Origin of the sequence: Cupriavidus sp. UBA2010 (assembly GCF_002335265.1) — a bacterium.
GTDB lineage: Bacteria > Pseudomonadota > Gammaproteobacteria > Burkholderiales > Burkholderiaceae > Cupriavidus > Cupriavidus metallidurans.
In genome coordinates, this window is record NZ_DDCI01000013.1 from 111243 (window position 1) to 302397 (window position 191155).

At 64.6% G+C, this 191155-nt stretch carries 181 protein-coding genes, 2 tRNA genes, 1 pseudogene and 2 riboswitches (1 of these 186 running past the window's edge); of the genes and pseudogenes, 117 read left to right on the forward strand and 67 right to left on the reverse strand.

Annotated elements, in window-relative coordinates:
- The 6 genes from argB to B2246_RS09165 form a co-directional block, all read left to right on the forward strand.
- Positions 1-159, forward strand: the end of a protein-coding gene (gene argB / locus B2246_RS09140) for an acetylglutamate kinase (protein ID WP_024569271.1). Its footprint begins 771 nt before the window's first position; only the last 159 of its 930 coding nucleotides appear in the window; the start codon falls outside the window, past its left edge; its stop codon occupies positions 157-159.
- 64 nt (positions 160-223) lie between these two features.
- On the forward strand, positions 224-1228 hold the full coding sequence (locus B2246_RS09145; RefSeq protein ID WP_008647219.1) for a pyrimidine 5'-nucleotidase: 1005 nt from the start codon (positions 224-226) through the stop codon (positions 1226-1228).
- Positions 1225-1875, forward strand: coding sequence for a nucleoid occlusion factor SlmA (slmA, locus tag B2246_RS09150; RefSeq protein ID WP_035881259.1), 651 nt, complete (start codon positions 1225-1227; stop codon positions 1873-1875). The genes B2246_RS09145 and slmA overlap by 4 nt, the downstream gene beginning before the upstream one ends.
- A gap of 270 nt (positions 1876-2145) precedes the next feature.
- Positions 2146-3318, forward strand: a complete 1173-nt coding sequence (metX, locus tag B2246_RS09155) for a homoserine O-succinyltransferase MetX (RefSeq protein WP_008647216.1) — start codon at positions 2146-2148, stop codon at positions 3316-3318.
- Complete coding sequence (gene metW / locus B2246_RS09160; protein ID WP_008647215.1) at positions 3315-3926, forward strand: methionine biosynthesis protein MetW; 612 nt, start codon at positions 3315-3317, stop codon at positions 3924-3926. The genes metX and metW overlap by 4 nt, the downstream gene beginning before the upstream one ends.
- A gap of 92 nt (positions 3927-4018) precedes the next feature.
- Positions 4019-4837 carry an acyl-CoA thioesterase gene (locus B2246_RS09165; RefSeq protein ID WP_286880041.1) on the forward strand — a complete coding sequence of 273 codons (819 nt, stop codon included), beginning with the start codon at positions 4019-4021 and terminating at the stop codon, positions 4835-4837.
- Position 4838: 1 nt separating this feature from the next.
- Here B2246_RS09165 and B2246_RS09170 read toward each other — a convergent pair whose 3' ends face one another.
- Complete coding sequence (locus B2246_RS09170; RefSeq protein ID WP_286880039.1) at positions 4839-6119, reverse strand: muropeptide transporter; 1281 nt, start codon at positions 6117-6119, stop codon at positions 4839-4841.
- Between the two features lie 128 nt (positions 6120-6247).
- Between B2246_RS09170 and B2246_RS09175 the strand changes: the two genes are divergently transcribed.
- Positions 6248-7192, forward strand: coding sequence for a M48 family metallopeptidase (locus B2246_RS09175; RefSeq protein ID WP_035881261.1), 945 nt, complete (start codon positions 6248-6250; stop codon positions 7190-7192).
- A 73-nt stretch (positions 7193-7265) separates the two neighbouring features.
- Here the strand turns inward: B2246_RS09175 and argC are convergent, their stop codons facing one another.
- On the reverse strand, positions 7266-8213 hold the full coding sequence (gene argC / locus B2246_RS09180; RefSeq protein WP_186425533.1) for an N-acetyl-gamma-glutamyl-phosphate reductase: 948 nt from the start codon (positions 8211-8213) through the stop codon (positions 7266-7268).
- A 225-nt stretch (positions 8214-8438) separates the two neighbouring features.
- On the reverse strand, positions 8439-9215 hold the full coding sequence (locus B2246_RS09185; protein ID WP_286880035.1) for an exodeoxyribonuclease III: 777 nt from the start codon (positions 9213-9215) through the stop codon (positions 8439-8441).
- 30 nt (positions 9216-9245) lie between these two features.
- Between B2246_RS09185 and pyrE the strand changes: the two genes are divergently transcribed.
- Entirely contained in the window at positions 9246-9923 is a 678-nt protein-coding gene (pyrE, locus tag B2246_RS09190) for an orotate phosphoribosyltransferase (RefSeq protein WP_008647201.1), read from the forward strand.
- Between the two features lie 47 nt (positions 9924-9970).
- On the forward strand, positions 9971-11299 hold the full coding sequence (locus B2246_RS09195) for a DUF3734 domain-containing protein (protein WP_008647199.1): 1329 nt from the start codon (positions 9971-9973) through the stop codon (positions 11297-11299).
- A 9-nt stretch (positions 11300-11308) separates the two neighbouring features.
- Here B2246_RS09195 and B2246_RS09200 read toward each other — a convergent pair whose 3' ends face one another.
- The 4 genes from B2246_RS09200 to B2246_RS09215 are packed head-to-tail and all read right to left on the reverse strand — an operon-like array spanning position 11309 to position 14862.
- The gene (locus tag B2246_RS09200) at positions 11309-12118 is read right to left on the reverse strand and encodes a polyphosphate kinase 2 family protein (RefSeq protein ID WP_008647196.1); all 810 of its coding nucleotides are present in this window, start codon (positions 12116-12118) and stop codon (positions 11309-11311) included.
- A gap of 55 nt (positions 12119-12173) precedes the next feature.
- Entirely contained in the window at positions 12174-13040 is an 867-nt protein-coding gene (dapF, locus tag B2246_RS09205) for a diaminopimelate epimerase (protein ID WP_035881265.1), read from the reverse strand.
- 14 nt (positions 13041-13054) lie between these two features.
- Entirely contained in the window at positions 13055-13948 is an 894-nt protein-coding gene (locus B2246_RS09210) for a lipid A biosynthesis lauroyl acyltransferase (RefSeq protein WP_008648559.1), read from the reverse strand.
- Positions 13945-14862: a lysophospholipid acyltransferase family protein gene (locus B2246_RS09215; RefSeq protein WP_035881266.1), complete on the reverse strand. Its 918-nt coding sequence runs from the start codon at positions 14860-14862 to the stop codon at positions 13945-13947. The genes B2246_RS09210 and B2246_RS09215 overlap by 4 nt, the downstream gene beginning before the upstream one ends.
- Positions 14863-15121: 259 nt before the next feature.
- Here B2246_RS09215 and metK point away from each other — a divergent pair, with 259 nt between their 5' ends.
- Together metK and B2246_RS09225 are read left to right on the forward strand one after the other, a co-directional pair.
- The gene (gene metK, locus B2246_RS09220) at positions 15122-16285 is read left to right on the forward strand and encodes a methionine adenosyltransferase (protein ID WP_008648556.1); all 1164 of its coding nucleotides are present in this window, start codon (positions 15122-15124) and stop codon (positions 16283-16285) included.
- A 142-nt stretch (positions 16286-16427) separates the two neighbouring features.
- Positions 16428-17321, forward strand: coding sequence for a Kdo hydroxylase family protein (locus tag B2246_RS09225; protein WP_035881267.1), 894 nt, complete (start codon positions 16428-16430; stop codon positions 17319-17321).
- 45 nt (positions 17322-17366) lie between these two features.
- Here the strand turns inward: B2246_RS09225 and B2246_RS09230 are convergent, their stop codons facing one another.
- Positions 17367-18770 carry a coniferyl aldehyde dehydrogenase gene (locus B2246_RS09230; RefSeq protein ID WP_035881268.1) on the reverse strand — a complete coding sequence of 468 codons (1404 nt, stop codon included), beginning with the start codon at positions 18768-18770 and terminating at the stop codon, positions 17367-17369.
- A 261-nt stretch (positions 18771-19031) separates the two neighbouring features.
- Between B2246_RS09230 and B2246_RS09235 the strand changes: the two genes are divergently transcribed.
- The gene (locus tag B2246_RS09235; RefSeq protein ID WP_286880028.1) at positions 19032-20714 is read left to right on the forward strand and encodes a GMC family oxidoreductase; all 1683 of its coding nucleotides are present in this window, start codon (positions 19032-19034) and stop codon (positions 20712-20714) included.
- Positions 20715-20765: 51 nt separating this feature from the next.
- Here B2246_RS09235 and B2246_RS09240 read toward each other — a convergent pair whose 3' ends face one another.
- Together B2246_RS09240 and B2246_RS09245 are read right to left on the reverse strand one after the other, a co-directional pair.
- Positions 20766-22307 carry a methyl-accepting chemotaxis protein gene (locus B2246_RS09240; RefSeq protein WP_008642626.1) on the reverse strand — a complete coding sequence of 514 codons (1542 nt, stop codon included), beginning with the start codon at positions 22305-22307 and terminating at the stop codon, positions 20766-20768.
- Between the two features lie 185 nt (positions 22308-22492).
- On the reverse strand, positions 22493-24178 hold the full coding sequence (locus tag B2246_RS09245) for an acyl-CoA dehydrogenase family protein (RefSeq protein ID WP_286880024.1): 1686 nt from the start codon (positions 24176-24178) through the stop codon (positions 22493-22495).
- Positions 24179-24407: 229 nt separating this feature from the next.
- Positions 24408-24509: riboswitch (TPP riboswitch) on the forward strand.
- Positions 24510-24630: 121 nt separating this feature from the next.
- Between B2246_RS09245 and thiC the strand changes: the two genes are divergently transcribed.
- The 6 genes from thiC (at position 24631) to B2246_RS09275 (ending at position 30673) form a co-directional block, all read left to right on the forward strand.
- Positions 24631-26514: a phosphomethylpyrimidine synthase ThiC gene (thiC, locus tag B2246_RS09250; protein WP_175582377.1), complete on the forward strand. Its 1884-nt coding sequence runs from the start codon at positions 24631-24633 to the stop codon at positions 26512-26514.
- A 176-nt stretch (positions 26515-26690) separates the two neighbouring features.
- On the forward strand, positions 26691-27908 hold the full coding sequence (locus tag B2246_RS09255; RefSeq protein WP_234706922.1) for an FAD-dependent oxidoreductase: 1218 nt from the start codon (positions 26691-26693) through the stop codon (positions 27906-27908).
- 13 nt (positions 27909-27921) lie between these two features.
- Positions 27922-28119, forward strand: a complete 198-nt coding sequence (gene thiS, locus B2246_RS09260; RefSeq protein WP_008648499.1) for a sulfur carrier protein ThiS — start codon at positions 27922-27924, stop codon at positions 28117-28119.
- A gap of 7 nt (positions 28120-28126) precedes the next feature.
- Positions 28127-28975 (forward strand): thiazole synthase, encoded by an 849-nt coding sequence (locus B2246_RS09265; RefSeq protein WP_008648498.1) that lies wholly within the window; start codon positions 28127-28129, stop codon positions 28973-28975.
- Positions 28972-30102 (forward strand): thiamine phosphate synthase, encoded by a 1131-nt coding sequence (locus B2246_RS09270; RefSeq protein WP_286880021.1) that lies wholly within the window; start codon positions 28972-28974, stop codon positions 30100-30102. Before B2246_RS09265 ends, B2246_RS09270 begins: the two co-directional genes overlap by 4 nt.
- A 136-nt stretch (positions 30103-30238) precedes the next feature.
- The gene (locus B2246_RS09275; RefSeq protein WP_008648494.1) at positions 30239-30673 is read left to right on the forward strand and encodes a PaaI family thioesterase; all 435 of its coding nucleotides are present in this window, start codon (positions 30239-30241) and stop codon (positions 30671-30673) included.
- Here B2246_RS09275 and B2246_RS09280 read toward each other — a convergent pair.
- Both B2246_RS09280 and thiD read right to left on the reverse strand, forming a co-directional pair.
- Positions 30670-31113, reverse strand: a complete 444-nt coding sequence (locus B2246_RS09280) for a PGDYG domain-containing protein (RefSeq protein WP_186425540.1) — start codon at positions 31111-31113, stop codon at positions 30670-30672. The two genes, B2246_RS09275 and B2246_RS09280, sit on opposite strands and share 4 nt — an antisense overlap.
- 20 nt (positions 31114-31133) lie before the next feature.
- Positions 31134-31964, reverse strand: coding sequence for a bifunctional hydroxymethylpyrimidine kinase/phosphomethylpyrimidine kinase (gene thiD / locus B2246_RS09285; RefSeq protein WP_286880012.1), 831 nt, complete (start codon positions 31962-31964; stop codon positions 31134-31136).
- Positions 31965-32049: 85 nt separating this feature from the next.
- Positions 32050-32123, forward strand: a riboswitch (S-adenosyl-L-homocysteine riboswitch).
- Between the two features lie 138 nt (positions 32124-32261).
- On the opposite strand from thiD, the gene ahcY reads away from it, so the two are divergent.
- The 5 genes from ahcY (at position 32262) to B2246_RS09310 (ending at position 36242) form a co-directional block, all read left to right on the forward strand.
- Positions 32262-33680, forward strand: coding sequence for an adenosylhomocysteinase (gene ahcY / locus B2246_RS09290; RefSeq protein ID WP_035881275.1), 1419 nt, complete (start codon positions 32262-32264; stop codon positions 33678-33680).
- Positions 33681-33812: 132 nt separating this feature from the next.
- Positions 33813-34160, forward strand: a complete 348-nt coding sequence (locus B2246_RS09295; protein ID WP_008641859.1) for a phage holin family protein — start codon at positions 33813-33815, stop codon at positions 34158-34160.
- Between the two features lie 47 nt (positions 34161-34207).
- A complete protein-coding gene (gene metF / locus B2246_RS09300) occupies positions 34208-35038 on the forward strand; it encodes a methylenetetrahydrofolate reductase [NAD(P)H] (RefSeq protein ID WP_008641858.1) in 831 nt (276 codons plus the stop codon).
- Positions 35039-35044: 6 nt separating this feature from the next.
- On the forward strand, positions 35045-35407 hold the full coding sequence (locus B2246_RS09305; RefSeq protein ID WP_035881276.1) for a TfoX/Sxy family protein: 363 nt from the start codon (positions 35045-35047) through the stop codon (positions 35405-35407).
- A gap of 43 nt (positions 35408-35450) precedes the next feature.
- Positions 35451-36242, forward strand: a complete 792-nt coding sequence (locus B2246_RS09310) for a Mut7-C RNAse domain-containing protein (protein WP_008641855.1) — start codon at positions 35451-35453, stop codon at positions 36240-36242.
- Here B2246_RS09310 and B2246_RS09315 read toward each other — a convergent pair.
- Complete coding sequence (locus B2246_RS09315; RefSeq protein ID WP_286880010.1) at positions 36239-36799, reverse strand: 5-formyltetrahydrofolate cyclo-ligase; 561 nt, start codon at positions 36797-36799, stop codon at positions 36239-36241. The two genes, B2246_RS09310 and B2246_RS09315, sit on opposite strands and share 4 nt — an antisense overlap.
- Before the next feature lie 186 nt (positions 36800-36985).
- Between B2246_RS09315 and B2246_RS09320 the strand changes: the two genes are divergently transcribed.
- From B2246_RS09320 to B2246_RS09335, 4 genes are all read left to right on the forward strand, one after another.
- Positions 36986-38953 carry a lytic transglycosylase domain-containing protein gene (locus B2246_RS09320; protein ID WP_286880008.1) on the forward strand — a complete coding sequence of 656 codons (1968 nt, stop codon included), beginning with the start codon at positions 36986-36988 and terminating at the stop codon, positions 38951-38953.
- A gap of 100 nt (positions 38954-39053) precedes the next feature.
- Positions 39054-40076, forward strand: coding sequence for a complex I NDUFA9 subunit family protein (locus B2246_RS09325; protein WP_008641848.1), 1023 nt, complete (start codon positions 39054-39056; stop codon positions 40074-40076).
- 167 nt (positions 40077-40243) lie between these two features.
- Complete coding sequence (locus tag B2246_RS09330; RefSeq protein WP_008641846.1) at positions 40244-40933, forward strand: glutathione S-transferase family protein; 690 nt, start codon at positions 40244-40246, stop codon at positions 40931-40933.
- A 3-nt stretch (positions 40934-40936) separates the two neighbouring features.
- On the forward strand, positions 40937-42181 hold the full coding sequence (locus B2246_RS09335; protein ID WP_286962317.1) for a multifunctional CCA addition/repair protein: 1245 nt from the start codon (positions 40937-40939) through the stop codon (positions 42179-42181).
- Positions 42182-42192: 11 nt separating this feature from the next.
- Here the strand turns inward: B2246_RS09335 and B2246_RS09340 are convergent, their stop codons facing one another.
- Positions 42193-42387, reverse strand: a complete 195-nt coding sequence (locus B2246_RS09340) for a DUF2905 domain-containing protein (RefSeq protein WP_008641842.1) — start codon at positions 42385-42387, stop codon at positions 42193-42195.
- Between the two features lie 25 nt (positions 42388-42412).
- On the reverse strand, positions 42413-43609 hold the full coding sequence (locus B2246_RS09345) for a class I SAM-dependent methyltransferase (RefSeq protein WP_035881278.1): 1197 nt from the start codon (positions 43607-43609) through the stop codon (positions 42413-42415).
- Positions 43610-43625: 16 nt separating this feature from the next.
- Here B2246_RS09345 and B2246_RS09350 point away from each other — a divergent pair, with 16 nt between their 5' ends.
- The 3 genes from B2246_RS09350 (at position 43626) to ttcA (ending at position 45924) form a co-directional block, all read left to right on the forward strand.
- Positions 43626-44444 (forward strand): SDR family oxidoreductase, encoded by an 819-nt coding sequence (locus tag B2246_RS09350; RefSeq protein WP_080709639.1) that lies wholly within the window; start codon positions 43626-43628, stop codon positions 44442-44444.
- Positions 44445-44465: 21 nt separating this feature from the next.
- Positions 44466-44864: a dihydroneopterin aldolase gene (locus B2246_RS09355; RefSeq protein WP_008641837.1), complete on the forward strand. Its 399-nt coding sequence runs from the start codon at positions 44466-44468 to the stop codon at positions 44862-44864.
- Between the two features lie 115 nt (positions 44865-44979).
- Entirely contained in the window at positions 44980-45924 is a 945-nt protein-coding gene (ttcA, locus tag B2246_RS09360) for a tRNA 2-thiocytidine(32) synthetase TtcA (RefSeq protein WP_008641835.1), read from the forward strand.
- Positions 45925-45963: 39 nt separating this feature from the next.
- On the opposite strand, the gene B2246_RS09365 is transcribed toward ttcA, so the two are convergent.
- Complete coding sequence (locus B2246_RS09365; RefSeq protein WP_286881839.1) at positions 45964-46821, reverse strand: DUF6279 family lipoprotein; 858 nt, start codon at positions 46819-46821, stop codon at positions 45964-45966.
- A 236-nt stretch (positions 46822-47057) separates the two neighbouring features.
- On the opposite strand from B2246_RS09365, the gene glmU reads away from it, so the two are divergent.
- The 14 genes from glmU to B2246_RS09435 all read left to right on the forward strand — a co-directional run bounded on the left by glmU (position 47058) and on the right by B2246_RS09435 (position 60833).
- Positions 47058-48422, forward strand: coding sequence for a bifunctional UDP-N-acetylglucosamine diphosphorylase/glucosamine-1-phosphate N-acetyltransferase GlmU (gene glmU, locus B2246_RS09370; RefSeq protein ID WP_286881838.1), 1365 nt, complete (start codon positions 47058-47060; stop codon positions 48420-48422).
- Positions 48423-48436: 14 nt separating this feature from the next.
- Complete coding sequence (gene glmS / locus B2246_RS09375; RefSeq protein WP_035881281.1) at positions 48437-50275, forward strand: glutamine--fructose-6-phosphate transaminase (isomerizing); 1839 nt, start codon at positions 48437-48439, stop codon at positions 50273-50275.
- Between the two features lie 523 nt (positions 50276-50798).
- Positions 50799-51419: a GspH/FimT family pseudopilin gene (locus B2246_RS09380; protein ID WP_231108858.1), complete on the forward strand. Its 621-nt coding sequence runs from the start codon at positions 50799-50801 to the stop codon at positions 51417-51419.
- 2 nt (positions 51420-51421) lie between these two features.
- A complete protein-coding gene (locus B2246_RS09385) occupies positions 51422-51952 on the forward strand; it encodes a type IV pilus modification PilV family protein (protein ID WP_234819007.1) in 531 nt (176 codons plus the stop codon).
- Between the two features lie 11 nt (positions 51953-51963).
- Positions 51964-52692, forward strand: coding sequence for a PilW family protein (locus B2246_RS09390; protein WP_186425547.1), 729 nt, complete (start codon positions 51964-51966; stop codon positions 52690-52692).
- The gene (locus B2246_RS09395) at positions 52689-53282 is read left to right on the forward strand and encodes a pilus assembly PilX family protein (protein WP_186425548.1); all 594 of its coding nucleotides are present in this window, start codon (positions 52689-52691) and stop codon (positions 53280-53282) included. Before B2246_RS09390 ends, B2246_RS09395 begins: the two co-directional genes overlap by 4 nt.
- Positions 53282-56662, forward strand: coding sequence for a PilC/PilY family type IV pilus protein (locus B2246_RS09400; RefSeq protein WP_411860089.1), 3381 nt, complete (start codon positions 53282-53284; stop codon positions 56660-56662). Before B2246_RS09395 ends, B2246_RS09400 begins: the two co-directional genes overlap by 1 nt.
- A 2-nt stretch (positions 56663-56664) precedes the next feature.
- Complete coding sequence (locus B2246_RS09405) at positions 56665-57108, forward strand: type IV pilin protein (protein WP_186425550.1); 444 nt, start codon at positions 56665-56667, stop codon at positions 57106-57108.
- 409 nt (positions 57109-57517) lie between these two features.
- Positions 57518-58114 carry a GTP cyclohydrolase II gene (gene ribA, locus B2246_RS09410; protein ID WP_008641823.1) on the forward strand — a complete coding sequence of 199 codons (597 nt, stop codon included), beginning with the start codon at positions 57518-57520 and terminating at the stop codon, positions 58112-58114.
- Positions 58115-58139: 25 nt separating this feature from the next.
- Positions 58140-58268 carry a hypothetical protein gene (locus B2246_RS09415; protein WP_267880398.1) on the forward strand — a complete coding sequence of 43 codons (129 nt, stop codon included), beginning with the start codon at positions 58140-58142 and terminating at the stop codon, positions 58266-58268.
- Positions 58269-58328: 60 nt separating this feature from the next.
- Positions 58329-58805, forward strand: a complete 477-nt coding sequence (bfr, locus tag B2246_RS09420) for a bacterioferritin (protein WP_008641822.1) — start codon at positions 58329-58331, stop codon at positions 58803-58805.
- Between the two features lie 84 nt (positions 58806-58889).
- A tRNA-Cys gene (locus B2246_RS09425) sits at positions 58890-58964 on the forward strand.
- 361 nt (positions 58965-59325) lie between these two features.
- On the forward strand, positions 59326-59769 hold the full coding sequence (locus B2246_RS09430) for a GNAT family N-acetyltransferase (protein ID WP_008641821.1): 444 nt from the start codon (positions 59326-59328) through the stop codon (positions 59767-59769).
- A gap of 80 nt (positions 59770-59849) precedes the next feature.
- A complete protein-coding gene (locus B2246_RS09435; RefSeq protein ID WP_008641820.1) occupies positions 59850-60833 on the forward strand; it encodes a quinone oxidoreductase family protein in 984 nt (327 codons plus the stop codon).
- 22 nt (positions 60834-60855) lie between these two features.
- Here B2246_RS09435 and dmeF read toward each other — a convergent pair whose 3' ends face one another.
- Complete coding sequence (gene dmeF, locus B2246_RS09440; RefSeq protein WP_186425552.1) at positions 60856-61896, reverse strand: CDF family Co(II)/Ni(II) efflux transporter DmeF; 1041 nt, start codon at positions 61894-61896, stop codon at positions 60856-60858.
- Positions 61897-62027: 131 nt separating this feature from the next.
- Positions 62028-62954 (reverse strand): LysR family transcriptional regulator, encoded by a 927-nt coding sequence (locus B2246_RS09445; RefSeq protein ID WP_286881836.1) that lies wholly within the window; start codon positions 62952-62954, stop codon positions 62028-62030.
- A 130-nt stretch (positions 62955-63084) separates the two neighbouring features.
- On the opposite strand from B2246_RS09445, the gene leuC reads away from it, so the two are divergent.
- The 4 genes from leuC (at position 63085) to B2246_RS09465 (ending at position 67183) form a co-directional block, all read left to right on the forward strand.
- Positions 63085-64503, forward strand: coding sequence for a 3-isopropylmalate dehydratase large subunit (gene leuC, locus B2246_RS09450; RefSeq protein ID WP_286881835.1), 1419 nt, complete (start codon positions 63085-63087; stop codon positions 64501-64503).
- Positions 64496-65149, forward strand: coding sequence for a 3-isopropylmalate dehydratase small subunit (gene leuD / locus B2246_RS09455; RefSeq protein WP_017511925.1), 654 nt, complete (start codon positions 64496-64498; stop codon positions 65147-65149). The genes leuC and leuD overlap by 8 nt, the downstream gene beginning before the upstream one ends.
- Before the next feature lie 13 nt (positions 65150-65162).
- The gene (locus tag B2246_RS09460; protein ID WP_008641810.1) at positions 65163-66041 is read left to right on the forward strand and encodes an alpha/beta fold hydrolase; all 879 of its coding nucleotides are present in this window, start codon (positions 65163-65165) and stop codon (positions 66039-66041) included.
- Between the two features lie 554 nt (positions 66042-66595).
- Complete coding sequence (locus B2246_RS09465; protein WP_040010832.1) at positions 66596-67183, forward strand: acyloxyacyl hydrolase; 588 nt, start codon at positions 66596-66598, stop codon at positions 67181-67183.
- A gap of 17 nt (positions 67184-67200) precedes the next feature.
- On the opposite strand, the gene B2246_RS09470 is transcribed toward B2246_RS09465, so the two are convergent.
- Positions 67201-68646 (reverse strand): PLP-dependent aminotransferase family protein, encoded by a 1446-nt coding sequence (locus B2246_RS09470; protein ID WP_008641807.1) that lies wholly within the window; start codon positions 68644-68646, stop codon positions 67201-67203.
- Between the two features lie 300 nt (positions 68647-68946).
- On the opposite strand from B2246_RS09470, the gene B2246_RS09475 reads away from it, so the two are divergent.
- The 3 genes from B2246_RS09475 to B2246_RS09485 all read left to right on the forward strand — a co-directional run bounded on the left by B2246_RS09475 (position 68947) and on the right by B2246_RS09485 (position 73443).
- A complete protein-coding gene (locus B2246_RS09475; protein ID WP_286881834.1) occupies positions 68947-70278 on the forward strand; it encodes an aspartate aminotransferase family protein in 1332 nt (443 codons plus the stop codon).
- Positions 70279-70318: 40 nt separating this feature from the next.
- Positions 70319-71836, forward strand: a complete 1518-nt coding sequence (locus B2246_RS09480; protein WP_008641802.1) for a CoA-acylating methylmalonate-semialdehyde dehydrogenase — start codon at positions 70319-70321, stop codon at positions 71834-71836.
- Positions 71837-72033: 197 nt separating this feature from the next.
- Positions 72034-73443, forward strand: coding sequence for an amino acid permease (locus B2246_RS09485; RefSeq protein ID WP_008641800.1), 1410 nt, complete (start codon positions 72034-72036; stop codon positions 73441-73443).
- On the opposite strand, the gene B2246_RS09490 is transcribed toward B2246_RS09485, so the two are convergent.
- Positions 73444-74844 carry a PLP-dependent aminotransferase family protein gene (locus B2246_RS09490; protein WP_008641798.1) on the reverse strand — a complete coding sequence of 467 codons (1401 nt, stop codon included), beginning with the start codon at positions 74842-74844 and terminating at the stop codon, positions 73444-73446.
- A gap of 160 nt (positions 74845-75004) precedes the next feature.
- Here B2246_RS09490 and B2246_RS09495 point away from each other — a divergent pair, with 160 nt between their 5' ends.
- The 5 genes from B2246_RS09495 to B2246_RS09515 all read left to right on the forward strand — a co-directional run bounded on the left by B2246_RS09495 (position 75005) and on the right by B2246_RS09515 (position 81959).
- Positions 75005-75343 carry a DUF2917 domain-containing protein gene (locus B2246_RS09495; RefSeq protein ID WP_035881290.1) on the forward strand — a complete coding sequence of 113 codons (339 nt, stop codon included), beginning with the start codon at positions 75005-75007 and terminating at the stop codon, positions 75341-75343.
- A gap of 248 nt (positions 75344-75591) precedes the next feature.
- Positions 75592-78873: a fused isobutyryl-CoA mutase/GTPase IcmF gene (icmF, locus tag B2246_RS09500; protein WP_286881833.1), complete on the forward strand. Its 3282-nt coding sequence runs from the start codon at positions 75592-75594 to the stop codon at positions 78871-78873.
- Between the two features lie 89 nt (positions 78874-78962).
- Positions 78963-79400: an HIT family protein gene (locus tag B2246_RS09505; protein WP_008641792.1), complete on the forward strand. Its 438-nt coding sequence runs from the start codon at positions 78963-78965 to the stop codon at positions 79398-79400.
- Between the two features lie 57 nt (positions 79401-79457).
- Positions 79458-80312, forward strand: coding sequence for a 3-hydroxybutyryl-CoA dehydrogenase (locus B2246_RS09510; protein ID WP_008641790.1), 855 nt, complete (start codon positions 79458-79460; stop codon positions 80310-80312).
- A 183-nt stretch (positions 80313-80495) separates the two neighbouring features.
- The gene (locus tag B2246_RS09515) at positions 80496-81959 is read left to right on the forward strand and encodes an insecticidal delta-endotoxin Cry8Ea1 family protein (RefSeq protein WP_286881831.1); all 1464 of its coding nucleotides are present in this window, start codon (positions 80496-80498) and stop codon (positions 81957-81959) included.
- A 3-nt stretch (positions 81960-81962) separates the two neighbouring features.
- On the opposite strand, the gene B2246_RS09520 is transcribed toward B2246_RS09515, so the two are convergent.
- A complete protein-coding gene (locus tag B2246_RS09520; protein ID WP_008641787.1) occupies positions 81963-82640 on the reverse strand; it encodes a Crp/Fnr family transcriptional regulator in 678 nt (225 codons plus the stop codon).
- Between the two features lie 256 nt (positions 82641-82896).
- On the opposite strand from B2246_RS09520, the gene B2246_RS09525 reads away from it, so the two are divergent.
- The 7 genes from B2246_RS09525 to B2246_RS09555 all read left to right on the forward strand — a co-directional run bounded on the left by B2246_RS09525 (position 82897) and on the right by B2246_RS09555 (position 91421).
- On the forward strand, positions 82897-84861 hold the full coding sequence (locus B2246_RS09525) for an AMP-binding protein (protein WP_186425558.1): 1965 nt from the start codon (positions 82897-82899) through the stop codon (positions 84859-84861).
- 16 nt (positions 84862-84877) lie between these two features.
- Positions 84878-85819, forward strand: a complete 942-nt coding sequence (locus B2246_RS09530; RefSeq protein ID WP_008641783.1) for an ABC transporter ATP-binding protein — start codon at positions 84878-84880, stop codon at positions 85817-85819.
- A gap of 40 nt (positions 85820-85859) precedes the next feature.
- Complete coding sequence (locus B2246_RS09535; protein WP_008641781.1) at positions 85860-86774, forward strand: branched-chain amino acid ABC transporter permease; 915 nt, start codon at positions 85860-85862, stop codon at positions 86772-86774.
- Between the two features lie 12 nt (positions 86775-86786).
- Positions 86787-87863, forward strand: coding sequence for a branched-chain amino acid ABC transporter permease (locus B2246_RS09540; RefSeq protein WP_011515122.1), 1077 nt, complete (start codon positions 86787-86789; stop codon positions 87861-87863).
- A gap of 64 nt (positions 87864-87927) precedes the next feature.
- Entirely contained in the window at positions 87928-89265 is a 1338-nt protein-coding gene (locus B2246_RS09545) for an ABC transporter substrate-binding protein (RefSeq protein ID WP_286881829.1), read from the forward strand.
- 63 nt (positions 89266-89328) lie between these two features.
- Positions 89329-90144, forward strand: a complete 816-nt coding sequence (locus B2246_RS09550) for an ABC transporter ATP-binding protein (RefSeq protein WP_008641776.1) — start codon at positions 89329-89331, stop codon at positions 90142-90144.
- Positions 90145-90158: 14 nt separating this feature from the next.
- Entirely contained in the window at positions 90159-91421 is a 1263-nt protein-coding gene (locus tag B2246_RS09555; RefSeq protein ID WP_035881296.1) for a phenylacetate--CoA ligase family protein, read from the forward strand.
- A gap of 50 nt (positions 91422-91471) precedes the next feature.
- Here B2246_RS09555 and B2246_RS09560 read toward each other — a convergent pair whose 3' ends face one another.
- The 7 genes from B2246_RS09560 to B2246_RS09590 all read right to left on the reverse strand — a co-directional run bounded on the left by B2246_RS09560 (position 91472) and on the right by B2246_RS09590 (position 97194).
- Positions 91472-91924 (reverse strand): YbaN family protein, encoded by a 453-nt coding sequence (locus B2246_RS09560; RefSeq protein ID WP_008641772.1) that lies wholly within the window; start codon positions 91922-91924, stop codon positions 91472-91474.
- Positions 91925-91964: 40 nt separating this feature from the next.
- Positions 91965-92942 carry an NAD(P)H-dependent flavin oxidoreductase gene (locus B2246_RS09565; protein ID WP_008641770.1) on the reverse strand — a complete coding sequence of 326 codons (978 nt, stop codon included), beginning with the start codon at positions 92940-92942 and terminating at the stop codon, positions 91965-91967.
- A 402-nt stretch (positions 92943-93344) separates the two neighbouring features.
- Entirely contained in the window at positions 93345-94538 is a 1194-nt protein-coding gene (locus B2246_RS09570; protein ID WP_008641768.1) for a class I SAM-dependent rRNA methyltransferase, read from the reverse strand.
- 4 nt (positions 94539-94542) lie between these two features.
- A complete protein-coding gene (locus tag B2246_RS09575) occupies positions 94543-94851 on the reverse strand; it encodes a YbeD family protein (RefSeq protein ID WP_008641766.1) in 309 nt (102 codons plus the stop codon).
- A gap of 17 nt (positions 94852-94868) precedes the next feature.
- On the reverse strand, positions 94869-96062 hold the full coding sequence (locus B2246_RS09580; protein WP_008641765.1) for a D-alanyl-D-alanine carboxypeptidase family protein: 1194 nt from the start codon (positions 96060-96062) through the stop codon (positions 94869-94871).
- 43 nt (positions 96063-96105) lie between these two features.
- Positions 96106-96750 carry an alpha/beta hydrolase gene (locus B2246_RS09585; protein ID WP_008641761.1) on the reverse strand — a complete coding sequence of 215 codons (645 nt, stop codon included), beginning with the start codon at positions 96748-96750 and terminating at the stop codon, positions 96106-96108.
- 123 nt (positions 96751-96873) lie between these two features.
- Entirely contained in the window at positions 96874-97194 is a 321-nt protein-coding gene (locus B2246_RS09590) for a (2Fe-2S) ferredoxin domain-containing protein (protein WP_008641760.1), read from the reverse strand.
- Positions 97195-97643: 449 nt separating this feature from the next.
- On the opposite strand from B2246_RS09590, the gene B2246_RS09595 reads away from it, so the two are divergent.
- The 4 genes from B2246_RS09595 (at position 97644) to cmdF (ending at position 104177) form a co-directional block, all read left to right on the forward strand.
- On the forward strand, positions 97644-98933 hold the full coding sequence (locus B2246_RS09595) for a dicarboxylate/amino acid:cation symporter (protein ID WP_080709645.1): 1290 nt from the start codon (positions 97644-97646) through the stop codon (positions 98931-98933).
- A gap of 118 nt (positions 98934-99051) precedes the next feature.
- Positions 99052-101058 carry a sensor histidine kinase gene (locus B2246_RS09600; protein WP_286881828.1) on the forward strand — a complete coding sequence of 669 codons (2007 nt, stop codon included), beginning with the start codon at positions 99052-99054 and terminating at the stop codon, positions 101056-101058.
- A 45-nt stretch (positions 101059-101103) separates the two neighbouring features.
- Positions 101104-102429, forward strand: coding sequence for a sigma-54-dependent transcriptional regulator (locus tag B2246_RS09605; protein ID WP_008652608.1), 1326 nt, complete (start codon positions 101104-101106; stop codon positions 102427-102429).
- A gap of 146 nt (positions 102430-102575) precedes the next feature.
- Entirely contained in the window at positions 102576-104177 is a 1602-nt protein-coding gene (cmdF, locus tag B2246_RS09610; RefSeq protein WP_008652610.1) for a tyrosine 2,3-aminomutase, read from the forward strand.
- A 37-nt stretch (positions 104178-104214) separates the two neighbouring features.
- Here the strand turns inward: cmdF and B2246_RS09615 are convergent, their stop codons facing one another.
- The 3 genes from B2246_RS09615 to B2246_RS09625 all read right to left on the reverse strand — a co-directional run bounded on the left by B2246_RS09615 (position 104215) and on the right by B2246_RS09625 (position 107639).
- Positions 104215-106320, reverse strand: a complete 2106-nt coding sequence (locus B2246_RS09615; protein ID WP_186425561.1) for an ATP-dependent helicase — start codon at positions 106318-106320, stop codon at positions 104215-104217.
- 153 nt (positions 106321-106473) lie between these two features.
- Positions 106474-107013 carry a TlpA disulfide reductase family protein gene (locus tag B2246_RS09620; RefSeq protein ID WP_008652614.1) on the reverse strand — a complete coding sequence of 180 codons (540 nt, stop codon included), beginning with the start codon at positions 107011-107013 and terminating at the stop codon, positions 106474-106476.
- A 128-nt stretch (positions 107014-107141) separates the two neighbouring features.
- Complete coding sequence (locus B2246_RS09625; protein WP_008652615.1) at positions 107142-107639, reverse strand: SoxW family protein; 498 nt, start codon at positions 107637-107639, stop codon at positions 107142-107144.
- 133 nt (positions 107640-107772) lie between these two features.
- Between B2246_RS09625 and B2246_RS09630 the strand changes: the two genes are divergently transcribed.
- From B2246_RS09630 to B2246_RS09640, 3 genes are all read left to right on the forward strand, one after another.
- A complete protein-coding gene (locus B2246_RS09630; RefSeq protein ID WP_035881315.1) occupies positions 107773-108360 on the forward strand; it encodes a hypothetical protein in 588 nt (195 codons plus the stop codon).
- Positions 108361-108402: 42 nt separating this feature from the next.
- Entirely contained in the window at positions 108403-109047 is a 645-nt protein-coding gene (locus B2246_RS09635) for a LysE family transporter (RefSeq protein ID WP_008652617.1), read from the forward strand.
- 80 nt (positions 109048-109127) lie between these two features.
- On the forward strand, positions 109128-109268 hold the full coding sequence (locus tag B2246_RS09640; protein ID WP_187192294.1) for a hypothetical protein: 141 nt from the start codon (positions 109128-109130) through the stop codon (positions 109266-109268).
- A 226-nt stretch (positions 109269-109494) separates the two neighbouring features.
- Here B2246_RS09640 and B2246_RS09645 read toward each other — a convergent pair whose 3' ends face one another.
- The gene (locus B2246_RS09645; protein WP_186425564.1) at positions 109495-111033 is read right to left on the reverse strand and encodes a YifB family Mg chelatase-like AAA ATPase; all 1539 of its coding nucleotides are present in this window, start codon (positions 111031-111033) and stop codon (positions 109495-109497) included.
- An 82-nt stretch (positions 111034-111115) separates the two neighbouring features.
- Positions 111116-111373 carry an accessory factor UbiK family protein gene (locus tag B2246_RS09650; protein ID WP_008652257.1) on the reverse strand — a complete coding sequence of 86 codons (258 nt, stop codon included), beginning with the start codon at positions 111371-111373 and terminating at the stop codon, positions 111116-111118.
- Positions 111374-111925: 552 nt separating this feature from the next.
- Here B2246_RS09650 and B2246_RS09655 point away from each other — a divergent pair.
- From B2246_RS09655 to bfr (B2246_RS09700), 10 genes are all read left to right on the forward strand, one after another.
- The gene (locus B2246_RS09655; RefSeq protein WP_008652255.1) at positions 111926-112726 is read left to right on the forward strand and encodes a TorF family putative porin; all 801 of its coding nucleotides are present in this window, start codon (positions 111926-111928) and stop codon (positions 112724-112726) included.
- Between the two features lie 52 nt (positions 112727-112778).
- Positions 112779-113117 carry a P-II family nitrogen regulator gene (locus tag B2246_RS09660; RefSeq protein ID WP_008652254.1) on the forward strand — a complete coding sequence of 113 codons (339 nt, stop codon included), beginning with the start codon at positions 112779-112781 and terminating at the stop codon, positions 113115-113117.
- A gap of 31 nt (positions 113118-113148) precedes the next feature.
- Complete coding sequence (locus B2246_RS09665; protein ID WP_286964033.1) at positions 113149-114717, forward strand: ammonium transporter; 1569 nt, start codon at positions 113149-113151, stop codon at positions 114715-114717.
- A gap of 463 nt (positions 114718-115180) precedes the next feature.
- Positions 115181-116476 carry a glutamate--cysteine ligase gene (gene gshA, locus B2246_RS09670; RefSeq protein WP_008645878.1) on the forward strand — a complete coding sequence of 432 codons (1296 nt, stop codon included), beginning with the start codon at positions 115181-115183 and terminating at the stop codon, positions 116474-116476.
- Between the two features lie 24 nt (positions 116477-116500).
- Entirely contained in the window at positions 116501-117454 is a 954-nt protein-coding gene (gene gshB / locus B2246_RS09675) for a glutathione synthase (RefSeq protein WP_035881320.1), read from the forward strand.
- A gap of 124 nt (positions 117455-117578) precedes the next feature.
- Positions 117579-118034, forward strand: coding sequence for a PTS sugar transporter subunit IIA (locus B2246_RS09680; protein ID WP_008645870.1), 456 nt, complete (start codon positions 117579-117581; stop codon positions 118032-118034).
- Entirely contained in the window at positions 118003-118272 is a 270-nt protein-coding gene (locus tag B2246_RS09685) for an HPr family phosphocarrier protein (RefSeq protein WP_008645869.1), read from the forward strand. Before B2246_RS09680 ends, B2246_RS09685 begins: the two co-directional genes overlap by 32 nt.
- Positions 118273-118322: 50 nt before the next feature.
- Positions 118323-120080, forward strand: a complete 1758-nt coding sequence (ptsP, locus tag B2246_RS09690; protein ID WP_186425567.1) for a phosphoenolpyruvate--protein phosphotransferase — start codon at positions 118323-118325, stop codon at positions 120078-120080.
- Positions 120081-120379: 299 nt separating this feature from the next.
- On the forward strand, positions 120380-120622 hold the full coding sequence (locus tag B2246_RS09695; protein WP_234706934.1) for a bacterioferritin: 243 nt from the start codon (positions 120380-120382) through the stop codon (positions 120620-120622).
- Positions 120623-120767: 145 nt separating this feature from the next.
- Positions 120768-121247, forward strand: coding sequence for a bacterioferritin (bfr, locus tag B2246_RS09700; protein WP_008645854.1), 480 nt, complete (start codon positions 120768-120770; stop codon positions 121245-121247).
- A gap of 177 nt (positions 121248-121424) precedes the next feature.
- Here the strand turns inward: bfr (B2246_RS09700) and B2246_RS09705 are convergent, their stop codons facing one another.
- The 3 genes from B2246_RS09705 to gpmA form a co-directional block, all read right to left on the reverse strand.
- Positions 121425-122177 carry a HesA/MoeB/ThiF family protein gene (locus B2246_RS09705; protein ID WP_008645853.1) on the reverse strand — a complete coding sequence of 251 codons (753 nt, stop codon included), beginning with the start codon at positions 122175-122177 and terminating at the stop codon, positions 121425-121427.
- Between the two features lie 123 nt (positions 122178-122300).
- Positions 122301-123908 (reverse strand): S41 family peptidase, encoded by a 1608-nt coding sequence (locus B2246_RS09710; RefSeq protein WP_008645852.1) that lies wholly within the window; start codon positions 123906-123908, stop codon positions 122301-122303.
- A 197-nt stretch (positions 123909-124105) separates the two neighbouring features.
- Positions 124106-124852 carry a 2,3-diphosphoglycerate-dependent phosphoglycerate mutase gene (gene gpmA / locus B2246_RS09715; protein WP_008642647.1) on the reverse strand — a complete coding sequence of 249 codons (747 nt, stop codon included), beginning with the start codon at positions 124850-124852 and terminating at the stop codon, positions 124106-124108.
- A gap of 144 nt (positions 124853-124996) precedes the next feature.
- Here gpmA and B2246_RS09720 point away from each other — a divergent pair, with 144 nt between their 5' ends.
- The 5 genes from B2246_RS09720 to B2246_RS09740 all read left to right on the forward strand — a co-directional run bounded on the left by B2246_RS09720 (position 124997) and on the right by B2246_RS09740 (position 128579).
- Positions 124997-125410, forward strand: a complete 414-nt coding sequence (locus B2246_RS09720; protein WP_008642649.1) for a rhodanese-like domain-containing protein — start codon at positions 124997-124999, stop codon at positions 125408-125410.
- 78 nt (positions 125411-125488) lie between these two features.
- Positions 125489-125746, forward strand: a complete 258-nt coding sequence (gene grxC / locus B2246_RS09725) for a glutaredoxin 3 (protein ID WP_008642652.1) — start codon at positions 125489-125491, stop codon at positions 125744-125746.
- Between the two features lie 177 nt (positions 125747-125923).
- Complete coding sequence (gene secB, locus B2246_RS09730) at positions 125924-126442, forward strand: protein-export chaperone SecB (RefSeq protein WP_008642655.1); 519 nt, start codon at positions 125924-125926, stop codon at positions 126440-126442.
- Positions 126443-126560: 118 nt separating this feature from the next.
- Positions 126561-127589 (forward strand): NAD(P)H-dependent glycerol-3-phosphate dehydrogenase, encoded by a 1029-nt coding sequence (locus B2246_RS09735; protein WP_008642656.1) that lies wholly within the window; start codon positions 126561-126563, stop codon positions 127587-127589.
- A 6-nt stretch (positions 127590-127595) separates the two neighbouring features.
- Positions 127596-128579, forward strand: coding sequence for a Bug family tripartite tricarboxylate transporter substrate binding protein (locus tag B2246_RS09740; RefSeq protein ID WP_286881827.1), 984 nt, complete (start codon positions 127596-127598; stop codon positions 128577-128579).
- 13 nt (positions 128580-128592) lie between these two features.
- On the opposite strand, the gene trmL is transcribed toward B2246_RS09740, so the two are convergent.
- The gene (gene trmL / locus B2246_RS09745) at positions 128593-129063 is read right to left on the reverse strand and encodes a tRNA (uridine(34)/cytosine(34)/5-carboxymethylaminomethyluridine(34)-2'-O)-methyltransferase TrmL (RefSeq protein WP_008642659.1); all 471 of its coding nucleotides are present in this window, start codon (positions 129061-129063) and stop codon (positions 128593-128595) included.
- A gap of 52 nt (positions 129064-129115) precedes the next feature.
- The gene (locus B2246_RS09750; protein ID WP_317915375.1) at positions 129116-129673 is read right to left on the reverse strand and encodes a ComF family protein; all 558 of its coding nucleotides are present in this window, start codon (positions 129671-129673) and stop codon (positions 129116-129118) included.
- A gap of 207 nt (positions 129674-129880) precedes the next feature.
- Between B2246_RS09750 and B2246_RS09755 the strand changes: the two genes are divergently transcribed.
- From B2246_RS09755 to B2246_RS09790, 8 genes are all read left to right on the forward strand, one after another.
- Positions 129881-130882 carry a methyltransferase domain-containing protein gene (locus B2246_RS09755; RefSeq protein WP_008642663.1) on the forward strand — a complete coding sequence of 334 codons (1002 nt, stop codon included), beginning with the start codon at positions 129881-129883 and terminating at the stop codon, positions 130880-130882.
- A 263-nt stretch (positions 130883-131145) separates the two neighbouring features.
- On the forward strand, positions 131146-131661 hold the full coding sequence (locus tag B2246_RS09760) for a DUF2244 domain-containing protein (protein ID WP_008642665.1): 516 nt from the start codon (positions 131146-131148) through the stop codon (positions 131659-131661).
- 61 nt (positions 131662-131722) lie between these two features.
- Positions 131723-132991 (forward strand): cytochrome c oxidase subunit II, encoded by a 1269-nt coding sequence (coxB, locus tag B2246_RS09765; protein WP_008642668.1) that lies wholly within the window; start codon positions 131723-131725, stop codon positions 132989-132991.
- Positions 132992-133033: 42 nt separating this feature from the next.
- The gene (ctaD, locus tag B2246_RS09770) at positions 133034-134644 is read left to right on the forward strand and encodes a cytochrome c oxidase subunit I (protein WP_008642672.1); all 1611 of its coding nucleotides are present in this window, start codon (positions 133034-133036) and stop codon (positions 134642-134644) included.
- Between the two features lie 72 nt (positions 134645-134716).
- The gene (locus B2246_RS09775) at positions 134717-134863 is read left to right on the forward strand and encodes a cytochrome oxidase small assembly protein (RefSeq protein ID WP_017511745.1); all 147 of its coding nucleotides are present in this window, start codon (positions 134717-134719) and stop codon (positions 134861-134863) included.
- 36 nt (positions 134864-134899) lie between these two features.
- The gene (locus B2246_RS09780; RefSeq protein WP_286881826.1) at positions 134900-135496 is read left to right on the forward strand and encodes a cytochrome c oxidase assembly protein; all 597 of its coding nucleotides are present in this window, start codon (positions 134900-134902) and stop codon (positions 135494-135496) included.
- 2 nt (positions 135497-135498) lie between these two features.
- On the forward strand, positions 135499-135726 hold the full coding sequence (locus B2246_RS09785; protein ID WP_008642678.1) for a DUF2970 domain-containing protein: 228 nt from the start codon (positions 135499-135501) through the stop codon (positions 135724-135726).
- A 97-nt stretch (positions 135727-135823) separates the two neighbouring features.
- Positions 135824-136684: a cytochrome c oxidase subunit 3 gene (locus tag B2246_RS09790; RefSeq protein ID WP_008642679.1), complete on the forward strand. Its 861-nt coding sequence runs from the start codon at positions 135824-135826 to the stop codon at positions 136682-136684.
- A 100-nt stretch (positions 136685-136784) separates the two neighbouring features.
- Here the strand turns inward: B2246_RS09790 and B2246_RS09795 are convergent, their stop codons facing one another.
- Positions 136785-136994, reverse strand: a complete 210-nt coding sequence (locus B2246_RS09795; protein ID WP_008642681.1) for a twin transmembrane helix small protein — start codon at positions 136992-136994, stop codon at positions 136785-136787.
- Between the two features lie 57 nt (positions 136995-137051).
- Here B2246_RS09795 and B2246_RS09800 point away from each other — a divergent pair, with 57 nt between their 5' ends.
- The 5 genes from B2246_RS09800 to B2246_RS09820 all read left to right on the forward strand — a co-directional run bounded on the left by B2246_RS09800 (position 137052) and on the right by B2246_RS09820 (position 141221).
- Positions 137052-137813, forward strand: coding sequence for an SURF1 family protein (locus tag B2246_RS09800; protein WP_286881825.1), 762 nt, complete (start codon positions 137052-137054; stop codon positions 137811-137813).
- Positions 137814-137820: 7 nt separating this feature from the next.
- On the forward strand, positions 137821-138477 hold the full coding sequence (locus tag B2246_RS09805) for an SCO family protein (protein WP_035881326.1): 657 nt from the start codon (positions 137821-137823) through the stop codon (positions 138475-138477).
- 6 nt (positions 138478-138483) lie between these two features.
- On the forward strand, positions 138484-139587 hold the full coding sequence (locus B2246_RS09810; RefSeq protein ID WP_008642688.1) for a COX15/CtaA family protein: 1104 nt from the start codon (positions 138484-138486) through the stop codon (positions 139585-139587).
- A gap of 8 nt (positions 139588-139595) precedes the next feature.
- Positions 139596-140522 (forward strand): heme o synthase, encoded by a 927-nt coding sequence (gene cyoE / locus B2246_RS09815; RefSeq protein WP_080709663.1) that lies wholly within the window; start codon positions 139596-139598, stop codon positions 140520-140522.
- 84 nt (positions 140523-140606) lie between these two features.
- Positions 140607-141221 (forward strand): SCO family protein, encoded by a 615-nt coding sequence (locus B2246_RS09820; RefSeq protein ID WP_017511741.1) that lies wholly within the window; start codon positions 140607-140609, stop codon positions 141219-141221.
- A gap of 53 nt (positions 141222-141274) precedes the next feature.
- Here the strand turns inward: B2246_RS09820 and rpoH are convergent, their stop codons facing one another.
- Positions 141275-142210: an RNA polymerase sigma factor RpoH gene (gene rpoH / locus B2246_RS09825; protein ID WP_008642691.1), complete on the reverse strand. Its 936-nt coding sequence runs from the start codon at positions 142208-142210 to the stop codon at positions 141275-141277.
- A gap of 330 nt (positions 142211-142540) precedes the next feature.
- Here rpoH and B2246_RS09830 point away from each other — a divergent pair, with 330 nt between their 5' ends.
- Positions 142541-143416: a pirin family protein gene (locus B2246_RS09830; RefSeq protein ID WP_008642692.1), complete on the forward strand. Its 876-nt coding sequence runs from the start codon at positions 142541-142543 to the stop codon at positions 143414-143416.
- Between the two features lie 40 nt (positions 143417-143456).
- Here B2246_RS09830 and ybiB read toward each other — a convergent pair whose 3' ends face one another.
- The 5 genes from ybiB to B2246_RS09855 form a co-directional block, all read right to left on the reverse strand.
- Positions 143457-144446 carry a DNA-binding protein YbiB gene (gene ybiB, locus B2246_RS09835; protein ID WP_008642693.1) on the reverse strand — a complete coding sequence of 330 codons (990 nt, stop codon included), beginning with the start codon at positions 144444-144446 and terminating at the stop codon, positions 143457-143459.
- A 98-nt stretch (positions 144447-144544) separates the two neighbouring features.
- A complete protein-coding gene (locus B2246_RS09840; protein WP_008642694.1) occupies positions 144545-145348 on the reverse strand; it encodes an ABC transporter ATP-binding protein in 804 nt (267 codons plus the stop codon).
- A gap of 16 nt (positions 145349-145364) precedes the next feature.
- On the reverse strand, positions 145365-146234 hold the full coding sequence (gene ntrB / locus B2246_RS09845; RefSeq protein WP_411860090.1) for a nitrate ABC transporter permease: 870 nt from the start codon (positions 146232-146234) through the stop codon (positions 145365-145367).
- A gap of 111 nt (positions 146235-146345) precedes the next feature.
- The gene (locus tag B2246_RS09850) at positions 146346-147650 is read right to left on the reverse strand and encodes a CmpA/NrtA family ABC transporter substrate-binding protein (RefSeq protein WP_286881823.1); all 1305 of its coding nucleotides are present in this window, start codon (positions 147648-147650) and stop codon (positions 146346-146348) included.
- Positions 147651-148014: 364 nt separating this feature from the next.
- The gene (locus B2246_RS09855) at positions 148015-148650 is read right to left on the reverse strand and encodes an ANTAR domain-containing response regulator (RefSeq protein ID WP_008648901.1); all 636 of its coding nucleotides are present in this window, start codon (positions 148648-148650) and stop codon (positions 148015-148017) included.
- 174 nt (positions 148651-148824) lie between these two features.
- On the opposite strand from B2246_RS09855, the gene B2246_RS09860 reads away from it, so the two are divergent.
- Both B2246_RS09860 and maiA read left to right on the forward strand, forming a co-directional pair.
- On the forward strand, positions 148825-149526 hold the full coding sequence (locus B2246_RS09860) for a fumarylacetoacetate hydrolase family protein (RefSeq protein ID WP_286881822.1): 702 nt from the start codon (positions 148825-148827) through the stop codon (positions 149524-149526).
- Between the two features lie 4 nt (positions 149527-149530).
- Positions 149531-150178 carry a maleylacetoacetate isomerase gene (maiA, locus tag B2246_RS09865; protein ID WP_008648898.1) on the forward strand — a complete coding sequence of 216 codons (648 nt, stop codon included), beginning with the start codon at positions 149531-149533 and terminating at the stop codon, positions 150176-150178.
- A 71-nt stretch (positions 150179-150249) separates the two neighbouring features.
- On the opposite strand, the gene ftsY is transcribed toward maiA, so the two are convergent.
- A complete protein-coding gene (ftsY, locus tag B2246_RS09870; protein WP_035881333.1) occupies positions 150250-151512 on the reverse strand; it encodes a signal recognition particle-docking protein FtsY in 1263 nt (420 codons plus the stop codon).
- 60 nt (positions 151513-151572) lie between these two features.
- Between ftsY and B2246_RS09875 the strand changes: the two genes are divergently transcribed.
- The 5 genes from B2246_RS09875 to B2246_RS09895 all read left to right on the forward strand — a co-directional run bounded on the left by B2246_RS09875 (position 151573) and on the right by B2246_RS09895 (position 156225).
- On the forward strand, positions 151573-153087 hold the full coding sequence (locus B2246_RS09875) for a M16 family metallopeptidase (RefSeq protein WP_286881821.1): 1515 nt from the start codon (positions 151573-151575) through the stop codon (positions 153085-153087).
- An 8-nt stretch (positions 153088-153095) separates the two neighbouring features.
- Complete coding sequence (locus B2246_RS09880) at positions 153096-154460, forward strand: M16 family metallopeptidase (protein WP_186425574.1); 1365 nt, start codon at positions 153096-153098, stop codon at positions 154458-154460.
- Positions 154461-154568: 108 nt separating this feature from the next.
- Entirely contained in the window at positions 154569-155201 is a 633-nt protein-coding gene (rsmD, locus tag B2246_RS09885) for a 16S rRNA (guanine(966)-N(2))-methyltransferase RsmD (RefSeq protein WP_187192295.1), read from the forward strand.
- A 211-nt stretch (positions 155202-155412) separates the two neighbouring features.
- On the forward strand, positions 155413-155898 hold the full coding sequence (coaD, locus tag B2246_RS09890; protein ID WP_008650930.1) for a pantetheine-phosphate adenylyltransferase: 486 nt from the start codon (positions 155413-155415) through the stop codon (positions 155896-155898).
- A gap of 66 nt (positions 155899-155964) precedes the next feature.
- Complete coding sequence (locus B2246_RS09895) at positions 155965-156225, forward strand: YfhL family 4Fe-4S dicluster ferredoxin (RefSeq protein ID WP_008650933.1); 261 nt, start codon at positions 155965-155967, stop codon at positions 156223-156225.
- 121 nt (positions 156226-156346) lie between these two features.
- On the opposite strand, the gene pth is transcribed toward B2246_RS09895, so the two are convergent.
- The 7 genes from pth to B2246_RS09930 all read right to left on the reverse strand — a co-directional run bounded on the left by pth (position 156347) and on the right by B2246_RS09930 (position 162575).
- Entirely contained in the window at positions 156347-156943 is a 597-nt protein-coding gene (pth, locus tag B2246_RS09900) for an aminoacyl-tRNA hydrolase (protein WP_008650934.1), read from the reverse strand.
- 174 nt (positions 156944-157117) lie between these two features.
- On the reverse strand, positions 157118-157729 hold the full coding sequence (locus B2246_RS09905; RefSeq protein WP_008650935.1) for a 50S ribosomal protein L25/general stress protein Ctc: 612 nt from the start codon (positions 157727-157729) through the stop codon (positions 157118-157120).
- 170 nt (positions 157730-157899) lie between these two features.
- A complete protein-coding gene (locus B2246_RS09910; RefSeq protein ID WP_008650936.1) occupies positions 157900-158853 on the reverse strand; it encodes a ribose-phosphate pyrophosphokinase in 954 nt (317 codons plus the stop codon).
- A gap of 95 nt (positions 158854-158948) precedes the next feature.
- Positions 158949-159025, reverse strand: a tRNA-Gln gene (locus B2246_RS09915).
- A gap of 67 nt (positions 159026-159092) precedes the next feature.
- Positions 159093-159971, reverse strand: coding sequence for a 4-(cytidine 5'-diphospho)-2-C-methyl-D-erythritol kinase (ispE, locus tag B2246_RS09920; protein ID WP_286881820.1), 879 nt, complete (start codon positions 159969-159971; stop codon positions 159093-159095).
- Positions 159968-160582 (reverse strand): outer membrane lipoprotein LolB, encoded by a 615-nt coding sequence (locus tag B2246_RS09925; protein WP_035881335.1) that lies wholly within the window; start codon positions 160580-160582, stop codon positions 159968-159970. Before B2246_RS09925 ends, ispE begins: the two co-directional genes overlap by 4 nt.
- Positions 160583-160667: 85 nt before the next feature.
- The gene (locus B2246_RS09930; protein ID WP_008650941.1) at positions 160668-162575 is read right to left on the reverse strand and encodes a tetratricopeptide repeat protein; all 1908 of its coding nucleotides are present in this window, start codon (positions 162573-162575) and stop codon (positions 160668-160670) included.
- A 269-nt stretch (positions 162576-162844) separates the two neighbouring features.
- Here B2246_RS09930 and mutM point away from each other — a divergent pair, with 269 nt between their 5' ends.
- The 3 genes from mutM to mutY all read left to right on the forward strand — a co-directional run bounded on the left by mutM (position 162845) and on the right by mutY (position 167294).
- Positions 162845-163738, forward strand: a complete 894-nt coding sequence (gene mutM / locus B2246_RS09935) for a bifunctional DNA-formamidopyrimidine glycosylase/DNA-(apurinic or apyrimidinic site) lyase (protein ID WP_008650943.1) — start codon at positions 162845-162847, stop codon at positions 163736-163738.
- A 332-nt stretch (positions 163739-164070) separates the two neighbouring features.
- Positions 164071-166014 (forward strand): dynamin family protein, encoded by a 1944-nt coding sequence (locus B2246_RS09940; protein WP_008650944.1) that lies wholly within the window; start codon positions 164071-164073, stop codon positions 166012-166014.
- A 128-nt stretch (positions 166015-166142) separates the two neighbouring features.
- Complete coding sequence (mutY, locus tag B2246_RS09945) at positions 166143-167294, forward strand: A/G-specific adenine glycosylase (RefSeq protein WP_286881819.1); 1152 nt, start codon at positions 166143-166145, stop codon at positions 167292-167294.
- A gap of 33 nt (positions 167295-167327) precedes the next feature.
- Here the strand turns inward: mutY and B2246_RS09950 are convergent, their stop codons facing one another.
- The 11 genes from B2246_RS09950 to B2246_RS10000 all read right to left on the reverse strand — a co-directional run bounded on the left by B2246_RS09950 (position 167328) and on the right by B2246_RS10000 (position 176695).
- Complete coding sequence (locus B2246_RS09950; RefSeq protein WP_008650949.1) at positions 167328-167981, reverse strand: LON peptidase substrate-binding domain-containing protein; 654 nt, start codon at positions 167979-167981, stop codon at positions 167328-167330.
- Positions 167982-168027: 46 nt separating this feature from the next.
- Positions 168028-168918, reverse strand: coding sequence for an RNase adapter RapZ (gene rapZ, locus B2246_RS09955; protein ID WP_008650951.1), 891 nt, complete (start codon positions 168916-168918; stop codon positions 168028-168030).
- A gap of 115 nt (positions 168919-169033) precedes the next feature.
- Positions 169034-169375, reverse strand: coding sequence for a PsiF family protein (locus B2246_RS09960; RefSeq protein ID WP_008650953.1), 342 nt, complete (start codon positions 169373-169375; stop codon positions 169034-169036).
- A 205-nt stretch (positions 169376-169580) separates the two neighbouring features.
- Positions 169581-170552, reverse strand: coding sequence for an HPr(Ser) kinase/phosphatase (hprK, locus tag B2246_RS09965; protein WP_008650955.1), 972 nt, complete (start codon positions 170550-170552; stop codon positions 169581-169583).
- A gap of 68 nt (positions 170553-170620) precedes the next feature.
- A complete protein-coding gene (locus tag B2246_RS09970) occupies positions 170621-171076 on the reverse strand; it encodes a PTS sugar transporter subunit IIA (protein WP_008650957.1) in 456 nt (151 codons plus the stop codon).
- 475 nt (positions 171077-171551) lie between these two features.
- The gene (gene hpf, locus B2246_RS09975; protein WP_008650960.1) at positions 171552-171905 is read right to left on the reverse strand and encodes a ribosome hibernation-promoting factor, HPF/YfiA family; all 354 of its coding nucleotides are present in this window, start codon (positions 171903-171905) and stop codon (positions 171552-171554) included.
- A 50-nt stretch (positions 171906-171955) separates the two neighbouring features.
- Complete coding sequence (locus B2246_RS09980) at positions 171956-173434, reverse strand: RNA polymerase factor sigma-54 (RefSeq protein WP_008650961.1); 1479 nt, start codon at positions 173432-173434, stop codon at positions 171956-171958.
- A gap of 123 nt (positions 173435-173557) precedes the next feature.
- The gene (gene lptB, locus B2246_RS09985) at positions 173558-174349 is read right to left on the reverse strand and encodes an LPS export ABC transporter ATP-binding protein (RefSeq protein WP_008650963.1); all 792 of its coding nucleotides are present in this window, start codon (positions 174347-174349) and stop codon (positions 173558-173560) included.
- A 25-nt stretch (positions 174350-174374) separates the two neighbouring features.
- On the reverse strand, positions 174375-175019 hold the full coding sequence (lptA, locus tag B2246_RS09990; protein WP_286881818.1) for a lipopolysaccharide transport periplasmic protein LptA: 645 nt from the start codon (positions 175017-175019) through the stop codon (positions 174375-174377).
- Positions 175020-175081: 62 nt separating this feature from the next.
- On the reverse strand, positions 175082-175708 hold the full coding sequence (gene lptC, locus B2246_RS09995; RefSeq protein ID WP_008640716.1) for an LPS export ABC transporter periplasmic protein LptC: 627 nt from the start codon (positions 175706-175708) through the stop codon (positions 175082-175084).
- A gap of 3 nt (positions 175709-175711) precedes the next feature.
- Positions 175712-176695: a KpsF/GutQ family sugar-phosphate isomerase gene (locus B2246_RS10000; protein WP_024569509.1), complete on the reverse strand. Its 984-nt coding sequence runs from the start codon at positions 176693-176695 to the stop codon at positions 175712-175714.
- Positions 176696-176845: 150 nt separating this feature from the next.
- Between B2246_RS10000 and B2246_RS10005 the strand changes: the two genes are divergently transcribed.
- Positions 176846-178825 carry a monovalent cation:proton antiporter family protein gene (locus B2246_RS10005; RefSeq protein WP_035881337.1) on the forward strand — a complete coding sequence of 660 codons (1980 nt, stop codon included), beginning with the start codon at positions 176846-176848 and terminating at the stop codon, positions 178823-178825.
- On the opposite strand, the gene B2246_RS10010 is transcribed toward B2246_RS10005, so the two are convergent.
- The gene (locus B2246_RS10010) at positions 178815-179243 is read right to left on the reverse strand and encodes a ribbon-helix-helix domain-containing protein (RefSeq protein ID WP_008648126.1); all 429 of its coding nucleotides are present in this window, start codon (positions 179241-179243) and stop codon (positions 178815-178817) included. The genes B2246_RS10005 and B2246_RS10010 overlap by 11 nt on opposite strands.
- A 58-nt stretch (positions 179244-179301) precedes the next feature.
- On the reverse strand, positions 179302-179880 hold the full coding sequence (locus B2246_RS10015) for a DJ-1/PfpI family protein (protein WP_008648124.1): 579 nt from the start codon (positions 179878-179880) through the stop codon (positions 179302-179304).
- Between the two features lie 126 nt (positions 179881-180006).
- On the opposite strand from B2246_RS10015, the gene B2246_RS10020 reads away from it, so the two are divergent.
- Positions 180007-180579, forward strand: a complete 573-nt coding sequence (locus B2246_RS10020) for an adenine phosphoribosyltransferase (RefSeq protein ID WP_008648122.1) — start codon at positions 180007-180009, stop codon at positions 180577-180579.
- 211 nt (positions 180580-180790) lie between these two features.
- Positions 180791-182467, forward strand: a complete 1677-nt coding sequence (locus tag B2246_RS10025) for a Na/Pi cotransporter family protein (protein WP_008648120.1) — start codon at positions 180791-180793, stop codon at positions 182465-182467.
- 53 nt (positions 182468-182520) lie between these two features.
- Here B2246_RS10025 and uvrA read toward each other — a convergent pair whose 3' ends face one another.
- Entirely contained in the window at positions 182521-185388 is a 2868-nt protein-coding gene (gene uvrA / locus B2246_RS10030; protein WP_008648118.1) for an excinuclease ABC subunit UvrA, read from the reverse strand.
- Positions 185389-185662: 274 nt separating this feature from the next.
- On the opposite strand from uvrA, the gene B2246_RS10035 reads away from it, so the two are divergent.
- The 5 genes and pseudogenes from B2246_RS10035 to B2246_RS10055 form a co-directional block, all read left to right on the forward strand.
- Positions 185663-186919 (forward strand): MFS transporter, encoded by a 1257-nt coding sequence (locus tag B2246_RS10035; protein ID WP_040011123.1) that lies wholly within the window; start codon positions 185663-185665, stop codon positions 186917-186919.
- A gap of 297 nt (positions 186920-187216) precedes the next feature.
- Complete coding sequence (locus B2246_RS10040) at positions 187217-187765, forward strand: single-stranded DNA-binding protein (RefSeq protein WP_008648114.1); 549 nt, start codon at positions 187217-187219, stop codon at positions 187763-187765.
- Between the two features lie 126 nt (positions 187766-187891).
- The gene (locus B2246_RS10045; RefSeq protein ID WP_286881816.1) at positions 187892-189193 is read left to right on the forward strand and encodes a site-specific integrase; all 1302 of its coding nucleotides are present in this window, start codon (positions 187892-187894) and stop codon (positions 189191-189193) included.
- Entirely contained in the window at positions 189183-190760 is a 1578-nt protein-coding gene (locus B2246_RS10050; RefSeq protein WP_286881815.1) for a site-specific integrase, read from the forward strand. The genes B2246_RS10045 and B2246_RS10050 overlap by 11 nt, the downstream gene beginning before the upstream one ends.
- A pseudogene (locus B2246_RS10055) lies at positions 190757-191155 on the forward strand (hypothetical protein); the annotation flags it as partial. The gene B2246_RS10050 and the pseudogene B2246_RS10055, both read left to right, overlap by 4 nt.

Sequence of the window (191155 nt, forward strand, 5' to 3'; positions counted from 1 at the left end):
ACGATCTCGGGCGGCATGCTGCCGAAGATCTCGTCGGCGCTCGACGCAGCCAAGAGTGGTGTGCACTCGGTGCACATCATCGACGGCCGCATCGAACACTCGCTGCTGCTCGAAATCCTGACCGAACAGGCCTTCGGCACGATGATCCGCTCGCACTGAGCGCGTCGTACGGGAATCCGCCGCGTGCGGGTTCCCGCCTCTTCCTCCATCTCCAGTTACCCGCGTGTTCATTCGTCAGCCCACTCAGCGTCGCGGCTTAGAACGCGCTCGCCTGCTTTCTACCCACCGGCCGCGGCGTCATCTGGTCCGCGGCGCGGCCGGCAACACGTCTGGCGACACCGTCTGGCTGTTCGATCTCGACAACACGCTGCACGATGCCTCGCACGCCATCTTTCCGGCGATCAACCGACTGATGACGGCCTACGTGGCGCGTGTGCTCGGCTGCGATGACGCTACGGCCAGCCGGGTGCGCGTCGACTACTGGCAGCGCTACGGCGCCACGCTGCTCGGCATGGTCCGCCACCATCAGGTCGATCCGGCGGACTTCCTGCGCGCCGCGCATGATTTCCCCGAGCTGGCGGACATGGTGCGCGTGCGACGAGGTCTGGTGGCCGCGCTGCGCCAGCTGCCGGGTCGGAAGATCCTGGTCACGAACGCACCGAGCAACTACGCGCGCTGCGTGATGGCGATCGCCGGCATCGATCGATGCTTCGAGCGGGTCGTGGCCATCGAGGACATGTGGGTACACGGACATCTGCGTCCGAAGCCGGACCGCCGCATGCTGCTGCGCTTGCTGGCGCAGATCGGCGTGGCGCCGCACCGGGCGGTGCTGGTGGAAGATACGCTGTCGCACCTCAAGCACTATGCGGGTTTGGGTATCCGCAGGGCCTGGGTGACCGGCTATCTGCGCACGATCGCGCCGTCACGGCCGCACGTGGTGGTGCCGGCTCAGGATGCCAGCGTGCCCGGCGCGGCGCGTGACGCGGTCACGCGCTCGACGCTGGCCGCCGAAGACCGCCAGCGCGTGGCGCATCTGGCGCAGGAACGGTCGGTGACGCTGGTGGCGGCCGAGAGCCAGGACCCCACCCGTGCGGCAACCACGCCACAGTCGCAGCCCGATCATTTGCCGCGTGTGCGGGCACGCGTGACGAATCGGCCCGGCTATGTGGACATAAAAGTACAATCGATGCATCAACTCCTACGACGAATGTGGAGAACCGGGTCATGACTCAAACCATTTCAAGCCAGGCAGAGGCGGACACGCCCGCTGGCCACTCGCCGGAAGCGGCGCCCGCGCGCAAGCGTCCGCGCCCGGGTGAACGCCGTATCCAGATCCTCCAGACACTGGCAGGGATGCTCGAACATCCGCGCGGGGAAAAGATCACCACCGCGGCGCTGGCTGCGAAGCTCTCGGTATCCGAGGCCGCGCTGTACCGGCACTTCGCCAGCAAGGCGCAGATGTTCGAAGGCCTGATTGGCTTCATCGAGCAGACCGTCTTCGGCCTGATCAATCAGATCACCACGCAGGAAGAGCATGGGCTGCGCCAGGCGCAGGCGATCGTGCGCATGCTGCTGTCGTTCGCCGAGAAGAACCCCGGCATGACGCGCGTGCTGACTGGCGAGGCACTCGTCGGCGAACACGAGCGCTTGCAGGAGCGCATCAACCAGATGATCGACCGCATCGAGGCGTCGCTGCGTCAGTGTCTGAAGGTGGCCGTCAGCCAGGCGGCGTTTCCGCCCGATGCCGATGTTCCGTTGCGCGTGGCGCTGATCACGGCGGCCGTGCAGGGGCACTGGCACCGCTTCGTGAAGAGCGGTTTCCGCAAGGCGCCGACCGAGAATATCGACGCGCAACTGCGCATCCTGCTGGGCTGATCCGAACAGGAGCAGGCACAAAAAACGGTTTGCACTATAATGTGCGGGTCGCGCCGATTTGATGACTGGCTTGCGGGCGCGCGGCGATGGGAAGGGAAATCTTCCGGTTGCCAATATAAATGCGGCTAAAGAGGTTGGGTCGGTGCCTCGCGGAAGATTCATGCATGGCACCGGCACGCGGGACACCGCGAACGCCCGACTTGGCTGCGAAGCATCACACGCACTGCCAGTCGGGTTTTTTTATGCCTGCCTCAATCGCGGGCCCCGCTCATGACCGATGTCGCTCCTCCCGCTGGTGTGCTCGACGTGCCGACCGATTCCGTCGGTGTCGTTACGCCCCAGCGCATGCATTTTTCGGAGCCGCTGCAGCTCCGCAACGGCAGCCAGATCGCCGACTACGACCTGATGGTCGAAACCTACGGCACGCTGAACGCCGCGCGGACCAATGCCGTGCTGGTCTGTCACGCGCTCAACGCCTCGCACCACGTCGCCGGCATTGCCGCGGACAATCCGCGCGATATCGGCTGGTGGGACAACATGGTGGGCCCCGGCAAGCCGCTCGACACCAACCGCTTCTTCGTGATCGGCGTGAACAACCTCGGTTCGTGCTTCGGATCGACCGGACCGATGAGCACCAATCCGTCGACCGGGGCGCCGTATGGTGCGTTGTTCCCGGTGGTGACGGTGGAAGACTGGGTCAACGCGCAGGCGCGCGTGGCTGACATATTCGGCATTCAGCAGTTCGCCGCCGTGATGGGCGGCAGCCTTGGCGGCATGCAGGCGCTGGCCTGGAGCCTGATGTATCCGGAGCGGCTGCGCCACTGTATCGTGGTGGCTTCCACGCCGAAGCTGTCCGCGCAGAACATCGCGTTCAACGAGGTCGCGCGCAGTTCCATCCTGTCGGACCCGGATTTCCACGGCGGCAACTACTACGCGCACAACGTCAAGCCGAAGCGCGGCCTGCGCGTGGCGCGGATGATCGGCCATATCACCTATCTGTCCGACGAGGACATGGCCGAGAAGTTTGGCCGCTCGCTGAAGGCCGAGGACATCCGCTTCTCGTTTGACGTCGAGTTCCAGGTGGAAAGCTACCTGCGTTACCAGGGCGACAAGTTCGCCGAGTACTTCGACGCGAATACCTACCTGCTGATCACGCGCGCGCTCGACTACTTCGATCCGGCGCTGGCCCACGGCGGCGACCTGACGCGCGCCATGGCGCAGACGCAGGCCGGTTTCCTGGTGGTCAGCTTCACCACGGACTGGCGCTTCGCGCCGAACCGCAGCCGCGAGATCGTCAAGGCGCTGCTCGACAACAAGCGACCGGTGTCGTACGCGGAGATCGACGCGCCGCACGGCCACGACGCCTTCCTGCTCGACGACGCCCGCTATCACAACCTGATGCGCGCCTACTACGACCGCATCGCAGAGGAGATCGGCGCATGAACGCGGCTTCCAATCCGAATATCCTCGCGCTGCGTCCGGACTTCCGCGCTATCGCGCGCTGGATCGAACCGAACTCCACTGTGCTCGACGCCGGCTGCGGCGACGGCAGCCTGCTGCGCGTGCTGCAGGACGAACTGGACGTTCAGGCCTACGGCATCGAGATCCGCGATGAAGAGGTGCTGGCCTGCGCTCAGAAGGGTGTGCATGTCATCCAGCAGAACCTGGAAGGGGGGCTGGCGCTGTTCGAGGACCAGAGCTTTGACACGGTGATCCTGTCGCAGACGCTGCAGACCATCCACAACACGGCCCAGGTGCTGCGCGACACCCTGCGCGTGGGCCGCGAGTGCATCGTCTCGTTCCCGAACTTCGGCTACTGGCCGCACCGGCTGTCGGTGTTTCGTGGCCGGATGCCGGTGTCCGAGTCGCTGCCGTACCAGTGGTACAACACGCCGAACGTGCGTGTGCTGACGATCAGCGATTTCGAGGCGCTGGCGCCCAAGGTGGGCTTGCGCGTGCTCGATCGCGTGGTGATGCACGAGGGTGTGACGGTGAACTGGGGCGTCAACTGGCGCGGCAGCCTGGCGGTGTACCGGGTCTGCGCGGTCTGATGGGGTATCGGTCCGGCGAGTCGATAGCTTGACGCAAGCCTCTGGCAGGCATACCGTACGCGAGTTACCGAACGATCGTACTATTTCCTGCCATGACGCAAGCGCCCCTGCATCCACTCGATCAAGCACTGAAGCTCGAACCCGCTGGCGAACATCGCTATGTGGGCCATACCAGCCAGGCCTACTGGAATATGATCGGCCCGTTCGGCGGCGCCACTGCGGCAGTGATGCTGCAGGCCGCCCTGGTGCATCCGGAGCGCCTGGGCGACCCGATCGCGCTCACCGTCAACTTTGCGGGGCCGATCGGGGAGGGTGAGTTCGAGGTCGAGGCGCGTCCGTCGCGCACCAATCGCTCGACCCAGCACTGGCATCTGGAACTGCGCCAGAACGGCGAGGTGACGACCACCGGCAGCGCCGTGTTTGCCGTGCGTCGCCAAACCTGGAATTCGGGTGAAGCCGTGATGCCGCTGGTGCCCGCCGCCGAATCGCTGCCGGTCATGAGTGGTTTCGCGCCGGTGAAGTGGCTGGGCAGCTACGACATTCGGGCAGTCCGCGGCGCCAAGCCGACCACGGCCCCCGGGACCGAGAACCCTGACAGCCTGTCCCAGTTCTGGATTCGGGACGAACCGGCACGCACGCCCGACTATGCGTCGATGGCGGCATGGTGCGACGCGTTCTATCCGCGCATCTTCCTCAAGCGCGCGGGCTTCGTGCCGGCGGGCACGGTATCCCTGACCACATATTTCCATGCCGATGCCGCCACGCTGGCGGCAGTTGGGGGCAGCCATGTGCTGGGCTGCGCGCAGGCGCGCGTGTTCCGCCAGGGCTTCTTCGACCAGAGCGCGGAGATCTGGAGCGCGAGCGGCGAATTGCTCGCCACCTCGCACCAGATCGTCTACTACAAGGAATAAGTTACGCCGGGCGCGGCACCGCAGGTTCGGTCGGTTCCCGCGCCTGCGCTTCATAGCGGTGGACGGTGTTGCGCATGGCCCAGAGCAGCGCAACGCCGGGCACGGCCGCGATGACGGTGCCGAGGTAGAACGGCGCCCATCCCCAGGCTTCGACCATGTAGCCGGAGGTCGGCCCCACGTAGACGCGCCCGATCGACGCCAGCGCAGATAGCAGCGCGTACTGGGTGGCCGAGAATGACCGGTTGCACAGCGTCATCAGCAGCGCCACGAAGGCCGCGGTGCCCATGCCGCCGCAGAGGTTTTCGACGGCGATCGTCGCACCCATTGTCCACAGGTGCGGCGGCGTGACGGACAGGATCCAGTAGCCCAGATTCGACACGCCCTGCAGGATGCCGAACAGCATCAGCGAACGGTACAGGCCCAGGCGCACCATCAGCGAACCGCCGAACAGCGCGCCGATGATCGTCGCGGCCAGCCCCAGCGTCTTGTTGACGATGCCGACCTCGCCCGGATCGAAGCCCAGGCCGCGAATCAGGAACGTGGTCGACAGGCTGCCCGCGAAGGCGTCACCGAGCTTGTACAGCACGATCAGCAGCAGGAGCCACCACGCGCCCTGGCGGCCAAAGAAATCGCGCAGCGGCCCGACCACCGCTTCTTCCAGCGAGCGCGGCGCGCGCGCCGGGACGTCCGGCTCCGGCGCCCAGATCAGCGTGACCAGCCCAACGCTCATCAGCGCCGCCATCAGCAGGTACATGTGTGGCCACCCCAGCACGCGGTCGGCCAGATAGAGCGCCAGCCCTCCCGACACCAGCATCGCCAGCCGGTAGCCGAGCACCTTGACCGCCGCGCCGGCGCCGCGCTCGGTCGGGCGCAGCACGTCGGTGCTGTAGGCATCGAACACGATGTCCTGTGAAGCCGACAGGAAGGCGACCAGTGTGGCCAGCGCGGCCAGCGCCCACAGTGCCTCGTGGGGCGGACAAAACGCCATCGCCGCGATGCTGCCCACCAGCCCGAGCTGCGTGACCAGCAGCCAACCGCGCCGACGGCCCAGTAGCGGCGGCGTGAAGCGGTCCATCAGAGGGGCCCAGAGGAACTTGAAGATATAGGCCTGGCCGACCAGCGAGAAAAAGCCGATCGTCTTGATGTCCAGCCCTTCGACCGTCATCCACGCCTGCAGCGTGCCCGAGGTCAGCGCCAGGGGGAGTCCGGAGGCAAAACCGAGCGTCAGCATGGCCCCGATGCGGCGATTGCGGAAGATGTCGAGATAGTCTTGAAAAGTCATGATGGCGAGGACGGCGCGCGGCTGGCTGTGTATTATTGCATCACCAATTCCGCGCCCCCGAACAAGTCGAAACTTTCTACCCAGCGAGCCCTGCCTTGAACCCGAACGTGTCCGACACATCGTGCCGGTTGCGCCAGCAGGCCGTGGCCGCAGCCTTCGTACTGGCTGCCGCGCTGGGCGTCGCGCATCCGCTTCCCGCGCGGGCGCAGGGAGTTGCCGTGGTTTCCGCGCCCGAAGATGGCGTGCGGGTCGATCGCCGCTATTCGAAAGTGCGGGAAATCGTGCCGATGGAGGTGATCGACCAGCAGGCGGCGCGCGAGTACGAACAGGTCAAGCAGGAAGCGATCGCCAAGCACACGCTGGTCGACGAAGACGATCCGCAGGTGAAGCGCCTGCGCGAGATCGGCATCCGGCTGCTGCCGCAGACCGTGCTCTGGAATCCGCGCGCCGGGCGCTGGGCCTGGGAAATCAACCTGATCCGGTCCAAGCAGGTCAACGCCTTCTGCATGCCTGGCGGCAAGATGGCCGTCTATTCCGGCCTGCTTGATGAGCTCAATCTGACCGACGACGAAGTGGCCATGGTCATGGGCCACGAGATCTCGCACGCATTGGAAGAACACGCCCGCCAGCGCGCGGCGCAGGCCGAGATCTCGAACCTGGGCGCGAACGTGGTGTCGCAGCTGACCGGCTTCGGTAACCTCGGCAATATGGATATCGGCTCCAATGCCAAGATGCTGTCGCTGCGCTTTTCGCGCCAGGAAGAGACCGAAGCCGACCTGATCGGCATGGATATCGCCGCGCGCGCCGGGTATGACCCCCGCGCGGCCATCACGCTCTGGCAGAAGATGGGCGCAGTGCTCAAGGCCGGCGACGAGTTCACCTCGACCCATCCGTCCGGCCGCAGCCGGATCGCCGTGCTTCAGGCGCATATGAATGAAGTGCTGCCGCTCTATGCCAAGGCCATGAACATGCCGATGGAGAAGCTGCCGCCTTACAAGGCCAATATGGCTGACCTGCACGACGCACCGGTCGACGCGGGCGACGAGGATCTCCAGCATCCGCTGAAAAAGTAGGGACGGTGGCCCGGACGGGCGAAAAAAAACCGGCTCAGGTCGAGCCGGTTTTTCTTTTGAAGCGGGCGAGACGTCAGGCAACGAGCCCCGTGGCTTCGTCGGCGCCGATATGGACGTTCATGCATTGCACGGCCGCACCGGCCGCGCCCTTGCCGAGGTTGTCCAGGCGCGCCACCAGGTTCAGGCGGTCTTCGTTGCCGAAGACAAACAGGTCCACGCGGTTGGTGTCGTTGTTCGCCTGGACGTCGAAGAAGCCGTTGTCCAGATTGGCGTCGCTGTTGAACGGATGGACGCGCACGAACTGCTCGCCTTCGTAGTGCTTGCGGTAGATGTCGAGGATGGCTTGCGCATCGGCCTTGCGCGACAGCAGCCCCGGATACACCGGCACCGTCACGGCCAGACCCTTCAGGAAGTTGCCGACGATCGGGTTGAAGATCGGCGCCTGCGACAGGCCGGTCTGCACACGCATTTCCGGCAGGTGCTTGTGCGCCAGACCCAGCGCGTACGGGCGCGGGCTCATCAGCTTCGGATTTCCGCCGGCTTCGAACTCCGCGATCATCGACTTGCCGCCGCCGCTGTAACCGGTCAGCGAGAACGCCGAAGCCGGATAGTCGGCAGGCATCAGGCCGGCTTCCACCAGCGGACGCACGGCCAGCACGAACGCGCTGGCGTGGCAGCCTGGCACGGCGATGCGCTTGCTGCCGCGCACCTTCTCGCGCTGGCCACGGGTCAGTTCCGGCAGGCCGTAGGCCCAGTTGTCAGCCGTGCGGAACGCCGTGCTGGCGTCTATCACGCAGGTGTTGGGGTTGGTCACCAGCGACACGGCCTCGCGCGAGGCCACGTCCGGCAGGCACAGGAAAGAGACGTCCGAGGCGTTCAGGAATCGTGCTCGCTCCTGCGGGTCCTTGCGCTTGTCATCGGCAATGCGCAGCAGTTCCACATCGGTGCGACCCGAGAGATAGTCAAGCAGCCGGAGACCGGTAGTGCCTTCCTGACCATCGACGAACACTTTGAAAACCATGGCGGACTCACTCTGAAAAATGCGAAAAGTCTCGCGTCCTTGGGGGCGGAGAACCAGCATTGTAACGAGGTTGGGTGTCCGGTGCAGGGTTTACGCGAGAGTGGCGGCCGCTGCCATCCGATCAGGCGGCTGAAGCTGCGGGACCGTCACCCGAACCTGCTCGACGAGATGCGCGCCATCTGAAGGCGGACGGCACCCCCGGCGTTGCGCCGGGGGATGCGCACATCACAACGGAAAATCGTAATCGATCGACAGCGGGGCGTGGTCGCTGAACTTCTCGTCCTTGTAGATCGACGTAGCCCTGGCGGTAGCCGCGATCTTCGCCGTGGTCAGGTGGTAATCGATGCGCCACCCAACGTTCTTCGCGTATGCCTGACCACGGTTGCTCCACCATGTGTACTGTTCGGGGCGCGGGTCGAGCTGGCGGAATACGTCGACATAGCCGTGGTTGTCGAACAGTTCGCCGATCCAGGCGCGCTCTTCGGGCAGGAAACCGGAGTTCTTCAGGTTGCCCTTCCAGTTCTTGATGTCAATTTCCTTGTGGGCGATGTTCACGTCACCGCACAGCACGATCTCGCGGCCGCTGGCTTTCAGTTCCAGCAGGTGCGGCAGGAAGGCTTCCATAAAGCGGAACTTGGCCAGCTGGCGCTCCTCGGAGCTTGAGCCGGAAGGCACGTAGACCGAGATCACGGCGAGGTGCGGATACTGCACTTCCACGTAGCGGCCCTCGGCGTCGAACTCATCATTGCCGAAGCCGATAATCACGCGCTCCGGCTTGTGGCGGGTATAGAGGCCCACGCCGCTGTAGCCCTTTTTCTCGGCATAGTGGAAGTAGCCGTGATAGCCGTGTGGCGCCAGGAACGCCTCGGTCATGTCGGCTTCCTGGGCCTTGAGTTCCTGAACGCAGACCATGTCCGCTTCCTGCTTGCCCATCCACTCGAAGAAGCCCTTCTTGGAGGCGGAGCGGATGCCGTTGAGGTTGGCGCTGATAATCCGTAACATCTCGGGAAATTTTGAATTCAGAGAGAAAAGATGACGCAGCAGACGACGCCGGACGACCTCAGCCAGTCCTTCATCCGCTTTGCACTGGACGCAGGCGTGCTGTCCTTCGGCGAGTTCGTGACCAAGGCTGGCCGCAAGTCGCCGTACTTCTTCAACGCCGGTCTGTTCAACCAGGGCGCGATGCTGGGCCAGGTGGCGCAATTCTACGCGAAGACCCTGCTGGAATCGGGCGTGCAGTTCGACGTGCTGTTCGGGCCGGCCTACAAGGGCATCACTCTGGCCTCCGCCACGGCGGTGGCGCTGGCCGGCATGGGACGTGACGTCGGCTTCTCCTACAACCGCAAGGAAGCGAAGGACCATGGCGAAGGTGGCACGCTGGTCGGCGCCAAGCTCCAGGGCAAGGTCGTGATCATCGACGACGTGATCTCCGCCGGTACCTCGGTGCGCGAGTCGATGCAGCTGATTCGCGCCGCGGGCGCCGAGCCTGCCGCCGTGCTGATCGCGCTGGACCGCATGGAAAAGAGCGGCACGGCCGACAACATCGGCACGCATTCGGCGGTGCAGGATGTGCAGCGCGAATACGGCATTCCGGTGATCGCGATTGCCACGCTCAAGGACCTGCTGGCGTATCTGGATGCGTCGAAAGACCCGTCACTCGGGAACTCCCGGGAGGCTGTGGCAGCCTATCGTCAGAAGTACGGCGTCTGACAACGAACACGGCCCCGGATGGGGCCGTTTCTTTTTGGGAGCATGGCGTGGCGGTCAAGCGGCGAAACAAGGAAGCGATCCAAAGGGAAATCGGCGAACAGGGTGGTCCGCCGCAGGATTCATCGTCACAGGCCACACCGGAGCGGGCGAAACGCGGCGCCAGTGGGCGCGGCTCGGCGCTCAGCGAGCATTGCGGCCAGCCGGTCGAGCCCGGGGACGGGCCGCCGCATGAGGCCTATGCGATCCGCGCGCTGGTGCTGCAGGGCGGTGGCGCGCTTGGTTCCTATCAGGCCGGTGTCTACCAGGGGCTGGCCGAAGGGGGCATCCATCCCAACTGGGTCGCGGGTATCTCGATCGGCGCGCTCAACGCCGCCGTCATCGCCGGCAATCCTCCCGAGACGCGCGTGGCGCAACTGCGCGCGTTCTGGGAATACATCTGTGCCCAGCCGTGGCTGCCCGGGCTGCCGCTGGAGATGCTCAGCGACTCCGCGCCGACGTGGCCCGAGCCGATGCGAATCTGGTTCGACAGCTTCAACGCCGCGCGTGCGATCGTGGAGGGGCAACGCGGCTTCTTCTCGCCGCGCGCGGTGACCGACCTCTGGGCGCATTTCGAAGACCCTACGCGGGTCAGCTACTACGACACCGCGCCTTTGAAATCCACGCTCGAGCGGTTCGCCGATTTCGACCGGATCAATCATCCGAAGGGGATGCGCGTGTCGGTGGGCGCCGTCAATGTCCACACGGGCAACTTCGCCTACTTCGACAACACGCGCACCACGCTGCGTCCCGAGCATTTCATGGCGTCGGGCGCGCTGCCGCCGGGATTCCCGGCGATCGAGATCGATGGCGAGTACTACTGGGACGGCGGGCTCGTATCGAACACGCCCCTGCAAGAGGTGCTGACCGCCCAGCCGCGACGCGATGCGCTGATTTTCCAGGTGGACCTGTGGAGCGCCCGTGGCGGGCTGCCGCACAATCTGCAGGACGTGGTCGAGCGCCAGAAAGACATCCAGTATTCCAGCCGCACGCGGGCCATCACCGACTACATGCGCGAGCAGCAGAACTATCGCCGGATGCTTGGCGAAGTGCTGGCGCTGGTGCCACAGTCAAAGCGCAACGACCCCTGGTATCAGCGGGCGGCGGACCATGCCTGCGACGCACGGCGCAACGTGATTCAACTGATCTATCGTGACAAGTCGTTCGAGGGCAGCGCGAAGGATTACCAGTTCGGCGTGCTGACGATGCACGAGCATTGGGCCAGCGGCCTCGAGGACATTCGCGAAACGCTCAAGCACCCGAAGTGGCTGGCCATGCCGGGGCCGGACCGCCCGTTCGTTACCCACGACGTGCATCGCGGCAACGGCGGCAACGACTGATCCGGTCGCCTATTCCACGGTCACTTTCGCCAGCTCGGGCTTGGGCGGTGGATAGCTTGGCTTGAGTTTGCGGAACACGTCCGCAAGGATCTCCGCGACCATCAGGTTGCGGTGGCTTTTCGAGTCCGCGGGCACGATGTACCAGGGACACGCCGGCGTGGCCGTGGCGGCGATCGCGGCCTCGTAGCGCTGCTGGTACTCCTTCCAGTATTTGCGCTCGGCCAGGTCCTGCATGTCGAACTTCCAGTGCTTCTGCGGATCGGCGATGCGGTCTTCGAGTCGCCGCTTCTGCTCGGCTTTCGAAATGTGCAGGAAGCATTTGACGATCGTCGTCCCGGTCTCCGTCAACATCTCCTCGAACGCGCGGATCTGGCGGAAGCGACGCTCGCACTCTTCGTCGTCGATCCAGTCATGCACGCGCGTGATCAGCACGTCTTCATAGTGGCTACGGTTGAAGATGGCGATCTCGCCCTGGCGCGGTACCTGCAGGTGCACACGCCACAGATAGTCGCGCGCCAGTTCCTCCGCCGTAGGGGCCTTGAAGCTGGCGACACGCACGCCTAATGGGTCGAAATTCCGGAAGACGGAGCGCACGGTGCCGTCCTTGCCGCTGGTGTCCATGCCCTGCAGGATGAACAGCAGCTTGCGGCGGTGCTCGGCGTAGAAAACGTCCTGCTCCGCATCGAGTCGTGCCGACAGGTCGGCAACATGCGCAACGTCAGCGTCTTTTTCCCCCAGGGAGAACGGCTTGCTCTCCGGGTCGAAGGCGGCAAGCTTGAACCCCTTGCCTGAGGTGATGCAGAAATCGTCCAGCTTCATTGGTGCTCCCGAAGACGGGACCGGGCCGGCCCCGCGTGTCTGCGAGCCTCAATGGTCAGGCAGGCAGCGTCGAGAGGTCAATAGTGCCTTCGAACACGGTCGTCGCGGGGCCCGTCATCTGCACGGGCTGGCCTGCGCCCTGCCACGCGATGGTCAGGTCGCCGCCGTGGGTGTGCACCCTGACCGGAGAGTCCAGCAAGCCGCGGCGGATGCCGGCCACCACGGCCGCGCAGGCGCCCGTGCCGCATGCCAGCGTTTCGCCCGCGCCGCGTTCGAACACGCGCAGCCGCACCGTGTTGCGGTCGACGATCTGCATGAATCCGGCATTGACCCGGTTCGGGAACGACTTGTGGTGCTCGATCACCGGGCCGTCCTGAAGCACCGGGAATGTCTCCACGTCGTCCACGATCTGCACCGCGTGCGGATTGCCCATCGACACGGCTGAGATCCACTCGATGCGGCCGTTGACTTCGAGGCCGTAGAGCGTGTCCTGGGCTTCGGCGCGTGTCGGCAGGCCGTCGGCGATGAATGGCACGCGGGCGGGCGTGAGTTCGGGCTCGCCCATGTCCACTGTCACCTGACCGTCGTCCTGCAGCTTCAGCGTGATGACGCCGTTCATGACTTCCACGCGAACCGACTGCTTGTCGGTCATGCCACGGTCCGTGACGAAGCGGACGAAGCAACGGGCGCCGTTGCCGCAGTGTTCGACTTCGCCGCCGTCCGCGTTGACGATCCGGTAGCGGAAATCCACATCGTCGCGCGAGGATTTTTCAACGATCAGGATCTGGTCGGCGCCGATGCCGAAATGGCGATTTGCCAGCGCGCGCCATTGCGCGTCGGTCAGATCGAGCTTCTGGTGAATGCCGTCCAGCACGATGAAATCGTTGCCGGCGCCGTGCATCTTGGTGAACTGGAGTTTCATGTCCGGAATTGTAATCAGTAGATGTCAGGTTCGCCGGGCGGGCGGTGCTTGAAGCGTTTATGCACCCAGTAGTAGTCGGGCACGCGCGGACGGATGGCGTCCTCGAAGAACGCGTTCATGCGCCGTGTGTCGTCGGTGACGCTTTCGCCGGGATAGTCGTCCCAAGGCGGCAGGATGTGCAGGACATACCCCTTGTAGTCCGGCAACTGCTCGGTGTAGATGGGTACGACCTTGGCGCCCGCAAGCCGGGCCAGCCGGGAGACCGATGTCAGGGTCAGCGCCTCCACGCCGAAGAACGGCACGAACTCGGAGTCGCGCTCGCCGAAGTCCATGTCGGAGATCAGCTGCAGGGCCTCGCCTTTCTTCAGCACGCGGAGGATGTTGCGCACGCTGTCGTTGCGCGAAATCATGTTGGCGCCGAAGCGGCCGCGCGCGACCTTCAGGAAGTCATCGAACAGCGCGTTCTTCTGCACCGTGTAGAGCGAGGCGCCCGATCGGCCCACGGTGTCGCGCAGGTGCATCGTCAGGCGAATCGCGCCGGCTTCCAGGCCGGACAGGTGCAGTGTCACCAGGATATGGGGCGAGCCGTCGAGCGAGGGCAGGTCGCCCTGGTCGTTGATCTGCACCAGCTGGCGCATCTTTTTCTCGTTGCAGGTCCAGAAGATGCCGCCCTCGGCAAAGCTGCGGAAGACCTTGCGGTAGGTCTCGCGCGACATCGCCTCGATTTCCGCATCGGTCTTGTCCGGGAAGCACAGCCGAAGGTTGGCCCGCACCACTTCGCGGCGCGGGTTTGGGATCATGAACAGAATGCTGCCTAGCGCCTCGCCGAAGCGGGCCACGAACGGGTAGGGGAGTTTGCCCAGCACCGTCAGCAGACCGATGCCGAGCCACGTGAAGATCCGGCTCATTGAATGTTGTTGGTAGTGGCCTGTGCAGCGGCACGTGTAGTGGCCTGTGTGGTGGCGAGCGTGTCCGGCGGCAATTCCGCGCCGGTTGGACACTTGTAGCGGTTATACCCCCACAGGTACTGGGTCGGGTCGATAGTGATCAAGTCTTCGATAGCCGCATTGATCACGGCCGACGCCGCAGCGGGATCTTCGGGCAACATCCCGCCATCGCTCAGGATACGCAGGTGGCCGCGATAGCCCGCGCCCTTCGGCAGTCGTTCGGCATAGACCATCACCACCGGGGCCTTCGTCAGTTGCTGCAGCCGGTGCACCAGCGTCATCGAATAGGCCGGCTTGCCGAAGAACGGCGCCCAGGTGCCCTCGCCGCCGCTTGGCACCTGATCCGGCAGGATGCCGACCGCTTCGCCGCGCTTCAGGGCCTTGACCAGCATCCGCACGCCGCGTGGATTGGCCGGGGCCATCGCCATGTTGGGCCGGCTGCGCATCTGTTCGACGAACTCGCGCAACCATGCCTGGTGCGGCGGCTTGAACATCGCGGTGACGCGGCGCAGGCGCGCGTACGACTGGGGCAGCACCTCGAAGCAGCCCAGATGCGGCGTCAGGACGATCACACCGTTGCCGGCCGCCTCCAGGCGCGCCAGTTCCGGCCAGAGATGATCGTCGAAGTTGTCCGTGCGGACCGTGATGGACTTGCGGCTCCAGAAGTACGGCATTTCCATGATCAGCCGGCCCGAGTGGCGCGCGGCTTCCGCCAGCATGGCGTCGGATGCATCCGGATAGGCGTGGCGGAAGTTCTCCTCCAGTCTGCGTCCATAGCGGCCTGGCAGCCGTGCCGCCAGCAGTCCCAGGGCGCCGCCGATCGCGTGGAGCGCGCGCAGTGGTAAGCGGGAAATCAGCCAGAAAATAAATGTCATGACGCCGTCAGGGCTAAATTCGGCAGCGTGCCGGCCGAGAATAACAGTATCGGGTTCGCGTCGGCCGCCGCCTGTGGCATACCCAACATGGCACGCTGCAGCGAGGCCGGCAGGCGCGTATAATAGCCTGCATCGCCGAGTTAACTGACAACTTGCGGGGCGATGCCGCTCTACCCGAGGGGCTTGAAAATACCGCTAAAGCGTCGCCGCATCGTTTCCCGAGGCTGGCACGCAATAGCCAACTTGGAGAAACCAGATCGTGTCGAACGATTTCCTCTTTACTTCGGAATCTGTCTCCGAAGGCCATCCCGATAAAGTAGCCGACCAGATTTCGGATGCTGTCCTGGACGCGATCCTTGCCCAGGACAAGTACGCCCGCGTGGCGGCCGAGACGCTTTGCAATACGGGACTTGTCGTGCTGGCGGGTGAAATCACCACGACTGCCAACGTCGACTACATCCAGGTCGCGCGCGAAACCATCAAGCGCATCGGTTACGACAACACCGAGTACGGCATCGACTACAAGGGCTGCGCCGTGCTGGTGGCCTACGACAAGCAATCGCCCGATATCGCCCAGGGCGTCGACCGCGCGTCGGACGACTACCTGAACCAGGGCGCTGGCGACCAGGGCCTGATGTTCGGCTATGCCTGCGACGAAACGCCGGAACTGATGCCGTTCCCGATTTACTACTCGCACCGCCTGGTGGAGCGCCAGTCGCTGCTGCGCCGTGACGGCCGCCTGCCCTGGCTGCGTCCCGACGCCAAGTCGCAGGTGACCGTGCGCTACGTGGATGGCCGTCCGCACAGCGTGGATACCGTGGTGCTGTCGACCCAGCATGCGCCGGACATCTCGCAGGCCCAGATCCGTGAAGCCGTGATCGAAGAGATCATCAAGCCGGTGCTGCCGGCCGAGATGCTCAAGGAAACCAAGTACCTGGTGAACCCGACCGGCCGTTTCGTGATCGGTGGCCCGCAAGGCGATTGCGGCCTCACCGGCCGCAAGATCATCGTCGATACCTACGGTGGCGCTTCGCCGCACGGTGGCGGTGCGTTCTCGGGCAAGGATCCGTCGAAGGTGGACCGTTCGGCCGCCTACGCCGCCCGCTACGTGGCCAAGAACGTCGTGGCCGCCGGCCTGGCGCGCCAGTGCCAGGTGCAGGTCAGCTACGCGATCGGCGTGGCCCGCCCGATCAACGTGACCGTGTACACCGAAGGCACCGGCAAGATCTCCGACGAGAAGATCGCCGCGCTGGTTCAGGAGCATTTCGACCTGCGTCCGAAGGGCATCGTCCAGATGCTGGACCTGCTGCGTCCGATCTACGAGAAGACTGCCGCCTACGGCCACTTCGGCCGCGAGGAGCCGGAGTTCTCGTGGGAAGCCACGGACAAGGCCGCGATTCTGCGCGCTGCCGCCGGCCTGTAAGCGCCTGCTGCTGCGTCCGGGCGTTCTGCCGGATCAAGACCCCGCCGGTCCTTCGGGAGCGCGCGGGGTTTTTTGTTGATCTTGTTGCACAAGACCTCGGGCACAGTAGGGGTAAAATCCGGTCCAAACCGAACTTAATGGAATGGCTATGTCTCTGGATCTGATCCGTACTCAGCCCTACACCGACTGGTCGCCCGAAGTCTCGCCGGAGACGCAGGCGACGCTGCGCCGTGAACTGGAACAAGGCGCCGTGCTGTATTTCCCGAACCTGCATTTCCGCTTTGCGCCGGGAGAAGAGCGTTTTCTCGATAGCCGCTACTCGGATGGCAAGTCGAAGAACATCAACCTGCGTGCCAACGAAGGCGCCGTGCGCGGCGCGGCGGGTACCCAGCAGGACCTGACCGATCTCTACAACCTGATCCGCCGGTACGCCGAATCGACCGAGTCGCTGATCCACGCGCTGTTCCCCGAGTACGGGCCGCACATGACGCGCGCGGGTACCTCGCTGCGGCCGAGCGAGATCGCCGGACGCCCGGTGAGCTGGCGCAAGGACGATACGCGCCTGCACGTCGATGCGTTCCCTTCGAATCCGCTGCTTGGCAAGCGCCTGCTGCGCGTGTTCCACAACATCGATCCGGAGGCACCGCGCGTCTGGCGCGTGGGCGAGCCATTCGCAGATTTCGCGGGCCACTTCGTGCCGAAGACCCACGGGATGTGGCCCGGCCAATCCTGGCTGATGAAGACCCTGCACATCACCAAGCGCGCGCGCAGCGAGTACGACCATCGCATGCTGCAGCTGCATGATCTGGCCAAGGCCGATCTCGACTACCAGAAGTCGGTGCCGCAACAGGAATTCCAGTTCCCGCCGGGTTCGACCTGGATCGTGTTCAGCGACCAGCTTCTCCATGCGGCCATGCGCGGCAAGGCCATGATGGAACAGACCATCTACCTGGACCCCGCCGCCATTGGTGACCGCACGCACTCGCCCGAGGCTGTGTTGTCGAAGATGCTGGGCAAGCCGATGCTGGCGGCTTGAAGGTGGGAAATACGCCCGTTCCCGTAGCGCGGGAGCCGGGCGTTGTCAGCGCAGCAGCAGCTTCAACATCGACTCGAACCGCTTGCCGTAGGGCGGCTTGAGCAGTCCGGCGCCATTGAGGCCGGCCTGATGGAAGATCGGCTTGAGCTTCGAGAACGTCTCGAAGCCGGCCTTGCCGTGATAGACGCCCATGCCGCTCGGGCCGACGCCGCCAAATGGCAGGTCGTCCTGGGCGATATGGAATAGCGTGTCGTTGACGGTCACGCCGCCGGCTACGGTCTGGCGCATCACACGGTCCACCACATCCCCCGACTTATCGAACACATAAAGCGCCAGTGGGCGCGGGCGCGCGTTCACGAAGCCGATCGCGTCCTCGATGCTGCGATACGTCACCACGGGCAGTACCGGCCCGAAGATTTCCTCCTGCATCGCCATCACGTTGTCCGGCACATCCGTCAGCAGCACCGGCGGCAGGCGGCGCGCGGCGGCGTCCGGCGTAGCATCGGTCAGCGGCACTGCCTGCGCCCCCGCCGCGGTGGCGGCGGCGATCATCGACTCCAGCCGGTCGAAGTGACGTGGGCTGATGATGCTGGTGTAGTCGGGGTTGCGCGCGATATCGGGATAAAGCCGGCTGACGCAGCGGCGAGCCGTCTCGGCGAAGCGGTCGCGTTGGTCGGCTTGCACCAGCACGTAGTCGGGCGCGATGCAGGTCTGGCCCGCGTTCAGCAGCTTGCCCACCAGGATCCGCTCCACGGCCCGCTCGAAATCGGCATGCGGCCCGATGATCGCGGGTGACTTGCCGCCCAGTTCCAGCGTGACCGGCGTGAGGTTCGCCGCAGCGGCCCGCATCACATGGTGGCCGACATTGGTTGAGCCCGTGAACAGCAGGTGGTCGAACGGCAGGGTGCTGAAGGCGGCGGCCACTTCGGCGTCGCCGTTGATCACGGCCACCTCGTCGGGCGCGAAGGCCGCCTGCACCAGTTGCGCGAACAATGCGGAGAAACGTGGCGTGTACTCCGACAGCTTGACCATCGCGCGATTGCCGGCCGCCAGCGCGCCGGTCAGCGGTCCGATGGTCAGATACAGTGGGTAGTTCCATGGCACCACGATGCCGACCACGCCAAGCGGCTGCGGCATCAGGCGCGAGCGGCCAGGCTTGAACCAGAGGCCGGTGCTGGCGCGGCGCACACGCATCCAGCGCTTGCCGTGCCGCAATGCGTCATCGATCCCGGCCACGCTCGGGAAGATTTCCAGCAGCGCGGTCTCCTGCCGCGGACGATTGGTGAAGTCCGCGCTGATGGCTGCGGAGATGGCTTCGTGATTGGCCTGCACGAGCCTGCGCAAGCGGCGCAGCCGGTCGGCCCGCACATCCCATGGCGGTGTCTGGTCGTGCCGCGAGGCTGCGCGCATTGCATCAAACAAGGACGACATGGCGGGCACTTCTCTCATTGGCGGTCTCCTTCTGGGACACGGTTTGGTTCCGGGGCGGGGCGGCAGCCCGCAGGCCATTGACGATTGACCATCGGCCACCATAAGCCAGCCGCGCGGTTATCGCAATGGAGGGTGACTACCAAACGCCGCGCGGCGGCCGGGTTGGGCGAAGTGGCATCGCCGCGCTTCACGGCTCCCCGCGCCAGCGCCTACACTGGATTTTCGCGACACGCGTCCGCTGGGGACTGGCAGTACGGACACCGACACGCGAGGAGACAGATGGAAGCGACCTTTGACTATCTCGTCGTGGGCGCCGGCTCGGCCGGCTGCGCGCTGGCCGGGCGGCTGGCCGACAGTGGCAACGACAGTATCGCGCTGCTCGAGGCAGGCGGCCACGATCACCATGTGCTGGTACGCACACCCGCCGCGGGCGCTGCGTTCCTGCCACGGGCCGGCTCGCGCAATGTCGGATACCGAACCGTCCCGCAGGAAGGGCTGGACGGCAGGCGAGTCAGCCTGCCGGGTGGACGCGGCCTCGGCGGCTCATCCTTGATCTCCGCCATGATCTACACGCGCGGCCGCCCGGCCGACTACGACGCCTGGGCCGATGCCGGCTGCGACGGCTGGTCGTGGGTCGACGTGCTGCCGTATTTCCGCCGCGCCGAGTGCAACGCGCGTCTGGCCGGCGAGGACGACGATCCGCTTCACGGTGGCACCGGGCCGCTGCACGTCAGTGACCTGCGTTCGCCGAACCCGTTCGCGCACCATTTCATCGACGCAGCACAGCGTGCCGGCATCGTGCGCAACGGCGACTTCAACGGCGATGAGCAGGAAGGCGTGGGCTGGTATCAGGTGACCCAGCACAACGGCGAGCGATGGAATGCCGCGCGCGCCTATCTGCACGGCGGCAATGCCCGCAACCGGACCAGCAACGGCGGACGCAGCCACCTGCACGTGCTGACGGGGGCGCACGTGCTGCGCGTGCTGTTCGAACGCAGGCGCGCGGTGGGTGTCGTTGCGTGGCGCGACGGCAAGGAACTGGAAATCCGCGCGCGTCGGGAGGTGATCCTTGCTGCAGGCGCGTTCGGGTCTCCGCAATTACTGATGGCCTCCGGCGTGGGGCCGATGATGCATCTGCGCGAGCTTGGCGTTCCCGTGGTCCACGACCTGCCAGGCGTTGGCGCCAATCTGCAGGATCACGTGGATGTCTCGGTGCAACGACGCGTGCGTGCGTCCGAACTGTTCGGCATCTCGCTGGGCAGCGCCTTCCGACTGATTGGCGAAAGCCTGCGCTATCGGCGCGAGCGATCGGGCATGCTGACATCGAACTTGGCCGAAGCAGGCGCCTTCGTGCGCAGCCGCGCCGGGCTGGCCGAGCCCGACCTGCAATTGAGTTTCGTGGTGGGGCTCGTCGACGACGAGACGCGCCGCCTGCGCCTGGGGCACGGCTACGCGTGCCATGCCAGCGTGCTGCGCCCGCGCAGCCGTGGCGCGGTGCGGCTGGCGTCGCCGGACCCGCGCAAGGCGCCGCTGATCGATCCGCATTATCTGTCGGATCCGCAGGACATGGATGCCCTGCTCGACGGGTTGCGTATCGCGCGGCGTATCCTGGCGCAGGCGCCGCTTGCGGCATTCGGCGGGCAGGATCTGCGGCTGAGCCAACTGCGTGACGACGGCGGCAATGACGAAGCCGCACGGGCCTGGATTCGCGCGCACGCGCAATCGGCCTGTCAGCCGGTAGGCACCTGTCGCATGGGCATGGACCCGCTGGCGGTAGTGGACCCTCAACTGCGCGTGCGCGGCATCGAGGGCCTGCGGGTGGTGGATGCTTCGATCATGCCGACGCTGATCGGCGGTGACACAAACGCGCCGGCAATCATGATCGGCGAGCGCGCCCACGACCTGATTCGCTACGCGCCGCATGTGACGTTGCGGATTCTCGAAACCGTGGTGGCCGATTGACGCACGCCGCCGCGTTGGCGGCGTGCCGGGTGACCACTGCAGACGGCGTACTCAGACGCTCATCCTGAACTGGCCTACCATCTCGCGCAGCTTGCTGGCTTGCTCGTCCAGCGACTGCGCGGCGGCGGCGGCTTCTTCGACCAGCGCCGCGTTCTGCTGCGTAACCTGGTCCATCTGGCCCACTGCGTGTCCCACCTGCTCGATGCCAGTGCTTTGCTCCTGCGAGGCCGCCGAGATCTCCGTGATGATGTCCGATACACGTTTCACGGCTTGCTGGATTTCGGTCATCGTACTGCCCACGTCATGCGCCTGCTCGGAGCCGGCACGCACGGTTTCCGCCGAGGCTTCGATCAGATCCTTGATTTCCTTGGCAGCGCTGGAAGACCGTTGCGCCAGGCTGCGCACTTCGCCCGCCACCACGGCGAAACCGCGGCCCTGTTCTCCGGCGCGCGCTGCCTCCACGGCGGCATTGAGCGCGAGGATGTTGGTCTGGAACGCAATGCCTTCGATCATGTTCGTGATCTCGGCGATGCGCCCGGAACTGGTGCTGATCGCGCCCATCGTCTCCACCATCTGGTTGACCGCCTGGTTGCCTTCATCGGCCACCTGCGCGGCGTTGCTGGCCAGCGACGATGCCTGCTGGGCGTTGTCGGCGTTCTGGCGGACAGTCGTGCTCAATTGCTCCATGCTCGAGGCGGTCTCCTCGAGCGAGGCCGCCTGTTGTTCCGTGCGTGAGGACAGGTCGGTGTTCCCGGCGGCAATCTGCGCGGCCGCGACACCGACCGAATCGGTCGATCGACGTACGTCGCGCAACATATTCGCCACGCGCTCGATCAGCGTGTTGAAGGATTGCGCGGTCAGGCCGATTTCGTCGAGCCTGTCCACGACGGCACGATGATCGAGGTCGAGTGTTCGGCTGACGTACTCGAGCGAGCCCTGGATCTGCGCCAGGCTGCCTCGGATCCGCCGGAACAGCATCAGCGCCATGATCGCCGTGAGGGCGAGGGTAATGACGATCACGCTCAGGGAAATGCTGACAGACCGTGCATGTTGGGCCTTGTTGTTGTCCACGGCGATCCCGCCCTGCTTGGTGTTGTATTCAAGGTGCTCGGCCACCGCCTTACGCAGCGCCAGGGAGGCCTTGAACAGTTCGCCGGCCGTCAGCATCTGCTTCGCGCCGGCATAGTCGCCAGTACGGGAGCGCTCGAAGAAAGCCGGGATCTGGTCGCGATAGTGTTTGACCGCGGCGCGATCGGCCGCAAGCATTGTGCGGTCCGTCTCGTCCGAGACGTTATCGTGCGCGTACTTGTCGATCATCCTGTCAAAGCGCTTGCTGGCTTCGTCGAATTGTTGCTCGATCTCGGCCAGACCCTTGGCATCCTCGCTGAGGCCGTGGCGATACAACTCGATACGCATTGCGGCGACCGATTCGGCGACGGTATTCAGGTCATGCACGCTGCCTAGCGTGTTGTCGTTGAAGTACTCGAGGCGTTTCTCCGATTCGTTCATTTGCCAGATGCCGCCGATGCCGACAAAGAGCAGCGCGAGCAGTGCAATGGAGAGCGTAAGTAACAGACGTTTGCTGATAGTCATGGGGCTATTCGACGCACGCCGCAAGGCATGCGTCGTCCGTTGGGTGACTTGGATTTCGCAGCGGGCCGACTGCCCGTCACCTCAACGTTTACGGAGTGCACGCTTCCCCATGAAGATGAGTGAATTGCGGCACATCAACTTTCGTGCGATCTCTCCGCACGGACTGTCGTTGCTTTTCGGTGGCCTCAGGCGGGCCAGGCGCGTGCCGCGATGCGTGCCAGCGTGCTGGAGTCGGCGTCGAGCGTGCCGAACACGCGGCCGTGCTGGCGGCCAAGCCGGCTTGCAACGAATAGCGCCGCCGATTCGGCATTGCCGTGCGCGATCATCAGCGCCGCCTGTGCCGTCAGCACCAGTCCTTGCGCAAAACGTCGCGCGCTGGTTTCGAGCTGTTCAGCGGGCTCTCGCAGCATCGCCTGCAGCGACGCCAGCTCCGCGCGCACGGCGGCGTCACCATTCGACAGCCGCGCCAGATCCTGCAGGATGCGCGCGCCATCGCCAGGATCGCGCTGGAGCGCGCGCAGGACATCCAGGCACATGATGTTGCCCGAGCCTTCCCAGATCGAGTTGACCGGCGCTTCGCGATACAGCCGCGCCATCGGGCCGTCCTCCACGTAGCCGTTGCCGCCCCAGACCTCCATCGTCTCCCCGGTGGCCTCCAGCGCGCGCTTGCAGATCCAGAATTTGGCCGCCGGGGTCATCACGCGCTTCCAGGCGGCGGCCAGCGGATCGTCGTCGGCATGTTCGAAGGCATGAGCCAGCGCCATCATCATCAGTGTGGCGGCCTCGGATTCGAGCGTCAGGTCGGCCAGCACGTTGCGCATCAGCGGCTGGTCCGCCAGCAGCCTGCCGAACGCCATGCGGTGCCGCGCATGGTGGAGCGCCTGCACCAGACCGGCCCGCAGCAGCGCCGCGCTGCCGATCACGCAGTCGAGCCGCGTGTTGGTGGCCATCTCGATGATCGTGGGGATGCCCCGGCCTTCCTCGCCGATCAGGATGCCGGTGGTGCCGCGGAACTCGACTTCGCTGCTCGAGTTGGAGCGGTTGCCGAGCTTGTCCTTGAGCCGCTGGATCTGGACTGGATTCTTGCTGCCGTCGTCGCGGAAGCGTGGCACGAAGAAGCACGATAGTGGCCCGTCGGCCGCGCCCATGCGGGCGACCACCAGATGCGCGTCGCACATCGGCGCCGAGAAAAACCACTTGTGGCCCGTCAGCGCGTATTCGGCGCCCCGGCCGTCGCCGCGCACGGGCAGCGCCACCGTGGTGTTGGCGCGCACGTCAGAGCCACCCTGTTTCTCGGTCATGCCCATGCCGATCATCACGGCGGTCTTGTCGCGCCACAGCAGGTCGCGCGCATCGTGTTCGGTAGCGTAGAGGCGCGGTTCGAGATCGCGGAACAACGCGGGTTCCTTGCGCAGGACCGGAATACTTGCGAGCGTCATCGTGGTGGGACACAGCGAGCCGGATTCAACCTGGGCCTGCAGGAAGTAGCCCACCGTGCGCGCGGCCCAGACGCCGGGGCGTGGCTGGGCGAAGGGCAGGGCCTGGAGTTGCTGGCTGCGCAGCAGCGTCAGCAGGTTGTGCCACGATGGGTGGAATTCCACCTGGTCGATCCGCTCGCCAGTGCGGCTGTGCGTGTGCAGCTCGGGGATGAATCGGTTGGCGTCCGCGGCCCATGCCTGCACCTCCGGATCGCCCAGCCGCGCGCCGAATGCGGCGAGCGTATCGGCGTGCCACGCGCCGCCCAGGCGATCCAGCGCGGCACGCAGGCCGGGGTCCGACTCGAACAGGTTGTAGTGCGCCAGATCGGGCACCTGGTTGAACACCGTATGGGTTTGCGCACTGCCGGCATCGGGAAAGGATGTGGCGTCCATGGCATCTCCTGCGTGCGGAATTCGATCGAGGGGGCGGCCTGATGCGGTTCATGGTACGGCAACAACGGCGCGCGCAACACTGCCGAATCCCGCCACAAGACCCGTCAGCCTGCTTGCATCCGCCGTTATCGTGCACCGCAACATGTCGATTCCGATACTGTGACGCATGACAGATGCAACCGATCTTTGGCTGGCGTCAGGCAGGGGCTTGTGCTTAAATTCACCCCGTTGGATGAAACAGGGGTGCCGTTCGGATGGGCCGGGCGGCTGAGAGAGTCCCTTCGAACCCGATCCGGCTAGTACCGGCGTGGGAAGTTTCAAATAGAACCGAATTGCTCTAGTCCCGCGGATTTCCACTTTGATCCGCACAAACGGGACACCGCCGCTGGCCATGCCGCGCGACGGACCTCACAGGGCTCCTGGTTTCGTCCATCCCCGCATGAGAGAGGACGATACCCATGGCCCGTACTGCCCCCGCTGCTTCGTTTGAATCGCTCGAAAGCGATCTCGACCAGAAATTCGCCTATCCGGCTTCCAGCAAGACCTATATCACCGGCAGCCGGCCGGACATCCGCGTGCCGCTGCGCACGATCCTGCAGACCGCCACGCGCACCGAGAAGGGCGAGATGGCGAACCCGCCGATTCCCGTCTACGACACCTCGGGCCCGTACAGCGATCCGGACGTGCATATCGACCTGAAGGCCGGCCTGCCGCCCGTCCGCGCCAAGTGGATCGAAGAGCGCAACGACACCGAGGTGCTGACTGGCCTGTCGTCGGAGTATGGCCTGGCACGCGCCAATGACCCTGCCACGGCACACCTGCGCTTCGCGCAACTGACGAACCCGCGCCGCGCCAAGGCCGGCGCGAACGTGTCGCAGATGCACTACGCACGCAAGGGCATCATCACGCCCGAAATGGAATACGTGGCGCTGCGCGAATCGCTGAACCTGCAGGCGCTCTACGACAAGCCCGAGTACAAGGCGCTGCTGCGACAGCATCCGGGCAACGCCCTGGGCGCCGCTCTGCCGCTGCGTCCGGAAGATATGACGCCGGAGTTCGTACGCCGCGAAGTGGCTGCCGGCCGCGCCATCATCCCGGCCAACATCAACCACACGGAACTGGAGCCGATGGCGATCGGCCGCAACTTCCGCGTCAAGATCAACGGCAACCTGGGCAATTCGGCGGTGACGTCGTCGCTGGCCGAGGAAGTGGAAAAGATGGTGTGGTCGATCCGCTGGGGCGCCGACACCATCATGGATCTGTCCACCGGCAAGCACATCCACGAAACGCGCGAGTGGATCCTGCGCAACTCGCCGGTGCCTATCGGCACGGTGCCCATCTACCAGGCGCTGGACAAGACCGGCGGTATCGCCGAGGACCTGACCTGGGAAATGTTCCGCGACACGCTGATCGAGCAGGCGGAGCAGGGCGTGGACTACTTCACGATCCACGCCGGCGTGCTGCTGCGCTACGTGCCGATGACGGCCGACCGCGTGACCGGCATCGTCTCGCGCGGTGGTTCGATCATGGCCAAGTGGTGTCTGGCGCACCACAAGGAAAACTTCCTGTACACGCACTTCGACGAGATCTGCGAAATCATGAAGGCGTACGACGTGTCGTTCAGCCTGGGTGATGGTCTGCGTCCGGGCTGTATCGCCGATTCGAACGATGACGCCCAGTTCGGCGAACTGCGCACGCTTGGCGAACTGACCGCCAAGGCGTGGGAGCACGACGTGCAGGTGATGATCGAAGGCCCGGGCCACGTGCCGCTGCAGCGCATCCAGGCCAACATGGACGAAGAGCTCAAGCACTGCTACGAAGCGCCGTTCTACACGCTGGGACCGCTGGTCACCGACATCGCGCCGGGCTATGACCACATCACCAGCGGCATTGGCGCCGCCAACATCGGCTGGATGGGCACCGCGATGCTGTGCTACGTCACGCCGAAGGAGCATCTGGGCCTGCCGGACAAGGAAGACGTGCGCGAGGGCATCATCACGTACAAGATTGCCGCGCACGCCGCCGATCTGGCCAAGGGCTGGCCCGGCGCGCAGCTCCGCGACAACGCGCTGTCCAAGGCGCGCTTCGAGTTCCGCTGGGAAGACCAGTTCAACCTCGGTCTCGATCCCGAGCGCGCGCGTTCGTTCCACGACGCCACGCTGCCGGCCGAAGGCGCCAAGATTGCCCACTTCTGCTCGATGTGCGGCCCGAAGTTCTGCTCGATGAAGATCACGCAGGAAGTGCGCGACTACGCGGCATCGTTGCCGGAAGCCGAACGCGGAATGCAGGAGAAGTCGATCGAGTTCGTGAAGACGGGCTCGAAGATCTACTCGTAAGCCGCTATCTGCGCCGACGTGCAGACGGGTGCGGCCCTTGTGGCCGCGCCCGGCAGTATCCGCAGTACCCGTAGCATCTGAGTCCCGCGCGCGGCGCCCCCACGCGGCGCGGCGGTATTCACCCAACCGGAGGCCGGACGGCACATACCTTTCTCATGCCGCCGGCAAACAATCTCATGACAGCAGTACAGTCCTTCGATGTCGCCATCCTCGGTGCCGGCCTGGCCGGGCGGTTATCCGCCTGGCAGCTCGTGCGCGCCGGCGCCCGCGTGGCGCTGATCGAGCGTGGCGGACCCGATGGCAGCGGCTCGGCCGCGCATGTGGCGGCGGCCATGCTGGCGCCGCTGGCCGAATCGGCGATTGCCGAGCGCCGCATCGTCGATCTCGGCATGGTCAGCGTCGATCTCTGGCGTACCTGGATTGGCGAGTTGCCAGAGCCCGTGTTCTTCCAGGAGGACGGCACGCTGGTGGTCTGGCATGCGCGTGACCGCAGCGAGGTGTCGCTGTTCACGGGGCGTATGCGTGCCGTGGCGCCGCCCGATCTGGTGCAGCAACGCCTGCGCGCGCTCGACGGCGAAGGCGTGGGCCAGATCGAGCCGGCCCTGGCAGGGCGCTTTCCGCAAGGCCTGCTGCTGCAGGGCGAAGGGCAGCTCGACAACCGAGGCGCGCTGCACGCGCTGCTGAGCTGCGCCGTGACGGAGGGCTTGCACTGCGTCTGGGAGGCCGGTGACATCGATGCCGACGCCTTGCCCGCGCTGGGTATTCGCGCCGGCGTGGTGCTCGACTGTCGTGGCCTGGGCGCGCGCGCTGCGTGGACCAATGCGTCCGTGGGCGGCGAGACCGCGCTGCCGGGCCTGCGCGGCCTGCGTGGCGAAGTGGTGCGCGTCCACGCGCCGGATGTAAAGCTGCATCGCCCGGTGCGACTGCTGCATCCGCGCTACCCGATCTATATCGCGCCGAAGCCGAACGATCTCTACGTGATCGGCGCGACGGAACTCGAAAGCGAGGACGAATCGCCAATGAGCGTGCGTTCCGCGCTCGAACTGCTCTCGGCCGCGCATTCGCTGCATCCGGCGTTCGGCGAGGCGCGCGTGCTCGAACTCAATGTCCAGCGCCGGCCAACCCGCCCCGACCATCTGCCGGCGATTCGCGTCGACCAGCAGGCACGCGTCGTGCGCGTCAACGGTCTCTATCGGCATGGCTGGCTGATCGCGCCGGCCGTGACGGAGGCCGCGTGTGCCGTCGTGCGCGCGATGCTCGGTGGTGACCCCGCCGCGCACGCGGTGCCCGCCGCGTTGCGCTGGCCCGGCATGATCGAAGCCGTGCAGGAGCGTGGCAGCGCGATGCTATCGGCCGGGGCCGGGGCCGGGGCCGGCAGCGGCCTGCTGCACTAATCAGACAGACACCATGGAAATCCTGCTCAATGGCCGACCGATCGAGTTGCCCGAAGCCGCCACGCTGGCGGACGCGGTGACGGCGGCGGCCATCGCGCCGCCGTTCGCCGCCGCGGTGAACGGCCAGTTCGTCCCGCGCACCCGCCATGCGGCCACGCCGCTGGCCGCGGGCGACCAGATCGATCTCGTGCAACCCGTGACGGGAGGCTAAGTCCCTTATGACATTCGAACCAACTGAAACCCTGCGCGACCCGTTCGTGCTGTACGGGGAATCGTTTGCGTCGCGCCTGCTGCTCGGCACGGCACGTTACCCGTCCCCCGCCACGCTGCAGGCGGCCGTGGAAGCCTCGCGTCCGGCCATGATCACGGTGGCGCTGCGCCGTCAGACCGCCGTGGGCAGCGGTGATGGCCAGACGCTCGGCGGCGAGACCTTCTGGCAGATGCTGCGCACGCTGGGCGTGCCGGTGCTGCCCAATACCGCCGGCTGTTTCACGGCGCAGGAAGTGATCACCACGGCGATGATGGCCCGCGAGGTATTCGAGACCGACTGGATCAAGCTGGAACTGATCGGCGACGACTACACGCTGCAGCCCGACACGCTCAACATGCCTGCCGTGGCCGAAACGCTGGTCAAGGAAGGCTTCAAGGTGCTGCCGTACTGCACCGAGGACCTCGTGCTGTGTCGCCGCCTGCTCGACGTCGGTTGCCAGGCGCTGATGCCGTGGGCTGCTCCGATCGGCACAGGCCGTGGCGCGGTGAACCCGCACGCGATGCGCACGCTGCGTGACCGTCTGCCCGACACCCCGCTGATCGTCGATGCCGGCCTCGGCCTGCCGTCGCACGCGGCGCAGGTGCTGGAGTGGGGCTACGACGGCGTGCTGCTCAATACGGCCGTGGCCCAGTCCGCGTATCCGGTGAACATGGCGCGCGCGTTCGCGCTGGCCGTGGAAGCCGGGCGCACCGCCTACCTGGCCGGCCCGATGCCAGAGCGCGAGGTGGCCCAGGCCAGCACGCCCGTGGTGGGGATGCCGTTCTGGCACGCCGAAGGCGCGGAGGACCGCGCATGACACGTCAGGGTGTTGCCGCGGCCATCGACGCCGCGCTGTTCGATGACTTGATGGCGCGTTACGCCGCGATGTTCGGCCGTGACGAAACGCCATGGCGCATCTGGTCGGCGGCGAATGCTCCCGCCGCGCTCGATCGCCATGACGTGGTGCTGTCCGATGGCGAGGCCACCGGGGATCTGATCGATCGGGTGGTGGTCGCCGATGCGGTGCTGATCGAATCGGAGCGCGAAGGCGGCCGCTGGATCGACACCGTGCGCTCACCGATGGGTACCTGGGTGCTCGACGTGCGGGCCGACGACGACACGCCGCATTCGCCCGCGTTCGTGGCCGTGCTGCGCGCCGCGTTGTCGCTGCACTTTCCGGCGCACGACGCCCTGTGCATCGCCCGCGCCTGGCAGCCGGGCGCCACGGCCTGGCCGAACGAATTCGCGCGCTTTCCGCAGGTGCGACATGCGGCGCTGGTGCCGCCGGGCCAGACCGCGCAGCCCTTCGCGCCTTGTCCGCCCGATCTCGGTCTCTATGCCGTGATGCCCAGCGCGGCATGGATCGAGACGCTCGTGCCGCTGGCCGTGCCGACCGTGCAGCTGCGCTTCAAGTCTGACGATGGCGATGCGGTGAAGCATGAAGTGGCGCGCGCGGCGAAGGCCGCCAAGGGTTCGCAGTCGCGCCTGTTCATCAACGATCACTGGCGTGTGGCGATCGATCACCACGCAGCTTGCGGTGGCGACAGCGGCATCTACGGGATTCATCTCGGGCAGGAGGATCTGGACGACGCCGACCTCGACGCGATCCGCACGTCGGGCCTGCGCCTCGGGGTGTCCACGCACGGCTACGCGGAAATGCTGCGCGTGGCCGCGATCTCGCCGAGCTACCTCGCGCTTGGCGCGATCTTCCCGACCACCACCAAGGTCATGCCGACCCAGCCGCAGGGCATGGGCCGCTTCCAGTCCTACGTGGCGTTGATGCAGCCTGTGATCCCGTCGCTGGTCGGCATCGGCGGGGTGAACGCAGGCAACATGGGGGAAGTGCTGGCGGTGGGCGTCGGCAGCGCCGCCGTGGTGCGGGCGATCACGGAAGCCAGCGATGTGCCGGCGGCGGTGGCGGGGCTCAACGCCTTGTTTGCCTGATCCGGACGTAGACTTTGGGCGCTGACCGGCCAGCCCGGCTGGTGGCGCCCGGCAATTGCGCATATCCTCTTTGGCTCACCATTAAAGGACTGAGGTTCCGCACTACGGAACGGAACCCTGCAGAGAGGAAACAGCAGTGAACGAGATCATCCCCGCCGCACCGGGCACCCCCGACAAGCCTTACTTCGGCATTGACATTCCGTTGATGCGCCTGCTGGGTCTGCAGCCCGTGCATATGGAAGAGGGTCTGTGCCGCACGCGTCTGCCGGCCAATCCCAACGTGGTGAACAGCCGGGGCGATGTGCATGGCGGCACCCTGATGGCGGTGCTCGACTTCACGCTGAGCGGTGCGGCACGGTCTCATGCCCCGCTGGAGACCGGCGTCATCACGATCGACATGTCCACGCATTTCCTGTCCGCCGCACGCGGCGAACTGACGTTCGAGGCGCGCATCATGCGCCGTGGCGCCAAGATCGCCTTCTGCGAGGGCGAGGCCCGCGACGCGACGGGCACGCTCTGCTGCGTGGCCCGCGCGTCGTTCAAGCTCGTGAAGCTGGTCGGCGGCGATTAATCTTTCGGACCGTCCGCGGGACGGTACACCGCTTCAAATCGCGCGCGCTCGGTGATGCCATAGTCGCCGGGCGCGTATTGCATCAGCCAGTCGCCCGGCTTGCCGGTCAGCACGTCGCCGCCGGTCGAGCGCGCAATCGCGAATGCGTGCGGCATCTCCCGGGCCAGCACCGGCACCGGCTTGTTGCGATACGGGCCGGACTCACCATGGGCGTTCGGTCCCACCGCCACATACCGTGGGTCGAAGCGTCCGCGCGAAACCACCCAGCGGTCGCCGGTGGCGCCGGTCACGATCGCGTCGCCTGGCTGATAGCGGTTCGGGCCCTCGCGGCTGATCAGTTCTCCCGGCTCGGTGGCAAAGGCCACCTGCACCGTTTCATCCTTGACGTACCAGTGGGCGGCGCGGTCTTCGCGCAGGTCGATGTTGGTCAGTGTCTGCATGGTTTTCGCGATGCTCGCGATTAGCCCAGCGCGCGCGGCGCGAAGCTGTGATTGAGGGGGCCGTTGCCGCCGCCAAGGCGCAGCCGGGCGCCCGAGCGAATGGCTTGCGCGACGAAGTCGAGCGCCGCGGCGACCGCATCGGGCAGCGCGTCGCCCCGGGCGAGCTGCGCCGCGATGGCGGCGGCCAGCGTGCAGCCGGTGCCGTGCAGGTTCGGCGTATCGACGCGCGGATGGGTGTAGACGCGCGCGGTGCCGTCGGCCAGCATCAGCAGGTCATCCAGGCCCAGGCTGCCGGGGCCGTCGTCTTCCAGATGGCCGCCTTTGAGCAGCACTGCCTTGCAGCCGAGCGCAAGCAGGTCCGCTGCGGCCGCCTCCATCTCGGCGCGGCGCGTGATGCGGCGGCCTAGCAGGTATGACGCCTCAGGCAGGTTCGGCGTGACCAGCATCGCGCGCGGAAACAGCAGTTTCACCATCGCCTGGCTGGTCGCGTCGTCGGACAGCGTGGCGCCCGAGGTCGAAATCATCACCGGGTCCACCACGAGCTTGCGGATGCCATGCCGATCCACCGCCCCGGCTACGGCCTCAACGATGGCCGCCGTTCCCAGCATGCCGGTCTTGGCCGCGTCCACGCCGATGTCGCTGGCCACGGCGTCGATCTGCGCGGCCACCATGTCGGCCGGTATGGCGTGGACGCCGGTCACGCCGAGCGTGTTCTGAGCCGTGATCGCGGTGATCGCGCTCATGCCGAAACATCCCAGTGCCGCGAACGTCTTCAGATCGGCCTGGATACCGGCCCCGCCTCCGGAGTCGGATCCGGCGATGGTCAGGGTGCGGGGTGGCGTGGGGAGCATGTGCAAGGTGAGGAGAGACGGAGAAAGACCGGAAAAATGTGCCTGCTTGCGCCGCAAGGCGCGGACAGGCACGCTACAATACCGCCACTCCGAGGAGCGTTGCAACGGATGGCCCCGCCTTCCGCCAGGCTCGGAATGTTTCAACGGCGCTCGCAGTTCCGTGGTTCGCACGGACGCGAGTCGACCTGTCCGCCCGCCATGCCAAGTGCTGGCGCGGCCATCGGCACCCCTTCGGGGCTGCCGTCATCTTGTCGCCCTCCCGTTTCTTGCGTGACCACTTCAACTACGGAGTGACGTATGAACGCAGTGACCGACCTGAAGCAAGACTACATCGTGGCCGATATCGGCCTGGCCGGCTGGGGCCGCAAGGAAATCGCCATCGCCGAGACCGAAATGCCCGGCCTGATGGCCATTCGCGACGAATTCGCCGCCGCGCAGCCGCTCAAGGGCGCGCGCATCGCCGGTTCGCTGCACATGACGATCCAGACCGCCGTGCTGATCGAAACCCTCAAGGCACTGGGCGCCGACGTGCGCTGGGCCTCGTGCAACATCTTCTCGACGCAGGATCACGCCGCCGCCGCCATCGCCGCATCGGGCACGCCCGTGTTCGCCTTCAAGGGCGAATCGCTGAAGGAATACTGGGAATTCACGCACCGCATCTTCGACTGGGCCGACGGTGGCACGCCGAACATGATCCTGGACGATGGCGGCGACGCCACGCTGCTGCTGCACCTGGGTGCCCGCGCCGAAAAGGATGCGTCGCTGATCGCCAAGCCGACCAGCGAGGAAGAAACCTTCCTGTTCGCCGCCATCAAGGAAAAGCTGGCCAAGGATTCGACCTGGTACAGCCGCAACCTGGCCGCCATCCGTGGCGTGACCGAGGAAACGACCACCGGCGTGCACCGCCTGTACCAGATGGCGCAAAAGGGTGAACTGAAGTTCCCGGCCATCAACGTCAACGACTCGGTGACCAAGAGCAAGTTCGACAACCTCTACGGCTGCCGCGAATCGCTGGTGGACGGCATCAAGCGCGCCACCGACGTGATGATCGCCGGCAAGATCGCCGTGGTTGCCGGCTACGGCGACGTGGGCAAGGGCAGCGCCCAGGCCCTGCGCGCGCTGTCCGCGCAAGTGTGGGTGACCGAGATCGATCCGATCTGCGCGCTGCAGGCCGCCATGGAAGGCTACCGTGTGGTGACGATGGACTACGCCGCCGAGCACGGCGACATCTTCGTGACCTGCACCGGCAACTACCACGTGATCACGCACGACCATATGGCCAAGATGAAGGACCAGGCCATCGTCTGCAACATCGGCCACTTCGACAACGAGATCGACATCGCATCGGTCGAGAAGTACGAATGGGACGAGATCAAGCCGCAGGTTGACCACGTCAAGTTCCCGGACGGCAAGAAGATCATCATCCTGGCCAAGGGCCGTCTGGTGAACCTGGGCTGCGCCACGGGCCACCCGTCGTACGTGATGAGCAGCTCGTTCGCCAACCAGACGATCGCCCAGATCGAACTGTGGGCCGAACGTGACAGCGGCAAGTACCCGGTTGGCGTGTACGTGCTGCCGAAGCACCTGGACGAAAAGGTTGCGCGCCTGCAGCTCCGGAAGCTGAACGCGCAACTGACCGAACTGACCGAGCAGCAGGCGGCCTACATCGGCGTGAAGAAGGAAGGCCCGTACAAGGCCGACCACTACCGCTACTGATCGGCCACGGCTCTCGCCCCCGGCGCGGCTCCCCGCTCCCGCGCGGGAGCGGGCGCCGCGCCGGCCGCGCGACACGGCGTCATCAAGACCGTGCACAATTAGTGTCATCCAACCAAAAACAAAGGAGTTGCAATGAGACTGTTGGCCGTATGGATCATCAATGCCGCAGCGTTGTTCCTGGTGGGTTACCTGATCAGCGGGGTCCATCTTGGCAGCTTCGGCTCCGCCATGATTGCCGCGCTGGTGCTGGGCCTCGTCAATGCGCTGATTCGGCCGATCCTCGTCATCCTGACGCTGCCGGTCACGCTGCTGACGCTGGGCCTGTTCATCTTCGTCATCAACGCGCTGCTGTTCCTGTTCGTGGGCAACCTGCTGCAAGGATTCGTCGTGGACGGCTTCGGTTCGGCGCTGCTCGGCTCGATCTTGTACAGCGTGATTGCGTGGATCCTGGCCAGCGTGCTGCTGGGCGAGCGCAACTGACGCGTTGAGACTCTTTTTCTGGGCGCCGCCACGGCGGCGTGCCAACCATGACTGATCGTTACTTCAGCTTCGAATTCTTCCCGCCCAAGACGGCGGAGGGCGCGGAGAAACTGCGCAATACGCGCGCGCAGCTTGCGCCGCTGCAGCCCAAGTACATCTCGGTGACGTTCGGCGCCGGCGGTACCACGCAGCAGGGCACGCTCGATGCCGTGCTGGAGATCCAGCGCGAAGGTATCGAGGCTGCGCCGCACTTGTCGTGCGTGGGCTCCACGCGCGACAGCATCCGGACGATTCTCCAGACCTATCGCGATGGCGGCATCCGCCACATCGTGGCGCTGCGCGGCGACATGCCGTCGGGCATGGGCGAGATCGGCGAGTTCCGATATGCCAATGAACTCGTCGAGTTCATCCGCGCGGAAACCGGTGACTGGTTCAACATCGAAGTGGCCGCCTATCCCGAGTACCACCCGCAGGCCCGTTCGCCGCGTCACGACCTGGAAAACTTCGTGCGCAAGGTCAAGGCCGGCGCGGACTCGGCAATCACGCAGTACTTCTTCAACGCCGATGCGTACTTCCGCTTCGTCGACGACGTGCGCGCGATGGGCGTGGAAGTGCCGATCGTGCCCGGCATCATGCCGATCACGAACTACTCTCAGCTGATGCGCTTTTCCGAGATGTGCGGCGCCGAAGTGCCGCGCTGGGTAGCCAAGCGGCTCGAGTCGTTCGGCGATGACAAGGAAGCGATCCGCGCCTTCGGCCTGGACGTGGTGACCGACCTGTGCGCGCGCCTGCTCGATGCGGGCGTGCCGGGCCTGCACTTCTACACGCTCAACGCCGCCGGCGCGACCAAGGCGGTCTGGCAGCGCCTGAAGCTGTAATTCCCGATGCCCGCCGCGCGCCGCCCGGACCCATTCGTCGAGCACCTGCTCGAACTGATGGCGCCGCTGGCGGCCAACATCGGGGCCATCACGGCCAAGCGGATGTTCGGCGGGCATGGCCTGTTCTACGATGGCCTGATGTTCGCGCTCATCAGTGGCGGCCAGTGCTTCCTGAAGGCCGACGACGTCACGCTGGCGCGCTTCGAGGCCGAGGGCAGCGAGCCGTTCCGGTATCAGTCCGCGCGCCGCGAGGTGACGATGCGTCACTACCTGAGCCTGCCACCCGCGTGCCTGGAATCGCCCGCAGCGATGACACCGTGGGCGCGCATGGCCGTGGAAGCGGCGTTACGTCTGGGTAACGCGCGCTGACCGCCTGGTCACTGGCGTGGCCGTTGGTGTCATACTCGGCGGCATGGTCACCGCCACATTCCGTTTCTACGAGGAACTGAACGACTTCCTGGCGCCGGCACAACGTCGCCGGGACTTGTCGTGCCCCTGCGCGCGCGCCGCCACGGTCAAGCACATGATCGAAGCGCTGGGCGTACCGCATACCGAGGTGGAACTGATTCTCGTCAACGGCGAGTCGTCGCCGTTCGAGCGCATCGTGTGCGACGGCGACCGCATCGCGGTCTACCCGAAATTCGAATCGTTCGATGTCGCGCCGCTGCTACGTGTCCGCGAACATCCGCTGCGCGAAATCCGGTTCGTGGCGGACGCCCATCTAGGCGGCCTGGCGCATCTGCTGCGCATGACCGGTTTCGATACGCTCTACGACAACCACTTCGAAGACAGCGAGATCGCCCGCATCGCCTCGGACGAGAAGCGCATCGTACTGACCCGCGACCGCGAACTGCTCAAGCGCCGCGGCATCACCCACGGCTGTTACGTGCGGGCGATCCGGTCGTCATTGCAGGTCAGGGAGATCTTTTCCAGACTGGACCTGGCTCGCAGCGCCAGGCCATTCTCGCTCTGCCTCGATTGCAACGTGCCCCTGCGTCGTATTGGCAAGACCGATGTGGATGGGCGCGTGCCGGAAGGGGTGTTCGAGCGTCACGAGCATTTCGTCACCTGCCCGCATTGCCAGCGCGTGTTCTGGGAAGGATCGCACTGGCGCAAGATGCGGACGCTGGTGGAGGAACTGATGAGCGCCCAGGCCGACCAGGTTGCCTCTGGTGGTCCGGGTGGCCCGGGTGGAAATAGCTAGATCACCCCTCGTTCCGTGACCAGCCAGTCCATCGGCAGGTCATGCGACGCTGCCTGCAGCGGCACCTCGCACGCGGCAAAGGCGATTCCGATCGCTATCGGCGTGGCCTTTGCGGCAGCCATGGCCGCCAGCGTGCGGTCGTAGAAGCCGCCGCCGTATCCCAGGCGGAACTTATCGGCGCTGAATCCGACACATGGAATGAGCAGTGCGTCTGGTGTTACGGCTCCGGTGCCATCGGGCACCGGAATGCCGTACTGGCCGGCGCGCATTGTCGTGTCTGGCGCCCACGCATGGAAATCGAGCGGCGCAGCGGGCCGGCTCACGATGGGCAGGGCGGCCACGCGGCCGGGCATCGCGGCCAGCCATCGGGTCACGGTGTCGCGTACGTCGAACTCCTGCTGGATCGGCCAGTAGAACCCCAGTCGTTGCACGCCGAGACGTTCGAGCAGTGGCGCGAGCGCTGCCGCGATCTGTGCATCCGCCGTCTCTCGATCGGGTAGCGCGGCGCGTAGCGCGAGCAGCCGGCGGCGCAGGGCGCGACGGTCCTCAGGGGCCATGAAATAAAGGCTGTCCGGCCCGTTGTCCGGTGCTTGGTTTGGTGGCATGGCGTGCAATAATGGCCATCGAACAAACATTTGAAAACAATGCTGGACGCGCAAATGAAGATGCGCGCCGGTGGTACGAATCACGAATCCTGCGTGCCTGTCGCGTGACAGGCACGCACCCAACAAGGAATACCAAGAATGCCGAAGGGAGTATATCTGCGCCGTGCAGGACGCTTCGCCTGGCTTGCGTTCGCAGGTGCGCTGCTGGCTACCCCAGTCTACGCGCAGAAACGTACGGCGACGCCCCAGAAAGCGGTGCAGCAGCAACCGGCCGCCCTGACGATTCCGTCGGACCCGGACGATGCCTTTGTCGCGCTGCGCGAGGCCGCCCGCAAGAACGACGCGGACCGCGCCGCGGCCATCTCGGCCACGCTGGTCGACTATCCGATTCCGTCGTACGTCGAATACTTCCGCATCAAGTCGCAGATGTTCGACTCGAGCGGCCAGCCGCTGATCGACACGCCGGATGCCGAGATCAGCGCGTTCCTGCAACGCTACCAGGGCGAGGCGATTGCCGACCGGATGCGCAATGACTGGCTGCTGGTGCTTGGCAAGAAGCGCGACTGGGCAAACTTCGACATCCAGTATCCGCAGTTCGTGCTGAAGGACGATACGCAGGTGGAGTGCTACGCGCTGCTGTCGCGCGCGCTCAAGGGCCAGAACGTGGCCGCCGATGCGCGTGCGGTGCTGGTCGACCCGCGCTACTACGGCGACGGCTGTGTTGACCTGATCAGCTACATGGCGCAGAGCCAGCAGATCCAGCGCAGCGACGTGGCTTTCCAGGCGCGTCAGGCGCTGGAGCAGAACTACACCACGCTGGCTGGCAAGATCGCAGCCGCGTTGCCGGATGCGCGCGTGGATGGCGATTCGCTGGCCACCGTGGTCAAGATGGCACGTAACGATCCCTCGCAGGCCGCCGCCTACCTGGGCACGATCTCGGGCAACCTGTCGCGTGACGAGCAGGGCGCGGCCTGGGGCGTGATCGGCCAGTTCGCGGCCAAGAAGCTGATGCCGGAGGCTGCTGGCTACTACCGTCGCCAGATGGACCTGGGCGGTAACCAGTGGCTGTCCGATGAGTCGCAGGAATGGCGCGTGCGGGCCGCGTTGCGTCAGGGCGACTGGAAGCAGGTGCGCCAGTCCATCGAATCGATGCGTCCCGAGCTGCGTGCCAAGGATCCGGCATGGACGTACTGGTACGCGCGCGCGCTCAAGGCCGATGGCCGTGGCAGCGACGCCCAGCAGCAGTTCCAGTCGATCGCCGGCCAGTTCAATTTCTATGGCCAGCTAGCCAGCGAGGAACTGGGCAATCGCATCACGATTCCGACGCGGACCACAGTCACCGATGCCGAGGCGATGGCGATGCGCTCGCGCGCCGGCTTCACGCGCGCCAAGAAGTTCTATGACCTGAACCTGCGCTTCGAAGGCAACCGCGAGTGGAACTGGGAACTGCGCGGCATGAACGATCGTGACCTGCTGGCCGCGGCCGAGTACGCGCGCAAGATCGAGCTGCTCGATCGTACCGTCAACACGTCCGACCGCACCAAGGCCGAGCACGATTTCACGCAGCGCTTCCCGATGCCGTACCGGGACATCATGCAGCGTGCCACGGACGAGGTCGGCCTCGACATGGCGTGGGCCTACGGCCTGATTCGTCAGGAATCGCGCTTCATCATGAATGCGCGTTCGTCCGCGGGCGCGCATGGCCTGATGCAGGTGATGCCGGCCACGGCCAAGTACGTCGCGCGCAAGATCGGCATGACCGACTTCTCGCCGTCGATGATGGGAGACCCCAACATCAACATCATGCTCGGCACCAACTACATGAGCATGGTGCTGACCGATCTGGACAGCTCCTGGACGCTGGCGTCCGCCGGCTACAACGCTGGTCCGGGACGGCCCAAGGCGTGGCGTACCAGCCTGTCGCGACCGGTGGAAGGCGCGATCTTTGCAGAGACGATCCCGTTCACCGAGACGCGGAACTACGTGAAGAATGTGCTTTCGAACGCCACGTACTATGCTGCATTAATGAGTGGCCGGCCCCAGTCCCTGAAAGACCGTCTGGGAATGGTCGCGCCGTCTTCGGTCACGACGACCAGCCTCCCCTGAGCCTGACGAGGCACTCTCGCACTCAGACGGAGACGGTGGGCCCCGTGGCCACGGACGCGCGCATCGATGCCCGCGTAACGTGTTCGTCACGGAGCCCACCATGCAGACCAGCAATGTTCTTGTCATCGGGGGCGCCGGTTTCATCGGCAGCCACCTGATTTCCCGCCTTGCCGGCGCAGCCACCGCCTCCGGTGCGCCGCTCGATCCGGCCTCCAGTCCCGATAGTCCCATCGCGCCCGATCGCATCATCGTCGGCACGCGCAATGTCGAGCATGCCCAGCACCTGCTGCTGCTGCCGCGTGTCGAAGTGATCGAACTTGGCCTGGCCGACGACGCGGTGCTCGACGACGCCATCGGCTCGCTTGGCGTCGACGGTATCGTCGTCAATCTGGTTGGCGTCCTGCATGGCGAGCGTGGCGACCCGTATGGGCCGCAGTTCGCCGCCGCGCATGTCGATCTGCCGCGCCAGGTCGTCGAATCCTGCAAGCGCACTGGCGTTCGCAGGCTGCTTCACATGAGCGCGCTCGGCGCCGATCCACAAGGACCGTCGATGTATCTGCGCAGCAAGGGCGATGGTGGGAGGATCGTGCGCGAAAGCGGGCTCGACTGGACGATCTTCCGTCCATCGGTCGTATTCGGTCCCGACGATCATTTCCTGAACCTGTTCGCCCAGTTGCAGCAGATGGCGCCGGTGGTGCCGCTGGCGTGCGCCCACGCGCGATTCCAGCCGGTGTTTGTGCTGGACGTGGTGCAGGCCTTCGTCAATGCGATGGTCCATCCCGAAACGATCGGGCAGGTCTACGAGCTTGGCGGTCCGCAGGTCTACACGCTCGAGGAACTCGTCCGCTTTGCCGGCCGCGCGTCGGGGCATCCCCGTCCGGTCATCGCGCTACCCGACGCGCTCGCGCGGATGCAGGCGGCGGTGCTCGAACACGTGCCCGGTGGCACGGTGCTGTCGCGCGACAATCTCGACTCGATGCGGCTGGACAACGTGCTGGCGCACCCGATGGCGGCCGAGCTTGGCGTGCGCCCGGTCAGCCTGGAAGTCGTGATGACCGACGTGCTGTCCGGCCGCAATCGCGACAGCGCGCTGCGGTTCATGCGGGGCAGCGTGCATCGATGACCGGGGCTAGCGCCCGATCGATGTGATTGCGGCTCACACGCTTGCGAGCGTAATTCGCTTGGAATGCGCCCGGCGAGGTCGATAGAATGACCGGTTCGGGGCGCGCGCGTTGCTTTCCGTACGTTCACCGCCCGAAAACCTTTTGACCCTCGCCCCAAGGATCTGCGATGAAGCTCGTCATCGGCAACAAGAACTACTCTTCCTGGTCGCTGCGCCCGTGGCTGTTGCTGCGCCACGCCGGCATTGCCTTCGAGGAAATCGCGGTACGTCTGTTCACGAAGGAGTTCGCGACCGAGATCGCGCGCTATTCGCCGGCTGGCAAGGTGCCGGCGCTGATCGATGGCGACGTGACCGTATGGGATTCGCTGTCGATCAGCGAATATGTCGCCGAACGCTTTCCGGAGAAGGCCCTGTGGCCGAAGGACGCCGCCGCGCGCGCGCTGGCGCGTTCGATCTGCGCCGAGATGCATTCCGGGTTTGGCAACCTGCGCAGCCAGATGCCGATGAACGTGACGGCAATGCTGCCGGGGCTGGGCTGGAACGTCGCCGTGCAGCGTGACATCGACCGCATCGCGTCGATCTGGACCGATCTGCGCACGCGCTACGCGTCCGAGGGTCCGTTCCTGTTCGGCGGCTTTACGATTGCCGACGCGTTCTACGCGCCGATAGTCAGCCGCTTTGCCACCTACGGCGTGCATCTGCCCGAAGCCGCCAAGGCGTACGCGGACTTCGTGCTGGCGCTGCCCGCGATGCAGGAATGGGCGGCGGCGGCGCGCGAGGAACGGGACTTCGTCCCGGCCGATGAACCGTATCGCACCGAGCCGGATCGTCCGGACGCGATCATCGTTTCGGGTTGATTCATGCAGGTGTACGCAGTGGGCGGCGCCGTCCGCGACCAGTTGCTCGGAAAGCCGAGCCAGGACCGTGACTACGTGGTGGTGGGCGCCACGCCCGCGGACATGGAGGCCGCCGGCTTCAAGCCGGTGGGCAAGGATTTCCCGGTCTTCCTCCATCCGCAGACCAAGGCCGAGTACGCGCTGGCGCGGACCGAGCGCAAGACTGCGGTCGGCTACAAGGGCTTTGCCTTCTATACCGGCGCCGACGTGACGCTGGAGGAGGATCTCGTCCGGCGTGACCTGACCATCAACGCGATGGCCCAGGCGGTGGACGAGCATGACAACCTCGTCGGCCCGGTGATCGACCCCTATGGCGGCCAGAAGGACCTGGCCGCGCGCAAATTCCGCCACGTGTCCGACGCCTTCGCCGAGGATCCGGTGCGTATCCTGCGCGTGGCGCGTTTCGCGGCGCGCTTCCACGATTTCACGGTGGCGCCGGAGACCGTCGCGCTGATGCGCAAGATCGTCGACGCGGGCGAGGTGGATGCACTGGTGCCCGAACGTGTCTGGCAGGAACTGTCTCGCGGGTTGATGGAGGCGAAGCCGTCACGCATGTTCGACGTGCTGCGCGAGTGCGGCGCGCTGGTCCACCTGTTGCCGGAACTCGATCGCCTATGGGGCGTGCCCCAGCGCCCGGAATATCATCCCGAAGTCGATACCGGCGTGCACGTGATGATGGTGATCGACTACGCGGCGAGCGTCGGCGCATCGCTGCCGGTGCGCTTCGCCGCGATGGCGCACGACCTCGGCAAGGGCACCACGCCCGAGGACATGCTGCCCCGGCATATCGGTCACGAGCAACGTGGTGTCAAGTTGCTCGAAGCCATCTGTCAGCGCCTGCGCGTGCCGAACGATTGCCGCGAGCTGGCCCTGGTGGTGGCGCGCGAGCACGGCAATATCCATCGCAGCATGGAGTTCGGCGCGGCGGCGCTGACGCGGCTGATCGAGCGTTGCGACGCGCTGCGCAAGCCGGAGCGGTTCGCCGAGGCGCTGCTGGCCTGCGAGGCCGATGCGCGTGGGCGCCTGGGTTTTGCGGACAAGGACTACCCGCAGGTGGCTCGCCTGCTGGCTGCGCGCGATGCGGCGGCTTCCGTGGACGCCGGCGCGATTGCCAAGGCTTGCGGGGACAGGGTCGATCAGATCAAGGACCGGGTGCACAAGGCCAGGGTGGTGGCGGTGGCGCAGCGGCTGGGGATGGCGGAGGAGTAGGGGGCGGCCCCCTACAGCAGCTTCCCGATCACCAGCGCCGCCAGCGACAACAGGATCGTCGACGCGAACGGCAGCACGTACTCGCGGCCGAACAAGCGGAACCGGACATCGCCCGGCAGGCGTCCCAGCCCGATCTTCTGCAGCCACGGCAGCGAGGCTGACAGCACGATCACGCAGAGAAAGATGGTGAACGTCCAGCGCAACATGGCGACCCGGGCTCCCTTAGTAGACTTAGAGTGCGAAGCTGCGGTCGCCGCGCGCGAAGCCGTCTAGCGGCATGGCGTCGTCGATGCCGCGGGTGAGGGCGATGACCTTGAACAGCTCGCCCATCTCCGCTTCAGACAACAGCTTCTGCACAGCATTGGCCTGCGGCAGGAATGCGCGGGCGTCGCTCGGATCGAGCGACATCATCAGATCCGTGATGCCGGCATTCATCAGGAAGCGCGCCTGCGAGGCGTAGCCGGACACTTGCAGGCCAGCCTCCACGGCCGCCTGGGCGATGCCGCTGAAGTTCACGTGCGCGGTGATGTCCTGCAGTCCGGGGTAAAGGAACGGGTCGGGGTGTGCGTGATGACGGTAGTGGCACATCAGCGTGCCGCCGGTACGGTGCGGATGGTAGTACTCGGACGCCGGGAAACCATAGTCGATAAAGAACGCCGCGCCGCGCGCCAGCAGCGCGCCCACGGCGCGGGTGAATCCTTCCGCTTCGGCATGGGTCTCGGTGACGATGTCGTGGTCGCCCGGAATCCCGAGCAGTACCTCAGGGATCGCGCCGTCCTCCAATGGCCGGTCTTCGAAGGCGAAGGCCTCGGCGCCCGCCTTTCCATCCTTCGCGCAGACCACGCCACGTTCGTGCCAGCGGCCGCCAATACGCGCGTACAGCCGCACCGGCATTGCATCGAGCACTTCGTTGCCCACCACCACACCCTCGAAGCGGTCCGGCAGGGCGTCCAGCCAGGTGACGCGCCCGGCCAGATGCGGGGCCCGCTGGTCCAGCGTGGCCTGCTGGCGCGCACGCAGTTCACCGGACAGTTCGACGATCTGGTAGGTGTCTGGCAGCGCATCCTCGGTTTCGAGCGCGAGCAGCAGGTCGGCGGCCAGCCGGCCGGTGCCCGCGCCGAATTCCATGACGCGCGGCAGGTTCATTCTGATCAGCGGCGCAAACTGGCGCGCCAGCGTGCGGGCGAAGAATGGCGTCAGTTCCGGGGCGGTGATGAAGTCGCTGCCGTCGCTGACGTCGCGGCCGAACTTGGCCGCACCGCCACTGTAGTAGCCCAGCCGGGGGGCGTAGAGCGCCAGCGACATGAATCGATCGAAGCCGATCCAGCCGCCCGCTGCGTCGATCGCGCCGGCAATACAGATGGAAAGGGCCGCGGAGGCGTCCAGCGCATCTGCGGAGGGAAGGGGTAGACTAGCGACTTTCTGCATACCGCGAATTGTAGCAATGCCAGATTCTCAGACTACGGGCACTTCACAGGCTTCGGGCGCCAATTCTCGCGGCGTGGCGCTGGTCACCGGCGGCGCGCGCCGCCTGGGCCGTGCCATCGCCCTCGAACTTGCCGCACAAGGCTGGGACGTTGCCGTTCACTGCAACCGCTCGCGCGACGAAGCGGACGCGCTGGCCACCCAGATCCGCGGCCTCGGACGCCGCGCCGCCGTGCTGCAGGCCGACCTGTCGAATGAAGCCGCCACGGCCCGGTTGATTCCCGCCTGCATCGACGCACTCGGCGTGCCGGCCTGCCTGGTCAACAACGCGTCGCTGTTCCAGTACGACGTGGCGACGAGCTTCTCCTATGGGTCGCTCGACACACACATGCGCACCAACGTGGCGGCCCCGCTGCTGCTGGCGCGTGAGATGCACAAGGCGCTTGGCGCCGGCGGCAACGAGACCGGGCAGCTCGGCGTTGTGATCAACCTGCTCGACCAGAAGCTGAACAACCTGAATCCCGATTTCCTGTCGTACACGCTGTCGAAGGCCGCGCTGCAGACTGCCACGGTGCAGCTTGCGCAGGCACTGGCGCCGCGTCTGCGGGTGGTGGGCGTCGCGCCCGGCATCACGCTGGTGTCCGGCGACCAGTCCGACCCGGGCTTTGTCCGCGCCCATGGGATGACGCCGCTGGGCCAGTCGTCTACGCCGGAAGACATCGCGCAGGCCGTGGCCTACCTGGCCGTGGCGCGCGCCGTTACCGGCACCACGTTGTACGTCGACGGAGGCCAGCACCTGATGCCGCTGGCCCGCGACGTGATGTTCCTTACTGAATAAGCTGTTTCTGATTTGCCAGCCATGACCTTTGCCGCCCTCTCCCATCCCAGCCTGCAAAACTGCCGTCGCATGTTCCTGCGCAACTATGAAGTGCAGATCAACATTGGCGTGCACGAATTCGAGAAGAAGGGCGAACAGCGCGTGCTCGTCAATATCGACCTGTTCGTGTCGCTGGCCGAGACCACGCCGCAGGCCGACAAGCTCGAGGAAGTGGTCGACTACGACTTCATGCGCAACACCGTGGCCGAGCGCATGGCGCGTGGCCATATCCACCTGCAGGAAACGCTGTGCGACGACGTGGCGCGCGCGATGCTGCAGCACCCGAAGGTGCGCGCCGTGCGCGTGTCGACCGAAAAACCGGACGTCTACCCGGATTGCGATGCCGTCGGCGTGGAAGTGTTCCACGTCAAGCCCGCCTGATCTGGCCGCTCTGCCCGAGCGGGGCCGCGCAGCGCCGGGCGGTGGGCTCCAGTAGAATGTTGGCCCGTTGAAACCGGGCCATTGTTCCGCGCCCGTACTGATCCAGGTATGTCATATGAGTCACTCCGCTAACTTCTATCGTCTCGAAACCCGTCTGCAGTCGCTGACCGGCAAGGCCATCGGCGACTTCGGCATGATCGAGGACGGCGACACAGTGCTGGTCTGCATGAGTGGCGGCAAGGACTCTTACACGATGCTGTCGGTGCTGACGGCGCTTCAGAAACGGGCGCCGATCCAGTTCAAGCTGATCGCGATGAACCTGGACCAGAAGCAGCCGGGCTTTCCCGAGCATGTGCTGCCGGCATACCTGAAGTCTCTCGGCGTGGAGTATGTGATCGTCGAGGCGGACACGTACTCGATCGTCAAGGAGAAGGTGCCCGAGGGCAAGACCACCTGCTCGTTGTGCTCGCGCCTGCGCCGCGGCGTGATCTATCGCACGGCCAAGGAGCTGGGCGCCAACAAGATCGCGCTGGGCCATCACCGCGACGACATCGTCAATACGTTCTTCCTGAACATGTTCTTCGGCGGCAAGATGAAGGCGATGCCGCCGAAGCTGGCCACCGACGACGGCCAGCACATCGTGATCCGGCCGCTGGCGTACTGCGCGGAGAAGGACATCGCGTCGTATGCGCGTGCCATGGCATTCCCGATCATCCCGTGCAACCTGTGCGGCTCGCAGGAAAACCTGCAGCGCAAGAAGGTGAGCGAAATGCTGCAGGCATGGGAGCGCGAGAACCCGGGCAGGATCGACAACATCTTCTCGGCGCTACGCAACGTGGTGCCGTCGCACCTGGCCGATACGGACCTGTTCCCGTTCACGGGGCTGGCTACAGGGTTGGGCAAGATCGACGAGGCATCGCTGTTCGGCGAGACCACGTTCACGCAGCAGGCGCTGACCTTCACGGGCAATGTCGAGGCGAACCGGATGGAGTTCGTGCGCTTCGACAAGATCCAGAAGGCCCAGGAGGCGTCGGAACAGGCTTCGGAACCGTCGGCCTGACGCCTCCCCCCGCCTCCCCCCGCCTTCCCCCAAGGTTGGCTACTGTGACGCCTGCGCGGAGCGCCCGGGCTCGCGCATCAACGCCTGCACATCCTCGATCCATCCCTGGAAGCGCTTGACCGCGTGGGCCTTCTGTTCCGGCGTGGTCAGGTTGGCGATCGTCACCGTCAGGTTGATCCCCGCATCGGTACTCCGCTGCTGGCCCGTGGCCGGGCGCTGCCAGTCGTCGGCATAGTGACGCAGCATCTCTTCGGCCTGCGCCTTGGGCGGGCGCGTGGTCGAGATCTCGCGCGCCAGCGCCACCCATTCCTGCTGGCGGCGCACGCGCTCGCTGTAACGGGCGTCGGCGTTCAGCATATAGGGCCCCATCGCGTCGCGGATGGCCTTTTCCTGGTCGCGCGAGAAGCTGCCATAGACCAGCTTGGCATAGTCCATGATCTTGTCGTAGCGGGCATCGGTGCGCGCGTTGGCATCGGAGCCGAGGAACTGCTTGCGATATTTCGTATTGCTCTCGGCGAACTTCGCCTCCATCCGCTTGATCTGGTCGGGCGATAGCGTGAGCATCAATTCTGCAAGGTCAGGAATCGTGTTCTCGTACGCCTGACGTCCCAGCCGCTGGCTGTCCTGCTGGGCCTGGCGGATCATCGCGATATCGACGGGTCCGGCCACCTCGCCCTTGACCCGGGCAAGGACCTTGGCGACTTCCGGAAGCTGCGAGCGCCGGTGCCACGCAAAGAATCGGGCGATGGCGTCGCGTGTCGGCACCTCCTGGGCATCCGAGACATCCACGTAGCGGTCCACCCACCAATAGGCGAGCCGGTCTCCCTGCTCGTAGCCCAGTTTCATGGCGTTGCAGCCGCCAAGTACCGCGACGAACGTGAGTGTTGTGATCGCCACATACACGCGACGTGACCAATTGTGAACAACGGTAACTCGGCGTGATCTGGCCAGATCGGTCAGGGGGGGCGTGCTAGAATCTGCGCGCATGTTTCCAGGGGCGGCGGATCGCCCGCCAGCCCAAGCGTGGCAACGGTTTGGGCGCGGCCAGCCAGTTCGGCGCACGGCCGGACGCGACGCTCCCAGGCACGGATTTTCCAGCTTATTCTCAGACACACTCACTTAGGGACCTCCTTGTGAATATCGTCATTCTTGCCGCGGGCATGGGCAAGCGGATGAACTCCGCGCTGCCCAAGGTGCTGCACCCGGTGGCCGGCCAGCCAATGCTATCCCACGTCCTCGATACCGCGCGCACGCTGTCGCCGTCGCGGCTCGTGGTGGTGGTGGGTCATGGTGCCGAGCTGGTGCGCAAAGCCGTTGGCGCGGACGATGTTGCCTTTGCCGAGCAGGCTCAGCAACTGGGCACCGGCCACGCCGTGATGCAGGCCCTGCCGCTGCTCGACGACAGCCAGCCCACGCTGGTGCTGTACGGCGACGTGCCGCTGACCTCGGTCGACACCCTGAAGGGCCTCGTGCAGGCCGCCGGCGCCGAGCGCCTGGGCGTGCTGACTGTCGAGATGCCCGATCCTACCGGATATGGACGGATCGTTCGTGACGCCGCCGGCAATATCGTGCGCATCGTCGAGCAGAAGGATGCCAGCGAGGACGTTCGCGCGATTCGCGAGATCAACACCGGCATTATCGTCTGCCCGACGGCGCATCTGCGCCAGTGGCTGCCCACGCTGCGCAACGACAACTCGCAGGGCGAGTACTACCTGACCGATACGATCGAGCGCGCCGTCAATGATGGCGTGGAGGTCGTGTCGGCCCAGCCGGCCGCGTTGTGGGAGACGCTCGGCGTCAACAGCAAGGTCCAGCTTGCCGAGATCGAACGTATTCACCAGCGCAACATTGCCCAGCGGCTGCTGGAGGCGGGCGTCACGCTGCTCGATCCGGCACGCATCGACGTGCGCGGCGAGCTAACCTGCGGGCGCGACGTCACCATCGACGTGGGCTGCGTGTTCGAGGGTCGTGTGCACCTGGAAGACGGCGTGTCCGTCGGCGCGCACTGCGTCGTTCGCAACACGACGATCGGCGCCGGCGCGCGTATCCAGCCGTTCTGCCACTTCGAGGACGCCAAGGTCGGGCCGGACGGACGCATCGGACCGTACGCGCGGCTGCGCCCGGGCACGGAGCTCGGCCAGGACGTGCATATCGGCAATTTCGTCGAGATCAAGAACAGCCAGATCGCCGACCACAGCAAGGCCAATCACCTGGCCTACGTGGGCGACGCGACGGTGGGGCAGCGCGTCAATATTGGCGCGGGTACCATTACCTGCAATTACAATGGCGTGAACAAGCACCGCACGGTGATCGAGGACGATGTGTTCATCGGCTCCGACACCCAACTGGTGGCGCCGGTGACAGTGCGCCGCGGCGCCACGATTGGCGCGGGGACCACGCTGACCAAGGAAGCGCCGGCTGACAAGCTGACTTTGTCGCGCGCCAAGCAGATGACCCTGGATGCGTGGCAGCGTCCGGTCAAGCAACCGAAGAAATAAGAGGGGTTCAAAACATGTGTGGCATCGTTGGGGCGGTCTCTCACCGCAATATCGTTCCTGTCCTGATCGAGGGCCTGCGCCGTCTCGAGTACCGTGGCTACGATTCCTGCGGCGTGGCCGTGGTGCGTGACGGTATTCTCGAGCGCGCCCGTACCGTATCGCGCGTGGCCGAACTGGACGCGCAGACGCAGTCGTCTGGCCTGGCCGGCCACATCGGCATCGCGCACACGCGCTGGGCCACGCACGGCAAGCCGGACACCGTCAACGCCCACCCGCACTTCTCGGACGAGACCATCGCGCTCGTTCACAACGGCATCATCGAGAACTACGAGCCGCTGCGCGACGAACTGCGCGCGGTCGGGTACGGTTTCGAGTCGCAGACTGATACCGAAGTGGTGGCGCACCTGATCCACCAGGCTTACACGTACCCGAGCAGCGCCACGCGAGGCGACCTGTTCGGCGCGGTGCGCGCGGTCACCAAGCGCCTGCACGGCGCCTACGCGATTGCCGTGGTGGCCAAGGACCAGCCGGACGTGGTGGTCGGCGCGCGCGCCGGCTCGCCGCTGGTGGTGGCACTGGGCGAGGGCGAATCGTTCCTGGCTTCTGACGCGCTGGCCGTGGCCGGCACCGCCAACCGCATCGTCTATCTGGAAGAGGGCGATGTGGTCGAGATCTCGCGCGGTGGCGCGCGGATTCGCGACGTGCACGACCACGAGGTCGAGCGCGAAGCGCGCGTGGTGGAGGCCCACGCCGCCGCGGTGGAACTGGGCCCGTACCGGCACTTCATGCAGAAGGAAATCTTCGAGCAGCCGCGCGCACTGGGCGACACGCTGGAAGGCATCTCCGCGATCACGCCCGAGCTGTTCGGTGAGAACGCCGCGCAGGTGTTCTCGGAAATCGACAGTGTGCTGATCCTGGCCTGCGGCACGAGCTACTACTCGGGCTGCACGGCCAAGTACTGGCTCGAATCGATCGCGAAGATCCCGACCCAGGTGGAAGTGGCCAGCGAATACCGCTACCGCGACACCGTGCCGAACCCGCGCGCGCTGGTGGTGGTGATTTCGCAGTCGGGCGAGACGGCCGACACGATGGCCGCGCTGCGTCATGCCCGCTCGCTGGGTCACACGCACACGCTGGCCGTCTGCAACGTGGCGACGAGCGCCATGGTGCGTGAGACCGAGCTGCGCTTCCTGACACGCGCTGGTACCGAGATCGGCGTGGCGTCGACCAAGGCCTTCACGACACAACTGGCTGCGCTGTACATGCTGACGCTGGCGCTGGCCAAGGTGCGCGGCTACCTGACCGATGCGCAGGAAGCCGAAGCCCTGACCAACCTCCGCCACCTGCCGGCAGCGCTGCATGGTGTGCTGGCGCTGGAGCCGCAGATCATCGCGTGGTCGGAAGACTTCGCGCGCCGCGAGAACGCGCTGTTCCTGGGGCGTGGCCTGCATTACCCGATCGCCCTGGAAGGCGCGCTCAAGCTCAAGGAAATCTCGTACATCCATGCTGAAGCCTATCCGGCTGGCGAACTCAAGCACGGCCCGCTGGCGCTCGTGACCGAGGCGATGCCGGTGGTGACCGTGGCGCCGAACGACGCGCTGCTGGAGAAGCTGAAGTCAAACATCCAGGAAGTGCGCGCCCGCGGTGGCCGTCTCTATGTGTTCGCCGACTCGGACACGCATATCCAGTCGTCGGATGGCATCCAGGTGATCCGGATGCCCGAGCACTATGGTGCGCTGTCTCCGATCCTGCATGTGGTGCCGCTGCAACTGCTGGCGTATCACACCGCCTGCGCACGCGGTACCGACGTCGACAAGCCGCGCAACCTGGCCAAGTCGGTGACGGTGGAGTAAGCGCGGCTTTCCTGCTGTTTCCTTTCCTCTTTATCCTCGCCTCGGTCGTGACGTTGGCTCAAGCACGTCCGCCTTGGCGACGGAACTGTGGCGGTCTGCTGCACAATTTCCGATTTTGTGCAGCAAGCGCATCATTTCTGTCATATTCGATGGCCGGAATTGTTGTCTAAGCCACATAGTGGTTGCTAAACACCGACATAGATTTGGTGTTCTCGCTACGCGATGATTGACATAGGGTGGCGGGTATTCCACTATTTCGTCGCCTCGCCAGTAAAAGTGCTAATGCTGCCGAAACACGTTGCGACGGAATTCGGCAAGCCATAAACAATCAAGAAGAATCCTTTTCGGGTGTGCCGCGAAATCGCTCCACAGAGGGCGGCTCGCGTGCCAACAGTGCCTATCGGGGGTCAGATGCACAGGGTCAAATCAGGAATCTCGCAGGAAGCTTTGCTCGTCAGCCGGTGGTTGCGCTGACATGGCTCGCCTTCCTCACGCTCGGCTGACCGGGCGTGGAGGGCGCGCGTTGGCAGTCCGCATCGAGGATGCGGGTGTCGATGGCGTGCGCGCTTCACGTGCCAACCGGAAGCCTTCTCTCCGTACCGTATCGGGATCGGCCGGTCTGACGCTGATCGAGATGGCGGTGACGGTTGCCATCGTGGCCATCGTGGCGGCCATCAGCACGCCGTCGTTCCTCTCATTCATCCAGTCCAATCGCGTCCAGAGCGAGGTGAACTCGATGGTGAACTCACTGCAGTTGGCGCGCAGTGAAGCCATCAAGCGCGGCCAGTCCGTCAGCATTTGTCCGTCCAGCAACGGTTCCAGTTGCCTGGGCGCCAATACCTGGAATGTCGGCTGGCTCGTGTTCGTGGATCGCAATGCCGATGGTGTTGTCGACACGCCCGCGAACGCGGCGGATCTTCTGCAGTATCGGGCGCCCTGGGCCGGTACCGATACGTTCGTGGCCACACCGAACGCGACATTCGTGACCTACAACCGCGATGGTTTCGGGGTCAATCTGCCGGGCGGCGCCGTGACACTCGCGGCACAGACCCATCCCGTTTCGGCCCCGGCCACGCGCTGCATCGCGCTCAACATGGTTGGCCGGCAGACCGTGCAGCAATCGGGGGTGGGCGCATGCAACTGAAGATGACAGGAAACAGGCACGCCGCGGGCTTTTCCCTGCTTGAAGTGCTGATCGCCCTGGTGATCACGGTGATTGGATTGTTCGGCATTGCCAAGATGCAGGCTGCCGCGATTGCCAATACGCAAATCGCACGAGGACAGTCGCTGATTGCGCTGCAACTGGAGAGTCTCGCTGGTGCCATGCACGGCAACAAGGGATTCTGGGCGGCTGGTCTGGTGCCAGCGACGTTCAGCATGACAGGCGCGACCGTTACGGACACTACTGGCAAGCTCAGCGCCACCGCACCGGATTGCAAGGCAACGACGTGCACGCCGACGCAACTGGCCGCCTATGACGTCCAGGGCTGGGCCGCGGAGATGAACGCCCATTTTCCGACCTATTCGGCTGCCGTCAACTGCGTCGTGCTGATCAACAAGCCCGTCACCTGCACGGTGTCCGCAAGCTGGAATGAATCCAATCTGGCATACAACCAGACCACGGCAACTCTTGCCGGTCAGACGACGCAAAGCCTGACGCTCTACGTGCAACCGTGATGGGTCAATCAATGCGACACCTTAGAAGAACCAGATCACGCCAGGCAGGGGTATCGCTGGTGGAAATCATGGTGGCGATGATCATCGGGCTATTCATGCTGTTGGCCCTGAGCACGCTGTTCCTCAATTTTCGTGGCACCTTCAGGGATCAGGATCAACTGGCCCAGCTACAGGACAATGAGCGCCTGGCGCTGACCATGTTCTCCACCACCATTCAGTCCGCGGGCTATTTTCCAGACCCCGTGAACAATGTGGTGACCGGCGCGTTGCCGCTATCGACTGGCAATACCTATGGCGACTTTGCCGCGGGGCAGGCCGTGGTCGGTACGTCGGGCGCGAACGGCGCAAGCGATACGCTGACTGCCCGTTTCATGACGGCCAATGGCGACGGCATTCTCAACTGCCAGGGGCAGTCCAATACGTCCGGCGCCAATGTGGTGTACGTCAACAGCTTTGCAGTCAATGTGAACAACGAACTGACGTGTGCCATCAATGGCGGCGCGGCGGTGCCGCTGGTCAGCGGCGTGACGGGATTCAGCGTCCTTTATGGAACAGACACCGCAAACGGTGGCAACGTCGATCAGTATCTGTCCGCCGCCGCGGTGACCGCTGCCGGGTACTGGCCCCAGGTCCGTACCGCGAGGGTGACGGTGACCTTCGCCAATCCGTATGCCACGCAACCGAGCCAGCCGGCAACACTGAGCTGGACCCAGACGATCAGCTTGATGAACCGGTCATGAAACATCCCACGCGCCATCGCCCGCCCGGACGGGGTACCAGTCAGGGTTATGTCCTGATCGTCGGGTTGCTGTTCCTGCTGGTGCTCTCGTTACTGGCGGTCTCGATGATGAAGAGCTTCGGCATGCAGGAAAAGATCGCCGGCAATACGCGCGAGAAGCAACGTGCGTTCGAGGCAGCGCAAAGCGCGTTGCGATATGGCGAATGGTGGCTTGGCCAGGGCAACGGTTCGAGCGGAGCCCCTTGCAACAGCGTTGTCAGTGTCACGGCTAATGATTGGTCAAGCATGCAGGTATGCAGCAACGCGCTGACTAACCCAACGGCCTTGCCCTGGACGCCGGCGCGTGTCAACTACACGCCGCCGTCGATGGCCGTGGCTGCCAATGGCAATCTTGGCGGGATGTCTAACGGCGACATCAACTATACGGCCCCGCCGAGCCTCTATATCAACTACCTCGGCCTTTCACAGGACGGGTTGTCAATGCTGTACAGCGTGACCGGCGCCGGGTATGGCGGCAGCGCGGCCACGGCTGCCGTGGTGCAAAGCACCTATCAGGTTGGCGCGAGTACCAAAGATCTCGGGAAAGAATGATGAGAAATCCTCCACGTCTCGCATTGGTGGCCTCGGCCGTGGCAGCGCTGCTTGCTGCGCAGGCTCGCGCGGTTGTGATTCAGGACAATCTGAATGGGGCATCGTCCAGCTATCCATGGACCGCAATCAACGGTGCCTGCCTGACCGCTGGCGATGGCTCTGGGACGATCCCTGGATGCACGGCATCGAATTTTACGTACTACTCGAGCAAGAGTTCGAAGCTTGTGGGCGGCGTGACCGGAACGCTTCCCGATACGGCTGGCTCCGGCGCGCTTCGGTTGACCAATGGTGATACGGGTAAGGGTTCGAACGGGAACAGTCAGAACGGCGCTGTCGTATCGAACTTCACCTTCCCGATGCAGGAAGGCTTGCAGGTTACGTTCTCCACCGTGACCTATGGCGGCAATGCATTCGGCAATACCGGCGCCGACGGCATCAGCTTCTTCCTTGCCGACGGCAATCAGGCCGCGAGCGTCGGGGCGCTGGGTGGCAGCCTGGGCTATAGCTGCTCCAACGTGAACGCGGTCTATGACGGGGTGGTTGCCGGTTACATCGGGATCGGCATCGACGAGTATGGCAACTTCTCCAATGGGAGTTCCGGTAGCTCCAAGAATGACAACACCAGCACTGGACCGGGTTTCAAGGCGAACCGGATCAGTATTCGTGGCTCGGGGAATACGAACTGGGCAAACCTGCTGGCGACCTACAACTCGTACTACAAGAAGGTCCCTACATCGAAGATTCCTACCGCGGTGCAGAACACGTGCGCCGCAGGATATGTACAAGACTGGTCGAGTGGCAAGGACAATGGGTCGGTAACAAGCAAGCCACTGGCCTACAACTACAACTTCATTGCATCGAGCGATCTGCCGAACGCGATCGCGAACCAGCAGGCCACAGCCAAGCCAACCCGCGGCCAGGCCATCCCGATCGTCTACTCGCTCAAGCTCACGCAAAACGGACTGCTGAGCATGTCGTACAGCTATAACGGCGGTGCGGCCACGCCAATCATCACGAACCAGGACATCACGAAGTCGAACGGACCGGTGCCGACCCAGTTCCGTTTCGGGTTTGCCGCGGGCACCGGTAGCGGCAGCAACGTTCACGAGATTACCTGTTTCAAGGCGGAGCCTGTTGGCCAGTCGAGCAGCTCGGCAGGCACCAACGTGCAGCAGTCCGCGCGCGTGGAAGCTGGATCGCAGGTGTACCTGGCCTACTACCATCCGACCAACTGGTGGGGAGAGCTGAGCGCGCAGAACCTGCTCTACGACGCTTCGAGCGACACGGTCTCGATGAGCACCACCGCCAACTGGAATGCGAGTTGCGTGCTGACCGGTGGAAGCTGCCCGTCCACTGGCGGCACCAACACCGCGCAGGCGCCGGCCGCGCGAAAGATCCTCACCTGGAGCGGCTCGGCTGGCATCCCCTTCCGCTGGGATGGCACCTATACGCCGCCAGCTGCCGTGCAGACACTCATGACCGCGGGCGACGCCAGTGCGACCAACAAGCGCCTGAATTATCTGCGCGGCGACCGTACCAACGAGATCACGACATCAGGAACGGGTTTATATCGCGCACGCACGGGCGTGCTGGGCGACATCATGGACTCAAGTCCGACCTGGGTGGGGGCACCTTCCTCGCCCTATAGCGGGCCCTGGACGGACGCCCTGTACAAGACTGCCACCGCTGCGGAGCCGAACGGTAGCTATGACACGTTCAAGCAGAACAACGCGCTGCGCCAGAATATCGTCTACGTCGGGGCCAACGATGGCCTGCTGCACGGCTTCCGTTCCGGCTACTACGACGCGGGCGGAAACTTCGTCGGCAGCGATGCCAGCAAGCCGAATGACGGGAGCGAGGCGATCGCTTACATGCCGGGCGCCGTACTGAAGACGATCCATTCCTCGACCAGTGCGCTGGACCTCGCCTCGGCGCAGTATGTGCACAATTACTTCGTGGATGCGACGCCAGGCACGGGCGATCTCTACTATCAGAATGCCTGGCATACGTGGCTGGTTGGAGGCCTCGGTCCCGGCGCGAACGCAACCGGGCCGATCGGCGACAAGACGACGACGGGTACAGGTGGTGCGATCTACGCGCTCGATGTCACGAACCCTGCCGGGTTTGCCGATGACGCTGCAACGGCAAGCAGCCTGGTGATCGGTGAGTGGGACAACACGCTGAAATGCACCGGCAATACCAGCTGTGGCACAAACCTTGGAAACACCTACGGCACACCGGTGATTCGCCGCCTGCACAACGGCAATTGGGCGGTGCTGTTCGGCAACGGCCTGAACAGCGCATCCGGCTCGGCGGGATTGTATGTGATGCTGGTCAACCCGGCGGACGGCTCAAAGTCGTTTCTGTACCTGGATACGGGATACGGTCCGGCCAAGGATCCGGCCGGCAAGAATTCCAAGAATGGCATTGCCTATGTGACACCTGCGGATCTCGATGGCGACCACATTACCGACTACGTCTATGCCGGCGATATGTTCGGCAATGTCTGGCGTTTTGACCTGACTTCGAACGCGCCTGCCAACTGGAGTGCGTCGGCCAAGCCGCTACTGGCCACCGGGCTGCCCATTACCAGCAAGGTTGCGGTGGCTGCCGTGCCCGGCAGTGGTACCGGGGCCAATGCGATACCGCGTGTCATGGTCAGCTTCGGCACTGGTCGTCGCCTGGAACAGACGCAGAGCAGCGAAGCGGTGTTCGAGAGTGCCACCCAGTCACTTTTCGGTGTGTGGGACTGGAACATGACGGCATGGAACGGCGTGGCCCCGGCCAGCGCGAAGTATGCGGCGCTGGCAACCGCGCCGCAGCCGCTGGCAATCGCCAACCTTACGGCGCAGTCGATCACCAACGAGGGCCGCGCCAGTTCGAATACCGCGATGTTGCGCACGGTCAGCGCCACCGCCGTCTGCTGGCAGGGCAGTACCGTTTGCTCCAGTGGCAACACCAAGTATGGCTGGCAATTGCCGCTGTCCACGAATCCTGGCGAACAGGTGATCTACAACCCCGTGATCGCATACGGAATGTTCATCGTCAATACGACGATCCCACCGAGTTCGGCGGCTGCGCAGGCGCTCTCCTGCAATACGGAGGTGCCTACTGGATTCACGATGGGGGTTTCCATGTCCACTGGCGGCGCGGCCTCCCAATCCTTCTTCAGCACTGCCAACAGCAACACCTTCCCGCTGCTTAATGGCGGAATTGTCAGCGGCATTGGCCTGAGCGGTACGGGCTCCCCGTCGATCGTGACAGCGCAGAAGAGACCGTACATCGTGCAGCAGACGGTTGGGGGCACGGGCGTCGTTACCCAGATCAACCCCGGTGCCAATGCCACGGGATCACGCATCAACTGGATCAAGTTGCGCTAATCATGAACCGTCGACTAAAACATTCCGCGGGCTTTTCGCTCGTCGAACTCATGATCGTCGCGATAATCGTCGCGATCCTGGCGGCTATCGCATTCCCTTCGTACATGCAGCATGTGCGCAAGTCACGTCGAACCGATGCCAAGACGGCGTTGCTCGATGCTGCGGCAAGGCAGGAGAAGGTCTTTAGTACGCAGAACCTGTACGGTGGCGCCCCGGGCGATCTGGGCTACGCGGGCGCCGCGTATCCGGTGCAGATTCAATCGAGCGGACAAACGTTCTATCAGCTCACCGTTGCCACAGCCAACTCGGGTACGACGTACACGGCCACGGCCGCGCCGGTCGGCGCGCAGGCTGGGGATGACTGCGGCTCGTATGTCATCAACAATCTGGGTGTGCAGTCCAACACCGGGACGTCGAACGGGGCCACGTCCGCCACCTGCTGGTAGGCAGCAAGAGGTGCGTCGATGCGCGCGCGGGAAGTGCCGCATGTGATGGCCGGCAGGTGACTCCAAGGCCGCAGGTCCAAGAGGCGCCATCAAAATGATCTGGCGTCGTTGCGCGGCCTTGCCGTACTACTTGTACTGTCGGCGGCCTTGCGCCTAGCCAGAACCGCTTCGCTTCATCTTGATAGCGCCTCTTAATGCCTGAGGACGATCCCATACCGCGGCGCCGGCCGTGAAGGATGCGTTCCATCTACCGCCCGGTAACCCCGCGCAGGGTAGGAAATTGCGTTTCGCGGTATCCTTGCCGGCGTGCCACGTCCGCGCCGCCTGCCCGGCGCCGCCCGGCGCGCCTGCCCCGGCCCGGTATCATGCCGCTCGGGCCCCACGGCGCATCAAGCATTTTGCATACCCTATGAAAGATCTAGAAAGTGAGCTGATCGGCTCTGCCCGGCTGCCGACCCGCTACGGAGAATTTACCGCACACGCCTTCCAGGGCGTTGATACCGGTACTGAACATCTCGCGCTGTCGATGGGCGAAATTTCGGGCGAAAACCTGCTCGTGCGCTTGCATTCGGAATGCCTGACCGGTGACGTCTTCGGTTCCTGCCGCTGCGACTGCGGCGAGCAACTCGACCTCGCGATGAAGCGGATCGCCGAAGAGGGCCGCGGCATCCTGCTGTACCTGCGTGGTCACGAGGGACGCGGCATTGGCCTGTCGAACAAGATCCGCGCGTATGCGTTGCAGGATGGCGGACTGGATACGGTTGATGCCAATCTGGCGCTGGGCCAGGCGATCGATTCGCGCACCTATGCGTTCGCGGCCGATTTTCTGCGTCAGTGGGGGGTGAGTTCGGTCCGTCTGATGAGCAACAACCCGATCAAGATCAAGGCGCTCGAGGATGCAGGCATCAAGGTGACCGAGCAGGTCCGCCATGTGGTGCCGGCGAACGCCGAGAACGAGAAGTATCTGGCCACCAAGCGGTCGCGCATGGGGCACCTGCTGGACTGATCGACTGGGTTGAGGCAAGCGGCCGATGGCTGACATCGAAGGCGCTTCGTATGACGAAGCGCCTTTTCTTTTGTGCATCGGAATCGAAATCAAAATCAGTCGCATAATCGTCGATACTGCCTTGATTTTCGCGGAAAATCGCACTGGAGCTTGATCTTCCGCTGTCGGGAATTACCATGAAAATCACGCCGAAAAACCTTTCGGAGGATTTGTCATGAAGGCAGACAAAAAGGTCATCCAGTTACTGAATGGCCAGCTCAAGCACGAACTGACCGCCATCAATCAGTATTTCCTGCACGCGCGCATGTATCGTCACTGGGGGCTCAAGGAACTCGGCAAGCACGAGTACGAGGAGTCGATCGAGGAGATGAAACATGCGGACAAGCTGATCGAACGCATCCTGATGCTCGACGGTCTGCCCAATCTGCAGGACCTGGACAAGCTGCTGCTGGGCGAGAACACCGAAGAGATGCTTGCCTGTGACCTCAAGCTCGAACTCGGGTCTCAGGTCACCAGCAAGGATGCGATCAAGTACTGCGAGTCGGTGGGCGACTATGTCTCGCGCGAGATCCTGAGCGAGATCCTCTCCGATACCGAGGATCACATCGACTGGCTGCAGACGCAGCTCGAGCTGATCGGCAAGATCGGTCTGCAGAACTACCAGCAAAGTGCGATGGGCGGCGTCGAATAAGCCCGTCGCCAGCAGGTTTTTCCAACATCGGATACACTGCGCCCCGCACCTCGGAGCGGTCCCACACGCGGACCGGCATCCCACGGCGGGGTGGCAGAGTGGTTATGCGACGGCCTGCAAAGCCGTTTACGACGGTTCGATTCCGTATCCCCGCCTCCAATTCCCCAATCTCCCCGAAATCCCTTTTCATTCTCCGGACGCATTTTCGTCATTGCGGTGTCTTCCGGTTCGTGAGTAAAAGCTGGCGCGTTTCATGCAGCATGGCGGGTGGTTTGCACCGTCATGCGTGGTCAGGCGTGGCGTGCGTCGCATCGGGCCATCTCCCTCTGGTAAGTCCGCCCCGATTGCGATACTGTCGAACCGGGCGTGCACCAAACGTCAGCATCTCGCCGCTCGCCAAGGGCGCACGTTCGTCGTACGACAAGTCCGGCTCTCGTACCAGCCGCCGGCAGCATTATCTGACCATGCAGGGCTTCCATGGCGTATCCGTCCAACGTGATGAGACATACAGAGGCTCCAGATGATTAGGGACTTGCGAATCCGCGCGGCGCAGCCGGCGGATGCCGCCGCAATCGGAGCGGTGCTCGAGCGATGCGGTCTTCCCGTGGACGACCTGGCGCGACTCGTCGGCGAGTTCCATGTGGCGGTACTCGAATCGCAGATCGTCGGTTGCGCGTGTGCCGAACTGTTCGGCGACTCCGCCATCGTGCGATCGGTGGCGGTACTGCGAGAATGGCGCGACCAGGGGATTGCGAGCCATCTCGTCAACGCCGTGATGATGCGCGCCCGTGCCAACGGCAGCCGCCGCGCCGTGCTGCTGACGTCGACTTGTCCGAGCTACTTCGCGCGTTATGGCTTCACGCTGATTCACGCATCGAAGCTGCCGCCGGAAATTCTCGAAAGCAAGGAGTTCCAGCGGATGCGCAATACCAGCGCGCTTTGCATGTGCTGCGAGCTGGCCTGAGAGACTTGAGCGTCGGCAGGATTCCGCAAAAGCGTCAATAATCGGGTCTCCGCAATTCGCACGAGCATCGAGGAGCCCCCATGCGAACCACCGTCCGCGCCGTCCGTCTTCACGAATTTGGTTTGCCGCAAGTGATGCGGCTCGAGTCCGTCGAATTGCCGCCACCAGCGGCAGGCGAGGCGCGGGTGCGACATACCGCGATCGGTTTCAATTTCATCGACGTCTACCAGCGGCGCGGCACCTATCCGCTGCCGGTCGGCACGGGTCTGGGCCATGAGGCCGCCGGCGTGGTCGAGGCGATTGGTGCTGGTGTGACCGATGTCGCGGTCGGTGATCGCGTGGCCTACATGAACGCCGGACTCGGCGCCTACGCCGAAGGGCGCAATATCCCCGTGGACAAGCTTGTGAAGCTGCCCGATGCGATCAGCGACGAGCAGGCCGCGGCCGTGATCTTCAAGGGCATGACCGCGCAGTACCTGGTCCGCCACACCTATGCGGTGAAACCGGGCGACACCGTACTTGTGCACGCGGCGGCAGGGGGCGTCGGGCAGATCCTGAGCGGCTGGGCGAAGGCGCTGGGCGCGCGCGTGATCGGCACGGCCGGGTCAGCGGCGAAATGCGAGATTGCCCGCGCCGTGGGATGCGACGTCGCTATCGACTACAGCCATGGCGATTGGGTCAAGCAGGTGCGTGATGCCACCGATGGGCGCGGCGTGAACGTAGTCTATGACGCCGTGGGCAAGGACACCTTCCTCGGCTCGCTCGATTGCGCGCAGACCTTCGGCATGGTGGTGCTCTACGGCGGCGCGTCCGGCCCGGCACCTGCCATCGAGCCCGAGTTGCTCAACAAGAAGGGCTGCCTGTACCTGACGCGGCCCTCGGTGTTCCCGCACAACGCCGATGCGACACGTTTCCGCGCCAATGCGAAGGACCTGTTCGATGCCATCGCCGCCGGTCACGTGAAGGTCCAGATTGGCGCGCGCTTTCCGCTGGAGGATGTGGCGCGCGCGCACGAGGCCGCCGAAGGCCGGGCGACTACCGGCGCGATCCTGCTGCTGCCCTGAGTGACATGAGCGGGTTTGCCGCCTAGTGACGATGGCCGCGATGCGCCGCGTGGCCGTCGTGGCCATCTCGGCCACCGTCGCATTGATTGATTTCGACGCTCACGTGCACGAGTTCATCGTGTACCGATAGCGCGTGCCGCACGCGCTGCGGCGTCAGGCTGGCGTCGTGGGTGACCAGGCTGGCGATGCACGCGAATTTCTCACGGCCCACGCGCCAGACGTGCAGGTCGGCCACGCGCGTGCCGTCCTCACCGTGCGAGAACTGCGCCAGCACTTCGCGCACTTCCTCGACCACCGGGTGATCCATCTCGCGATCGAGCAGCACCGTCCCGCTCTGGCGCATCAGGCCGACGGCCCAGCGGCCTACCAATACCGCGCCGACCAGACCCATCACCGGGTCGAGCCAGCTCCATCCCAGCCACCAGCCACCCGCCAATGCAACGATCGCCAATACCGAGGTGGCGGCATCGGCCACCACGTGTAGATAGGCCGAACGCAGGTTGATGTCGTGATGGCGGTGGCCGTGATTGTCATGTCCATGGCCATGATCGTGGTGGTCATGCCCGTGCGCCTGATGGTCGTGCCCGTGCCCGTGATCATGGCCGTGGTGCGCGCCGCCGAGGATCAACGCACAGGCCAGGTTGACGATCAGGCCGATCACGGTGATTGCCATCGCCTCCTGATAGTGAATCGGCTGGGGGGTGAACAGCCGCTCGACCGAGCCAAACACCATCAGGCCAGCGACGCCAAGCAGGAAGATGGCGCTGGCGAATGCGGCAAGAACTTCGATCTTCCAGGTCCCGAAAGAGAATCGGCCGTCCTGCGACAGCCGGCGGGCCGCCGCATAGGCGAACGCGGACAGGCCGATGGCCAGCGCGTGTGAACTCATATGCCAGCCATCGGCCAGCAGTGCCATCGAGTTGAAGACGAGACCCGCGGCGATTTCGACGATCATCATCGCCAGCGTGATCCACATGACCAGCCGGGTGCCGCGTTCGGCCGCCTGGTTGCCTGCGTCGAACACGTGGGAGTGGGTCCACGCGGAGAGATTCTGTGTGTGCATGGCGGTGCAGTCCGGATGGGTTGGATCAGGATTTGAAGTATGCGCGAAGGGTAGCAGCATGGGTGATCGACAGGGTCTTCACCCCTGCCGTCGACATGGCTGCCCGGCTGCAGTCGGCTACCAGCGATGAGTTACCAGCCGTGATATGGCGCAGCCGGGTCGTAGTGGCCGAAGCGCTCCGCGAGGAAGTCGACGAATGCGCGTACGCGTGCCGAGAGCTTGTCACGAGACAGATACACGGCATGGATGTCGGCGGCCGGTGCGGACCATTCCGGCAACACTTGCCGCAGCCGTCCCGAGCGCAGCAGCGGCGCGACCTCCCATTCGGACCTCAGCACGATGCCGTGGCCCTGCAGCGCCCAGTTGACGGCCACCTCGCCATCGTTGGTCGCCGCCATGCCGCGCACCTTGACCGTCTCCTGCCGCGCGGCGGATTGCTGGTGCTGGAGGTGCCAGGTGCCGTATGCGGCCTCGCTCTCGCGGATCACGATGCAGCGATGCTGCGTCAGCGCGCGTGGCGACGCGGGCTCGCCGTGGCGGGCGAGGTAGGCGGGGGATGCGCACAGGAGCCGGCTATTGAGCGCGAGCCGTCGGGCGTTGAGGCGGGCGTCGGGCAGGTCGCCCACCAGGATGCCGACGTCGTAGCCTTCCTCGGCCAGATTCAGTGCGCGGTCGGTCAACTGAAGCTGCACTTCGATATCGGGACAGGCCACGAGAAAATCACTGATGGCGGGCGCCAGATGGCGGCGTCCGAACCCGAGCGTGCCATTGACCCGCAGCAGGCCGCGCGGCGCCACGCGGCTGCCCCGCAAGCCCTGCTCCAGCTCGTCGAGCTCGGCCAGGATTCTTCCACCGTGGGCCAGATATGCCTCGCCCTCCGGCGTGACCGACAGTCGCCGCGTGGTGCGATTCAGCAGCCGCACCCCAAGGCGTGCCTCAAGCGCCGCCAGCCGCTTGCTGGCCGCCGACGGCGTGACGCCAAGCTGCTGCGCCGCGCCGGCAAGACTGCCGCGCTTGACCAGCAACACGAAGAACGCGAGATCGGAGAAGGCATCCATGGCGGCCGGTTATTGGTGATGCATTCGTGAACTAAAGGAACGAATGTAAGTAATTTGGCGAAATTATAGCGATGGATTCCGCGATTAGACTGCGTGCATTCATTCGAATTGCATTCACCCAGCCAATGCCATGACCGGTCGCACGCTATATCAGAAGCTCGTGGACTCGCACACGGTCGTCACGCTCGATGCGGACAACGTGCTGCTGTACGCGGATCTCCACATCATGAACGAGTACACGAGTCCGCAGGCGTTCGCCGGGCTCGCCGAGCAGGGCCGCAAGCTGGCGGCGCCGGGCCAGAACCTGGCCGTGGTCGATCACATCATCCCGACTCACGCGGAATCCCCGCGCGTGATCCAGGATCCCGCCTCGGCGCTGCAGGCCCGCAACCTGAAACGTAATTGCGACCTGCACGGTATTCCGCTGTTCGATACCAACGATCCCCTGCAGGGCATCGAGCATGTGATCGCGCCCGAGCACGGCATGATCCGGCCCGGCATGGTCGTGCTTTGCGGCGACAGCCATACCACCACCTACGGTGCATTCGGCGCGCTGGGCTTCGGCATCGGCACCTCCGAGGTGGAGCACGTGCTGGCCACGCAGACGCTGGTCTACCGGCTGGCGCGCGATATGCGTATCCACGTCGATGGTCTGCTGCCATCGGGCACGACATCGAAAGACCTGATCCTCCACATCATCGCGCGCATCAGCGCGCAGGGCGCGCGTGGCTACGTGGTGGAGTTCACCGGCAGCACGATCTGCGCGTTGTCGATGGAAGCGCGCATGACCCTGTGCAACATGACCGTGGAGGCGGGCGCGCGCGGGGCACTGATCGCGCCCGATGCCACGTCGATCGACTATGTCCTGCGCCGGGCGCCAGACATCGACGCCGACATGGCCGAAACCGCGCGCCGGGCATGGGCCGGGCTGCGGTCGGATGCCGATGCCGGCTTCGATCTCGAACTGGCATTCGATGCCGCTGCGGTCGAGCCGTTTGTCACCTGGGGCACGAGCCCGGATCAGGCGATTCCCGTGAGCGCCCCGGTGCCGCAGCCGGCCGACGCCGGAGACAGCATCGCCCGCGTCTCCGCCGAGCGCGCGCTTGAATACATCGGCGTGACGCCCGGAGTGTCGCTGCAGGGGCTGCCCGTGCAGCGGGTGTTTATCGGCTCCTGCACGAACGGCCGCATCGAGGACTTGCGCCAGGTGGCCGCCGTGGTACGCGGCCGCAGGGTGGCGCCGGGCGTGCGTGCAATGGTGGTGCCGGGCTCCGGCGCCGTGCGCGATCAGGCTGAAGCCGAGGGCATCGCGGCCTTGCTGATCGATGCTGGATTCGAATGGCGCAAGCCCGGCTGTTCGATGTGCCTTGCGATGAACGACGACGTGCTGGCGCCGGGCGAGCGCTGCGCGTCGACCACCAACCGAAACTTCGAGGGCCGCCAGGGCCGTGCCGGACGCACGCACCTGATGAGCCCGGCCATGGCAGCTGCCGCAGCCGTTACTGGCTGCATCACCGACGTGCGGGAACTGGAGATCCAACATGAATGACATCACGACGATCGAAGGTGTCGGCGCGCCGCTGCCGCTGCCGAACCTGGATACCGACCAGATCATGCCGAAGCAATTCCTGCGTGGCATCGACAAGGCGGGGCTCGACCGCGGACTGCTTCACGACATGCGTTTCGACGCGAACGGCGCCCCGCGCGCGGACTTTGTACTGAACCAGCCGGCGTGGCGCGACACGCGCGTGCTGGTCGCCGGGCCGAACTTCGGCTGCGGTTCGAGCCGCGAGCATGCGGTCTGGGGGCTGCAGCAATATGGCATCCGCGCGGTCATCGCGCCGAGCTTCGGCGAGATCTTCTACTCGAACGCGATGAACAACCGGTTGTTGCTGGTGGCGCTGCCGCAGGCGGATGTCGACCAGATCATGGCGGCCGTGAGTGACCCCGTGGCGCCGGCGTCGATCCGTATCGACCTGTCGACCATGACGGTCCGTGCCGGCGAATTCACCAAGGCGTTCTCGCTCTCTCCGCGCCACCTCGACATGTTCCGGCTCGGCCTCGATGTCATCGGCATGTCGTTGACGCACGCCGATGCGATTGCGGCATTCGCAAGCCGGCACCACGCGGACAACCCCTGGCTACGCGACGTGGCCGCGACTACCATGGCACGGCTCGGCCGTATGGCTGGCTGATGGAGGAGACACGATGTTCGAAGGATTCACGACCCACCGCATCGATCACAACGGCGTGGCGATCCACGCGGTGGTCGGCGGAGACGGTCCGCCGCTGCTGCTGTTGCACGGCCATCCGCAGACGCATGTGATCTGGCACAAGGTGGCCGGTGAACTGGCCCGGCATTTCACGGTGGTGGCCACCGACCTGCGTGGCTACGGCGATAGCGACAAGCCGGCGGGTCTGCCCGACCACAGCAACTACAGCAAGCGGACGATGGCGGCCGATCAGATGGCGGTGATGCGGGCACTCGGCTTCGAGCGTTTCCGCGTGCTTGCTCACGACCGCGGCGCGCGCGTGGCGCACCGGCTGGCCGTCGATCATCAGCAGGCTGTGGAGAAGCTCGTGACGCTCGATATCGCCCCGACGCTGGCGATGTACGCGCAGACCAACGAGGCGTTTGCCCGGGCCTACTATCACTGGTTTTTCCTGATCCGTCCCGCGCCGTTCCCGGAGACCCTGATCGAGGCCGACCCCGAGCTTTACCTGCGCCAGACCATGGGTAGCCGCAGCGCCGGCCTGGCGCCGTTCACCGACGAGGCGCTGGCCGAATACCTGCGCGGGCTGCGCCAGCCGGGCGCGGCGCATGGACTGTGCGAGGACTATCGCGCCAGCGCGGGCATCGATCTCGATCACGACCGCGCCGATATCGCGGCTGGCCGCATGATCGAATGCGAGATGCTGGCGTTGTGGGGAGCCGACGGGGCTGTCGGAAAGTGTTTTCAGCCACTTGAAGAATGGCGCAAGGTCGCGCGCCGTGTGACCGGTCATGCACTGCTATGCGGGCACTACATCGCCGAGGAAGTCCCGGAGCAACTGCTGGCGGAAGTGCTCCCGTTCCTGCGCGCCTGAGCAAGGCAACCTGTTGATTCCACGATGTTTATCCCTCTCCCGCAGTCAGCCGGGAGAGGGATTGTTGGCATCGGCGTGTGATTCGCGCCGATCGCGCTCGCGTAGGCCCACCATATCCCGCCTCGCACTATCTCCAATTTTTTTGATCTTCATGTTTAACCGCCGTTGTGCAGCATATGTCCTACGCTGGCATGATGGCGGCCAGATGGTTCTTTGATGAGTCGGATGTTGTCGTGTCAACATGCGCGACAACCTGCGCAAACATACATTCATGGATGGATGTATAATGCGCAGCAAAAATTCATTCCAAGACCCCTTTACTGCTGTTAGTTTTCACAATGACGTACCGATTTATTGCAAGCTGTCTTGCCGTCTGGCTCGGAATCTGTGTCGCCGCGAGCTGGTTGGTGGAGCGACTCTGGGCTTGACCGCCATCTGAGCGGTAGAGTGCTTCAGCCGGCATGGCTGCCTATGCAGTTTCCTTCGATGTCCGTTGCCGAGCCAATCTCTCTTCCATGTCCATGAACAAGAAGACAGAACAACAAGAACATCACATGCCCCCAGTTTCCCTGTTCCGCAAGCTACCCTCCGTACGCCTTCTGGCTGTCGCCGCACTGGTGGCGGGCGCCAGTTCGGCGGCCAGCGCCGAGGAACTGGTCGGTTGGGCGCACCCGGCCGTGCAGGCCGCGTTCGCGCGCGATACCGACCATGGCATCAACAAGTACGAAATCGCGGTCAACTTCAACACGCCAATCCAGTACGGCAATCCCGATGGATGGCTGTTCAGGCTGCAGGCGGAAGCCAACATGGGCTACTGGGACGCGCGCAGCGGCACCAATCGCCAGAACCTGATGGAGTTCGGCCTGACGCCGATCCTGCGTGTGGAAAAGCGCGGCGGCTACTTCGTGCCGTTCCTGGAAGCCGGCGTGGGCTTGCGCCTGCTGACGCACACGTCGACGTCAGACCAGCACAATTTCAGCACAGCCTTCCAGTTTGGCGACATGGTCGGCCTGGGTGTGGGGTTCGGCAAGAATGCCGCGACCGAAGTGGGCATGCGCTTCCAGCACATCTCGAACGCCGGCATCAAGGAACCGAACCCGGGCACCAATCTGTACACCGGGTACGTGCGCTATCGCTTCTGATTCGGACGGCCGGCTGATCAGGCGGCGCGCGCCAACGCGCCCTGATCGGTGCGTACCGCATCGAAGAAGTCCCACAACTGCGGTGCGTCGCTGGTCGCCACATTGAAGCGAATCCAGGGCGAATCGGCTTCGCCGGGCTCGAAGTAGGCGCCGGGCGCCAGCCAGATACCGTGCTCCAGCGCAAGCGTGGCCAGCCTGTTGCCCGACGGCGCGGGCCCGTCGGCATCTCGCATGCGTGCCCACGCGAACATCCCGCCTTCGGGGCGCAGCAGGACCTCCAGGCCGTGCGCGTCCATCTTCTCGGTCACCAGATCCTGCTGGGCGCGTAGCCGCTCGGCGAGCGCCGCCACGTGCCGGCCATAGTGCCCGCTGGTCAGGACCGAATACACGAGCCGCTCGGTCACTTCCGAGGACGTCAGTCCCACGGCCATCTTCGTGCGTGCGAAGGCCTTGGCCAGATCCGGGCTTGCGGCCAGATAGCCGACGCGCAGCGACGGCGCGATCGTCTTCGAGAAACCGTTCACATAGACCACCTGCGAGAGCCCGTCCATTGCCGCGAGCATCGGCGACCCGGCCGGCGCCAGTTCGCGATAGATGTCGTCTTCCACCACCAGTAGCCGGTGCTGCTCCGCGATCTGCAACACGCGGAACGCGTTCATGCTGGTCAGGCTCGCGCCGGTGGGGTTCTGCAGCACCGTGTTGATGAACAGCGCACGCGGCGAGTGCTGGCGAATGGCGTCTTCGAGCGCGTCCGTGTCGAGGCCCGCAGCCGTGCGCGGCACGCCGATCGCGCGCAGGCCCGCCAGCCGAAGGATCTGCAGCAGATTGCAGTAGCACGGCGACTCCACCAGTACCGTGTCGCCGGGGCGCAGCAGTGTGCGCACGACCAGATCCAGCGCCTGCGTGGCGCCCTGGGTCAGCACCACCTGTTGCGATCGCGCCGGAATGCCGTACTGGCTCAGGTGCGCGGCGATATGCTCGCGCAGCGCGCCGAAGCCATAGGGATGGCCGTATCCAGACACCTGCGCGGCCGGCACGCGCGCCGCGCTGCGCATGGCCTGATGCAAGCCTTCCTCGTTGAGCCAGTCGCCGGGCAGCCAGCCAGCCCCCGCCTTGATCGGCACGGAGTGGTCGGCGAATACATCGGAAAGCAGCCAGGCCGCGTTGAGTCCCGGGGCCTCCCAGTGTGGCGCGCGCGCATGGCCGGCTGGGGCGTGCCGGTGTGCCACCGTGTAGCCGGAGCCGGGGCGGGCCGCGAGATACCCGAGCGCTGTCAGCCGGCCATAGGCCTCGGCGACGGTGAAGGTGCTGACATCGTGCTGCTGGGCGAAGCGACGCACCGACGGTAGCAACGCGCCGGCCCGCAGGGCCCGGCTGTCCACGAGCGCGGCGATGCCGGCGACGATCTGTTCGGTCAGCGTCTCGCCGCCCCGGCGGCTGCGAACAAGGTTCAGGTTGAGCATTCGACGCCCGCAAGAGAACGAAACCTGTACAGTGTAGCGGGTACGGCGGATTGATGCGTTGCAGCGTGAACCCTTATTCCAGTGCCAACACGGGGCCTTCCGCTCGCGTCGTGTGATGTGGTGTACCTGTACGGTTTGAGCTTCCTAAACTGTACGGTAAGGCGTCGATCTCGCGACCGTATATTCTTGATGCCAGACCCCGCCGGTAGAGTTGCCCGAAACCGTGGCCGAACTCCCGAAATGAGCCCGGCTTCGCCCCACACCGCCCCACAACGCCTCACACCGCCATCAGGAGAATGTATGGACGCCGCCAAGACCGTGATCCCCGATCTCGAATCCCTGTGGATGCCCTTTACGGCCAATCGCCAGTACAAGTCCGCGCCGCGCCTGCTGGTATCGGCCAGCGGCATGTACTACACGACCCATGACGGTCGCCAGATCCTGGACGGTTGCGCCGGCCTCTGGTGCGTGGCCGCGGGCCACGCCCGCAAGGAAATCGTCGAGGCGATCGCGCAACAGGCCGCCACGCTGGACTACGCGCCGCCGTTCCAGATGGGCCACCCGCTTGAATTCGAAGCGGCGACCAAGGTGGCGTCGCTGATGCCGCAGGGGCTGGACCGCATCTTCTTCACGAACTCCGGTTCCGAATCGGTCGATACCGCGCTGAAGATCGCGCTGGCCTATCACCGTGCCCGTGGCGAAGGCCAGCGCACGCGCGTTATCGGCCGCGAGCGCGGCTACCACGGCGTGGGCTTCGGCGGCATGGGCGTTGGCGGTATCGGGCCGAACCGCAAGATGTGGTCGGCCAATGTGATGCCCGGCACCGATCACCTGCCTGCCACGCTGAACATCGCCGAGGCCGCGTACTCGAAGGGCCAGCCGCAATGGGGTGCCCATCTGGCCGAAGAACTCGAGCGGCTGGTCGCGCTGCACGATGCCTCGAACATCGCCGCTGTGATCGTGGAGCCGATGGCCGGTTCGGCCGGCGTGCTGATTCCGCCGGTCGGCTATCTGGAAAAACTGCGCGAGATCACCAGCAAGCACGGCATCCTGCTGATCTTCGACGAAGTGATCACCGCATTCGGCCGCCTTGGCGCCGCGACCGGCGCCGAGCGTCTGAAGGTGACGCCGGACCTGATCACCATGGCCAAGGCCATCAACAACGCCGCCGTGCCGATGGGCGCCGTGGCCGTGCGCCGCGAAGTGCATGACGCGGTGATCAACGCCACGCCGCAAGGCGGCATCGAGCTGCCGCATGGTTACACGTACTCGGGCCATCCGCTGGCGATGGCGGCCTGTATCGCCACGCTCGACCTCTACAAGCGCGACAAGCTGTTCGAACGCGCGGCCGAGATGTCGCCGAAGTTCGAGTCGGCCGTCCACGGCTTGCGTGGTGCGCCGTATGTGAAGGACATCCGCAACCTTGGCCTGGTGGCGGGCGTGGAACTGGAATCGCGACCCGGCGCGCCGGGCGCACGCGCCTACGAGGCATTCCTGAAATGCCTGGAGCTGGGTCTGCTGGTACGCTACACGGGCGATATCCTGGCGTTCTCGCCGCCGCTGATTATTTCGGAGGCCGAGATCGACCAGATGTTCGACACCGTGCGCCAGGCCTTGCATAGCATCAAGTAAGACCCGCCCCAGAGCGCCAGAGACAACGAGGAAGACCGCAGTGAACATTGCAGAAAACCGGCAGATCGCCGAAATCCATCACTACGTTGGCGGGACCGTGCGCCGTGCGGGCACGGACCGCTTTGCCGATGTGTTCAACCCTGCCACGGGCGAAGTGGCCGCGCGCGTGGCCATGGGCTCAGCCGATGACGTGGCGGCAGCAGTCGCCGCCGCCAAGGCCGCGGCCCCGGCATGGGCGGAGATGCCGCCGCTGCGCCGCGCCCGCATCCTGTTCAAGTTCAAGGAACTACTCGACCGCCATCACGACGACCTGGCCGCGCTGATCACGCGTGAGCACGGCAAGGTGTTTTCCGATGCCAAGGGTGAGGTGACGCGCGGTATCGAGGTGGTGGAATTCGCCTGCGGCATCCCCAACCTGCTCAAGACCGACTTCACCGACAACATCGGCGGTGGCATCGACAACTGGAACCTGCGCCAGCCGCTGGGCGTGGTGGCCGGCATCACGCCGTTCAACTTCCCGGTCATGGTGCCGATGTGGATGTTCCCGGTGGCCCTGGCATGCGGCAACACGTTTGTGCTGAAGCCGTCCGAGCGCGATCCGTCGCCGAGCCTGCTGATCGCCGACCTGCTCAAGCAGGCCGGTCTGCCCGATGGCGTGTTCAACGTGGTGCAGGGTGACAAGGTCGCCGTCGACGCGCTGCTGGCGCACCCGGACGTGCAGGCGCTGTCGTTCGTCGGCTCCACGCCGATCGCCGAGTACATCTACACGGAAGGCACGAAGCACGGCAAGCGCGTGCAGGCGCTGGGCGGCGCGAAGAACCACCTGGTGGTGATGCCCGACGCCGATCTCGATCAGGCCGTGGACGCGCTGGTTGGCGCGGCGTACGGCTCAGCCGGTGAGCGCTGCATGGCGATCTCGGTGGCCGTGGCCGTTGGCGACGTGGCCGACCGTCTGGTGCCGCGTCTGGCCGAGCGCGCGGCCACGCTGAAGATCCGCAACGGCATGGAGGATGACGCCGAAATGGGTCCGCTGGTGACCGCCGCGCACAAGGCGAAGGTCGAGGGCTATATCGCCAAGGGCGTGGCCGAAGGCGCGAAGCTGGTGACCGATGGCCGCGGCCACAAGGTGGACGGTCACGAGAACGGCTTCTTCGTCGGTGGCACGCTGTTCGACAACGTCAAGCCGGACATGACGATCTACAAGGAAGAGATCTTCGGTCCGGTGCTGTCAGTGGTGCGCGTGCACGACTTTGCCGAGGCGGTGGATCTGATCAATCGCCACGAGTTTGGCAATGGCGTGTCGTGCTACACCAGCGACGGCGGCATCGCACGCGCTTTCGCGCGTCAGATCCAGGTGGGCATGGTCGGCATCAACGTGCCCATTCCGGTGCCGATGGCGTGGCATTCGTTCGGTGGCTGGAAGCGCTCGCTGTTCGGCGATCACCACGCCTACGGCGAGGAAGGTGTGCGCTTCTACACACGCTACAAGAGCGTGATGCAACGCTGGCCGGACAGCATCGCCAAGGGTGCGGAGTTCACGATGCCGGTGGCGAAGTAACGGCGTCAGCGCACGGCGATTGTCGGCTGGATCGGGCGTCCCTTCGGGGGCGCCCTTTTCTTTTGCGAGTTTCTTTTGCGAGTATCATGCCGCCCTTCCGCCGGTGCCGCTGCCGTTCAAAAGATGCGCAGCCCAGACCGCTGGCGGATTCCGCACAACCTATAGTCCTTACACGGACTTTTTGCCGGAGCCACGCCATGAGTCTCTTTCGCACCAAAAACATCGACGCCATGCTGGAAGTCAGCGAGCACGACGGATTGCGAAAGGTGCTGGGGGCGGTGGATCTGGTGCTGATGGGTATCGGGGCCATCATCGGCACGGGGATTTTCGTGCTGACTGGCACCGGGGCGCTGACCGCGGGCCCCGCGCTGACGGTGTCGTTCGTGATCGCGGCCATGGCCTGCGGATTCGCGGCGCTGTGCTATGCGGAGTTCGCGTCCGCGATCCCCGTATCCGGTTCGATCTACACCTATAGCTACGCCACGCTCGGCGAGATCGTGGCGTGGATGATCGGCTGGGACCTGCTGCTCGAGTACGGGCTGGCCACGTCGGCAGTGTCAGTGGGGTGGTCCGGCTACTTCCAGTCACTGATCGCCGGGTTCGGCATCCATCTGCCGACCGCGCTGACTGCCGCGCCGGGTGCGGTGCCCGGTGAACACACGCTGTTCAACCTGCCCGCCTGCCTGATCATGCTGGCGATCACGTGGATCGTTTCGTACGGCGTCAAGGAATCGGCACGACTCAACAACGTGATGGTGGCAATCAAGATCAGCGTCGTGCTGCTGTTCATCGCCGTCGGCGTCTGGCACGTGAGGCCCGCCAACTGGCAGCCGTTCGCGCCGTTCGGCATGACCGGCGTCTTCAACGCCGCCGCGCTCGTCTTCTTCGCGTTTATCGGGTTCGATGCGGTGACGTCGGCCGCCGAGGAAGTGCGTAACCCGCGCCGTGACCTGCCGATCGGCATCATCGGTTCGCTGGCGGTATGCACCATCCTTTACGTGACCGTGGCGGCCATCATGACCGGCATCGTGCCGTACATGAAGTTCGAGGGCGTCGACCATCCGGTGTCGCTGGCGCTGCAATACGCGGGGCAGAACTGGGTGGCCGGGTTTGTTGATCTGGGCGCCATCCTCGGCATGACCACCGTGATTCTGGTGATGACCTACGGGCAGACGCGGATCATCTTCGCCATGTCGCGCGACGGGCTGCTGCCGGAAGCGTTATCGACGGTGCACCCGGTTCATGCCACGCCGTACACGGCCACATGGACCGTCGGCATTGTGTTCGCGGCGATCGCCGCTTTCGTGCCGCTGAACGTACTGGCCGAACTGATCAACATCGGCACGCTGGCCGCGTTCACGCTGATCTCGATCGCGATCCTTGTGTTGCGCCGCACGCGCCCAGATTTGCGGCGCGGCTTCCGCTGCCCGGGCGTGCCCGTGGTGCCGCTGCTGGCCGTTGGCTTCTGCCTGTTCCTGATGGCCCATCTGCAGGCGCTGACCTGGATCGCATTCCTGTGCTGGATCGGGTTGGGCTTGATCATCTACTTCGCTTACTCGCGCCGCAACGCGGTGCTGCACAACCACGGCGGCGACGCCGAGGGCTGATCAGCGGCTGCCGGCGTCTTCGAGGAACGCGCGTGCGCGGGGATCGCCCGCGTAGGCCGAGTTGATGCGCACCCACGCCGTGGTCTCGCCGCCGGGGCGAAAGAAGTGTCCCGGCGCCAGCGCCACGCCGTGGTTTTCGGCCAGCGTGACGAGTTCGCGCGAGTCCTCGATGCCGCGCGGACGCGCCCACAGGAAATTGCCGCCTGCCGGCTCGCAGAACACGTCCCAGTTGTACTGGCCCAGAAGCTTGACCACATCGGCCGTGACTTCGCGCGTGCGTACGCGCAGCCGCTCCACGTACTTGCGGTAGTTGCCGCGCTCCAGCATCGTCGCGGTGACGGCTTCGGCGAAATGGGAGCCCGCCACGCTCGTCAGCACCTTCACGTCGATCAGGTCCTTGACCAGCGCCTTGTCTGCAACGATGTAGCCCACGCGCAGCGCCGCCGACACTGTCTTCGAGAACCCGCCAACGTAGATCACGTGCTCGAGCTGGTCGAGCGTGGCCAGCCGGTCGGTGAAGTTGAGCTGGAAGTCCGAGAAGATGTCGTCTTCCACGAAACGGAAGTTGTGCTTGCGTGCCAGTTCGAGCAGCCGGAATGCCACCGGTGGCGCCAGCGTGGAGCCGGTTGGGTTCTGCAGCACACTGTTCGTGAAGAACAGCTTCGGCTTGTGATCACGCAGCAGGCGCTCGCAGGCCTCGGGGTCAGGCCCGTTCGGCGTGTGCGGCACGCCCACGAGCTGCACGCCCTGCATGCGCAGCAAGCCAAACAGGTTGTAGTAGCCGGGGTCTTCCACGAACACGGTATCGCCGGGCTTGAGCAGGTGGCGCGCCACGAGGTCGAGCGCCTGGCTTGCGCCCGTCGTGATCAGGATCTGAGACAACTCGGCCTGGATGCCGACCTGCCGCACGCGCGTCAGCACCTGCTTGCGCAGTTCCGGATGACCCAGCGGCGTGGCGTAGTGGATCACGCTGTCGATGTCGTGGCGCGTGATGTGACGAATGGCCTGCGTCAGGCCCTCCACATCGCGCCATTCCTCGGGCACGAAGCCGCCAGCCAGCTTCAGCGTGCCACTGGGGTGGTGGAACTGGTCGATGATATGGAGCGACAGGTCCTCCGCCAGACTCGGGTCGGACCAGCCGCGTCCGCTGCGCCCGGCCAGCGTGCTATCCGCGACGTAGAAGCCCGAGCCTTGCCGCGAATCGACCAACCCCTGCGAGACCAGTCGGTCGTATGCCTCGATAACCGGGAAACGGCTGATGCCGTGCTCGGCGGCCATTTGCCGGATCGACGGCAGACGTGCCCCGGGCAGCGCTTCCCGCGAGCTGATCCAGGCCTTCACGCCCAGCACGATCTGTTCGGTCAGCGGTACGCCGGTGGAGGGGTCTAGTATGAGTCTCATAGGAGGCGGCAGCGGCAACTGTCAGCAAAAACTACTGAACAGTTCAATGAAAACTGTTCGGAACTGTGCATGGGATTGTAGTCCGCGCCGTGAATAATGGAAGCGTGGCGCGGCGTCACCGGAATCCTCACCGTCGCGCCGGCAAGATCAGGAGACACCCATGCGCGAACTCAGGACATTTGAGCTTGAAGAACCCGACCAACCCGTGACGTGGCGTGCCCGGCACGGTCACAGCGTCACCGCGCTGGAAGGCCGGCTGTGGCTGACTGTGGAAGGGCATCTGGCCGATATCTGGCTGCGGCCCGGCGATGTCATGACGTTGCCGGAAGGCGCGCGCGTCTGGCTGTCGGGCGACGTACCCGGGTCGCGGTTCCTGCTGACTGAATCCCCGGCCCCGTGGTCGTTGCGGCGCGCAGTCTTCATCACCCGCCAGCTTGCCCGCCGCTGGGGCGAGCACAAGACTGCCGCCTTCGGCGACTGCCCGCGGATCAGCGCCTGATTCGCCCCTGATTCGCCGCCACGGCTTCACTGTCGAGACCCGGACGCCCGCCTGACGGGCGTTCGTGGCCATCAGGCCGCTTCACCCAGTCCCTCCTCTGTGCGACGATGCCGCCATGGCGACCGAGCTTACGCGCGCGCCTTGCCTTACGTTAACGTAAACGTCATATAATCGTCCGGCCCTCGTCAACGTGGTCGTCAGAACCACCGGCGTGCGGCAGCCAGCCACAAAACAGAGCGGTGGAGACAATGACTGATCTTTCTGATGTGAGCAGGACCGCGGCCGCCAAGCCGCAGGCAGCGCCTGGCCGGGGACCGGCCAACAAGGTGCGCTTTGTCACCGCGGCGTCGCTGTTCGACGGCCACGACGCCTCGATCAACATCATGCGGCGCATCCTTCAGTCGCAGGGGTGTGAAGTCATCCACCTCGGCCACAACCGCTCCGTGCAAGAGGTCGTCACGGCCGCGCTGCAGGAAGACGTGCAGGGCATCGCCATCTCCAGCTATCAGGGCGGGCACGTCGAATACTTCAAATACATGATCGATCTGCTGCGCGAGCACGGCGGCGAGCACATCCAGGTGTTCGGCGGCGGCGGCGGCGTGATCGTGCCGGACGAGATCCGCGAACTCCAGGCCTACGGCGTGGCCCGCATCTACAGTCCCGAGGACGGCCAGCGCATGGGTCTGGCCGGCATGATCACCGATATGGCGCAGCGTTGCGATATCGACCTGACGCGCTACGCACCCACTACGCTCGACACCGTGGTCGCCGGCGACCGCCGCGCGCTGGCGCAACTGATTACCGCGCTCGAGAACGGAAAGGCGGACCCGGAACTGGTCAGCGCACTGCATGCCCAGGCGAAGGCCGCGGCCGTGCCGGTGCTGGGCATCACTGGCACGGGCGGCGCGGGCAAGTCATCGCTGACCGATGAACTGATTCGACGGTTCCGGCTCGACCAGGACGACGCGCTTTCGATCGCCGTGATCTCGATCGACCCGTCGCGCCGCAAGTCGGGTGGCGCATTGCTGGGCGACCGCATTCGCATGAATGCGATCAACCACCCGAACATCTTCATGCGTTCGCTGGCCACCCGCGAGGCTGGCTCGGAGATCTCCCAGGCGCTGCCCGACGTCATCGCCGCGTGCAAGGCGGCGCGTTTCGATCTCGTGATCGTGGAGACGTCCGGCATCGGCCAGGGCGACGCAGCCATCGTGCCGCACGTCGACCTGTCGCTCTACGTGATGACGCCGGAATTCGGCGCGGCCAGCCAGCTCGAGAAGATCGACATGCTCGACTTCGCCGACTTCGTGGCCATCAACAAGTTCGACCGCAAGGGCGCGCAGGATGCCTGGCGCGACGTGGCCAAGCAGGTGCAGCGCAACCGCGAGCAATGGCACAGCCGGGCCGAGGACATGCCGGTCTATGGCACGCAGGCATCGCGCTTCAATGACGATGGCGTGACCATGCTCTACCAAGGACTGGTGGGGGCGCTGGGCGCGCGTGGCATGAGTCTGAAGCCGGGCACACTGCCGAATCTGGAAGGCCGGATTTCGACCGGCCAGAATGTGATCGTGCCGCCCGCGCGCAGCCGGTATCTGGCGGAACTGGCCGATACGGTGCGGGCCTACCATCGCCGCGTGGTCGCCCAGAGCAAACTGGCGCGTGAGCGCCAGCAACTGCGCGCGGCGCATGACATGCTGCAGGGCGCCGGGCACGAAAGTGCCGCGCTCGAGACGCTGGCCAGCGAACGCGACGCCTCGCTTGGCGCCGTGGAGCGCAAGCTGCTGGCGATGTGGCCGCAGATGCAGCAGGCCTACAGCGGCGACGAATACGTCGTGAAGATTCGCGACAAGGAAATCCGCACCGGCCTGATCAGCACCACGCTGTCGGGCACCAAGATCCGCAAGGTGGTGCTGCCGCGCTTCGAGGACGAAGGCGAGATCCTGAAGTGGCTGATGCGCGAGAACGTGCCCGGCAGCTTCCCATACACGGCCGGCGTGTTCGCGTTCAAGCGCGAGGGTGAGGACCCCACGCGCATGTTCGCGGGCGAGGGCGATGCATTCCGCACCAATCGCCGCTTCAAGCTCGTTTCCGAAGGCATGGACGCCAAGCGGCTGTCCACGGCGTTCGACTCGGTCACGCTCTACGGTGAAGACCCGCACGAGCGGCCGGACATCTACGGCAAGGTGGGCAACTCCGGCGTGTCGATCGCCACGCTCGAGGACATGAAGGTTCTCTACGATGGCTTCGACCTGACCAACCCGTCCACGTCGGTCTCGATGACGATCAACGGCCCGGCGCCCACGATCCTGGCGATGTTCATGAACACGGCCATCGACCAGCAGATCGACCGTTTTCGTGCCGATAACGGCCGCGATCCGACGGCCGACGAGGAAGCGAAGATCCGCGCGTGGGTGCTGCAGAACGTCCGTGGCACGGTACAGGCTGACATCCTGAAGGAAGACCAGGGCCAGAACACGTGCATCTTCTCGACCGAGTTCTCGCTCAAGGTGATGGGGGACATCCAGGAGTACTTCGTCCACCATCAGGTGCGCAACTTCTACTCCGTGTCGATCTCGGGGTATCACATCGCCGAAGCCGGCGCGAATCCGATTTCGCAACTGGCCTTCACGCTGGCCAACGGCTTCACGTATGTCGAGGCCTATCTGGCGCGCGGCATGCATATCGACGACTTCGCGCCCAACCTGTCGTTCTTCTTCTCGAACGGCATGGACCCGGAGTACAGCGTGCTGGGCCGCGTGGCACGCCGCATCTGGGCGGTGACGATGCGCGACAAGTACGGCGCCAACGACCGCAGCCAGAAGCTCAAGTACCACATCCAGACATCGGGCCGGTCACTGCACGCGCAGGAGATCGATTTCAACGACATCCGCACCACGCTGCAGGCCCTGATCGCGATCTACGACAACTGCAATTCGCTGCACACCAACGCCTATGACGAAGCCATCACCACCCCGACGGCCGAATCGGTGCGCCGGGCGCTGGCGATCCAGCTGATCATCAATCGCGAATGGGGCGTGGCCAAGTGCGAGAACCCGAATCAGGGCAGTTTCCTGATCGAGGAACTGACCGATCTCGTCGAGGAGGCCGTGCTGCAGGAGTTCGAGCGCATCGCCGAGCGCGGCGGGGTGCTGGGCGCGATGGAAACCGGCTACCAGCGCGGCAAGATTCAGGAGGAATCGCTGTACTACGAACAGCTCAAGCACGACGGCACCTTGCCGATCATCGGCGTGAACACGTTCCGCAATCCGAACGGGGACCCGACGCCACAAACGCTGGAACTGGCCCGCTCCAGCGAGGACGAGAAGCAGAGCCAGTTGCACCGCCTGACGGAATTCCATGGGGCGCACCAGGCCGATGCGGAGGCGATGCTGGCAAGGCTGCGTCAGGCCGTGATCGACAACCGGAACGTCTTTGCCGTGCTGATGGACGCGGTGCGCGTGTGCTCGCTAGGGCAGATCACGCACGCGCTGTTCGAGGTCGGCGGGCAGTACCGGCGCAATATGTAATTGCGTCGATGGAAATAATGGGTGGGGCGGTTCACGGCGGCGGACGCTGGGGCTACACTCAGCGTTCCGCTTGAAAAAACGAGACACCCATGCAGGCCGAGTACGACAGCAACAACATCTTCGCGCGCATCCTGCGCGGCGAACTCCCGTGCTTCAAGGTTTATGAAGACGCGGACACGATTGCGTTCATGGACATCATGCCGCAATCAGACGGTCACACACTCGTTGTGCCGAAGGAGCAGGCCGTCGACGTGTTCGGCCTGTCCGAGGCCGGCGCGGCCGCGGCGATCCGCGCGACGCAGATCGTCGCGCGTGGCGTGCGCGAGGCCTTTCAGCCCGATGGCGTGGTGATCAGCCAGTTCAATGGCGCAGCGGCCGGCCAGACCGTGCCGCACATCCACTTCCATATCGTGCCGCGCTACGTGGACCAGCCGCTGCGCGGCCATGCACGCCAGCAACAGGACATGGCCGTGCTCAAGCAGCATGCCGAGCGCGTCATTGCCGCGCTGGCGAAGCTCAAGGGCTGAGCGCGCCTGGAAATACGAATCTCCAAACAACTGGAAACTGAAGGAAGGAAGACAGACATGGCAATCAAGACAGTGGGCATCGTTGGTGCCGGCACGATGGGTAACGGCATTGCGCAGGCCTGCGCGGTGGTCGGCATCGACGTGGTGATGATCGACATCAGCGACGCCGCCGTCCAGAAGGGCATCGCCACCGTGGCGGGCAGCCTCGACCGCCTGATCAAGAAGGAAAAGGCCACCGAGGCGGACAAGGCCGCGGCGCTGGCACGTATCCACGGCAGCACGTCGTACGAGGATCTGAAGCGCGCCGACATCGTGATCGAGGCGGCCACCGAAAACTTCGACCTGAAGGTCAAGATCCTGAAGCAGATCGACGGCATCGTCGGCCCCGACGTGATCGTCGCGTCGAACACCTCGTCGATCTCGATCACCAAGCTGGCCGCCGTGACGTCGCGCGCGGACCGCTTCATCGGCATGCACTTTTTCAACCCGGTGCCGATGATGGCGCTGGTCGAACTGATTCGTGGCCTGCAGACCAGCGATGCCGCGCACGCCGACGTCGAGGACCTCGCCAAGCGTCTGGGCAAGTACCCGATCACGGTCAAGAACAGCCCGGGCTTCGTGGTCAACCGCATTCTCTGCCCGATGATCAACGAAGCGTTCTGCGTGCTTGGTGAAGGCCTGGCCTCGCCCGAGGAAATCGACGAAGGCATGAAGCTCGGCTGCAATCATCCGATCGGCCCGCTGGCGCTGGCCGACATGATCGGCCTGGACACGATGCTTGCCGTTATGGAAGTGCTCTACACCGAGTTCGCCGATCCGAAGTACCGTCCGGCCATGCTGATGCGCGAAATGGTGGCCGCAGGCTATCTGGGCCGCAAGACCGGCCGTGGCGTGTACGTGTACAGCAAGTAAGTCTCAGGCGCGCGTTGCGCGCTGATCCGGCCCCTTCCGCCACGGCGAGAAGGGGCCGCGAATAACGATGAGCCAATAGTTTGCCACACGTCAATTGTTCGCGAATGTTGGGTCGCACTGGGAAGTAGCATCGCTGCACATGTACTCGATGTGGTGGTGATGATGGTAACGAGGCGCGAGATTTTGATAGCCATTCCCGCAATGGGTGTGGCGGCAGCCACCGGCTGCCATGCAACGGAACCGGGGGACTCGCTGCGTTCCGACTTCAAGGACCCCGATATCACGGATCCGCTGGAGGATCTCAAGGCGGTGCTTCAGGTGCTGCTTGGCGAGATTCCGATTGTCGGCTCGTCCGCCTCGGCATTGCTGGGTTTGCTCTGGCCCTGGAATCGAGATGTCTGGGACGATATCCGCGGGCGCGTGGAAGCGTTGATCAACCAGAAGATCGAGGAGGCCGTCTTCAGTCTTCTCAAGCAGAAGCTCAACGGTATCGCCGATACGCTCAAGCTCTACGTATCGGCCGCCTCGACGGGCGACACGCAGAACATGATGATGCAATTCGTCGCGACCAATACGTCGATGGTCGCCGCTTCGCGGGAATTCCGTAATCCCGATTTCCAGTGGAAAATCGCGCCGCTTTTCGCGGTATTCGCGCAATTACATATGGTGCTGTTGCGTGACGTCGCCCTGAACGGCAAGGACTGGAGCTGGAACGCGAAGGTCTATGAGAGCTATGTCAAGCTGGCCACCGACACAGCGCAGGACTATGGTCAGTATCTCGACGATGTGGCGCAGGCCGAGCGCAAACGACTAGCCGAGCAAGCGCCGACGAGTCCCGGCCAGCATCGCACGAACATCCACAATTACTGGCAACCGTTCGCGTGGCAACGCATCACGCTGTTGTCGGACTTCCGCGTACTCGTGGCGGCGATGGACCCGGTGACGCATCCAGGCCCCGTGCATGACCTGCCGTACGAAGATGTGTACAGCAAAGCGTATGGTACGGCCGACAATTGGGACAATACCGCTCGGGGTTGGGCCGATGGCGTGACCACGCCGTTCGCGCGGCCACTCGCCAATCCTTCGAGCATCTACATTGAATACTTCAACGGCACGCCGCGTGTCGTGGATGTGCGTTACCCGTCGGCGATGGGGCCGACGGTGTTCGGCGGCAGGCGCACCGACGTCGTTGGCATCATTGCCAATCGCGCTCCCGGCGTGGAGACGCGTACCGTGACCATTCCCGCCCCGGTGGGCGGAGCGCGCTTCAACATCGTTGGCGCATCGATACGCAGCGGCAGTATCCCGCTGACGCTGGTGCTCAAGCTAGACGACGGCACGTCGTTGACATTGTGGAATCGCACGGACCTGCGTGCGCCGATGGAGGATGTGCCGGTACCGTCCGGGCGCAAGCTCACGACGCTGACGATGTGGACGCGCAGCCGGTTCTACCAAAACGATCTCGGTTGTCTGGTGATTGGCTTCAGCCGCGATCCCGACGATGTGCCGCAACGCACACGCGATCTGCTCTATATCACGTCGACCGGCGAGGACCTCAACACACGGCTGCTGCGCAGTAGCGGCATCTCGCGGAGGCTGCAGGAGCAGCGCGACGCGTACTGGAATTGGCTGCGCAGCGCACGCTGATCGTCATTCCCCATACTGCCGCAGTCCCTCCAGATCGAGTGCTTCGATCACACCATAATCCACGCGTACCAGCCCCTGCTGTTCCAGCACCTTGAGGGCCTGGTTCGCGCGCTGACGCGAGATGCCGGCGAGCAGTCCGATCTCTTCCTGCGAGATTTCGAGCGTGGTGCCAATGCCGGGATAGAGGCTCTCATTGAACAGCGACGACACGGCGCGCGCCACGCGCGAATCGATGTCGAGCAGCCGTTCGTATTCGACCGCCGCGATGAACTGGCCAAGCCGGTCATTGAGTTGCATCAGCAGAAATCGCGTGAACGGCAGGCTGGTATCCAGCAACCACTGAAAAGTCTCGATGGGAATGAAGGCGATGCGTGACCGGCGCAGCGCCATGACGTCGTATTTGCGGATCTCGTGCTTGAGCACCGCGCCTTCGCCAAACCATCCGCCCGTGGGCACGCCCGTGAACGTGACCGACTTGCCCGACGGCGAGACAGTTGTGATCTTGACCACGCCCTCCACGACGCCGAGCCAGTGCTCGGCCATCTCGCCCTTGTGGCAGACATACTCGCCCTGGCTGTACTCGCGCACCGCAGTCACACGTTTGACACGCGCGCGCTGTTCGGGGCTCAGGTTGATGGCCCAGGCGCATCGGTCGATGAAGTCGTTGTTGGTGGCGGTCATCTCAATCGTAGGGATTAACCCGGAATTGTCATCGGCGTGACAACCCCGGGGGATGGCATCGGCTATCTTACGATCACGCGGAACCGGCCTTTGCCAGCACATTCAGATGCGATCGAACTAACAGGCAAGGCAGGCATGATGCAGTGCGGCAGCGCCGCATGTGACGTGCCCAGTATAACGACCGGTCTAGGGGCTTGATACCCGGCGTGGCCCGTAGGGAACCAACCCTGCGTCCGATGGTGGAGAGGAGACAGCGATGCAGGAATCGTCGGCAACGACCTTCCCGCGATGCCTGCTGGCGCACGCCACGCAGCGGCCCGATCATCCGGCCTATCGCGAGAAGGATCTCGGTATCTGGCAGACATATGGCTGGGCGCAGACCGCGAACGAGGTAAGGGCACTCGCCTGTGGGCTCGCGGCGCTGGGCTTCCGGCGCGGCATGAACCTGGCCGTGGTCGGTGATAACCGTCCGCGTCTGTACTGGGCCATGACCGCCGCCCAGGCGCTGGGAGGCATTCCGGTGCCGCTGTACCAGGACGCGATCGCCAACGAGATGATCTATGTGCTCGACGATGCGGAGATCGAGTTCGCGATCGTCGAGGACCAGGAACAGGTCGACAAGCTGCTCGAAGTGGAATCGCAGCTCGCCGCGCGAGGCCGCGCGGTACGCCACCTGATCTACGAAGACCCACGCGGACTGCGCGATTACGATCACCCGTCGCTGCTTTCGTACGAACGCGTGCAGGAGATCGGCCGCGAGTTCGACCGCGCGAACCCCGGATTCTTTGACGCGGCAGTGCAGGCCGGCGCGCCGGAAGACACGGCCATCATCCTCTATACATCCGGCACCACTGGCAAACCGAAGGGCGTATGCCACTCGCATGCGGGCCTGATTGGCTCGGCCCGTAACGGCTGCCAGTTCGATGGCCTTGGTGCCGATGACGACGTGCTGTCGTACCTGCCGATGGCCTGGGTAGGCGACAACCTGTTCTCGTACGCGCAGGCGCTGGTGGCAGGCTTCACAGTGAACTGCCCGGAGTCTCGCGAGACCGTGATGACAGATCTGCGCGAGATCGGCCCGACTTACTACTTCGCACCGCCGCGCATCTATGAAGGGCTGCTGACGCAGGTCATGATTCGCATGGAGGACGCGGGCTGGGTCAAGCGCCGCCTCTTTCAATGGGCGATGAACGTGGCGCGCCGTTGCGGCGCGGACATCCTCGACAAGCGGCCGGTAGCGACGCTGGATCGTCTGCGCTACGCGCTGGGTGAAGCGCTGATCTACGGCCCGCTTCGCAACGTGCTTGGCATGAGCCGCATCCGCGTGGGCTACACGGCAGGCGAGGCGATTGGTCCGGACCTGTTCCGCTTCTATCGCTCGATCGGCATCAATCTGAAGCAGTTCTACGGCCAGACCGAAACCTGCGCGTACGTCTGCCTGCAGCCGGACGGACAGGTCAAGTTCGATACGGTGGGACCGGCCGCCCCAGGCATGGAGATCCGCATCGCCGAGAACGGCGAAGTGCTGGTGCGCGGCGTGGGGCTGCTCAAGAACTACTACAAGCGCGACGACGCCACACGCGAGGCGATCAATGACGAGGGCTACTTCCTGACTGGCGACGCCGGCGTGATCGATGCCGACGGGCACCTCAAGATCATCGACCGGGCCAAGGACGTGGGCAAGCTGGCCGATGGCTCGATGTTCGCGCCCAAGTACATCGAAAACAAGCTCAAGTTCTTCCCGTACATCAAGGAAGCGGTGGCCTTCGGTACCGACCGCGACCGGGTCTGCGCGTTTATCAATATCGACTTCGACGCCGTGGGCAACTGGGCCGAGCGCCGCCATCTGCCCTATGCGGGCTACGTCGACCTGGCTGCCCAGCCCGACGTGATCGCGATGATCGCCGAATGCGTCGAGCAGGTGAACGCCGATCTGGCCGCCGATGCGATGCTGGCTGGGTCGCAGATCGCACGCTTCCTGATCCTGCATAAGGAACTCGATCCGGACGACGACGAACTCACGCGCACGCGCAAGGTGCGGCGCGGCTTCATCGCGGAGAAGTACGGCGTGCTGGTCGAGGCGCTCTATGCGGGCAAGCCCGAGCAGTTCATCGAGACGCGCGTGAAGTTCGAGGATGGGCGCGAGGGCAGCGTGTCGGCCACGCTGAAGCTGGTGGATGTGAAGCGCTTCCCGCCCGTAGGCGGCGCGCGCGCGGCGTGAGCACGGAGGGTATGGCATGACGGTCACCCAGACAGCGTGGCAAGGCGGCATGGCCCGCGTGGACGCCACAGGCACGTTGGTGCCGCCGGGCGCGATTGCTCCGGCCGGGCACGTGGAGGGCACGCACGGCGACAGCCCGCGGCCCGACAGTGCGCGCGAGCCAGAATCGACGTCCCACGTCCGCACGCGCGGCGACGTGATTCTCGATCTGCAGAACATTTCGCTGTCGTTCGGCGGCGTGAAGGCGCTGACCGATATCTCGTTCGACGTCTGCGAGCACGAGATCCGCGCAATCATCGGCCCGAACGGCGCGGGCAAGAGCTCGATGCTGAACGTGATCAACGGCGTCTATCACCCGCAGCAGGGCCGCATCGTGTTTCGTGGGCAGGAGCGTCGCCAGATGCATCCCACGGCAGCGGCGCGGCAGGGCATCGCCCGGACGTTCCAGAACATCGCGCTGTTCAAGGGCATGACCGTGCTGGACAACATCATGACCGGCCGCAACACGCAGTTCCGCACGGGCGTGTTCGCGCACGCGCTGTGGTGGGGGCCGGCACGCGCCGAGGAGATGCGTCATCGCCGCAAGGTCGAGGAGGTGATCGACTTTCTCGAAATCCAGGCGATCCGCAAGACACCGGTCGGCAGGCTGCCTTACGGCCTGCAGAAGCGCGTGGAGCTGGCGCGCGCGCTGGCCGCGGAACCGTCGATGCTGCTGCTCGATGAACCGATGGCGGGCATGAACGTGGAAGAGAAGCAGGACATGTGCCGTTTCATCCTGGACGTGAACCATCAGTTCGGCACCACCATTGTGCTGATCGAGCACGACATGGGCGTGGTGATGGATATCTCCGACCGCGTGGTGGTGCTCGACTACGGCAAGAAAATCGGTGACGGCACGCCCGATGAGGTCAAGTCGAACCCGGACGTGATTCGCGCATATCTCGGCACGGCGCACTGAGCGCCCCGGGGTCATAGAGAGCATTGAGAGGATAGCGGCGATGAGTTTCTTCTTCGAAATCCTGATCGGCGGCTTGCTGTCAGGACTGATGTACTCGCTCGTGGCACTGGGCTTCGTGCTGATCTACAAGGCGTCCGGCGTGTTCAACTTCGCGCAGGGCGCGATGGTCTACTTCGCCGCGCTTGCCGTGGTCGGGTTGATGGACAAGGGGCTGCCGATGTGGGCCGCCGTGATCGGCGCGTTCATCGTCATGATCATCGTCGGCATGAGCACCGAGCGCTTCGTGCTGCGCAAGCTGGTCAACCAGCCGCCAATCACGCTGTTCATGGCCACGATCGGGCTGTCGTTCTTCCTGGAGGGGCTGGGGCCGCTGCTTTTCGGCAACGAGGTGCGGCCGATCCAGCTCGGCATCGTCGACGAGCCGATCGAATCGATCCTGACGCGCTTCAACATCGTCGTGTCGAAGTTCGATCTGGCCGCCGCGCTGATCGCGGCAGTGCTGGTGGGGGGGCTGGCGCTGTTCTTCCAGTACACCAAGGTCGGCCGCGCGCTGCGCGCGGTGGCGGATGACCATCAGGCCGCGCTTTCGCTCGGGATTCCGCTGCAGAACATCTGGGCCATCGTCTGGGGCGTGGCCGGATTCGTGGCGCTGGTGGCCGGCATGTTGTGGGGCTCGCGCAATGGTGTGCAGTTCGCGCTGACGCTGACCGCGCTCAAGGCGCTGCCGGTGCTGATTCTCGGGGGTTTCACGTCGGTGCCCGGCGCGATCGTGGGCGGGCTGATCATTGGCGCATCGGAGAAGCTGGCCGAGATCTACATCCCGCCGGTGTTCCAGTCGGTGTTCGGCGGCAATTTCGGGGGGATCGAAGGCTGGTTCCCGTATGTGTTCGCGTTGCTGTTTCTGCTCGTACGGCCAGAGGGGCTGTTCGGCGAGAAGCACATCGACCGCGTCTGACGGAGAACCGACATGCTTTATCGCGAATCCGGACAGTTCAAGACCAGCTACGTTGCCGACAGCCAGATTTTCCCGATCCGGCAGGACCGCATTTTCTTTGCCCTGCTGATGGCGGTGGCGTTCGTGGCGATTCCGTTCGTCGGCACCGAATACTGGCTCAGCGCCATCCTGACGCCGTTCCTGATCTTCTCGCTGGCGGCGCTTGGACTCAACATTCTCACCGGCTACGCTGGCCAGCTCTCGCTCGGCACGGCTGCATTCATGGCGGTGGGCGCGTACGCGGCCTACAACTTCCAGCTTCGGATCGAAGGCATTCCGGTGCTGCTGACGTTCATCCTGGCCGGCGCGTCGGCGGCGGTGGTGGGGGTGGCGTTCGGGCTGCCGTCGCTGCGCATCAAGGGCTTCTACCTGGCGGTGGCCACGCTGGCCGCGCAGTTCTTCGTGGTGTGGGCGCTGACCAAGTTTCCCTGGTTGTCGAACAACAGTTCCTCGGGCGTGATCACGGCGCAGCGGCTCGACCTGTTTGGCGTGGCGATCGACACCCCGGTGAAGAAGTATCTGTTTGTGCTGGGCATCGTCACCGTGCTGGCGCTGATCGCCAAGAACCTGGTGCGCTCGGCCACGGGCCGCGCGTGGATGGCGGTGCGCGACATGGACGTGGCGGCCGAGGTGATTGGCATCCCGCTGATGCGCACCAAGCTGTTGGCGTTCGCAGTCAGTTCCTTCTATTGCGGCGTGGCCGGCGCGCTGTATGCGTTCTGCTATCTCGGCTCGGTGGAGCCAGACGGCTTCTCGCTCGATCTGTCGTTCCGCATCCTGTTCATGATCATCATCGGCGGCGTAGGCAGCATCCTGGGCTCGTTCCTGGGCGCCGCATTCATCCTGCTGCTGCCGATCTTTCTCGACAACGTGCTGCCCGCGCTGGCGTCGTCGCTGCACCTGCCGTTCACGAACGCCACGGTGTCGCATATCCAGCTCATGGTGTTCGGCGGGTTGATTATCTTCTTCCTGATCGTCGAGCCGCATGGCCTGGCTCGCCTCTGGCAGATCGCCAAGGAGAAGCTGCGCCTGTGGCCGTTCCCGCACTAGTCCCGTGCCCCCGTATTTCATGTCGTTCCCATAACAACGCCCGATCGAGGTGAAGGAGACTGTGATGACAACCGTGTTTCGCAACGCGCAGCGCGCCGCCCTTGTGGTCAGCGTCGCGGCTGCCATGCTGGTACCGGCCTTGCCGGCGCTGGCGCAAACCAATGATCAGTTCGTCGCGCTGCCGAGCTACCGTGTTGGCCCGTACGGCGCCAACGGCCAGTCGTTCTATGGCGGCTTCGTGGACTACCTGAACTACGTCAATCTCAAGGAGGGTGGCGTCAACGGCGTCAAGCTGAGCTGGGAAGAGTGCGAGACCGAGTACAACAACGCCAAGGGCGTGGAGTGCTACGAGCGCCTGAAGGCCAAGAGCAGTGCGAGCAAGGGCACCGCCTATCACACGATGTCCACGGGTATCTCGTACGCGCTGGTCGACAAGACCGCCGCCGACAAGGTGCCGCTGGTGATGATGGGCTACGGACGTACCGATGCCGTGGATGGCTCGGTCTTCCCATATGCGTTTCCGCTGGTGACGACGTACCAGATGCAGGTATCGGCCATCGTCAAGTTCCTGACGTCGAAGAACGGCGGATCGCTGGCCGGCAAGAAGATCGTCTACCTGTATCACGATTCGGCCTACGGCAAGGAGCCGATCGTCGCGCTTGAGGCCGAAGCCAAGCTCGGCAAGTTCAACCTGGTCGAGATTCCCGTGGCGCACCCGGGCAACGAGCAGGGCGCGCAGTGGCTCAAGATCCGCCAGGAGAATCCTGACTACGTGATCTTCTGGGGCTGGGGCGTGATGAACCAGACCGCGCTGAAGGCCGCGCAGAAGGTCGGCTACTCGCGCGACAAGATGATCGGGTCGTGGTGGGCCGGGTCCGAGGAGGACACGGTACCGGCTGGCGAGGCTGCCAAAGGCTATATGAGCGCCACTTGGAACGTGGCTGGCAAGAACGTGCCGCTGATCGCCGATATCGAGAAGGTGGTCTACGGCGCTGGCAAGGGCAACATGCAGGATCGCAACAAGGTTGGCTCGGTGCTCTATAACCGCGGCGTGTCGGCGGCCGTGGTGACCGTCGAAGCCATCCGCGGGGCGCAGGCGAAGTTCGGCAAGGGCAAGGTGATGAACGGCGACGAAATGCGCTGGGCCTTTGAGAACCTGAACCTGACCAGCGCGCGGTTGCAGCAGGTTGGCGCCACCGGGCTGCTGCCGGAGATCAAGACGAGTTGCGACAACCACGAGGGCTCCGGCAAGGTGAAGATCCAGCAGTGGGACGGCGCCAAGTGGGTGGTGGTGTCCGACTGGATCGAAGGCAACAAGAGCCTGATTCACCCGTTGTTCAAGGCCACGGCGGCGCAGTACGCGAAGGAGAAGGGCATCACGCCGGCTTGCATGAAGTCATAGGCGTTGTCTTTCCCCCGCTCCTACTCGTTGGGGGCGGGGAGCAAAACGATCTGGGATGCGGACATGACCCTTCTATCCGTCAATAACATCGAAGTCATCTACGACCATGTGATCCTCGTGCTCAAGGGCGTGTCGCTCGAAGTGCCTGAGGGTCGCATCGTGGCGTTGCTGGGCGCCAATGGCGCGGGCAAGACCACCACGCTCAAGGCGATCTCGAATCTGCTGCATGCGGAGCGTGGCGATGTCACCAAGGGCTCGATCGAATATCGCGGGCAGCGCGTGGACCAGCTCACGCCAAACGATCTGGTCAAACGCGGCGTGATCCAGGTCATGGAGGGGCGCCACTGCTTCGCGCACCTGACGATCGAGGAGAACCTGCTGACGGGCGCCTATACCCGTGGGCTGTCGCGCGGCCAGACGCGCGATGAACTCGAGAAGATCTACGCGTACTTTCCGCGCCTGAAGACGCGCCGCAAATCGCAGGCGGGCTATACGTCCGGCGGCGAGCAGCAGATGTGCGCGATCGGGCGGGCCATGATGGCCAAGCCGGCGATGATCCTGCTCGACGAGCCGTCGATGGGCCTGGCGCCGCAGATCGTCGAGGAGATCTTCGAAATCGTGCGCGACCTGAATACCCGCGAGCGCGTCAGCTTTCTGCTGGCCGAGCAGAACACGATGGTGGCGCTGCGCCATGCCGACTACGGCTACATCCTCGAGAACGGCCGCGTGGTGATGGATGGCGATGCGGAATCGCTGCGCACCAACGAGGACGTCAAGGAGTTCTACCTGGGCGTGGCCGCCAACGATGCGGATGGTGCCGCGCGCAAATCGTTCCGCGATGTGAAGAGCTACCGCCGCCGCAAGCGCTGGCTGGCGTGAACACAAGACAGACCATGGCTGCTGATCCTGTTGAATATTTCGATGCACTCGAGACACGCAACCCGGCCGAACGCGAGGCGGCGCTGTTTGCCGCCCTGGTGCGGCAGATTGCCCATGCGCAGTCGCGCGCGGCTTACTTCGCGGAGATACTCTGCGACATCGACGCGCGCGACATCACGTCGCGTGCCGCGCTGGCGACGCTGCCGGTCACACGCAAGTCTGAAATGACCATGCAGCAGGGTATCGCGCCCCCGTTGGGCGGCCTGAACGCGACCCCGCTGCGCGATCTGCGGCATGTGTTCCAGTCGCCGGGCCCGATCCACGAGCCCGACGGTCATGGACCAGACTGGTGGCGCACGGCGCGCGCCATGTTCGCCGCCGGCTTCCGTGAGGGCGATCTGGTCTACAACACGTTCTCATACCACTTCACGCCGGCCGGCATGATGATGGAGTCGGGTGCGCATCGGCTTGGATGCTGCGTGTTTCCGGCCGGCGTCGGGCAGACCGAGTCCCAGGTGCAGGCGATGGCCAGTCTGCAGCCTTCCGCCTACGCGGGCACACCGTCGTTCCTGAAGCTGCTGATCGAGCGGGGCGAGGAGATGGGCATGGCGTGCTCCAGCATTTCCAAGGCGCTGGTCAGTGGCGAGGCCTGTCCGCCCGCGCTGCGTGCCTGGCTGCAGGACCACGGCATCACCGCGCGGCAGATGTACGGCACCGCCGATCTCGGCCTGATCGCCTATGAGACCGAAGGCGGTGATGGCTGGGTGGTCGACGAGGGCGTGTTGGTCGAGATCGTCGAGCCGGGCGGCACGGAGCCGATGCCGGAAGGCGAAGTCGGCGAGGTCGTGGTGACGGTGCTCGGCAATGGCGACTACCCGTTGATCCGCTTTGGCACGGGTGACCTGTCGGCGATCGTGGCCGATTCATCGCATCGGGCAAGCCCGTGCGGCCGGACCAATATCCGGCTCAAGGGATGGCTCGGGCGCGCGGACCAGGCCACCAAGGTCAAGGGGATGTTCGTACACCCGGGGCAGGTGGGCGATGTCGTTCGGCGTCATGCGGAGATTCGCGCGGCGCGGCTGATCGTGACAGGCACGGTTGGCGCCGATGTGATGACGCTGCATTGCGACGTCACGCGCGAAGACGAGGCGCTGGCGGGGGCCATCCGTGAATCCATGCGCGAAGTCCTGCGGCTGCGTGGCGAAGTCCGCTTCGTGCCGGCAGGATCGCTGCCGCAGGATGGCAAGGTGATCGAGGATGCGCGTAGTTACGACTGACTACGACTGACGTGTGCCGACCCGCGCGGCCGCCTGATCCGCACGCCGGATCATTCCGGCTGCGCGTTGCTGCTCCGCGCATGGCCACCGCGAGGCCGCGTGGGCAGGCGCACCATCCACACGGTGGTTCCCAGCGCGATCGCGATCAGCGTGATCGACGCCACCGGCCGTTCGCGCATCATCCATGCCGTGATGGTCATCGAAGGCCACATCATCGATAACGCCAGGCATTTGGCCCGAAACGGGATGCTGCGGTGGGTCTGCCAGTCGTGCACGAGCGGGCCGAAGCGGTGATGTGCGAGCAGCCAGCGATGAAAGCGCTCCGAGCCACGCGCAAAGCACGCGGCTGCCAGCAGGACGAACGGCGTGGTGGGAAGGACTGGCAGGAAGATGCCGATGACCCCGAGCGCGAGGCTCAGGGTGCCGCAAGTGACCCAGAACGCGCGAATGGCGCGTTCGCGGTGCGTTAGCGTGGTCTGGCGTTCGGGGTCGTCTGGTTGCAACTGGAGAAATGCGGCTAGCGCGCCAAGGGCGGAAACGCCCTTATGCTACCAGCCCCAGGCGGGCGCGCGCGGCGTCGTACTCGCTCTTCATGCGTGCCACGATCTCACCGGCGGTGGGGATGTCTTCGATCTGGCCCACGCCCTGACCGGCGCCCCAGATGTCCTTCCATGCCTTGGCCTTCGAGCTGCCGCTGGAGAAGTCCATCTTGCTCTTGTCGGCCACGGGCAGGTTCTCCGGATCGAGCCCCGAATTGACAATGCTCTCGCGGATGTAGTTGCCGTGCACGCCCGTGAACAGGTTCGTGTAGATGATGTCCGACGCGGCCGAACTGGTGATCGACTGCTTGTACTCGAGCGCTGCATGCGCCTCTTGCGATGCGATGAAGCGTGTGCCCACGTAGGCGAAATCCGCGCCCATGGCCTGCGCGGCCAGCACGGCTTCACCGGTGGCGATGGAGCCGGACAGCGCGATCGGGCCGTCGAAGAACTTGCGCACTTCGCCCACCAGCGCGAACGGCGATAGCGTGCCGGCATGGCCGCCCGCGCCGGCCGCCACCAGGATCAGGCCGTCAACGCCGGCCTCGATCGCTTTTTCGGCGTGGCGAATGTTGATGACGTCGTGCAGCACGATGCCGCCGTAGCTGTGCACGGCGTCGATCATTTCCTTGGGCGGGGCGCGCAGCGACGTGATGAAGATCGGCACCTTGTGTTCGACGCAGACCTTCACGTCATGCTCGAGGCGCGCGTTCGAGGCGTGCACGATCTGGTTGACCGCGATCGGGCCCACCGGCTTGCCGGGATTCGCCGCCTTGAAGTTGGCCAGTTCCGCCTGGATCTGGGTCAGCCATTCATCGAGCAGTTCGGCGGGGCGCGCGTTTAGCGCGGGGAACGAGCCGACGATGCCGGCCTTGCACTGCGCCAGCACCAGTTCCGGATAGCTGACGATGAACATTGGCGACGCGATAACGGGCAGGGCCAGGTTTTGCAGCACTGGCGGAATAAGCTTGGCGGCAGGCATGAAGTCTCCTCACATCCGTGTTATGGAACGATCGTTCGATTATAGGGAGTTTCGGGTAGCGTGGCGCCGGGCTAGAGGGCGCAGTCTATGCGCTCGCCTTGGGTCTGGAATCCAAATACTGACGATTGTCCCCTGCGCGGTTGGGGCGCGAAACCTTGCCTGCTTGCTGAAAGCCACGACGAGTCGTGAGTTAGCGCAGAGCCAAAAAAAAGGCCCCGCTGGGTTAGCGGGGCGATTACCACGAAGACTGATAAGAAGAGACGGTCAGACACCTGCCAATGCCTTACCGTGAGACGAATCTTAGTAGCTGTTTGTGACCGCAAGAAGTCAGGCCGAGGACAATTCCGGAAAACCCTGAGTTTGGCCTTTCCGGGCGATTTTCGGCCCGTCCCCTGACTCCGGTCAGATCTTCTCGAGCAGCAGACCCTTCAGATATTCGCCTTCCGGGAAGGCCGCCGACATCGGATGGTCCGTGCCGGCCGACAGGCGGCGCAGGATCCGCGCATCCGAGCGCGCATCGGTGGCCGCGCCCGCCACGATCTTCTGGAACAGCTCCATGCTGATCGCACCCGAGCACGAGTACGTGAACAGCAGGCCGCCCGGACGCAGCAACTGCATCCCGACCAGGTTGATTTCCTTGTAAGCGCGGGCCGCACGGTCGATATGCTGTGCCGACGGCGCGAACTTGGGCGGGTCCAGCACGATCAGGTCGAACTGACGGCCCTCGGCGCGGAACTCGCGCAGCGTCTTGAAGACATCCGCGTCGAGCCACGTGGCGCGCGCCGGATCGAAACCGTTCAGCGTCACGTTGCTGGCTGCGATCTTGAGCGCCTCGCCCGACGAATCGATCGACGTCACCGACGTGGCGCCGCCACGCAGCGCCGCCAGCGAGAAGCCGCCGGTGTAGCAGAAGCAGTTCAGCACCTCGCGGCCCTCGGCGAGGTCGCCGACGAGCTTGCGGTTGTCGCGCTGGTCCACGTAGAAGCCGGTCTTGTGGCCGTTGCGCACGTCGACGTGGTAGCGCACGCCGTGCTCGGTCACCGACAGTTCCGGGTCGGGCTCGGCACCGGCCAGCACGCCGGTCACCAGCGGCAGTCCTTCGCGCTGGCGCACCGCCGCGTCAGAACGTTCGTAGACGTTCGGGCAGCCGGTTTCCTTGATCAGCGCCTGCACCAGCGCGTCCTTCCATTGCTCCACGCCCGCGGCGTTGAACTGGCAGACGAGCTGGCCGCGTTCGCCCTGGCCGTAGTAGTCGACGATCAGACCTGGCAGGCGGTCGGATTCGCCGAAGATCAGGCGCACGGCGTTGGTGTCGCGCACCCATTGCTTGCGGTGTGCCAGGGCCGCCGACACGCGGCGCTTGAACATCGCGTGATCGACCGGCTCGTTCTCGTCGAACGTCCAGACACGCGCGCGGATCTGTGATTCGGGGCTGTACGCGCCGCGCGCCAGGAAGCGGCCGTCCGCGCTGCGGATGACCACGGTCGATCCCGGTTCGCAACGGCCTTCGGTAGCGGCGATGCCCGTGGCGTAGACCCACGGATGGCGCCGGAGCAGGGACTTTTCCTTGCCCGGCTTGAGGGTGATGACGTTCATGCGGTTACAGCACCACCTTGACCATCGGATGCCCGGTCAGCGCGCGATACAGCTCGTCGAGCTGCTCGCGGCTCGTGACCCACACGGTCACCGTCAGCCCCAGATAGTTGCCGTTGCGGGACGGACGCATCTCCATCTTGCCGGCGTGGAAGTTCGGGTCGAAGTCCTGGATCAGGGTCACGATCGCTTCGGCGAAGCCATCCTGCATCGCGCCCATGACCTTGATCGGGAAATCGCTCGGGTACTCGATCAGCGACTGTTCCGGCGGAATCTCCCCCGGAATCAGCGGACCGTTGTTCGAATCTGTAGACATCTCGAATCCTTGAACTCTTACTTGCGCTTGAACCAGAGGCGGATCGTATCCCACAGGCGGCCGAAGAAGCCGGCCTCCGGCACTTCCTCGAGCGCCACCACCGGGAATTCCGCCACCTTGTTGGCGCCGTCCATCAGCTTGACGGTGCCCACCTGCTGGCCGGCCGTGATCGGCGCGATCAGCAGTTCCTGGCGCTCCAGCACCGGCTTGAGGCGCGAGCCCGTGCCCTTGGGCACCGTGACGAACGTCTCGTTGGCCACGCCGATCTTGATCGTGCCGGTCTTGCCCTTGTAGATGTCGGGCGTGGCCAGCACCTGGCCCTTGTCGTACAGGCGCAGGGTGTCGAAGAACTGGAAGCCGTAGTTCAGGATCTTCAGGCTTTCCTGTGTGCGGATCTGCTCGGTGGCCGTGCCGATCACGATCGACACCAGTCGGCGCGAGCCGTTGGGCACATTGGCCAGCGGACGCTTTGCCGACGAAATCAGGCAGTAGCCCGCGGACTTCGTGTGGCCGGTCTTCACGCCGTCCACGGTCGGGTCGATGTACAGCAGACGGTTGCGGTTCGGCTGCCTGATCTTGTTATAGGTGAACTCCTTCTGCGAGTACATCGAGTAGTACTCGGGAAAGTCCTTGATCAGGCGCGTGGTCAGGATCGCCAGGTCCACCGCCGTGGTGTAGTGGTTCGGATCGGGCACACCGTCGGTGTTCGTGAAGTGCGTGTTCTTCATGCCCATGCGCTGGGCTTCACGGTTCATCATCACGACGAAGCCTTCTTCCGAGCCGCCCACGGCTTCGGCCAGCGCCAGCGAGGCGTCGTTGCCCGACTGGACGATCAGGCCCAGCAGCAGGTCCTGCACGCTGACCGGCTTGCCGGCTTCGATGAACATGCGCGATTCATCGCTTTTCACCTTGCGCACGATGTCGGTCGGCGTGACGGTCTGATCCAGCGTCAGGCGCTTTTCCTTGAGCGCCTCGAACGCCAGGTAGGCCGTCATCAGCTTGGTCAGCGACGCCGGCTCGATGCGCATATCTGCATTCTGTGACGCCAGCGCCTGGCCGCTCGTCACGTCGTACAGCATCCAGGACTTGGCGGCGACCTGTGGCACCGGCACGCCTTGCGCCATCACGGCTGCGGGCGCGGCGGCGAGTGTTGCCGCAACGATTACGGGAGCAATGGCGGATGCGACGTACGGCGTGACTCTGTTCAGCATGTGTAGGTTTCCAACAAGAAAGGATTGGCGCGGGCGGGGCGATTCACCGGTCCCACGCGTTGACGACGAGCTGCTTGATCAGGTGCAGCTTGCGATGAAAGAAATGGTCGGCGCCAGGAATGACGATGACCGGCAGGTCCTGCGGGCGTGCCCAGTCGAACACGCTGGCGAGCGGCACGGTGTCGTCCTGCTCGCCGTGGATCACGATTGTGTCAGCCGGCACGTTGGCCACGTCCCAGCGGCTCGTGGCGGTACCCACCACCACCAGGCGTTGCGCGGGCGTGCCAGCTTCGGCCAGACGGCGTGCCACGTGCGTCTGCACGAAGCTGCCGAACGAGAAACCGCCCAGCGCCAGCGGCAGCGTGGCCACGTCGGGCGACCACGCGGTCTGCGTGCGCATCCAGTCGATCACGGCGAGCAGATCGTCCTGCTCGCCGATGCCCTTGTCGTGCTCGCCGGCCGTGCCGCCAACGCCACGGAAGTTCGGGCGCACCGTGGCGTACCCCAGCGCAACGAAGGTACGCGCCAGCGTCTGCGCCACCTTGTTGTCCTTGGTGCCCGCGAACAGCGGGTGCGGATGCGCGACGAGAGCCAGACCGCGCACGGGCGCGTTCTGCGGCAGATCGATGGAGATGTCGATGGCGCCGACGGGGCCGGCGACGGTGGTGACCTGGGTATGCGCGTTCATGGTGGCAGGCGGCTCTCGCACAACGGGGCAACTACTGGGTAACTACAGCGCAGCTACGGAACTACAACAGCGGCACAACAAAAAACCGGGCTGGACCCGGCATGGCTCGGCGGGTAACGCGTTTCAGCGATCGACCATCAGGCGCTGCACGGGCTTTCCGTTGATCAGATGGCTTTCGATGATTTCGTCGATGTCCTGCTCGTCGACGAAGGTGTACCAGACGGCCTCGGGGTAGACCACGAGCACCGGTCCAAGTTCACAGCGGTTCAGGCAGCCGGCCTTGTTGATGCGCACGCGGCCTTCGCCACCGGCGATGCCAAGCTCCTTGCAGCGTTTCTTGGCGTATTCCTGCATGGCCTTCGCATTGTGGTCGGCGCAGCAGGCGGAGCCATCGTCGCGCTGGTTCAGGCAGAAGAAGACGTGGTGTTGGTAGTAGCTGCTCATGACGGCTGACTTGGGGCGCGGTGTGGCGAGGCGTCGTGGCCTGCCATCGCCCGTGATTGGAAGCTCGGAATTATACGTGTTCACGGCCACCAACCCGCGTAACACGTGGTGCACGGAATTCCGGAATCCGGGCCCCGGCCGGGGCCGTCGGGACGCTCTCGCGCCGTGATCGGCGCCCGAATGCGACCGAGGCTCCACAAATATCGAGGTTTAGGGCCATCTGGCCTTCCGAATCTCCGGAGCTGCGCATTCCGGATTTCCGGAATTCCGGAACCCGGTGCCGCCGGATTTCTCATCTTTTCTTTTAAATCAATGACTTGCGGCTGGGCGCCCAGATGGCACGCCTGTTGCGAATAGTTACTTCCAGACGCGCCGCCGTTCAGGTCGAGGCGCGCAACGCGCCACGCCATCGAGCGCCGGGGCACCGCTCAAACACCGAGGACGACATCATGAGGAAACCCTTCTACAAGATCCTGTACGTGCAGGTCCTGTTCGCGATATTCGTGGGCATCCTGCTGGGCCACTACTGGCCCGACACCGGCGTGGCCATGAAGCCGCTCGGTGATGCCTTCATCAAGCTGATCAAGATGATCATTGGTCCGATCATCTTCTGTACCGTGGTGTCCGGCATTGCCGGCATGCGCGACATGAAGAAGGTGGGCCGCGTGGGCGGCAAGGCGCTGCTCTACTTCGAGATCGTGTCAACGTTCGCGCTGCTGCTCGGCCTGATCGCCACGCACGTGCTCAAACCGGGCGTGGGCTTCAACATCGATCCGGCCACGCTGGACACGAAGTCGATCGCGCAGTACGTGTCGAAGGCACACGGTCAGAGCACCGTCGAGTTCTTCATGCACATCATCCCGGACACGATCTTCAGCGCGTTCGCCAACGGCGACATCCTGCAGATCCTGATGGTCTCGATGTTCTTCGGATCGGCACTGGCCGTGGTGGGTGAGCGCGCGCGCATCATCCACGACATGGTGGACCAGGTGTCGAAGGTGTTCTTCCACATCGTGCACGTGATCACGAAGGTGGCCCCGATCGGCGCATTCGGCGCGATGGCGTTCACCATCGGCAAGTACGGCCTGGGCTCGCTGATTCCGCTGCTCAAGCTGATCGGCACGTTCTACCTTACGGCGATCGTGTTCGTGCTGGTGGTGCTGGGTACCGTGGCGCGCCTGACCGGTTTCTCGATCATCCGCTTCGTCGCGTATATCAAGGAAGAACTGCTGATCGTGCTCGGCACCAGCTCCTCCGAGGCCGCGCTGCCGCACCTGATGGAGAAGATGGAGAAGCTCGGCTGCTCGAAGTCGGTGGTGGGCCTGGTTGTGCCGACCGGTTATTCGTTCAACCTGGACGGCACCAACATCTACATGACGATGGCGGTGATCTTCATCGCGCAGGCCACCAACATCGAGCTGACGCTGATGCAGCAGCTCACGATCCTGGCCGTGGCGATGGTGACCTCGAAGGGCGCCAGCGGCGTGACCGGCTCGGGCTTCATCACGCTGGCAGCCACGCTGGCCGTGGTGCCGACGATCCCGGTGGCCGGCATGGTGCTGATCCTCGGTATCGACCGCTTCATGAGCGAATGCCGCGCGCTGACGAACATCGTCGGCAACGGCGTGGCCACGGTGGTGGTCTCGGCGTGGGAGCACGAGCTCGACCGCGCCCGCCTGACCCGCGTGCTGCGGGGCGAAGATGAGGCGAGCAGCCTCGCCGACGCCGGCGCCCGCTGACGTGACCCGGGCAGCGACCGGCGCCCCGCAGGAAGGGGACGCCGGCGCAGCCCCGGATGAACCTGCCGGCCATCCCCGCCAGCGGGTATCATCGGCGCGAGAGCTTCCGCGCGCGCCGATGCCCCATTCCGACGACTTCCTTGCCGTGCATGACCCTGCCGCGCCCGGCCCGGTGCACGCGCCGGAGTCGAGCACGCGCTGGTGGGGGTTTGCCGCCGCGCTGATGGTGGGGCTTCTGGCGCTGTGCTCGCTGACCTGGCTGTTTTCGGTCCAGCGCGGCATCGCCGCATTGCAGCAGTCCACGGCCATGCGTGCCGACCGTTATGCGGCCACGCTTGAATCGACGCTGGACCGCTACGAATTCCTTCCCGCGCTAGTATCGCTGCACCCTTCGGTGCGCGCGCTGCTGGCCAATCCTGAAGACCCGGCCCGTATTGCCGTGGCCAACAACTACCTGGCCGAGGTCAATACCCGGGCCCGCGCGTCGGCCACCTACGTCATCGCGGCCAGCGGGCTGGCACTGGCCGCCAGCAACCATGGCGAGCCGGGCAGCTTCGTCGGTACCGACTACCGCTTCCGCCCGTACTTCCAGATGGCGTCGCGCGGCCAGATCGGCCGCTTCTACGCGATCGGCATCACCAGCGACGAGCCCGGCTATTACATCGCCCAGCCGATCGAGTCGGGCGGCAAGGTTATTGGTGTGACGGTGGTGAAGCTGAACCTCGAATGGTTCCAGCGCGCGGGCTCCGGTAGCACCGAGCCGCTGATGGTGTCCGACGACCACGGCGTGATCTTCCTGTCGTCGGTGCCGGGCTGGCAGTACCGCACGCTTCGGCCCCTGCCGCCCACGCTTCAGGCCGAACTGCACAACACGCGCCAGTATCACGACGTCGACGTCACGCCGCTGCCGATCCAGCCGCTGGATTCCCCGGTCTCGCGCTGGCTGGCCAGCACCACGCTCAACGATGGCGAACGGCTGGTGAGGGTTGGCGCCGCGGGCAGCACGGGGGCCACGGCACGAGATGGCGATGACGGTCAGGGCGCGCACTTCGGGCTGTCCAGCGATGGCGCGGACCGCTACCTGGAAATCAATCGCGCCGTCGGGCCCGCCGGCTGGAACATGCAGGTGATGGCCCAACTGGACCCTGTGCTGGCCAGCGCGCGCACTGCGACGATTGGTGCGGCGCTGGCCTATGCGTGCATCTGCCTGCTGCTGGTGAACCTGCGACAGCGCCGCCAGCGCGCGCGTGACATGCAATACAGCCGCCGGCTGCTGGAAGCGGCCTACGATCAACTGGAACGGCGCGTGGAGGCCCGCACGGCCGACCTGATGGCGATCAACGAGCAACTCGAAGCCGAAGTGGCCGAGCGCGCGCGGACTGAAGGCGAACTGCGCGCGACGCAGGATGAACTGGTGCAGGCCAGCAAGCTGGCGGCACTGGGGCAGATGGCCGCCGGTATCACCCATGAACTGAACCAGCCGCTGGCGGCCCTGCGCACGTTCTCGGACAACACGCGCGTGTTGCTGGAGCGCGGTCAGCTCGATGCAGCCACCGGCAATCTCTCCGCCATCGCCGATCTGACCGAGCGGATGGGCAAGATCACGGGCCAGCTCAAGCTGTTCGCGGGCAAGGCGCGTCAGCGCCGCAATGCCGTGCGCGTGCGTGCCGCCATCGACCATGTGCTGCAACTGATCGCGCCACGGCTGGGTCGGGTGATGCTACGGGTGCGGGGGCTCGACGGCGACACGGCGGACCTGGCCGTATGGGCCGACGAACTCAAGCTCGAGCAGGTGCTGCTGAATCTCGTCGGCAATGCGCTCGATGCCATTGCGGCGGCCGGCGCCGAGGATGGCCGCGTCGATATCGCCGTCAGCGCGAAGGACGAGACCGTGACGCTGGTCGTGCGCGACAATGGGCCCGGTATCGCGCCGGATGCGCTGCCACGGCTGTTCGAGCCGTTCTTCACGACCAAGGAGATCGGGCAGGGGCTCGGCCTGGGATTGGCGATTTCGTCGTCGATCGTGCGCGAGTTCGGCGGGCAACTGACGGCCGGCAACGTCGAGGGCGGCGGCGCGGAATTCGTCGTGACACTGCGGCGCTCGCGCCAGACGGCCACGGCGTGAGGCGCCTGAACGGCGTCAAGGATGACAGGTAAAGACATGATTGCGATGCAGGACGGATTGCGTGTGCTGTTCGTCGAGGACGAACCACTGGTGCGTCAGGCGACGGCGCAGAGCCTGGAACTGGCTGGCTTTTCGGTGCTGGCGCTGCCTTCGGCCGAAGCGGCGATGCCGCATCTTGGCGCGGACTTCCCGGGGGTGCTGGTTACCGATGTGCGCCTGTCCGGCGCGAGCGGGCTGGATCTGCTGCAGCACTGCCGCAATGCCGCGCCGGGCGTGCCGGTGATCCTGGTCACGGGGCACGGCGATATCACGATGGCGGTGCAGGCGATGCGCGAGGGCGCCTATGACTTCATCGAGAAGCCGTTCGGCGCGGATCGCCTGACCGAAACGGTGCGCCGCGCGCTGGAGCGCCGCGCGCTCGAACTGGAGAACCACGCGCTGCGCCGCGAGCTGGCTGGCCCGGCTGCCGGCACACGGATCATCGGCCGGTCGCCGGCGATCGCGCAGGTGCGCGACCTGATCGCCAATGTGGCGGCCACCGATGTGCCGGTGATGATCAACGGCGAGACCGGAACGGGCAAGGAGCTCGTGGCGCGGAGCCTGCACGCGCTCTCCACGCGGCGTGACCAGCCCTTCATCGCGCTGAACTGCGGCGCCGTACCAGAGTCGATTTTCGAGAGCGAGATGTTCGGCCACGAGGCTGGCGCATTTACCGGCGCGGGCAAGCGGCGTGTGGGCAAGCTCGAACATGCGTCGGGTGGCACGCTGTTCCTCGACGAGATCGAGAGCATGCCGCTGGCCTTGCAGGTGAAGCTGCTGCGCGTGCTGCAGGAGGGCACGCTGGAGCGGCTCGGCTCGAATACGTCGATACCGATCGACGTGCGCATCATCGCGGCTTCGAAGGGCGACATGGAGGCACTGGTGGCGCAGGGCACGTTCCGGCAGGATCTGCTGTACCGGCTCAACGTGGTGACGATTCCGCTACCGCCGCTGCGCGAGCGACGCGAGGACATCGTGCCGCTGTTCGAGCACTTCATGCTCGTTGCCGCCGTGCGCTATCAGCGGCCGGCGCCGATCCTGTCCGAGATGCAGCGCCAGCAACTGATGCAACGGCCCTGGCCCGGCAATGTGCGGGAACTGCGCAACGCGGCAGATCGACTGGTGCTGGGCGTGCCGGAAGGCGGACACGCCGGCGGCAAGGCTGATCCCGTTGACGAATCGACGCCGCTACGCGAGCGGATGGAGCGCTACGAGCGCGCCGTGATCGCCGATACGCTGGCCCGCACGGGCGGTGCCGTCAGCCAGGCGGCGGACCTGCTGCAAGTGGGCAAGGCGACGCTTTACGACAAGATCAAACGCTACGGACTGTAACGGCCGTACTCGGGGAAGGCGGGGGTCGGTACACTCTGGCCCGGCTCTCTTCCCTGGTTTCTTATCCCGCGATATCCCGCGATACCCCGCGAGCGGAATAACGGTAGGGCAGAGGGCAAGCGCCTCCATTGCTAACGCCCCGACCCATGCCCCACGCCCATCCCGCCGACATCGACGGCCACCACCTGACCCCCGACACCGTCGCCGCCATCGCACGCGGCCAGCGCGCCGCCATCGTCCCGGAGCCCGTCCTTGGCAAGGTTGCCGATGCCCGCGCCCGCTTCGAGCAGGTGGCTGCGGCCAATGTGCCGATCTACGGCGTTTCCACGGGCTTTGGCGAACTGGTGCACAACTGGGTCGACATCGAACATGGCCGTGCGCTGCAGGAGAACCTGCTGCGCAGCCATTGCGCGGGTGTGGGTCCGCTGTTTTCGCGCGACGAGGTCCGCGCGATGATGGTCGCGCGTGCCAATGCATTGGCACGCGGATATTCGGCGGTGCGGCCGGCCGTTATCGAGCAACTGCTGAAGTATTTGGAAGCCGGCATCACGCCGGCCGTGCCGCAGGTGGGTTCGCTCGGCGCCAGCGGTGATCTGGCGCCGCTGTCGCACGTCGCCATCACGCTGATCGGCGAAGGCAAGGTGCTGACCGACGATGGTGGTACGGCACCCACGGCCGACGTCCTGCGCGAGCGTGGCATCGCGCCGCTCGCGCTGGCGTACAAGGAAGGGCTGGCGCTGATCAACGGGACATCGGCCATGACCGGGGTGTCGTGCCTGTTGCTGGAGACGCTGCGCGCGCAGGTCCAGCAGGCCGAGATCATCGCGGCGCTGGCGCTCGAAGGACTGTCCGCCTCGGCCGATGCCTTCATGGCCCATGGGCACGACATCGCCAAACCGCATCCGGGACAGATCCGCTCGGCGGCGAACATGCGCGCGCTGCTGGCCGATTCGGCGCGGCTTTCCGGGCATGGCGAACTGTCCGCCGAGATGAAGACGCGCGCGGGCGAGGCCAAGAACACCGGCACCGGCGTGTTCATCCAGAAGGCCTACACGCTGCGCTGTATTCCGCAGGTGCTTGGCGCGGTGCGCGATACGCTCGATCATTGCGCCACAGTGGTCGAGCGCGAACTCAATTCATCGAACGACAATCCGCTGTTCTTCGAAGACGGCGAGCTGTTCCATGGCGGCAACTTCCACGGCCAGCAGGTGGCATTCGCAATGGACTTCCTGGCCATTGCCGCCACGCAGCTGGGCGTGGTGTCGGAGCGCCGCCTGAACCGCCTGCTGAGCCCGCATCTGAACAACAATCTGCCGGCGTTCCTGGCGGCGGCGAACGAGGGGTTGTCGTGCGGGTTTGCCGGGGCACAGTATCCGGCCACGGCGCTGATCGCCGAGAACCGCACAATCTGCAGCCCGGCGAGCATCCAGAGTGTGCCGTCGAACGGCGACAACCAGGATGTGGTCAGCATGGGGCTGATCGCCGCTCGCAACGCCCGCCGCATTCTCGACAATAACCAGTACATCCTCGCGCTGGAGTTGCTGGCGTCATGCCAGGCTGCCGAACTTGCGGGCGCGGTCGAGCAACTGGCGCCGGCAGGCCGCGCCGTGTTCGCGTTCGTGCGGGAGCGCGTGCCGTTCCTGTCGATCGATCGCTATATGACCGACGATATCGAGGCCATGGCGGCGCTGCTCCGTCAGGGTGCGCTGGTTGAGGTCGTGCGCGGCGCAGGCATCGAACTGGCCTGACGAACTCTGGCGGTAGCTTTCGGGAATGAGCGGTTTCCTACTTCCACATGCCGCGCATTCGGCTGGCGAGGTCTACCTGCGGTAGCGTGGCCTTCGCCTGGCCTTCCCCCGGCATTGGCGCGGGCGGCCACGAGCGGCTGTAGAAATTCGGCATCACGCGGTTCGGCAGGAAGCGCGTGCGCGATGCGTAGACGTGGCGATCGCCAAAGCCGACCTGGTTGTGCACGTAGAAGCGCTGTGGCACGACGATGTCGAGGTGGTCGCGCGCGCGAGTCATGGCCACGTACAGCAGGCGGCGCTCTTCCTCGATTTCCTCGGTGGTGCCGGTGGCAAGATCGGATGGCATGCAGCCATCGACTGCATTGAGCACGTACACGGCCTTCCACTCCTGCCCCTTGGCCGAATGGATCGTCGACAGGATCAGGTAGTCCTCGTCGCGCGAGGGCACGCCCGATTCGTCGCTCGATGCGCTGGGCGGGTCGAGCGTGAGTTCGGTGAGAAAGCGTTCCCGCGACGCATAGGTAGCCGCGATGCGCTCGATCTGCTGCAGATCCGCCTGCCGCGCGGCGGCATCGTCGTGCATCCGTTCGAGGTGCGGCATGTACCAGGCGATCACCTGTTCGAATTCCGATGGCCAGGGCGAGGTCGGCGCCATCAGCGCACGCGCCAGCGTCACCAGTTCATCCCAGGCGGGCGCGGCGGCGGGGGGCGGCTCGAAGGCTTCGAGCGCGATCAACGGTTCGGTGGCGGCTTCCAGTCCTTCGAGCACGCGCGCGGCCGTTTTCGGGCCGATGCCGGGCAGCAACTGCAGCGTGCGGAATCCGGCCATGCGGTCGCGTGGATTTTCCAGCCAGCGCACCACAGCCATCACGTCCTTGACGTGCGTCGACTCCAGAAACTTCAGTCCGCCGAACTTCACGAACGGGATATTGCGCCGGGCCAACTCGATCTCGACCTGGGCGCTGTGGTCGGCCGCGCGGAACAGCACCGCCTGCTGCATCAGCGACAAGCCAGCCTCGCGCCGCGCCAGTACCTGCTCGACGACGAAGCGCGCCTGCTCGGCCTCGTCGTTGACCACCACCACGCCGGGCTTCTCCGCCGATTCGCGCAGGGACCAGAGATCCTTGGTGAAGCGTTCGGCCGCAAGGCCAATCACGGCATTGGCGGCGCCGAGGATCGGCTGCGTCGAGCGATAGTTCTGCGACAGCGTGACCTGCTCGGCCGGCGGCGAGAACCGTGTCGGGAAATCGAGGATATTGCGCACGGTGGCGCCGCGGAATGCGTAGATCGACTGCGCGTCGTCGCCCACCACGGTCAGGCCGCGCCCTTGCGGCTTGAGCGCCAGCAGGATCGACGCCTGCAACGCGTTGGTGTCCTGGTACTCGTCGACCAGCACATGGTCGAAGCGCGCGCCCATGTCCTGCGCCAGTGCGGGCTCGGTCATCGCCTGCGCCCAGTAGAGCAACAGGTCGTCGTAGTCGAGCACCTGCTGCTTCTGCTTGGCTTCCACGTAGGCGGCGAACAGGCCCTTGAGCGCGTCTGCCCACATCGCGTAGCGCGGGAACTGCGTCTTCAGCACAACCTCGAGCGGCAACTGCGTGTTGACCACGCGCGAATAGATTGCGAGGCAGGTTTCCTTGCGCGGGAAGCGCGAGGTCTGCTCGGATAGCCCGAGGTCATGGCGGACCACGTGCATCAGGTCGGCCGCATCGCCGCGGTCGCTGATGGTGAAGGTCGGAGCAAGCCCGAGCGTTTCGGCGTACTCGCGCAGCAGGCGGGCGCCGATGGCGTGGAACGTGCCCGACCACTGCAGCGCGGCGCGCCCCGCGCCGGTCTGGATGCCGAGTGCCTGGTCGACGATGCGCTCGACACGGCGCCCCATTTCGGAGGCAGCGCGGCGCGAGAACGTCAGCAGCAGGATGCGGCGCGGATCGGCGCCGTTCACGACCAGATGCGCCACCCGATGCGCGAGCGTGTTGGTCTTGCCAGAGCCCGCGCCGGCAATGATCAGCAGCGGCGCGTCACCGTCGTACTCCACCGCCGCGCGCTGTTCCGGATTCAGCCGGGAAAGATAGGCGGGGGCGTCGGCGACCTCGGTGTCGGGCGACTCGGCAGCGGCTTCAGGGGCAAGTTCCGGTAACACGTCAGGGCAGGCAGTCGGATGGATGCGATAAGAAAAATCTGGCGCTCACTGTATATCCATACAGCCCCGACAGGCAAGCCGGATGCCCGACGATGTGAGCCGGGCAACAAAAAAGGTGCCGCATGGGCACCTTTTCGTTGGACTTGGCGTTGTTCAGGCCGCGTTGGCCAGTGCGCCGTCGAGCAGCTTGTGCAGCGCGTCCCACTCGGGCTCGCCCACGTAGCGCTTGAGAATCTTGCCGTTCTTGTCCACCACGAAGGTCGTCGGCGTGAGCTGGACGTTGCCGAAGGCCTTGGCCGCCGCGCCGTCGGCGTCCATCGCCACCTTGAATGGCAGTTCACGGGTCTTGGCGTAGTTCATCACGTACATCGGCGGGTCGTAGTTCATCGCCACCGCCACGAAGTCCAGCCCCTTGTCCTTGAACTGCTTGTAGGTGCTGACCATCTGAGGCATTTCCTTGACGCACGTGGCGCAGCTCGTGGCCCAGAAGTTGATCAGGTAGACCTTGCCCTTCAGGTCGCCAGTGCTGAGCTTTTCGCCCGAAAGCAGCGTGAATGTGGCGTCGGGGACCGTATTCGCGGGCGTCATGGCGCGGTAGCCGAAGAAGCCCAGCAGCGCGACGATGACAACGGCTACAGCGATCGGCCAGCGCTTCTTGCTCGAAGGTGTGGCAGGGGTGGCGGAATTCGACATGGGGTTACGGTCCCGAGGGGAGGCCATCTACAGACAGCGGCTATTCTACTGCCGCTGTTAGCCGGCAGTGGCAAGCCGGATCAAATGCGCACTATCTGCGGCATTCCGCCGCATTTCCTGGTGATTGACTACTTGGACGCCGCCAGCCCTTCGGCGAGCCTGGCACGTGCCGTATCCACGGCTTGTTCGAGGTAAGCGCCGTAGAAGTCCGGCTGCAGGCCGCGCAGCGGGCTGGCCAGGTTGCGGCCGTTGCGATCCAGGAACAGGACGGTCGGGGCCACCGTGATGTTGTGGGCGCGTGCCCATTGCTTCGCGGTGGTCATGGTGCCGTCGGCGTCGCGCAGCGGCGTGTCGGCCGTCATGTCGAGCTCGCGCGCGGTGATCTCGCCAGCGGCCGCCTGTGGCGCCAGATAGTTGCGGCGGGCGGTCTCGCAATACGTGCAGCCGGGCAAGCTGACCAGCACGACCAGCGGCCCGCCCTGTTTCGCGGCGTCAGCGGACTGGGCGGCAATATCGGTGACGGGCGGCAGATGGCTTGCCGCCATCGACACAGCCGGGCCCACCAGCAGCAACAGCGCGGCGAGACCATGCAGAACGGAGCGAAGCAGGGGCGAGCGGGGCGTCATGCTGGGGCGTCGGTGGGTATTCCGTGAGAACCTGGTGAAGACGTCGCCGCATTTGATTTCGTGCGCATCTGGTGCGAACGTGCGCGGCTTCCCGGATAATACCGGCTTGCGCCAGATTGCGCCGACATCCCCCATGCGCCGCCCCAGCCCCCGACCTGCCCCTCGCGTTCCCCTGCTGATTGCCATCGTGCTGCTGGCTCTGGCCGGCTGCTCGCCGCGCTATGACTGGCGCACCATCGTCTCGAGCGAAGGGCAGTATGCGGCGCTATATCCGGACAAGCCGACCAGCGCCGCGCGCGATGTGGCGATCGCCGGGCGCCAGTTGCCGATGCGCATGGAGGCCGCCCGGATCGACAACACGTTGTTCGCCGTCGGCGTGGTTTCCCTTCCCGCCGATGATGCGGGGCTACGCCGCGAGGCGCTGGCGTCGATGCAGGCCGGCCTGATAGGCAACCTCGGTGCGCATCCCGACAGCCCCGCGCGCTCGCGTCCGGTCACGGTCATGTCGGCGGGGCAGCCACCCGTTGCGCTGGACGGCGTGGAGGTGACTGTCGCTGGCATATCGCCCCAGGACAAATCACCGCGCCGACTGACCGCGCGGCTGGTGGCGTCCGGCTCGCGTGTCTATCAGGCAGTGGTGCTCGAGGCCGGCGATGCGGCGAAGGATGCGCGCCAGGCCGAGCAGGTCGAGCAGTTCCTCACCGGTTTTCACCCGTTCTAAATCCGTTCCAAGTCTTTCAGGTAGTCAATCAAGGAGTTCGTCATGCGTTGGGAAGTCTGGCTGGCCTATTTTGCCGCGTGCTGGGTGATCGCTGTCTCGCCCGGTTCGGGCGCCGTGCTGTCGATGAGCCACGGTCTGTCATACGGCCTGAAGAAGACGTCGACGACGATTCTGGGCCTGCAGACCGGCCTGGTGATCATCCTGCTAATTGCGGGCGGCGGACTTGGCGCGCTGCTGCTGGCGTCCGAGGAAGCATTCCTGGTGGTCAAGACGATTGGCGCGATGTACCTGATCTACCTGGGTATCCAGCAGTGGCGTGCCAAGGTTGAGACGAACCCGCAGAACAGCGAGGACAAGACGGTGCGTGTGGCCACCATGAGCCGGCGCCGGCGCTTCGCCACGGGGCTGCTGACGAACGTCACCAACCCCAAGGGCATCATCTTTATGGTGGCCGTGCTGCCGCAATTCATCGACCCGACGCATGCGCTCGGGCTGCAACTGGCTATCCTGGCGGCGACGATGTGCTTTGTGGACCTGATCGTGATGCACGGCTATGCGCTACTGGCGTCGCGCATGCAGGGCCTGTTCCGCAACGCGCGTGCCGTGCGCTGGCAAAACCGCTTCTTCGGCAGCGTGCTGGTGGCCGTGGGCACCGCGCTGTTCTTTGTCCGGCGTCATCACGCCTGAGCGTTGATGGTGAGGGCGGGTGGCGCACGGTCGACAGGTTTGCTTCAATAGGAAGTGATCAGGAATCTATGGAGACCCCGATGCCTGCCGTCGCCCACCTGCAAGCCACGTATCGCGCCCATCGGGAGCCTCCACCGGGTGAGCCGACGCCGCCCGGCTTCCCAGCCGACCAGCCGCCGATCGAGGAACCGCCACCGCCACCGGTGGAGCCACCGGTTTGAGTGGAAGCTGAAAATGACAAGGTCCGCGTTTTCCTAAGAGGCGCTATCAAAATGAAGCGAAGCGGTTCTGGCTAGGGTGAAGCAGGGGTTTCGGCTCGTATGCGAGCCGCCTGCGGAACGGCATGTGCCTGCGAGCACATGCGCGCCCTGCAAGGGCGCGGCCGCAGACAGTACAAGCGGTACGGCAAGGCCGCGCAACGACGCCAGAATCATTTTGATAGTGCCTCTAGGCGGTTCGCAGCACGCGCCGGTACTGGATCGCCTCGGCCACGTGGCCGGCTGTCAGAACCTCCGCGCCATCCAGGTCCGCGATCGTTCTGGCTACCTTGAGCACCCGGAAGTACGCGCGCGCCGACCATCCCAGCTTCTGCATCGCGTCGCGCAGCAGCGTTCGGGCCTCGTTGTCGAGCGGGCAGTGTGTCTCGATCGCGCGACCGGCTAGTTCGCTGTTCGGCGTGCCCTGTCGTGTCAATTGACGTTCGCGTGCGGCGACGGCGCGGGCGCGCACGGTCTGGCTCGGTTCGCCCGGCTGTCCATCGAACATTTCCTGCTGGCTCTGGGCGGGCACTTCGATCTGCAGGTCCACGCGGTCGAGCAACGGGCCTGACAGGCGTGACTGGTAGCGCTGCACCTGATCCGGCGTGCAGCGGCACATGCGGGTGGGATGCCCGAGGTAGCCGCAAGGGCAGGGATTCATCGCCGCCACGAACTGGAAGCGCGCCGGGAAATCGGCCTGCCCGGCGGCACGCGAGATCGTGATGCGGCCGGTTTCGAGCGGCTCGCGCAGGACTTCGAGCACGCGCCGTTCAAACTCGGGCAGTTCATCGAGAAAGAGCACGCCGTGATGCGCCAGCGATATTTCCCCAGGGCGTGGCGAAGCGCCCCCGCCGACCAGGGCAGGCGCGCTGGCCGTATGGTGCGGACTGCGGAACGGGCGATGGCCCCAGCGGGACGGGTGGAAGCCGCCCGAGGTCAGACTCTGCACGGCCGCTGCCTCGAGCGCTTCGGCCTCGGTCATCGGCGGCAGCAGGGCAGGGAAGCGCTGGGCCAGCATCGATTTGCCAGTGCCGGGCGGGCCGACCAGCAGTACGGAGTGCTGGCCCGCGGCGGCGATCTCCATGGCGCGTCGGGCTTGTGCCTGGCCGCGAACGTCGCGCATATCGGGGCCATCGGCGGATGCCTCAACCCGGGCTGGCGGCCGGGCGCGCGACAGCCGCCGCTCGGGAAGCAGGCCGATGTGATGGCAGACGTCGCGCAGTGTCGCGCCGGCATGGACGATCACGGCTTCGACCAGGGCCGCTTCTGCGCCATTCTCGCTGGCGACGACGAAGGCGCGCGGCGGGCGATCCTCCGCCACGCGTCGGGCGTTATCGCGGGCCAGTCCCATTGCCATCGCGAGCGCGCCGCGTACCGGGCGCAGGTCTCCTGCCAGCGAAAGCTCGCCGGCGAATTCGAAGGCGTCAAGCGTGTCGGCCTGCAACTGCCCGCTGGCCGCCAGGATGCCCAATGCGATCGCCAGGTCGAAACGGCCGGACTCCTTGGGCAGATCGGCGGGCGCCAGGTTGACCGTGATGCGCCGGTTGGGAAATTCGAACTCGCTGTTGAGCAGAGCCGCGCGCACGCGCTCGCGGCTCTCGCGGACTTCAGTATCGGCCAGCCCGACGATATTGAAGGCGGGCAACCCGTTGGCGAGGTGGATTTCGACGGAGACGGGCGGCGCCTCGATTCCAGTCAGTGCGCGGCTGCGCAGGACGGCCAGGCTCATATCTTTGCGGAAGTGTTAACGAAAAAGGCCACCGGGATCCGGTGGCCTTTCTGGCATTGAACGGGGTGCCGTGGGCGCGGCGTCATGCTCCTCCGGTTGGCGTGCCGCCAACGCGGCGCTCGAGTTCTGCTACGCGGGCCTCAAGTTCCTCCAGTCGGGCGCGGGTGCGGGCCAGCACCTGCGACTGGACGTCGAATTCCTCGCGCGTGACCAGGTCAAGGCGCGCGAAGCCCTGCGTCATCATGCTGCGCACGTTTTTTTCGATGTCCTTGGCCGGCGAGTTGCGCAGCGCTTCGCTGACCTTGCTTTGCAGGTCGTTGAAGAGATCGGTCGGTTTCATGGTGGAACTCCTGTGGTGACCAATTTCGAATGATTCGGGTCAGGCCAGCGTGCGCATGGCGGGCGGCTGCGCCCCATTCACCATGTCTGCACCGTGGTGGGGCGTCGCATCGCGGCGCTCGGCGGGCATCCCTGCCGCGCAGATGCACTGCTCTGGGGCGTGGCGCCTCGGCGGGTGTCTGACGCGCCGTGCCATGCCAGCCGTCGGGTGCTCGTACGCCAAGCACGCGGCACTTGACCTTGCATGACGCGGATTATGGCGCTTCGGCGGCCGCCATGAAAGCTCCGGCAACGCCAGCGCACATTTTTTGGCGGTTTTTCGATGCTTCGGGCGGCAGATACCTGTCGCCCGGCATTGTCGTCAAAGTGGTTCGGACACCGCTTGTCGACGATTTCTGACTGGGCGGCCAACGGTGTCGCAGGGCGATGGCCATGAGCTGGCACGGGTGTTGCAGTACAGCAACCGGGAGCGTCAACACCATAACGCTGTGCACAAACAGCAGCCTCTCACCCTCGAGCCAGCGAAGAACCTAAAGGAAAAGGAGAAAAACCGATGAAGAAGTCGAGCCTCGCAGTCAGCGCCGCTGCGGCCCTGTTCAGCCTTGCCACCTCCGTTGCGTTCGCACAGAGCGCGCCGGACGCGGCAGCGCCGGCAGCCGCACCCGCCGCCGAGCCGGCATCGCCCCACACGATCACGGCCAACGTGTCGCTGGTCTCTGACTACCGCTATCGCGGTCTCAGCCAGACCAACCGCCGTCCGGCCATCCAGGGCGGGTTCGACTATGCCCATGAGAGCGGCTTCTACATCGGCAACTGGAACTCCAGCATCAGCTGGATCTCGGACGCCGACAAGAGCGTGTCGGCGCCGGTCGAGATGGACTTCTATGGTGGTTTCAAGAACACGTTCAAGATGAGCGACCTGGAGTTCAACTATGACGTCGGCGTGCTGCAGTACTTCTACCCGGGCGGCTACTCCAACCCGCGCCCGTACACCACTGAGCTGTACGCGGGCATCGGCTATGGCCCGGTGTTCCTGAAGTACTCGCAGGCCGTGACCAACCTGTTCGGGATCGCCAACAGCCAGTACAGCAGCTACATCGACCTCGCCTTCAACTATCCGCTGAACGTGTGGGACCTGACGCTGAACGCGCACCTTGGCTACCAGAACGTCCAGCACAACAGCGCCGCTTCCTATCTGGACTGGAAGGTCGGCCTGACGAAGGACCTGGGCAAGGGCTTCGCGCTGGCGGTGGCCTACATCGGCACCAATGCGAAGGAGTCGTTCTACACGAACAGCTATAACCACAACGTGGGCAACAACACCGCGTGGGTCTCGCTTTCCAAGACTTTCTAATTGCGCGTCAGCCAGGGGGGGCCGAAGCTGGCCCGCCCAGAGGAGATAACCGATGAAACTCATCATTGCAGTCATCAAGCCGTTCAAGCTCGACGAGGTGCGCGAGGCGCTCTCCGATGTGGGCGTGTCCGGGATCACCGTGACCGAGGTCAAGGGCTTCGGCCGGCAGAAGGGCCACACGGAGCTGTATCGCGGCGCCGAGTACATCGTCGACTTCCTGCCCAAGGTGAAGATCGAGGTGGCGGTGCCCGACGAAGTGGTGGAGCGAGCCATCGAGGCCGTGGAGAAGTCGGCCCGCACCGGCAAGATCGGCGACGGCAAGATCTTCGTCGCACCCATAGAACAAGTCATTCGCATCCGCACCGGCGAGACCGGCGGCGATGCCCTGTGACACGAGACACCCCCGGAAAGAGGTTAAGCAAATGAAAACCTGGTTCAAGCGAATCCTGACGGCCGGCGCGATGACGCTGGCGCTCGGCACGGCCGGTCTCGGCCTCTCCACCCACGCCGTGGCGCAGGACAAGCCCGCCGCGGAAGCATCGGCCGCGACGGCGTCCGAAGCATCGGCCGCGACGGCGTCCGCAACCCCTGCAGCCGCCGTGGCAGCACCGGCTGCGGCAGCTTCGGCGGCCACGCCTGCCGCGGCGCCCGCCGAAGCTGCCGCCGCGCCGGCTGCCCCGGTGCCCAACAAGGGCGACACGGCCTGGCTGCTGGTCTCCACCGCATTCGTGATCCTGATGACGCTGCCGGGCCTGGCGCTGTTCTACGGTGGCCTGGTCCGCTCGAAGAACATGCTGTCGGTGCTGATGCAGTGCCTGATGATCTTCTCGGTGATCTCGATCCTGTGGGCCATCTACGGCTATAGCTTCGCGTTCACGGAGGGCAACGCCTTCTTCGGTGGCACGGACCGTCTGTTCATGAAGGGCCTGACGGTCGATGCCGTGGCCGCCACGTTCAGCAAGGGCGTTGTGGTGCCGGAACTGGGCTACTTCGCGTTCCAGTGCGCGTTCGCGGCGATCACTTGCAGCCTGATCATCGGCGCCTTCGCCGAGCGCGCCAAGTTCTCGGCGGTGCTGGTATTCGTGGTCCTCTGGTTCACGTTTGCCTACATCCCGATGGCCCACATGGTCTGGTTCTGGCCCGGCCCGGATGCGTACACCGATGCCGCCGCAGGCACCGCCGCCACCGCCAAGGCCGGCTGGCTGTTCCAGAAGGGCGCGCTCGATTTCGCGGGCGGCACTGTGGTGCACATCAACGCCGCCGTGGCCGGTCTGGTGGGCGCGTTCATGTTCGGCAAGCGCATCGGCTTCGGTCGTGAAGCGATCCGTCCGCACAGCCTGACCTTCACGATGGTGGGCGCCTCGCTGCTGTGGTTCGGCTGGTTCGGCTTTAACGCCGGTTCGGCCCTGGAAGCCAACGGCAGCGCCGCGCTGGCCTTCGTCAACACGCTGCTGGCCACGGCCGCCGCGGTGGTTTCCTGGACCTTCGGTGAATGGATCGGCAAGGGCAAGCCGTCGATGCTCGGTGGCGCCTCGGGAGCTGTCGCCGGCCTGGTGGCGATCACCCCGGCCGCCGGCTTCGTCGGCCCGATGGGCTCGATCGCGATGGGCCTGATCGCCGGCCTGCTGTGCCTGTGGGGCGTGACCGGTCTGAAGCGCCTGCTGGGCATGGACGATTCGCTGGACGTGTTCGGTGTGCACGGCGTGGGCGGTATTCTCGGCGCGCTGCTGACCGGTGTGTTCGCCGCGCCGAGCCTGGGCGGTACGGGCATCTATGACTACGTTGCCAACAAGGTGGCCGACGACTACTCGATCGCCGGTCAGGTCTGGATCCAGTTCGAAGGTGTGCTGACCACAATCGTTTGGTCCGGCGTGGTAGCGCTGGTGGCCTACAAGCTGGTCGATATGCTGATTGGCCTGCGCGTGCCGGAAGAGGAAGAGCGCGAAGGTCTGGATATCACCTCGCACGGTGAAACCGCGTATGAGGTCTGATATCTGCCAAGGTGTTGTGCTGGAGAGCTGATTGGGAATCTTCTCTCAGGAGTTTCGCCCCGGCCATGTGCCGGGGCTTTTTTATTTTCGGGCCCGCCCCTCAAACGGGTGTCAGTATTCGCAGGGTGCTTAAATCGGATCTTAAAAAGTCTCAATTGTCTTTAATGCCTGCGGGGCATAGAGTGCCAGTGAGGCAGTTTCCTCCACCTGCAGAACGCTCCCCGTATCTGTCAGGCCATTTGAAAGCGCGACGCCATGTCGCGCTTTTTTTTTGCCCATGGCGCGCGCATATAGCACCCATGGGGCGGCGCATGGTCTCAGGACCTTTGAAATGCGTCAAACATCCCCATATTCAGATCCCTTATGCTGGGCTCCGCATATGCTTATTCAGGGCGGGCCTGCAGCCTCGTGGCCGTTCCACTACAATCGGGGCGGACAATAAAGCTGATTCATTAGGATGGATATGGTCCCGCATCTCATCACCGCGCTGAACGGTCCGCTACTCGAACTCGAGAAGAAGATCCTGGACGCCACACCGTCCATCGAGCGCTGGTTCAGGCTGGAATGGCAGGAGCATACTCCGCCGTTCTATTGTTCCGTGGACCTGCGCAACGCTGGCTTCAAGCTGGCGCCGGTCGACACCAACCTGTTCCCGGGCGGTTTCAACAACCTCGCGCCCGAAATGCTGCCGCTGGCGGTCCAGGCCGCCATGGCTGCGATCGAGAAGATCTGCCCGGACGCCAAGAACCTGCTGCTGATTCCCGAGCGCCACACCCGCAACATGTTCTATCTGCAGAACGTGGCGCGGCTGTCGCTGATCATGCGCCAGGCGGGCCTCAATGTGCGCCTGGGCTCGCTGTCCGAGGAAATCACCGAACCCACCCCGATCGAGCTGCCCGACGGCCAGACGCTGGTGGTGGAGCCGCTCGCGCGCCTTGGCGCCAAGGGCCGCCGGCTGGGCCTGAAGGATTTCGATCCCTGCTCGATCCTGCTGAACAACGACCTGTCGGCCGGGATCCCGCCGATCCTGGAGAACATCAACGAGCAGTACCTGCTGCCGCCGTTGCACGCCGGCTGGTCCACCCGCCGCAAGAGCAGCCACTTCGCCGCCTATGACGAGGTGGCCAAGAAGTTCGCCAAGCTGATCGACATCGACCCGTGGATGGTGAATCCGTATTTCGCGCGGCAGACTGGCGTGAACTTCCATGAGCGCATCGGCGAGGAAGAACTGGCTGACGCGGTGGAAGGCGTGCTCAAGAAGATCGCGAAAAAGTACCGCGAGTACGGCATCAAGGAAACGCCCTACGTGGTGGTCAAGGCCGACGCCGGCACCTACGGCATGGGCATCATGACCGTGCGCGACCCGTCCGAGGTGAAGGGCCTGAATCGCAAGGAGCGCAACAAGATGAGTGTCGTGAAGGAGGGCCTCGAGGTCTCCGACGTCATCATCCAGGAAGGCGTGCACACCTTCGAAAAGGTCAACGACGCGGTGGCGGAGCCGGTGGTCTACATGATCGACCGCTACGTGGTGGGCGGCTTCTACCGCGTGCACACGGGCCGTGGCATCGACGAGAACCTGAACGCGCCGGGCATGCACTTCGTGCCGCTGGCCTTCGCGCCGAACGGTATGCCGGACAGCCACGCCAAGCCGGGCGCGGCCGTGCCGAACCGCTTCTACATGTATGGCGTGGTGGCGCGCCTGGCCCTGCTGGCCGCGTCGCTGGAACTCGAGAAGACCGACCCGAATCCGATCATCTGATTCGTAACGCCCCTGCAATCCACCATGCGCATTCTGTTCATTACCGACCCGCTGGAGACCTTCAAGACCTACAAGGACTCCACCTTCGCCATGATGACCGAGGCGGCGGCGCGCGGGCACGAGCTGTTCTTCTGCCTGCAATCGCAGCTTTCGCTGTCGGCCAACGTCGTGGAGGCCATGGTACGGCCGCTGGAGCTGACCGACGACGCCCAGGCCTGGTATCGGCTGGGCGATGCCGCGCTGAGGCCGCTGTCCGCGTTCGATGCGGTGCTGATGCGCAAGGATCCGCCGTTCGACATGGAGTACGTGACCAGCACCTGGTTGCTGGAACTGGCCGAAGCGCAGGGCGCGCGCGTCTTCAACAAGCCGCGCGCGATTCGGGACCACTCGGAGAAACTGGCGATCGGCCAGCATCCGCAGTTCATCACGCCGACGCTGGTGACGCGCGATGCCGGCCGCATTCGTGAATTCCATGCCGAGCATAAGGACATCATCGTCAAGCCGCTGGACGGCATGGGCGGCATGGGTGTGTTCCGGGTAGGCGCCGACGCCATGAACCTGGGTGCGATCGTCGAGACGCTTGGCGACAACGGCGCGCGCACGCTGATGGTCCAGCGCTACATCCCGGCCATCAAGGATGGCGACAAGCGCATCCTGCTGATCGGCGGCAAGCCGGTGCCGTATTCGCTGGCGCGGATTCCGCAGGGCACTGAGATTCGCGGCAATCTGGCCGCTGGCGGGGTGGGGCGGGCGCAGGAGTTGAGCGCGCGCGATCGCGAGATCGCCGAAACCCTGGCGCCCGGACTATGGAAACAGGGCTTGCTGCTGGTAGGGCTGGACGTGATCGGCGACTACCTGACCGAAGTAAATGTGACGAGTCCGACCTGTTTTCAGGAGATCGCCCAGCAGACCGGCTTCAATGTCGCGGGCATGTTCATCGACGCGCTGGAGCAGGCCGTAGCCGCCGACCGTCGCTGACGGTCTCCAACCGCCGCTGGTCTCCGCCGATGTTCAGGCGCCACAGTTGGCGCGGCGGGCGGGGCCGCGGATTGGGCGGTCAGGCTGCCTGCTACAATTCGGGCAGTCCAACGGATTCACCATCATGGCAGGAATTCTGATCATCGCTCATGCGCCACTGGCTTCGGCGCTGCGCGATTGCGCTGGCCACGTCTACTGCGGCCAGCCGCAGCGGGTGGAGGCGATCGACGTTATCGCCGATGCCGACCCTGCGGCGGTGCTGGCCGAGGCGCGGAAGCGCCTCGCAGACGTTTGCGAAGAGAACGGCGCCCTGGTGCTGACCGATATCTTCGGCGCCACGCCTGCCAATATCGCCGCGCGGCTTGCCGAGCCGGGTCGGGTCAAGGTGCTGGCCGGTGTCAACCTGCCGATGCTCGTGCGCGCTATCTGCTATCGGACGGAGAAGCTCGACCAGCTTGCCACCAAGGCCTTGGCCGGAGGCGCCCAGGGCGTGCTGCAAATAGGCACGACCGCCGTCCAGAACCAAACCGCAAATCATCCCGACAAATATGCTGCAGAGGGACACCACCATCATCAATAAGCTCGGGCTTCATGCCCGCGCATCCGCCAAGCTCACGCAGTTGGCGGGTAGCTTCAACAGCCAGGTCAAGATGTCCCGTAACGGCCGCCAGGTCGACGCCAAGAGCATCATGGGCGTGATGATGCTGGCCGCCGGGATTGGATCGACAGTCTCGATCGAGACTGACGGCCCTGACGAGCAGGAGGCGATGGATGCGCTGCTGGCGCTGATCGCCAACCGCTTCGGCGAAGGCGAGTGAAGTTCGACGGTAATCCAGGCTTTTTCTAAACGTTCCTGACGGAGCGGTTCATGCCCTTTGCCTTGCACGGCATTCCGGTTTCTCGTGGGGTCGCCATCGGGCGAGCCCATATTCTTGCGCCGGCTGCGCTGGATGTGTCGCACTACCTGGTCGATGAAGACCGGCTCGAAGCCGAGGTGGAGCGATTGCGCTCGGCACGCGCCGCGGTGCGGGCCGAGCTGATCACGCTCAAACGTGACCTGCCGCGCGACGCGCCGGAGGAAATGGGGGCATTTCTCGATGTCCACGCGATGATCCTCGACGATGAGGCCCTGTCGCGCGAACCCGAGACGCTGATTCTCCAACGCCGCTATAACGCCGAGTGGGCCCTGACCACGCGACTCGAAGAACTGATGCGTCAGTTCGACGAGATCGAGGACGAGTATCTGCGCGAGCGCAAGGCCGACATCGAGCAGGTGGTGGAGCGGATCCTGAAGGTGCTGGCCGGGGCGCCCGTGCTGGCGCCGGCGCCCGTGCCGACGCTCGCGCCGGATGGCGAGGCCACGCCGGGCGTGATCGTGGTGGCCCACGACATCGGCCCGGCCGATATGCTCCAGTTCAAGCACACCGTGTTCCACGGTTTCGTGACGGACCTGGGCGGCCGTACATCGCACACGGCTATCGTCGCGCGCAGTCTCGACATCCCCGCCGCGGTGGGCGTCAAGAACGCGAGTGAACTGATCCGACAGGACGACTGGATCATCATCGATGGCGATGCCGGCCTGGTGATCGTCGATCCGTCGGCCATCATTCTTGAAGAGTATCGGCACCGCCAGAGCGAGCGCGCGCTTGAGAAGAAGCGCCTGCAGCGGCTGCGCCACATGCCGGCGGTGACGCTGGACGGGCTCGAGATCGAGCTGCTGGCCAATATCGAGATGGCGGAGGATGCCGGTGCGGCGCTGTCCGCCGGCGCCGTCGGGGTGGGGCTGTTCCGGTCCGAATTCCTGTTCATGAACCGGCGTGGCGAGTTGCCGGATGAAGACGAGCAATTCCACGCGTATCGCAACGCCGTGGAAGCGATGCACGGGCTGCCGGTCACGATTCGGACCATCGACATCGGTGCCGACAAGCCGCTCGACGGCCGTGGCGACGACTTCGAGACCGCGCTGAACCCCGCACTGGGTTTGCGCGCGATCCGTTGGTCGTTGTCAGAGCCGGGGATGTTCCTGACCCAGTTGCGGGCGTTACTGCGCGCTTCCGCGTTCGGCCCGGTCCGGATTCTGATCCCGATGCTGGCTCACGCCGGTGAGATCGACCAGACGCTGGACCTGATCGAGCAAGCCAAGCGCCAGCTCGACGAACGCGGCCTGCCGTACGACCCGGGTATCAAGGTCGGGGCGATGATTGAGATCCCGGCTGCTGTGCTGCTGCTGCCGCTGTTCCTCAAGCGCATGGACTTCCTGTCCATCGGCACCAATGACCTGATCCAGTACACGCTGGCGATCGACCGCGCCGACAATGCCGTGGCGCACCTCTACGACCCGCTTCACCCGGCCGTGCTACAGCTGATTGCCCGGACGATCCGCGAAGCCAACCACGCGGGCGTGCCCGTCGCCGTGTGTGGCGAGATGGCGGGGGATCCGGCAATGACCCGGTTGCTGCTGGGCATGGGACTACGCGAGTTCTCGATGCACCCGGCGCAATTGCTGCGGGTGAAGCAGGAGGTCATCCATGCGGACTGCGAGCGCCTGAACAAGGCGGTCGACCAGATCCTGAACTGCTACGAACCGGACGAGCTTACGGCCGCGTTGAAGCAGCTGACGGCGTGACACCACCCTGAAACCCTGAGGATTTCAGGGTTTTAGGGCGCGATTACAGTGTCGTTTGCGGCACTTATGCCGCCGAAAAGTGGCCAGTCAATCGCCTCAATTCCTCGGTTTGTGATGCATACGGACAGTCCGTTGCAAGTGCATTAATGGGAATTGTTATCATTTCTAATCTCTGATATTCTGCCTCTCATCGCGTGCGGCATGCCGGTGCCGACGCCGCCCCCAAGGAGGCTTTTGTGTACGTCTGCATTTGCAACCAGGTCACTGATCATGAAATCCATGGCGCCGCCCACCTCGGCGTGTCGACAATGGATGAGCTGGCGGAAACGCTTGGCGTTGGGACCTGCTGCGGCCGTTGCCGCGAATGCGCGCAGCAAGTGCTGTGTGAAGGCGTTGCCGCGGTGAAGACCGTGAGGGCCTCAACTATGGCTACGATCAAAGTTGTCGAAATTTCGTCCTGTTCGACGACTACGTCACATGCCATAATGGACGCTCGGGACCCGGCAGTCGCGAACGACCGGCGCACAGCGCTGGTTGCCTGATTCGAATACCGCAGAATTACCCAAAGAACGCGTGCATTGAGAGCGCGCCCACGGACGAAAGTCCGAGGCGCGCTTTCTTGTATTTGCGCTCCTTGTCATTCGTGCCGCTGCCTGGGTCCGTTGTCGTTTGCAACAGGAGCCCTGTATGAAAGGTGACAAGAAGGTCATCCAGCATTTGAACGCGCAGCTGAAGAACGAACTCACCGCGATCAACCAATATTTCCTGCACGCCCGTATGTATCGCCACTGGGGGCTGAAGAAGCTCGGCGACGTGGAGTACAAGGAATCCATCGGCGAAATGAAGCACGCCGATCGCCTGATCGAGCGCATTCTGATGCTCGACGGCCTGCCCAACCTGCAGGACCTGCACAAGCTGCTCCTCGGCGAAGACACGCCCGAAATGCTCAAGTGCGACCTGAAGCTGGAGCAGGGTGCTCACGCCACCGTCAAGGAAGGCATTGCGTACTGCGAATCGGTTGGTGACTATGTCAGCCGCGAAATCCTGGTCGATATCCTCACGGACACCGAGGAGCACATCGAGTACCTGGAGACGCAGCTTGACCTGATCGACAAGGTCGGCCTGCCGAACTACCTGCAGTCTCAGATGGAGCCGGGCGAGCAGTAAGCGCGCAGGCAAAGGATTGGCCGCCGCGCGGCGTTTCGAGACGCCGCGCCCGAATGCGCAATCGGTTAGTAACCGTTCTCATTCGGATTCTTGTACTCATCCAGCTGTATCAGCATGGACGGTCCGCGCCGGAGGGCTCCAGCGCCGGATCGTCCATCGCCCCGCAGCTCGGCGGACTCAGTGGTCCCCGCCGCAGACCTCGCAGCCCGGCGTGCGCAAGAGGCGCATCGTGGTCCACTCCATCGACATGGCGTTGACCATCAGCAAGCGTCCCGCCAGCGTCTCTCCTACACCAGTCAGCAATTTCAGGGCCTCAGCGGCCTGCACCGTGCCGATCATGCCGACCAGCGGCGCGAACACGCCCATCGTGGCGCAGGCGGCCTCAGGCGCCGGTTCGGATGGCGGGAACAGGCAGGCGTAGCAAGGCGCATCGGGATTGCGCAGGTCGAACACGGTGACCTGGCCATCGAAGCGTAGCGCGGCGCCGGATACCAGCGGCTTGCGGTGCCGCAGGCAGGTGCGATTCACGGCGTGGCGCGTGGCGAAGTTGTCGCAGCAATCGAGCACGACATCAGCCTGCGCGACGAGACCATCCAGTTCGGCGTCGCCCACCCGCATCGGCACCATGCGGATGTCGATGCCGGGGTTGATGCGCAGCATTCCCTCCCTGGCCGATTCGACCTTGGGGCGGCCCACGTTGGCGGTGGTGTGCAGGATCTGGCGCTGCAGGTTGGTCAGGTCAACGTCATCGTCGTCGACGATCGTGATCGTGCCCACGCCGGCCGAGGCCAGGTAGGGCAACGCCGCCGCGCCGAGCCCGCCTGCGCCGATCACCAGCGCATGGCCGGCCAGCAGGCGCTCCTGGCCTTCGATGCCGAGCTCGTCAAGCAGGATATGGCGCGAATAGCGCAGAAGCTGATCGTCGGTCATGGTCCACGTGGAATCAGGAGATCAAACAAAAACGGCCCGCCGGTGCAATACCGCGGGCCGCAGGGCTGAAGGCGGAAAGCGCCACGCGCCAGAGTCGCGCGGCGGGCTTCTCGCGTCCTGCCGTTACTTCTTGCCGGTCGGCGTACCCAGCGGATCGCCGATCGGGGCACTTGCGGGCGGCGGGCTGGAAGGCTTGGCCGGGGCCGCCGGCTTGGCAGCCGGTTTGGCGGGCGCCTTGCTGGCCGGCTTCGGGCTGTCGGAGCTGTCCGGCTTGCCAGCCGTGCCGGTGGCTTCCAGGCGCGACTTCGAACGTTGCACCGGCTTGCCGTCGAGCTGTGCGATGGCCTGCTGCAGCATGAAGTCCTCGGGCGAACCGAATTCCACCGGCTTCTTCTTGCGTTCCTTCTCGCGCTCTTCCGGCGTCTTCTTGGCGTTCTCTTCTTCCAGGCGGCGCAGTTCTTCCACACGGCGCTGCTCGCGTTCGGCCATTTCCGGCTCTTCCGACTCCTGCTTGTTGTGCAGGTGGCGTTCGGTGTCGATTTCACGCGTGATCAGCGCGTCGTCCGGATCGCCTTCGGGGTTCTGGTCGACCGGGATATCCGGGCGGATGCCCTTGGCCTGGATCGACTTGCCCGACGGCGTGTAGTAGTACGCGATCGTCAGCTTGATGCCGGTGTCGTTGGTCAGCGGGCGAACGGTCTGGACCGAGCCCTTGCCGAACGTCGTCTTGCCCATGAGCGTCGCGCGCTTGTGGTCCTGCAGCGCGCCGGCCACGATTTCCGATGCTGACGCCGAGTAGGCGTTGGTCAGCACGACCATCGGCAGTTTCTTGAACTCTGCCGGCAGATCCTTGAGCGGATCGTCCTCGAGCGACGACAGGCGGTAGTTGCTGAACGACGCCTTGTAGACGCGCTTGGCATCCGGTACCTGGCCGTTGGTCGATACCACGACCGAATCCTCGGGCAGGAAGGCCGCGGCAACGCCTACCGCGCCTTGCAGCACGCCGCCACCGTTATTGCGGAGGTCCAGCACGATACCGCGCAGGTTCGGATTCTTATCGGCCATCTCCTTGAGGCGACGGCCCAGATCGGTCACGGTGCGCTCCTGGAAGCTCGTCAGGCGCACCCAGCCGATGGTGTTGTTGTCGAGCATCTTGGTCTTGACCGACTGCACGCGGATTTCCGCGCGCGTGATCGACACCGGGAACGTGCGTTCCTCGCTCTTGCGGTAGATCGTCAGCGTGACCTTGGTGCCCGGCTCGCCGCGCATGCGCTTGACCGCCTGTTCCAGCGGCAGGCCGCGCACGGGCTTGTCGTCGATTCGCGTGATCAGGTCACCCGGCTGGATGCCGGCGCGGAACGCGGGCGTGTCCTCGATCGGGTTGATGACCTTGACCAGGCCCTCTTCCTGGGAAATCTCGATGCCCAGGCCGGCGAAGCGTCCGCGCGTGCCTTCCTGCAGTTCCTTGAAATCCTTCTCGTCCAGGTAGGCCGAGTGGGGGTCGAGGCTGGCGACCATGCCCTTGATGGCTTCGGTCAGCAGCTTCTTGTCATCGACCGGCTCCACGTATTCGCGCTTGATCTGCCCGAAGATATCGGCCATCAGCCGTAACTGGTCCAGCGGCAGCGGCCCGGTCGTATTCTGGGCGGTCGCCGAAATCTGCAGCGTGGCGAGCACGCCGGCAACGACGCCTATTGAGACGAGGCTAATGTTCTTGAGCGTCTTACGCATGAGGGCAGCCTGAACGTGTGAGGATTTGTGCAAGGGTCAGGTCCGTGCCGGGATGACCCGGGGGGCGGATTTGACCGACAGTATAAGAGGGTGCGGAGAAAAAGACCTGAGGGCCGCCATTCCATGGTGGGGGCGGCCACACAACGCGGCGCGCCTACCCGGGTGCGACCCGGGCCGGCGCATCCGCGCGCCGGCTGTCAGCGGGCCTTGCCCTGGCTGGCCACGGCGGCCAGGGATGCCGCGATGGCTTCCTGGTCGCCCAGGTAGTAGTGGCGCAGGGGGCGCAGGTCGGCATCCAGCTCGTAGACGAGCGGGGTGCCGTTGGGAATGTTGAGGCCGACGATATCGTCATCCGAAATCTGGTCCAGATACTTCACGAGGGCGCGAATGCTGTTGCCGTGGGCGGCGATCACCACGCGCTTGCCGGATTTGATGTCGGGAGCGATGGATTCGTTCCACAGCGGCATCACGCGGGCCACCGTATCCTTCAGGCACTCGGTCAGCGGGATCTCCGCGCGCGGCACGTTGGCGTAGCGCGGGTCGCCGAAAGAGGCACGTTCGTCGGTCGGCTCCAGCGCGGGCGGCGGCGTGTCGTAGCTGCGGCGCCACACCAGCACCTGCTCGTCGCCGTACTTCTTGGCCGTTTCCGCCTTGTTCAGGCCGGCCAGCGCGCCGTAGTGACGTTCGTTCAGGCGCCATTCGTTGCGCACCGGAATCCACATCTGGTCCATTTCGTCCTGCACGTGCCAGAGCGTGCGGATGGCGCGCTTGAGCACGGAGGTGTAGGCCACATCAAAGGCGAAGCCGGCTTCCTTGAGCAGCGTGCCGGCCTGCCTGGCCTGCGCGGCGCCCGTATCGGTCAGGTCGACGTCGACCCAGCCGGTGAAGCGGTTTTCGAGGTTCCACGTGGATTCGCCGTGGCGGATGAGAACGAGCTTGTACATGCTGCTTCCAGGGAGTAAATGACCTGCAGTGCGCACGATCCGTCGCAAGGCCGGCGGCGGCCGGGAGGCGACGGACAAATATCGGCGTGGGCACGAAACCGCGTATTTTATAATGCCGCCGACCCAACCCAACGGAATGCCAACGTGAATTTCTTCGCCGATTACAATAACCTGGCCCTGATCGCCATCGCCGTGGTGTCTGGCGGCCTGCTGGCCTGGCCGACGATCAAGAGCGGCACGGGCGGAAAACGCGTCAACGCGGCCGCCGCCACGCAGCTGATCAACAAGCGCAATGCGGTGGTGGTGGATATCCGCGACGCCGCCGAGTTCGCCAAGGGCCACATGCCGCAAGCGAAGAGCGCGCCACTCGACGATCTGCCCAACCGGGCGGGTGGTCTTGCAAAGGATAAGGCCATCCCCATCATCGTGGTATGCCAGAACGGCCAGCGCTCGAGCAAGGCTCAGGCAGCCCTGAAGGAAGCCGGGTACAGTGAGGTCTATGCGCTCGAAGGCGGCATGACCGCCTGGCAGCAGGCCGGACTTCCGGTCATCAAGTAAGCCCATTCATCGAAGTATTCGCGGCGCGTACCGCCCCGGGCGGTCCGCGCCGTTGTTTTGAATTCAAGGAGATTTCGCATGGCCCGCGTCGTCATGTACAGCACGGTGGTGTGCCCCTACTGCCAGATGGCAGAGCGTCTGCTCAAGCAGAGGGGCGTCGAGTCGATCGAGAAAATCCTGATCGACCGCGAACCCGGCAAGCGCGAGGAAATGATGACGCGCACCGGCCGTCGGACCGTGCCGCAGATCTATATCGACGAGACACACGTGGGTGGATTCGACGACTTGTCCGCGCTGGACCGTCAGGGCGGCCTGGTGCCGCTGCTGGCGGCCTGAGCCCCAGGGCCCGCGGTTTCCCAGCGAGATCAACGACCTATCCGATTGACGCCGGCCCCGGGTGAATTCGCCCACGGCGTCATGTACCATATGCGCTTTCCAACTGGCCGCCGGTGATCGACACCACCGGCGCCGCATGGCGCAGCGCGCCCAAACCGATCCATCCGGAAGCCTTTCATGAGCGACCAGCAACAAGCCAACCAGCAGGACGACCAGCCCTTCTTCAACATTCAGCGCGTGTACCTGAAGGACATGTCGCTGGAGCAGCCGAATTCGCCGGGCATCTTCCTCGAATCGGAAGCCCCCTCGGTGGAAGTCCAGGTCAACGTGGGCGCCTCGCAACTGCAGGAAGGCATCTTCGAAGTGGTCGTGACTGGTACCGTGACGACCAAGGTGCAAGACAAGGTGGCCTTCCTGGTGGAAGCGCACCAGGCCGGCATCTTCGACATCCGCAATGTGCCGGTGGAGCAACTGGACCCGCTGCTGGGTATCGCCTGCCCGACCATCCTGTACCCGTACCTGCGCGGCAACATCGCCGACGTGATCACGCGTGCCGGCTTCCAGGCGATCCACCTGTCGGAAATCAACTTCCAGGCGCTGTACGAGCAACGCCTGCAGGCCGCGATGGAAGAAGCGCAAGGCCAGGGCGGCGACTCGGGCATCGTGATGCCTGACGGCAGCCAGGCCCGCCACTGATCGGCGACTGCCTGTCGGACACCAGAACGGGGCTGCGGCCCCGTTTGGTGTTTCTGCGAGGCGTCAACGTTCATACTGTCGCGACGACAGCGCTTTTCGCTGACTTCACAGGCCTGCCATGAAACTGACCATTCTCGGCGCCGGCGCATGGGGTACCGCGCTTGCAAGCCACGCGGCCACGGCCGCCGCCGATCATGACGTGGTGCTCTGGGGGCGCGATCCGGCTCAGCTTGCCGGCATCGCCGCAACTGGTGTCAACGCCACCTATCTGCCGGGCGTGAGCCTGTCGCCCCGGCTTGTCTGCGAGCCCGATTTCGATCGCGCCGTCGATCACGCCCTGACCGATCCGGAGGGGCTGCTGATCATCGGCACGCCGGTATCCGGCCTGCGCGAAATGACGCGCCGGCTGGCCGCGCGTCGCAAGGGGCCGCTGGCAATGCTCTGGCTCTGCAAGGGCTTCGAAGCCGAGACCCATGCGATGCCGCACCAGATGGTGCACGATGAATTGAACGCGCTCGGCGTGGCGCCGGGCGAGATCGAATATGGCGTGCTGACGGGGCCGAGCTTTGCCAAGGAAGTGGCGCAGGGTTTGCCGTGCGCGCTGACCGTGGCCGGCACCGCGCACGTGCTGATCGATCGCGCGCAGGCTGCATTCCATCACCATGCCATGCGTATCTACGGCAGCGACGACCTGATCGGCGTCGAAGTCGGCGGCGCGGTGAAGAACGTGCTGGCGATCGCCACCGGTGCCAGCGATGGCCTGGGGCTTGGGCTCAATGCGCGCGCGGCGCTGATCACGCGCGGGCTGGCCGAGATGACGCGCCTGGGCCTTGCGCTCGGCGGTCGTGTCGAGACCTTCATGGGTCTGGCCGGCATGGGTGACCTGATCCTGACCGCCACCGGCGATTTGTCTCGTAACCGCAAGGTCGGCCAGCAACTGGCGGGCGGGAAGACGCTCGACCAGATCCTGGCAGACCTTGGCCATGTGGCCGAAGGCGTGCGTTGCGCGCAGGCCGTTGCCGCGCTGGCAGCGCGCGTCGGTGTGGAAATGCCGATCACGCGCGCGGTCTGCGCGGTGCTGTTCGAGGGGTTGCCTGTTGCCGATGCGGTCTCGCAGTTGCTGCAGCGTGACGCGCGCGACGAGTAACACTTGATGCCGAGTCGACGCGACACTCTCAAGGCCCTGATCGCCACCTTCGCAGTCGGCGCGGTTCCTGCCGTTGCCCATGCCGATACCTGGCCCGCCAAGCCGATCCGCATGATCGTGCCGTTCCCGCCGGGCTCTTCGCCGGACTTGATCGCGCGTATCGTGACCGAGAAGCTCGCCACAGTGCTCGGTCAGCCCGTGGTTGTCGAAAACCGGCCGGGCGCCGGCGGCAATATTGGCACCGGCATGGTTGCCAAGGCCGCACCCGATGGCTACACGCTGCTGTTCACGATCAACGGTCCGCTTGTCACCGCGCCGTCGCTGTATCGCCACCTGAGCTACGACCCGATGAAGCAGCTCGCGCCGGTCACGCTGGTGGCGACGTCGCCGAACGTGCTGGTCATCGACGCCCGCCTGCCGGTGCATACGTTGCGCGAGTTCGTCGCGCTGGCCAAGTCGAAGCCGGGCGCGCTGAACTATGGCTCGGTCGGTAACGGCAGCGCGGCGCATCTGGCGATGGAGCAGTTGAAAGCGATGGCTGGCATCGATCTGCAGCACGTGCCTTATCCGGGCTTTCCGCAGATCACCACGGCGATCGTCGGCGGGCAGGTGCAGGCCGGCTTCATGGTGCCGGCGATTGCCATGCCGATGGTCAATGCCGGCAAGCTGCGCATTCTGGCCGTGACCACCACGGGCCGGACGTCCCTGCTGCCATCCGTGCCGACCGTGGCCGAATCGGGCTACCCCGGATTCGAGGCGATTTCATGGCAGGCGATTCTGGCGCCGGCCGGCACGCCAGCGCCGGTCGTCGACCGGCTCTACCGCGAATTCGTCCGGATCATCGGCAGCGATGACATCCGCGAAAAGATGCGCACGCAGTATTTCGTCCCGGCCGGTACCGCGCCGGCATCGTTGCGCGAAACGATGGTCAGCGAGAAGGCGCGCTGGGACAAGGTGATTCGTGCGGCCGGCGTGCAGCCCGAGGGCTGACCACGTCGTCGATTCAACTGCCGCCCGCGAATCCGTTCTGACGCCACGCCTCGAAGACGACCACGGCCACCGTGTTCGACAGATTGAGGCTGCGGTTGTTGGGGCGCATCGGCAGGCGGATGCGCTGCGAGGACGGGAACCACTCGCGGCGCTCCGGTGCGAGCCCGCGGGTCTCCGAACCAAATACGAACCAGTCGCCCGGCGCGAAGCTGACCTGGCCGAACGGCGTGGAGCCGTGCGTGGTCAGCGCGAACATGCGCGTGGGGTCCGGCTGCTCGGCAGCCATCAACGCATCCCAGCTTTCATGCACACGCATCGTCGCGTACTCGTGATAGTCGAGCCCCGCGCGGCGCATCCGGGCGTCTTCGAGCGGAAATCCCAACGGCTTGACCAAATGGAGTTGCGCGCCGGTATTGGCGCACAGGCGGATCACATTGCCGGTGTTCGGCGGGATTTCGGGTTCGACAAGAACGACGTTGAACATGATGGGATAGGCGAAAAACCGGAGCGCAGCTTACCGCTAGTCGCAGCCGGTGTCACGGCGTGCGCAGCGCAGGCAGCGCCGTCACCCGCGCGGCGCCATGCGCCTTGAGCACCCGTGCCGCCTCACGTAGCGTGGCGCCCGTGGTCATCACATCGTCGACCAGTCCGATATGCAGTCCGTCTAGCCGGCGGGGCGGGTCCAGCACGAACGCATCCCGCAGATTCGCCTGCCGTGCCGACTGGTCGAGCGCACGCTGGCTGACCGTGTCGCGCCGGCGGGCCAGCAATGTTGCCGAGACCGCGATGCCAAGCTGCCTGCCCAGCGGCCGCGCGATTTCCCACGCCTGGTTGAAGCCGCGGCCCGCCAGCCGTTGTGGTGCAAGAGGAATCGGTGCCAGAACATCGGGCGCGACACCCGCAGCTTGCATCCGGGCCGCCATTTGCCGGGCGATCCATGCGGCAGCGGGGAGGCGCGCGGCAAACTTCAGGCGCAAGACCAGCCGATCGGCTGGCGTGATGTAGTCGCCCAGCGTCAATGTGGTGTCGATGGGGTCGTCGTCGGCACAGGCGTCACATCGGCCCGTTTTCACACTGGGTAGGGTGCCGGGCATCGCACAACGCGGGCAGCGCGGAACGATTCTCAACAGCGCGTCGGCGCAACCCGCGCAGACCACGTCGCGCTGGACCTTCGCGCAGATCAGGCAAACCGACGGCAGCAGCGCCGACCAGAGCCCGGTGATCCCGCCGGCACGCCCGGCGAGCCGCGAAGAGGGCGCGTATACTCCAGTCCCTGTTGGCCGGCCATCTGGGTCCGGCCCATGCCGAGGCGCGACACGCTGTTGCGCCGCCCGCCGATTCCACTGATTCCGTTCCGTCTCTCCGTGTCCCTGCATGCTGCTGATTCCCCCGATGCCTGGTTGCCGCCCGCGCGCCTGACCCGGCTTGCCTTTGACCGCCGCAGTCACAGCTTCGGCCAGCTCGATTTTCTGCTGGGCGAAATCGGCCAGCGGATGCAGGAGCGCATGGACGTGGTCAAGCTGACGCCGCGCCGGGCCATCGATATCGGCTGCGGCCACGGGCAGGGCCTGGCGGGATTGCGCGCGCGCTTTCCCGATGCGCAGATTGCCGGTCTCGATATTTCCGGCGCCATGCTGCAGCAGGCCGGACAACGCGATCCGCAGCGGCGCCCAGGCTGGATTGGACGCCTGCTCGGCAAGCGGCCGATGTTCGATCTGGTGCAGGGCGATCTTGCCACACTGCCATTCGACGCGGCCAGCTTCGATCTGTTGTGGTCGAACCTCGCCCTGCACTGGCATCCGGAGCCGCATCGCGTCTTTCCGGAATGGCATCGCGTGACCCGCGACGAAGGGCTCGTGATGTTCTCGCTGTTCGGCCCCGACACGCTGAAGGAACTGCGCGCGGCGTTCGCCGATGTCGATCTCGACGCGCACACGCTGCGCTTCGTCGACATGCACGATATCGGCGACATGCTCGTGCACAGCGGCTGGTCCACCCCCGTGATGGATATGGAAACGCTGACGGTCACCTACGAGTCGCCGGAGAATCTGTTGCGTGAAGTGCGATCGTTCGGCGGCTTCCGTCGTCCGGGGTCGGTCGGGCTGCGTGGCAGGCGGTGGTATCGGGCCGTGCTGGCCGCGCTCGATCGTCAACGTAACGCCGATGGCGTGATCCCATTGACGTTCGAAATTGTCTACGGCCATGCATGGAAGCTGGCGCCGCGTGGCAGGCAGGCAACCGACGATCAGGGTCGCGCAGTTGTGCCGGTCGACAGCATCGGACGCGCCCGGCCGCGGCCATGAAAGCGGTGTCGTGCATGGTTGCGCGACAATGCGCGCGCGCCGATTGTGTTGACTATCGGGGGCGATGCGGCCATGCACAAAAACTAGATGAGCGCAAGCACTTCGGTCAAATCCTACCTTGTTCAGGTATGCGAAGCGCCATATAATGCGCCAGTTTGTCGCAGTGGTCCCCTGGCACAAGAACGTCCCTGGAATGCACTTCGCATGTGCAAACCTCCGACGTGTTTCGTCCCGGGTGTGCATCCGATGCGGAGTGGTTGGCGATGCAAGACTTGGGTATCGCATTCCAGACGGCAGTTGGTGACTCCGGCGGAAATCTCGACGGACGCACCCCCTTGCCGAGCAACGACTGGCTGATGAAGCGGAATTGCTCGCTCACTCCGCGCCAGGCCGGCTGGTTCTACTTCTCCATCGTATGTTTCTCGACAGCCATCGCGGTGTTCTTCGCCGTGTGGCTGGGGGCCTGGCTCGTATTGCCGTTTGCTGGCCTGGAATTGCTCGGGCTGGGGATTGCCCTGCTGGCGTATGCGCGCCATGCGGCGGATTATGAACGCGTGAGTGTGACCGACGGAATGCTGGTCGTGGAGACAGCCAGCGCCAGCCGGATCACGCGGGAAGTATTCAACCCACGCTGGGTGCGGGTTGAACTGGGTGAATCGTTCCGGGCGCCGGTGGTACTGCGGTCGGACAAGCGCTCCGTGCAGGTGGGGTTGTATCTGGACCCGTATCGGCGGCGCAAGTTCGCGCAGGAACTCGCGGTGGCCTTGCGGCGTGTCTGAAAGGGCAGGTTGCGGGGCAGGGCGGGGACAGATTTGAATCTGTAAATTGGGTAGATAAACAATGAAAATGTGGAAGAAGGCATCCGCAGCATGTCTGGCAGGCGCGTCCCTGCTTGTCAGCCAGGCGGCCTCCGCGGTCAGTGACATGCCAGGCGGCCCCGCCGTCCGACAGCTCAACTTGGCCGAACCCGTTACAAAAATCGCCGAACAGATTCACTGGCTGAACTGGATGATGCTGATCATCTGCACGGTGATCTTCGTCGCCGTGTTCGGCGTGATGTTCTATTCCATCTTCAAGCACCGGAAGAGCAAGGGCGCCCGCCCGGCCTCGTTCCACGAAAGCATCACGGTGGAAGTGGTCTGGACGATCGTGCCGTTCCTGATCGTGATCGCCATGGCGCTGCCGGCGACGAAGACCGTGGTGGCGATGAAGGACACCACGAACTCGGATATCACGATCAAGGCCACCGGCTATCAGTGGAAGTGGGGCTATGACTACCTCAAGGGCCAGGGCGAGGGCATCTCGTTCGTGTCCACGCTGACCACGCCGCGCGAGCAGATCAACAACCAGCAGGAAAAGTCGAACACCTACCTGATGGAGGTGGACAACGAGCTGGTGGTGCCCGTCAACAAGAAGATCCGTATCGTCACCACTGCCAATGACGTGATCCACGCCTGGATGATTCCGGCGTTCGGCGTCAAGCAGGATGCGATCCCGGGCTTCGTGCGCGACACCTGGTTCCGTGCCGAGAAGACCGGCGTCTATCGTGGCCAGTGCGCCGAACTCTGTGGCAAGGAACACGCGTTCATGCCGATCGTGGTGCGCGTCGTGTCCGATGCCGAGTACACGAAGTGGGTCGACGACAAGAAGAAGGCGATGGCCGCTGCGGCGGATGATCCCAACAAGGTCTGGACCCTCGACGAAATCAAGGCGCGCGGCGAAAAGGTCTACGCGACCAACTGCGCGGTCTGCCACCAGCCGACCGGCAAGGGCGGTGGTCCGTTCCCGGCGCTGGATGGCTCCAAGGTCGTCAACGGTCCGAAGGCTGGCCAGATGCACGTGCTGCTGGAAGGCCGTAACGCCATGCCGTCGTGGAAGCAGCTTTCCGACACCGAGCTGGCCGCTGTCATGACGTACACGCGGAATAGCTGGGGCAACAAGACCGGCGAAGTGATTCAGCCGGCGGACTTCACGGGCGCCCGCACGGGCAAGTTCCCGGAAGGCGGCGGCGCACAGGCCGGCGCAGGCGATGCAGCCCCGAAGGCTGCCGCGCCGTCCAGCACCCCCGACAAGCAGGCCAGCCTCGCGGGCAACCGCGTCGCAGGCTGACCCGCGGTAGCCCCGCATTCAGGAATTGATGGAGTCATTGCGATGAGTACCGCTACCCCGGAGACACTGGGCCATCCGCACGACCACGCGCACGATCACGATCATGCGCACGATCACCCGCATGGCTGGCGCCGCTGGCTGTTCGCCACCAACCACAAGGATATCGGCACGCTGTACCTGCTGTTCTCGTTCACCATGCTGCTGTCCGGCGGCGTGCTGGCGCTGCTGATCCGCCTGGAGCTGTTCGAGCCGGGCCTGCAGTTCTTCCGCCCCGAACTGTTCAACCAGTTCACCACGATGCACGGACTGATCATGGTGTTCGGCGCGATCATGCCGGCGTTTGTCGGCTTCGCGAACTGGATGATCCCGCTGCAGATCGGCGCCTCTGACATGGCGTTCGCGCGCATGAACAACTTCAGCTTCTGGCTGATGCCGCCGGCCGCGCTGCTGCTGGTCGGCTCGTTCTTCGCGCCGGGCGGCGCCACCGCCGCGGGCTGGACGCTCTACGCGCCGCTGTCGGTGCAGATGGGCCCGGGCATGGACATGGCGATTTTCGCCATGCACATCATGGGCGCGTCGTCGATCATGGGCTCGATCAACATCATCGTCACCATCCTCAACATGCGCGCGCCTGGCATGACGCTGATGAAGATGCCGATGTTCTGCTGGACGTGGCTGATCACCGCCTACCTGCTGATCGCCGTGATGCCGGTGCTGGCTGGCGCGATCACGATGGTGCTGACCGACCGCCACTTCGGCACGAGCTTCTTCTCGGCCGCCGGCGGCGGTGACCCGGTGATGTACCAGCATATCTTCTGGTTCTTCGGTCACCCCGAGGTCTACATCATGATCTTGCCGGCGTTCGGCATCATCTCGCACGTCGTGCCGGCCTTCGCGCGCAAGCGCCTGTTCGGCTACAGCTCGATGGTGTACGCCACGGCCTCGATCGCGATCCTGTCGTTCATCGTGTGGGCGCACCACATGTTCACCACCGGCATGCCGGTGACGGGCCAGCTGTTCTTCATGTACGCGACGATGCTGATCGCGGTGCCGACGGCCGTGAAGATCTTCAACTGGATCGCCACGATGTGGCGCGGCTCGATGACGTTCGAGACCCCGATGCTGTTCGCGATCGGCTTCATCTTCGTGTTCACGATCGGCGGCTTCACGGGCCTGATGCCGGCTGTCGCTCCGATCGACATCCAGCTGCAGGACACCTACTTCATCGTGGCGCACTTCCACTACGTGCTGGTGGCGGGCTCGCTGTTCGCGCTGTTCGCGGGCTTCTACTACTGGGGTCCGAAGTGGAGCGGGTTCATGTATGACGAGATGCGCGGCAAGATCCATTTCTGGGGCTCGCTGATCTTCTTCAACGTGACCTTCTTCCCGATGCACTTCCTGGGCCTGGCCGGCATGCCGCGCCGCTATGCGGACTACCCGACCCAGTTCACGGACTTCAACGCGATCGCCTCGATCGGCGCGCTGGGCTTCGGCCTGATGCAGGTGTACTTCTTCTTCTTCGTGGTCCTGCCGTCTTACCGCGGTGGCCAGGCCGCCGGCGACAAGCCGTGGGATGGCGCGGAAGGCCTCGAGTGGACCGTGCCGTCGCCGGCACCGTTCCACACGTTCGAAGAACCGCCGGTCGTCAAGTAATCCAGTAATCCAGTAACACCGGCCGGATGCCAGCCCCCCGGGGCAGGTGTCCGGCCCGCTAACCAGATGCTCATGCAGCCCTCGGAAACAAGCCCATCGCCGCAGGATCGCAAGGCCGCCCAGCGGGCCGCCAACCGCCGTCTTGGCTGGATATTGCTCTCGATCGTGGTGGTCTTCTTTCTGGGATTCTTTGCCAAGATGGTGTTCCTTGGCGGCTGATGTCCCGATGAGAACGATGAAGTAGGAGGCAGACGCGTGGACGGGCAGGACAAGGCAATCGAGAAGCGTTTCAACCGCGGCATGATGTTGCGCCTGCTGGTAGTGGTGACGCTGATGTTCGGCTTTGGCTACGCGCTGGTGCCGCTGTACAAGGCGATCTGCGAGGTTACCGGTATCAATGTGCTGACCACGCGCGATCTGTATGGCGGGTCGGCGTTGAAGAACTCGCAGGTGGACACGAGCCGCACGATCACGGTCGAGTTCGATTCCAACGCGCGCGGGCCGTTTGCATTCCGGCCGGTGAAGCATTCGATGGAAGTGCATCCGGGCGAGCTGACGACGATCGTGTACGAGGTGGCCAACGGGCAATCGCGGGACATCTCGGCGCAGGCGATTCCGAGCTACGCGCCGAAGCAGGCCACCGAGTACTTCAAGAAGATCGAGTGCTTCTGCTTCAAGCAGCAGACGCTCAAGTCGAAGGAGGCGCGCGAGATGCCGGTGGTGTTCGTGATCGACCCGAAGCTGCCTAAGGACGTGAAGACCATCACGCTGTCGTACACGTTCTTCGAGGTGGGCACGCCGGTGGCGCAGGCGCCGCAGGATGAGCAGGCCCCGGTGCAGAGGGGGAGCTGACGATGACCAACCGCGACGATTCGGTGGATCCGGTGCATCGCAAGGCGTCCTTCGCGCAGACGGTGCGCGCGGTGCTGTGGTCGTTCATCGGGCTGCGCAAGGGGTCGGAGCATGAGTCCGACATGGCGCGGCTGAACCCGGTGCACGTGATCATCGCCGGGCTGATCGCGGCGGCAGTGTTCGTGACGGTGCTGATCCTGGTGGTGCGCGCCGTGGTGAGTCAGTCGTAGCAGGAAACTAGCAGGGAAAAAGGACAGAGCCGCTGGCAACCGAAGCGAAGCGGATCTGGCGAATAACCATTAGAGACTCTGAGCTGGAGATAGAAGAATGAGTGCGAATCGCGCAAACGCCCCGTACTACTTCGTGCCGGGCCCGTCGCGCCATCCGATCACGGCGGCATTCGGCCTGCTGATGACCGGCGCGGGAGCCGCGGGTTGGGTCAACGGGCAACCGTGGGCGCCGTACCTGTGCGGCTTCGGCCTGTTGTGGTTCCTCTTCGTGCTCAAGAGCTGGTTCGGCGACGCCATCCGCGAATCCGAAGGCGGCATGTACGGCAAGAACATCGACACTTCGTTCCGCTGGTCGATGGGCTGGTTCATCTTCTCCGAAGTGATGTTCTTCGCGGCGTTCTTCGGCGCCCTGTTCTACGCGCGCACCATCGCCATGCCGTGGCTGGGCGACCTGAACAACAAGATCATCTGGCCGGACTTCGCGGCCGTGTGGCCGAACATGGGCCCTGCCGGCACCGTGGAAGACTTCCAGACGATGGGCCCGTGGCCGATCCCGACCATCAACACGGCGCTGCTGCTGACCTCGGGCGTCACGCTGACCTGGGCGCACCACGCGCTGCTGGCCGGCAAGCGCAGCCAGCTGATTCAGGGCCTGGTCCTGACGATCCTGCTGGGCGCGATCTTCATGTGCCTGCAGGCCTATGAGTACATGCACGCCTACAGCGAACTGAACCTGAAGCTGACTTCGGGTGTCTATGGTTCGACGTTCTTCCTGCTCACTGGCTTCCACGGCTTCCACGTGACGATGGGCGCGATCATGCTGACGGTGGTGCTGATCCGCGTGCTGAAGGGCCATTTCACGCCGGAGCATCACTTCGCGTTCGAAGGCGCAGCCTGGTACTGGCACTTCGTGGACGTGGTCTGGCTGGGCCTGTACGTGGTGGTCTACTGGCTGTAAGGATTTCGCCGCGCCGCCTGCGGGCGGCGTGCGGTATCGAAGAAAGCGAAGCGCCGCGGGAGAGAAATCTCGGCGGCGCTTTTTTTCGCGAGGATGCCTGTCAGGGCGACGTATGGATGCCCGTGCTCTGGATCCAGCCCATCCAGTGCGAGAACAGGATGAACAGGAACAGCGCCACCGAGAAGCCGACGCGGAACATCAGCGAACGCATCATGTTGGGCGTGCGGCCACGGTCGCGCATCATGAAGAACAGCGCGGAGGCCAGGCTGCCAATGATCAGGATGAAGGCGACAAGGATGACGAAGCGCATGTGGGGGCCCGTTCTGCGAAGCGCCCATTATCGCACCGCGATGCCCGGAGGGAACCCGTGACGACCCGCACGCTCTGGCGTTCGCCGGGCCCGGTGCCGATGGTGGCCGCGCTCGTGGTGATCGTCGTCACCTGCGCGCTCGGCAACTGGCAACTGCGCCGCGCGCATGAAAAGATCGACCGTGCGGAGCGGCTGGCTACGCTGGCGAAGCAGGCGCCTGTCGAACTGCGCGCGGGCCAGACCGATGCCGCACAACTGGTCGAGCGCCGCGTGCGCGCGCGCGGTACGTTCGACGCGGACAAGACCGTGCTGCTCGACAATCGTCCGCACGGCAACGGTACTGACAGCCGTGCGGGGTTCCTCGTGCTCACGCCGTTGCGCCTGGCGGACGGTGGCAGCGTGCTGGTGCTGCGAGGCTGGCTGCCACGCGATGCGCAGGACCGCACGCGCATCGCGCCGTTCCCGACGCCCACGGGGGAAGTCACAGTCGAAGGCACGGCGCTGGCCGCTGTGCCGCGCGTCTACAGCCTCGGGCAGGATGCTTCCGCGGAGGCCGGACGCAAGATCCGTCAGAATATCGACCTTGCCGCTTTTTCTCATGAGATCGAGGCGTCACTCCTGCCGGTGGTGGTAGAACAATCGGGCGATGCCGGAGACGGACTGGCCCGCGATTGGGCCCCGGCCGATTTCGGCGCGGACCGACACTACGGGTACGCCGCCCAGTGGTTCGGGCTGGCTGTGTTGACGCTGGTACTGGTGGCCGTGCTCGGCTGGCGGCGCGCCCGGCTGGACCGGGCAGACGGCAATGGAAACCTATAAACGAACGATGAACGCACAGACGAACGCCATGCCGCAGCCAGATCCCACGGCTTCGCCGGACCCCCGCATCGACGCGCGCACGCGCCGCGGCCGCCTGCAGATGCTGATGCTGCTGCTGGTCTGCGCATCGCCCGTACTCTTTTCGTACTTCACGTACTACGTGATCAAACCGACCGGCGGCAGCACCAACTACGGCGTGCTGATCGACCCGCAACGGCCCATGCCGCCCGTGCAGGTGACTAATGAGCGCAACGAGTCGGTGCCGCTCGCGTCCATGCGCGGCAAGTGGCTGATGGTGATGACCGACCCGTCCGCCTGCGACGAGATATGCGCGAAGAAACTGTTCACGGTGCGCCAGATCCGCGTCGGACAGGGCGAGGACCGCGAGCGGATCGTGCCTGTCTGGCTGATCCAGGACCGGGGCGATGTGGACGACCGGCTCGCGGCCGCCTACAACGAACCTTATGCGGGCGTGCGATTCCTGCGCATGGACCGGGCCACGATTGCCCAATGGCTGCCGGCCGAGGACGGCGCGCGCGCCGAGGATGCGATTTACCTGGTCGATCCGCTCGGCAACCTGATGATGCGCTGGCCGAAGGACCCCGACCCCAAGAAGATCAGCAGCGACCTGAAGAAGCTGCTGAAGTATTCCCGTATTGGCTGAATTCCCATGCTGCTTCAGTTGGCCATCATTGGCATCCTGATTGCGCTGCTGCCCCTGTCCTACGTGATGGTGCGCGGCAATCGCGACAAATATCGCAGGCTCGTCTGGATCACGGCGTTCCTGACGCTGGACCTGATCATGTTCGGCAGCTTTACCCGGCTGACCGACTCCGGCCTCGGCTGCCCCGACTGGCCCGGCTGCTACGGCCACTCGAACCCGCACGCGGCGATGGACCCGATTCGCGCGGCGGAAACGGCGCTCCCGAGCGGCCCGGTCACGCTGATGAAAGCGTGGATCGAGATGATCCATCGCTATTTCGCCATGGCGGTGGGTGTGCTGATCATCTCGCTGATGGTGCTGGCATGGGTCAAGCGCCGCGAACTGAAGCAGTCGCCGTGGTTCGCCACCGGCGTGTTCCTGCTGGTCTGCCTGCAGGGCGCGTTCGGTATGTGGACCGTGACGATGAAGCTGCAACCGATCATCGTCGTCACCCATCTGCTGCTGGCGATGGCGCTGCTGGCGTCGCTGATCCTGCTCGGGTCGCGTAACGAACCGCCGCATGTCGTGGCGCCACAGGCGGCTTCGCTGCGCTGGGCCGGCCTGCTGGCCCTGGTGCTGCTGGTCGTTCAGATCTTCCTGGGCGGCTGGGTCAGCACCAACTACGCGGTGCTGGCCTGTACCGATTTTCCGCTCTGCAACGGCCAGCTCGTGCCAGAGATGGACTTCCGCCATGGCTTTACGCTGTGGCGCCAGCTCGGCATGACGGCCGACGGCGACTACATTCCGCACGCGGCGCTGGTGGCTATCCACTGGGTCCACCGTGGCTTCGCCTTCGTCGTGCTCGGTTTCCTGCTCTGGTTCGCGCTGCGCGCGCGCCGGATGGAAGGGCTGGCGCGGCATGCGCGGTGGTTGCTGGTCGTGCTGGCGCTGCAGTTGTGCACCGGCATGTCGAACATCGTTTTCGACTGGCCGCTGGTCGCGGCGGTGGCCCATAACGGCGGAGCAGCCCTGCTGCTGATGTTGTTGCTCCGTCTCAACTACAATATCGGCCTCGCCACTCGCTCCGCCGGCGCCGCCACGCAACCCTCGATTGCCGCGCGCGCCACATGAAGGACAAGATGCCCCCCGTGGTAACTGCTACCCACTCCCAATCCTCCGTGGGCCGATTACGCCATCTGGCCCGCCAATACGCCGCGCTGACGAAGCCGCGGGTGACCCAACTCGCCGTGTTCTGCGCCATCATCGGCATGTTCCTGGCCACCCCGGGCATGGTGCCGTGGTCGGTGCTGATCGGTGGCGCGGCTGGTATCTGGCTGCTGGCCGGCGCGGCTTTCGCCATCAACTGCCTGGTGGAACAGAAGATCGACGCGCTGATGCGCCGCACCGCGTGGCGCCCGTCGGCCACAGGCGAGATCACCACCACCCAGACGCTGATCTTCTCGGCCGTGCTGGGCGGTGCTGGCATGTGGCTGCTGCACGTCTTCGCCAACGACCTGACGATGTGGCTCACCTTCGCCACGTTCCTTGGCTATGCCGTGGTCTATACGATCCTGCTGAAGCCGGCGACGCCGCAGAACATCGTGATCGGTGGCCTGTCGGGCGCCATGCCCCCGGCGCTAGGATGGTCCGCGGTATCGGGTACGGTGCCTGCCGAGGCCTGGTTCCTGGTGCTGATCATCTTCACCTGGACGCCGCCGCACTTCTGGGCGCTGGCTCTGTACCGCCGCGCCGACTACGCCAAGTCCGGCCTGCCGATGCTGCCGATCACGCACGGCGAGCGCTACACGCTGCTGCATATCCTGCTGTACACGCTGATCATGATCGCGGCCACGCTGCTGCCGTTCGTGTACGGCATGAGCGGCTACATCTACCTTGCGGCGGCGCTGGCGCTGGGCCTGGTGTTCCTGGGCTATGCCTGGAAGCTGTACCGCAACTACTCGGATGGCCTCGCGCAGCGCACCTTCCGTTATTCGATCCTGTACCTGTCGCTGCTGTTCGCGGCGCTGCTAGTGGATCACTACTTCAAGTTCGTGCCGCAGGTCTGACAACCTGCGGCATCTTGCCGCGCCCGGAAGTCATCGCCGGCCCAATCGGCGATACTTTCGGGCAACTCCTCCCGATTCTTGCGCATGTCGACCTCTTCCCAAGGCCTTTGGGCCGCATTCCGCCGCTTTTGTCTGCTCGCGCTCTGCACGGCCCTGCTGGCCGCCTGTGGGCAACCAAAGCCGTCCTTCCGCAACGTCGATATCTCGGGCGCCACCGAGTTCGGCAAGGACTTCGCGCTGCTGGACCCCACCGGCAAGACCCGCACGCTGGCCGATTTCAAGGGCAAGGTGGTGCTGATGTTCTTCGGCTACACCCATTGCCCGGACGTGTGCCCGACCACGATGGTGGAGCTCAAGCAGGTGATGGAGCAGATGGGGCCCGATGCGGACAAGGTGCAGGTGTTGTTCGTCACCGTCGATCCGGAACGCGATACGGCGGCGCTGATGGCCCAGTATGTGCCGGCCTTCGACTCGCGCTTCCTGGGCCTGCGCCCGGCCGACGAGGCCGCGCTCAAGAAGGTGACCAAGGACTTCAAGGTCTACTACGCCAAGGTGCCGGGTTCGTCGCCGGACAACTACACGATGGATCACTCGGCCGGCAGCTACGTGTTTGACCAGAACGGCCAGTTGCGGCTGTTCATTCGCCACGGCCAGGGGCCGGAGCCGATCGCGCATGACCTCAAGCAGCTGATGTCGTAAATAAGAAAAGGCCGGTCGAATGACCGGCCTTTTTCAATGCGGGGAGCGTGGTCTCAGGCGAATGCCGCCAGCGCACCCTTCATCTTCTTCATTGCCGCCGATTCGATCTGGCGAATCCGCTCGGCGGATACACCGAACTCGTCGGCCAGTTCGTGCAGCGTGGCGCCGCCCGACCCATCGTCGTTGACGTCGAGCCAGCGGGCCTCGATGATGCGGCGGCTGCGCGGGTCCAGCTTCGTCAGCGCCTCTTCCAGGCCTTCGACCTGCAGACGGTCGTGGCGCTTGGCTTCCAGCACCTGCGTCGGCTCGTTGTGGTTATCCGCAAGGTAGGCGATCGGCGCGAACTCTTCCTCGCCGTCCTCGATTTGGCCTTCCAGCGCCATATCGCCGCCCGACATGCGGGTTTCCATCTCCATCACTTCCTCGGGCTTGACGTTGAGCTCGCGCGCAACGGCTTCGATCTGCTCGGGCGTGAAGGTATGCGAGCCCTGCTTGTGGCTGCGCAGGTTGAAGAACAGCTTGCGCTGGGCCTTGGTGGTGGCCACCTTGACCATGCGCCAGTTCTTCAACACGTATTCGTGGATCTCGGCCTTGATCCAGTGCATCGCGTACGACACCAGGCGCACGCCCTGTTCGGGGTCGAAGCGCTTGACGGCCTTCATCAGCCCGATGTTGCCTTCCTGGATCAGGTCGGCGTGAGGCAAGCCGTATCCCAGGTACTGCCGGGCAATGGAGACCACCAGACGCAGGTGCGACATCACCATGCGGCGGGCGGCATCGACTGAGTCGTTGTCGCGCAGGTCGCGAGCCAGGCTGAGCTCTTCCTCGGGGGTGAGCATCGGGATGCGGTGGACAGCCTGGATGTAGCTGTCCAGATTGCCCAGTGTGCCGGGGAAGGTCAGTGCGAAGGCATTCGCGGCGGCATTCTGGGGCGCCGTGGGCAGACGGCGGGTAACTTGGGTTTGATCGGCAGACAGGACTGCGTTCACTATGACTCCTTTCGCATCCGGCGGTGGGTTGCCGGTGTGTCCCGAAGGGACACCGCATTGCAACGCATATTAGCACTCGAACCGGACGAGTGCTAAGTTAGAAGGTCTATAGGGTTGATAGTTCCAGGCAATCGGAAAAATCTTCTGGATAGCCTGATGTCGCCTTATAGTGGCCCAGCCCAAGCCTGACAAGGCCTGGCGGGCAGCGCTCTCGGAGCACTGTTATTAGAGGGGGCAGCCCCGATTCGGTTTCGCAGCGATTTCGGGATGGTGTATTGCAGGATTCGCTACACTGAAGTCGTTTTTCAGACGCATCCCCAGGAGCCCCACATGTCTGCTATCGAACACTTGCTGAAGCCTCATGTGCGAGACATCGGCGAGTTCACCGTCCGCCGATTGCTGCCCGCCGCTACGACGCAAGCAGTCGGGCCATTCATCTTCTTTGATCACATGGGGCCGGTGGAGATGGAGCCCGGCGCGGGCATGGATGTGCGCCCACATCCTCATATCGGACTGGCGACAGTCACGTATCTGTTCGAAGGCGAGATCATGCATCGCGACAGCCTCGGCAGCGAGCAGGTGATTCGGCCCGGTGATGTGAACTGGATGACTGCCGGGCGTGGCATCACGCACTCGGAGCGCTCGCCGGACGGCGCGCGCTCGGCCGGACCGCACCTGCACGGCATCCAGACCTGGGTAGCCCTGCCTAAGGCGCATGAGAATGATCCGCCTTCGTTCCACCACCATCCGGGCGCTACGCTGCCCAAGCTCGAACTGCCCGGCGTGCGGATGACCGTTATCGCGGGCGATGCCTTCGGCGCCGAGTCGCCGGTCAAGGTCTACAGCCGCACGCTCTATGTGGCGATCGAGATGGATGCCGGCGCAAGCCTTGTGATCCCCGCCGAACACGTCCAGCGTGGCATTTATCCGGTCGATGGCAATCTGGAGGTCGATGGCGAGACGCTGCCGGCCGAGCATCTGGTGGTGCTGGTACCAGGCGAGCCCGTGACGATCAAGGCGACGATGCCCTCGCGCGTGATGCTGCTTGGCGGCGATCCCACGGACGGACGGCGTTTCATCTACTGGAATTTCGTGGCAAGCAGCAAGGAAGCGATCGAAGAGGCCGCCCAGCGCTGGCAGGACGACCAGTTCCCGCACGTCCCGGGCGAGACGGAGCGCATTCCGCTGCCGCCGCGCCGGCCCTGATCGCGCTGGCGGGCCATCCTGCATCCTGTAGCGGGAGGTGTTACAGCGGGCTGGCCCAGGTCACCCGCGTGGCCTGCGTCAGGCACGCCTTGATCGCCGCCACCTGGGTGGCAACCGGCGCGGGCACCGGTTCCGCGCCATCCAGCACCTTGCGAATCCACGCGGCCGTCTCGGCGATGTCCGTGCCCTGCGGCAGTTCGGGCACATCCGCGACCGAACCGCCGACTGGATCGACCATCGTGCGCTGATGGCCGTCGTGCAGCCAGTCGATACGGCTGCTGCGGCGCGCGTCGGCCACGACTTCCCCCTCGGTACCCCGGGCCAGCATCACGTTGGCGGGTTCGTGCGAGAAATACTCGGTCAGCGTTTCCCGATACTCGGGGTGGGTGTAGCTGTAGAGCCGCAAAGCCTCGGCAGGGGAGTGTCCGCCCACCGGTTGCAGCATCTTGACGACCGTGTGCGCCGAATTGCGCAGGCCGATGATCGCGCGCTTGTCGAGCAGTTGCGACAGCGCGGGCGACAGCACGTCGATCGGCAGCGCGGCCAGCGGATTCGATGCCGCGCCAAGCTGCGTCTCCGCGGACTGCGCGGTGGCGCATAGCGGCACGCCCAGTGCCTCGAACAGCGCCATGCTGGTGACGCGGCCCGGAAACTCGCGAATGCCGTGGACCAGCGTCGGCACGCCATCGCGCGCCAGCAGCATCGCCAGCAGCGGCACCAGGTTCGGTTGCTTGCGTGCGCCGTTGTAGCTTGGAATCACCACCACGGGTTTGTCGGCCGGCGCGGCCAGCGGCGCGCAGTGATCGTGCGCGGCGTCCAGCATGCCGGCCAGTTCGTGCGGTGCTTCGCCCTTGATGCGATAGGCCAGCAACACGGCGCCCAACTCTAGATCGGACACACGACCGGCGAGCATGGCATCGAACAGTGCCTGGGCGTCTTCACGCGGCAGCGCGCGGGCGCCATTGACGCCTCGTCCGATTTCCTTGATGTACTTGGCCGCCGGAAATGGCGCGCGGGATGCAGAGGTCATGATGCTGCGGGGATCGTGGGGTTGGGGTTCATGATAGCGGAGGCTCGCCGCTTCTCCCAATGCCGTGAGTCAATCATGATCCCCGCGCCGGGTACGCATCAGGCGGCTTCCTCCAACGCCGGATTGCGCTGCTTGCGATACAGGAAGTCGAGCACGGCGGTGCGGCACGCGTGGAAGGTCTTGTCGTCGGCCAGCGTCACACGGTCGCGCGGGCGCGGGATGTCGACGCGCAGGATCTCGCCGATGGTCGCCGCCGGCCCGTTGGTCATCATGACGATACGATCCGCCAGCAGCACGGCCTCGTCCACGTCGTGCGTGACCATGACCACGGTGCTCCTGGTGCGCGCAACGATCTTCAGCAACGCGTCCTGCAGATGGGCACGCGTGAGCGCGTCGAGCGCGCCGAATGGCTCGTCCATCAGCAGCACCTTCGGCTGCATCGCCAGCGCCCGGGCGATGCCCACTCGCTGCTTCATGCCCCCCGAGATCTCGTGCGGATATTTGCTTTCTGCGTGGGTCAGGCCCACCAGGGCCAGCGTGTCGTGCGTGCGCGCCTTGAGTTGCGCCGGTGTCTCGCTTCGGCCGAACACGCGCTCCACACCCAGATGGACGTTCTCGAAGCACGTCATCCAGGGCAGCAGCGAGTGGTTCTGGAACACCACGGCCCGCTCCGGGCCGGGGCCGGCGATCTCGCGTCCCGCGCAGATCAGCGCGCCGGTCGTCGGCGCGGTCAGCCCGGCGATCAGGTTCAGCAGCGTGGACTTGCCGCAGCCCGAATGCCCGATCAGTGTCACGAACTCGCCTTCCGCGATCGACAGGTCGATATCGCGCAGCGCCACGAACGGCCCCTTGCGCGTCTTGAAGGTCTGCCCGACATTTTCGATGCTGACGAACTTTTCCATGGTGGTCGTCTCCGGATCAGGTGTTGCCGTAGCTGAAGCGGCGGGCGAGGGCCAGCAGCAGGTGCTCGAGCACCAGGCCCACCACGCCGATGATGAAGATCGCGATCACGATGTGCTCGACCTTGAGGTTGTTCCACTCGTCCCAGAGCCAGAAGCCGATGCCGGTGCCGCCCGTGAGCATTTCCGCGGCGACGATCACGAGCCACGCCGTGCCGATCGACAGCCGCACGCCGGTCAGCATGTACGGCAGTACGGCAGGAAACAGCACGTGCCGGAAGATATTCCACTCGGACAGGTCGAGCACGCGTGCCACGTTCAGGTAGTCCTGCGGCACGCGAGTCACACCCACGGCGGTATTGATGATCATCGGCCAGATCGAGCAGATGAAGATTGCCCAGATCGCGGCGGGATTGGCGGCCTTGAACAGTAGCAGGCCGATCGGCAGCCAGGCCAGCGGGGATACCGGACGCAGCAGACTGATGACGGGCGACGCCATCGCGTTCAGGAACGCGAAGCGCCCCAGCAGGAAGCCGGCCGGAATGCCCACGACCGCGGCCAGGCCAAAGCCCGCCGCCACGCGCGCCAGCGACGCCAGCACGTTCCAGCCGATGCCCTGGTCGTTCGGCCCATTGCGATAGAACGGATCGGCGAACAGCGGCACCGCGGCGTTCCAGGTGGCGCCAGGTGTCGGGATCGACGGGATCAGCGTGGCGATGCCGTGCCACACCAGCACGAACAACGCGAAGCCGATCAGTGGCGGCACGCACTTGAGTACGAACGCGGCAAACGCGTCGCGGCGCGCGGCGCGTTGCTCCAGTGCGGTGATCTCCTGCGCGCGGCGGCGCGACTGTTCCTTGGCGTCCGGATCGACGGCCTCCGGATTCATGGGCGTGGCGCCTTCCGGCGATGACTGGGCGAGAGCATTCACGGCAAGCTCCTGTTCGTGTGGATGGGGGCTGGATGGGGCAGGACCGACCGGGCCGGTCCGTGCGGCGCGTCAGGCCTTGATCTTGAATCCGTCGGCGTAGGCCTTCGGGTCCTTCGTCGCATCCCACGTCACGCCGTCGATCAGCCTGGCGGTGCGGAAGTCGCTCTTCGGTAACGGCACCTGCGCGGCCGCAGCGGCCTGCTTGTAGACGTCGATGCGATTTACCTGCTTGGCCACGGCCAGATAGTCCGGATGCTCTTTCAGCAGCCCCCAGCGCTTGTGCTGGGTCAGGAACCACATGCCGTCAGAAAGGAACGGATAGTTCGCCAGGCCGTCCTGATAGAACTTCATCGAATCGGGGTCGTCCCAGGTCTTGCCCAGACCGTTGCTGTAGCGGCCCAGCATCCGGTCCAGGATGATGTCCATATCCGTGTTCACGTAGGACTTGGCGGCGATCGTCTCGGCGGTCTTGCGGCGGTTGGATGCGGAAGCGTCGATGAACTTCGATGCCTCCAGCACGGCGGCCACCATCGCACGCGCCGTGTTCGGGTACTTCTGCACGAACTCGGCCGTGGTGCCCAGCGTCTTCTCCGGGTGATCCTTCCAGATCGCCTGGGTGGTCTCGGCGGTGAAGCCGATCTTGTCGGCGATCGCGCGCGCGCCCCAAGGCTCACCGACGCAAAAGCCATCCATGTTGCCCACGCGCATGTTGGCCACCATCTGCGGTGGCGGCACAGTGATGGCCTTGGCATCCCGCATCGGATCGATACCGTTGGCGGCCAGCCAGTAGTAGAGCCACATCGCATGGGTGCCGGTCGGGAAGGTCTGCGCGAACACGTAATCGCGCTTTTCCCTGGACATCAGCGCCTTCAGGCTTGCGCCATCCTTGACGCCCTTTTCCGCCAGTTTCGAGGACAGCGTGATCGCCTGGCCGTTGTGGTTCAGGTTCATCAGCACGGCCATGTCTTTCTTCGGCCCGCCGATGCCGAGCTGCACGCCGTAGATCAGGCCGTACAGCACGTGCGCGGCGTCCAGCTCACCATTGACCAGCTTGTCGCGCACACCAGCCCACGAAGCCTCCTTGCTCGGCGTGATCTTGATGCCGTACTTCTTGTCCAGGCCCAGCGTCGACGCCATCACCACCGACGCGCAATCGGTCAGCGGAATGAAGCCGATCCTGACCTCGGGCTTTTCCGGCGCATCGGAGCCGGCGGCCCACGCGCCGCTGCGCACCAGCGGATCGACCAGCGTCATCACGCTGGCGCCGGCGATGGTGGCCAGCGCGCGGCGGCGACCGTGGCAGGCGGGGGCGGCATCCGCGGCAGCGGTGTCGTTGGCGCGCTGGGGCTTCAGGACTTTGAGGCGAGAGGGCATGCGATACGCTCCAGAAAGAGAAAAGGCGTCCCGATCCCCGGCCCGGACACCTGGCCAGGAAGGCCAGCGTTCGGGGCGGGGTTCAGGACGCCGTTGTCCGATGCCTCGCGGTCGACGTTGATCGCGGGCACACATGTTGTGAGGTGCTTCCGGGTGATGCGCGGCCGTCGTTGGCCGTGTCTTGGGTAACGCAAGCGCTATGCCAGCGCTTTTTGGGGTGCCGGAAGGGAAATGGCGGGGCCGGTGGTGCCCGTTTCACTGTCGGGATGCGCCGCCGGGGAATGGCGCCGCGCCAGTCTTGTGCAACGCACCAACGGCGTGCCATGCACAGCGTCCATGTGCCGCGCCCGCAAGCGCCGAGGGATCAGGCCATCACATCGATCACGCGCTGTGCGGCATCCACGAGCCGGATACCGCGCTCCATCGCCATCGAGCGCAGTCGCTTGAAGGCTTCGTCCTCGCTGATGCCGCGCGCCTGCATCAGCAGGCCCTTGGCGCGCTCCACGGTCTTGCGCTCGGCCAGCTTGAGCTTGGTGGCGTCGAGTTCGGCGCGTAGCTGCTGGTCCAGCTGGAAGCGGGCGTAGGCCACATCGAGCACCGTCTTCACCCGTTCGGCACGCAGGCCGTCGACGATGTAGGCGGTGATGCCGGCCGACAGCGCGGCCTTGATGCGCTGAGCGTCGTCGTTATCCGTGAACAGCACGATCGGGCGCGGCGCATGCTGGGTGGAGACGCAGACATGCTCGATGGTGTCGCGCGCGGCCGATTCGGAGGCAATGATGACCAGGTCCGGCTGGCTGGCCGCAATGGTGTCCGGCAGGCGCAGGTCCGCGTCGACCGTCTGCACCTCGGTGAAGCCTGCCTGCGCCAGACCGGCGCGGATCGTCTCCACGTTGAGCGGATCGGCCTCGTGCGGATCACGAACCAGCAGGATGCGCAGGCTCCGGCTCGTGGTGGCTGGCGGTGCTACGGCGGAAGGGGGCGGATGGCGACGGGTCATGGAGGGCGCTTGGTTGCGGTGCAATATGCAAGATTCGCGCCGGGTCTGCTTCCACTGTATGCCACCGTATTCAAGGTGTATCCTTTGCCCCTGCCGCGGCCCACCCGACTGGGCACGACCGGACACGACACCGGGTGCGGCGTTCCATCAAAAAAGAGAAAGCTGGAGAGTTGGATGACCGAATTCGTCTTCGCGCCGCAAGCCCCCGTCGGTGTTCCCGTGCGTGGTGGCAGCGCAAGTTTCCCCGTGCGCCGGGTCTACTGCGTGGGCCGGAACTATGCCGCCCATGCCCGTGAAATGGGTTCGGACCCCGACCGTGAGCCGCCGTTCTTCTTCTGCAAGCCGTCCGACGCGGTCAGCTACGTGGCCGACAACGTCGAGGGCGCCTTCCCGTACCCGCCGGGCACGGGCAATTGCCACTACGAGGTGGAGCTGGTTGTCGCCATCGGCAAGGGCGGCCGCGACATCCCGGTCGAGCAGGCCGCCAGCCATGTCTTCGGCTATGCCATCGGCCTCGACATGACGCGCCGCGACCTGCAGAACGAATCGAAGAAAACCGGCCGCCCTTGGGAAACCGGCAAGGCATTCGACAAGTCCGCGCCGATCGGCCCGATCGTGCCGGTCTCGGCTATCGGCCACCCGGAAAAGGGCGCCGTGACGCTGGCCGTCAATGGCGTGGAGAAGCAGCGTGGCGACCTGTCGGATCTGATCTGGTCGGTGCCTGAAATGGTGTCGTACCTGTCGAAGCTGTTCGAACTGCAGCCGGGCGACCTGATCTACAGCGGCACGCCTGAAGGCGTGGGCCCGGTAGTGAAGGGCGACGTCATGCAATGCCACATCGAATGTGTGGGCGATCTGACCGTCAAGGTGGTGTGAGGCAATGCTCGAGCTCCATAGTTACTTCCGTAGCTCGGCGTCGTTCAGGGTGCGTATCGCGCTGAACCTGAAGGGCTTGCCCTATGACTACAAGGGTGTGCATCTGCTGAGGGAAGGCGGCATGCAGCTGAAGCCCGAGTATCGCGCGCTGAATGCCGATGGCGTGGTGCCGACGCTCGTGGTCGATGGCAGGCCCCTGATCCAGTCGATGGCGATCATCGAGTATCTCGACGAAACCCATCCGGAGCCGGCGCTGCTGCCGAAGGACCCGTTCGAGCGTGCGGTCGTGCGCGGCCTGGCTCAGGAAATCGCCTGCGAGATCCATCCGCTCAACAACCTGCGCGTGCTCAAGTACCTCAAGCACGAGCTCAAGGTGTCGGAGGAGGCCAAGGATGCGTGGTACCGCCACTGGATCGAACAGGGGTTTGCCTCGCTCGAAGTCAATCTGTCGCAACTGGGGCGTGTGGGTCGCTTTGCGTTCGGCGATACGCCGACATTGATCGACTGCTGCCTGGTGCCGCAGGTATTCAACGCGCAGCGCTTCAATGTCGATGTGAGCCGCTTCCCGACGATCGCGAAGATCCATGCCACTTGCATGGAGGTAGACGCGTTCCAGAAGGCCGCGCCAGGGGCGCAGCCGGACAGCGAGTAATCGGTAGCGTTGCCAGAAACAAAAACCCCGGTGTTATCACCGGGGTTTTTGTTTTTGCGTGCCTGCGGGATTCAGCCCAGCAGCGCCTCGGCGAACTCGTCCGCCTTGAACGGCTGCAGGTCCTCGACCTTCTCGCCCACGCCGATGAAGTACACCGGTACCGGGCGCTGGCGCGCGATCGCGGCCAGGATGCCGCCCTTGGCCGTGCCGTCGAGCTTGGTCACGATCAGGCCGGTCAGGCCGAGCGCGTCATCGAACGCGCGCGTCTGGGCCAGTGCGTTCTGACCGGTATTGGCGTCGATCACGAGCAGCACTTCATGCGGTGCGGTCGGCATTGACTTGCCGATCACGCGCTTGACCTTCTTGAGTTCCTCCATCAGGTGAAGCTGCGTGGGCAGGCGGCCAGCGGTATCCGCCATCACGATATCGATCTTGCGCGCGCGCGCCGCGTTGACGGCATCGAAGATCACGGCGGCTGGGTCGCCACTTTCCTGGGCCACCACGGTCACGTTGTTGCGCTCGCCCCAGATCGTGAGCTGTTCGCGCGCGGCGGCGCGGAACGTGTCGCCGGCGGCCAGCAGCACGGACTGGTGATAGGACTGGAAATGCTTGCAGAGCTTACCGATGCTGGTGGTCTTGCCCGCGCCGTTGACGCCGGCAATCATCATCACCAGCGGCTGCTCGCGGCCCAGTTCCATCGTCTTCTCGAGCGGCTTGAGGAGCTGCGTCAGCAGGTCCTTGAGCGCGGCTTTCACACCTTCGGCCGTTTCAATACGATCATTCTTGATGCGGCGGCGCAGTTCGCCCAGCAGATACTCGGTGGCCTCCACGCCGGCATCGGCCATCAGCAGCGCCGTTTCCAGTTCCTCGAACAGCGCCTCGTCGACCTTGACGCCGACGAACAGCACGCCGATGTTGCGGCTGGTCTTCGACAGGCCGGCACGCAGTCGCGACATCCAGCCGCGCTTGGCTTCCGCGGTTTGCGCGGGCGGCGGGGTTAGCTCCAGTTCCTCGATGACCGGCGGCGTATAGCTGGCCGGAGGCGGAGCCGACGCCACGGGCGGCACGACCGGTGGTGCCACGGGTGGCGCCACATGGACGGGCGCCGGGGCGGGCGTTGGAGCCGGCGCCGGTGTTGAAACCGGGGCTGAAACCGGAGTTGCAACGGGTACCGCTACAGGGGGGGCGACAGGGGTTACCGCAGGTGCCGCAGCCGGGGTGGGGGCGGGAAGCGGGGCCGGCGCGGGAGCAGGCGCCGGTGTGGGGGCGGCCGCGGGCGGCTCGACCGGTTCGGGAGCCGGCTCGGCCTTGCGCTTCTTCCAGAAACTAAACATTGGGAAAGGGGTCAATACCCCGGTAGAATCAATCGGCAAAATTCTAGCAGACGGGGTCGCATGAACCATTGCGCTGACGTGTCCGGAGCGGGTGTCGCGAAATTTCCGCGGCGTATTCTTTCTTCTCTCATCCTTGCTTCCCTGATCGGCCCCCTGGCCGGCACTGCGTGGTCCCAGACCCCAGGCGAAGCGCCCAGTGCCGCCACATCAGCCTCGCCACGACAGGGGCCACCACCAGCCCAGCCCACGACGACAGTCGGCCAGGCCCAGGCCGGCACGACCGAATTCCGCCTGTCCAATGGCTTGCGCGTGATCGTCAAGGAAGACCATCGGGCGCCCACGGTGGCCCATATGATCTTCTACCGCGTGGGCGGATTCGACGAGGTCAGCGGCACCACCGGCGTAGCCCACATGCTCGAACACATGATGTTCAAGGGCACGCCGAAGGTACCGGTGGGTGAGTTCTCGCGCCAGATCGCCCTGCTGGGCGGCCGCGAGAACGCCCTGACCAACCGCGACTTCACGCTCTACTACCAGCAGATCTCCAAGCAATACCTGCCGAAGATGATGGAGCTCGAGGCCGACCGCATGGCCAACCTCATCTTCAAGAAGGAAGAGTTCGAGCGAGAGATGAAGGTGGTGATGGAAGAGCGTCGCCTGCGCACCGATGATTCCCCCCGCGGCACCGTCTACGAGCAGTTGCTGGCCACGGTCTACACGGCGATGCCGTACCGGCACCCGGTCATCGGCTGGATGGACGACCTCGTCAACATGCGGGTCGAGGACGTGCACGACTGGTACAAGACCTGGTACGTGCCCAACAACGCCATGGTGATCGTGACGGGCGACGTCAAGCCGGATGAGGTTCGCGCGCTGGCCGAACGCTACTACGGCAAGCTGAAATCGCATCCGCTGCCGCTGCGCAAGACGCAGATCGAGGCGCCGCAGAAGGGCATCAAGCGCATCTGGGTCAAGGCGCCCGCCGAGAATCCCTACATGGTGATGGCCTACAAGGTGCCGCGCCTGCGCGACGTGGAAAAGGATGTCGATCCGTACGCGCTGGAAGTCCTGTCCGCCGTGCTGAACGGCTACGACAATGCGCGTCTGACACGTGAACTCGTGCGCGAGCGGCGACTGGCCGACGACGTGAACGTCGGCTACGACAGCATCAACCGCGCGGACTCGCTGTTCGTGCTCGACGGCACGCCCGCCAACGGCCACACCACGGAAGAGATCGAGGCCGCGCTGCGCGAGGAGATCCAGCGCATCGCCAAGAGCGGCGTGTCCGAGGAAGAGCTCAAGCGCGTCAAGGCCCAGGTCGTGGCAGGCCAGATCTACAAGCGTGACTCGGTGTTCGGGCAGGGCATGGAAATCGGCGTGGCGGAAATCTCTGACATCTCCTGGCGCCAGATCGACCGCATGCTCGACAAGATCAAGGAAGTCACGCCGGCCCAGGTGCAGGCCGTCGCCGCCAAGTATTTCAGCGACGACAACCTGACCGTGGCCACGCTTCTGCCGCAGCCGATCGACCCCAACAAGCCCAAGACCCCGGTCCCCGAAGGCCTGCGTCACTAGGAGCAACAATGTCCTTGTCTGTCATGACGATTGCGTCTCCGCGCCTGTTGCGCCGGCTTGCCGGCGCGGCCTTCGGGGCAGCGGCGCTGCTGGCCAGCGCTGTTGCTCACGCAGCCATCCCAATCGAAAGCTGGACGGCCTCCACGGGCGCGAAGGTGTTCTTTGTGCCGAGCCCGTCGATCCCGATGCTCGACGTCAATATCGACTTCGACGCCGGCAGCCGGTATGACCCGCCCGGCAAGGCCGGCCTTGCCACGCTGACCGCGGCGCTGCTCGACAAGGGCGCCGGCGCGCAGGATGGCCAGCCTGCCCGCAACGAGGCGCAGATCGCCGATGCCTTTGCCGATACCGGCGCCGATTTTGGTGGCGCGGCGGGCGGCGACCGTGGCGGCATCGGTCTGCGCACGCTGACGGCATCGCCGGAACGTGAGCAGTCACTGCGTCTGGCAGCCCAGTTAATCAAGGCGCCGACCTATCCGGACGCCGTGGTGGCACGCGAAAAGCAGCGCCTGATCACGGCAATCCGCGAGGGCGACACACGGCCGGGCGTGATCGCGGACAAGAAGCTGTCGAAGGCGATCTACCCGAATCATCCATATGGCGTATCGGCCACGGCCGAAACTGTCGGGTCGATCACGCATGACGACCTGGTCAAATTCTGGCAGGACAACTACACGGCGAAGCGCGCCGTGGTGACGTTGATCGGCGCGATCGACCGCAAACAGGCCGAACAGATCGCCGAGGAGCTGACGCGTGGCTTGCCTGCCGGCGCGGCGCCGCCGACGATGCCAGACGTGCAGATGACGATCCCGGCCAGCGAGCAGCGGATTCCCCATCCGGCCCAGCAGGCCAGCGTGGCGCTCGGGCAGCCCGCCATCGCGCGCGGCGATCCGGATTACTTCCCGTTGCTGGTCGGCAACTACGTGCTCGGTGGCGGCGGCTTTAGCTCGCGCCTGACCGATCAGGTTCGCGAGAAGCGCGGACTCACCTACGGCGTGGACAGCTATTTCGCGCCGTCCAAGCAGCCGGGGCCGTTCAGTGTCTCGCTGCAGACCAAGAAGGAAAACACCAACGAGGCGCTGGCGCTGGTGCGCGAGATCGTCGCGAAGTATGTGGCGGAGGGCCCCACGGATGTCGAACTGCGCGCGGCCAAGGACAACCTGGTCAATGGTTTCCCGCTGCGCATCGACAGCAACCGCAAGCTACTGACCAACGTGGCCAATATCGGCTGGTATGGCCTCCCGCTGAATTATCTGGACACGTGGACGAGCCAGATCAACAAGGTCACGCGTGAACAGGTGCGCGCCGCATTCCAGCGACATGTGCATCCGGACGCCATGGCGACGGTGATCGTCGGCGGCCCGGAAAAGTGATGCGTCGCACGTGATTTCGGGTGGTCTGGCGCCCATGTGTGGGCCGGGCCACCCGCTGCGGCGGCCGACCTTGCTGTGCAGGCGCGTGGCAGGCTCTACAATCACGGGATGAATTCGCAATCCCGACCTTCGCCCGCACCGCGCGGGCGAACTTCTGTTCCCCGCAAGTCCCCCACCCAGGTGCGCATCATCGGCGGGCGCTGGAAGCGATCGCTGCTGCCGGTGCTCGAAACCGAAGGGCTTCGTCCGACGCCTGACCGTGTGCGCGAAACGTTGTTCAACTGGCTTGGCCAGGACCTGTCCGGCCTGACCTGCCTCGACCTGTTCGCCGGTTCGGGCGCGCTCGGCTTCGAGGCAGCGTCGCGGGGGGCCAGTGCCGTGACGCTGGTCGAAGCCAACCCGCACGTGGTGCGCCAACTCCGTGACAACCAGTACCGGCTCGATGCCTCGCAGGTGAAGATCATCCACAGCGACGCCTTCGCCGCAGCCGCGCAGATGCCGGCGGCCAGCTTCGACGTGGTATTCCTGGACCCGCCCTTCGCCGAAGACTGGCTCGGGCCGGCGCTCGAACACGCGGCGCGTCTGTCACGTCCGGGGGGAGCCATCTACGTCGAAACGGATCGCGCGCTGATCGGCCCCGATGCGCCGATACCGGCGTCCCTGGAGATCATTCGCCAGGCGCGCGCGGGGGCGGTGCATTTCCACCTGCTGCAGCATCGCCTCGCCAACGGCGCTGGCTGACCTGGGTCGTACGACCTCTTTGGTATGCCAGACAAGGGTTTGCGGGCCTGCTGCGGCGCGGCAGAAATGCGGTCTGATGGACTTCCAATTGCCCCGTTTGGGGTTACACTACGCCGCTGTTGTTTGTTTAACGCCCGTCACGCAGCAAGAATCACATTGACTCGGCCTCGCTGATTTGTGGGCCGGCAACGGGCAGCCCAAAGGAGGAAACATGGTCGTCGCCGTCTATCCCGGTACATTCGATCCCATGACCCGGGGACACGAGGATCTCGTCCGCCGTGCGTCGAATATCTTTGACGAACTCGTGGTTGGCGTGGCGCAAAGCCCCAACAAGCGGCCGTTCTTCTCGCTCGAGGAGCGTATCGGTATCGCGCGCGAGGTGCTTGGCCACTACCCGAATGTGCGTGTAGAGGGATTCTCGGGACTTCTCAAGGACTTTGTCCGCAAGAACAACGCGCGCGTGATCGTGCGCGGCCTGCGCGCAGTCTCCGACTTCGAGTACGAGTTCCAGATGGCGGGCATGAACCGTTACCTGCTGCCCGACGTCGAGACAATGTTCCTGACCCCTTCGGACCAGTATCAGTTCATTTCGGGCACGTTCGTGCGTGAAATCGCGGTGCTGGGTGGCGACGTCAGCAAGTTCGTCTTCCCCTCCGTGGAGCGCTGGCTTCAGGAGAAGATCGGCAAAGCCGAATAGAATAGAGGCCTTCGATGCCGTCTCCGTGGCCAGTCGGGCGCGGGCGGATCGCAGGAAGGAAATATCATGGCGCTGATGATCACCGACGACTGCATTAATTGCGACGTTTGTGAGCCTGAGTGCCCGAACGAAGCCATCTCGATGGGGCCCGAGATCTATGAGATCGACCCCGGCAAGTGCACCGAGTGTGTCGGCCATTTCGACGAACCGCAGTGCCAGCAGGTATGCCCTGTGGCGTGTATTCCGAAAGACCCGAACCACGTCGAAACGCACGAGGTGCTGATGCAACGCTATCGGCTGCTCACGGCAGCCAAGCACGTGGCCTGACCGGATCTTTTGTCCGGCTGCTATCGTTCCGGCCCCCACAGGCAAGAGCAGAAAAGAGAAACCCCGCGAAACCGTCAGGTTTGCGGGGTTTTTTCTTTGGAGCCGGCTGTCGGGGCGCGTGCTAGCGGCCCGTGTGCAGTTCCATCATCGCGCGCTCGCTCTCGCCGCGCGCAAGCGTGCCCAGCGGGCCGATGCAGCGGTCGATCGCTTCGTCGATCGCTTGCTGTTCTTCCTTGCGTGGTGGCTTGAGCACAAAATTGACCACATCCTCGCGGCCGCCGGCCGTGCCGCCCGGCGCATTGCGCGGATGGCCGACGCCGATGCGCAGACGCCAGTAGTCCTGGGTAGTCAGGTGCGCTGAAATGTCCTTGAGGCCATTATGGCCACCCGAGCCACCGCCGCGCTTGAGCTTGGCCGAGCCGGCGGGCAGATCCATTTCGTCATGGGCGACCACGATCTCGTCGGGCAGGATCTTGTAAAAGCGCGCCAGCGACACCACGGAAAGGCCAGAGCGGTTCATGAACGTGGAAGGCTTGAGCAGCCAGACATCCTGATCCCACAAACGGGCGCGGCCAGCCAGGCCGTGAAAGCGGCTTTCCACGCGCAGGGTTGTGCCACCCATGCGGGCGAGTTGGTCGACAAGCCAGAAGCCGGCGTTGTGCCGGGTGGCTTCGTACTCCGCCCCGGGATTGCCGAGGCCGACGATGAGCTTGATCATGCGTTGAGAACGGAATGCGGTAAATCGGACGCCTGAGGGCACCGTGGAACGCGACACAGGATACGCGAAAAAGCGCACGAAAAAGCCGCGCGAAAAAAAACCGCCGGCGAACCGGCGGTCTTTCTTGATGCGCCAGCGGTTGCGAGACCGCTATGGCATCTGGCGCGAAGACGCTTAGGCAGCGGGCGTTTCTTCGCCGCCTTCGGCAGCTTCCGACGACTGAGCGCCAGCCGGCAGCGTGATGCTGGCGATGGCCGGGTTTTCGTCGCCGTGGGTGATGGCGGTCACGCCCTTCGGCAGCTTCAGGTCCGACAGGTGGATGGTCTGGTTCAGCTCGGCTGCGGCCAGATCCACTTCGATGAACTCGGGCAGGTCGGCCGGCAGGCACGACACTTCCAGATCGTTCAGGATGTGGCTGACGATACCGTGGCCCAGCTTCACGCCAGGAGCGGTTTCCTGGTTCATGAAGTGCAGCGGCACCTTCACGTGGATCTTCTCGGAGGCCGACACGCGCTGGAAGTCAACGTGCAGCACCAGCGGCTTGAACGGGTGCATCTGGAACGCACGCAGCAGAGCCTTCTCGGACTTGCCAGCCACTTCCAGATCCAGGATCGACGAGTGGAAGGCTTCCTTCTTCAGGGCGTGCCACAGCGCGTTGTGATCCAGTTCGATCATCTTCGGTTCGGCGGCGCCGCCGTAGATGATGCCGGGGGTCTTGCCCGAATTGCGCAGGCGGCGGCTCGCACCCGTTCCCTGTACGCTACGCTCGAAAGCGATAACTTTCATTTTCAACTCCAAATGTGAAGAAGGCTGTCCGCGACCAGACAGCCTCGACTAGCGGCGCGCATCAAGTGATTGCGCCGCCTGAATCACGTTGGCCGCCCTTTCAGGCGGCCAACGCAGTAAAGCCAAATATTCTAGCAGGTATCTGCCAGTACCGTCCCAACCAGTGTCGATCAGGCGTCGGCGAACAGCGACATGATCGAGTCGCCCCGGACGATCCGGGTGAAGGTCTCGGCCAGCAGCGGGGCGGTCGTGACCTGACGGATCTTGCCGGTCTGACGGGCTTCGTCGGACAGCGGGATCGTGTCGCACACCACCACTTCGTCCAGCGCGGACGCGGCGATGCGGGCAACCGCGCCACCCGACAGCACCGGGTGCGTGCAGTACGCGAATACCTTCTGGGCGCCACGTTCCTTCAGCACCTGCGCGGCCTTGCACAGCGTGCCGCCGGTGTCGATCATGTCGTCCATGATCACGCAGTTGCGGCCGGCGACTTCACCGATGATGTTCATCACCTCGGACACGTTGGCCTTCGGGCGACGCTTGTCGATGATGGCCAGGTCGCAGTCGAGCTGCTTGGCCAGCGCACGGGCGCGCACCACGCCGCCAACGTCCGGAGACACTACCAGCAGATTGCCATAGTTCTTCTCGCGCAGATCGCCAAGCAGGACCGGGGATGCGTAGATGTTGTCGACGGGGATATCGAAGAAGCCCTGGATCTGGTCAGCGTGCAGGTCCATCGTCAGCACGCGTTCCACGCCGGCCACTTCCAGCATGTTGGCCACGATCTTGGCCGAGATGGCCACGCGCGCCGAACGCGGGCGGCGATCCTGGCGGGCATAGCCGAAGTAGGGCATGGCGGCGGTGATGCTGCGTGCCGAAGCGCGCTTGAGCGCGTCGACCATCACCATCAGTTCCATCAGGTTGTCGTTGGTCGGCGCGCAGGTCGACTGCAGCACGATGACGTGCTTGCCGCGAACGTTTTCCTGGATTTCTACCTGGACTTCACCGTCGGAGAAACGGCCGACCAGAGCCTTGCCGAGCGGAATGCCGAGGTGCTGTACGACAGCCTCCGCGAGTTTAGGGTTGGCATTGCCGGTAAATACCATCAAGCCTTCGACGCTCATTCGGGGCACCTGTCTTGCTACTGGGGGGGCTTTGCGCCACCGGCAATGCCGGCAGCGAATTTCTGCATGTCCGCTCTGGACACTATAGGAAGTAATGGCAGGGGAAGAAGGATTCGAACCTTCGAATGCCGGAATCAAAATCCGGTGCCTTGACCAACTTGGCGACTCCCCTACACAACCTTTAACGTCTGTCGTTGCGCTGACTTTAAACCGTCAGTACATCGCCAGGCGAAAACCTGCTACGCGAACGTTGCGAGCGGGTGATGTGACAAATTTTTCACACACCTGCCATCCCATTCAGATGGCAACCTTTCCATCACTCTCTGCGCAGTCTGCTCGTCTTCAAAGCGGGCAAATACGCAGGCTCCGGAACCGGTCATCCTTGCTTGTGGACTGTAATTTTTCAGCCACTCAAGGGCTCGGGCAACTTCGCCGAACTTCGCTGTTGCTATCGTTTCCAGATCGTTGCGACCGAAAGCGAATTTGTTTGTGCAAGCAGCGAAGTCCGCAACTATAGAGATTGGAGAATTCCTTGTCAAGCGTTCGTCCGAAAATATTGCTGCGGTCGGCACATGTTGCCGCGGATGGATGACCACGAACCAGCTGTCGGGCAGCGTCACTGGCGTCAACTCCTCGCCCACGCCTTCGGCGAACGCGTTCTGGCCGAAAACGAACACGGGCACGTCCGCGCCGAGCGAAAGGCCGATGCGCATCAGTTCTGTGCGCGGCAGGTTCACGCCCCACAGGTGGTTCAGCGCCAGCAGCGTGGTCGCGGCGTCGGACGACCCGCCGCCGATGCCGCCACCCATGGGCAGGATCTTGTCGATGGCGATGTCCACGCCGAAACGCGTGCCGCCGGCCGCCTGCAATGCGCGGGCCGCGCGCACGACGAGGTCGGTATCGGCCGGCACCCCGGGGATGTCGGTAACACGCGTGATCACGCCATCGTCACGGCGATGAAAGTGCAGCGTGTCAGACCAGTCGATGAGCTGGAACACGGTCTGCAACGTGTGGTAGCCGTCGGGGCGGCGGCCGGTCACGTGCAGGAACAGGTTGAGCTTGGCTGGGGCCGGGCAGTTGCGCAGCTCCGGTGGCGGCAGGGCCGTGCCGACGGTCATTCTTTGTTCTCCGGGTCGATTACGAGCCGCACCGACAGCGGCGATTCATTGCCATCGCGTGCCATGTCGATACGGCGGGGCAGCGTGGTCGTGGGCGTGGCGTTCTCGGGCGTGTCCTGCCAGGCCAGGTAGCGCACGGTCCAGCCACTCTGCCGCAGGGTGTCGGGGCGGCCGTTCGCGTCGCGCGTGATGTTCGATGGTATGCCCGGCGCGGCGCGGCCATGCAGCCAGTCGCGCATGCCAGATACCGGCAGCGAGAATCCGAGCGCCTGCTCCATCAGGCTGTCGACCTCGGGCGCATTGCGCGGCGCCTCGTTAGGCAGGTCGAGCGTGGCCCCGGATGGGGTCGCCGTGACGATGGCCAGCGTCTGGCCCAGCGGCGAAACGAGATCGAGCCGCACGTTGCGGCCTTGTTCCTGCCAGCGGAAGCTGCCCTGCACGCCTTCGTTGCGGCCGTAGCGGACGTAGTTGGCGGAGAACCGGCCGGTGTAAAGCTGGCTGGCGGCGGTTTCGCCGGCATCGAAGCCGCGCGTTGGTGCGACGCTGGCGCACGCGGCGAGCCAGAGCGGTGTGGCCAGGCAGAGCAGGGCCAATCGACGGGATCGGAGCATGTTCAAGTGTTGGGATAATTGGCGCACGCCAGAACGAACCGCCCGGGCGCTGGCCCGGGCGTGCGACGTGCTTGCCTGATGTGAACTACTTCGACAGCAGGACGTTCTGGTTGTAACGGCGCAGGGTGTCGATCAGCGTCTGATTGTCTGGCTCGACCTTCGCCGCCTCGTTCCACGTCTTGCGTGCCTCGTCGTGCTGGCCGAGTTGCCAGAGCACCTCGCCCAGATGCGCGCCGATTTCGGCCTCAGGGGCCTTGGCGAACGCGTTCTTGAGCAGATCCGCCGCGGGCTGCAGTTCGCCCTGACGGTACTTGACCCACGCCAGGCTGTCCATGATGTAGGGATCATCCGGTCCGAGCTCGGATGCGCGTTCGAGCAGCTTGCGCGCTTCCGGCAGACGCTCGTTACGGTCGGCCAGTGAGTAGCCGAGCGCGTTGTAGCCCTGCTTCTGGTCGGGCTGCAGCGCGATCACCTTGAGCAGGCCACGCTCCATGCTGTCGTAGCGCTTCTCGCGTTCGTCGAGCATCGCCAGTTCGTAGATCCAGTCCGCATTGTCGGGCTCGGCCTTGACGCGTTCGTCCAGCACCTTGCGCGCGCGGTCGTACGCCTTGCTGTCCATCAGCGCGGCCACCTCGGCCTGACGGATAGCGGCCATGCGCAGGGCGCGCTGCGCGGGATCGGGGATGTCTTCGGCGTCGGCCAGCATGTCGCCAAATACGGCCTGCGCATCGTCGAGCTTGCCCATGCGTGCCAGCAACTGGCCACGCTTGGCCTGCGCGGCCAGGGTCAGGCGCGGGTCCTCGATTCGGTCGAGCCAGTCGATTGCCGCGGGATAGTCTTTCTTTTCCTCGGCGATCTGCGCGAGGTACTGGTACGCGATGTCGGGGTTGGCCGCTGGCGACTTCTCCGCCATCTGCAGGTACTCCTTCAGATAGCGTTCGGCATCGTCATAACTGCGCGCCTGCAGGCTGGTCAGCCCCAGAGCCAGCGGCACACGCGGATCGGTCGGCGCAACCTTGCGCAGGACCTCGAACTCGGCACGGGCCGAATCCATGTCGTTCTGCTGCAGATACAGCCTTGCCAGCGTGATGTGGCCGTTGACTGACGAGGGCGACTTGGCCAGGAAGCGCTTCATCACCGCGATCGACTTGTCGGGGGCCGATTCGGCTTGCATTTCGGCAGACATGAGCGCGGCAGCTTCGAGGTTCGGCTTGAGCCGAAGCGCCTCATCAAGCTCGGTCAGCGCGCCCTGGCTGTCTCCGGCCATCTCTTGCGCACGCGCCAGGGCCAGGTGAGTTTCCGGCAGCTTCGAATCGTTGGCGGTCAGGCGCTGGAGCACGGCGACTGCGCCTGCGGGGTCACTCGTGCGCGACATCTGCTGCTGCAATTGCAGGATGGCGTCCCCGCGATGCGCGGCTGGCGCCGTCGCCAGCTGGCGGCTCAGCAGGGGCTCGGCTTCCTCCCAGCGTCCGTTGAGCACGAGCAGTGTTGCCAGGACCTGGCTTGCTGCCGGCGATTTCGGCGCCAGGTCGGACCAGAGCCGGGCGCCATCCAGCGCCTGCTGCGAACTGCGCGCGTTGAATGCGATTTCGGTGGCGCGCTGGGCCAGTCTCGGGTCACGCGTTTCGCGAGCAAGATCAAGATAGGTCCGGTATGCCGCGCCGGCCATCCCGCGTTGCAGCGAGATTTCCGCCGCCAGCACTCGGTAGAGGATGTCTGGCGACAGCGAAACATTGGGTAGTGGCGTCCGCTGCGCGCGTGCTGCCGACGACGGCGCTGGAACGTCGATGACCTCGTCATCGTTCTGGGCAACCTTGGCCGGTGCGGCATGGGAAGCGAGCGAAACCAGCGCCAGGCACGCAGCCACGCCCAGGGCGCGCGCATGGCGACGGAAACGTCCGGCGGGGGAAATCGTCGGACCGGTGGCAGTGAAAGCTTTCATTTGCGAAGATTCCGGGCGCATGGCCTGAAAGGACGAAAGATGGTCCGGCATGAAATCGATGCTCCGGCGCGCGGGGGCGTTGCAGTCAATGGAGGCATTGTAGCCTGCCGCTACAATGCGCTGCTTGCCTTGCCCGGCGCCCTTGGGTTGGCTACGTACGGCAGCCCGCACAATGTGCGCCGCTTCCGGTCACATGGCAGGGCAAATCCTGCCTCGTTGGATCGGGAAAACAGGCAAGAGGTTCTTGGGAATTGATTGGATAAGGGCTGATAAGGGTCCGGAAGCCCGCTGCCGGCCGGCGGATGGAATAAGGGGGGGCGATGCCAGAACTGCCGGAAGTCGAGGTCACGCGGCGTGGATTGCTGCCGCACGTAGTGGGCCGCCGCATTACCGATGTGACCGTGCGCCACCGGGGCTTGCGCTGGCCGGTCGAGCCGGAACTGGAGGCGCGACTGACGGGCCGCACCATCGGCCGTATCGAGCGACGCGGCAAGTATCTGCTGCTGGAATGCCTGCCGCCGGTCGACGCCACCCGGGCGGGGACAGGCGAGGACGCCGCGCCCGGCTGGCTGCTGGTGCACCTGGGCATGACGGGCACGCTGCGCGTCTATCCGGATCCGCCCGCGCCGGGCGCGCATGATCATCTCGACCTGTTGCTGGCTGCCGGCCCGGATACCGCGAAGGCCGAGCCGGTTGTCCTGCGTTTCCGCGACCCGCGCCGCTTCGGCGCCATTCTCTGGACGCCGCTTGCCGAATCGGACCTGCCCGGGCATCCGCTGCTGAGCAGGCTCGGCATCGAGCCCTTCGACCCGCGCTTCGATGGCGCATGGCTTCATCGAGGCATGCGCGGGCGTTCCATGGCGATCAAGCAGGCTCTGCTGGCGGGCGACGTCGTCGTCGGCGTTGGCAACATCTACTGCTCCGAGAGCTTGTTTCGCGCCGGCATTCGGCCGACCACGCAGGCCGGGCGGCTGAGCCTGGCGCGCTGCGAGAAGCTGGCCGTTGCCGTGCGCGAGACGCTGGCGGAGGCCATTGCACGCGGCGGCAGCACATTGCGCGACTTCGTCGGCAGCGACGGCAGCAGTGGCTATTTCCAGCTCGACTGTTTTGTCTACGATCGTGCCGGCGAGCCATGTCGCATTTGCGGCACTCCGATCCGTCAGATCCTGCAGGGCCAGCGATCGACGTTCTATTGCCCGCACTGCCAGCACTGACCCGTCGCCGGGGCGCAAAGCCTGTCCGGGACGGTCTGGCACACGCCGAACCGGTCTGGATTTCTTGTTGAAATCGCCTGCCGATGGGTCGGCGCAACACTCGCGCAGGTGGAATGCCGTAAGGGGCGTGAATTCCACAAAATCGTGCAAGAAACCTGTATCGTGTGCGCAGACATAAAAAGTTACAAAATGCGCCAAGCCACCCTGCCGATGGGGCATGGACCTGGCCGTCGACTTGCCAAGGGACCGCAGGGTCAGTGGAACCATCCCGGGGCCAGTTGTGCAATACGAGCCCGAAACCAATAAATCCGAGCCGAAAAGCGAACCACTCCATGACGAGCCTCGCACAGCAATTCGAACAATATGGCGCCTGGAGAACCGGGGTTCTTCATTCTCTCGCCGACTTCCAGTCCTGGCTGCAGCAATACGATCTCTATGACGCCACCGCGGAAGACCGCGTGCAGCGCATCCAGAACGTGCTCAGGAGCGACCGGCTCAAGGTCGCTTTCATCGCCGAGTTCTCGCGCGGCAAGAGCGAACTGATCAACGCCATCTTCTTTGCCGACTACGGTCGACGCATCCTGCCGTCATCGGCCGGCCGCACCACGATGTGCCCGACGGAGTTGCGCTACGACGAGAACGAGGTGCCGTGCATCCGGCTGCTGCCGATCGAGACGCGCCTGCAGGACGCGTCCACGGCGGACTTCATGGAGCCCGGTTCCGCGAATTCTCACTGGACCACGGTACCGCTCGACCCGTCGTCGCCCGATGGCATGCTGGCTGCGTTCCAGCACGTCGTGGAGACCACGCGCGTGAGCCCGGCCGAGGCCGAGGCGCTGGGCCTGTACAACGAGAACGATCCGGATGCCGCCTGGGCGGTGGATGCCGATGGCATGGTGGAGATCTCGCGCTGGCGCCATGCGGTGATCAACTTCCCGCATCCGTTGCTGCGCCAGGGTCTGGTGATCCTGGACACGCCGGGCCTGAACGCGATCGGTACCGAGCCCGAACTGACGCTGCGCCTGATTCCCGATGCGCACGTGGTGGTATTCGTGCTGGCCGCCGATGCCGGCGTGACCAAGAGCGACCTCGATCTCTGGCGCAGCCATGTGGGCGCCGGCCATCGCCGCGGTTGCCTGGCCGTGTTGAACAAGATCGATGGTCTCTGGGACCCGCTCAAGTCATCATCCGAGATCGCGTCGGAGATTTCGCGCCAGGTCCGTACGACCGCGCAGACGCTCGGCATCGAGGAACGCCGGGTCTACCCGGTATCGGCACAGAAGGGGCTGGTGGCCAAGGTCACCAACGACGAGCCGATGCTCGTGCGCAGCAACTTGATGCAGTTCGAGCACGTGCTGTCGGACCAGCTCATTCCGCAGCGGCGCGAGATCGTGGCCGACCAGGTACAGCGCCTGGTACAGGAGATGTCGCGCGGCGCCCAGCAACTGCTGCAGAGCCGCCGGCGCGATATCGTCGAGCAGTTGTTCGAGTTACGCGGCCTGCGTGGCAAGAACCATGCGATGGTCAAGCACATGCTGATGCGCGTGCAGAGCGAGAAGGAGGAGTTCGAGCAGAGCATCGCGAAATTCCAGGCGCTGCGGCTGGTATTCGGGCGGCATAGCGCGGACATCATCAAGAGCCTGCAACTGCGCGACGTTCGCCGCACGATGCGCGATGCGCGCGAGCAGATGAAGGAGCGCTTCTTCTCGCGCGGCCTGCGCGAGGACATGGAAGCGCTGTTCGGCCAGCTTACCGGGTTGATTACCGACGCCGATCAGAAGATCGTTGGCCTGCACCAGCTCGTTGAAAGCATGTATCGGCGCTTCAATGCCGAACATGGTTTCACGCTGCCTTCGCCGATGCAGTTCGTGACGTCGCGCTATACCAACGAACTGCAGGAAACGCTGCAATTGGTGAACACGCATTTCGGCGCCGTGCACATGCTGACGCGCTCGCGTCCGCAACTGGTGCAGAACGCATTCGCGACGATGGCCAGCCGCGTGCTCGAGAACTTCCGCGATCTGAATCGCGATATCGAGATCTGGCTGAAGTCGGTGATGACGCCGCTCGAGGCGCAGGTACGCGAGCACCAGAAGCAATTGCGCCGACGCGTCGATTCGATCGAGCGCATCCACGAGGCCACGGACACGCTGGAATCGCGCATTGCCGAACTTGAGGAAGTGCTGAACGGCCTCGATGAGCGGAGCACGAAGATCGAGAGCTTCGCGCGCAGGCTGGTGGACGTGCCCCCGGAAGCAACGGCGCGCGCGGCGTAGTCGGAGCGTCCCCCTCGTCCACTTGTGGGAGAGGGGGCAGACCCGGCGATCTGGGAAGGGTATTGCAACCGCCGATGTATCATGTGGCGCCGCCTGTGAGCGGCGCTTTTTCTTTTCAAGATCCCGCAATGCCCCGCAAGCCTGCCGCCGCCCCCACCATGCCCGAGACCATCGCCGTGCCATCCGATTTCGGTATGCGCGTGGTGACGTGGCAGCGCCAGCACGGCCGACACGACCTGCCCTGGCAGAACACTCGCGATCCGTACCGCATCTGGCTGTCCGAGATCATGCTGCAGCAGACGCAGGTGGCAGCGGTGATCGAGTATTTCCAGCGCTTCGTGACGGCGCTGCCCACGGTTGCCGCTCTGGCGGCAGCGTCTGCCGACGAGGTCATGGCCTTGTGGGCCGGGCTGGGCTACTACTCGCGCGCGCGCAATCTTCATCGCTGCGCCAAGACCGTGGTGGATGAGCACGCTGGCGTGTTTCCGACCGCCCCAGAGGTGCTCGTAACGCTGCCCGGCATCGGTCGCTCCACGGCTGCGGCGATCGCGGCGTTCAGTGCCGGCGTTCGTTCTCCGATCCTGGACGGCAACGTCAAGCGCGTCTTCGCGCGTGTGTTCGGCATTCACGGTTATCCCGGCGAGCGCGCGATCGAGAATCGGATGTGGGCGCTGGCCGAACAGGCGCTGCCGCCTGCCGGACGTCATCAGGCAGATCACATGGTGGCCTACACGCAGGGATTGATGGACCTCGGCGCCACGATCTGCTCGCGCGGCAAGCCAGCCTGTCTGGCCGACGCAGAGGCGTGCCCGCTCGTGGCCGATTGCGTGGCCCGCAAGGACAACCTCACCGCCGTGCTGCCCACGCCGAAGCCACGCGCGGCGATTCCGGAGCGCAGCGCTGTGATGCTGATCGTCCGGCATGGACGCGATGTGCTCGTGCAGTTGCGTCCCAGCAGCGGCATCTGGGGCGGCTTGTGGAGTCTGCCTGAAATGCCGGTCGACGCGGTACCGTTCGATTCGGAGGTCGCCGAGGAGTCGGCGCTGCAGTTAGCCCGCGCGTATGGCTCGCCTGCACGCGCGTATCTGGCTGGCGAACTGACGCATGTGTTTACCCATTTTCGCCTGATGATTCGCGCGATTCGCGTCGATCTGGACGCCGTCGCGCTTGAGGGTAATGCCGCGAGCCGGTGGCTGTCTCTTGACGATCTCGACATGCTGGGCACTCCGGCCCCGGTGCGCAAGCTGCTGGAAGATCAGGCGAGACTCGGACTTTTCTGAGTTGCCCGCTCGGAAGGCGGCTCAGAAGGCGGCTCAGACGATGTGGTGCTGTCGCATGTAGCGATGCACGATCTCGATGCGCACGCCGGCATCAGGTAGCTCCATCAGCATCTGCTTGGCCTTGAGTGGCACCGGCAACAACTCGCACAGCCGGTTGACCACCCAGCTCGGATCGTCCCAGAGATAGGGCTCTCCGAAGGGCAGTTTCGGCTTGTCGGGCTGGTCCGTGTGGAGCGAGGTCACGATTCGACGCAACGCGGCCAGGCACTCGCCCAGCAATTCCAGCTTGCAGTCGATGACATCCGGAGGCAGCAGTTCCACGCTCGCCACGAGCAAGCCGTCATCACGCGTGGCGTGGGACAGCACCCGGAAGCGTTGGCGTCCGCGCGTTTCAATCAGCAGGACGCCGAGTTGCTCCACGTTGCAATCGACGATCTCCGCAAGACAGCCGATGGATTCGGGTTCGGTGGTCTGGCCCGGCTGCGCGACTTCCTCTCCGGTGGCAATCAGACAGACGCCGAACGGCAGATGGTCGCGCATACAGTTGCGCACCATGTCGACGTAGCGTTTCTCGAATACACGGAGAGGCAGACGGCCGTCTGGAAACAGGACCGTGTGCAGAGGGAACAGCGGCAGCGCATCCAGGGTGGCGGAATCGGATGCGGTGCCGGAAAGAAAGGTCGACATGCGGTTGGCCGGCTCCAGTCATGGGAAAACGGCGGGGCGCCGCGCGTCAGCCAGCGGGGGCCAACTCGCGGTGTCTGACCAGCACATTACCATGTGCCCGGAAGTAGTTGGCAAGTCTTTCCGCGATGAACACGGAACGGTGCTGGCCTCCGGTGCAGCCGATGGCGACGGTCAGGTAGCTGCGGTTGTCCGCAATGAAACTCGGCAGCCACTTCTCCACATAGGCGCGGATATCCTCGGCCATGGCCAGCACCATCGGCTGGCTCTGCAGGAAGTCGATGACTGGCGCATCGCGCCCGGTGAGCGGGCGCAGCGCGAGATCGTAATAGGGGTTCGGCAGGGAGCGCACGTCGAAGACGAGATCGGCGTCGCTGGGCACGCCGTGCTTGAACCCGAACGATTCAAACAGCAGCGTGAGCTGCTGGCTGTTCTTGTTCTCGTTCTCGTCTTGAATCAGTTCCTTGATCCAGCTGCGCAGCGTATTGGTGCGCACGTTGCTGGTGTCGATGCGGTGGGCCGATTCCGCCAGCGGGCTTAGCAGCTCCCGCTCCTTCTCGATGGCCTCGATCAGCGAGGTATCGTTGGGCGTGCCAGCGGCCGTGCCAACTTCGACTTGTGCCGAAAGCGGGTGGCGCCGGCGCGTTTCCGAGTAGCGCTGAACCAGCGCATCGGTGCTGGCGGTCAGGTACAGCACCTGTACCTGATGGTTCGCGGCCAGCTCTCGCACCGTATCGGGCAGTCGCGCGAGCGATTCGCGGCTGCGGATGTCGGTGGCAACACCAAGCTGTGAGTAGCCCTGTTCCGCCAGGTAGCAGGCGAGATCGGGGATGAACTGGGCCGGCAGGTTGTCGACGCAGTAGTACCCCGCGTCTTCCAGTACGTTCAGCGCGACTGACTTGCCCGAGCCGGAAATTCCGGTGATAAGGATGATCCGCATAGCGATGCAAGCATAGCATCGCGTGATGGCGGCGTCATGACACCTGCCCTAAAGCAAAATGGCGAATCGTCGCCGATTCGCCATCATTGCCACGGGATCTATCAGATCTGGCGGATCAGGCCGCCGGCTTCGACAGGCAATCGCTCATGGACTTCTTGTAGTCGTCGCCCTTCTTGCCCTTGTTTTCCTTCGAGCAGGCCGACATCTTTTCCTGCTGGGTCTTCGGTGCGGCCGGTGCGGCGGCTGGTGCGCTGCCCGACAGGCAATCGCTCATGGACTTCTTGTAGTCGTCGCCCTTCTTGCCCTTGTTCTGCTTCGAGCAGGCCGACATCTTTTCCTGCTGCGCGGTCGGGGCCTTGCCAGATTTTTCAGCGGCCGGGGCCGAGGCGCCCTGGGCGAACGCGCCCGTGGCGAACAGAGGGGTAACCAGCACGCACATCGCGATCAGTTTCTTCATGCTTCTCTCCTGGCTGTGGAAACACATCATGGCCGGACGCCGACCTTCAGGATGCAGCACGGCGGCTGGCGGTACCGGACTGGGCTCGATGCCCATTGAAGCACAAAACGGCGCGCGCCCAAAGCGCGTTGACGAGGGGAGGCCGGCCGCTTGTAAGCAATTGAAAGCGACGCCGGCGTTTCACAAAACGGCCGGAATTGTCTGATCAGAGCAGCCGACCCTGGCCGCGGGAAACCACGTCGGCCTGCATCGCTGCCCGCTGACGGTCCATGAAGTCGCGCAGGGTATCGATGCCACGCAGGCGCAGTATCGTATTGCGGACGGCGGCTTCCACCAGCACGGCAAGGTTTCGGCCAGCTGCCACCTGGATCTTCACCATGTGGATCGGGAGGCCAAGAACGTCGAGGTACTGGGAATCAAGCGGCAGGCGCTCGAATTCGCCGTCGTTGCGGCGCACCAATTGCACCACGAGCTTGAGCTTCATCTTCCGCCGCACGGCGGTCTCACCGAAGATCGTCTTGATGTCGAGCAGGCCCAGGCCGCGGACTTCAAGCAGGTTCTGCAGCAGCGGCGGGCAGCGGCCCTCAATGAAATCCGGGCCAAGCCGCACGAAATCGACGGCGTCGTCGGCCACCAGGCCATGTCCGCGCGAGATCAGTTCCAGGCCCAGTTCGCTCTTGCCAAGGCCCGACTCACCCATGATCAGCACGCCCATGCCGAGAATGTCGAGGAACACGCCGTGCATGGTGACGCGCGGCGCGGAGATGCGCGACAGGTACAGGCGGAGGTGGTCGATGACGGCCGCCGAGGATACCGGCGTCGTGAACAGCGGAGTCGACGAGCGCGTGCAGCGCAGTTCCAGATCGGGCGGCGGCTCCATGCCATCCGCCACCACCAGGAATGGCGGCTCGAGCAGGATCAGCTCGCCCATCTGACGTTTGCGGGGTTCGTCGTCGAGGCGCTGGTAGTAAAGGATCTCGGGTTTGCCGAGCACCTGAATCCGGTTCGGGTGGATGAGGTTCAGGTGGCCGACCAGATCGGCTGCCGATGTCGCCTCACGCGCGAATTCCACGTCGAAGGCTCGATCGGCCCCTTCCAGACCGGCGACCCAGGAGAGTTTGATGTCGGCTGCGTTGTCGTCGAAGATCGACTGGGAGGTGACGCCGGTGAGTTCCATGCGGGATGACTTTTCGGGAGGGGCTGTATCGCGGGTATCGCGTCAGGCTGCGCTGGCCTGCCGTCGTGTCAGGGGTGCCACTGGGTCAGTAATTCGTGGACCGCTTCGGGCGTGGGTAACGTGGCCAGTCCTTCGCGCATTTCCCGGTCCGACAACAACTGGGCGATTTCCGAAAGAATTTCCAGATGCTGCTGGGTGGCCTGCTCGGGCACAAGCAGGAAGATCAGCAGCGCCACCGGTTTGCCGTCGGGCGATTCGAACGGGATCGGCTCGGCCAGGCGCATGAAGGCAGCCAGGGGCTGTTTGAGTCCCTTGATGCGACCATGCGGAATGGCGACGCCGGCGCCAAGACCGGTGGACCCGAGCGATTCGCGCGCGAACAGGTTGTCGGTCACGGTGGCCCGGGCCACGCCATGGTTGTTCTCGAACAGGAGCCCGGCTTGCTCGAAGACCCGCTTCTTGCTGGTGACGGTGACGTCGAGATTAATGTTGCCGGGTGGCAGCAATTTGGCCAAACGATTCATGGGCGATGCACGAGGAGTCAGAAAGGCGAGCCGACGCACATGAGTCGTCCCGCTGCGTTGGGCAATTCAGGCTATTGAGCGCAAAAGGACGCCCGCATTGGAGCGTCCGGCCATTATAGAGCAGGGCCACTGCGCACTTGTGCGCTGCGGCGCCGGCGCCGCGAGTGGTGCCGCGAGCTTGCCGGTCGGATTGCCCACCCAGAAAACTGCACCCGCCGTCGCGCGATCTTTCGCCACGCGGAATGCCGGGCCGGTTGTCCGGGGCCGTCCTGTCTGTAGTTGTTGTATGGCGCAGCATACACCGAGCGGCGTCAGTTGCGAACACCCCCGGCTGACCAAATGTTGCAGGGCTGGTACTCAGGTAACGGGTGCGCCAGCGGCGCATCCGCATCGCGCCCATCAAAAAAGCCGCGCAGATGCGCGGCTTTGCTCTTCCTATCTATCCTCTCAGGGGCGACCTGGTGTCGCCGCCGACTTATTGTTGTTGTAGTTGTTCGGCAGCCATCTGGTACTTGACCGCTTCCCGGTCATGCCCTTGCACGCGGTCCTTGTAGCGGATCACTTGGCGGTCGAGCTTGTCGACCAGACAGTCGATTGCAGCATAAAGGTCTTCATGATGCGCTTCGACGAAGATGTCCTTGCCCTTGAGGTGCAGGTTGATTTCCGCGTACTGACGCTTGTCCTTTTCCTTGTGGTTGTCTACGGATAGCAGCACGCTTACGCCAATGACCTGATCGAAATGTCTGACAATTCGCTCCAGTTTCGTTTCCACATACTCACGCAGCGGCGGCGTGATGTCGAGGTGGTGTCCACTGATCTTGAAGTTCATAGCGCTTCTCCTTCTGAAAGAGCCGCACCAGGCAGGCGGTTGCGGCTCGGCTACAAAGTCTTGCGGAGATTGACTGCGGGGATCTTCAGCGCTTCGCGGTACTTGGCCACCGTGCGGCGTGCGACCACAAAGCCCTGTTCGCCCAGCAACTCGGCGATGCGGCTGTCGGAAAGGGGATTCCTGGGTTCTTCGGCTCCTATCAGTTGCTTGATCAGCGCGCGGATCGCCGTGGATGAGGCCGCGCCGCCAGTCTCCGTGGAGACGTGGCTACCAAAGAAGTACTTCAACTCGAAAGTACCCATCGGCGTGGCCATGTATTTATTCGTAGTCACCCGGGAAATGGTCGACTCGTGTAGACCCAGTGTATCGGCAATCTCCCGCAAAACCAAGGGGCGCATCGCGATTTCCCCGTGCGAGAAAAAGTTCTTTTGACGTTCCACAATTGCCTGCGCAACACGCAGGATCGTGTCGAAACGCTGCTGAATGTTCTTGATGAGCCACCGCGCCTCCTGGAGCTTCTGCTGCAGCCCGGCCGCGCCCGCTTCCCCTTTTGCACCGCGCAAAATCTGCGCATACATGTCGTTGATGCGCAGACGCGGCATCACGTCGGGATTGAGCTGCGCGATCCAGCTACTGCCACTCTTGCGCACGAACACATCCGGTACCACGAAGTCCGCTTCCGGACGGCTGTAGGCATGTCCGGGATACGGTGCGAGCGAGCGGATCAGATCGTGCGCGGCCTTAAGTGCAATTTCGTCAACCTGCAGGGCTTTCTTGAGCCGCGTGTAGTCACGCACGGCCAATAACTCCAGGTGGTGGTTGACGATCGATAATGCAAGGTCCCGCTGTGGATGCTGCAGACGGCGCAGTTGCAAGGTGAGGCATTCTGCGGCGTTGCGCGCACCCACGCCAGGAGGGTCGAAGCTCTGCAGCAGGGTCAGTATCGCCTGCACTTCATCGACTTCGAATTCGAGTTCCTTGGGTAGTTCCGAGCAGATCTCGTCGAGCGTTGCGCCCAGGTAGCCGTCGTCGTCCAGCGACTCGATCAGGAAGATGGCCAGGCCCTTGTCGCGCGTGGAGATCTTCAGCGGCGTGAGCTGTTCCATCAGGTACTCGCGCAGCGTGGGTTCCGCTTCGCGAAGCTGCATCGGCGTCTTCTCGTCCTCGTCGCCCTGAGGCCGGCGAGCGAAATCGTCCAGGCTCCAGTCGCTGCCGTAATCGTCACCCGAGCTGTCGCCGTAGCTGTCGTCTTCGCCGTTGGCGCCGTTCGCGCGATCGTCGCCATTACCTTGCGGTTCGGAAGATGCCGGAGCCGGGGCGCTTTGCACGTTGACCGACCCGTCCGCGGCCACGCGCAGCGGGCTTTCGATCCAGTCGTTCTCGCGTTCGAGCAGTGGATTCTCGGTCAGCGCCTGCTCGACTTCCTGTTGCAGCTCCAGTGTGGATAACTGCAGCAGCCGGATGGACTGCTGCAGTTGTGGAGTCAGAGCCAGATGCTGGGAAAGTCGAAGCTGAAGCGATGGTTTCATGCGACCTATTCTATGCGCATCTTCCCGTTGTTGGAACGGAAATTGCTATCACCTATCGCTGGCACTTCGTGATCGCCAACGGCTAGTTGACGAATGCTGCAAGGCGGCGTCGCGGCCGCTTGATCACATGCGGAAGTTTTCGCCCAGATAGACGCGTCGCACGGACTCGTTGGCGATGATTTCCTCGGGCTGTCCTTCGGCCAGCACGGTGCCTTCGCTGATGATGTATGCGTGGTCGCAGATGCCCAGCGTTTCCCGCACGTTGTGGTCGGTAATCAGCACGCCGATGTTGCGTGCCTTGAGGAAGCTGACGATGCGCTGGATCTCGCCCACGGCGATCGGGTCCACGCCCGCGAATGGTTCGTCGAGCAGGATGAAGCGCGGCGCCGACGCCAGCGCGCGCGCGATTTCCACGCGGCGGCGCTCGCCGCCCGACAGCGACAGCGCCGGGTTGTTGCGCAGGTGGGCGATCTGCAGGTCATCGAGCAGCGAGTCGAGCCGGCGATCGATTTCCTGCTTGGGCAGCGACTTGCCGTTGACCACCTGCAGTTCCAGCACCGCGCGGATGTTCTCCTCGACGTTGAGCTTGCGGAAGACCGAAGCTTCCTGCGGGAGATAGGACAGTCCCATGCGCGCGCGTTCGTGGATGGCCAGGCCGCTGATGTGCTGGCCATCGAGCACGATATCGCCTTCGTCCAGCGCGACCAGTCCGACGATCATGTAGAACGACGTGGTCTTGCCCGCGCCGTTCGGGCCGAGCAGGCCGACGACCTCGCCGCTTTTGACGTCGAGCGAGACGTCCTTGACCACGGTGCGCGAGCCATAGCGTTTCTTCAGATGGCGCACGACCAGCGTGCTGCTATCCGTGGATGGGGCGGAAGAAGCCTGGGCGGCGAGCGTGGCGGTATCGTTCATCGGGTACGGATGGAGCTTGAAACGGTCAGGGCTTGGCCGGCTGCGAGGACGGCTTCAGGTCGAGCGGCGCGCCGGCCGGCGCGCTGGCCGGGTTCGCGCGCGGCGACAGCACGGCGCGCACGCGGCCAGAAGGGTTCCCGGCGGACGCATTGTTATCGCCGCCGGTGGCGGTATAGAACTCGTTGCGGCTGTCGTACGTGATCACCGCGCCGCGGATTTCGTCCAGGATTTTCGCGCCGACACCGGAAACACGCGCCGCGCGTGCATTGCCGATCAGCTTGTTGATCTCCGACTTGCCGTCATATTCGATGCGGTCGCCCCAGCCGTCGATGTACTCATCCACGCCGTCGCGTTTCTGGCGGATATAGGCCTGGTGGCCCGGCTTGGAGGTGGCGATGGCGTACTGATAACCCTCGGGGTCGGTGCGCAGTTCGGCGGCATCAGACTTCAGCACCATCGTGCCCTTGGTCAGCACCACGTTGCCGGTCAGCGTGTAGATCTGCTTGACGTCATCATAGCTGGCGTTGTCGGCTTCCAGCACCAGCGGCTTGGTCTGGTCCGCGCGCTCGGCGAAAGCAGGCTGGGCCAGGAACAGGCCGATGGCGGCGATGGCCGCCATCAGGGCGGGCGCGGTGCGGCGACAGGACGATGTCGTCAGGGAAGCAGTCATTTTTGGCTTTGCTGAAAGGGAAAGGCAGCAGTCAGGCGGACGGCGGGGCGCAAATCCCGATGTCACTGGGCACTGGCCTGCCCCGGCGAATTCATGATGATGGTGCCGCGAACGTTACCCAGCAATTGTACTTCGCGGGTGACGTTGTTGAAGATCAGGCCGTTGGCGTTCATTACCGACGGTCCGCGCGTCAGTTCCACGGGCTTGTCTGTCTTGACGATGTCGTCGTTGATCAGCAACTGAAAGTACTGCGACGCCGCCGTCATGCGCGGGTCCTTCGACACATCGGTACCCGCCTGGCGCACGATGAACGCATTGCCGTACAGGTCGATGATCGAGCCCTCGGCATTCATCACGCCGCGATTCGCGTTGGCGGTAACCGGCGGGCGATCCGGCTCGTAGTTGCGCATGGCCGGCGTGGTCACCTCGTAGGTCTGGTCGTCCTCGAAATGGACCATCTTCACGCCGGTGAAGCGGATCTTGGTGTTGCCATCCTCGGCCAGTTCCGTGGCCGAGAAGCGGTCCATATAGTAGTCAGGGACGTGTCGCTTGACCTGTGCCTGCGCCGTGGCTTCGTGCGGCGAGTTGATCTGCACGAGCCAGAACGTGCTGCCGGCAACGATCGCCATCAACAGCAGCGGCAGCAGCCGCATGATCAGGCCGGTGATTCTGGACAGGAACTCTGGCATTGATCAGATGACCTTGGCCCGGGTCAGATCATGGATGTGGAGCGCGCCCGCCAGGTGGCCGTCGTCATCGACGACGAGCAACTGGTTGATGCGGTTCGTTTCCATGATCTGCACGGCTTCCACGGCGAGCTTGTCGAGATGCACGGTGTGGGGGTTGCGGTGCATGACCTCGCCGATCGGCACGGTCTTCCAGTCGCGCGGCGTTTCCAGCAGGCGGCGCAGGTCGCCGTCGGTGAACACGCCCACGGCGCGGCCGTCGGGGTCCACCACGGCGGTCATGGCCATGCCCTTGCGGGTGATTTCCATCAGGGCCTGGGCCAGCGGCGTGCTTTCACGTACCGCGGGCACCGCATTGCCAGTGCGCATCACGTCGCGCACGTGGGTGAGCAGCTTGCGGCCCAGCGCGCCGCCTGGGTGCGAGCGCGCGAAGTCGTCTTCGCCAAAGCCGCGCGCGTCGAGCACCGCCACGGCCAGCGCGTCACCCAGCGCCAGCGCCGCGGTGGTGCTGGCGGTCGGGGCGAGGTTCAGCGGGCAGGCCTCCTGAGCCACAGCGCCGTCGAGGTGGGCGTTGGACAGTTTGGCCAGGTTCGATTCGGCGTTCCCGGTGATGGAGATCAACCCGGCGCCGATGCGCTTGACGATCGGAATGATCGCCAGCAGTTCGGCCGTTTCACCGGAATTGGAGAAGGCGATCAGGACATCGTCGCGCGTGATCATGCCGAGGTCGCCATGGCTGGCCTCGGCGGGGTGCACGAAGAAGGACGGCGTGCCGGTGGATGCCAGCGTGGCGGCCACTTTGCGGCCGATATGGCCCGACTTGCCGATGCCGGACACGACGACGCGCCCGGTGCAGCCGAGAATCATCTCCACCGCCTTGGTGAACGCGGGCGTGAGCCGTCCGGCCAGCGCGGAAACGGCCTCGGCTTCGATTTCAAGGGTCTGGCGGGCGAGCCGGAGTGCTCGATCCGCATCGAAATTGGCTATCATGGCGTCGGAGTATACCAACGAATGCGATGGCGTCTGGCCCGGCTTTCGAGCCTTTTGCCGCTGTGACGACCGCCGCGCTTGCCGTGTTTCGCCGGCAGGGCGCAAATGCCGGGACGGCGCGCGTGCCCGGCTGGTACTTTTCAATCGCCGATGCATTCTCCGCTGGAACTGACCCTGGTGCTGCTGGCCGCTGCCGTGTTTGGCGTGGTGGCGTTCCGCATGTTGCAACTGCCACCGATGCTCGGGTATCTGGCGGTGGGCATCCTGATCGGCCCGCACGCCCTTGGCCTGGCCAGCGATTCGGGCCAGACCAAATACCTGGCCGAATTCGGCGTGGTCTTCCTGATGTTCTCGATCGGGCTTGAGTTCAGCCTGGCCAAGCTGCGCGCGATGAAGCGGCTGGTGTTCGGGCTGGGCGGATCACAGGTCATCCTGTCGATGCTGGCCGTGGTGCCGGCGAGCTGGATGTTCAACTGGCTTTTTCCGCTGTCCTGGCAGGCATCCGTGGCCCTGGGCGGCGCGCTGGCCATGTCGTCCACGGCCATCGTTTCCAAGATGCTTTCCGAGCGCATGGAGCTGGAAAGCGAGCACGGGCGCAACATCATCAGCATCCTGCTGTTCCAGGATCTGGCCGTGGTGCCGCTGCTGATTGTGATCCCCGCGCTGTCGCGCGATCCGGGAGACCTGGCGTTCGCGCTGGGGCTGGCCACGGTCAAGATTGCCGTGGCCCTGGGCGCGATCTTCTTCCTGGGCCAGCGCCTGATGAGCCGCTGGTTCCACGTCGTGGCGGCACGCCGGTCGCAGGAACTCTTCATGCTGAACCTGCTGCTGGTCACGCTGGGCATGGCCGCGCTGACAGAGCGGCTGGGCCTGTCGATGGCGCTCGGCGCGTTTATGGCGGGTATGTTGATTTCGGAAACGCCCTACCGCCATCAGGTGGAAGAGGACATCAAGCCGTTCCGGGACGTGCTGCTCGGGCTGTTCTTCGTCACGATCGGCATGTTGCTGAACGTCCGGGTGGTGTTCGACCACGTCTGGCTCGTGCTCGCGCTGCTCATCGTGCCGATCCTGTTCAAGCTGGTGCTGATCGCAGTGCTGGCGCGGCTGTTCGGCTCGCGCCAGGGGGTGGCGATCCGCACCGGCCTTGGGCTGGCGCAGGCGGGCGAATTCGGTTTCGTGCTGCTGAACCAGATAGATGGCATGGGGCTGGTGGACCCGGTGCTGATCCAGGTGATCCTGGCGTCGATGCTACTGTCGATGCTGGCCGCGCCGTTCCTGATCCAGTACAGCGACGCGATCGTGCTGCGGTTTGCCGCGAACGAATGGCTGTTGCAGTCGCTGAACATGACCCGGATCGCGGCGCAGAGTCTGCAGACCGAGAAGCACGCGATCATCTGCGGCTACGGTCGTAGTGGCCAGAACCTGGCTCATATGCTGGAACGCGAGGGCATCACCTACGTGGCGCTCGACCTCGACCCGGATCGCGTGCGCGACGCGGCGGCGGCGGGCGATACGGTGGTTTATGGCGATGCCGGCCGGCGCGAGGCGCTGATCGCGGCCGGTATCCACCGCGCGGCGCTGGTGGTGGTGACCTATGCCAATACGCCGTCGGCGGTGAAAGTGCTGCACCACGTTCAGGAGCTGGCGCCGGCGCTGCCGGTGCTGGTGCGGACCGTCGACGATTCCGAGCTGGACATCTTGCAGAAGGCGGGTGCGACCGAGGTGGTGCCGGAAATCATCGAAGGCAGCCTGATGCTGGCTTCACACGCGCTGGTGCTGTTGGGCGTGCCGATGCGCCGCGTGGTTCGGGGCGTGCAGCAGGCGCGCGACGCACGCTACAGCCTGCTGCGCGGCTATTTCCACGGCCGTGACGACGAGGAAGACATGGTGGAGCGGGACACGGTGCGGTTGCACGCGGTGTCCCTCGGGCCGGAACACACCGCCGTGGGGCGTCGCCTGGGGGCGCTGGGGCTGGAGCGGATCGGCGTGGAAGTCACGGCGGTGCGCCGGCGCGGCATCCGCGCCTTCGACCCCGAGCCGGACACCGTGCTGGAGCCGGGCGACATCGTGGTGCTGCGTGGCACGCCCGAGGCGCTGGAGTCTGCCGAGGAACGGCTGATCAAGGACTAGAACTAGAGGCAGAGGCGTGCTCGCCTCTGGCTGCCCTTGGCAACGGCGAACTGCCAGCTTCCACCCACGACGCGGGTAGGCTATCCAGCACGGCTCGCGCATCGAGCGACCGAATCGGCACATTAGTGTCGGCCGGGATGCGCCCCTCGTTTTGCAGAAGCAGGTAGCGCATACAGCACACGCGCAGGAACGAAGCAAAGTTGGCCGACAGCGACGTCTCGCCGCGATGTTCGGCAAGTTCGTCGTGTAGCCGCGTCAGCAACTGGTTGACGGTCATGCCGTCGCGTTGCGCCAGTTCTTCCAGGACCTCCCAGAACAGGTTTTCCAGCCGGATGCTGGTGGCCATGCCGTGCAGGCGCAGCGATCGGGACTGGGTCTGGTACGAATCCGGATTGGCCCGGATGAAGATCTCACACATGGATACCTCCGTGCGGCGCGGCCGCGGGCCCGATGGCCCGCGCCACGTTCGGAAGCCTCTACTCTACGATCCGCGTCCCAAGCACTGCAAGGAACTGCGCCAGCCAGGCCGGATGGGCAGGCCAGGCCGGCGCCGTTACCAGGTTGCCGTCGGTATGGGCCTGGTCGACCGGGATATCGGCATATTTGCCGCCGGCCAGCCGTACCTCGGGTGCGCAGGCGGGGTAGGCGGAACAGGTACGACCTTCGAGCACGCCAGCTGCCGCCAGCAGTTGCGCGCCGTGGCAGACCGCGGCGATCGGCTTGTTGGCCTGGGCAAAGTGGCGCACGATCTCGAGCACGCGGGCATTCAGTCGCAGGTATTCGGGGGCGCGGCCGCCCGGAATGACGAGGGCGTCATACTGTGCCGGATCGATGTCCGCGAACGTGGCATTCAGCGTAAAGTTGTGGCCGCGCTTCTCCGTGTAGGTCTGGTCGCCTTCGAAGTCATGGATGGCGGTGGCGCAGTGGTCGCCAGCCTTCTTGTCCGGGCAGACCGCGTGAACCGTGTGGCCCACCATCTGCAGTGCCTGGAACGGCACCATGGTTTCGTAGTCTTCGGCGAAGTCGCCGGCCAGCATCAAGATCTTCTTGGCCACGGTTGTCTCCTGTATCTTTGCGGGTTGCGGATGTTCAATCAGCCGGGCCATTGTGCGGCGATGGTTTTGGACACGGGTGGTAGCCCGTTACCGCATCGCGCGTAATTTCACTTTCCAGTTTCCTTCATGTCGAACTCCATCATCCAGTCCCCCGATCTTGGCGATGTCACCGGTTACCTGCGTGACCGCATCCGCACCGTGCCGGACTGGCCGCAGCCGGGCGTGATGTTCCGCGACATCACGCCGCTGCTGCAGAACCCCAAGACGCTGCGCGTGCTGATCGACGTCTTCGTGCACCGCTACATGGACCAGAACCTGGACCTTGTGGCTGGCATCGACGCGCGCGGCTTCATCCTCGGTTCGATCATCGCGTACGAACTGAACCTGGGCTTCGTGCCGATCCGCAAGAAGGGCAAGTTGCCGTTTCAGACGGTGGCCGAGGAATACGAGCTCGAGTACGGCAGCGCCACCGTGGAGATCCATGCAGATGCCTGCAAGCCGGGAGACCGCGTGCTGCTGATCGACGACCTGATCGCCACGGGCGGCACGATGATGGCGGGCCGCAAGCTGCTGGAGCGTCTTGGCGCAACGGTGGTGGAAGGCGGGGCGATCGTCGACCTGCCTGAGCTCGGCGGCTCCAGGCTTTTGCAAGCCAGCGGCCTGTCGCTGTTCACGGTCTGCAATTTCGACGGCCACTAGGAAGCCCTGGGAAGCCCTGGGAAGCCTTTTCAAAAGGATTCTGGCGTCGCTGCGGGGCCTTGCCGTGCCGCCTGTACTGCCTGCGCCCCCGCCCGGGTTTGCTCCCTTCGACAGGGGGGCGCATAATGCCTCCTTGAAATAACAAGGCGATGACCGGGCTGCGCGCCTCGCTTCTGCCCCTCGCGGCACCGGTCACGAAGAAGGCTGCACTATGGGCGTATTGCTTCATCTTCTCTCCGGCGTGGCGCTCCTGATTTGGGGCACCAACATAGTCAAGGTCGGTATCCTGCGCGTGTACGGCGCCAATCTGCGCCACGTGCTTTCCGTCAGCGTGTCCAACCGGTTTGCTGCGTTCCTCGCGGGCGTCGGCGTGACCGGTCTCGTCCAGAGCAGCAATGCCACGGCCGTGATCGTCAGTTCGTTCGTCGGACAGGGACTGATCGCGGTGGCCCCCGCGCTGGCGATCATGCTGGGCGCGAACGTGGGTACCGCGCTGATGGTGCAGGTGTTCTCGCTCGATCTGTCCTGGCTGTCGCCGCTGCTGATCTTTATCGGCGTGATCCTGCATCTGTCATGGAAGGGCAGCAAGGCCGGCCACGTGGGCCGCGTGCTGATCGGGCTGGGTTTGATCACGCTGGCGCTGGAACTGATTTCGATCGCCACGCGGCCCGTGGTGCAGGCGGCCGGCGTCAAGGTGCTGTTCAGCACGCTGACCGGTGACGCCGCGCTGGACATGCTGATCGGCGCGGTGCTGACGATCCTCTGCTATTCGAGCCTGGCCATGGTGCTGTTCTGCGGCGCGCTGGCATCGGCCGGGGTGGTGTCGATCCACGTGGCCATGGCGCTGGTGCTCGGCGCCAATCTCGGTTCGGGCATTTCGGCGCTGATGTCGACGTCGGGCAACAACCAGCCCGGTAAGCGCGTGACGCTGGGCAACCTGCTGTCGCGCCTGCTCGGTTGCGTGATCGCGTTGCCGCTGCTGACGAAGGCCGAGGAACTGCTGGCGCTGGTTGGCAGCGAGCCGCAGCGGATGATCGTGAACTTCCATCTGCTGTTCAACGTGGCGCTGGCGCTGTTGCTGCTGGGCGCTACCGCGCCGCTGGCGCGCCTGTGCGAGGCCATTCTGCCGGGCCGGAACACCGGCGACAGCCAGGTCACGCCGCGCCATCTCGATCCGGCCGCGCTGTCCACGCCGACGCTCGCGTTGTCCAACGCCGCGCGCGAGGTGCTGCGCATCGGCGATCGCGTCGAACAAATGCTCGACAACCTGCTGCGCGTGCTGCGGACCAACGATCTGAAGCTGGCCAATGCCACCTGTCGTATCGACAACGAAGTCGACGATCTCTACACCGCGATCAAGCTCTACCTGACGCAGATCAGCACCGAGGCGCTGGACGAGCACGATGGCGAGCGCTGGACGGAAATCATCTCGTTGACGATCAACCTGGAGCACGCGGGGGACCTGATCGAACGCGTGATCGTCGACACCAAGGAAAAGAAGATCGCGCACAACCTGTCGTTCTCCGAGGCCGGCATGCAGGAGATCGCCGAGATGCACGCCCGCGTGGTGGCGAACCTGCGTCTGGGGCTGTCGGTGTTCCTGACCGGTGACCTTCGCAGCGCTCAGCAACTGATGGCGGAGAAGGCGGCCTTCCGCGATCTGGAGCGCGATCTGTCGCGCTCGCACCTGCAGCGTGTGGCCGTGCAGACCGTGGAGAGCATCGAGACCAGCTCGCTCCATCTGGATCTGATCGCGGAACTGAAGCGCCTCAATTCGCTGTTCTGCTCCACCGCATATCCGGTGCTGGAGCGGGCGGGGATGATGAACCGCAGCCGGATGAAAGAGGATTCGGAGGAGAAGGTCGCTGCGGTGGCGGGCGCTCGCTAGCGGGGCTGGGGGAGAGGGCAGGGCGCGTCGATTTCCGACCACGCCCCGGAGACCTACCCCTGCTTCTTCAACAGAGGCGCCAGATACTTGCCCGTGAAGCTCGCCTTGCTGGCGGCCACGACTTCCGGGGATCCCTTCGCGATCACCTGGCCACCACCCGCACCGCCCTCCGGGCCCATGTCGATCAGCCAGTCCGCCGTCTTGATGACGTCGAGGTTGTGCTCGATGATCACGACCGTGTTGCCCTGGTCGCGCAGCTTGTGGATGACCTTGAGCAGCAGTTCGATATCGTGGAAATGCAGGCCCGTGGTGGGCTCGTCGAGGATGTACAGCGTGCGGCCCGTGTCGCGCTTGGACAGTTCCAGCGACAGCTTCACGCGCTGCGCCTCGCCGCCGGAGAGTGTGGTGGCTGACTGCCCCAGCCGGATGTAACCCAGGCCCACGTCGAGCAGCGTCTGCAGCTTGCGGCGCACCACCGGCACGGCGCTGAAGAACTCGTGCGCCTGCTCGACGGTCAGGTCGAGCACCTCGGAGATGTTCTTGCCCTTGTACAGCACCTCGAGCGTCTCGCGGTTGTAGCGCTGGCCGTGGCAGACATCGCACGGCACGTAGACGTCGGGCAGGAAGTGCATTTCCACCTTGATCACGCCGTCGCCCTGGCATGACTCGCATCGGCCGCCCTTCACGTTGAACGAGAAGCGGCCCGGGTCGTAGCCCCGTTCCTTGGCGGAGGGTACGCCCGCGAACAGTTCGCGGATCGGCGTGAAGAGGCCGGTGTAGGTGGCCGGATTCGAGCGCGGCGTGCGGCCGATCGGGCTCTGGTCGACGTTGATGACTTTGTCGAAGTGCTCGAGGCCTTCGATGCGGTCATGCGGCGCGGGCTCCGCAGTCGAGCCATACAGATGGCGTGCCACCGCGTGGTAGAGCGTGTCGTTGATCAGCGTCGACTTGCCTGAACCAGAAACGCCAGTGACGCAGGTGAGCAGGCCCACCGGGATTTCGGCCGTAACGTTGCGCAGGTTGTTGCCAGTGGCGTTGACGATGCGGAGCAGCCGCTCGTCGTCGGGCAGGGCGCGCGTCTTCGGCACCTCGATGCGGCGCTGGCCGGACAGGTACTGCCCCGTCAGCGATGCCGGCGAGCTTTCGATCTGGTCCGGCGTGCCTTCCGCCACGATCATGCCGCCATGGACGCCCGCGCCCGGGCCGATGTCGACGACGTAATCGCACGCGCGGATCATGTCCTCGTCGTGCTCCACCACCAGCACCGAGTTACCGATGTCGCGCAGATGCTTGAGCGTGCCGATCAGCCGGTCATTGTCGCGCTGGTGCAGGCCGATCGACGGCTCGTCGAGCACGTACATCACGCCGGTCAGGCCCGAGCCGATCTGCGAGGCCAGGCGGATGCGCTGCGCCTCGCCGCCGGACAGCGTGTCCGCGCTGCGCTCGAGTGACAGGTAATCGAGCCCGACGTTGTTCAGGAAGTTCAGCCGGGCGGTAATTTCCTTGACGATCTTGTCGGCGATCTCGCGCTTGGCGCCGTGCAGGTCCAGCGTCAGGAAGTACGTCAGCGCGTCGCGCAGCGGCCAGCCGTTGATCTCGAAGATCGCGCGGGCCTGATCGGCCTCGCCCACTTTCACATGGCGCGCCTCGGTGCGCAGGCGGGTGCCCTGGCAGACCGGGCACGCCTGGTTGTTCTGGTACTTGGCCAGTTCCTCGCGCACGGCCACCGAATCGGTTTCACGATAGCGGCGTTCGAGGTTCGGGATGATCCCTTCGAACGCGTGCGCGCGCAGCGTGGTGCGGCCGCGTTCGTTGATATACGTGAACGGGATCTCGGTCTCGCCGGAACCGTGCAGGATTACCTGCTGCACTTCGGGCGACAGTTCCTCGAACGGGGTTTCCGTGTCGAATTCGTAGAACGCCGCCAGGCTCTGCAGCATCTGGAAGTAGAACTGATTGCGGCGATCCCAGCCTTTGATCGCGCCCGAGGCCAGCGAGAGGTTCGGAAAGGCCACCACCCGCTTCGGATCGAAGAACGTGATCTGGCCCAGGCCGTCGCAGCTAGGGCAGGCGCCCATCGGGTTGTTGAACGAGAACAGGCGCGGTTCCAGCTCCTGCAAGGAGTAGGAGCAGATAGGGCAGGCAAAGCGCGAGCTGAACACATGCTCGCGGCCGGTGTCCATCTCCATCGCGATCGCGCGGCCATCGGCCAGTCGCAGTGCCGTTTCGAACGATTCGGCCAGGCGCTGCTTGATGTCGGCGCGGACCTTGACGCGGTCGACCACCACCTCGATCGTGTGCTTTTCGGTCTTCTTGAGCTTGGGCAGCGCGTCGACATCGTAGACCTTGGCCTCGGCCTCATGCGCGGTGCCGCCGCCGGAGCGGATGCGGAAGCGCACGAAACCCTGCGCCTGCATCGTATCGAACAGGTCGGTGTGCTCGCCCTTACGGTCCGAGACCACCGGCGCCAGGATCATCAGCCTGGTGTCTTCTGGCAGCGCCAGCGCCGCATCAACCATTTGCGACACGTTCTGCGCCTGCAGGGCGATGCCGTGGTCGGGGCAGTAGGGCGTGCCGGCGCGGGCGAAGAGCAGGCGCAGGTAGTCGTGAATCTCTGTGACAGTGCCGACGGTCGAGCGCGGATTGTGGCTCGTGGCCTTCTGCTCGATCGAAATCGCCGGGGACAGCCCCTCGATCAGGTCGACGTCCGGCTTTTCCATCAGTTGCAGGAACTGGCGGGCGTAGGCGGACAGCGATTCGACATACCGGCGCTGCCCCTCGGCGTAGAGGGTGTCGAATGCGAGCGACGACTTGCCTGACCCCGACAGCCCCGTGATCACCACAAGCTTGTTACGCGGCAGGTCGAGATTGATGTTCTTCAGGTTGTGGGTACGCGCCCCACGGATCTTGATTTCTTCCATATCCCCGTCAATGTGCCTTGCGCAACGCCTGGGGCGCCCGAAACAGGGGCGCCAGCCTGCCGCGACACGCGATTTCCGGGCCCGCCGAAAGCGGAGCGTGATGCGGAAAGCGCGGGAAGCAAACCTGCTAATATACCGAACTTCGGTTTCCGGGGTTGCCCGGCGCCAGACTGGCGAATGACAACGGGGTGGAGACAGCCCCGCGTCAGCAACTTCCCGGCGTTCGGACGATCGAAGCTGTCGCCGACCGGACCAGATTCCTTATACGACCGCAATGCCGTCGATCCCGCCTTCTTCCCAGCCCGCATCCCTTGCCGACGAGTCCACCCGGACCGAGCCCGTGCGTGACCGCATGACCAAAGGCGAGTTGCGCGCCAGCCTCACACTCGCCAGCATCTTTGCCCTGCGCATGCTGGGCCTGTTCCTGATCCTGCCGGTCTTTGCCGAGTACGCGCGCACGCTGCCCGACGGGCACGACGCCCAGCGGGTTGGCATCGCCATGGGGATCTACGGGCTGATGCAGGCTTTCCTGCACATTCCATTGGGCTGGCTGTCCGACCGGGTCGGGCGCAAGCCGGTCATGGTCGCGGGGCTGCTGCTCTTCGTGGCCGGCGCGCTGGTTGCAGCGTTCTCCGATACCCTGACCGGCATCATCATCGGCCGCGCGTTGCAGGGCATGGGCGCGATCTCCGCGGCCATCACGGCCTGTATCGCGGATCTGACGCGTGAACGCCATCGCACCAAGGCCATGGCAATGGTCGGCGGCAGTATCGGCCTGACGTTCGCGCTCTCGCTGGTGATTGCTTCGCCACTTCTGCATTCGATCGGTATGTCGGGCATCTTCAGCCTGATGGCCGTATTCGGCGTGGTGGCGATCGGCGTGACGCTGTTCCTGGTGCCTGCGCCGCCGCCGCCGCATCCGGTGCGGCTGCCGTTCCGCCAGGTGCTGATGAATGCCGACCTGATTCGTCTGAATGTCGGCGTGCTGGCGCTCCATGCGAGCCAGGTGGCCATGTTCATGGTGGTGCCGGCCATGCTGAGCGACGCGGGGATGCCGCTGGACCAGCACTGGAAGGTCTACCTGCCGGTCGTGCTGGTGTCGTTCCTGCTGATGCTGGCGCCGATGATGGCCGCCGAGCGCTACGGCAAGGTGCGTCCGGTGCTGCTGGCCTCGGTGGCCCTGATGACGGTCGTCCAGATCCTGTTCGCGTCGGTCCACGGCCTTTGGCCGATCGTCGGCGTGCTGCTGCTGTTCTTCGTCGCGTTCAACGTGCTGGAGGCGATGCAGCCGTCGCTGGTGTCGCGTTACGCTGCGGTCAGCCGTGGCGCGGCGCTTGGCGTCTACAACACGACCCAGTCGCTGGGCCTGTTCCTCGGTGGCGTGGCCGGTGGCTGGCTGCTCCAGCACGAAGGACGCAGCGCAGTGTTCATAGGGTGCGCGGTGGTTCTGGTGCTCTGGCTTATAATCGCGTGGAGCATGAAGGCGCCCCCGGCCCGTGGGCAAGCAAGTACTTCTGCGGTGGCGGCTTAGAAGCCACCTCAGAATGATTCTGGCGTCGTTGCGTGGCCTTGTCGTACCTGGTGTACTGTCTGCGGCCGCGCGCCTGGCCAGAACCGCTTCGCTTCATCCTGAAGCGGTTTTTTAGACACAGTTTTTTTCGTATCGGTATTAGTCCGCTACGTTTTCCTGCTGTATTGGCGTTAGCATGAACACGCGCTTGACGGTTCATCCGTAGGGCGCGTGATGTCGTTTACGTCCCAGCTTTTTTTGCACGTTCCTTACGTTTAGTACCGCGCTGAAAGGGCGCGGTCCCTGGAGATCATCTACATGGCATCGGTCAACAAAGTCATTCTCGTCGGCAACCTGGGCGCCGACCCCGAAACCCGCTACATGCCCAGCGGCGATGCCGTGACCAACATCCGGCTGGCGACGACCGACCGCTACAAGGACAAGCAGTCCGGCGAATTCAAGGAAGCCACCGAGTGGCACCGCATCGCGTTCTTCGGCAAGCTGGCCGAGATCGCCGGCCAGTACCTGCGCAAGGGTTCGTCGGTCTATATCGAGGGCCGCATCCGCACGCGCAAGTGGCAGGACCAGTCAGGTCAGGAAAAGTACAGCACCGAAATCGTCGCGGACCAGATGCAGATGCTGGGTGGCCGTGGCCAGGGCGGCGGCGGCGGTGAGGAAGGTGGCTACGGCGGCGGTGCGACCGGTGGTGCGGGCGGTGGCGGTGGCTACAGCCGCGAATCGCAAGGTGGTGGTGGCCGCAGCCAGGGCGGTGGTGCCCAGGGCGGCGGTCAGCAAGGCGGCCAGCGTCGCCAGCAACAGGCACCGTCGAACGGCTTCGAGGATATGGACGACGATATTCCGTTCTAAAGGCTACCCTTCCTCGTTTTGTTAAGTTTTGCCCTGAAGCCCGCTTGCTGCGGGCTTTTTTTACATCTGATCTGTAAATTTTCTTCTTGCATGTTCGTGGGTTTCTTTCCACCTTGAAGCATTGTCATGTTTCTGTGGGGCGGTGGCATGCACGCTCAGATGGAAGAAGGCTCCCTCCGTATTCGATTCACCAAGTTTGCAAGCGGTGAACGCGTCCCGATGCTGGTCGATAGCCGTGGCCTCCCCGTCTATCTGCCCACGCTATTTGTCACCACCCAGATCCGGAACGCCAGCAAGGCACCAAACACCATGCTCGCTGCGCTCCATGCGTTGCGTTTGCTTTACCGCTGGGCGGCGGCGCTGTCCATCGATCTCCAGGAGCGTTTTGGGGCGCAGAAATTTCTGACCGATTCGGAGACTGAATCCCTTCGGGCGTTTGCCCAGACACGAAGCGCTATCAACGGGCGTGCAAGCCGCAAGGTCATTGGGCTGCCACGTCGTACCGAAGGGGCGCGCATGTCACACGTCGCCACTCCACCTGCGCGGATCAGCACGAACGCGCATTACATTCGTCTGAGCTATATCGCACAGTACGTGCGCTGGCTTGGGAACTATTCTCTCGATCGGTCTCGCGCCAACGAAGGAGACCGAGCTTCCTTGGCGCAACTGGTGGCGCGCATCGAGATGAGCCGACCCCGCGTTCGCCGTGGAAGCAGTTTCGTGGCGCGCCGATCTTTGGATACCGCGGCGCAACAGCGGCTCGACGAGCTCGTCTGCCCGTCATTCGCCGGCAATCCGTTCACCCCGGTGTTGCGCACACGCAATGCACTCATCATTCATTTGCTCAGCGAATTGGGTGTACGCGCGGGTGAACTGCTGGCCCTCAAGGTACAAGACTTCGACTTGCAAGCCAACGAGGTTGTAGTTGCGCGTCGTCATGACGATCCGGACGATCCCCGTCCTAACCAGCCGGTCGCGAAGACGTTGGACAGAAGGCTTCCACTTTCACCGACCCTGTCCAAGGCCGTCTATGAATACGTGCTGCACGATCGCAGCCAGCTACGGCGTGCCAAGCGACACGATTTTCTGATCGTGACACATCAGCCAGGGCCACACGAAGGACTGCCAATGTCGATCAAAGGCTTGGAGAAAGTCTTTGCGGTGCTGAGGAGCGTAGAACCGAAGTTGAGCGACTTTACGCCTCACGTGCTGCGACACACCTGGAACGAACGATTCTCGGCGAGCGTGGATGCAAACGGTACATCCATTGCGGACGAAGAGAAGATGCGCTCGTATTGGATGGGATGGCGCGAAGCGTCTGGCAGTGCCAGCACCTACTTGCGCCGACGTACGGAACAGATGACCAAGCGCGCATCATTAAAGCTGCAGAGCACGAAGAAGGGTGGAGGCGGACGCCGTGAAACGTAGCATTGCTTCTGAGCGTGACAACGCCAAACGCGCCGTTTCGAGGAACGGCTCGGAGTTTTGCCCCTCCGACGGCTATTGGCGCCTGTCGCGCGACGTTAATTTTTCGCTGCGATGGATAGAGGAAGAAACGGGAGAGCCAATCTCGACTAGCCTGCGCAAGGTGCTCATGCACTATGCCGTAACCGCCTCCGCTGCACACACCAAGAACATTTCAGAGCGTCTTGGCGGCTTTGTGCGATTCGTAAATAGCTCCGCATCGGGGACGATGCGACGGATACGTACGCAAGACTTGATCTCTTACCGTGCAACTTTGGATCGTGCGCACGAATGGTACATGGCTGTTATCTCGGGCGCGTTGAAGACCTGGTTCAATTTGGGCTACTCAGGCATAGAGAATGGAGTCATGACCCTGCTTGGCGAGTGGCGACTCCGAGGGAATATAAAAGGCGAAGCGATCGCCTTGAGTTGCCCTTTCGACGGGGCATTGTCTGAACTCGAGTACGAGGCCTTGCTGGCGGGGCTGGATCGAAGCTATGAATCTGGAGTGATTTGCCTGTCCGAGTACGTATTCACAAGACTATTGATTGCCACAGGCAGGCGTCCATCGCAAGTGGGTGACCTCAAAGTGCGCGACTTCATTTGTGTGGCAGCGGAGTCGGGCGAACGGGAGTACGTGCTGAATGTGCCTAGGCGGAAGCAGCGGGGTGCCGATTGGCGCAGCGAATTCAAGCCCTGTGCGCTGACTGCGGATCTTGGAGAGGCGTTGCAGCAATGGTTGGACGAGCAGCGAGTACTGTTGATCCAGAGAGTCCCTGTGTTTCGCCAGTGCGCCGACTTGATCGAACATATGCCGATGTTTCCGAAATGGGCAGATCTCGACAAAATCGGACGCGAATCAGTGGTCGCTTTCGGGAAAATCCTGCGATCAGAGACATTGCATATGGAGACAGTTGCGCTTGAGCGTTGCTTGGCGCGCATTGTTGAGACGCTGCAAGTACGCTCGGAACGAACGGGGACGCTGCTACGCGTATTCCCCACACGTCTTCGCCGCACATTGGGCACTCGCGCGGCGAGGGAGGGCTACGGAGAACTAGTGATTGCTGAACTGTTGGATCATTCTGACACGCAACATGTGAAGGTCTATGTTGAGAACGTGCCGGAGCATGTCGACGCCATCAATGCGGCCGTGGCGATGCAACTGGCGCCAATGGCCCAAGCGTTTGCGGGCGTCCTGGTCGATCGCGAGAGCGCAGCGGTGCGCGGCAATGACCTATCCAGTCGTGTGAGGACCGATGGGGGGCATGGCGTTGGGACGTGCGGCCACTATGGGTTTTGTGGTGCCCTCGCACCGATTGCGTGTTACACGTGCCAGCACTTTCAACCGTGGCTCGATGGCCCGCACCGCGACGTACTGGCTTGGCTCGAGGCGGATCGTGTGCGGATTGGTCAATTGACGGGCGACAGTACGATCGCCTCGGTGACGGATCGCACCTTGTTAGCTGTCGCCCAAGTCATACGGTTGTGCGATGCGCGCAAGGCCGGCACGAGAGTGACGAGGAGCCCATGACAATTGTCCACTTCTCTCCCCGCAGTCGAGTCAAGGCTGAAACAAATCTCAAAGACTTTATTCACTACTGCAGGCACGAGCTCACAGTACTAGGCGTCGACTTGGCTTGGGACAGCAATACGTGGTCGGCCGCACGCGTGACATATGGGAACGTCGATCAGCGCACGCAAAAATTGCATGATCGGCTGACACTTACAACGCCCTTTCTGGACTTCGCCAAAGCCTATTGTCGATACCATGAGGGGCTTCAACAGAAGTCGGCCGTACGCAAACTCTTCGCGCTCAGATGTTTGGAGCGCGCCTTGCTCGACTGCACCGGCGAATCGAGTGTGGCCCGGGCAGACATGGCGACCTTTGATCGTGCTGCCGTGATTGAGCTTGCCCCCGCAAAACGA

Bases quoted from the DNA above. Each gene is read 5' to 3' on its own strand.
- slmA (WP_035881259.1), top strand. From the start codon at position 1,225: ATGACTCAAACCATTTCAAGCCAGGCAGAGGCGGACACGCCCGCTGGC.
- metX (WP_008647216.1), top strand. From the start codon at position 2,146: ATGACCGATGTCGCTCCTCCCGCTGGTGTGCTCGACGTGCCGACCGAT.
- metW (WP_008647215.1), top strand. From the start codon at position 3,315: ATGAACGCGGCTTCCAATCCGAATATCCTCGCGCTGCGTCCGGACTTC.
- B2246_RS09165 (WP_286880041.1), top strand. From the start codon at position 4,019: ATGACGCAAGCGCCCCTGCATCCACTCGATCAAGCACTGAAGCTCGAA.
- B2246_RS09170 (WP_286880039.1), bottom strand. From the start codon at position 6,119: ATGACTTTTCAAGACTATCTCGACATCTTCCGCAATCGCCGCATCGGG.
- argC (WP_186425533.1), bottom strand. From the start codon at position 8,213: ATGGTTTTCAAAGTGTTCGTCGATGGTCAGGAAGGCACTACCGGTCTC.
- B2246_RS09185 (WP_286880035.1), bottom strand. From the start codon at position 9,215: ATGTTACGGATTATCAGCGCCAACCTCAACGGCATCCGCTCCGCCTCC.
- pyrE (WP_008647201.1), top strand. From the start codon at position 9,246: ATGACGCAGCAGACGACGCCGGACGACCTCAGCCAGTCCTTCATCCGC.
- B2246_RS09200 (WP_008647196.1), bottom strand. From the start codon at position 12,118: ATGAAGCTGGACGATTTCTGCATCACCTCAGGCAAGGGGTTCAAGCTT.
- dapF (WP_035881265.1), bottom strand. From the start codon at position 13,040: ATGAAACTCCAGTTCACCAAGATGCACGGCGCCGGCAACGATTTCATC.
- B2246_RS09210 (WP_008648559.1), bottom strand. From the start codon at position 13,948: ATGAGCCGGATCTTCACGTGGCTCGGCATCGGTCTGCTGACGGTGCTG.
- B2246_RS09215 (WP_035881266.1), bottom strand. From the start codon at position 14,862: ATGACATTTATTTTCTGGCTGATTTCCCGCTTACCACTGCGCGCGCTC.
- B2246_RS09225 (WP_035881267.1), top strand. From the start codon at position 16,428: ATGGCTATGTCTCTGGATCTGATCCGTACTCAGCCCTACACCGACTGG.
- B2246_RS09230 (WP_035881268.1), bottom strand. From the start codon at position 18,770: ATGAGAGAAGTGCCCGCCATGTCGTCCTTGTTTGATGCAATGCGCGCA.
- B2246_RS09235 (WP_286880028.1), top strand. From the start codon at position 19,032: ATGGAAGCGACCTTTGACTATCTCGTCGTGGGCGCCGGCTCGGCCGGC.
- B2246_RS09240 (WP_008642626.1), bottom strand. From the start codon at position 22,307: ATGACTATCAGCAAACGTCTGTTACTTACGCTCTCCATTGCACTGCTC.
- B2246_RS09245 (WP_286880024.1), bottom strand. From the start codon at position 24,178: ATGGACGCCACATCCTTTCCCGATGCCGGCAGTGCGCAAACCCATACG.
- B2246_RS09255 (WP_234706922.1), top strand. From the start codon at position 26,691: ATGACAGCAGTACAGTCCTTCGATGTCGCCATCCTCGGTGCCGGCCTG.
- thiS (WP_008648499.1), top strand. From the start codon at position 27,922: ATGGAAATCCTGCTCAATGGCCGACCGATCGAGTTGCCCGAAGCCGCC.
- B2246_RS09265 (WP_008648498.1), top strand. From the start codon at position 28,127: ATGACATTCGAACCAACTGAAACCCTGCGCGACCCGTTCGTGCTGTAC.
- B2246_RS09270 (WP_286880021.1), top strand. From the start codon at position 28,972: ATGACACGTCAGGGTGTTGCCGCGGCCATCGACGCCGCGCTGTTCGAT.
- B2246_RS09280 (WP_186425540.1), bottom strand. From the start codon at position 31,113: ATGCAGACACTGACCAACATCGACCTGCGCGAAGACCGCGCCGCCCAC.
- thiD (WP_286880012.1), bottom strand. From the start codon at position 31,964: ATGCTCCCCACGCCACCCCGCACCCTGACCATCGCCGGATCCGACTCC.
- ahcY (WP_035881275.1), top strand. From the start codon at position 32,262: ATGAACGCAGTGACCGACCTGAAGCAAGACTACATCGTGGCCGATATC.
- B2246_RS09295 (WP_008641859.1), top strand. From the start codon at position 33,813: ATGAGACTGTTGGCCGTATGGATCATCAATGCCGCAGCGTTGTTCCTG.
- metF (WP_008641858.1), top strand. From the start codon at position 34,208: ATGACTGATCGTTACTTCAGCTTCGAATTCTTCCCGCCCAAGACGGCG.
- B2246_RS09305 (WP_035881276.1), top strand. From the start codon at position 35,045: ATGCCCGCCGCGCGCCGCCCGGACCCATTCGTCGAGCACCTGCTCGAA.
- B2246_RS09310 (WP_008641855.1), top strand. From the start codon at position 35,451: ATGGTCACCGCCACATTCCGTTTCTACGAGGAACTGAACGACTTCCTG.
- B2246_RS09315 (WP_286880010.1), bottom strand. From the start codon at position 36,799: ATGGCCCCTGAGGACCGTCGCGCCCTGCGCCGCCGGCTGCTCGCGCTA.
- B2246_RS09320 (WP_286880008.1), top strand. From the start codon at position 36,986: ATGCCGAAGGGAGTATATCTGCGCCGTGCAGGACGCTTCGCCTGGCTT.
- B2246_RS09325 (WP_008641848.1), top strand. From the start codon at position 39,054: ATGCAGACCAGCAATGTTCTTGTCATCGGGGGCGCCGGTTTCATCGGC.
- B2246_RS09330 (WP_008641846.1), top strand. From the start codon at position 40,244: ATGAAGCTCGTCATCGGCAACAAGAACTACTCTTCCTGGTCGCTGCGC.
- B2246_RS09335 (WP_286962317.1), top strand. From the start codon at position 40,937: ATGCAGGTGTACGCAGTGGGCGGCGCCGTCCGCGACCAGTTGCTCGGA.
- B2246_RS09340 (WP_008641842.1), bottom strand. From the start codon at position 42,387: ATGTTGCGCTGGACGTTCACCATCTTTCTCTGCGTGATCGTGCTGTCA.
- B2246_RS09345 (WP_035881278.1), bottom strand. From the start codon at position 43,609: ATGCAGAAAGTCGCTAGTCTACCCCTTCCCTCCGCAGATGCGCTGGAC.
- B2246_RS09350 (WP_080709639.1), top strand. From the start codon at position 43,626: ATGCCAGATTCTCAGACTACGGGCACTTCACAGGCTTCGGGCGCCAAT.
- B2246_RS09355 (WP_008641837.1), top strand. From the start codon at position 44,466: ATGACCTTTGCCGCCCTCTCCCATCCCAGCCTGCAAAACTGCCGTCGC.
- ttcA (WP_008641835.1), top strand. From the start codon at position 44,980: ATGAGTCACTCCGCTAACTTCTATCGTCTCGAAACCCGTCTGCAGTCG.
- glmS (WP_035881281.1), top strand. From the start codon at position 48,437: ATGTGTGGCATCGTTGGGGCGGTCTCTCACCGCAATATCGTTCCTGTC.
- B2246_RS09385 (WP_234819007.1), top strand. From the start codon at position 51,422: ATGACAGGAAACAGGCACGCCGCGGGCTTTTCCCTGCTTGAAGTGCTG.
- B2246_RS09390 (WP_186425547.1), top strand. From the start codon at position 51,964: ATGCGACACCTTAGAAGAACCAGATCACGCCAGGCAGGGGTATCGCTG.
- B2246_RS09395 (WP_186425548.1), top strand. From the start codon at position 52,689: ATGAAACATCCCACGCGCCATCGCCCGCCCGGACGGGGTACCAGTCAG.
- B2246_RS09400 (WP_411860089.1), top strand. From the start codon at position 53,282: ATGAGAAATCCTCCACGTCTCGCATTGGTGGCCTCGGCCGTGGCAGCG.
- B2246_RS09405 (WP_186425550.1), top strand. From the start codon at position 56,665: ATGAACCGTCGACTAAAACATTCCGCGGGCTTTTCGCTCGTCGAACTC.
- ribA (WP_008641823.1), top strand. From the start codon at position 57,518: ATGAAAGATCTAGAAAGTGAGCTGATCGGCTCTGCCCGGCTGCCGACC.
- B2246_RS09415 (WP_267880398.1), top strand. From the start codon at position 58,140: ATGGCTGACATCGAAGGCGCTTCGTATGACGAAGCGCCTTTTCTTTTG.
- bfr (WP_008641822.1), top strand. From the start codon at position 58,329: ATGAAGGCAGACAAAAAGGTCATCCAGTTACTGAATGGCCAGCTCAAG.
- B2246_RS09430 (WP_008641821.1), top strand. From the start codon at position 59,326: ATGATTAGGGACTTGCGAATCCGCGCGGCGCAGCCGGCGGATGCCGCC.
- B2246_RS09435 (WP_008641820.1), top strand. From the start codon at position 59,850: ATGCGAACCACCGTCCGCGCCGTCCGTCTTCACGAATTTGGTTTGCCG.
- dmeF (WP_186425552.1), bottom strand. From the start codon at position 61,896: ATGCACACACAGAATCTCTCCGCGTGGACCCACTCCCACGTGTTCGAC.
- B2246_RS09445 (WP_286881836.1), bottom strand. From the start codon at position 62,954: ATGGATGCCTTCTCCGATCTCGCGTTCTTCGTGTTGCTGGTCAAGCGC.
- leuC (WP_286881835.1), top strand. From the start codon at position 63,085: ATGACCGGTCGCACGCTATATCAGAAGCTCGTGGACTCGCACACGGTC.
- leuD (WP_017511925.1), top strand. From the start codon at position 64,496: ATGAATGACATCACGACGATCGAAGGTGTCGGCGCGCCGCTGCCGCTG.
- B2246_RS09460 (WP_008641810.1), top strand. From the start codon at position 65,163: ATGTTCGAAGGATTCACGACCCACCGCATCGATCACAACGGCGTGGCG.
- B2246_RS09465 (WP_040010832.1), top strand. From the start codon at position 66,596: ATGCCCCCAGTTTCCCTGTTCCGCAAGCTACCCTCCGTACGCCTTCTG.
- B2246_RS09470 (WP_008641807.1), bottom strand. From the start codon at position 68,646: ATGCTCAACCTGAACCTTGTTCGCAGCCGCCGGGGCGGCGAGACGCTG.
- B2246_RS09475 (WP_286881834.1), top strand. From the start codon at position 68,947: ATGGACGCCGCCAAGACCGTGATCCCCGATCTCGAATCCCTGTGGATG.
- B2246_RS09485 (WP_008641800.1), top strand. From the start codon at position 72,034: ATGAGTCTCTTTCGCACCAAAAACATCGACGCCATGCTGGAAGTCAGC.
- B2246_RS09490 (WP_008641798.1), bottom strand. From the start codon at position 74,844: ATGAGACTCATACTAGACCCCTCCACCGGCGTACCGCTGACCGAACAG.
- B2246_RS09495 (WP_035881290.1), top strand. From the start codon at position 75,005: ATGCGCGAACTCAGGACATTTGAGCTTGAAGAACCCGACCAACCCGTG.
- icmF (WP_286881833.1), top strand. From the start codon at position 75,592: ATGACTGATCTTTCTGATGTGAGCAGGACCGCGGCCGCCAAGCCGCAG.
- B2246_RS09505 (WP_008641792.1), top strand. From the start codon at position 78,963: ATGCAGGCCGAGTACGACAGCAACAACATCTTCGCGCGCATCCTGCGC.
- B2246_RS09510 (WP_008641790.1), top strand. From the start codon at position 79,458: ATGGCAATCAAGACAGTGGGCATCGTTGGTGCCGGCACGATGGGTAAC.
- B2246_RS09520 (WP_008641787.1), bottom strand. From the start codon at position 82,640: ATGACCGCCACCAACAACGACTTCATCGACCGATGCGCCTGGGCCATC.
- B2246_RS09525 (WP_186425558.1), top strand. From the start codon at position 82,897: ATGCAGGAATCGTCGGCAACGACCTTCCCGCGATGCCTGCTGGCGCAC.
- B2246_RS09530 (WP_008641783.1), top strand. From the start codon at position 84,878: ATGACGGTCACCCAGACAGCGTGGCAAGGCGGCATGGCCCGCGTGGAC.
- B2246_RS09535 (WP_008641781.1), top strand. From the start codon at position 85,860: ATGAGTTTCTTCTTCGAAATCCTGATCGGCGGCTTGCTGTCAGGACTG.
- B2246_RS09540 (WP_011515122.1), top strand. From the start codon at position 86,787: ATGCTTTATCGCGAATCCGGACAGTTCAAGACCAGCTACGTTGCCGAC.
- B2246_RS09545 (WP_286881829.1), top strand. From the start codon at position 87,928: ATGACAACCGTGTTTCGCAACGCGCAGCGCGCCGCCCTTGTGGTCAGC.
- B2246_RS09550 (WP_008641776.1), top strand. From the start codon at position 89,329: ATGACCCTTCTATCCGTCAATAACATCGAAGTCATCTACGACCATGTG.
- B2246_RS09555 (WP_035881296.1), top strand. From the start codon at position 90,159: ATGGCTGCTGATCCTGTTGAATATTTCGATGCACTCGAGACACGCAAC.
- B2246_RS09565 (WP_008641770.1), bottom strand. From the start codon at position 92,942: ATGCCTGCCGCCAAGCTTATTCCGCCAGTGCTGCAAAACCTGGCCCTG.
- B2246_RS09570 (WP_008641768.1), bottom strand. From the start codon at position 94,538: ATGAACGTCATCACCCTCAAGCCGGGCAAGGAAAAGTCCCTGCTCCGG.
- B2246_RS09575 (WP_008641766.1), bottom strand. From the start codon at position 94,851: ATGTCTACAGATTCGAACAACGGTCCGCTGATTCCGGGGGAGATTCCG.
- B2246_RS09580 (WP_008641765.1), bottom strand. From the start codon at position 96,062: ATGCTGAACAGAGTCACGCCGTACGTCGCATCCGCCATTGCTCCCGTA.
- B2246_RS09585 (WP_008641761.1), bottom strand. From the start codon at position 96,750: ATGAACGCGCATACCCAGGTCACCACCGTCGCCGGCCCCGTCGGCGCC.
- B2246_RS09590 (WP_008641760.1), bottom strand. From the start codon at position 97,194: ATGAGCAGCTACTACCAACACCACGTCTTCTTCTGCCTGAACCAGCGC.
- B2246_RS09595 (WP_080709645.1), top strand. From the start codon at position 97,644: ATGAGGAAACCCTTCTACAAGATCCTGTACGTGCAGGTCCTGTTCGCG.
- B2246_RS09600 (WP_286881828.1), top strand. From the start codon at position 99,052: ATGCCCCATTCCGACGACTTCCTTGCCGTGCATGACCCTGCCGCGCCC.
- B2246_RS09605 (WP_008652608.1), top strand. From the start codon at position 101,104: ATGCAGGACGGATTGCGTGTGCTGTTCGTCGAGGACGAACCACTGGTG.
- cmdF (WP_008652610.1), top strand. From the start codon at position 102,576: ATGCCCCACGCCCATCCCGCCGACATCGACGGCCACCACCTGACCCCC.
- B2246_RS09620 (WP_008652614.1), bottom strand. From the start codon at position 107,013: ATGTCGAATTCCGCCACCCCTGCCACACCTTCGAGCAAGAAGCGCTGG.
- B2246_RS09625 (WP_008652615.1), bottom strand. From the start codon at position 107,639: ATGACGCCCCGCTCGCCCCTGCTTCGCTCCGTTCTGCATGGTCTCGCC.
- B2246_RS09630 (WP_035881315.1), top strand. From the start codon at position 107,773: ATGCGCCGCCCCAGCCCCCGACCTGCCCCTCGCGTTCCCCTGCTGATT.
- B2246_RS09635 (WP_008652617.1), top strand. From the start codon at position 108,403: ATGCGTTGGGAAGTCTGGCTGGCCTATTTTGCCGCGTGCTGGGTGATC.
- B2246_RS09640 (WP_187192294.1), top strand. From the start codon at position 109,128: ATGCCTGCCGTCGCCCACCTGCAAGCCACGTATCGCGCCCATCGGGAG.
- B2246_RS09645 (WP_186425564.1), bottom strand. From the start codon at position 111,033: ATGAGCCTGGCCGTCCTGCGCAGCCGCGCACTGACTGGAATCGAGGCG.
- B2246_RS09650 (WP_008652257.1), bottom strand. From the start codon at position 111,373: ATGAAACCGACCGATCTCTTCAACGACCTGCAAAGCAAGGTCAGCGAA.
- B2246_RS09655 (WP_008652255.1), top strand. From the start codon at position 111,926: ATGAAGAAGTCGAGCCTCGCAGTCAGCGCCGCTGCGGCCCTGTTCAGC.
- B2246_RS09660 (WP_008652254.1), top strand. From the start codon at position 112,779: ATGAAACTCATCATTGCAGTCATCAAGCCGTTCAAGCTCGACGAGGTG.
- B2246_RS09665 (WP_286964033.1), top strand. From the start codon at position 113,149: ATGAAAACCTGGTTCAAGCGAATCCTGACGGCCGGCGCGATGACGCTG.
- gshA (WP_008645878.1), top strand. From the start codon at position 115,181: ATGGTCCCGCATCTCATCACCGCGCTGAACGGTCCGCTACTCGAACTC.
- gshB (WP_035881320.1), top strand. From the start codon at position 116,501: ATGCGCATTCTGTTCATTACCGACCCGCTGGAGACCTTCAAGACCTAC.
- B2246_RS09680 (WP_008645870.1), top strand. From the start codon at position 117,579: ATGGCAGGAATTCTGATCATCGCTCATGCGCCACTGGCTTCGGCGCTG.
- B2246_RS09685 (WP_008645869.1), top strand. From the start codon at position 118,003: ATGCTGCAGAGGGACACCACCATCATCAATAAGCTCGGGCTTCATGCC.
- ptsP (WP_186425567.1), top strand. From the start codon at position 118,323: ATGCCCTTTGCCTTGCACGGCATTCCGGTTTCTCGTGGGGTCGCCATC.
- bfr (WP_008645854.1), top strand. From the start codon at position 120,768: ATGAAAGGTGACAAGAAGGTCATCCAGCATTTGAACGCGCAGCTGAAG.
- B2246_RS09705 (WP_008645853.1), bottom strand. From the start codon at position 122,177: ATGACCGACGATCAGCTTCTGCGCTATTCGCGCCATATCCTGCTTGAC.
- B2246_RS09710 (WP_008645852.1), bottom strand. From the start codon at position 123,908: ATGCGTAAGACGCTCAAGAACATTAGCCTCGTCTCAATAGGCGTCGTT.
- gpmA (WP_008642647.1), bottom strand. From the start codon at position 124,852: ATGTACAAGCTCGTTCTCATCCGCCACGGCGAATCCACGTGGAACCTC.
- grxC (WP_008642652.1), top strand. From the start codon at position 125,489: ATGGCCCGCGTCGTCATGTACAGCACGGTGGTGTGCCCCTACTGCCAG.
- secB (WP_008642655.1), top strand. From the start codon at position 125,924: ATGAGCGACCAGCAACAAGCCAACCAGCAGGACGACCAGCCCTTCTTC.
- B2246_RS09735 (WP_008642656.1), top strand. From the start codon at position 126,561: ATGAAACTGACCATTCTCGGCGCCGGCGCATGGGGTACCGCGCTTGCA.
- B2246_RS09740 (WP_286881827.1), top strand. From the start codon at position 127,596: ATGCCGAGTCGACGCGACACTCTCAAGGCCCTGATCGCCACCTTCGCA.
- trmL (WP_008642659.1), bottom strand. From the start codon at position 129,063: ATGTTCAACGTCGTTCTTGTCGAACCCGAAATCCCGCCGAACACCGGC.
- B2246_RS09750 (WP_317915375.1), bottom strand. From the start codon at position 129,673: ATGCCCGGCACCCTACCCAGTGTGAAAACGGGCCGATGTGACGCCTGT.
- B2246_RS09755 (WP_008642663.1), top strand. From the start codon at position 129,881: ATGCCGAGGCGCGACACGCTGTTGCGCCGCCCGCCGATTCCACTGATT.
- B2246_RS09760 (WP_008642665.1), top strand. From the start codon at position 131,146: ATGCAAGACTTGGGTATCGCATTCCAGACGGCAGTTGGTGACTCCGGC.
- coxB (WP_008642668.1), top strand. From the start codon at position 131,723: ATGAAAATGTGGAAGAAGGCATCCGCAGCATGTCTGGCAGGCGCGTCC.
- ctaD (WP_008642672.1), top strand. From the start codon at position 133,034: ATGAGTACCGCTACCCCGGAGACACTGGGCCATCCGCACGACCACGCG.
- B2246_RS09775 (WP_017511745.1), top strand. From the start codon at position 134,717: ATGCAGCCCTCGGAAACAAGCCCATCGCCGCAGGATCGCAAGGCCGCC.
- B2246_RS09785 (WP_008642678.1), top strand. From the start codon at position 135,499: ATGACCAACCGCGACGATTCGGTGGATCCGGTGCATCGCAAGGCGTCC.
- B2246_RS09790 (WP_008642679.1), top strand. From the start codon at position 135,824: ATGAGTGCGAATCGCGCAAACGCCCCGTACTACTTCGTGCCGGGCCCG.
- B2246_RS09795 (WP_008642681.1), bottom strand. From the start codon at position 136,994: ATGCGCTTCGTCATCCTTGTCGCCTTCATCCTGATCATTGGCAGCCTG.
- B2246_RS09805 (WP_035881326.1), top strand. From the start codon at position 137,821: ATGAACGCACAGACGAACGCCATGCCGCAGCCAGATCCCACGGCTTCG.
- B2246_RS09810 (WP_008642688.1), top strand. From the start codon at position 138,484: ATGCTGCTTCAGTTGGCCATCATTGGCATCCTGATTGCGCTGCTGCCC.
- cyoE (WP_080709663.1), top strand. From the start codon at position 139,596: ATGCCCCCCGTGGTAACTGCTACCCACTCCCAATCCTCCGTGGGCCGA.
- B2246_RS09820 (WP_017511741.1), top strand. From the start codon at position 140,607: ATGTCGACCTCTTCCCAAGGCCTTTGGGCCGCATTCCGCCGCTTTTGT.
- B2246_RS09830 (WP_008642692.1), top strand. From the start codon at position 142,541: ATGTCTGCTATCGAACACTTGCTGAAGCCTCATGTGCGAGACATCGGC.
- ybiB (WP_008642693.1), bottom strand. From the start codon at position 144,446: ATGACCTCTGCATCCCGCGCGCCATTTCCGGCGGCCAAGTACATCAAG.
- B2246_RS09840 (WP_008642694.1), bottom strand. From the start codon at position 145,348: ATGGAAAAGTTCGTCAGCATCGAAAATGTCGGGCAGACCTTCAAGACG.
- ntrB (WP_411860090.1), bottom strand. From the start codon at position 146,234: ATGAATCCGGAGGCCGTCGATCCGGACGCCAAGGAACAGTCGCGCCGC.
- B2246_RS09850 (WP_286881823.1), bottom strand. From the start codon at position 147,650: ATGCCCTCTCGCCTCAAAGTCCTGAAGCCCCAGCGCGCCAACGACACC.
- B2246_RS09855 (WP_008648901.1), bottom strand. From the start codon at position 148,650: ATGACCCGTCGCCATCCGCCCCCTTCCGCCGTAGCACCGCCAGCCACC.
- B2246_RS09860 (WP_286881822.1), top strand. From the start codon at position 148,825: ATGACCGAATTCGTCTTCGCGCCGCAAGCCCCCGTCGGTGTTCCCGTG.
- maiA (WP_008648898.1), top strand. From the start codon at position 149,531: ATGCTCGAGCTCCATAGTTACTTCCGTAGCTCGGCGTCGTTCAGGGTG.
- ftsY (WP_035881333.1), bottom strand. From the start codon at position 151,512: ATGTTTAGTTTCTGGAAGAAGCGCAAGGCCGAGCCGGCTCCCGAACCG.
- B2246_RS09875 (WP_286881821.1), top strand. From the start codon at position 151,573: ATGAACCATTGCGCTGACGTGTCCGGAGCGGGTGTCGCGAAATTTCCG.
- B2246_RS09880 (WP_186425574.1), top strand. From the start codon at position 153,096: ATGTCCTTGTCTGTCATGACGATTGCGTCTCCGCGCCTGTTGCGCCGG.
- rsmD (WP_187192295.1), top strand. From the start codon at position 154,569: ATGAATTCGCAATCCCGACCTTCGCCCGCACCGCGCGGGCGAACTTCT.
- coaD (WP_008650930.1), top strand. From the start codon at position 155,413: ATGGTCGTCGCCGTCTATCCCGGTACATTCGATCCCATGACCCGGGGA.
- B2246_RS09895 (WP_008650933.1), top strand. From the start codon at position 155,965: ATGGCGCTGATGATCACCGACGACTGCATTAATTGCGACGTTTGTGAG.
- pth (WP_008650934.1), bottom strand. From the start codon at position 156,943: ATGATCAAGCTCATCGTCGGCCTCGGCAATCCCGGGGCGGAGTACGAA.
- B2246_RS09905 (WP_008650935.1), bottom strand. From the start codon at position 157,729: ATGAAAGTTATCGCTTTCGAGCGTAGCGTACAGGGAACGGGTGCGAGC.
- B2246_RS09910 (WP_008650936.1), bottom strand. From the start codon at position 158,853: ATGAGCGTCGAAGGCTTGATGGTATTTACCGGCAATGCCAACCCTAAA.
- ispE (WP_286881820.1), bottom strand. From the start codon at position 159,971: ATGACCGTCGGCACGGCCCTGCCGCCACCGGAGCTGCGCAACTGCCCG.
- B2246_RS09925 (WP_035881335.1), bottom strand. From the start codon at position 160,582: ATGCTCCGATCCCGTCGATTGGCCCTGCTCTGCCTGGCCACACCGCTC.
- B2246_RS09930 (WP_008650941.1), bottom strand. From the start codon at position 162,575: ATGCCGGACCATCTTTCGTCCTTTCAGGCCATGCGCCCGGAATCTTCG.
- mutM (WP_008650943.1), top strand. From the start codon at position 162,845: ATGCCAGAACTGCCGGAAGTCGAGGTCACGCGGCGTGGATTGCTGCCG.
- B2246_RS09940 (WP_008650944.1), top strand. From the start codon at position 164,071: ATGACGAGCCTCGCACAGCAATTCGAACAATATGGCGCCTGGAGAACC.
- mutY (WP_286881819.1), top strand. From the start codon at position 166,143: ATGCCCCGCAAGCCTGCCGCCGCCCCCACCATGCCCGAGACCATCGCC.
- B2246_RS09950 (WP_008650949.1), bottom strand. From the start codon at position 167,981: ATGTCGACCTTTCTTTCCGGCACCGCATCCGATTCCGCCACCCTGGAT.
- rapZ (WP_008650951.1), bottom strand. From the start codon at position 168,918: ATGCGGATCATCCTTATCACCGGAATTTCCGGCTCGGGCAAGTCAGTC.
- B2246_RS09960 (WP_008650953.1), bottom strand. From the start codon at position 169,375: ATGAAGAAACTGATCGCGATGTGCGTGCTGGTTACCCCTCTGTTCGCC.
- hprK (WP_008650955.1), bottom strand. From the start codon at position 170,552: ATGGAACTCACCGGCGTCACCTCCCAGTCGATCTTCGACGACAACGCA.
- B2246_RS09970 (WP_008650957.1), bottom strand. From the start codon at position 171,076: ATGAATCGTTTGGCCAAATTGCTGCCACCCGGCAACATTAATCTCGAC.
- hpf (WP_008650960.1), bottom strand. From the start codon at position 171,905: ATGAACTTCAAGATCAGTGGACACCACCTCGACATCACGCCGCCGCTG.
- B2246_RS09980 (WP_008650961.1), bottom strand. From the start codon at position 173,434: ATGAAACCATCGCTTCAGCTTCGACTTTCCCAGCATCTGGCTCTGACT.
- lptB (WP_008650963.1), bottom strand. From the start codon at position 174,349: ATGAACGATACCGCCACGCTCGCCGCCCAGGCTTCTTCCGCCCCATCC.
- lptA (WP_286881818.1), bottom strand. From the start codon at position 175,019: ATGACTGCTTCCCTGACGACATCGTCCTGTCGCCGCACCGCGCCCGCC.
- lptC (WP_008640716.1), bottom strand. From the start codon at position 175,708: ATGCCAGAGTTCCTGTCCAGAATCACCGGCCTGATCATGCGGCTGCTG.
- B2246_RS10000 (WP_024569509.1), bottom strand. From the start codon at position 176,695: ATGATAGCCAATTTCGATGCGGATCGAGCACTCCGGCTCGCCCGCCAG.
- B2246_RS10005 (WP_035881337.1), top strand. From the start codon at position 176,846: ATGCATTCTCCGCTGGAACTGACCCTGGTGCTGCTGGCCGCTGCCGTG.
- B2246_RS10010 (WP_008648126.1), bottom strand. From the start codon at position 179,243: ATGTGTGAGATCTTCATCCGGGCCAATCCGGATTCGTACCAGACCCAG.
- B2246_RS10020 (WP_008648122.1), top strand. From the start codon at position 180,007: ATGTCGAACTCCATCATCCAGTCCCCCGATCTTGGCGATGTCACCGGT.
- B2246_RS10025 (WP_008648120.1), top strand. From the start codon at position 180,791: ATGGGCGTATTGCTTCATCTTCTCTCCGGCGTGGCGCTCCTGATTTGG.
- uvrA (WP_008648118.1), bottom strand. From the start codon at position 185,388: ATGGAAGAAATCAAGATCCGTGGGGCGCGTACCCACAACCTGAAGAAC.
- B2246_RS10035 (WP_040011123.1), top strand. From the start codon at position 185,663: ATGCCGTCGATCCCGCCTTCTTCCCAGCCCGCATCCCTTGCCGACGAG.
- B2246_RS10040 (WP_008648114.1), top strand. From the start codon at position 187,217: ATGGCATCGGTCAACAAAGTCATTCTCGTCGGCAACCTGGGCGCCGAC.
- B2246_RS10045 (WP_286881816.1), top strand. From the start codon at position 187,892: ATGTTTCTGTGGGGCGGTGGCATGCACGCTCAGATGGAAGAAGGCTCC.